We start from the raw sequence: 173663 nt of genomic DNA, 5'->3' as shown, positions 1-173663 counted from the left end.
CGCAAGCGAAACAAGCGCCTAACTCAGCGCTAAGCCTACTAGGTTAATCAACCTAATACGACGCGATACAAAAGCCAGGCTCACCCCTGGCTTTTTGCTTATTCAAATCACGCATTAGGTACACCGAATAGGGCAGGTGACAAGGAGTTCGTATCGATTAGATGGTCTCTTTAAATACCAATGTCACTGCGATGATGACGCAGCGGCACCTCAGTCATGCGGCTGAGCAAAACATAGAGTCTCAGCGAAACCTCGCCTCGGGTTATCGGATTAATTCCGCCAGTGATGACGCTGCAGGGCTGCAAATCTCCAATACTCTTAATGTTCAAACTAGAGGGCTTGATGTCGCCTTGAGAAATGCGCACGATGCGTATTCGGTGGCACAAACCGCAGAGGGGGCTTTGCATGAGAGTAGCGATATATTGCAACGCTTACGCTCTCTGGGGCTTCAAGCTGCAAACGGCAGTAATGACTCAAGTGATCGGCAAAGTATTCAATACGAGGTCGTAGCGCTGCAAGATGAGCTTGATCGTGTCGCGATCACGACGACATTTGCAGATAAAAACCTGTTTGATGGTTCTTACGGCTCGCAAAGCTTCCATATTGGTGCGAATGCCAACTCTATCTCTCTGACACTGCGAAATATGCGCAGTCACATCCCGGAGATGGGAGGGCAGCATTATGTTGGTGATGCGGTCGATAAAGATTGGCGAGTCACTAAAGATAATCAAACCCTTAAATTTGAATACCAAGACAGTAAAGGGCAAACCCAAACAGAATCTATTGGGCTCAAGCTAGGAGATCGCATCGAGCAAGTTGCTACTTATATCAACGCACAGCAATCGATAGTGAGTGCTTCAGTGACTGAAAACAATGAGCTGCAATTCTTTGCCTCGACGCTGAATGCACCTGAAGGTGTAACGTTAGAGGGTAGCTTGGCGGATGAGCTTGATGTTAGTGCTGGTGGTTTAGTCACAATGGACGACATCGATATGTCGACTGTTGGCGGGGCGCAGCTTTCAGTTGGGGTAATTGATGCAGCAATTAAGTATGTTGATTCGCATCGAAGTGAAATAGGTGGCTTCCAAAACCGGGTTAGCGGCACGATGGATAACCTTAACACGGTGAACCGGAGTGTGACCGAATCAAAAGGGCGGATACGAGATACGGATTTTGCTCGTGAGTCGACGGAGATGGTACGGTCACAAGTGCTGCAAGATGCGACTACCGCATTATTAGCCCAAGCGAAGCAGAGACCGAGCTCGGCACTTGGATTGCTCAGTTGAGCGGGTTGCAGCGATGAACATCGCTCAGGGACAATAGTTTCAGGCAATAAAAAACGCTGCCAATGGCAGCGTTTTTTTCGTGTTGGGCTAAGTAAAAATTACTTAGTTACACGTAGAACTGGAGTTTCACCAACAGTAACAGAACCAGAAAGCTTGTTCAGCTCTTTGATTTCGTCCATGTTAGAGATAACAACTGGAGTTAGCGTTGATTTCGCTTTCTCTTCTAGAAGAGCTAGGTCGAATTCAATTACAGTGTCGCCAGCTTTAACAGTTTGACCTTCTTCAGCGATACGCTTGAAGCCTTCGCCTTTAAGTTCAACAGTATCGATACCGAAGTGAACGAAAAGCTCAACACCGTCATCAGACTCGATAGAGAACGCGTGGTTCGTTTCGAAGATCTTACCGATAGTACCGTTTACAGGAGCTACCATTTTGTTACCAGCAGGTTTGATAGCAATACCATCACCAACGATTTTCTCAGCGAAAACAACATCTGGCACATCTTCAATGTTCACGATCTCACCAGAAAGTGGTGCGATGATTTCGATTGCACCTGCGTCAGCGCTGTCGTCAGATACTAGCTTCTTAAGTTTGTCAAACAGACCCATTGTGTCATGCTCCTAACGTTTTATTTAATTCTGTCGAATTATAGTATACCAATCTTTCGAGATAGACGACTTTTTTTAACCGCCTATCTCATTGGAATTAGTTGATTATTGAGTTTTCTCTGCAATGAACTTTTCTACAACTGCTTCGATTTCTGCTGCTGTTGGTAGAGAAAGTGCTTCTTCAGCCATTGCTTTCACTTCTGCGAAGTTAGAGTTACGGATAACTTTCTTCACTTTAGGGATAGAGATGCCGCTCATTGAGAACTCGTCTAGACCCATACCTAGAAGTAGAAGTGTTGCACGCTCATCACCTGCTAGCTCACCACACATACCAGTCCACTTACCTTCAGCGTGAGAAGCGTCGATAACTTGCTTAATCACAGTAAGTACAGCTGGTGATAGTGGGTTGTATAGGTGAGAAATCATCTCGTTACCACGGTCAACCGCTAGTGTGTACTGAGTTAGGTCGTTTGTACCGATAGAGAAGAAAGCTACTTCCTTCGCTAGGTGGTGTGCGATAGCTGCTGCAGCTGGAGTCTCAACCATTACACCGATTTCGATGTTTTCGTCGAATGCATGACCTTCAGCGCGTAGTTCTGCTTTGTACTCTTCGATCGCTTTCTTAAGCTCACGGATTTCTTCAACAGAGATGATCATTGGGAACATGATACGCAGTTTACCGTGTGCAGATGCACGTAGGATACCACGTAGCTGGTCACGTAGGATTTCACGACGATCCAAGCTGATACGTACTGCACGCCAGCCTAGGAACGGGTTCATCTCTTTTGGAAGATCCATGTATGGAAGATCTTTGTCGCCGCCGATATCCATAGTACGGATGATCACAGCGTGACCGTTCATTGCTTCAGCAACTTCTTTGTAAGCTTGGTATTGCTCTTCTTCAGTTGGAAGTGCGTCACGGTCCATGAATAGGAATTCAGTACGGTACAGACCAACACCTTCACCACCGTTACGGATGATACCGTCACAGTCTTTAACAGTACCGATGTTACCGCAAACTTCTACGCGGTGACCGTCAGTTGTTTCTGCGTGTAGGTCTTTTAGCTTAGCTAGCTCTTCTTTTTCAGCAAGGAATGCAGCTTTAACTGCTTTTGCTTCTTCTAGCTCAGCGTCAGATGGGTTGATAACGATCTTGTTGTTCATCGCATCAAGAATCAGCATGTCGCCGTTCTTAACTTGCTTAGTGATGTCGTTAGTACCAACGATAGCTGGAAGCTCAAGAGAGCGAGCCATGATTGAAGTGTGAGAAGTGCGACCGCCGATGTCACAAGCAAAACCAAGAACGTAGTCTAGGTTGATCTGTGCAGTTTCAGATGGCGTTAGGTCGTAAGCTACTAGGATAACTTCTTGATCAATATCGCTTAGAGAAACGATGTTGATACCTAGAGCGTTCTTAACGAAACGAGAACCGATATCACGGATGTCAGTTGCACGTTCTTTCAGGTATTCGTCGTCTAGAGACTCAAGAGCCGTTGCTTGCTCTTCGATCACAGAGTGGATCGCGTGGTCAGCAGACATTTTGTCGTTTTTGATAAGTGCTAGGATTTCTTCTTCTAGCTCTTCGTCTTCAAGAAGCATGATGTGACCTTCAAAGATCGCTTCTTTTTCTTCGCCAAACGTTTCAAGCGCTTTTTGCTTGATAGTTTCTAGTTGAGCAGAAGATTTGTTACGAGCGTCAAAGAAACGTGCAACTTCTGCTTCTACTTGATCATCAGAAATAGTGTTTGTGTTTAGGACAATTTCATCTTCTTGAAGTAGTAGTGCTTTACCGATTGCAATACCAGGAGATGCTAGGATGCCTGAAATCATAGCCTTACCTTAAGTTGGTCAACTTTATAAAACGGGAGAATAATGGGTGCGCTAACGAATAGTTTTAGCTTAGTTTTGAGTCTATTTCCAACGAAGCCATTTTGCTTTCACAAAATGGCTTCTGAAATAGGAGACCGAATTAGTGTAGTTGGTCCATTAGAGCAACTAGGTGGTCAACTGCTTGCTGAGCTTGTGGGCCTTCAGCTGAGATAGTTACTAGAGTACCTTTTACTAGGCCTAGTGTTTGTAGCTTGAATAGGCTCTTAGCGCTAGCGCTTTTACCGTTAGAAGTCACAGTGATGTCCGCGTCGAATGCTTTAGCTTCTTTAACGAACTGTGCAGCTGGACGAGTGTGAAGACCGTTTTCTGCTGTGATTTCTACTTGCTTCTCGTACATGTGATATACCCCAATAAATGTATTTTTTTGTTAGTTTGTGACTAAGTTTTAGCTTAACTGCTTTACACCTTGTGCGCTAGCACGGGAGAGTTCAAAGCGTGTCAGAACTGATACTAGTCAAAAGTTTGGTAATTACGCAACTGTTTGCGTGCGTAATTACACTGAAACCTTTTTGGTTTAGATTCTTTATTTTGAACCTAAAAATAAAACACCCTGATATTACCAAAGGTGGGGCAGGGATCAACAAAAAAGCCCCTGAACGGGGCTTTTTTAAACGAAAAATTGATTTGACCACATATTACTGTTGGTTCTCTTTCTCGGTAAAGATACCAGCAAATAGTGCTGTACTTAGGTAACGTTCACCAGAGCTTGGTAGAACTGTTACGATTGTTTTTCCTTCAAATTCAGGAAGTTCCGCGAGGCGGTTTGCTGCAACGACTGCTGCACCTGATGAGATGCCAGCTAGGATGCCTTCTTCTTCCATTAGGCGACGAGCCATCTCGATCGCTTCTTCAGAAGTCACTTGCTCAACACGGTCTAGAAGTTCTAAATCTAAGTTACCAGGGATGAAACCTGCACCAATACCTTGGATTTTGTGAGGCGCAGGTTGGATTTCTTCACCTGCTAGCGCTTGCGCAATTACTGGTGATTCTGCTGGCTCTACTGCAACAGATGTGATGGCTTTGCCTTTCTCACCTTTGATGTAGCGGCTTGTGCCTGTGATGGTACCGCCTGTACCTACACCTGCTACGAATACATCGATTTCACCGTCTGTTGCTTCCCAGATTTCTGGACCAGTTGTCTTCTCGTGAATCTCTGGGTTGGCAGGGTTGTTGAACTGCTGTAGAAGAAGGTATTTGTCTGGATTGCTTGCAACGATTTCTTCCGCTTTAGCGATCGCGCCTTTCATACCTTTTGCTGCTTCTGTTAGTTCTAGATTTGCACCTAGCGCTTTAAGAAGCTTACGACGCTCAAGGCTCATTGATTCTGGCATTGTCAGAGTGAGCTTGTAACCGCGAGCGGCTGCTACGAATGCAAGTGCAACACCTGTGTTACCACTGGTTGGCTCAACTAGCTCAACGCCCGGCTTAAGAGTACCTGCCTTTTCTGCTTCCCAAATCATGTTCGCACCAATACGGCACTTAACACTGAAGCTTGGGTTACGCGCTTCGATTTTCGCCAAAACTTTACCTTTGCTCACTTTATTCAAGCGAACAAGAGGTGTGTTACCGATAGTAAGAGAGTTGTCTTCGTAGATCTTGCTCATAGTGATGTTCCTTCATTACACGATATTGTGAATATGAGTAGAAGAATATGCGGTCTCAAAAAAAGGGAAAAGGATTAAAAAGTTATATCTTATGAGGTTGGTCGAGAATTGAGCAAAATGAAAGGGGAGGCGTCTAAAACCTCCCCGTATCGAATGAAAGTGTGAGTTATTGTTGATGCTTAAATTCGTTCACCCACATTGCAGTTGCACCGCAGACAGCAACAGGCATAACAATTAGGTTAAGAATTGGAATCGTGGTAAACACCGAAACCAACACTCCAAAGCCATAGGCTTTCCCTTGCTTTTGTTTCAATTTGTAACGCATCTCGTTGAAAGACACTTTATGGTTATCAAACGGATAGTCACAGTACTGGATAGCAAGCATCCAAGCGGTGAAGATGAACCACAAGAAAGGTCCAACCGTTTGCCCGAGTGCAGGGATCAACAGAAGAAGAAACAAGCCAATCGCTTTTGGTAGGACATAAAGCAATTTTCGCCATTCTCGTGCTAGCACGCGAGGGACATCTTTTATCACCGCAGCCATGCCATCATCATTCACTTTTTGACCCGTTAAGGACTCTTCGACTTTTTCAGCGAGTAAACCATTGAATGGTGCGGCGATGAAGTTAGCTAATGTACTAAAGAAATAAGAGAATGTGGCGAGAATAGTTAACACCAATATTGGCCATAATATGTAGGTAAGCCAAGAGAGAAAATCTGGTAACTGACCAATCCAGTTCTGGATCCAAACATCGAGATGGGAGAATAGATAGAAAATCGCGCCACCCACGAGTAATACGTTGGCAAGTAATGGCAAAACCACAAAGCGACGGATCTCCGGAGAGAGTGCTATTTGAATCCCATATAGGAAGTAACCGAATCCGGTTCTAGGCTGATTATTCAACTTCATATCTATTTTGTTTCGTGTAAGTGAAAACTCATTGTACCTGTGGATGGTTTTCTTTCAATGCCCTAACATTTTGGGTCTTGTAAAGTGGAATCGTGGCAAGAATCACAACAAAAAACCGAACTTCTTGCATTAAGTTGTTCTAAACCTACATATAGTTTTGGTAAAGTAAAAGCATCATTCGGATTTATTGCACTTGGGTTACTGCTCAAGGATGTGTGAGTAGTAGAACAAGTAGATTGAGAGTAAATAATGCAGGAATTGCGATTCGTACTCATTGTTGTTGGCGCATTAGCCATCGCCGCATTGCTATTTCATGGTCTGTGGACAAGCAAAAAAGAAGGCAAAGCAAAATTTGGTAACAAGCCGCTTGGTAAGTTGGATGTTGACCAAGAGGATAAAGAGTCTCCAGAACAAGAGCGTGATTTTGCTCCTGCTCCAGAAGACGACTTCGAAATCATCCGTAAAGATCGCAAAGAGCCAGACTTTGGGATGGAGAATTCATTTGATAATAAATTCGCTTCTGATCCTCTGATCGATGATGTTCTTGATGTAAAAGAAGAGAAAGAGCATAAAGAAGAGCAAGAAATCCCAGCTTTTGTTGCGACAAAAACAGAAGAAGACGTGGTAGAGCCTGTTTTACAAGAGTCAGTAGACACTTTTGCTGAAAACGAAACTATCGCGGAAAAAGAAGAAATTATCGAACCGGTATTTGAAGCAACGGTTGTACCAGAATCGGCAGAAGTAGAGATTGCGCCTGTAATGACAGAGGTAGCGGTTGAAGAGCCGAAGCCAGAGCCAGAAATGCAGGTGATTGTGTTAAATGTGCACTGTGCAGGCGAAGAGCCATTTATTGGTACTAAGCTATTCGATAGCCTTCAGCAAAACGGTTTGATTTACGGTGAAATGAATATCTTCCATCGCCATGTGGACTTGTCTGGCAATGGTAAAGTGTTATTCAGTGTTGCAAACATGATGCAGCCGGGTACGTTAGAGCACGGTGACCCAGCAGAGTTTTCAACGAAAGGTATTTCCTTCTTTATGACTCTCCCTTGCTATGGTGAAGCAGACCAAAACTTCAACCTTATGCTGCGTATTGCACAGCAAGTCGCGGACGATATGGGGGGGAACGTACTGGATGATCAACGTAACCTGATGACACCTGATCGATTAGCATCATATCGACGTCAAATAGTTGAGTTTAATGCTGCTAACGCATAACCTTAACACCAAATAATGATAGGGCTCCGTTAGGAGCCCTTTTTCTTAGATTCCCAACCTCATTAATGAATATACACGGGGCTTTAATATGTCTGAATCAGTACATCAGCGACTAGAAGAGCTAAAAGAGTCGTTGCATTACCACGCGGTTCGTTACTACGTGGAAGATAACCCAGAGATTCCAGATGCAGAATACGATCGTATGATGCGTGAATTATTGGATATTGAAGCCGAACACCCAGAACTGGTTACCGTCGACTCTCCAAGTCAACGCGTAGGAGGTCAGCCACTGTCTGAGTTCAGCCAAGTTACTCATGAAGTGCCGATGCTATCGTTGGATAACGCTTTTGATGATGCGGAACTGGATGGTTTTCATAAACGCGCTCAAGATCGCGTTGTCGGTCATACCATCAAACAGTACTGCTGTGAGCCTAAGCTTGACGGTTTGGCTGTAAGTCTATTGTACGAAGATGGTGTCTTGGTCCAGGCTGCGACACGTGGTGATGGTACTACTGGTGAAAACATCACGGAAAATGTGCGTACCATCAGCGCAATTCCATTAAAGCTGCAGGGTAAAGACTGGCCGACACGTCTAGAAGTTCGTGGTGAAGTCTTTATGCCAAAAGCGGGTTTTGACAAACTTAACGAGATCGCTCGTCAAAAAGGCGAGAAAGTTTTTGTTAACCCACGTAACGCGGCGGCGGGCAGTCTGCGTCAACTAGATTCACGTATTACCGCTTCGCGTCCATTGAGCTTTTATGCTTACAGCGTTGGCGTTGTTGAAGGTGCTACGTTAGCAAACAGCCACTACGAGCGATTCTTACAAATCAAATCTTGGGGCTTACCAATGTGCCCTGAAACCAAGCGAGTCGATAACTTGGAAGAGGTAAAAGCCTACTACCAAGACATTCTTAACCGTCGTGAAGCTTTGGCGTATGAAATTGATGGCGTCGTCATTAAAGTTGATGATATTGCAATTCAAGAGCGTTTGGGTTTTGTTGCTCGCGCTCCTCGTTGGGCAATCGCGTATAAATTCCCTGCGCAAGAAGAAATTACCACGCTAAATGATGTGGAGTTCCAAGTTGGTCGTACAGGTGCCATTACGCCAGTAGCTAAGCTTGAGCCAGTATTTGTTGGTGGTGTCACGGTAAGTAATGCAACTCTTCACAACGCAGACGAGATTGAACGTTTACAAGTGATGGTAGGTGATCAAGTAGTGATTCGTCGTGCTGGTGATGTGATTCCGCAAGTTGTCTCTGTTATCAAAGAACGTCGCCCAGAAACGGCGCGCGAGATCCTATTCCCCAATGCTTGTCCGGTATGTGGCTCTCATGTTGAACGTATCGAAGGTGAAGCCGTTACACGTTGTACTGGTGGTTTAGTATGTCAGGCTCAACGTAAAGAAGCGTTAAAACACTTTGTGTCTCGTAAGGCGCTAGATGTAGACGGATTGGGCGAGAAGGTCATTGAACAATTGGTTGATCGTGAGATGGTCGAAACACCAGCTGACCTGTTCAAGCTTTCTGCAGGCGTACTGACGGTCTTGGAACGAATGGGACCGAAATCGGCAACCAACGTTGTTAATGCTCTTGAGAAATCAAAACTAACAACATTGCCACGTTTCTTGTACTCACTTGGTATCCGAGAAGTCGGTGAAGCTACAGCTGCAAACCTTGCACAACATTTCAAGAATCTTGAAATCATTGAGCAAGCAACAGAAGAGCAGTTGGTTGAGGTTCAAGATATTGGTGTGGTCGTAGCAAAACACATTACCACTTTCTTCAGCGAAGAGAAAAACCAAGCGGTTGTACAAGACCTACTGGCGCAGGGCATTCACTGGCCAGAAATCGCCACACCACAGGAAGGGGTCGAATTACCTTTGGAAGGTAAAACCGTGGTGTTAACCGGTACGCTTTCTCAGTTAGGTCGTTCAGAGGCGAAAGAAGCACTACAGAATTTAGGCGCAAAAGTAACTGGTAGTGTTTCGAAGAAAACAGATATTTTGTTTGCTGGAGAAAATGCCGGTTCTAAGCTAGCTAAAGCTCAAGAACTTGGAATTGAGATTCAAACTGAGCAAGACTTACTCAATTTGATGAAATAACTCTCCTCAAAAAAGATAAAAAATACCTAAAAGCCCCAAGTGTCAGTCGCTTGGGGCTTTTTCTTGGCAATTAAAAAGTCACTCAATAACCGTTCAAATACCACTTTTCCTGATTTCAGTGATCAGGATCTCTCCTTACGTTATTCTTCTTTTATAACTAAAACTCTGCGATCGACTTCAAAATAGAATGGGTGAGTTTTTATTATATGTTTGATATTTAAAGTCTTTTCTTTGATTTGTGTCTTTGGTGTTAAAAATAAGATCTGGATCAACAACTTATATGGAACTTTGGCGTTGGTCATATTTTTTTAGAAAAAAAATAAGTTCCATTTGGATGTTTTTAGATGCGAAGTTAGTCTTAGAAGCGTGGATACACGGTGTGTATGCAGGAACTAAAAAGAACCAATTTAGAAATATTGAGGTTCACTCAGGAATTTACTTCTCTCCTTCGGCGGCCAACTTAAGGCGAGATAGAAAAATACAGCTATATCCATTTTTAGGAGTTTTTTCCATGGACAAATTTTTCAAGGTTTCAGCGTTAACAGCTGCGATGTTTGGTGCGGTTGCAGTAGCTCCGGCTACAGCATCTACTGAAAGTGCAGCTGGTGGTGAGTATGTAGAAAAAGTTAACGAATTTATGCAAGACTCAAGTCTTAATGCAATGTTCGTTGTTGATACTCGTTCTCGTACTCGTACAACAGGTAAACCTGGTGGTGAGAATGGCGACCGCTGGAGCCGTCTAAACTACTCATCTTACAACGCGATCATTGACTTCACTTCTGGTTACCATGATGGTTGGTTAGGTGCAGACGTAGCAGCTTACTACTCTGGCGACCTATACAACGATAGCTTGAAAGGCGCAGACGGTTACCTATGTAACGAGATCTCTACTTGTACTAACCTAGACTGGGGTGCAAGTGACGGTGATCAACTTAAAGTTTACAAAGCTGCTCTGAAGTTTAAGACTGGCGAAAACTTTAACGCTCGCTTCGGTATGTTGCAAGCTGGTGGTAATGGCACAATCGGTAACGTTTGGAGCTTCGTACCAGGTACTTACCGTGGTTTCGAACTAAACGCGAAGCTGGGTGATTTCAACCTAAGCTACTTTGGTGCAGACCAATTTACAGCACCATGGTTGCTACACGAAGATGACTACGCGCCAGCACTATGGTCAGACACTTCTTGGAGCTACCTACACTCTCTAGGTTTGAACGGTAACATTACTGACGCTCTATTCTTCCAAGTTGGTCTTGGTCAAGCGACAGGCGTTAAATATGCTAACGGTATCGACTGGGGTGCAGGTCAAGTAACTAGCTACCATGACGAAACTGATAACACGTCATACAAAGCTTACTTGAAGTACACAGTAAGTGACCGTACTACTCTTGCATTTGACTTCTACGGTGTTGATGACGATGTGAAATACGATGGTCTAGGTTTCCACACTGGTCTATCTCTAAACCAATCGTTCGGTAAACTGTCTTGGATGTCTGAACTACGTTACACAGACACAGACAACCGTTCAGATTTCGTTCCTCGTACAATCCATACTTACGGTATGAATAACGGTACTTGGTCACAATGGTGGGATGCTCTATCTGACTGGAACAAAGCTGGCGAGCTAGCTTGGTACAACCGTCTATCTTACAACCAAGGTAACGGCTGGAACTACTACCTAGGCTTCGGCTACGGTTCTGGTGCAGACTCTGCAGCAAGCGGCGCATCTGGTGACTGGGATTACGAGAGCGAGTACGCAGTTAACGCAACAGTTTCTTACTCTCTACAAAGCGGTTCTCTTAAAGGTACAACCGTGCGTCTACACGGTACTATCCTAGAGCGTGATGAGTTTGCTGGTGCAGCAGACGCGGATGAGACAGACCTACGTCTACAAGTTCTTATCCCATACAGCTTCCACTAATATTTAGAAGTTAAGAAAAGGAGCCAATCGGCTCCTTTTTTATTTTACTTCTTTTCCGTCATACATTTTGCAATATAGGGGAGGAAGCATGTGTACGTTGCCGTTGGGCAATTCACACTTTATTTCCGGTGCTAATGTTCTACCACCAGAAGCGCCATTTGCTAGCGAAGTCAATGGCATTAATGCAGCGATAGCGACTAATAATCCAGTTACCAGTTTCATATTATTTACCTTGTAATCTAGAATGTATTTTCTTTTTAATTTCACTTAATTACTTGAGTTCGTTGTTTAGGTGGGAAATATTAAAGCGTAGCGTTCTGCTCCTTAATCTAACCTACGATTTAGTTGTCCCATGAACCACCTTGAAAGCGGCACATCTCACTAGGTAGATGGGCAACATCGCCACTTGGTAAAACACATTCAACGATAGGTCCTAGATTGGTGGTGCCTCCATTCCCGTTGTTATAGGCGAATGAAGAAAACGCAAACGCGCTGCACGCTAAAAACAAAAAACACTTCTTCATAGTACATCCTCTTACTTACCTTAAAAAAATATAAGCATTTAATTGCCATGCTTATGCGTTAAGTATGTATAGAGACCTAGAAAGATCAAAAATTAATTCAACAGTGTTTTATTTTTTAAAATGAATTTAGATTTTAAATTTTGGGATATATTTATCTATGTGCTTGAAATTTTAATTTAGTAGGAGGATCTGTTTTGATAAAGGAGAGAATATTAATAATATTTCTATTACTTAATTTTTGTGGTTAATTTAAATAAGTAGATGAAATAAAAGCATTAGTCACGGGAAGGAAATAAAAGGATGCTGAGCACCCTTTTATTTTGACACAAATCAGCGAGAAACCGGTTTAATCTTCAAAATTATGCCGTCTACGGCGATAATTTCGACCCGAGTTCCCGTCGGCAATTCGTGTTCGCATTCAGCTGACCACGTTGTATCTGCCACTCTAAGACGATTCATTCCAATGTGAAAATCTTCTTCGAGCGTGACAATATTACCTATCAGCTGTTTGTGTTTTTGATTGAGATCTCTGGCTTGATCACTTTTGCGATCCTTGGACCATTGCTTTCTCCACCATAGCCAAGTGGTAACCAAACTGAAAGCCACAAAGGCAAGCCACTGCATCTGCCAACTCATTGGTAAGAAAGATAGGATAGCGCCAACGATCAGGGCGGAAATGCCTAGCCAAAGAAAATAGCCTGCTGTGCCCAATAGCTCTACAGCGAGCAAGGCTAAACCAAGCGCAATCCAATGCCAGAATGACACGCTTTCTAATAGGCTAAATAAATCCATAGGCAATCCTTAGTCCTTACTTTGTTTGAACATTTCAGCAATACCCGCGACTGAGCCCATTAGACCTGTCGCTTCGATAGGCATCATGATGATCTTACCATTTTCCGCTTGACCGATACTCTTCAGTGCATCGGTATAACCTTGGGCAATAAAGTAGTTAACCGCCTGAACATCACCCTTAGCGATTGCTTCAGATACCATGTAAGTCGCTTTTGCTTCTGCTTGAGCTGCACGCTCACGCGCTTCCGCATGTAAGATCGCCGATTGCTTTTCACCTTCCGCTTTCAGAATTTCCGATTGTTTTTGACCTTCTGCTCGTAAGATTTCTGCTTGACGTATCCCTTCAGCTTCTAGGATTTCAGCACGCTTATTACGTTCTGCTTTCATCTGAGCGTTCATTGCTGCTGTTAGATCTGCTGGTGGTTGAACGTCTTTGATCTCGATACGAGTTACTTTTACGCCCCAAGGGTTGGTTGCTTGGTCAACGATAGAGAGCAATTTGGTGTTGATCATGTCACGCTGGCTAAGCATCTCATCCAATTCCATTGAGCCGAGCACGGTACGAATGTTCGTTAGTGTTAGGTTACGGATAGCGTGTTCTAGATCGTTGACTTCATACGCCGCTTTGGCTGCGTCGATGACTTGGACAAAGCCGACTGCATCGATAACAACATTCGCATTGTCTTTTGAGATGACTTCTTGTGCCGGGATGTCCAGTACACGTTCCATCATGTTGACTTTTTGACCTACGCGATCAACGAAAGGAATGATTAGGTTTAGACCTGGCTTTAAGGTGTGGGTATAACGTCCGAAGCGTTCGACGGTCCAGTTGTTCCCTTGTGGTACGGTTTTGATCCCAGAAGCGAGGACAATAATGGCTAGTACAACTGAGATCCCGATGGTGATCAATGAGTCGATTGGCATGTTCTATTCCCTTAAGTGCATAATGTTTGTTTCATTTTTACTCATTTAGGCTTATGACACAATCGTAGAAATGAGAGCCTCGATAAATTATAGACAGAATAAAGGCCGGATTAATCCGGCCTTTTTATATTTTTAATTCAGCAGGTTAGTACTTTAATTAGTAGAGAATAGAGTACAACTGACGACGGAATTTACTTGCTAATGCATTGCCTTGACCCAATGCACTTAAGATATCCATAAAAGTTTTCTTCACTTCACCGTCTTGTGCGCCGAGGTTGGTTTTTAAAATATTCCAAAGTAGCTCCAACGCTTCTTCATCGCGACCAACTTGGTTGTATTGAACTGCAAGCTCACATGCCAATTCGAAGTTATCTGGGTTTGCGGCTAGCTCTTGTTCAAGGCGTTGAAGCTCTGGGCTATCTGCTGCTTGGAGGTGCAGATCTAACTTGGCAATCAATCCCTTATAGTAGTTATCTTGATATTCCAGTGGGATTGCGCTCAATAGCGTTTGTGCCAATTCAAATTGTTTGGTTTCTAGCAAACAATCTGCCATCGCTAGTTTTACATCACCGCGGTTTTGCAGATCTTCTGAAAGGGTTTGCAAAATAGCTAGAGCTTGAGCATGTTCGCCTTGTTGTAGCAACTCGCTTGCTTGCTTTAACTGCATTTCGTCTTGGGTTGGGAGATGTTTTTGCAGCATGGCTGAAATGGCATCAATCGGCTGAGGACCACCCATACCATCTACCGCTTGACCGTTCATAAACAACGCGATAGTTGGTAAGACTTGTACGCCAAACTGTGATGCTAAAGCTGGTTGCTGCTCACAGTTCAATAGAGCAAGGGTGAATGCACCGTTGTATTGCTGAGTTAGCATTTGTAGCTCAGGGATCACTTGCGCACTTTCTGGTTGAGCACTCGCCCAGAAGTGGATCAACACTGGCGTGTTCATTGACCCTTCAAGAGTCTCGCGGAAATTTTGTTCTGTTAACTCAACGATAAATGGGGATTGCATCAGAGTGTCCTTGCTTTTTGTTTCTTGTCGTTGATTGTAGATATGGAGTTGATATTTGGGAAATTCAAGCAATAGAAAGGAAAAACGCTGCCGAAGCAGCGTAATCCTGATAGCAAGCGAAAGTGCTATAAAACTTTGGCTATTCCAGCACGAATTAGGGAGTCTTGTTAGACATTATCTTTGTGTGCTGGGTGAGGTATCAAAATAGGATGAACACAGTCAACACTACACCCACACTAAGCCAGTTGAGCTGATTTAATGTCATTATTGTCTCGCGTAAATACAAAACAGAAAGGGTGGCGATACCAAATCTAAAGTGAGTATCAACATCGTGTTCAGGCTCGATAGATGAAGATACTAACTTAGAAATTGATTCGAACATTGAGGCTTTCTTAACCTACATGCTCATAATGACATCACATTGTTACGGTAAAATTACATTGTGATAAAAAGTTTTTATGCTGCTTGTCGCAGAATCTTATCAAGAATACGCGTTGGTAATAGGCGCTTTAACACGGCAAATACTTTAGTTGGCGTTGTAATGCGGTAGCGGATTTTTGGTTTATCGCTTGTGAGCGCATGAAGCACTGGCTCGATGCAAGATTCTGCAGGAAGCACAAATCTATTGTTCGACTTGTCGTTATCTAGACGCTGCTTCTGACCTTCGTAAGCGGCTTTGTGTGGGCTGTTCTCGACATCAATCCATTGCTCGAAGGCTTTTAATGCATTATGTCTAAATTGGGTTTCAATAGGTCCCGGCTCTATCAGTGCGGTTTTGATGTTGGTGTCCATCAATTCCAAACGTAGTGTGTCGGTCCAGCCTTCGAGTGCGAACTTAGAGGCATTGTAGGCGCCACGATATTTCATGGCTGCAAACCCAAGCACAGAGCTATTTTGGATGATTCTTCCTTCACCCTGTTTGCGCATATGTGGCAGTACTTCTCTGACTAACTGATGCCAGCCAAAAAAGTTGGTTTGAAACTGAGCTTGGAGCGCCTCTGTCGGCAAGTCTTCTAGCGCACCAGGCTGACCATATGCCCCGTTATTGAATACGGCATATAACTTTCCGTCGGCTAGTGTTAATGCTTGCTTGACTCCCGAAGAGATGCTTTCAGAATCGTTAAGATCCAATTGAATACAGGTTAGTCCTTCGCTTGTTAAGCGTTCGACATCTTGTTCGTGCCGGCAGGAGGCAATCACGTGGAAGCCCTCTTTTTTCAAAGCATGGGCACAAACGTAGCCGATGCCAGTGGAGCATCCGGTGATAAGAATGGATTTTTTCATATTAGAGGCTCACGAAAGTATAGTGAGCCTTATGATTCAATAACTTCGATCTTGAAGCAAGTTCTTGAGTGCAGGTTCGACGCGAGAGTAGCTGAATTGAAAACCCAATTCGGTCAGCTTTTTCGGTTTGGCGCGAATGCTATCAAACAGTAAGCAAGAGGATTCTCCCATCGCCATATTCATCACCCATTTAGGGGTGAAGAGAATATGTGGACGTTTTAGCGTTTTCGCCAGTGTGCCACTAAAGATTCGATTGCTAACAGGGTGGGGAGCACATAAGTTGAATTCACCATGAGCGTGTGGCGTTTCAAGCAAGTACATAATGGCACGAACCATATCCAAAATATGGATCCATGGCATGTATTGTTTACCGCTACCCAATGGTCCCCCTAAACCTAGTTTGTAAGGCAAAATCATTTTGGCAAGTGCGCCACCATTTGGACCAAGGACAACGCCAGTACGCAACAAGCATACTCGGGTTTGTTCGGATTCTGCGCGTTTTGCTATCTGCTCCCAACGAGCACAAACGGAGTGAGCGAACGCCTCGCTATTGACGTGTAAGCACTCATCAAAAGGATGGTCTTGCTGGTCGCCGTAATAACCAACGGCAGATCCACTGATGAACACCGATGGTGGTTCTGTACTTGCGTGGATCAGTGCGACAATACGCTCGGTAACCTTCCAACGGCTGTTACAAATGATCTCTTTCTGCTCCTTGCTCCAGCGCTTGTCTGCGATCGGTTCGCCTGCGAGGTTAATCACGGCATCAACATCATTAAGATCTTCAAGTGAATCAAGGGAGTCGAGATATTCAATATTACCGACATCGGCATGATTAAGTCGTTGTTTTGCTTGCTCTGGGTTACGCGTAAGCAAAATGACTTGGTGAGTGGTCAGTAACTTAAGTAGCTCTGAGCCAATAAAGCCTGTGCCGCCGGTCAGTAGTATCTTCATGTCATCCCTTTGATGGTAAAACTATTCAAACATTATAGTCGTTATACGCCTAGCGTGATCATATCAATGACTTGCAGTGTCGATTTTATTATTAGTTCCTAAGGAGTTAGAAGCATTTTGTTGGGAAGCGATGCGAAGTTCACAATTTGAAAGAATGTAACAAAATGTTATCTAGCCTTTAGCAAAGCTCACACTTAGCTTAGGGAAACTGTGTCATGCTGAACTTAAAGGAGAATAACAGGCAGTAGATAGGAGGGAGTATGGAGGCATTTGTTGCTCTATTTAGAGCGTTGCTCAGTAGTGCTCGTGACTTGCTACCTATTGTTATTGTCATCACTTTTTTTCAGTTGGTCGTACTTCAGGAACCGCTGCCTAATCTCGTCTCTATTCTATTTGGTCTTCTTCTGGTTATTCTCGGTTTAACCTTCTTTATCTTTGGGTTAGAGCTTGGTTTGTTTCCCATTGGGGAAAATATGGCACAAGCGTTCGCTAATAAAGGCAGCGTTTTCTGGTTACTGATCTTTGCGTTCTGCTTGGGTTTTGGTACCACCATTGCAGAACCAGCCTTGACCGCTGTTGCAGAGGAAGCATCAGAAGTTGCGGCTGAAGGGGGCATGATTGCCAATACAGAACAATCTATGGAAGAGTACGCAGATGGATTACGCTTAACGGTTGCCTTGTCGGTAGGTGTAGCGATTGTGCTCGGCGTGTTGCGAATTCTCAAGGGCTGGCCGATTCAGTACATGATCATAGGCGGTTATATTGGCGTTGTGATACTAACGGGATTTGCGCCTGAATCAATCATTGGGGTGGCTTATGATTCTGGAGGAGTGACGACATCCACAATTACGGTTCCTTTGGTCACAGCGCTTGGCGTTGGGCTCGCTTCCGCGATCAAAGGGCGAAACCCTATGATTGATGGGTTTGGTTTGATCGCCTTTGCCTCATTGCTACCAATGATGTTTGTGATGGTATACGGGATGGTGGTGGCATGATTTCGTTTGAGCACTTCTTCGATACCTTTGTTTCTACTATCAGTGACGTGATCCCGATTGCGACCATTATTTTTGGCTTCCAGCTTGCAGTATTACGACGTCCCATCTCTAACCTGCCTAAAGTCCTGCTTGGATTTGCCTACGTAATTCTCGGTTTGTCGCTGTTTTTGCTTGGGTTAGAAATGGCGCTGTTTCCGTTGGGGGAAACCATGGCAACGCAGCTCACTGCCCCTGCATTTCTACGCGAGTTTAAAGTATCCATCGGTCAAGCTTTAAGTTGGGTAGACTACTACTGGGTGTATATCTTTGCTTTCTTTATCGGTTTCAGCACGACAATCGCAGAGCCTTCTCTTATTGCAGTAGCGATAAAGGCAAATCAGGTTTCTGGTGGCAGTATTAGTGTGAATGGATTGCGCGTTGCCGTTGCTTTGGGGGTGGCAGTTGGTATTGCTCTAGGCAGCTATCGGATTGTCGTTGGTGATCCTATTCACTACTACATTATCGCCGGTTACATCGTAGTGGTGATTCAAACCTTCTATGCGCCAAAGTTAATTGTACCTTTGGCTTACGATTCAGGCGGTGTTACTACCTCGACGGTGACCGTACCTTTAGTGACCGCGCTTGGGTTGGGGTTAGCTTCAACCGTACCAGGACGAAACCCAATGATAGATGGCTTTGGCTTGATAGCGTTTGCCAGCCTGTTTCCAATGATTTCTGTGATGGGCTATGCCCAGATTACCCAGTGGTTGAATAAAGGAACCGCGGAGGAAAAAGAAAATGCGCTTTAAATTGATTTTGGCCTTTGTTGAAGACAGCAAAACCGACAAGGTGCTCGATGCAGCAAGAGATGCAGGAGCAACGGGGGCTACGGTGATCAACAATGCCCGAGGACAAGGTTTAAACCAGAAACGAACTTTCTTTGGATTAACCTTGGAGGTGCAAAAAGATGTGCTGTTATTTGTTGTAGAGGAGCATTTGTCGAGACACATTTTAGAAACCATCAGTGACGTTGGAGAGTTCGATCAGGAATCCGGTCAAGGGATTGCCGTGCAGATTGATGTCGAGGATGCTGTCGGTGTCGCACACCAAGTCGAGAAGCTAACTAAAGTGGTAGAGGATGAGTTATGAGTAGTCATGAGCTGATTAGAGTCAGAGACGTAATGGCGGCAACATACATCATTGTCGATGGGTTGATTACGGTTCACGAAGGGATCACGCTAGCGAGGAAGAGTGAAGTGAAAGCGCTGGTGGTGAAAAAGCGTGATGACGATGATGAATATGGCATCGTCTTAATGAACGACATAGCGAAAAAAGTGTTGGCAAAAAACCGTTCACCACAACGCACCAACATCTATGAAATCATGACCAAACCTGCGTTAACCGTCGACCCCAATATGAATGTGAAATATTGTGCGCGTTTGTTTGAGCGTTTTGGTATCAGCCGCGCGCCAGTCATTGAAAATGGAGAGGTCATTGGCATGGTGAGTTATAACAATATTGTTATCAATGGTATGGCTCGGGAAGAAGTATAGCGACGGTTTTGAGTGTGGCTCGCGCGCTGCTGGTAAAGATAATTTCTCAGGTCAGCGACATTTTGCCTAGCTAAGAAGATTAGCGTATTAGTGCCATTGCATATCCTCGATCTGAGGCTTATCCTTTGAGAATTAAAGAAATAATTGAGGATGTCATGTCATGCCGCTAGTTGCTTGTCCTGTGTGCGAGAAACAAATTTCAAAACGAGCTCATACTTGTCCTGGCTGCGGAGAGCCAGATCCACTTAACCATCTTGCTAAGTCAAAGTTCTTGTCCCTCATTTTCTGGATGATTGTCTTAGTGGGCGTTGGTTATGTCGCGTGGTTCTACCTGGTTCCGATGCTGGTGGAAATGTTGCGTGGTCATTAGAGGTTTCACTGTGGTTGAGCTTCTATAGGAATGCCGTAGAATACCCTCATACATTTTGAGGAGACGATGTCGTGAAACTATTTTTTGCCTCAGACTTGCACGGTTCTTTGCCAGCCACAGAAGAAACCATCAAGCTTTATTTAGCCTCTGGTGCAGAGCACCTAATCTTATTGGGCGATACGCTTAATCACGGACCAAGAAATCCAATACCAGAAGGCTATAACCCACCACAAGTGGCAGAATTGCTGAATCAATACAGTGAGCGCATTATCTCTGTGCGCGGTAACTGCGACAGTGAAGTGGATCAGATGCTGTTAAATTTCCCAATGATGACGGAGTATGCTTGGCTTCTGTTAGAGTCTGGTAAGCGTATGTTCTTGACTCATGGTCACCTATACAACACCACAAAGCGACCGCCGTTGCGTGAGGGCGACATCATTGCCCATGGTCATACTCATGTTCCTGTGGCGGAGATGCAAGATGGTGTCATCATTTTCAATCCGGGCTCAATGACGTTCCCGAGAAATGGCTTACCACGCAGTTATGGTGTACTCGAAGGTAATACGCTAACAGTTCAAACTCCAGAAGGCGAAGTACTAGCACAAACTACGATTTAATAGCCTTGCGAGTAAAGAAAAGATAAAGGGAGCGAATGGCTCCCTATTTTGTGTCTGAATGTCCTAGATCGCGTTCTGGGTCGATGATGTCTCTAACACGTTGTTTGAGGACTTTCGCCTCAGGAAAGCCACCATCTTTCTTACGCTCCCAAATCTGGGTTCCATTACAAAAGATTTCGAACCGACCGCCCGTATCTGGGTGCAAGCTCATCGTTTTTATTTCTTCACTAAAGGTATGTAATAGCTCTTGTGAGAGCCAGGTTGAACGTAGCATCCAATTGCACTGGCGACAGTAATAAATGTCAATGATGGCTTTATCCATTTCCGAATTCCTTAATTTCAAATTTTTTAAAACGTCAGAGGAGCAATTTGATTCCAACGGCGAAGGTGAGCACTTCAAAGGCAACTTTGATAACGCGATTGCTGTATCGAGTTGCTGCCCATGCGCCTAAGCTGCCACCTAGAAATGAGCTGAATAATAAAACAGGTAACCAAGCCCAATGAATAGGAGCACCAGCTTGCACAACGGCAATACCTCCAATGCCATTCCAAAACAGACCGACACAAATCATGGTGTAAGCTACCGCTTGCTTGTAATCGTAACCAAACCAGCGGACAAGAAAGAGTGTCACAAGCAACCCAGAACCTGCTGTGAGTGAGCCGTTTACAATCCCAATCAGCAGTAAACCCAGTCCACCAATAAGCCAACCGGCACTGTCACGATGCGTTTTAGTTTCCGTTTGACCGAGCTCTTTCTTAAATCGAGAGTAAATACCAAGAGCTAAGATCATCGTGCCAAGCATTTTTTCAGCAATGCCATCTGGGATTTGTACAATGAGATTAGCGCCAATCACCACGCCAATACTGCCGGTGAGTATGAGATAGAGGGCGACTTTTGGTTTAATCGTACCGGCTTTAAGGTGTGTGCTTGCTGCGCCTAAACCGAGTGCGACTGAAGCGACTTTATGCGTACCTAGTGCGACAGAAAAGGGAAGACCAAGAAAGATAAGAAGTGGAAACTGCAGTAATCCCGCACCACCGCCAGAGAGTGAAGCAAGCGTATTTGCGATAAGGGAACCGAAGAAGAGGGTGAGGGTGTCTAGCCAATCCATATGCAAAATAAAGGGGGCATCTTGCCCCCTTCTTATCGAATCAAAATCAGTTTCTAAACAGTACCGTAGAACCGTGATTCAGGCTAGTCAGTAGTAGAGTTTTTTCGTTAACGACGTCAATACGACGACTCTGTTCAGCATCTAGCTTAAAGATTTGAGTGATAAGACGAAGTTGAGACTCCGAAAAATCTTTAGATTGTGATGCGGAGATGTCTTTGAACTCAGAAGGAGAGACCAGCAAATAGTTATCACTGACTTCCCAACGACCTTTTTCAGAGATATTGATCGTAGACTCGACGTTTGAGCCCTGTGCAAATAGCTTGATGTTTGCCACGCGAATATAGTCACCATTAGGTAAGTACTTCACATTCGACTCAACGTTGACTTTGCGTAGCGGACCTACGGTATCATCTGGCAAGTTATCAGTAATAAGTGTCACCATGGTTGATTGCCACTCATTTGACGTAAGGACTTGCTCAACTTTAAGGTCACTACCCCAGTACAACCAACCACTAAAAAGGATGGATACGGCTAAAACCGCAGATGCTATTCTTATCTTCATTTCAGCCTCCCTTAATTGCAGATGTCAGTTGGGTCGTTACGACCAGCAAAAATACGCAGTGTTACATTCTCATATGAGTGATCACTGTCGTGAATGTAGTTCAGAATCAATTGATTGTTTTGACCACCTGTTGCAATGACTTCGACTGGTGAAGACTCAGCAGCATGGTGTTCAACATAGCGTTGAATGCATTGCTCAATGGACGGCAGCCAATTGTTTAATTGAGGGTGGTTGATCGGTGTCATCACTGGCACGTTGTGATATTCACCAATTTGACGAAATTGTGATTCTGCAGGGTTGGTTAGCATTAACACGCCAACAGGAAGTAGCAGGGCAACTAACACGATGATTCTGAATAACCAGTTTGTGTTCTTTTGTGCAGGTGCAGATTTTAATGGTTGAGCTGTCGGTGCTTGTTCGACGGCTGTTTCTGCTTTTGTCTCAGCAGTGGGCTCTGCGAATTGCTCTAGATCAACGACTGGAGCTTCATTTTCTTCCTCTTGAGCATCAACATCGGTGAGTGCTGCTTCAGAAGATAGTGGGCTTAAACGTTCAACTGAACAAATCAGTTGGTAACCGCGCTTTGGCACCGTTTTTACAAATTCAGGCGACTTCGTAGAGTCTTTCAACATTTTACGTAGAGTGGAAATCGCTTGAGTAAGGCTTGAGTCATCCACCTCAAAACCCTGCTCCCGCCATACGAACTCGTGAAGCTCGTTACGCGTTAACACTTCATTGGGTCTCTCTGCCAACATGAGTAGAATACGGCTTTCGTTGCTTCCTAATCGTACAACTTCGTTGCCATTTTGTTGGTCAGCGAGCGAATTACTATTTGGGTCAAAGACAAATCTTTGAGCAAGCAGAAATTTGGTGCCGATGTTAGTCATTTAGTTCTTCTTAGATGGATGATTCTGTAATTATAAGTGATTTGCGTCACATAATAAGGCGTGCGCAAAAAGACATGTGCTACGTTTTAGATGCTTTTAGGGACGTAGGATAATTAAAATTTTCTAAAAAAACACCGTTTTTAGCAATATTGACCTTGAATTTACATTTGTCAGCCACATGTTAAATGACATCTTAGTAATGCTGCTTTTTTAAGGTGGCGGTTAGGACTTTGTCATTAAAAGTCTTTTTAGTTTAGATGTTATGGAGCAAACATGAGCGAAACCGTATCACAAAACAAAGAAACTCGTGGCTTTCAATCAGAAGTAAAACAACTACTTCATCTGATGATTCACTCTCTTTACTCAAACAAAGAGATTTTCCTACGCGAGCTGATTTCAAACGCGTCTGACGCATCAGATAAGCTTCGTTTCCAAGCGCTATCTAACCCAGATTTATATGAGGGTAACGCGGATCTGGGTGTTAAGCTGGCGTTTGACGAAAGTGCTAATACACTAACAATCTCTGATAACGGCATCGGTATGAGCCGTGATGATGTGATTGAACATTTAGGTACCATTGCAAAATCAGGTACAGCAGAGTTTTTCTCTAAATTATCCGATGAGCAGAGCAAAGACTCTCAGCTTATTGGTCAGTTTGGTGTGGGTTTCTATTCTGCATTCATTGTTGCTGATGCTGTGACGGTACGCACTCGTGCCGCAGGTATTTCTGCAGATGAAGCGGTTCAATGGCATTCTGCGGGCGAAGGCGAATACACTATTGAGACGATCACGAAAGAATCTCGTGGTACTGATATCGTGCTTCACATGCGTGAAGAAGGGAAAGAGTTCTTAAATGAATGGCGTCTACGTGACGTGATCAGCAAATACTCCGACCATATCGGCATTCCAGTTTCTATCCAAACTGCTGTTCGCGATGAGGAAGGCAACGAAACAAGTGAGAAGAAGTGGGAGCAAATCAACAAAGCTCAAGCACTTTGGACTCGCAACAAATCAGACGTCTCTGAAGCAGAATACCAAGAGTTCTACAAACACGTTTCTCACGACTTTGCAGATCCTCTAACTTGGAGTCATAACCGCGTTGAAGGCAAGAACGATTACACAAGCTTGCTTTACATTCCAGCGAAGGCACCTTGGGACATGATGAACCGCGATCACAAGTCGGGTCTGAAATTATACGTACAACGTGTATTCATCATGGATGACGCAGAGCAGTTTATGCCGTCTTACTTGCGTTTCGTCCGCGGCTTAATTGATTCGAACGATCTGCCACTGAACGTTTCTCGTGAAATTCTTCAAGACAACAAAGTGACTCAGTCATTGCGTAACGCTTGTACTAAGCGTGTACTGACAATGCTGGAGCGCATGGCGAAGAATGACGAAGAGAAATACCAATCATTCTGGAAAGAGTTTGGTCAGGTGATGAAGGAAGGTCCTGCTGAAGACATGGCAAACAAAGAGAAAGTTGCCGGTCTATTGCGCTTCGCATCTACTGAAGTGGACTCAGCTGAGCAATCTATTGGTTTGGCTGCTTATGTTGAACGCATGAAGGAAGGTCAAGATAAGATTTACTTCTTAACAGCAGACAGCTACGCAGCGGCGAAGAACAGTCCGCACCTAGAGCAATTTAAGGCGAAAGGCATTGAAGTTATTTTGATGTTCGATCGAATTGATGAGTGGTTGATGAACTACCTGACAGAGTTTGACGGCAAGCAGTTCCAATCGATCACCAAAGCGGGTCTGGATCTGAGCAAGTTCGAAGACGAAGCAGAAAAAGAAAAGCAGAAAGAAACAGAAGAAGAGTTTAAGTCTGTTGTTGAGCGCACTCAGTCTTACCTAGGTGACCGCGTAAAAGAAGTTCGTACAACCTTCAAGCTTGCAACAACACCTGCTGTTGTGGTGACGGACGATTTCGAAATGGGGACGCAAATGGCGAAGCTTCTTGAAGCAGCAGGTCAAGCGGTACCAGAAGTGAAATACATCTTCGAAATCAACCCTGAACATGAGCTCGTGAAGCGAATGGCGGATGAAGCAGACGAAGAAGCGTTTGGTCGCTGGGTAGAAGTGTTACTGGGTCAGGCAATGTTAGCCGAGCGTGGCTCGATGGAAGATCCTTCTCAATTCTTAGGTGCCATCAATAAGCTTTTGACTAAGGTTTAATAACTAAATACCACTAAAAAGCTCGCGAAATGCGAGCTTTTTGTTTGTAAACGCATAGATTCACACTTTAAGTGTTGAGTTAGTAATCAATAAGACAGGAAAGCTGGCATCGCTAACATTCTTTAGTCTTAATCTGCTCATTGCACAGTGAACCTGTGTTAGAATCTCAACACTTGAATGTGAGTAATAAGGCGTGTATTTTGGCTCGCCTAAACGTTATACCGAAACTTATCGTTGCCAGTGCTTTGAGGGTGATTCCTAGAAGTCCAGCTATTGTGAGCTTCGGTATAAATCTTAAATATTAAAGAGGATAAATCATGCGCATCATTCTTCTAGGTGCTCCAGGTGCAGGTAAAGGCACACAAGCAAACTTCATCATGGATAAATACGGTATTCCACAAATCTCTACTGGTGATATGCTTCGTGCTGCTATCAAAGCAGGTACAGAGCTTGGTAAACAAGCTAAAGCTGTTATCGACGCTGGTCAGCTAGTTTCTGATGAAATCATCCTTGGTCTAATCAAAGAGCGTATTGCTCAAGACGATTGCGAAAAAGGTTTCCTACTAGATGGTTTCCCTCGCACTATCCCTCAAGCTGATGGCCTAAAAGAAATGGGCGTTGACGTAGATTACGTGATTGAATTTGACGTAGCTGATGATGTGATTGTTGAGCGTATGGCTGGTCGTCGTGCTCACCTTCCTTCTGGTCGTACTTACCACGTTGTTTACAACCCACCAAAAGTGGAAGGTAAAGATGACGTAACTGGTGAAGATCTTGTTGTTCGTGATGACGACAAAGAAGAAACAGTACGCGCACGTCTAGGCGTTTACCACGAGCAAACTGCACCACTGATCAACTACTACGGCAAAGAAGCAGAAGCTGGCAACACTAAGTACCTTAAATTCGACGGCACTAAGCAAGTTGCAGAAGTAAGCGCAGATATTGAGAAAGCGCTAGCATAATTTGCTAACGGCAAAATTTAATATTTTGATATATTTAAAAGCGACCTTTGGGTCGCTTTTTTTATTCTGCCTGTTAGTACGATGAACTTTTCTCTTAGATATGCCGTACAAATCAAGCCGTTTACCATGAATAGGATGTTATGAAAAACAACAATAAGAAGCAGGGCGTGTTATTGGTCAACCTTGGGACGCCTGATGAGCCAACTCCGCCAGCCGTTAAACGCTTTCTAAGTCAGTTCCTTCATGATCACCGTGTTGTTGATATGACACGGTGGCTCTGGTGCCCGATTTTGCATGGCATCATTCTTCCAGTTCGTTCTCCAAAAGTTGCCAAGCTGTATGAGTCGGTGTGGATGGAAGATGGATCACCTCTCATGGTGTATTCAAAACGCCAGGCAAAGAAGCTGAGCACAGCTTTAGACATGCCAGTAGAGCTAGGGATGACATATGGCAATCCTAGCTTGCAAACCGGTTTTGAGGCGCTATTAGCCCAAGGCGTTGAACAAGTGATCGTTTTGCCGCTTTACCCTCAATACTCAGGAACAACGACAGCTGCAGTTTCTGACGGGATGACAAAGGCATTTAAGAATATGCCTGTGATGCCAGAGTTTAGTTTTATTCGCGATTACCACAATCACCCTAAATACATTGAAGCTTTAGCTCAGTCGGTACGCGAGCATTGGGAAGCAAATGGTAAGGGTGATTACTTGCTATGTTCTTACCATGGTATTCCGAAGCGATACGCGGACAATGGTGATATTTATCCTCAACATTGTGCCGAGACAACTCGCTTGCTTGGTGAGGCCCTTGGTTTGAATGAGGATCAAATTGGTATGACCTACCAGTCGCGATTTGGTCGCGAAGAATGGTTACAACCATACACGGACAAGACATTAGAAGTCCTACCTAGCCAAGGTAAAAAAAAGCTGAATATCGTAACGCCAGCTTTTTCTGCTGACTGCTTAGAGACACTGGAAGAGATCTCAGAAGAGTGCCGTGAAATATACTTAGAAGCTGGTGGTGAGAGCTTTAGCTACATTCCGTGTTTAAATGACAACGAGTTACACATCGAGATGATGGTGGATTTGGTTCGCTCAAAGTTGTAAAGCGTCTGTGTCCTACATTCTTTCACTTAGAGCTTTGAATACAAAAAGGGTCGCAATTGCGACCCTTTGTTTTTATTTGCACTTTATATATTAAGCAACTTGAGTTTGCTGCTCTTCAATTTGTTCTGCTGTGCTATGTGTGTTTTCAGCACCGTGCATCCAACGAACAAGCGTGTTAGAGAACAACAGAAGAATGACACCAGAAACCATAGCTGTTACTGCAATACCGCTGAAGATAGCCAGTGCACCTAGCTCACCAACGTGAGAGCCCACATAACCAGCAACGTAGTTTGCAATTGCATTACAGCCAAACCATGCACCCATCATTAGTGAAGCAAGACGCAGCGGAGCCAGTTTAGTAACAAGAGACAGACCAATCGGAGATAGACACAATTCGCCCAGAGTATGGAAGAAGAATGCACCAACAAGCCACAACATGGATGTCTTAACTGTAGTGTCACCGCCTTGCTCAATAACCGCACCAACCATACATAGGAAACCAAGCGCTAGGAAGAACATCGCTAAAGCAAATTTCACTGGTGAGTTTGGCTCACGTTTACCTAGTTTCACCCATAGTACGGCTAGTACAGGTGCTAGCGTGATGATGAAGAATGGGTTTAGTGATTGGAACCACGCAGCAGGCACTTCAAAGCCACCGATCATTCGATCTGTGTATTGCTGAGTGTAGATGTTCATTAGACCGCCAGCTTGTTCAAAGCCTGCCCAGAATACGATAGTGAATAGGCTCATCACTAGGATTACTTTGATGCGATCCGTTTCTTCTTTTGTTAACGGTTCTTTTTGAGAAGATTTTTTAATCGCTAGATCACGTTTTGCAGCTGGAACACGACCAATATCACCAAGCCATGCTTGAGCAAACGTCATCTGCATGACTAGACTGATAAGCATACCGATACCAGCAGCCACGAAACCCGCTTTCCAACCGAATTCAGTTGTTACAGAGCCAGAAACAACACCAGCGATTAATGCACCAAGGTTAATACCCATGTAGAAGATAGTGAAAGCACCATCACGACGGTTGTCACCTTCTTGATATAAGTCACCAACCATTGTAGAGATGTTTGGCTTAAATAGACCGTTACCACAGATAAGTAGAGCAAGACCTAAATAGAATGTGTGTAGAGCACCAAGACCTAGAGCGTCAGCAGGCATTGCTAGTGTAAATTGACCGATTGCCATCAACGCGCCACCAATCAAGATAGAACGGCGTTGACCTAAGTAGTTATCCGCAAGGTAACCACCGATGAGAGGAGTAATGTAGACAAGTCCAGTATAGATGCCGTATAGGTCTAGGGCATCTTTAGTCGACCAGCCAAGGCCACCGTTCATTGTTGTGTCAGTTAAATACAGTACTAGAATGGCGCGCATTGCGTAGTAAGAAAAGCGTTCCCAAAGTTCAGTACCGAACAATAAGAACAAGCCACGTGGGTGACCAAAGTATTGATGTTGGTTTGACATAAGCTCTTCTAATAGTAGTTATTACATTTTTTAAAGAAATCTACGTATACATGTCATTTTGATGACTTACAAACAATAAAATTTTATGTGACGATTTATTTGCCTTATTAAATGATGGCTCCGCGTTGATTTTGTGGGGTTTTAATCGGCGAATCGTTCGTGTTACAAACTTACTTTCCATTTTTGCCTATAGACTTATTTTCTTAATGCTTCGAAAAAGTGTAAGTTATGCATGTTATGTTTAAGAGGCTTACTGATAGGTTTCTTGAATACCCATGACTCGTTCTAGGCTTAATGCTAGGATGAAATAAAAATATAATTGGCTAGTAATAAAATGAAACGTTGGTATTTATTGTATTGTAAACGAGGAGAGCAAGTTAGGGCGAAGCAACACCTTGAAAACCAAGGAGTAGAGTGTTTTTACCCAACTGTGGAGGTCGAAAAGATCTTACGTGGCAAGCGACAAAAGGTCGAAGAACCATTATTCCCTTGCTATGTTTTTTCTCGATTTGATTATGAACAAGGACCGAATTTTACATCGGTACGTTCCACTCGAGGTGTCGTTGACTTCGTACGCTTCGGAGCACAACCAAAAGAGATTCAAGGCGATCTTGTTTATGAACTAAAACAGATTGAAAAGTGTGCTGAGGAGCCGACAAGCCCAGAATGTATGCCGAAACCAGGCGATCATGTTCGTGTTATGAACGGACAGTTTGCTGGTATTGATGCGATTTATCACGAACAAGATGGTGAAAAGCGTTCGATTATGTTGGTTCAAATGCTCTCTAAGCGAGTGCCTGTCAGCATTGACAATAATGATTTGGAATTTATGTAAACCAACTCATTGAAAGATCAAAAAGAGGTGCGTAATGCACCTCTTTTTGATCGTGTTAACTTACCAGTGTTCAAGGGCTGGTGACTCAGCCCTATTTAACACGTGATACGATTAGTATGCATCGTTGTGTACGGTTTGAACGGCACGACCTGATGGGTCAACACAGTTTTGGAATGACTCATCCCATTCAATCGCTTTCGCTGAAGAACACGCGACTGATGGGCCACCAGGAACACATTCCGCAGCTGATGGTAGAGGGAACAACTCTTCAAAGATCTCGCGGTATACATAACCTTCTTTAGTTGTAGGTGTGTTGTAAGGGAAGCGGAATTGAGCCGTCTCCATTTGCTGATCTGTTACTTTTTGCTCTGCGACTTCTTTTAGCGTATCAATCCAGCTGTAACCAACACCATCAGAGAACTGTTCCTTCTGACGCCATGCAATCGACTCCGGTAGGTAGTGTTCGAAGCACTCACGTAAAATGTGCTTCTCCATCTTACCGTTGCCACACATCTTATCGGCAGGGTTCAAACGCATTGCTACGTCAATGAACTCCTTATCTAGGAATGGTACGCGACCTTCAACACCCCATGCCGCTAGCGATTTGTTTGCACGTGCACAGTCAAACATGTTCAGAGCTAGAAGCTTACGTACGGTCTCTTCGTGGAACTCTTGCGCGTTTGGCGCTTTATGGAAGTATAAGTAGCCACCGAAGATTTCATCAGCGCCTTCACCAGAAAGTACCATTTTGATTCCCATTGCTTTGATCTTACGACCCATTAGGAACATAGGTGTTGAAGCGCGGATAGTCGTTACGTCATATGTTTCAATGTGGTAAATCACATCACGAATCGCGTCCAAGCCTTCTTGGATGGTGTACGTCATTTCATGGTGAACCGTACCAATTTGTTCTGCAACTTCGCGAGCGGCTTTCAGATCTGGTGCTCCTTCTAGACCTACAGCGAAAGAGTGCAGCTGTGGCCACCAAGCTTCAGACTTTTCGTCGTCTTCAATACGCATTGCTGCAAATCGTTTTGCTACAGCAGATGTAATCGATGAATCCAGACCACCAGAAAGAAGTACACCATATGGCACGTCAGTCATTAGTTGGCGTTTTACCGCAGCTTCTAAAGCTTCTGTAAGTTCTTCTTTGCTTGTGCTGTTGCCTTGAACTGCTGCGTACTCATTCCAGTCACGAATGTAGTAACGTTGAGGTTCTGCATCTGCACTGCCGTAGTGACAACCCGGAGGGAACTCGCTCACGGTCTTACATACTGGTACCAGTGCTTTCATTTCTGATGCAACGTAGTAGTTACCATGTTCATCATAACCTTGGTAAAGAGGAATGATACCAATGTGGTCACGACCTACTAAGTACTCGTCTTTTTCTTCATCGTAAAGTACGAATGCAAAAATACCGTTTAGTTCTTCAAGAAGGTCTGCACCCATGTCTTGGTATAGCGCTAGGATAACTTCACAGTCTGAGTCAGTTTGGAATTCGTATTTACCTTCGTAGCGAGCACGAATTTCTTTGTGGTTGTAGATTTCACCGTTTACAGCAAGGATGAGTTTTTTATCAGGGCTGTATAGTGGTTGAGCACCACTATTTAGACCAACGATCGCCAAACGTTCATGCGCAAGAATCGCGCGCTCTGATGAGTAAATACCAGACCAGTCTGGACCGCGGTGACGAAGCTTTTTCGACATCTCAAGTGCGATAGGGCGCAATGCTGCTGCATCGCTCTTAATGTCTAAAATGCCAAATACTGAACACATACAACATCCTTTTTAAACTAAATAATTTTTAATCGGTATGGGTTAAATTTGCCATTCTTAGTAAAAAAAGCAACGTTTGATGATGAAAAAAATGATAAAAAGGCTTGATGGTTAGATTTTGTTTAAAAATAACCTTAATCTGGTGAATGAGATCAAGGTTTGGTTTAAAAAGTGCACAAAAAAGCCCTCTTATTAGAAGAGGGCTCAATAAGGAGAGTTACGTTTGATGCTTATTTCATCGGTGTAAATTGAGGTTGAAGTTGTTCGCAAACATGGCGTGCGAAACCACTACCAGCTTCGCTATAGATGTTGAATGCGGCGTCGACCCCTGTCTCTAGTAAGCCTTCAAGTTGATCTGGGTATTCGGCAATTGCTGCGATTTGCCCTTTATAGTTTCGGCTTTGAAGCTGTTCAAGCGCGGTTTGGTTACCTTGGTGGTGTGGCATCGCCAATAGGACCAACTTTACGTTTGCTGTATCTAAAATGCGTTCCCAAAAGTCAGGGTCTGTTGCATCGCCTGAAATAACGTTACGACCTTCAGAGCGGTGTTTATGCGCAGCTTCTTCTCTTACTTCAACACCAAGAGAAACTTTGCCATAGCGAGATCGTAATTCGTCGTAAGCACCGGTGCCAATTCGACCCATACCTAGGATCAATACTTGGGCATGCCCTGGATTGATTAATTGATCTCGTTGGTTCAATTTCTCTGCCGCCGTTTCTTGTAACCATTTGCCCGAGTGTTGGTAGATTTGGTGACCAAGACGATTTAACGGTGCTGAGATGATAAATGAAATCGAAACAGCCACAGCGATAGCCGCTAGCATGTCACTAGGCATCCAGCCCATCTTGTAAGCCAGTCCACCGACAATCAACCCAAATTCACTGTAGTTGAAAAGAGAAAGAGACGTCAGTAATGAAGTCCGAACACGGAACTTAAAGTGGTTGATAGTAAGGAAATACAGCAGACCTTTGATTGGCAGCAACAAAATGAATAGCAGCGCAAGACCCACACCAGTGAAGCTCAATGATGCTGACAAACCAATATTGAGGAAGAAGCACACGAGGAAGAGCTCTTTCATATTAAAGAGCGATTTTGATAACTCTGATGCTTTACGATGCCCGGCTAGTAACATGCCTAAAATCAGCGCGCCTAAATCTGGCTTCATACCGACGAGTTCAAACAAACCAGCCCCGACGACGAGCGCAAAGAAGATACCAAATAGAACCAGCATCTCGCCGTGACCTACTTTATCTAGGAGTTTGTAGAACAATGGGCGGATAAGAGGGAGAGCAAACAAACCTATCGCATACCACTCCGGAATTTTACCTGTTGAAGCGGTAAGGAAGACCACAGCAAAAATATCCTGCATGACCAGAATACCAATTGCTAGGGTGCCGTAAGTCGCATTCATCTCACCTTTTTCTTGCAGGGTTTTTACCGCGAAGACAGTACTAGAAAAAGACAGAGCGAAAGCCAACAACAGAATCTGGCTGTGTTCCATAGTGGCCAGTGATGACAAACCGAGCAGTTTTAGACCAACGAGAACCAGCGCAAAGAAAAGGGTAGAAAGAATATTGTGCGCGGTTGCGCCACCCCAAATCTCTTTGGAAAGTAGCGTTTTTACGTCCAACTTTAGACCAATAGTGAAAAGCAGCAAGGTCACACCAAGATCAGCAAGCGTGACAATGACGTCATTACTTTGGTAGCCAAACGCGTGAAGACCGAAGCCTGCGAGTAGGAAACCAACCAAGGGCGGAAGGTTACATTTTAGAGCGATGAAGCCGGCGAGAAACGCCGTTGTAATTAGAATAATTTCCATACTATTGAGCTATATTCCTGATATACAAAAACGGGCTGTGAAACCACAGCCCGAGATTGTAACTCAATTGGTTGTATAAACTTAGTCTTCTAGTAACTTTTGTAACAAAACTCCGTTCAACATGGCGCGCTTTATCATTGCGAATGCGCCCATTGTTGGTTGCTTATCAATATGAGAAGCAACAATCGGAAGTTCGTTATGGAAAGTCTTCAAAGATTGGTTTTCAACATTGCGCTGGATTGCTGGGAAAACAATTTCTTCAGCCGCCGTAATGTCACCGGCAATGACGATTTTTTGTGGGTTAAACAAGTTAATCGTAATTGCGATAGCTTTACCAAGTTGGTTGCCTACGCGCACTAAGCTTTGCTTAGCAAGTTCATCGCCGTTCATCGCATGAGTACAAACGTCATCGATTGTGATGTGCTCTAGTTGAGTAAGGCTTGATTCATAGCCCTGTGCAATAAGCTTTTTAACGCGTTGTACGATTGCTGGGTTTGCTGCAACCGTTTCTAGACAGCCAAAGTTGCCACATTGGCATTGCTCGCCAAGTGGGTCGATTTGGATGTGACCAATTTCACCGACGTTACGGTTGAAGCCAAGGAATACTTGACCATTGACAATGATGCCGGCACCAGTACCACGGTGAACACTGACAAGAATTGAGTCTTGGCAATCTTGGCTTGCACCAAAGTAATGTTCAGCCAATGCCATACCACGAACATCGTTACCGACAAAACAAGCGGTATTGAACTTTTCACGGATGATTTCACCCAGTGCAAGGTTATCGATGTCTGTATTCGGCATGTATTCCACTACGCCTGTGGTTGGGTTCACCAAACCAGGCAGTGTAATACCGATAGCAATCAGTTGGTCAATTTTATCTTGGCAGCGACTCACGAAGTCCTTTAGCAAGTCAATCAAACCTGCGATAAGGTCTGCTTGATTGGTATAGTGAAGTTCGTGCTGGTCTTCTGCAAGTGCCGTTCCGCCTAGGTCGTACAAACAGAATTGCACATAGTCACGACCTAATCGTACAGCGATAGAGTGAAAAGGTTTTACTTCAGTGGTCAACGAGATGGCTCGACGACCACCGGTAGAAGCTTGTTGCGCGACTTCTTTGATCAAGCCGCGCTCTAATAGTTGGCGGGTTATTTTGGTAACACTCGCTGGGGCGAGCTGACTAACATCCGCGACTTGAATACGGGAGATTGGACCTTGTTGGTCAATCAGCCTGTATACCGCAGCACTGTTAAGCTGTTTTACTAAATCTACATTACCAATCTGTCCGCCATTCATGCTTAATTTTGCTCGTATTGTCCGTTAACAACCGTCGCTTTTACATTGAAGTCACGATCGAAAATGGTCAGGTTAGCTACCATTCCTTTTCGAACTCGGCCAAGACGCTCCTCAACACCGATTGCGGTTGCTGGGTAAAGCGTAGCCATTCGTAGAGCTTCTTCTAAAGCGATGCCTGCGTGCTCAACTGAATTCTGAACTGCTTCAATCATAGTCAGAGCTGAGCCGCCTAGTGTGCCATTTTCATCAACACACTTACCATCTCGGTAATATACTTTCTTACCGACAAAAATAAAGTGATCAATGTTAGCACCTGCTGGAGCTGTGGCATCCGTCACCAAAACAAGCTTTTCGCCTTTGATTTTATGAGCGATTCGGATGTTTGCGTAATCAACGTGGAAACCATCAGCGATGATACCAGCGTAGACTTCAGGGGTGTCATAAATCGCACCAACTACACCTGGTTCACGGCCAACCATCGGTGTCATCGCGTTGAATAGGTGAGTTGCGAATGTGATGCCTGCATCGAAACCTTGGCGAGCTTCTGCATAAGTTGCATTCGTGTGGCCGATAGAAACAACAATGCCAGCTGCTTTCAAGCGTGCAATGTGCTCAGGATCATTTTGTTCTGGTGCAAGCGTTACTTTCGCGATGATGTCTGCGTTAGCACAGATTAGATCGATCATACCGTCATCAGAAGGGCGGATGAAGTCAACGCTATGAATACCTTTTTTCGCTACGTTAAGGTACGGACCTTCAAGATGCAGACCTAGCGATTGGTTTTGGTATTTGTTGTGGTACTCGCGAGCAGCAGTGATAGCAGCACGCATATCTTCGTCTGAAGATGTGATTAGGGTAGGTAGGAAGCTTGTACAACCCGACTTTAGGTTAGCTTCATGCATGATCTGCATTGTTTCTGGTGTGATTTCGTCGTTAAGCATCACACCACCACAGCCATTTAGCTGTAGGTCGATAAAACCAGGGCTTAGATTAGCACCGTCCAGGTCTTTTACTTCAATACCTTCTGGTAGTTGAGTCACTGGTACAACTGATTGAATCTGGTCATTGTCGATGATGACAGCATGATCGGTAAGAACATCACTACCGGTATAGATTTTACAGTTACTTAGCGCGTACATAGTCAGCTAGTCCTTATAGATGAGAATTCATTTTCTGTCCCGTTATCTAACTGGTGACTCTATGAGTCAGGCTGGTACTTAGTTTGTATCACTGAATTAGATAACGAGTCACATACAGCAAGTCGCGTTTTATCGATGTCATTATCAGAGTAACTAACTGAAAAATAATAAATGAATTAGTTTTTATGATTGTTTTCCAGAGCGAAGTTACTGCGAATCATCTGTAGAGATACCAAAATAACACTGATTCTGTCTTGCATAAAGTACGAGAATCTTATCTCTAAAACGCCATTTTTTCGTATAATAAAATAAGTTTTATGATCTCGCTAGCAAAAACCTTCTGAATGACCAATTTCTGGTGATTATGATCACAAACAATGAGGTTTTAATTTGCGGAGCAAAATTAATATCATAAACTGATAGCGACTAAATTGAACGACTGAAATAAGTCATTCAACAAAACATAAAATCCTATAGGGGGAACTTAAGGTGAATATTCTTGGATACGCGCAGAAGTTAGGTAAAGCTCTTATGCTTCCTATCGCAACGCTTCCAGTTGCAGCGCTTTTACTACGTTTGGGTCAGCCTGACCTTTTAGATATTGCGTTTATGGCATCTGCTGGTAATGCAATCTTTAGTCAACTTCCACTACTATTCGGTCTAGGTATCGCGATTGGTCTTTCTAAAGACGGTCAAGGTGCTGCAGGTCTAGCTGGTGCAGTTGCTTACTTCGTTCTTACTGCGACAGCAGCAACGATCGATGCAAGCGTTAACATGTCATTCTTCGGCGGTATCATTGCAGGTATCATCGCTGGTCACTCTTACAACGCTTTCCACGCTACTCGTCTACCTGAGTGGTTGGCATTCTTCTCTGGCAAACGTCTAGTACCAATCATGGCGGGTCTATTCTCGCTAGTTGCTGGTGCAATTGCTGGTGTTGTATGGCCAACAATCCAAGGCGGTCTTGACGCGTTAGCGCACGCAGTTTCTACTTCTGGTGCTATCGGTCAATTCGTATACGGTACGCTTAACCGTGCACTAATCCCTGTAGGTCTACACCACGTACTAAACTCGTACTTCTGGTTCGGTATGGGTACGTGTCAAGAAGTTCTAGTATCTGGCGCAACAGCGGCGGGTCAAGCGCTTCCTGCTCTACAACAGCTTTGTGTTGACCCAGCTCTAGCTAAGACTCTTGTTGCTGGTCAAACTCACACATTCGAATTCGCTAACTCTGTAACTCCAGAAATCACAGCAACAGTTAAAGAAGTAACTGAAACTCTGAAATCTGGTGACCTACACCGCTTCTTCGGCGGCGATAAGAGCGCTGGTGTATTCATGAACGGTTTCTTCCCTGTAATGATGTTCGGCCTTCCTGGTGCAGCACTTGCTATGTACCTAGCAGCTCCGGTTGAGAAGCGCAGCCAAGTTGGTGGCGCACTATTCTCAGTAGCATTCTGTTCATTCCTAACAGGTATCACTGAGCCTCTAGAGTTCATGTTCGTGTTCCTAGCACCTGCTCTATACGCAATCCACGCAGTATTTACAGGTCTATCTTTAGTACTTGCAAACATGCTTGGCACGCTACACGGCTTTGGTTTCTCTGCAGGTCTAATCGACTTCGTACTGAACTACGGTCTAGCAACTAAGCCTCTAGTACTACTTGCTCTAGGTCTGGCTTTCGGTGCTCTATACTTCTTCACATTCAGCTTCGCAATCCGCGCTTTCAACCTGAAATCGCCTGGTCGTGAAGATGACGAAGATGAAACATCTGCAGCTCCTGCTGGTGATGCAGCAAAAGGTGACCTAGCTCGTCAATACCTAAAAGCGCTAGGTGGTCACGACAACCTAACTTCAATCGACGCGTGTATCACTCGTCTACGTCTAACACTTAAGGATCGTTCTGTTGCAGACGAAGCAGTACTTAAGAAATTAGGCGCGAAAGGTGTTGTTAAGCTAGGCGAAAACAACCTTCAAGTTATCCTTGGTCCTCTTGCAGAAATCGTTGCTGGTGAAATGAAAGCAATCGGTGCAGGTGAAGACCTATCAGATGTAAAACTTCCTTAATTACATCTTAATGACTCTCTATAAAGACCTCCTTCGGGAGGTCTTTTTTTGTTTATACGGATTTAATATGCTGCGCTTTCAAGCGAAGAACAGAAATATTCCCGTTTTAACGACGGTTCTTGTTGTCTAATCGCTAAGAATTGTGGATCATTAGGAACAATGCACTCTGTAAACCGAGTAAGGCTACGGAGTACTGTTTTCTCTGACAATACTAATATTTTTGAGGTGCTATAGATGAGTGAAGCTGATGCTCGTCCATCAAACTTTATTCGCCAGATCATTGATAAAGATCTAGCGGATGGTAAACACACTAGCGTGCATACTCGATTCCCGCCGGAGCCAAATGGCTACCTGCATATCGGTCATGCTAAGTCTATCTGTTTGAACTTCGGTATTGCTCAGGACTACCAGGGTCAATGTAACTTACGTTTCGACGATACAAACCCTGAAAAAGAAGACATCGAATACGTTGAGTCTATCAAGAAAGATGTAAACTGGTTGGGCTTCGAGTGGGATGGTGAAGTATGTTACTCATCAAACTACTTCGACAAGCTTTACGAATATGCAATTGAATTGATTAATAAAGGCTTAGCGTACGTTGATGAGCTAAGTCCTGAGCAGATTCGTGAATACCGCGGTACGCTAACGGCTCCGGGTAAACCAAGCCCATACCGTGATCGTCCAATCGAAGAAAACCTAGCGCTATTTGAAAAAATGCGTGCAGGTAAGTTCGAAGAAGGTAAAGCGTGTTTACGTGCGAAGATCGATATGGGTTCTTCATTCATGGTAATGCGTGATCCAGTTATCTACCGTGTACGTTTTGCGACTCACCACCAGACTGGTGATAAGTGGTGCATTTACCCAATGTACGACTTCACTCACTGTATCTCTGATGCGCTAGAGGGCATTACGCACTCTATTTGTACTCTAGAGTTCATGGATAACCGTCGTCTGTACGACTGGGTTTTAGACAACATCACGATTGATTGTCGTCCACACCAGTACGAATTCAGCCGCCTAAACCTTGAATACACAGTGATGTCTAAGCGTAAGCTAAACCAACTAGTGACTGAGAAATTGGTTGATGGTTGGGACGACCCACGTATGCCTACAGTGTCTGGTTTGCGTCGTCGTGGCTTCACATCAGCATCTATTCGTGAATTCTGTAAGCGCATCGGCGTAACGAAGCAAGAGAACATGATTGAGTTCGGTTCACTAGAATCTTGTATTCGTGACGATCTAAACGAAAACGCACCACGTGCGATGGCTGTTCTAGATCCAGTTAAGATCGTTATCGAGAACTTCGAAGCGGGCGCGGTAGAGACGCTGACTGTTGCTAACCATCCAAACAAACCTGAGATGGGTGAGCGTGAAGTGCCATTCACTCGTGAAGTTTGGATCGAGCGTGAAGACTTCCGTGAAGAAGCAAACAAGAAGTACAAGCGCCTGGTTCTAGGTAAAGAAGTACGTCTACGTGGCGCATACGTGATCAAAGCTGAGCGCATCGAAAAAGACGCAGAAGGTAATATCACGACAATCTTCTGTACTTACGATGCTAAAACGCTAGGTAAGAACCCTGCAGATGGTCGTAAAGTGAAAGGCGTAATTCACTGGGTATCAGCAGACAAAGCATTGCCTGCAGAAATCCGCATGTACGATCGTTTGTTCACAGTACCAAACCCAGCGGCTGCGGATGACTTTGCTGCGACAATCAACCCAGAATCACTAGTGGTTCTAAACGGTTTTGTTGAGCCAAGCCTAGTAAACGCAGAAGCGGAAACAGGTTACCAGTTTGAGCGTATGGGTTACTTCTGTGCAGATTCAAAAGACTCTTCAGCAGAGAACCTAGTATTCAACCGTACGGTTGGTCTACGTGATACTTGGGCGAAAATCGAGAACCAATAATCTCAATCCTTCGCTAATAAAAATGCCAGCATCATTGCTGGCATTTTTGTTTGTTATTCCAATCTAGTTGGTTTTGATGTCGTGACGCTGCCTGTTTTTGAGTCATACCATATGACGAAGCTAGAGTTATCAGGATTGCGATCGTAACCTTTTTTAGTAAAGGTATAATAACAAACAGATTGGTGGGATTCTTTGTCTTGGACTCGTCGGGTAATAAAATCAAACCTATCGTTCGCGTTACGATTATTTGATAGAGAGTATTCGTTGCCGAGTAAAGCTTGCCACACGGCAATACAACCAGCATTCCCTTGTCCTATGTTATACGGGTTGCCAATCACGCCATTTCTGTTGCCCTTGTTAGTGCCAAGCGGAAAGCCAAACTCATTTACATCCAGTTCGCCACCACCATATCCATCGATATCTGTTTGAGCTTCCTGTGTTCCACCATTGACTAACCATTGGCTTTGGGTAAATCGCACGCCTGTTTCGAATTGGTCAGCGATGGATTCCATTTTTGCTTGATACGCATCGTCTTGGAGGTTTAAAAAACGGGGAGCTGCAACAACAGCTAGGATGCCGAGAATGACGATCGCAATGATAAGTTCTAGTAGGGTAAAGCCTTGAGGATTCCTTCTCTTCATTGCTCTTCTCCATAAAAAAACGTCAGCCTTAGCTGACGTTTTACTATGTTTATCAATAAAAAGAAATACTTCTTATTTTACTGGTTTGTGTGCGTCTGGATTATCTTTGCAAGAACCGTCGCTGCATTTGCCGTATAGGTATAAGCTGTGGTTAGTCAACGTCACGTTGTACTTAGCGGCGATTTCTTTTTGACGTTGCTCAATAACATCGTCAGAAAATTCAATAACTTCACCACAATCCAGACAAACAAGGTGGTCGTGGTGGTGTTGCGTTGATAATTCAAAAACTGATTTGCCGCCCTCAAAGTGGTGACGAGTTACAATACCAGCATCATCGAATTGGTTGAGTACACGATAAACGGTTGCAAGACCAATCTCTTCACCGAGATCAATCAGCTTTTTGTACAAATCTTCAGCACTGATGTGCTGGCAGTCTGGCTGCTGAAGTACTTCTAGAATTTTTAGCCTCGGAAGGGTTACTTTTAAGCCCGCATCCTTCAGCGCCTGATTATTGTCTGACATATACTTTCCCGTTGGATCATCTGCAGCGATTTAACAGAATTCAATATTCCTACCATTATAGGCGAAGCGTTCGAAACATTAAACCACGAACTTCAAAGGGTTAATAGATTCTTTTTGTAAATTAGAAACAGGTCGATTATATTACAGATCAGACCAGTTACAAATTGATAACATCAGAATCGCAAAGACATGGAAAGTTATGAATAAGCGACTTGCTAAGATATATAAACCGGGAATTGTGAAATTTGCGCTCAATATTTGGCCGCCATTTTGGGGGGCGGGTATTAAAATCTTACATATTTCTGAAGACTTTCGAACGGTTAAAGTACGTTTGAAGTTGAGATGGTGGAATAAAAACGCCAATCGCACTCAATATGGAGGGAGCATTTTTTCCCTGACGGATCCTATCTACTCGCTGATGCTCATGGGTATTCTACGTGAAGAATATTATGTATGGGACAAAGAGGCGAGCATCAACTTTATCAAGCCAGGACAAAGTGATTTGTTTGCTGATTTTGAGGTGACGGAAGGAATGCTGGACGACATCTATCAGATGACGCGCAATGGAGAAAAATGTTTCCCTGAGTTTATTACCCACGTCAAAGATAAGGAAGGCAATGTGGTCTCTGAAGTTCAGCGCAAATTGTATGTACGCAAGAAACCACAATTCCGCGAAGAAGAAATTGCCACTGAGGCATCTTGATTACCACATACAAAAAGACCTCCAGAGTGGAGGTCATTTTTAATGAATGCTTTTAATTAGCCTTCAAGCTCAGCTAGGCACATCTCTTCGTAGATTTGCTTAACCCAGTTTTCAACACGTTCATCAGTAAGTTCTGGTTGACGGTCTTCATCGATACATAGACCTACAAACTGGCTATCATCACCTTCTACAAGTGCTTTAGATGCTTCGAACTCGTAACCTTCAGTTGAAGTGTGACCCAGAATAGTGCCACCTTTTGCTTCAACGATATCACGTACTGTACCCATTGCATCACAGAAGTACTCTGCGTAATCTTCTTGGTCACCACAACCGAAGATAGCAACTAGCTTTGTCGAGAAGTCGATTTGCTCAAGTTCAGGGAAGAAGTCATCCCAGTCACATTGTGCTTCGCCATAGTACCAAGTCGGGATACCTAGAAGCAGAAGATCAAAGTTATCAATGTCTTCTTTGCTGCTTTTTGCGATGTCTTGAACGTGAACTAGTTGTTTACCTAGTTGCTTTTGAATCATCTTTGCAACGGCTTCAGTATTACCTGTGTCGCTACCGAAGAAGATACCTACACTTGCCATAGAGTCTATACCTTTACATTGTTTGTTACTGGCTATGGGATAGAGAGCTTAACCAAGCCCTGTGCCTTCCCAACTGAGCTGAATCAGACCTTTCGCAATGAAGCCAGCGCAGCCAAGGAAAAGAACCAACCACACAATACGACGACCGAAAACAGGTACGTTACCTTGTTTTAGTACATCTTTTATTGCCATCCCGATGAAAAAGAAGATAGCAGCAAAAAGAAGATCGAGCCCGATCGACTCGAGCATGTCCATATAGTCGTATAGCATTGTCGTCCTTCATGCCAAAAATTCTTGGGCGCACTATACCACTGTTAAACCGTAAAGTTAATGCACAACAAGAAGGGTTATTTCAATAATCTGGCGTTGTTTTCCGAATTTGTTAACTGGAAATATATTTCCTGATCACCCGCATAACTTCTGCTGGTTTTTCTGCATGTAACCAGTGTCCTGTGTTAGCAATAATGTGCGCTTTTGCATTGTTAAACTGACGCTTAACCGCAGGCTGGTGCTCTGGCATCAAGTAGTCGGAATCGCCGCCTTTAACAAATAGAGTTGGAATGTCGGTGGGTGCGATGTCGTTCCAACCGATGATGTTGTCGTAGTTGTTCAGTAAGCCCGTGACGTTAAAACGCCAATCCATTTTGTTCCCGTTTTTATATAGGGACTTTGACAAGAATTGTCTGACTCCATCCATCTCGATGTGTTGAGCGAGAATATCCATAGTTTGTTGTCGATTGGCTGGTTGTTCTTCGATTACTGCTCGCAAGCCATTAAATACATTGTCATGACGGTTGGTTTGATAAGCCACAGGAGCCATGTCTAATACAATCAGCTGTTTGACGAATTCAGGTGCGACATCTGCGAGTTTCATCGCTACTTTGCCACCCATTGAGTGACCAATAACTAACGCTGGCTCGATGTTTAAATGGTGAAGTAAATCAGCAACATCTTGTGCCATCACTTCGTAATTGTGTGTATCTGAATGGAAAGAAAGACCATGATTTCGGAGATCAATGCTGATCACTGAGTGATCTTGAACGAGATCGCGAGCCAGTAAACCTAGATTACTGAAACTGCCAAATAATCCATGAATCAAAACAACCGTTTGGCCTTGCCCTTCCTGCTTATAGTTGAGTAATGCTGACATTTTATCTTATTCGTGATGGGTTTAACGTGGAGTATCCGCGAGGATCTCGTTATAATCCCCCAGAGTTTAAACATTGAGAATGTGAAAAGCGAATGAAAACAATTGAGGTTGATGAGGATCTATACCGTTACATTGCAGGTCAAACCAAGCATATCGGTGAAAGTGCCTCGGATATTTTACGACGCCTTTTGAACCTTGATGGTCAGTTGCAGGAAGCAGTCGTTGCACCTGTAGTAGAAAAGCCACAAGGGATTGTAGTAAGTAAAGATGCAGGTAAAGCAGAATCAGTAGATACCGTAAAAGAGATGCGTTCTCTACTTATCTCTGATGAGTTTGCTGGTCTTAAGAAAGCGATTGATCGCTTCATGTTGGTACTATCAACCTTACACAAACTAAATCCAGAGAGTTTCTCCCAAGCGACAAAAGTGAAGGGACGCAAACGTGTTTACTTTGCTGATAACGAAGAGACTCTACTAGCAAATGGTAACACTACCAAACCTAAAGCAATTCCTGGTACGCCATTTTGGGTAATCACTAACAACAACACCAGTCGTAAACGACAAATGGTGGAGCAGGTGATGACGCACATGGAATTCCAGCCTGACTTAATAGAGAAAGTAACAGGTTCAATCTAAGAAACCTGATAGAAGCCTCATAATGTGTAGCGTGTAGCGGATATTATGAGGCTTTTTTGATTTTATTTGTATTTAAAGAAAGGATGTCAAACATGGCTATGCACCCTCGTGCTGGGCAAAAAGCGCAGCAGGAAGATCTTCACAATATCCCAGCACTCGTTGCTAATTACTTCTTACTTCAGCCAGATGCAACTAATGCAGAACATAAAGTTCAATTTGGTACTTCTGGTCATCGCGGTACTGCAGACAAACACACTTTTAACGAAAACCACATCTTAGCGATTGCTCAAGCGGTAGCGGAAGTTCGTGCAGAACAAGGCACAACGGGTCCATTGTTTGTGGGTAAAGACACTCACGCGCTTTCTGAGCCTGCTTTTTCAAGTGTGGTTGAAGTATTGATTGCAAACGGTGTACAAGTGATTGTGCAGCAAGACAACGGCTACACACCAACGCCGGGTATTTCTCATGCGATCCTGACTTACAACATCAAGCACGATGATAAGGCAGATGGCATCGTGATCACACCATCTCACAACCCACCACAAGACGGCGGTATCAAATACAATCCGACTCACGGTGGTCCTGCAGAAGCTGAACTGACTCAAGCGATCGAAGATCGTGCAAATGCGCTAATTGCCGAAGGTCTACAAGGTGTTAAACGCTTACCTCTAGCAGAAGCAAAAGCATCGGATCTGTTTGTAGAGATGGACTTGGTGAAACCGTACATCGATGACCTAGTTAATGTTATCGATATGGAAGCAATCCAAAAAGCAAACTTGAAAATTGGTGTTGATCCATTGGGTGGTAGCGGTATTGATTACTGGCGTCAAATTGGTCAGGTGTACAACCTAGACCTAACGCTAGTAAGTGAAGCGATTGATCCTTCTTTCCAATTCATGTCTCTCGATAAAGATGGCGTTGTACGTATGGATTGTTCTTCTCCTTACGCAATGGCTGGTCTATTGGCATTGAAAGATGAATATGATTTAGCTTTTGGTAATGACCCTGACTACGACCGTCACGGTATCGTTACGCCAAAAGGTTTGATGAACCCGAACCACTTCTTAGCGGTTTGTATTGACTACCTATACCGTCATCGCGATGTGTGGGGCAAAGATGTTGCTGTTGGTAAAACGCTAGTATCAAGTGCTCTTATTGACCGTGTTGTGGCTGATTTAGGTCGTGAACTGTGCGAAGTACCAGTCGGTTTCAAATGGTTTGTTGATGGTCTATACACTGGTAAGTTCGGCTTCGGCGGTGAAGAAAGTGCTGGTGCGTCTTTCCTTCGTAAAGATGGTACGCCTTGGTCAACAGACAAAGATGGCATCTTGTTATGTCTTCTAGCGGCAGAGATCACTGCGGTAACGGGTAAGAACCCGCAAGATTACTATGAGGAGCTAGCTGCGAAGCATGGTGAGTCTAAGTACAACCGTATTCAAGCTGTAGCGAATGGTCCGCAAAAAGACGTACTGAAGAAGCTTTCACCTGAAATGGTAGCGGCTGAAACACTAGCAGGTGATGCCATCACTGCTCGTCTAACGCACGCTCCTGGTAACGGTGCTGCAATTGGTGGTCTTAAAGTCACGACCGCTAATGGTTGGTTCGCAGCTCGTCCATCAGGCACTGAAGACATCTACAAAATTTACTGTGAAAGCTTCAAAGGTGAAGAGCACCTAAAACAAATCGAAGCTGAAGCACAAGAAATCGTTAATCAAGTATTTGCAGCCGCTGGTTTGTAACTTAAGCGATTATTGTTTGAAAGGGTCGACTTTGTGTCGACCCTTTTTTGTTTGTGAAGAGGTAATGCTTCGCTTCAAGATTCGAAGGAGCCTCGCTTGGAGAGGCGAGCAAAAAGAAAGGGAGCCCAACTCGTTCGTTTCTCCCTTGTGAAGATGATGAACTGGATATACTGGACCTCGGCAGCGTCATTCCCGAAAGCGGCGAAAGGTTGTGGTCGAGAATCTTTCTTATAACCGGAAATGTCGAGATTAGCTCGTTGAAAGAACTTGTCCCTAAAAAGACAAAATAAAATGTCTTTCGTTTTTAATTGGGCCACGTATCCGGTACAACAAACCAAAACTGACCGTCCTTTGTCTGCGCGTGAACAAACCTATCAGATGGTTTGTCGATTGGATCCAAGAATTCGTCATTACCAGTTGCCCAGAGCGGTTTAGGAAGTGCGTAAAGTGGCTGTTTAATTTGTTCCCATTGGCTTTGATAACACCAGAAACCAGATATTTGTATAGGGTCTAATTCATAACCTAAACAGGTTGTAGGGATAGGCTCTTTTGAAAAAGGGTTTACGTACAGACGTCCCTGCATTAGTAAATGTTCACTCGGTTCACTGTTTAGCGGTAGTTGCTGACGAAACTCTTCCCTTTGGCTCATTTTTAGTTGGTGGTTGAGCATGCGTTCGAGCTTTTTGTGCAGTTGGTCGTGAGCATTCGGTCCATACCAAACGCCTTGATGAAGTAAGTAGAACTTAATTGCGACTTCCCAATGCTCATGTTGATTACTTTCTACGTCTTTTAAGATCAGATCGACAGCACCAATGGTTCGCCCAGTGGCGTCATTTAATTGAATCTCTTCAGCAACCAGTTCATAACGAGGCGAACAGGTTAGCAACTTGGTGCAAAGGTACTGATACAGAAAACCAAGGCGAGGGTTTCCATCATATTTTTCATTGTCTGGCAGAGCCTGCGTCTGAATATCTTTGACAGTGACAAAAGGGGGCTTAAGTTTGAAAAGTGGAGAGGTGTTAGCAATCCATTGTTGGAAACGTTGTAGTGAATTCATCCATTATCCTTGTTGTCACGGGTAAAGCCTTTCTATTGTATCTAAATTTGTTTGAGTTGGGGATGTCACAACTGGCATCTGGATTGCGGTTCGATATACACTTTGCTCAAGCCACAAGTATTGGAAGTAATAATGAATAATTTACAGTTGGAAAAGATCCTCAACGAGAAATTGTCGCCGCAACTTATCAAAGACTACGCGCCAAATGGAATGCAAGTAGAAGGTAAATCAGAAATCAAACGTATCGTAACTGGTGTCACTGCTTCACAAGCCTTGATCAATAAAGCCATCGAGTTGGAAGCTGATGCTCTGCTTGTGCATCATGGGTACTTTTGGAAAGGTGAACCAGAGCCTATTCGTGGTATGAAAGGTAAGCGCATTCGTAGTTTGATTAAAAACGACATCAACCTTTACGGCTACCACTTACCGTTAGATATTCACCCAGAACTCGGCAATAACGCTGAGCTTGCTCGTTTGTTGAATATCTCGGTTGAAGGTGGGTTAGAAGGTCACCCTCAGTCCGTGGCGATGTTTGGTCGTTTAAAACAAGCGATGACAGGTGCTGAGTTTGCGAACAAAATTAATCAAGTCCTAAACCGTGAACCTTTGCATATCGCACCTGAAAATGCAGACAAAATGATTGAGACCGTCGGTTGGTGTACTGGCGGTGGTCAAGATTTTATTGAGCTTGCCGCTCAGCACGGATTAGATGCGTTTATTTCGGGTGAGATCTCAGAGCGAACAACTTACACCGCTCGTGAGTTAGACATTCATTATTTCTCTGCGGGTCACCATGCTACAGAACGTTACGGTATTAAGGCGTTGGGTGAATGGTTGGCGCAAGAGCACGGGTTAGATGTCACGTTTATCGATATTGATAATCCAGTATAGACGGGACGGACTTCATCCTTCGTGATACGGGGACGCTCTGCTTTCTAAACAGAGAGAAAGAGCAGATCCCCAACTCACTTGTGCCTCGCTCATAAAGAAGACGAAAACTCTGAAGTCTTCACGACGTCATCTTCGATTGTGAGGTAGGAGCAACGTCAGGAATTTCTTGTGTAATAGCTGTAAGAGCGTAGAGGAATAGTCTCTCGATGCGACGCATTTCATAGAACGTTGCGTGTTCTCGTCTCTTCAAATAAAGAAAGGGCTGACGCTTTCACGTCAACCCCAACTCTTATCCGATTATCGATTCTAACGGTTATTCACGCTCGTGCAGTGGAGAGAACTCACGCTGAGTTTCACCTGTGTATAGCTGACGAGGACGACCGATTCGGTTTAGTGGGTCGCTGTGCATTTCGTTCCAGTGAGCGATCCAACCGATAGTACGAGAAATCGCGAAGATTACCGTAAACATCGATACAGGAATGCCGATCGCTTTTAGAATGATACCTGAGTAGAAGTCTACGTTCGGGTAAAGCTTCTTAGACACGAAGTATTCGTCAGAAAGTGCAATACGCTCAAGCTCCATTGCTACGTCTAGTAGTGGATCTTTAATGTTTAGCTCTTTTAGAACTTCGTGACATGTTTCGCGCATAACTGTAGCGCGTGGATCGTAGTTTTTGTAAACGCGGTGACCAAAGCCCATTAGACGGAACGGGTCATCTTTGTCTTTTGCACGTTCAACGTACTCAGGAATGTTCTCTACACTGCCGATCTCTTCAAGCATCTTCAGACATGCTTCGTTTGCACCACCGTGTGCAGGACCCCATAGAGAAGCAATACCTGCGGCAATACATGCGAATGGGTTCGCTCCAGAAGAACCAGATAGACGAACGGTCGATGTTGATGCGTTTTGTTCGTGATCTGCGTGAAGCGTAAAGATTTTATCCATCGCACGAGCAACAACAGGGTTTACTTCGTATTCTTCACATGGGTTTGCGTACATCATGTGTAAGAAGTTTTCTGCGTAGCTTAGGTCGTTACGAGGGTAGATAAATGGCTGACCGATTGAGTACTTGTAACACATCGCCGCCAATGTTGGCATTTTCGATAGCAGACGGTACGCCGCAATTTCACGGTGTTCGTCGTTGTTGATATCTAGTGAATCGTGGTAGAAGGCCGCTAGTGCACCAACCACACCACACATTACTGCCATTGGGTGAGCGTCGCGACGGAAGCCATGGAAGAAGCTTGCGATTTGCTCGTGCACCATTGTATGGCGAGTAACCGTTGTTTTGAATTGCTCGTATTGCTCACGGGTAGGGGCTTCGCCATAAAGCAGGATGTAACATACTTCCAAGTAATCTGCGTTATTGGCTAATTGGTCAATTGGGTAACCGCGGTGCAAAAGAATACCTTTGCCGCCGTCGATGTACGTGATTGACGATTCACAAGATGCAGTGGCAAGAAAACCTGGGTCAAAAGTAAAGTAACCATTGGCTCCCAGTTTACGAACATCAATCACAGGTGTACCTAGCGTACCGTCCATAATTGGCAGTTCGATCGGCGCATGACCTTCAACATGAAGGGTAGCTTTCTTATCCGCCATAACAATCTCCTTTGTTTATTATTTAATCCGTCCAGGATGTTTATGTGCCATTTTTGTACTGTTGTTAAAGCTTAAAGTCAATTTTTCTCCATTTTTGTGTGCACTTGTTATGATTTTTCTCATGAAAATCGTTAAAAATCTGTTCTATGTAGCATAATTTGTTACATCAATTGTATTAGAATGTTGCTAGCCGTATATTGGCACAGAAAATTTTAGTTAAATCCTTATAAATTCGGGGCTAGAAACAAAAGTGAGGTTTGTTTGTGGACTCCGGTTGTTAACAAAGTGTTTACAATTATCTCCGAGCTTATTGCGAGTATTTGTTAGTCAAATGTTAACTTTTGTACGTTTGGAAGCTGAAATTGGTTATAACAATAAATGCTCAATGGAGCTGAGTGAGCAAGCCCGTGAAAGAAAGAAAGTCAAGACCTGTTAATTTAGATTTACAGACCATCCGCTTTCCCATCACAGCAATCGCGTCAATCCTACACCGTGTATCTGGTGTGATTACGTTTGTTGCGGTGGGTATATTACTTTGGTTACTGTCCATTTCTCTGTCGTCCCCGATGGGTTTTATGGAAGCCGCTGACATTGTCGATAGCTTCTTCGTGAAATTCATTCTATGGGGCATTCTAACTGCACTTGCCTACCACATTGCTGGTGGTGTTCGTCACTTATTGATGGACCTAGGTCATTTCGAAGAACTCGATTCAGGCGCGATGAGCGCTAAAGTCGCATTTGGTGCAACTGCAGTGTTATCACTACTGGCGGGGATCTTGGTATGGTAAAACACGTTTCTTCATTTGGTCGTAATGGTGTTCACGATTTCTTATTGATTCGTGCTTCAGCCATCATTATGACGCTATACACGATTTATCTAGTGAGCTTCTGTGCTTTCTCAGATATCTCTTACGCATCTTGGGCCCAATTCTTTGGTGGTACTTTCACCAAAGTTTTCACCATGTTGGCACTTGTTTCTATTCTGATTCACGCGTGGATTGGTTTATGGCAAGTCTTAACCGATTACATTAAGTGCTCGAAACTTCGCGGTGCACTTCAACTTGGTGTTATTGCCGTTCTGTTCGGCTATGTCTTCTCTGGTCTATTTATTCTGTGGGGTGCGTAAGTGTCTATTCCAGTTCGTGAGTTTGATGCCGTAGTAATCGGCGCTGGTGGTGCGGGCATGCGCGCTGCACTACAAATTTCGGAGCAAGGCTTATCATGTGCTTTGCTATCTAAAGTTTTCCCAACTCGTTCTCATACTGTATCCGCGCAGGGTGGTATTACAGTTGCGCTTGGTAACTCGCACAAGGACGATTGGCAATGGCATATGTACGATACGGTAAAAGGTTCTGATTACATCGGTGACCAAAATGCGATTGAGTACATGTGTAAAAATGGTCCTGAGTCAGTTATCGAACTAGAAAAAATGGGTCTTCCATTCTCTCGCTTTGATAACGGAACAATCTACCAACGTCCATTTGGTGGCCAGTCAAAAGAGTTTGGTGGTGAGCAAGCGGCTCGTACAGCAGCAGCGGCAGACCGTACTGGTCACGCACTTCTTCACACGCTGTACCAACAAAACGTAAAACACAAAACAACCATTTTCTCTGAATGGTACGCTCTAGATTTGGTGAAAAACCAAGACGGCGCGATCATGGGTTGTACGGCTATCTGTATGGAAACGGGTGAGATTTGTTACTTCAAATCGAAAGCAACCATCCTAGCAACAGGTGGTGCAGGCCGTATCTACGCGTCGACTACTAACGCGCACATCAATACTGGTGATGGTGTTGGTATGGCACTTCGCGCAGGCGTTCCAATGCAAGACATGGAAATGTGGCAGTTCCACCCAACGGGTATTGCTGGTGCAGGTGTTCTTGTTACAGAAGGTTGTCGTGGTGAAGGTGGTTACCTTCTAAATAAAGATGGCGAGCGCTTCATGGAGCGTTATGCGCCAAACGCGAAAGACCTTGCAGGTCGTGACGTAGTAGCTCGTTCTATGATGATTGAAATCCGTGAAGGTCGTGGTTGTGACGGTCCTTGGGGTCCACACATCAAGCTGAAATTGGATCACCTAGGTAAAGATGTTCTTGAGTCTCGTCTGCCTGGTATCTGTGAGCTTTCGCGTACATTCGCGCACGTTGATCCAGTTAAAGAGCCAATTCCAGTAATCCCAACTTGTCACTACATGATGGGTGGTGTTCCAACGCAAGTTTCAGGTCAAGCAATCAAACAGACTGCTGACGGTAATGATGTCGAAGTCCAAGGTCTATACGCTTGTGGTGAAATTGCTTCTGTATCGGTACACGGTGCAAACCGTCTGGGCGGCAACTCACTGCTTGATTTGGTGGTATTCGGTCGCGCAACAGGTCTACACCTTGGCGAAACACTGGCTGCACAAGCTGAAGCTCGTCCAGCAACAGAGTCTGACATCGAAGCTTCACTAGCGCGTACTATGCGTTGGGAGAACAGCACTGGTGGTGAAGATCCAGTTCAAATCCGTAAAGATCTACAATCTTGCATGCAAAACAGCTTCTCGGTATTCCGTGAAGGCGATGCAATGGCAACAGGTCTGGAAGAGTTGAAAGTAATTCGTGAGCGCCTAAAAGATGCACACCTAGCTGACAAGTCTTCTGAATTCAACACGCAACGTATTGAGTGTTTAGAGCTAGACAACTTGATGGAAACTGCATTCTCTACAGCAGTAGCGGCGAACTACCGTACTGAAAGCCGTGGCGCACATGCTCGCTTCGACTTCCCTGAGCGTGATGATGAAAATTGGCTATGCCACTCAATCTACAACCCGGAAACTGAAGCAATGACTAAGCGTGATGTGAATATGACGCCAACTCATCGTGAAGCTTTCCCTCCGAAAGTACGTACTTACTAAAGGGAGGATATGACTATGAAACTAAACTTCTCTTTATACCGTTACAACCCGGATGTAGACACAAAACCTTACATGAAAGACTACGTTCTTGAAGTGGAAGAAGGCTCAGACATGATGGTTCTGGACGCGCTGATTTTACTAAAAGAGCAAGATCCGAGCATTGCATTCCGTCGTTCATGTCGTGAAGGGGTATGTGGATCTGATGGTCTGAATATGAATGGTAAAAACGGTCTAGCGTGCATTACTCCGCTATCTGCGCTTCAAGGTGACAAGATTGTCATCCGACCGTTACCTGGCCTACCAGTAGTACGTGATCTTATCGTTGACATGACACAGTTCTACGATAACTATGCGAAAGTTAAGCCTTTCTTGATTGATGACGGTGCTCTACCACCATCGCGAGAGAACTTACAATCGCCAGATGAACGTGCGCATTTAGATGGATTGTATGAATGTATTATGTGTGCATGTTGTACAACTTCTTGTCCATCATTCTGGTGGAACCCAGATAAATTTATCGGCCCTGCTGGTCTCTTAGCGGCTTACCGTTGGCTAATTGATAGCCGAGATACAGCAACTGATGAACGTTTGTCCGATCTTGATGATGCATTTAGCGTTTTTCGTTGCCATGGCATCATGAATTGTGTAAGTGTTTGTCCTAAGGGGCTAAATCCTACGAAAGCCATCGGTCACATCAAGTCGATGCTGGTGAATCGTTCGATTTAATTAACAACAAAAATTGCCGACCCAAATGGGTCGGCTCTTAATAGCTCGGCGCAGACCGAAGCAAACGTGAAAACTACTGGTTAAGGGAAAATATGCACAACGGCGTGATGAAGGCATGGCTCGAGTCTTCACACTTGGCTGGCGCCAATGCAACGTATGTAGAGGACCTCTACGAACTGTATCTAAGTGATCCCGATCTGGTAAGTGAGGAGTGGAAACGCGTATTTGATGAGTTACCTAAAAACTCAGAAGAAGTGGCAGAACAGCCGCATTCGCGTGTCCGTGACTACTTCCGACGACTCGCTCAAGAAACAAAGCATTACAGTGTCCAAGTTAGTGATCCAGATGTCGACGCTAAGCAAGTAAAAGTTCTACAGCTTATCAACGCATACCGCTTCCGCGGTCATGAAGCTGCTGAGCTTGATCCTCTAGGTCTATGGCAACGTCCACCTGTGGCGGAGCTAGACCCTGCATTCCACAATCTCACCGAAGATGACTTCGAAGAAACTTTCAACGTAGGTTCTTTTGCTATTGGGCAAGAAACCATGCAGTTGAAAGATATCTACTCAGCTCTGAAGAAAACGTACTGTGGTTCTATTGGTGCTGAATACATGCACATGACAGACACAGAACAGAAGCGTTGGATTCAGCAACGTTTAGAGTCTGTGGTTGGTCAGCCATCTTTCGATAAAACTGAAAAACGTACATTCCTTGAGGAGCTAACTGCTGCTGAAGGTCTTGAGCGTTACTTGGGTGCTAAGTTCCCAGGCGCTAAACGTTTCTCTCTAGAAGGTGGTGATGCACTAATTCCGATGACAAAAGAGCTGATTCGTCATGCTGGTAAGAGCGGCATGCGTGAAGTGGTTATCGGTATGGCTCACCGTGGACGTTTGAACATGCTAGTCAACGTTCTAGGTAAGAAGCCACAAGATTTGTTTGACGAGTTTGCAGGCAAACATGACGAAACATGGGGTACGGGTGACGTTAAGTACCACCAAGGTTTCTCTGCAGACTTTGCAACGCCAGGTGGCGATGTCCACTTAGCGCTAGCATTTAACCCATCTCACCTTGAGATTGTAAACCCAGTAGTTATCGGTTCGGTTCGTGCGCGTCAAGATCGCCTTGGTGATTTTGATGGTAGCCGCGTACTGCCAATCACTATTCACGGTGACTCAGCAATTGCAGGTCAGGGCGTGGTAGCAGAGACGTTTAACATGTCTCTAGCGCGTGGCTTCTGTGTCGGCGGTACGGTACGTATCGTTGTGAACAACCAAGTTGGTTTTACAACATCGAACCCTCGTGATACTCGCTCGACGATGTACTGTACTGATATTGCGAAGATGGTACAGGCTCCGATTTTCCACGTTAATGCTGACGACCCAGAAGCAGTTGCTTTTGTCACTCGTATTGCTCTGGATTACCGCAACGAGTTTAAGCGTGATGTTGTGATTGATTTGGTTTGTTACCGTCGTCATGGTCACAACGAAGCGGATGAGCCGAATGCGACTCAACCGTTGATGTACCAGAAAATCAAAAAGCACCCAACACCACGTAAGCTATACGCTGATGTATTGATCGATAAAAATGAATCAGATATTGAAGTTGCAACTCAGCTTGTGAATGAGTACCGCGACGCACTTGATAAAGGTGAAGTTGTGGTGAAAGAGTGGCGTCCAATGGCTCTTCACTCTGTTGACTGGTCTCCGTATCTAGGTCACGACTGGGATGTTGAATGGGACAACAAATTTGATTCAACCCGCTTGAAAGAGCTTGGTCAACGCCTAATTCAATACCCGGATAGCCATAAGCTACAAAGCCGTGTAAACAAGCTTTACAACGATCGTGCTGCAATGATCAGTGGTGAGAAGCCATTAGATTGGGGTATGGCAGAGACACTTGCGTACGCTACCTTAGTTGACGATGGCAAGCGTATTCGTATCTCTGGTCAGGACTCAGGTCGTGGTACTTTCTTCCATCGTCACTCTGTTTTGCATAACCAAAACGATGCGAGCACTTACATCCCGCTAGCGAATATTCATGACAAACAAGGTCCATTCCAAGTCTTTGACTCTGTATTGTCAGAAGAAGCGGTACTGGCGTTTGAGTACGGTTACGCAACGGCAGAGCCAAGCGGTTTGACCATTTGGGAAGCACAATTTGGTGATTTCGCAAACGGTGCGCAAGTGGTGATCGACCAGTTCATTTCGTCGGGTGAGCAAAAATGGGCTCGTCTATGTGGTCTGACGATGCTGTTGCCACACGGTTATGAAGGTCAAGGTCCTGAGCACTCGTCAGCGCGTTTAGAACGTTACCTACAATTGTGTGCTGAACAAAACATGCAGGTTGTAGTGCCATCTACACCAGCACAGGTTTACCACATGATCCGTCGTCAGGTGGTGCGTCCAATGCGTCGTCCACTGATTGTTATGTCACCTAAGTCGCTACTGCGTCATCCACTTTGTACATCGTCGTTGGAAGATCTTTCTGAAGGTACATTCCAGCCGGCGATTCCAGAAATCGATAATCTGGAACCAAGCAAAGTGAAACGTGTTGTGTTCTGTTCGGGTAAGGTTTATTTCGACCTTCTAGAACAGCGTCGCAATAACGAACAAGATGATGTTGCTATTGTGCGTATTGAGCAGCTATACCCATTCCCGATGGAAGAAGTTCAAGCCGCTATTGAGCAATACACGAATGTTGAAGACTTTGTATGGTGTCAGGAAGAGCCTCAAAACCAGGGTGCTTGGTACTGTAGCCAACACAACTTCCGTGCTGCTATTCCAGCAGGCGCAGATCTTAAATACGCAGGTCGCCCAGCTTCTGCTTCGCCAGCAGTAGGCTACATGTCGGTGCACTTGAAACAACAAAAAGCGTTGGTTGAAGACGCTCTGAACGTGAACTCAAAAACTTCGAATTAAGAACTAGAAGTTAAAGGAAGAAACAGATATGACAATTGAAATTCTGGTTCCAGATTTACCTGAATCAGTTGCTGACGCAACCGTAGCGACATGGCACAAACAACCAGGCGACGTAGTCGAGCGTGATGAAGTTCTGGTTGATATCGAAACTGATAAAGTCGTGCTTGAAGTACCTGCTCCGGAAGCGGGCGTTTTAGAAGCCATTATCGAAGAAGAAGGTGCGACAGTACTTTCTAAGCAGTTGATTGCAAAACTTAAGCCAGGTGCCGTAGCAGGCGAACCAACGACAGATTCAACAGAAGACAAAGAAGCATCTCCTGACAAGCGTCATAAAGCAACGCTGACAGAAGAGAGCAACGATGCGTTAAGCCCTGCGGTTCGTCGTCTTCTTGCTGAACACGGTCTAGAAGCAAGCCAAGTGAAAGGCTCTGGTGTTGGCGGTCGCATTACTCGCGAAGATATCGAAGCGCACCTTGCAAACGCAAAAGCAGCTCCGAAAGCAGAAGCTCCAGCAGCTGTTGAAGCGCCTGCGGCAGCTCGCAGCCAAAAACGTGTTCCAATGACGCGTCTACGTAAGACAGTGGCAAATCGTCTTCTAGAAGCGAAAAACAACACGGCAATGCTAACTACGTTTAACGAAGTGAACATGAAGCCAATCATGGACCTTCGTAAGCAGTACAAAGACCAGTTTGAAGAGCGTCACGGCACTCGTCTTGGCTTTATGTCTTTCTACGTGAAAGCAGTAACTGAAGCACTAAAACGTTACCCAGAAGTGAATGCATCTATTGATGGTGATGACATCGTTTACCACAACTACTTTGATATCAGTATGGCGGTTTCTACGCCACGCGGTCTAGTGACGCCAGTTCTAAAAGACTGTGACACGCTAGGTTTTGCTGACATCGAAAAAGGCATCAAAGAGCTAGCAATCAAAGGTCGTGACGGCAAGCTAACGGTTGATGAGTTGATGGGCGGTAACTTCACTATCACTAACGGCGGTGTATTTGGTTCATTGATGTCTACGCCAATCATTAACCCACCACAATCAGCAATCTTGGGTATGCACAAGATCCAAGAGCGTCCAATGGCGGTTGATGGCAAAGTAGAAATCTTGCCAATGATGTACCTAGCACTATCTTACGATCACCGTTTGATTGATGGTCGTGAGTCAGTGGGTTTCCTAGTAACCATTAAAGAGCTACTAGAAGATCCAGCGCGTCTGTTATTAGACGTTTAATATCGCTAAAACGTCGAGTTGTCCCTGATAGCTCGACGCCTACAGCATCCAAGGCTAGACTGGCTCAGCGTCTGGCCTTCACTTGAACTGCCCCCGATATAATCTATAAGCAGTTGATTTGAGAAGACCCTACAGACGCACCGCATGAAGTGGTGTTATGGAAATAATAAATCCCTTAAGGGATAAACAAACGGAATATCAAAATGAATTTGCATGAATACCAAGCCAAACAGCTGTTTGCAGAATTCGGTTTGCCTGTACCGGAAGGCTACGCATGTGATACGCCACAAGAAGCTTTTGAAGCAGCGGGTCGCATCACTACTGAAAAGAAAGTTGTAAAGTGTCAGGTTCACGCTGGCGGTCGCGGTAAAGCGGGCGGCGTAGAGCTACACGATACAAAAGATGGTGTAAAAGAATTCGCACAAAAATGGCTAGGTAAGAACTTGGTTACTTACCAAACAGACGCAAATGGTCAGCCTGTTACTAAAATCCTTGTAGAAGAAGCATCTAACATTGCTAACGAACTTTACCTTGGTGCGGTTGTAGACCGTGCAAGCCGTAAGATCGTATTCATGGCTTCAACTGAAGGTGGTGTGGAAATCGAAAAAGTTGCGGAAGAAACACCGGAGCTAATCCACAAAGCAGCAATCGATCCACTAGTAGGTCCTCAGGCTTACCAAGGTCGTGAGCTCGCGTTCAAACTTGGTCTTGAAGGTGACCAAATCAAACAATTCGTTAAGATCTTCATGGGTCTTGGCACTATGTTCTCTCAGTACGACCTAGCGCTACTAGAGATCAACCCACTGGTTATTACTGGCGAAGGCAACCTGCTGTGTCTTGACGGTAAGATCAACATTGACTCAAACGCGTTATACCGTCAGCCTAAGCTTCGTGAAATGCACGATCCTTCACAAGAAGATGAGCGTGAAGCGCACGCAGCTCAGTGGGAACTGAACTACGTAGCACTAGACGGCAACGTTGGCTGTATGGTTAATGGTGCAGGTCTGGCGATGGGGACAATGGACATCGTCAACCTACACGGTGGCAAGCCGGCCAACTTCCTAGACGTAGGTGGCGGTGCAACAAAAGAGCGTGTAGCGGAAGCGTTCAAGATCATCCTATCTGATGACAACGTGAAAGCAGTTCTAGTCAACATCTTCGGCGGTATCGTTCGTTGTGACATGATCGCAGAAGGCATCATTGGTGCAGTGAAAGAAGTTGGTGTAACGGTACCTGTTGTTGTTCGTCTTGAAGGTACTAACGCTGACCTAGGTCGCGAAGTTCTTGCTAATTCTGATGTTGATATCATTGCTGCTGAGTCGCTAACAGATGCTGCTCAGAAAGTTGTTGCTGCTGCGGAGGCTAAATAATGTCTGTACTAATTAACAAAGACACTAAAGTAATCTGTCAGGGCTTCACGGGTGGTCAAGGTACTTTCCACTCAGAGCAGGCAATTGCTTACGGTACACAAATGGTTGGTGGTGTATCTCCAGGTAAAGGTGGTCAAACTCACCTTGGTCTTCCTGTATTCAACACTGTACGTGAAGCAGTCGAAGTGACTGGCGCAACAGCAACAGTAATCTACGTACCAGCGCCATTCTGTAAAGATGCAATCCTAGAAGCGATTGACGCGGGTATTGAGCTTATCGTGACCATCACGGAAGGCATCCCAACAACAGATATGATCGATGTTAAAGTGAAGCTAGAAGAAACTGGCGTTCGCATGATCGGTCCAAACTGTCCGGGTGTTATCACACCTGATGAATGTAAGATCGGTATCATGCCTGGTCATATTCACAAGAAAGGTAAAGTAGGTATCGTTTCTCGTTCAGGTACTCTAACGTACGAAGCGGTTAAGCAAACAACGGATGAAGGCTTCGGTCAATCAACGTGTGTTGGTATCGGTGGTGACCCAATTCCTGGTTCAAACTTTATCGATATCCTTAAACTTTTCCAAGAAGACCCAGAAACTGAAGCAATCGTAATGATTGGTGAAATTGGTGGTACTGCGGAAGAAGAAGCTGCTGCTTACATCAAAGAAAACGTAACGAAGCCAGTGGTTTCTTACATTGCTGGTGTAACGGCTCCTCCTGGTAAACGTATGGGTCACGCTGGTGCGATTATCTCTGGTGGCAAAGGTACTGCTGAAGACAAATTCGCAGCACTAGAAGCGGCTGGCGTTAAGACTGTGAAATCTCTAGCAGAGATTGGCAAAGGTCTACGTGAAGTGACAGGTTGGTAATCAACCAAACCATTACAAAAGCATCAAAAAAGCCTGCGATTTCGCAGGCTTTTCTTTTTCTATCAGTGCATTAGGGTTTACGTCTAATCAATTGGCTAAGCATAAACAGGAATGTTGCACTAATGACAACAGAAGGACCTGCTGGCGTATCGAAGTGCCAAGATAGGCTTAACCCCATTAACACTGCAATCGAACCGATAATCGAGGCAAACAATGCCATTTGCTCTGGTGATGAGGAAACTTTGCGCGCAGTGGCTGCAGGGATAATCAGTAGAGAAGTCATGATCAATGCGCCAACAAACTTCATACCTACTGCGATGACCACACCCACCATCAGCATTAATACCAAACGCACTAGATCGGTATTCACGCCCTCCACGGCGGCAAGCTCTTCGCTGACTGTGCTGGAGAGCAGTGGGCGCCAAAAGATGTACAAACACGCACTTACAGCAACAACACCAGCGTAGATGAACATCAGATCTTGTGGCGAGACCGCAAGCAAGTCACCGAATAGGTAGCTCATAAGATCTACGCGAACGTTGTCTAAGAAACTGACGGACACTAAACCAATGGACAGTGCACTGTGCGCCAAGATACCAAGCAAGGTATCTGTCGCCACAAGCTGTTGTTTTTGCAGAGTCACAAGCAGGACCGCTAACGCTAAACAGCAAACTAGTAGCGCAAGATATAGGTTCACATTGAGTAAAAAGCCCAGCGCTAACCCCATTAACGAGGCGTGAGCAAGGGTATCGCCAAAGTAAGCCATTTTTCGCCAAACCACGAATGAGCCAAGTGGACCTGCGATGAGCGCAATACCAATACCAGCCAGAATTGAAGGCAATAAAAACTCAATCATGATGATGATGTCCGTGAGAATGGTTTGAACAAGATGTAGCATCGCCAGTGACTGGTGAACCCGCTAAATCGTGGTGGTGATGCTCATGATCATGATGGTAAAAAGCCAGAGATTCTCGAGTCGCATTACCAAACAGCGCAATGTAAGAAGGGTGCTGGGTGATGGTTGCCGGTGAGCCAGAGCAGCACACATGATGATGCAAGCAAATCACATCGTCAGTTTTAGCCATCACTAAGTGCAAGTCATGAGACACCATGAACACACCGCAGTCAAATCGGTGGCGGATGCTCTCAATTAAGTCATAGAGATCGATCTGACCTTGAACATCGACCCCTTGAGCGGGTTCATCTAATACCAACAATTCTGGACGTTGTAGTAGGGCGCGTGCGAGCAATACTCGTTGGTTCTCTCCGCCAGATAGACGGTGCATGTTACTTGCGATGAGATGCTCAGCTCCAACAAGGCGTAGCGCATCGAGACATTCCTGCTTGCTATACTTGCCAGCAAGGTTCAAAAAGCGAATGACATTGAGTGGCAGTGAATCGTTGAGTTTCAGTTTCTGAGGAACATAACCAATTTTCAGTTTACGTTGCTTCGTTAACTTACCGCTGGTCGGTTTTTGGAGACCTAGAATGACTTTAACTAATGTCGATTTTCCCGCTCCGTTGGGACCAATTAGGGTGGTGATCTTGCCCTTTTCTAATTCCATAGTGATATTGTCGAGAACTCTGCGTTCGTCAAACTCGACGCACAGTTGCTCAAGACGGACTAGTGAAGACATGAATGAAACTCATTTGCAAAATAATAATGTTATAATGTAACATTATCTCACTTTCCACGCCATACCCCAAGTAAAACTATGAAAAGAGCTATTATTCTTGCTGTCTCAGCAATATTAACGTTACCTGCTCACGCGGTAACTGTGTTAACCAGTATCAAACCAATTCAAATGATCACGACCGAGCTTACTGAAGGCGTAACGGCTCCGGACGTATTGCTACAAAACAATGCATCTCCGCATGATTACGCGTTGCGCCCTTCTGATGTCCAGAAAGTAGCAGCAGCGGATCTGGTGATTTGGTATGGGCACGACCTCGAACCATTCCTTGAAAAAGTGGTGACAGATAGAGGGAACACACTAACACTAAGCCAAATTCCAGGTTTGTCGCTGCGAGAGTTTGGTAGCGAGCATTCTCATGATCACGATGGTCATGACCATGGTACACATGATCCTCATTTTTGGTTGGGTGTTGAAACAGTACAACAGGTCGCTAATGCAATTGCACACAAGTTAGCGGAAGTTGATCCAGTACATGCCGATACGTACGCCAACAACCTGAAGAAATTTGAAGTAAAGTTGAACGCGACTGATTCTGAGATTAAACAGCAGCTTGCTCCAGTCAAAGATAAAGGTTACTTCGTATTCCATGATGCTTATGGGTATTTTGAAGAGCGTTATGGTTTGAATCAAATGGGTCACTTCACTGTTTCACCGGACCGTAAACCTGGTGCAAAAACACTGATTCGTATCCGTAAAACGTTGGGAACCGGTGATGTAGCGTGCGTGTTCTCTGAACCTCAGTTTACTCCGGCGGTTATTGAGAGTGTGATGCGCGGCAGTGACGTTCGTTCAGGTGTTCTTGATCCGCTGGGTAGTGAGGTTGAGGTGAAATCTGGAAGTTACTTCGAATTTCTTAAAGGAATGTCCAACAGCTTTAGTCAATGTTTGAGCGAAAAGTAACAATTGTGTTGTGCTTCTCTACACGGAATACGTTTTTAACGTGATCTGGCAGTAAGAATTACAAACCTTAAGCGCAGTGAGTCTTTTCTATCAAAGGATTTGAGATATCATTATCAATAATTAGCGGCTCAAAATAACCATATAGACACTTAGCTATGGAAGGCATGAGTGAACCATGAGTCGCACGTATTGATACATGTAAGGATTTTATCTTGCTGCGCCAATTAGCCCTCTTTTTCTGGGCTTTTATCCTCTCATTTCAAGCGTTTGCTTCAAGTGAAGCGAATGCGATCTTTTACCCTTTGCCAAATCAGGTTAAGGGGACTTTTATTGCGGCAAAAAAATTGTTCCCGGGTGAGCATGGTGGGCTTTGGATTCACGATGTCCACGGACGGGTGCTGTTTTATGATGGGCAAACCACTTTGCCAAAATCAGGCAGTTTTCTACGAGCGAAAGTAGAACAACTGGCATACCACAAAGGCTCATTCTGGACGTTTATCGAAAACGAGGTATATCAGACTTACCCTAACCAAGAACGTCGCTTGGTCTTTAGTCTCAATCCTGGTTCTCAAATTCGTAAGATTGGCTCATCTGGCAATTTTATCTGGGTTAGTGACGGCGCGCATTTCTATACCTACAATATTGAAACCAGTGAACTTAACTCCTTCTCTTTACTGCAACTCTATCAGCATAGTAACAACAGTTACGTCTATATTAATGACGCCATTTTCGTCGAAACGAAGTGGGCGTTAGCGACGACATCAGGTGTATATCTATCAGAGGGGAGCAAGTTCAACCATGTTGTTTCGTCGGGTAAGCACTACATAGAAAAAGTGTATTACTCACATACTCGTCGAGAGATTCTGGTCGGAACGCTAAAAGGCGCGCTGATTTTTAATATCTCCGAACCAGATAAACCTGTCATTCGAATTGGTACATCTCACGTTCTTACATTTGCAGAAACCAACCAAGAGTATTGGGTCGGAACGGAGCAAGGGCTTTATTTGTATTCGTTCTTAAGCGGAGATGTAACTCAAGTCACCCCGGCAAGCTTCCTTGAGCTGGAATTAGCGACCACTAAGATCTACTCGTTATTGAACGACAACATGGGCGGTATGTGGATTGCTACCAACCAAGGCATTCGTTATTACTCATTATTTAGTAAAAAATTCGAGCGAACAACGTTCAGTAGTTACGATCAATTGACACTTTCTGGGCGAATCCGCCAAACGTTGACGGGACCTGATGGTGCGCTTTGGTTTGCTGATGATCATAAGCTTTATCGCTCAGGACCTAAGGCAATTAGTGAGGTTTTAGATTTATCTTCTCAGATTAATGAGTTCGCTTTTCAAGGTGATAAGTTATGGATAGCGACAGCAAATGGCCTTGAGATATTCGATCTTGAGAACTTAACCCCAATGACCTTCCCGTATTTGCAAGTCATTGCAGGACGAGCCGTTGATCATATTGTGGCTGACGGGGCGAGCCGATTGTGGGTATCAAGTGGTTATCAACTGTTTAATATCGACGCTGAAAAGCAAGAAATGCGTAACTTTGGCAGTGACTGGTTAGTGAGTCAGTATCTACCTGCCAAAATTACTCGTTTGTATGACAAAGAAGAGTTGCTGCTGATTGGTACCGATCACGGTGTCTATGAGTATGATGGAGAGCGGATTCGTTTTAACCGTTTCTCTGAAAAGTATGGAGAGTCGCTTGATATCATTACTGCTAATGATGGCTCTCAATGGTTTGCATCTGCTTACGGTGTTTTTCGAACCATCCCGGGTCGTAACGAAAAGCAGGTGATGGAAATGAGTGTTTCAAACTCTCGGCCCGCTTGTTTACTGAGTGATTCTGAAGGGGTTTGGCTCGCTTCATCGGTAGGGTTAAGCTATTACCATCTCTCCGGTCAGTTGATGAAGCACTATTCCTCTTCTTCAGGCTTAATTAATAATGAATTTCTTCCAGGCGTTTGTAATCTGATTCGACGTTCAGAGGATAGTGACCGCCAACTTATCTTTGGATCTCAATACGGTTTAGTGAAAGCTGATTCATCAAAACTGCTAGTGTCTAATACGCCAGAGTCCAAACTTATTGTTAGCCAAGTCATGTTGGAAAATGATGTTGTTCAAGTAGGAAGCTCTGACTTAGAAGATATGAAGTTGCCTTATGGGTCTTCATTGAGTTTCTTGTTTGGTGTGATGCCAAAACCAGATAACCAAAACCTCTACTATCGCTTGAATGAGAGTGAACAATGGCAATCTCTGGAAGGTGGACAGTTAACACTAGAGCACTTAAATTCCGGAGATTATCACCTTCAAGTAAGTAATGACTCACAACTCGCCTCTGGTTTGATTGGACTTGAATCTAAGTTTACGGTACTCAAGCCTTGGTATTTGTCAAAGTTGGCAATATCTGGATTTACGTTAATTACGATCGCAACGTTAGCACTCCTGATGTACTGGCGTTCGCGATTTGTATTGCAAGCGAACCGTGATCTAGCGGCGCAGGTGACATTAAAAACCAATCAGTTACGTCATCAAAGTCGAGTTCTATTGACGAGCAATCAACAGCTTAGAAAGCAAATTCAAGTGAGAAACTTGCTGGTGGACCATGTTGCACAATCAATTAAATCTAGTGTGGATTCGATTGCCCATAAGCTTCCACTGGATTTAGATTCAGTAACTCAAGATCACCTTTCTAAAACCTATTGGCAATTGAACGAGCTTAAGAGCTCACCAGAAGATACCAGCAATGGTAGTCAAAACTATAACTTAAGCCAGATTACCCAGTCCGTCGTTGATGTGTGGCGAGAGGACTTCACTAAAGCTGGCATTAGTGTTGAGTTAGAAGATGACAACAAAGCGAGCCGTATTTCACTCGAAAGCTTTAATCTTGATGTCATTTTTAACAGCATCTTCGCCAATATTATTAAACGCTCTTTTAGAGGGCAGTCGGTTAAGTTGGTATTGGAGGAGGGGAATGACATTGTCTCGTTAAGTTTTATCGATCATGGTACCCAGTTACCGAGTAAGGCTTCGACGATGCGACCATCAAACAGCAGCAATGTTGATTTAAGTATGGATAATTTGCCTCAATTGGTGGCGGTCAGCGGTGGTCATTTATCTATGTTTGCGTCGGATGCTCAAAATAAAATTGAAATCACGTGGCCATGTGCTCAAGAACCGAGTCATGTCGAAGAGGTCTTGCCGGAGTTTGCAGAAGTAGAGAAACCACAGCAAGATACATCGCCGGAACAAGAATGGTTGATGAAAGTGTATCAACTTGTCGCAGAACATTATCACGACCCAGAATTTGGTACAGCGTCTGCAGCGAAGATGCTCTATATGTCAGAAAGAAGCCTACAACGACGATTTAAATCTGCTTCTTCACGAACATTGAAAGACTACTTAACGGAAGTTAGGTTGGAAACCGCATGTGAACAATTGCTCGCTGGTGAGAAGATCAGTGAAGTTGCCTTTAACTGCGGCTTTAATGACCCGTCGTACTTTAGCCAGAAGTTTAAGCTACATTTCGGGCTGCCACCTTCTAAGTTCGCAATGACTCAAGAGAGCCAAACAAGCCTCTAGCTCTTAATTCGACATTACCGAGCCTAGCCTTAGCGTTGGGCTTTTTTACGTCTGTAAGGTAAACGGTATCGTAAAGAGCTCAATATAGATTCTGGACACAAGGGAATGACATTTAGTCTGGCGTGATGTGTGATGCGTGATAAAGGGCTCGAGCTATATAACGCAGAGTACGTGCAGCACAATGGCGATATAGTGTTGTGATAGATAATGAGAATAACAGGGATTTGTTCGAGTAAAACGTTTAGGAATTATTGGGACTTAATTGAGAAGCGAATGAAGAAAGAGAAGAAAAAAATATCGTGGTATAGCCGGGGGGACTATACCACGGGTGTCAATGACACCTTCGCTTGCTGCCGGAGTGACATGTTGCCATGCCACCTCTGGAATTCTTTTGAGAGGCTGTTGTCTCTCGATGGGTTAACTATACGAGACCTTACTTATTTTTCTTATAAAAATAACGACAGCTTTATGTGAGAAAAGCGACAAGTTGCCTTTTTCTATTTAAGGTGCTGAATTTATTGATTTTTTAATTTTTCGAAACTGCAAATGTTACGCTTGTGTTAATTTGCATTTGTCTGAAAATATTCAATTTTGACGAAAATGACGTGAAATTAATTAACGGAGTTGACGTTAGATTTCGCCAAAAGCATTAATGAAATCTTTGATTTCACACAATGAATGAGAGGGTATAGAAGAGTAACATTAGCGCCCTATACTATTAATAATAATATTTATCATTTGCACTACTCTTAAGGGCCACTATGAAGCTATCAGAAATCAAACCTGGCGAAACAGTGACAATTCGGTTGTTAGAAGGACTTACGTCGGACGTCAGAAAAAAGCTAATGGTAATGGGACTACTTCCTAATACTGAGGTTAAAGTTATTCGACGCGCACCAATGGGAGACCCACTGCAAGTTGAAGTTCGTGGTGTTTCTGTTGCATTACGAGAGACTATTGCGCAAAACATCGAAGTGGAGCGAGCATAATGCAATACCAAATTCTTACTGTTGGTAACCCAAACAGCGGTAAAACCACACTTTTTAATGGCCTGACTGGTGCAAAACAACAAGTTGGTAACTGGGCTGGTGTAACGGTTGAAAAGAAAACTGGTCAGTTCAAACATGCTGGTGATGAATTTCTTCTGACGGACCTTCCGGGTATCTACTCTCTCGACAGTGGCAATGATAGCAATAGTATCGACGAATCTATCGCATCGCGTGCGGTTTTGACGCACCCTGCTGATCTGATTATCAACGTAGTAGACGCAACGAGTCTTGAGCGCAGCTTATATATGACGCTACAACTGCGTGAACTTGGTCGTCCTATGATTGTTGTATTAAACAAAATGGACGCACTTAAGCGTGAACGCCAAGTCATCAATGTTGCAGAACTAGAAAAAACCTTGGGTTGTCCAGTCGTTAGCCTATCAGCGACAAATAAAGCACAAGTTGCAGAATTTAAAGAGAAGTTGCACAAGTCAGTGGTTCAAGGTGTTGCACTAAAAGACATCGCTTTGAATTACGGCGAACAAATGGAAGCGGCGATCAACAACGTTTCGGCTCTTTTCAATGATCAAACCGTTTCTAACCGTGCTCTAGCAATTCGTGCACTGGAAAAAGATGCACTGGTTCTTAACAGCATGTCGGATGCTGATCGCAATAGCGTTGAAAACACAATTGCAGAACTTGAGCTTGATGTTGACTTACATGTTGCAGATACAAAATACACACGCCTTCATGAAGAGTGTAAGAAAGTACGTCGCAGTGAGGGCAAGCTAAGTCGCAGTGTGACTGAAAAGCTAGACCAATTTATCTTGAACAAGTGGGTGGGCATTCCATTCTTCTTCATTGTTATGTACCTAATGTTCATGTTCTCTATCAACATTGGTAGTGCGTTCATCGACTTCTTTGATATCGGTGTCGGTGCTCTGTTGGTTGATGGTGGACACCACTTGTTAGACGGTCATTTGCCTGTGTGGTTAGTGACGGTGCTTGCTGATGGTATTGGTGGTGGTATCCAAACGGTTGCAACCTTTATTCCAGTTATCGCGTGTTTGTACTTGTTCTTAGCGGTACTAGAAAGCTCAGGCTACATGGCTCGTGCCGCATTCGTACTAGATAAAGTGATGCAGAAGATTGGTTTACCAGGCAAAGCATTCGTACCGCTTGTTCTTGGTTTTGGCTGTAACGTACCGTCAATCATGGCAACCCGTACTCTAGATCAAGAGCGTGAGCGTAAACTAGCTGCATCTATGGCGCCATTTATGTCATGTGGTGCTCGTCTACCAGTATACGCACTATTCGCTGCGGCATTCTTCCCAGGTTCTGGTCAGAACATTGTATTCGCACTTTACCTACTTGGTATTGTGGCAGCGATCTTCACGGGGCTTTTCCTTAAGCACACGCTTTACCCAGGTAGCAGTGACAGCCTAGTAATGGAAATGCCTGACTATGAGCTTCCAACGTTACAAAACGTGGTGATCAAAACTTGGCAAAAGCTAAAGCGCTTCGTTCTTGGTGCAGGTAAAACCATCGTTATCGTTGTTGCTATTCTGAGTTTCTTCAACTCATTGGGTACTGATGGCAGCTTTGGTAACGAAGACAGCGAAAACTCTGTGCTTTCTAAAGCAGCGCAAGTTGTGACTCCAGTATTCGCGCCAATCGGTGTTCAAGAAGATAACTGGCCGGCGACGGTAGGTATCATTACCGGTATCTTCGCAAAAGAGGCGGTAGTTGGTACGCTTAACAGCCTATACACTAAACCAAGCGATGGTGAAGACGCAGAATTTGATCTAATGGGTAGCCTAGAAGAGGCAGTAATGAGTATCCCTGAAAACCTAGCCGGTTTGAGCTACTCAGATCCACTAGGCATTGAAGTTGGTGACTTAACTGACTCAAATGCAGTTGCAGAAGAACAAGAAGTCGATGCTTCTATCTTCGGTAACATCAAATCGCAGTTTGCTTCTGGCAATGCCGCATTTGCTTACCTAATCTTTATCCTACTGTACACACCTTGTGTGGCGGCGATGGGGGCTTACGTACGTGAGTTTGGTCATAAGTTCGCACGCTTTATCGCGGTTTGGACAATGGGCTTAGCTTACCTATGTGCGACGTTCTACAACCAATTGACGCATTTCGCAGATAGCCCAGTGACAAGTGGTATTTGGATGGCTGTGATCGTTGCTATCTTCTTTGGTACCTACCGCGTGTTCAAACAAGTTGGTAAGAAACAAAACGGTGCATTAGAGGCGCAAGTGGCATGATTTTAAAAGAGCTTTATCAATACATTGCAGACAAAGGAACCGTCTCCCAGTCAGATCTGGCTAAACAGTTTGGGATGAGTGAAGATGGCGCCGACGCGATGTTAAACGTGTGGATTAAGAAGGGCAAAATTAGCCGCCTAGTCGACACTAATAAAGCTCATGACGTGACTCGTGTTCGCTACTCAGTGACTAAACAAGATGGTTTGTCTTTGACAGTCACCATGTAGCGGTTGTCAAAATTAGTCACCTAAAAAGTTATTACGTAAAAACGACAAAGCCGCATCAGCAATGATGCGGCTTTTCTTTTGCTGGTTATTGTTTGTGAATACAGCGAAATTAATGCTCTTCAGAGTGTTTAGTCACGCCTAACCCTAGGAACTTCAAACCAAGACTTAAAACTAAAATCGAAATAGGTAATGTTAAGATCGTCCAATCTAAGCTGTCGAAGTTAATCAGCACGAGCTCTAAGAACTTCACAAACAAGATCACGATGATGACTTCAGCCAAAATGTTTTTTAGGTGGCCGATGTTTGGGGTTCTGATCCAATGCAAAACCGACGGTTCTTGTGTTTTCGCTTTAGCTTTGTTGGAAATAAACAGTGTGTAGATGCCGTGAGCAAAGATGAACAAAACTAGTGCGACAAGAAACGTATCCAGTGATTTGATCAAATATGCGATCGCGATGTCTGCTTTATCTAAATGTGCGAGCGCTTCTGGAGGTGTTTGATTGAGAATGAAGACCGCAAATGCCGAATAGGTTTTTGCTGCGCCCATAACAAAAAGCAAGAATGAAGCAGCCATAGAACAGATGATGGCGATCCAGCTGACGTATCGGAATGTGTTGAAGACTTGTTTCATGATGACCCTCTCTAACTGAGTTGGCAGTCTAAACAAGTTTTATTTTAGTGATAATCCTAGAAAAATGAGAAAGATTGTTACAAATGCGTATTAATCTTTCTCTGTCTGTTTCAGCCGTATTCAAAGGCGAATTATTTTCGCTGGCAGCGGCTATGCTTTTTGGAAAATAGAGCTCAGTGATAGCACGTTTTTAATACGGCCAAGCAATTCGTTTTGCTCTTCTTCTGTACGGAATTCACCTTTGGTGTTGCCCCAAACTGGTCCCGGCCATGCTACGTCATCTTTGAAGCGAGCAATATGGTGAATGTGTAGCTGAGGTACCATGTTACCTAGTGCGCCTAGGTTTAACTTGTCTGGACGGAATGTTGCTTCTAGTGCTTGGCTTACTGCCTGAGACTCTAGCAAAAACTGTTGCTGTTCTTTCATTGGCAAGTGGTGAAGCTCTTTTAGGTTTGCACGTTTTGGTACCAAGATAACCCATGGCACTGCATTGTCTTTATGTAGAAGTGCTACGCACAGTGGGAAGTGACCGATAACGGTGGTGTCTTTTGCCAATTGAGGGTGCAGTTCAAAACTCATTATATTATCCGATTTGAATTGAATGACATCAGTATACGCCAGATAAAACAAAAGGTTGACGCTTTCACGCCAACCTTTCGAAATCATCTCGATTCTCGATTCTCGATTCTCGATTCTCGATTCTCGATTCTCGATTCGCTTACATACGCTCTAGAGTATCAATACCTAGTAGAGACAGACCTTGCTTGATGGTCTTCGCTGTTAGCGCTGCTAGTTTCAGACGGCTTTGTTTCACTGCTTCGTCTTCAGCAACTAGGATAGGACATGCTTCGTAGAAGCTAGAGAACTGACCTGCTAGTTCGAATAGGTAGCTACACATGATGTGTGGTTGACCTTCACGAGCAACAGATTGAACCGCTTCTTCGAACTGCATCAGTTTTGCGATAAGCGCTTTTTCTTTCTCGTCAGTGATCTTAATTTCACCTTGTAGATCATCCATAGAAACGCCAGCTTTAGCGAATACAGATGCTACGCGAGTGTAAGCGTATTGCATGTACGGTGCAGTGTTACCTTCGAACGCTAGCATGTTGTCCCAATCGAACACGTAGTCTGTGGTGCGGTGCTTAGAAAGGTCTGCGTATTTAACTGCTGCCATTGCAACTGTGTTTGCGATCGCTTTCTTCTCGTCTTCTGCTAGTTCTGGGTTCTTAGATTCGATCAGCTGTGCTGCACGAACTTCTGCTTCGTCAAGAAGATCAGCAAGACGAACCGTACCACCTGCACGAGTCTTGAATGGCTTACCATCTTTACCTAGCATCATACCGAACGCGTGATGTTCAAGAGATACTGACTCTGGCACGTAACCCGCTTTACGAACGATAGTCCAAGCTTGCATTAGGTGTTGGTGTTGACGAGAGTCGATGAAGTAAAGTACGCGGTCTGCGCCTAGTTCTTCGTAACGGTATTTCGCACATGCGATGTCCGTTGTTGTGTATAGGAAGCCGCCGTCGCGTTTCTGAACGATAACGCCCATCGCTTCGCCGTCTTTGTTCTTGAACTCTTCAAGGAACACAACTTGCGCGCCGTCATCTTCAACTGCAAGACCTTGTGCTTTAAGGTCCGCTACGATCTTAGGTAGCATGTCGTTGTACATGCTCTCGCCCATTACGTCATCACGAGATAGAGATACGTTTAGACGATCGTAGTTACGCTGGTTTTGGATCATAGTTACGTCAACCAGCTTCTTCCACATTTCTGCGCAGAACTCGTCGCCGCTTTGCAGTTTCACAACGTAGTTACGTGCTTTCACTGCGAATTCTTCGTCTTCGTCGTACAGTTTCTTAGACTCACGGTAGAAGCCTTCAAGGTCAGCCAGCTCCATAGAAACTTCGCCAGACTCTTGTTGTACACGCTCAAGGTTTGCGATAAGCATACCGAACTGAGTACCCCAGTCACCGATGTGGTTCGCACGGATCACTTTGTGACCTAGGAACTCAAGAGTACGTACTACGGCATCACCGATGATGGTTGAACGTAGGTGACCAACGTGCATTTCTTTAGCAACGTTTGGTGCAGAGTAGTCAGCAACGATAGTTTGAGCTTCGTCTGCCGCAACGCCAAGACGTGAGTCAGCCAATGCTGCTTCCGCTTGCTTTGCTAGGAACTCTTCGCTTAGGAAAATGTTGATGAAACCAGGACCTGCGATTTCTGTCTTGCTCGCAATACCGTCTAGGTCTAGAACATCCAGTACTTTCTGTGCAAATTCTCGTGGGTTAGTACCCAGTTTTTTAGCAACGCCCATTACGCCGTTTGCTTGGTAGTCACCAAATTGTGGCTTTGCTGATTGGCGTACTGCCGCAGGACTGCCTGCAGGTGCGCCAGCGGCTTCTAGAGCCTGAGATACTTTGTCATTAATAAGTGCTTGGATATTCACACGCGTTTCCTTCAATTCAAGGACGAAGAACTCGGCGAAGTAAGTGCCGAGTTCTGTTGGAGTTCACAAAAATGGGGCTAATGATAACAACTTTATTGCTTTTCATACAGAGAGGAATTGGGGAAATTTATACTTTTTCGATTGAATGGAAATGTGGCTTGGTTTGCGTTTACTATTGCGCTCAGAGTAATGAGATAAATCGCCCCATGAGAGAGCCACAATGACGACTCAACTAGTTGAAAAACGCCTAGCGCCTGAATTGATGATCCAAGATCTGGATGCATTTATTGCGAAGATTGAAGAGCTTGCATCCCTGTTAAAACTGGATCTGAGCTTTGCTCAAGCTGACCATATTGCGCTGCGTATTAATGATACTGAAATAGCGAAAGCCGCGCATGAAGCATGGAATCAATACGGTAAGGTGATTTCACAAGCGAAAATCAACGGTCGCCCGATTATTGTTATTGAATTCGACAAAGCGTTGGAAAGCCGTGGTTGGAAGATTGAGTGTCTGGAGCTGCCATACCCAGCGGAAGGCAAAGTCTACCCAACTGAAAGCTGGGAACATGTGGAGTTCGTGATTCCATCTCACGCCGATACCGCAGATGAGTTTCTTGCTGATTTGAAACACACTTACCCAGCGTTTGGCGTGCGTTTTGACGAGCTAGAAGAGCTAGGTGTGAAGATCAAACTGTCGAGCCCGAAAGGGGAAGGCGAACGCTTGAACAACCCAACCGTGGCGTTTAAGTATCAAGGCATTTGTATCAAGCTGCACCCGCATTCACTTAAGCGTATTGTGGAGTCTGAGCAGGCTGAATAAGTTGGCTCTGAATAACTATAAAGAAGAAAGGGTTGCCAAATGAGCAACCCTTTCTTTTTTCAAATACGACGAATTTAAAGAATAACCGTCTTATTACCGTAGACAAAAACGTGGTCATTGATCACTTTATTCAAAGCCTTGCTCAATACGTTCTTCTCTACATCGCGACCTGCTTGCGCCATATCTTGTGCGCTGAACGTGTGATCCACTGGAATAACGTCCTGCTTGATGATTGGCCCCTCATCCAAGTCATTCGTTACAAAGTGCGCCGTTGCACCGATGATCTTCACACCGCGGTCGTAAGCCTGCTGATATGGCTTAGCACCGATGAAAGCGGGTAAGAAACTGTGGTGAATGTTGATGATCTTGTGACGGTATTTCTCTACGAAAGTCGGAGTGAGAACACGCATGTACTTCGCAAGTACAAGGTAATCGGCATCGTATTGATCAATCACTTCAAGCATCTTCTGCTCGTGCTCTTCACGGCTAAGATCTTCGTGAGTAACGTGATGGTAAGGGATATCAAAACGTTCAGTGAGTGTTTGAAGTTTGTCGTAGTTACCAACAACAGCAGCAATTTCAACATCTAAGCTGCCATCGTAAGTCTTCATCAGAATATCACCCAGACAGTGCGCTTCTTTGGTTACTAGGATGACGATGCGTTTACGGCGAGAGCTAATGAGTTTGCGTTTTGCACCTTGTGGCAGCGCTTGGTCTAAATCGGCGAGTAGCGTTTGATCGTTGAAGTAACCCTCCAACTCGGTTCTCATGAAAAAGTGCCCACTGGTGTTGTCAACAAACTCGTTATTATGAACGATATTCAGCTGATGCTTATAACAGATATTGGTGATTTTTGAGATCAAACCCGGTGCGTCAGAACAATGGGTTAACAGTGTTTTCTTTTCCATAAATCAGATACTTCCATGCATTATTTTTCTAGCGTACGAATAAAAGGGTCACGTCAGAAGCGTGAATCGTACTGCAATCTGACTTCATAAATAATCTATTCTCGGCGCGGTTTCAACAAATTATCCGCGCGATGCTAAAACCTAGTGCTTTTGTTGGCTGATGTTTACGCTCAACTCCTGATATACTCACGACAATTTTTCCAACCAGATGTCAGGCATGATCGCAAAAACATTCTCCTCTGAGGGCGCGTTAGGCAAAGCCATTCCGGGCTTTCAAGCTCGCCAGCCACAAATCGATATGGCAGAAGCTGTCAGCAGTGCGATCAAAGACCAAACTCAGCTGGTGGTAGAAGCCGGAACGGGAACGGGTAAAACCTTCGCTTACCTTGTGCCTGCGCTATTAAGCGGTAAAAAAGTCATCATCAGTACGGGGTCGAAGAACCTGCAAGAGCAGTTGTATCACCGTGACTTGCCGTTGATGGTCAGTGCTTTAGGCTTTTATGGACAAGTGGCGTTACTAAAAGGTCGTTCCAACTACCTATGTTTGGATCGTCTTAGCCGCCAAATGGTCGAGAGTCATACTAATGAAGCCGATCCAACATTGTTGACCCAATTGGTAAAGGTTCGCACTTGGTCGTCTGAAACCAAAACGGGCGATTTAGGGGATTGTGAGGACCTGCCAGAAGACAGCATGATCATCCCAACCATAACCTCCACCAACGATAACTGTTTGGGTAAAGAGTGCCCGAGCTACACCGATTGTTTCGTCTTAAAAGCACGCAAACGCGCAATGGATTCAGACATTGTTGTCGTTAACCACCACTTGTTCCTTGCAGACCTTGCGATCAAAGAAACCGGTTTCGGTGAATTGATCCCAGAAGCTGACGTATTCATTTTCGACGAAGCCCACCAGCTTCCTGACATTGCCAGCGAATACTTCGGACAATCGATCTCTAGCCGTCAGATCCAAGAGCTCGCCAAAGACATTGAGATTGCTTACCGCACAGAAGCAAAAGATATGCGCCAGCTACAAAAAGTCGGCGATAAGCTGATGCAAAGTGCGATGGATATGCGCATCGTACTGGGCGAGCCGGGCTTTCGTGGTAACTGGCGTGAGGCGTTGCAATCAGAATCGATCAAGCGTGAGTTGGTGCGTTTAACCGATAGTTTAGATTTGGCGATTGATGTGTTGAAACTGGCGCTAGGTCGAAGCCAATTGCTGGATACTGCCTTTGAGCGTGCCAACCTGATCAAAGGACGAATTGACCGCGTCTGTGATGTCGATATTACCGGTTACTCATACTGGTACGACACGTCTCCCCGTCATTTCGCTCTGCACATTACACCGCTATCGGTGGCGGAGAAATTCCATGAGCAAATCGAAATCAAACAAGGCGCGTGGATTTTCACGTCTGCAACCTTAGCGGTTTCGGGGGACTTTAAACACTTTACCGACCGGCTTGGATTGAAGCCTAAACAGCAGTTTTCGTTACCATCTCCGTTCGATTACGAGAAGCAAGCACGTTTGTGTGTACCTCGTTATCTACCAGAACCAAACAGCCCAGGTTTAGCCGACAAACTGGTGCGAATGCTTGCGCCTGTAATTGAAGAAAACGACGGGCGTTGTTTCTTTCTTTGTACTTCGCACAGCATGATGCGTGAGCTTGGTGAACGCTTCCGTGAAGTACTGGATCTGCCTGTGCTAATGCAAGGTGAGATGAGCAAACAAAAGACCCTTGCGGAGTTTATGGAACTGGGTAATGCACTGCTGGTGGCGACGGGTGCATTCTGGGAAGGGATCGATGTTAGAGGTGATGCGCTGAGCTGTGTTATCATCGACAAATTACCGTTTACTGCCCCTGATGACCCGCTACTCAAAGCCCGAATCGAAGATTGTCGATTACGTGGCGGTGAGCCGTTTGCAGAAGTGCAAATCCCAGATGCGGTTATCACGTTAAAGCAGGGCGTAGGACGTTTGATTCGAGACCAAAAAGACCATGGTGCCTTAATCATTTGCGACAACCGTTTGGTAACGCGTGATTATGGTGGCACCTTCCTCGGCAGTTTACCGCCAATCCCAAGAACACGGGATTTGGAACGAATCAAAACATTCCTAAAAACAGAACAACCTGCCGCAGACTAATGCGCTGTGGCATCAATAAATTAAAGAAGAATTGTAGAGAGTTACATGAGCGCAAAAATTCTTGCTATCGATACGGCAACTGAGAACTGTTCAGTTGCGCTACTGGTTAATGACCGAGTGATTTCACGCAGTGAAGTGGCTCCTCGTGATCACACTAAGAAAGTGCTGCCTATGGTAGACGAAGTACTGAAAGAAGCCGGTCTAACTCTACAAGATTTAGACGCATTGGCGTTTGGTCGTGGTCCGGGCAGCTTTACTGGTGTTCGTATCGGTATTGGTATCGCGCAAGGTTTGGCGTTTGGTGCTGACTTACCAATGATTGGCGTTTCAACGTTGGCTGCGATGGCACAAGCAAGCTACCGCCTGCACGGTGCAACGGATGTTGCGGTTGCGATTGATGCGCGTATGAGTGAAGTTTACTGGGCACGTTACACTCGCCAAGAAAACGGTGAATGGGCAGGTGTGGATGCAGAATGCGTTATTCCACCAGCACGACTTGCGGAAGAAGCGCAAGCAGACGACAAAACGTGGACTAAAGCAGGTACTGGTTGGGATGCTTACCAAGAAGATCTTGGCAAACTGCCACTCAACTTAACGAGCGGTGATGTGCTTTACCCTGATTCACAAGACATTGTGATTCTTGCTGAGCAGGAGCTTAAGAAAGGCAACACAGTTCCAGTAGAAGAATCGAGCCCGGTTTATCTGCGTGATAATGTGACGTGGAAGAAACTTCCGGGTCGCGAATAATCGGTCTTTCAATGATTTGACAAAGTGCAGGGCGTTCGCCCTGTATTTTTATGGAGCGTTATGGCGTCTATCAATGGTTTACCTCCTGCGTTAATACCGGGTGCAAATCGCACCAATAAAGTCGGTAAAAAAGGGCAGGTAAAGAAAGCTCAAGATAAGCAGCCCGTTGGTCAACCTTCTAAGGTGGCGAACTCTGTCGCGCATTCCATTAAGCAAGTGGATGAGTCTCAGATTCATCGCGCTCAAGTGCAATATGATTTGCCCGAGGGTCATGCTCGCAAAGCAATGGAACAGTATATGGACGTCATGAATCGAGCGAAGAAAGAGGAACTTGCTCAGTTACTTGGTGTCGATATCTATGTGTAAAACAACGAATTTATAGTGGGGGTTTATGAAACTTTCTGGACGTATTTTTCTGGTTATTATCGCGGCATTCGGGCTTTCTGCCTGTAGTTCTCTTCCTGAAGAGCTGAATGCAAGCACCGAGCAGGTTTTGACGGATTACAAAGCCTTTGCTGAAGACCAAGGACAGGCTGCTAATGATGTCCGTCTTGGTGGTGTTATCGCGAAAGTGGATAACTTGAAAGACCAAACGCGCCTAGAGATCGTAAACCTACCAATCAGCAAATCAGGCAAGCCGGACATCGACCAAGAACCAACGGGGCGCTTCGCGGTTTATTTTGATGGTTACCTAGAGCCGGTTGCTTTCAGTAAAGGTCGAATCATTACTGTAGTGGGTAAAGGTGCGGGTGAAGAAGAAGGCAAAATTGGCGAGCATCAATACATCTTCCCAGTCATCAAAGGCGATGGTTACCGCTTATGGAAGATTGAAGAGCGCGTACGTATGTACGACACGCCAACCTATTACTACCCTTGTTACTCCATTAACTGCCGCATGTGGCGAAATGATTTCCCGCAAGACGGTAAGGTGATCAAGAAGGTTAAATAATCTGTGATGAATGAGCGCCGTTTCGAACTCCCAAATGGGAGCATGGCAGCCTTAGAAATCGGAAACGAAAAAACGACTGCTTGTTCAGTCGTTTTTCTTCATGGGTGGATGGATAACGCAGGCAGCTTCAAAACCTTGATGAACGCCATCCATCAGCACAACCCTGATCTTCATCTACTAGCAATTGACCTATTTGGTCATGGCTTATCCAGTCATAAATCCTCAGACAATTACTACCCCTTCCACGACTACATTGCTGATTTACACCAATTATTGGATGAATTATCGCCAAACAGACTGGTGTTAGTAGGGCATTCACTAGGCGCTTTAATCGCAAGTTGCTATAGTGCTGCCTTTCCTGAACAGGTCGAAACGTTAGTGCAAATTGAAGGGGCGGGTCCACTCGCAGAACAGCCTTCCAATAGCGTAAAACGACTGCGTGATGGCGTCCTTAACCGACAACGTCAACGCAACAAACCGGAGCGAGCTATCGCTTCTTTCGATCTGGCGTTAAAGCTACGCATGCAAGCGAATCACCTGACCGCCGAGCAGTTGATGCCAATCGTAGAGCGCGGAACTGAATGTCGCGAGAACCAATGGTTTTGGCGACACGATGCCAAATTAAAGTGCGATTCTCTTTATCGCATGGCTCAGGATCACGCGAACTCGATCACCAGCCAAATACGCTGTCCGCACCTAATCATATTGGGTGACAAAGGATTTCAGCATTTACAGTCTAACCAAGTCGATTGGGGCGAAAATCCACCGAATGTGGTTTCTGTCGCGGGTGGGCATCATTGCCATTTAGAGCAAACACTCGAGGTCGCAGAGCGAATTCTTGGTGTAGTTAACAAAATTTAAACAAGTGTTTGAGAGTTACGTGCTCAAGCACGTTTGCTGTGCTGTAATAGTGCTCAAAATAAAAAGGACGCTATTTTTTAGCCAGTTATAAACGAGGAGTAACATCGTGGATAAACCATGGCTTTCACGTTATCCAAGTGACGTACCTGAAACCATTAATCCAGAGCAATATGAGTCTTTGGTAGAAATGTTCGAGCAGTCTGTTCAAAAATACGCAGACCAACCGGCATTCATGAACATGGGCTCGGTCATGACCTTCCGCAAATTGGAAGAGCGTAGCCGCGCATTCGCCGCATACCTACAAAACGAACTTAAGCTGAAGAAGGGCGACCGCGTTGCTCTTATGATGCCAAACCTGCTTCAATACCCTGTCGCGCTATTTGGTATTTTGCGTGCAGGCTGTATCGCTGTGAACGTGAACCCACTTTACACTCCTCGTGAGCTTGAGCACCAGCTAAACGATGCTGGCGCAACGGCGATCGTTATCGTTTCTAATTTCGCGAACACACTAGAGCAAATCGTAGAAAACACGCCAGTGAAACACGTGGTTTTGACCAGCCTTGGTCAAATGCTGCCACGTGCGAAAGGTACACTTGTCGACTTCGTGGTTAAGTACGTGAAGGGCATGGTGCCTAAGTACGATCTACCGGGTGCAATCTCAATGCGTAAAGCGTTGCACAAAGGTCGTCGTCTTCAGTACGTGAAACCATTTATGTCTGGCGATGATATTGCATTCCTACAGTACACTGGTGGTACAACGGGCGTAGCGAAAGGTGCAATCCTGACGCACCGCAACATGATCGCTAACGTAATGCAGGCGAAAGGCGCTTATGGTCCTGTATTGTCTCCGGGTCGCGAGCTTGTTGTTACGGCACTGCCTCTTTACCACGTATTTGCACTGACGGTGAACTGTCTACTGTTCGTCGAAATGGGTGGCAACAACCTGCTTATCACTAACCCGCGTGATATTCCGGGCTTTGTGAAAGAGCTGCAAAAATACCAGTTCACTGCTATTACTGGCGTTAACACCCTGTTTAACGCGCTAGTGAACAACGAAGATTTCCATGAGCTAGATTTCAGCAACCTTCGCCTAGCAGTAGGTGGTGGTATGGCAGTACAACGTGCCGTCGCTGAAAAATGGCAAAAGACCACGGGCTGTTACCTACTAGAAGGTTACGGTCTAACAGAATGTTCTCCATTGGTGGCGGCTTACCCGCATGACCTAGTGGAATACAACGGTTCTATCGGTCTGCCTGTGCCATCAACTGAAGTACGTATTGTTGATGAAGAAGGTAACCCACTAGCAAACACAGAGACAGGTGAGCTTCAAGTGCGCGGTCCTCAAGTGATGCAAGGTTACTGGCAGCGCCCTGAAGCGACTAAAGAAGTGATCAACGAAGACGGTTGGCTATCGACGGGTGACATCGTTAAATTTGACGATGAAGGCTTCCTACACATCGTTGACCGTAAGAAAGACATGATTCTTGTGTCTGGCTTCAACGTTTACCCGAACGAAATCGAAGACGTGGTTGCTCTGCACGGTAAAGTGCTAGAAGTCGCGGCAATCGGTCAGCCTCACGAAGTGTCTGGTGAGTTGGTGAAGATCTACGTTGTAAAACGCGATCCGAGCCTAACCAAAGACGAAGTGATTGCACACTGTCGCCAACACCTAACTGGCTACAAAGTGCCGAAGTTGGTTGAGTTCCGTGAAGATCTACCTAAGACCAACGTAGGTAAGATCCTTCGTCGCGTACTGCGTGAAGAGAACGACGCAGAGCTAGCGAAGAAGAGCGCATAAGCGGATTTCTTTGTGCAACAATCATTTATTGCCAAATAGTGTTAGAATGCCAGCGTTTTGCTGGCATTTTTTTATAGCGAGAAGCATGTGAACTATCAGATCATTACGAAAAACAAAGACCTAGAAGAAGTCTGCGCTCTAGCAAGAGAAGCCGACGTAGTTATGCTGGATACCGAATTCGTGCGAATCAGGACTTACTATCCGCAACTAGGTTTGATTCAGCTTTTCGATGGCAAACAACTTTCCCTTATCGACCCGACCGAACTGACTGACATGACGTCGTTCGTCGAGTTGCTAAAAGACACCTCAGTGCTAAAAGTACTGCACGCGTGTGGTGAAGATTTAGAAGTCTTCCAAAATGCCTTTGGCTGCACACCATTCCCAATGGTGGATACTCAGTTGATGGCGGCATTTTTGGGTCACGGTCTGTCGACGGGCTTTGCTACGCTGGTGGAAGAATACCTAGGCGTGGAGCTAGACAAGAGCGAATCTCGCACTGATTGGATGGCGCGCCCACTTACTCAAAAGCAGCTTGATTACGCCGCGGCCGACGTACACTACCTAATGCCTCTTTACGAGAAGCTATTAGATAAAGTCAACGAAGCTGGCTGGTGGGAAGCGGTTCAGCAAGAGAGCGACCTGCTTGTATCAAAGCGTATTCGTAACTTAAATGAAGAAACCGTCTACCTCGACATCAAAGGTGCATGGCAGCTAAGACCGGCTGAACTTGCGATTCTTAAGCCTTTGGCGACTTGGCGCTACCGCGAAGCGATTAAGCGTGACCTAGCGTTGAACTTCATCTTCAAAGAAGGCGACTTGCTGACGGTGGCTCGCCTTGGGTTGACAAACTTTAAGAAGATGGAAGCGGAAGGCATCGACATTCGTGCGATTAACCGCCATGGCGCACGAATTGCTGCTATCGTGAAAAGTGCAAAGCAAACACCTGCCGATGATTACCCAGCTAAAATCGAGCGTTTGATGGATTACCCAGGCTACAAGCAAATCTTCAAGAACATGAAAGATGTGGTGAAGGTAGCATCGCAAACATCAGGCTTGGCGACCGAGTTCTTGGCGTCTAAAAAGCAGATCAACCAAATCATCAGTTGGGTATGGAAGAAAGACCGCGATCCAGCGCGTCTACCGGATGTAATGCAAGGCTGGCGTCTTGAATTACTCGGCGAGAAGATGAATAAGGTGCTGAAGTAAGTACCAAATAAAAAAGGTTGGCACTATCGCCAACCTTTTTTGTAACACGCATATGTAACTGGCTTTGAAGCCAAAACCTATTTTCAACAACCCGAGTACGCTAGTCATAGATTCTGAATCACGCTCGTGCCTCGCTGTTCAGAATGACGAAGGGGTCTTGAGTCATTCCAGCGAAGCTGGGTGAAAGCCAAAAGCTTAAGTGAGACTAGGAATCTACTGACGGCCCGCTTTAAAGCCAAAACCTTCTTTCACCAAGCCGAGTACTCTGGTAATAGATTCTGAATCGCGCTCGTACCTCGCTGTCCAGAATGACGAAGAGGAAGACTCTCAAGCAAAGTCGAAAAGTAATTACTTCTCGTCTTCTGGCAGCTTCACGTTTAGCTCAAGAACCGAAATATCATCGTCCTTGTGCTCAAACGTCAAATCCACCATGTTTGGATCAATCGCAACGTATTTGCTGATCACCTTCAAGATGTCCTCTTTCAATTGAGGCAAGTAAGAAGGCGCAGGATCGTTCTGGCTACGACGCTCAGCAACGATGATCTGCAAACGCTCTTTGGCTAGATTCGCAGAAGTTTTCTTTTGCGGGCGGAAAAATTCTAATAGTGACATTTCTAGCCTCCGAATAGTCGTTTAAAGATTCCTTTCTTCTCCTCGGTAAGGAAACGAAATTCAACCTGGTTGCCCAGTAGGCGGTCTACCGTATCAGAGTAAGCCATGCCTGCGTCTGTGTTCTCGTCAAAGATCACTGGCACACCTTTGTTTGATGCGTTTAGAACTGCTTGGCTTTCTGGAATCACGCCCAGTAGAGAAATGTGTAGGATCTCTTCTACGTCTTCAACGCTTAGCATTTCACCTTGTGTTACGCGAGATGGGTTGTAACGCGTCAGCAATAGGTGCTGCTTAACAGGCTCAAGACCTTGCTCAGCACGTAGAGACTTAGAATCCAAAATACCTAGGATGCGGTCAGAATCACGTACCGAAGACACTTCTGGGTTGGTCGTTACAATCGCTTCATCTGCGTAGTACAGCGCCATCAAAGCACCTTGCTCGATACCTGCTGGAGAGTCACAGATGATGAAGTCGAAGCCCATTTCATCCAACTCAGTGAACACACGTTGCACGCCATCTTTGGTTAGCGCGTCTTTATCACGTGTTTGAGAAGCTGGAAGAATGAATAGGTTATCTGTGCGCTTGTCTTTAATCATCGCTTGGTTAAGCGTTGCTTCACCGTTGATGACGTTAACAAAGTCATACACCACGCGGCGTTCACAGCCCATGATAAGATCGAGGTTACGCAAGCCGATATCAAAATCGATCACCGCAGTCTTTTTGCCCTTAAGAGCCAGACCAGAGGCGATGGCTGCGCTTGAAGTGGTTTTACCAACGCCACCTTTACCAGACGTTACTACAATAATGCGTGCCATTTTATTTCCTTTTTAGACTAAATCGTGAGTGTTTCTAGATGTAATGATTCTTCGGCTTTACTGATCATTACTTTCTTTTGCCAATACTCACTCTCAATTTGATCGCTCAACCAGTAATCTCCTGCAATGGAAACCAGTTCAGCTTGTAAATCGTGACAAATAATTCGTGCTTCTTGTTGACCACTCGCCCCAGCAATGGCGCGTCCGCGTAGAGTGCCATGAATGTGGATAGAGCCATCAGCAATCACTTCTGCACCAGCGCTTACGTGTGCTAGTACAACCAAGTCACCGTCTTTGGCGTAAATCTGCTGACCAGAACGCACAGGCGTACGAACGATTTTGGTCGGCGCCATTTTCGCTGGTGCTTGAGTTGGAGATTTGCTCGCAGACATGATGGCGAAGCCCGCTTCTGAGGCAAGGTTTTGAACGCGCTTATCTTTACAGCCAGTCACACCAACCGGAATAAACCCTGCATCGGCGATGCCTTGTTTAAGTGTGGTGAAATCAATGTCGCCTTCTACTTTTGCTATATTGATAACCAGAGGTGCGGATGCGAAGAAAGAGGGTGCTTGAGAAACCTTTTCTTGCAAAAATTCGACAGTCTTAGCGATCTCGTTGTCAGAAAGGTGTAAAACTGACAATGTAAAACTGCTACCTTTAAGGTCAGGTGAATGGGTCATCGTGGACTTCTTGCCTTTATTGAAAGAGCGTTGCCTTAAACTAGGTCTGTCATGTTATATTTCATCCTTTAGCGCAGCAAGTTCTCAAGCGGGCAAATAAGTGAATTAATCTCAAATTTGCTATCAAGTTTGCGAGAATTTTACGTTTTCAACAAAATCCGCACTCAAAGCGGGTAAATCAGCACAAAAGGCTCGTCATGCTTTGTTCTATTTATAAAAGCTCCAGAAAAGAAGGCACTTATCTCTATATTCCGAAAAAGGATGATTTCTCACAGGTTCCTGACACGTTAATGCAGATGTTCGGTAAGCCTATGCCGGTGATGACAATCAAACTTGATGGTCGTACTTTGGCACAAGTTGATGTCGAGAAAGTGAAAACGTCACTAATCAATGATGGTTTCTTCCTACAGGTTCCGCCTCCGCCGGAAAACCTACTAGAAAAATACAAAGAACAAAAAGCCCAGCAGAAAGGCGAATAACGTCACCGCTTTTCATCTGGGAATTCTGCCTCGCTCAAGGAGGGCGATATGAAAAAGATACTGGCAGTAATGCTCAGCGTTGGTATGTGCACTTCAGCCTTTGCAAGCAGCGATGGCTTTGATGAATACCTAAATAAATTGCGTGCAGAAGCGCGTGATAAAGGCATTTCCGAACAGGTGATCAGTGCCGCTTTTGCTGATGTGGAATACAAACCACGAGCAGTCAAAGCCGACCGTAACCAACCTGAGAAGAAACTGACGTTAGATGAATACATTCCGCGCGCGGTACCTGAGTGGAAGGTAAAACAAGCGAAGCAACTGTATAAAGAACACTACGCTGAGCTAAAACGCATTGGTGATGAGTTTGGCGTGCAGCCGCGCTTTATCGTTGCACTTTGGGGCGTGGAAAGTAACTTCGGTAAGTTCACTGGTAACTTCCGCGTGATCGACGCGTTGTCGACCATGGCGTTTGAGGGCCGCCGTGAAGAGTTCTTCCGTAAAGAAACCATGGCGGCACTACAAATCCTAGATGAAGGTCATATCGAGCTAGAGAACTTCAAAGGTTCTTGGGCTGGTGCGATGGGTCAATGTCAGTTTATGCCAAGCTCATTCCTACGCTTTGCCGCGGATGGTAACGGCGACGGCAAGAAGGATATCTGGCAATCAGAAGCTGACGTGTTTGCTTCTACTGCGAACTACCTAAGCAAATCTGGCTGGGATGATAAGTTCACTTGGGGTCGTCAGGTTAAAGTGCCACACGGCATTGACCACAACCTGCAAGGTCGCGAAGCGGAAAAAGGTAAGTATCTGCAAGAGTGGAGCAAGCTTGGCATCACCAAATACGATGGCAGCCCACTTCCTAAGCTGGACGAAGACATCAAAGCATGGTTGATCATGCCAGACGATGAGAACGGTCGTACTTACCTGGTGTACAACAACTACAATGTGTTGATGAAGTGGAACCGCTCTTACTACTTCGCACTGGCGGTAAGTCATTTAGCTGACCGCATCACATTCTAGATTGAATGTATAAACGAATAAAAAGGGGCTCTTCGGAGCCCTTTGTTTTCTCTATTTGAAACGAGGTTTGCGTGTTATCTGAACGTGCTGCACAAATGGTGATCTTCTCGGCGTTGATCAAACATAAAAACTTTACCGCTGCGGCAAAGAGCTTAGGCGTGTCTGTTTCTCACGTCAGTAAACAGCTCAGCCAGTTGGAAGCGTCACTGGGTATCAAGCTCGTGCAACGCACCACGCGCAGCTTCACGCCAACCGAAGCGGGGCAAACCTTCTATCACCATTGTGAACAAGTGGTGCAAGCCGTTAGCAGTGCCACGTTAGAGATGGAAAGCCAACGCGATGAAGTCGCCGGTTTGGTTCGTCTCGGTTTGTCGCAGTCTTTTGGCACGTTGCACATCATCCCTGCCATTCAAGAACTTCGTGAGAAATACCCGCAACTGCAAGTCGAAGTGCATTTGTTCGATTACAAAGTCGATATGCTCGAAGAAGGCTTGGATCTGTGGATTACCAATAATGAACATTTGCCAGAAGGTTACATTGCTCAGCGCTTAGCAGATTGCCAATTTGTGGTTGCTGCTTCGCCAGATTACTTACTCAAGTTCGATACGCCAACCGAACCGAATGACTTGTCGCAGCACAACTGCCTTATTTACCGCAGTTGGGAGCGTGACTACACCAGTTGGGCGTTCACCAATCGCGAGCAAGAGCTCAACGTGAAAGTCTCTGGCAACTACTCGGTCGATTTAGCAGAAGCGGTGCGTGATGCCGCAATCGCAGGGTGGGGGATTGCTTACTTAGCCACTTATTTGCTGGGGGATGAATTCCGCTCAGGCAAACTAATACAGCTTCTACCTGATTGGAGAGCCAGCCAATCCATGCCGTTTTATGCGGTGTACCCAAGCCGTCAACATATGCCGAAAAAGATCTCAGCAGTGATCGAATTCATCAAACAAAAGATCGGATCGCCTTGCCATTGGGATCAGCGATTAGCACCGTATATTTCGATTCCGAAGTAGGGAATACACAAAGTGATTTGAATCACAAAATTTTTCCAAATCCAGAAACATCTTTTCCATTTGGAAATAATAACTTTAGGCAAACGTTTATCTTTATTTAATTCAAAGAGTTATTTTTCTGGTTAAAGAGTGAGCAGGCGAGATTCTCAGCCTGTTAACATCCCCAACTTGCAGCTTTTTTTACGCTCTATACAATCCGACGCCTTTCCTGTTCCCCCTTTTGTCGGATTCATTTTATGAACTCAATTCTTGGTATCGTAGCCATCCTATTCGTAGCATGGCTGCTTTCGACTAACCGTAAGAACATTCGTCTACGAACGGTGTCTTTGGCTTTTGCTCTGCAAGTAATCTTCGCGCTATTGGTACTTTACGTACCAGCGGGTAAAGAAGCGCTTAACGCAGTAACTGGCGCGGTTTCTAACCTAATCAACTACGGTCAAGAGGGCATCGCGTTCCTATTCGGCGGTCTTGCGACCAACGGCTTTACCTTCGCGATTAACGTACTTGGTATCATCATCTTCTTCTCGGCACTGATTTCTGGTTTGTACCACATCGGTCTAATGCCAAAAGTGATCAACCTAATCGGTGGTGGTCTTCAGCGTTTGCTAGGTACAGGTCGTGCAGAATCGTTATCTGCAACAGCGAACATCTTCGTTGGTATGATTGAAGCGCCGCTTGTAGTAAAGCCATACCTGAAGCACATGAGTGATTCTCAGTTTTTCGCAGTAATGACTGGTGGTTTGGCATCGGTTGCTGGTGGCACGCTAGTAGGTTACGCATCACTGGGTGTGGATCTTAACTTCCTAATCGCGGCAGCATTCATGTCAGCGCCTGCAGGTCTTCTGATGGCAAAAATCATGATGCCAGAGACAGACACCACAACACCAGATATCGACCTAGACCAAGTAGAAATGCCACGTGCAACCAACGTGGTTGAAGCAATGGCAGACGGCGCAATGTCTGGTTTACGCATCGCAGTGGCGGTAGGTGCAACCCTATTGGCGTTCGTGAGCGTTATCGCGATGCTAAACGGCATTCTAGGCTGGTTCGGCGGTCTATTCGGTATGGAACTGAGCTTCGAGCTAGTACTTGGCTACCTATTCGCACCAATCGCATGGTTGCTAGGTATTCCTTGGAATGAAGCTATTGTGGCTGGCTCACTGATCGGTAACAAGATTGTGGTAAACGAGTTCGTAGCCTTCATCCAACTGATGGAAGTGAAGTCTCAGCTAAGCGCACACTCACAAGCTATCGTAACCTTCGCACTGTGTGGTTTCGCAAACATCTCAACCATGGCAATGCTGATTGGTGGTCTAGGCTCACTCGTACCAGAGAAGCGTTCATTCATCTCGAAATACGGCTTCCGTGCAATCGCAGCAGGCGTAATGGCGAACCTGATGAGCGCATCAATCGCTGGCGTGATTTTGAGTCTTTAATTGAAAGGCGATGGAAGGTTCCCTTAAGTGGGGAGCTTCTTCCAATTGAAGTAATAGAAAGAGAAGAAATGAGTATCCCTAAAGGCATTTAGGGATACTTTTTTTCGTTAAGCGGCTTTAAGATCTTTTGCTTGAGCTAGGTGCTCTTGAATACTTAAAGCCAATGCTTTTGCAAAAGGGACAGCAACAGCATTACCAATCATCTTGTAGCCCGCTGCAACATTGTTGTAAACGAACTCAAAGTCATTCGGGAAGCCCTGAATTCGTGCGCACTCACGCACACTCAGACGGCGATATTTGTCTTCGTGACCTTCCACAAACTTAAACTTGTCTGTCTCTACTTTTTCCATTTTTGGCGCGCCTGGGTGAATCGGTGCGTGGCGACCGCCAGCCTGAATGGTAAAAGAAGGCTCATCCCAAGTTCTCACTCGGTTTCGAGACATAAACATCGTAGAGAAACCGCCAATCATGTACTCGTGGTTTAGCACTTTTACATCTGGGTTTGGCTTCTGCTTGTCTAATGCAGGCACTGCCGTTCCATCAAGGTCTGCAATCACGTGCTTCAAGGTGCGACGTTCTGTTTTTTCCATTGGTTCTGGGAAGGTGTACTTGATGTTTAAGTCACTTCTGAAGCCAATAAAGATAACGCGCTTTCTGTCTTGCGCAGCGCCGTAATCAACCGCGTTCATCATCTGGTAATACAAATCATAACCAGCATCTTTAAACATCTGCTTGATGTTGTTGAGCGCGTTTGCATGGCGTGTGTGCTGCATACCACTTACGTTTTCAGCCAAGAAGAACTTAGGCTTTTTTGCTTCTAGGATACGGATAAAATCGAAGAACAGCTGACCACGCTTGTCTTCGATACCACGTTGCGCACCCGCTTCACTCCAGCTTTGGCATGGTGGACCACCAATAATACCGTCACATTCAGGCACTTCATCCGCATCAATGTTTGTGATACTACGTCTGTCCAACGTAGTGTGAGGATGGTTCTTCTCGTATGTCGCCCAAATATCTTTATCGTATTCGTTAGCCCAAGTTACATTGAACCCAGCTTGTTCGAACCCTAGGTCTAAGCCACCAGCCCCAGCAAAAAAAGAAACGATTCGTTGTGTCATGCTCTGATATATGTCGTCTAAATAATGGGCGTATTGTACCAACTTACTGTACATAAGGCCAGTGATTTTTTCTCGCGTTATTTCAATAAGTTGAATGTATGGCTGCACTTATACCCAAGTAACCTCGAGATGCTAGGTTCAGCGAGAATGACTTGGTTTGTAGACGCGGCGGCGATTTAAAGATCTAGTCATTCTAAATCAAGAATCGGCAACAAAGTATACAAGCCAAGGCAGCTCGCCCTTTGGGAGCGTGTCATTGACCCGATTGCTGCGTCAAACAACTTGGAAAGAGCTGGCTATTAAACTGCGTTGTTTTCCTTACTCTCGAATCAATGACAACGCTCTGAATCCTGCATCTTGAAGTCACTTGGGTATAGTAGAAGCCAGACTCAGAAAGCGCGATGGGTGAGAGGGCATTGAGTTAATACTTCAAAATAAGTGACAAGCTCATCGGCAAGTTTTGGATTGTTGCGACTCAAATAGTAGGCATTCACCTCGGAATGTGTCCCTTCGTAGGTGGTATCAGGCATGTTGACGAGATTCATTGATGCAACATAACGGTAAATAAATTGAGTCTCTGTCAGGTTACCCGTGGAGATAATGATTGTGTCATCGACGATGATAAATTTAGCGTGCAAAGAGGTGTTGAAGTAATACGCCGTGTTTGGTCTTTGTTTGAGGAAGTTGACCATCTGGAGAAAGTTAGTGGTATTAGAAGGCATCCGCGTTTCCACTAACTGCTGGCTGATGCAAACGTAGTGTTTACCTGATTTTTTAATTTTGTGTTCATCCGTATAGGTTTGGGAAATGACGCGCAGCTCGACATCGGGATGGTTAGGTATTAAGTTCTGATCATTAATGTGCTGTGCACACAGAATGACCCTTTTTCTCGCATTGCGAATCAGGGTATAAATTTTATCCTGCACAATGGTATTGGATTCATTTAAAAAGTGAGCGGTAAAGTAGATGCCTTGATCCCATGAGGGGGAAGACAATCTCTCTTGTGTCTTCTCTTGATAGCTATACCCTCGTTTTTTCTCGTAATGTTTGATGTTTTCGCTATTGATTTTTAAGTGGTCAAAAAACTCCTGACACCTTTGATGATCGTGTTCTGAGTTTTCCGTATGAACCAATAACTCATGCTTAATTAAGTCCCTGACAGCCATATTTGAAGACGTGACCATGGAGTGACTAGACCCCGATTTGAACTTAATAAATAGGTGTTTGATATGGAGAGAGTAGGGCATTCTTCCTCGAGAGAAGGGCTTAACATACTTCGATCGGACATACATATGATCACAGATGTACAAGTTGATTTTTGGATTCTCAGACTTGGCAAATCTGCCATATAAATATTGGGCGATGTCTTTTTTGGAGAACGGTTTTTTCTGTTTACTTTGTAGTGCTTTGTTTTTGCTTAGCTTAGGTGCGAAAGTGGGAGATTGCGCCGGAGTTTTATCGTAGCCCTCTAAAGGAATAGAGAAGATATTCAATGTAATTCCAGCCTTCAACGCTGATCCAATCATACTTTCCAGCATCAATTTGTTATTGCATAAATACAACGCGAGATTGATCTCTTCGATCTGCTCTTTTTGTTGGTCGATAAAATCGCAAATGAAATCAGTAAATTTGGGGCTTCCACCTTCCGCGTAAAACTCATAATCCGGTAGGTTTTGTTTTGGTGATGGACCATCAAACAGTATTCTTTCTCGCATGGTATTTAGCTGTACAGAAACAAATGAAAACCACTATACCGCGACTAAATTGTGTATTGGCTGTGTTTGAATGAACTTAGAAGTGGTTCAAAAAATACTCACTCTCTATTGAGTCATATTGTTATTAACGGCTGGGGTTAGAGTTACAGCCAATAAAAAAGGCTCCGCTGGAGCCTTTGTTCATCGGGGGGCGTACTTACTTTTTGGTGTGGAACTGTTCGCATGCCAGCATTGTGTTCTCAATTAGGCTTGCCACTGTCATCGGACCAACACCACCTGGTACTGGGGTAATGAAGCTCGCGTTTTCACGTGCTTTATCGTATTCCACGTCACCCACTAGTTTGCCTGACTCAAGACGGTTGATACCCACATCAACCACAACCGCGCCTTTCTTAATCCACTCACCAGGAATGAAGTTCGGCTTACCAACCGCAACTACAACAAGGTCTGCTTGGCGAACGTGACCTTCTAGGTCTTTGGTAAAGCGGTGACAAGTCGTTGTTGTGCAGCCAGCAAGAAGCAGCTCAAGAGTCATTGGGCGACCAACAATGTTTGATGCACCAACCACAACTGCGTGTTTGCCACGTAGTTCGATGTTGTAACGGTCAAGAAGCGTAATAATGCCTTTTGGTGTACAAGAACGAAGCTTAGGAATGCGCTGTGCTAGACGACCCACGTTGTAAGGGTGGAAGCCATCCACATCTTTCTCTGGGTGAATGCGCTCAAGAACGTGCGTTGCGTCGATGCCAGCAGGAAGAGGCAACTGAACAAGAATACCGTCGATTTCTGCGTCGTTGTTCAACTCATCAATTAGAGCCAGCAATTCTTCTTCCGACGTTGTCGCAGGAAGGTCAAAAGACTTAGAGACAAAGCCAACTTCCTCACACGCACGGCGCTTACTGCCAACGTATACTTGAGAAGCTGGATCTTCACCAACTAGAACAACTGCAAGACCAGGAGCGCGAAGACCAGCTTCAATACGAGCTTTCACACGTGCTGCAACTTCGGATCGAACAGTTTGGGAAATAAGAGTTCCATCTATATTTTGAGCAGTCATGACTTTCCTTTTAAATTGAGAAGGCAAATTATTTGCGGCGCATTGTCGCAGAAAATCTATTTAACATCCACACGCAAACGTTTGCTTTGTGGTGTTTTTGAACATTTAGCCTTTTGGTGCCCTTTTTTTAGGCATTCAGATCAGAATGTTATGAAAACTCGTTGATTTAAGCGCTTGAACTCGTATAATCCTGTCCCTGTAGCGCGCCCTTAGCTCAGCTGGATAGAGCACGTCCCTTCTAAGGATGTGGTCATAGGTTCGAATCCTATAGGGCGTGCCATTTATTCAAAAGCCCCGATAACTCTCTGAGTTGTCGGGGTTTTGTCGTTTTGGATTGTCCAAAATGACTCATTTCATAGAATTTGGTTCTCTTCTATTCCATTTAGTAAATCATGAAAAAAATAATTCTAACCGCAGTTGTGCTTTCTATTTTAAGTGGATGTGTCACGCGTAAAGTTCGTGTGCTTCCACAAGCTGTCAATATTTCTCCGATTACTGACGTAGCAATTAAAAATCTTAATTGTCAGATGGTGGACTCTTACACGATTGAAGATATCCATCCTAACAACGTTGACCGTATGTTGAAGAATCAAACATACGCATCGGGAGGTAACCGTTATCACATTGCTACCGTGCTCGATACCAGTCGTGGTCGTCCTTCCAGTGTGGTTGCTGAGTTGTATCATTGTCCATCGGCACCGAGCGTAAGTGTGGCTAAAGCAACCAAGACCATGCTATTGCCTGGTGCCAATGAGGTGCAGCCAATCTCATTTGCAGAGGTGGAAAACAATGAGTGTAAAGTCATCGGTAACCAAGTTGTGTCTGAGCAACAAAAAGGTTCCTTATTTGAGGAACTTGCAAACCAAGTTTATATGGCGGGTGGTAACCGATATCACGTGGTGAAGGTGATAGAAACCGATGGACAAACCCCAACGTCAGTTTCAGCAGATATTTATCGCTGTAAGCACCGCTCTGTAGCTTACGAATAGAACAAAAAAGCGCTAGCTAAGAAGCTAGCGCTTTTTTGTTTAAAAGGGGCTTAGATCTTTTTAAAGATGAGTGAGGTGTTGATACCGCCAAACGCAAAGTTATTGCTCATTAGGTATTCAACATTGAGCTCGCGACCTTGTCCTGAGATGTAATCTAGGTCGCCACATTGTGGGTCTAGGTTCTCTAGGTTAAGGGTCGGGTTAAACCAACCTCCGTGCATCATCTCTAGGCTTAGCCACGCCTCGATAGCGCCACAAGCTCCTAGGGTATGACCGAAGTAGCTCTTCAATGAGCTGATTGGCACTTTACCGAGTGCATTTGCCGTGGCGTTGCTTTCTGCAATGTCGCCGCGGTCAGTCGCCGTACCGTGCGCCGATACATAATCGATTTGATCTGCCGAAATGCCTGCGTTCTGTAGCGCCATCTCCATACAGATTTGCATGGTTTCCATTTGAGGTTGTGTTACGTGCGCAGCATCGCAGTTGCTTGCAAAACCAATGATCTCGGCATAGATTTTCGCGCCGCGAGCCACTGCGTGTTCGTACTCTTCTAAAACCAATGTACCTGCGCCTTCGCCAATTACTAAGCCATCGCGCTCAGTATCGTAGGGTCTTGGGGTACTTTTCGGTGCGTCGTTTTTCAAACTGGTCGCGAAAAGGGTATCAAACACAGCCGATTCTGTTGGGCAAAGCTCTTCAGCGCCACCTGCAACCATCACGGTTTGGTAACCGTGCTTAATGGCTTCGTAGGCGTAACCAATCGCTTGGCTGCCAGAAGTACATGCGCTACTGGTTGGGATTACGCGACCTTTTAAGCCAAAGAACAGACCAACGTTAACTGCAGTCGTGTGTGGCATCATTTGTACGTAAGTTGTCGCGGTAATCGCTTTGGTGGTTTTATCATTTAGCATTACACCAAATGCGCCAATGGCATCGGTACTGCCTGTAGATGAGCCGTAAGCGATACCGGTTTGACCGTTAGTGAGAACATCATTGCCAATCAGACCAGCTTGGCTTAGCGCGTTTTCTGTTGCGACAGTCGCAAGCTTAGAGACACGACCCATACCGCGGACTTGTTTGCGTTTGTAATGCTTCGGTAGTTCGAAGTCAGTTACAGGTGCAGCAAGCTTGGTGTTCAAACCATCATATTGCTCATAAGAAGGCATGTATTGAGTGGCGTTCTGGCAGTCGCGCAGTTTAGGCTCTACTGCTGACCAATCGTTACCAAAGGCGGTAACACCGGACATACCTGTCACAACGACTCGACGACTCATACTAAGCCTCCATTTACTGAGATAACTTGGCGGGTAACATAACCTGCGATATCAGACATCAAGTAGCTTACCAGACCAGCCACTTCCTCTGGTTCACCCATGCGACGAAGAGGGATTTGCGGCATCGCGTGCTCTTTTACGTGCTCATCCACCATGCCAGTATCAATAAGACCTGGTGCCACACAGTTCACGGTGATCTTACGTTTTGCGAGTTCAAGCGCGAGAGATTTCGTTGCGCCAATCACGCCAGCTTTTGCCGCGCTGTAGTTGGTTTGACCGCGGTTGCCCATCAGACCAGACACCGACGCGAGAGTCACAATACGACCGCCTTTGCGTTTTTGTACCATTGGCATTACGCAAGGGTGCAGTACGTTGTAGAAACTATCTAGGTTGGTATGAATCACGCCATCCCATTCTTCTTCCGTCATAGCTGGGAAAGCAGTATCGCGAGTGATGCCAGCATTGTTGACGACACCGTAGTAAGCACCATGCTCTGCGATGTCGGCTTCTAGTTTAGTACGGCATTCTTCGCGGTTGCTGATATCAAACTGGATCAGACGACCCGAGCCACCATGTTGTTCAATGGTCTCTAAAGTGTTTTGTGCGCCTTGTTGATCGCCCATGTAATGCACGACGACGTGGAAACCGTCTTTGGCAAGTTGAACGGCGATGGCTTTACCAATGCCTTTACTGGCACCAGTTACGAGGACTTGTCGGGTCATTGTTGACTCCTGATTTTCATTTCTTTTAATTTTTCTTCTGATGGAACGTATACGTTCAACTGACAGGTAGCGATGGTTTTTTCTTGCCACTCCATGCGAGCAGAAAACACCGCCATGCCATTGTCTTCCATCATTTTCTCGGCATACACGTCGAGCTGTTGACCTTGAGTAAAGGCATCGCACTCAGAAGTGTAACGTCGACTGCCTAATAAGAACCCAATAGGTGGCTCCTGTCCTTGAATAAGGGCATGGTAGCCAGACCAAGCGGCAACAGACTGTGCCATAAACTCTATACCGACATACGCCGGAACCGTTTGAGTATCACGGTTGAAGAAAGGGTTATGCTCGCCAATATCAACCTGACAATGGATGGTGTCTTGTTGAATATCGATAGCACGATCAACCAAGATCATTGGTCTATCGTGCGGAAGCAGTTGTTCAATTGGGGGAAGTTTAGTCATGAGCGTAACCAAAAATAAGACTAACGTTATTACCGCCGAAAGCAAAAGAGTTGCTTAAAATCGCTTTTCCACCAAGTTTTGATGGTGCTTCAACGAGGGAGATTTCGATATCTTCCGCTTTGTTTGCGCAATGCTGGACGGGGAGATCGAGATCGTAATTCAAAATATGCCATGCGATTGCCGCTTCAGTTGCGCTGGCGGCACCTAGAGTATGACCAGTTAACGGTTTGGTTGAGCTCACTGATACAGCATCGCCAAAGCAGCGGAAAATGGCTTTGCTTTCCATCGAATCGTTCAATGGGGTCGCGGTTCCATGCGCATTGATGTAACCAATATCTTCAGCCGTTAAGCCAGCGTTTGAAAGGGCTTTGTTCATGGCCTCTTCTGCACCTAGTCCCTCTGGGTGTGGTGCAGAGATATGGTGTGCGTCAGAGCTGTCTCCTGCGCCTAACAACGCCACTTTGGCGGGCGTGTGGCTCAATAGCATGATGGACGCGGCTTCTCCGATATTAATACCCGAACGATCTGCATCGAATGGTAAGCAGTGTTTGTCTGACAGGGCTTCTAGACCACTAAAGCCATTTAAGGTCAGGCGACATATGGTGTCGACACCACCAACAATCACGGCATCGACTAGCCCCGATTTTAAAAGACGTTGAGCGGTGATAAATACGCGTCCACTGGAAGAGCAAGCTGTCGATACAGCGTAATGAGGACCTGTCAGTCCAAAATACGCGGCGACAAAGTCACTGCAATGACCAAGCTCTTGCTTACGGTAATGGTAATCGTCTGGGAACGCACCATCTGAGAGCTTTTCTGCAAAGGCAATTTCACCATCTGCAATGCCGGAGGTGCTGGTCCCGATCACTACGGCAATGCGGTCTGAGCCATATTGGCTAATGGCTTCGCGGACTTTGGGTTCGATCTGCCAAATGGCAGAGAGTGCGAGTCGGTTGTTTCTAGAATCAAACGAATGCAACGCCTGCGGAAGCGTTGGTAATGGTTCTAAGACGCGTCCAATAACGGTTTCTCGATCGTTATTCAGAATGGTTTTATCCACGACCATGTTCGATGGCTTAGAACCTGATAGACATTGATGAATGCTTGCATCATCGTTACCCATCGCGGAATGAAAGCCGCAGGCCTGAATATACAAAGGTTGAGGAGAGCGAGTAGACATAGTGTTGTATTAGGATCGTTCTTAATTTAATTGATACTGCAGTGTTTGAATAGAAATCGAAAACGGATGTTGAAGGTGATTAAAGCTAATCTTACCTTTCAGTTTGTCTTGATTCTCATAGCGGATGTCTATGATCTTTTCACCGTCGCTATTAAACACGGCTCTAGAATATTCATCATCAATCATTCGCCACCTTACCTTATTTAGCGGCGCTTCCCAAGCAGAACTCGGCCACAGCGTGATCATTAGGTTGAATAGTACTTGCTCCGGTTCTGGCAACGTGCCATCGAGACCGGTTAAAACTTCTGTATTTATCTGCTCACCATTGTAGTTGAGGGATAAAATTCGGGTACCCCAAGAGGAAAAGCCGGCTAGTGTGACATCGTTGCTGTTCACTTGTAATTGCACTGGCAGTTGTTCTTGTCTCTCTTTTCCTTCTGCGGTCCAAGTCGCAGTAATCAACTGGCTTGCTGTGAGGTGATAACCGAGATCGTTCGGGGCAGGGAGCGCGACAGAGACTCCTTGTTCTATTTCGACGCTAGGCGTTGATTGTTTGGGTACTAAGCTGCAAGCACTGAGTAAAGTTACCAAAATCATTGTGATGAAAATACGCACGGCCGTGGAAGTGCTCATTGTGATTTTTCCTTAGTCATAATAGCAATCGGCGAGAGTAGCCAAGCGATGAAAATGCCGCTTAAAACGGTCACACCAAAGCTATGAATCGCATGGGTTTGACTTAGAGAGAGTAACCCAAAAGACAATACCGTTGTGATGGCAGAGAGCGTAATCGCGAGAAGAGTGCTCAAACTGCGTGCTTTCTCAGCAAAAAATAGGGTGTAGTCGATACCGATTCCCAAGATCAGGATCAAGCCTAACAAGTTAAATAAGTTGAGTGTCGAGCCAGCAGCAACCGCGGCAGCGAGACCTCCAATACAAGCAATTGCTGAAGGGAGTAAAATACGCCAACCGTGGTGAAAGCCGTAGCGTTTGACTAGAACGGCAAAAATAATCGCGGCAGCAGCAAATAACAGCTCCATGATTTTAATGCGGTACTCGCCAAATAATGTCGAGATCTCTTCGGCTTTGTTTAAGTAACTGATATCTGGTTGAGACTGCGCAAATGCTATTACAATTTCTGGGTCGTTCAACTTGTTTAACGTGATGACCGCTGCCGATTGGCCTTCGATTTCTCCCAAGTAGAGGAAGCGAATTGGTTCGGATACCGGATTGTTTAGATAGTCTGGCAAACTGACTGGCACAAGGGTGTTTGTCAGTTTTGGCTTGTGTGCCAGTTGTAAGCCTGATGCTAAAGCAGAAGCTTGCGTTTGGTACAGATTCGCTATCAGAGCAAAATCACTTTGTTGGCGTTCGGTTGAGCCCAGATACTTACTCAAACTTTGATAGCCTTCAATGATGTTGGTTTGTTGCCATTGCTGTAGCGTAGGGTCAAGTTGCTCTAGTCGTTGAAGTAGAGATTGATCCGTGTCGGCGGTGACCACAAGCATTTGTTGAGAAGCCTGCATTCCACTGACTTTTGTAATCAAAGCTTCTTGCTGCTTTAGCGTTTCTGGCATGGCTTGCAATTGGCGAATGTCATCGTCGTACTTCAACTGAGTGAGAAAATAGCCGCTGATGATAAGACAGATAAGCGGCAGCCCAACTTTCACACTAGGACGTTGCCACACAGATAACCATGCAGATAACAACCGATGACCCGGTACTTTCACCGCATTGCGAGAAGGTTTCACTGCGAGAACCGGGTACCAAGCCACTACAGTTGAGTAAGCGGCAATCAGTCCGATAGAGGAGAAGAGGGCAAGTTGCTGCAAGCCAGGGAAAGGCGCAATCAACATGCCTAAATAGCCAATCAAACTGGTGATAAGACCTAAAGTGATGGCAGCAAAAATATGTTTGAGACCTTTTCGACTGTCCCACTGGCTGCCTTCAGATAAACGTTCAGTCAGATAATGGAAAGCGTAGTCTATTGAAACGCCAATCAAGCTTGCACCGAAGACCAAACTGAATAGATGGACTTTGCCAAATACCCAAGTGGTGACGCTAAGAGCAATCAGCAAGCCAACCGAAATGGATAACAGCGCTAAAGAGAGCGGTATTAAACTGCGGAACACAACCAAGAACAACACGATGATGCCCAATAAAGAGAACACGCCAATAGTGCTGATTTCTGATTTCGCACTCTGAGTGCCAAAGTCTGCGTAAAACAGTACGCCGGTATGCGCGGCTTTAGCACCAAACTGTGTGGCGATGGATTGCTCTAGTTGTTCGATTTTTGGAACGACACTTTGAGTCGAGAGAGCGTATGGAGAACCACTGAGTGTCGCAGTGATTAAGAGGTATTGTTGACCATCTTTTTCGACAGACAAGTAGCCATTATCGAGTCTAAACGCTGATGTTTGCTGCGTGACTTGACTTAAGTAATCACGAAACAGCAAGAACGGATCGTTTTGTAGCTCTTGACCTGTTACGCCCGAAAACGGGTTGTAAAGGGATTGAACCACATATTGCACTTGAGCTTGTGGGTCTTGGCTTAGTCGCTCTCGTTGTGCTTGAGTCAGTTGCTGGAAACGATGATTGAAGTAGTAGCTTGCCCAAGCTTGTTGAGCGTCAGGTGATATTTTCCCGACGACGTTGGTAAACTGTTGGGTTTCTCTTAACCCTTTTTCAAATGCGCCAGCGGCTTTTAACAATTGTGTTTTGTCGGCAGCGGTCAGTACAAAGATGATTTGATCACTCATACTGGTGGAGACTGCTTCAAACGCTTGCTCTGCGATTGGATTTTGCTGATTTTCAGGCAGCAGTTTTAGGATGTTGGTTTCAATCGGCGAGTGTTCGCTCCCCACCCATTGTTTTAATAGCAGAGCGCTTGCGATCACAACTAAGCTTAACCAAAGCCAAGCCAATGCGTATGAACCTAGACGGAATTTAGAAATCAAATTGAGCCTTTTCTGCATCCGTTAATTCCTTTGGCAAAGACGCTTGTTGAGTAAACTCAATCTCTGTTTTGTCTCCGCGCAGTTCTTCTAGCATTAATTGGTCAATATGAGTGTTACCAGAGAGCGTGATGGCTTTAAACACCGCGTTAAGTGGCGCTTGTTTTGGAGTGAGAACCAATTGCCATTGACCACTATCTTGAGCAGAAAAGTCCAGCGTAAACTGTTCTTTCAATGCTGCGGTATCACCATGGAAAACCGATAGAAATACATGGCTAAAATAGAATGCCATTGGGTTTTCTTGTGCGGTGATGGTTTTTGGCGCTTGGTTAGCAAAGCTCTGGCGTAACTTGTCTTGAGTTAAAACCAAGTTTACGGCAAATGGGATCTGCTGTTGCCAAAGTAAACCGTGCGATTTGCTGAGAGTAAAAATGCCTGTTGAAGTAAGCGGTTGATTAAACATCTCTAGGTGACGGCTTTGCTTAAAATCGCCGCGGATTACTTCGTTTTGTGACAGCTGCGCCTGCAATGAGTCGAGATCCACCACTTTTGCCCTGCTCGGAGTCGAGAATGATACGAGCAGAGCCATAGACACAAATAAAGAGAACAAGGATTTGCGCATTAAGATAGGCTCCCACACTTATGCCACTGCTCTACTTTATCTAGAAAAGCGGCAGGAGAAACAAAGCACATTTCTTGTTTTTCGATAGAAACTGCCACTTGCGTGGTATGAGCTTTACACATGCGCTGATCGGTTTTGGCATCATAAATCATGTAGTCTACGCGCAAGCGGTTTTCCCACTCAGTGAGCGTCGCGGTAATGCGAATCTCGTGGTTGAATGGGATTGCCTTTACATACTTCACGCGGGTGTCGATGATTGGCCACATGTAGCCCGACGCTTGCATATCACGGTAGCTGTACTCAATCTTCTCCATTAGCACTCGGCGTGCTTCTTCGAAGTAACGAAAGAAGTTGCCGTGATAGATGACGCCCATCGGATCAGCATCCTGAAATGAGGTGACCATTGTCACCTCGGTTTCTAGCGGGTAAAGGACTTGTTCTTGCATTACGCCTCCGCGTACAACAACCAGTGACGTTGTTGGATTTTAGCGATGAAGTTACGTAGATCGTGCTCTAGTGGACGGTCTTCGACAACAAACTCGAACTCTTCCAATACCGCATCGCGAATCATCTTCAAGTTACTGCTCATGTGGTGTTCGTCTAGCTCATTATGGCGGCGACGAATCTCTACCGCTTGAACACTCGCCAGCAAAGATGCCGCTGCGACTTGTTCTGTCAGCTCAAGAACGCGCATACAGTCGCGAGCTGCAATCGTACCCATGCTCACTTTGTCTTGGTTGTGACACTCTGTTGAGCGTGAGAACACGCTTGCAGGCATGGTGTGTTTTAGCGCTTCTGCTGTCCAAGCTGAAATACCAATCTGCACCGCTTTAAAGCCATGGTTGATTGGCTTACGTTCGCCTTCCGCGCCCGTCAGATTGAATGGCAGACCATTGTTGAACTTGTAGTCCATTAACTGAGCCATCTGACGATCCAGTAGATCCGCTAGGTTCGCGATGTTTGTTTTCAGTGTGTCCATCGCCATTGCAATATGACCGCCGTAGAAGTGTCCACCATGCAGTACGCGTTCGTTGTCGCCATCGATGATTGGGTTGTCGTTTGCGCTGTTAAGCTCGTTCTCGATCAATTGACGCAACCAAGGAAGAGAATCTTGAACCATGCCGATCACGTGTGGAGCACAACGCAGAGAGTAACGATCCTGCAGGCGGTCACTGTTGCGTGGTGGGCGTTCCGCTTTAAGGTCGTTACGTAGCCATGCCGCAACTTGTTGTTGACCCGGATGAGGTTTCACTGCGAAGAGGGCTTCATCAAAGTGGAAATCATTGCCCTGCATACCTACCGATACCATCGCCGTGATCTTAGTGCACAACTGAGCAAGGTATTCTGCGCGTTTGTAAGCAATACACGCCAGAGCAGTCATCACGGATGTGCCATTCATCAGCGCCAAACCTTCTTTTGGTTTGAGCGTAATTGGAGTAATGCCAAGTTCAGTAAATACATCAAGAGTTGGGCGTACTTCACCTTTGTAAAGCACATCGCGCTCACCAATAAGCGCCGCAGCAAGGTAAGACAGTGGTGTTAAGTCGCCACTAGCGCCAACCGAGCCTTCCTGCGGGATGCGTGGTGCAATGTCGTGGTTGATCAGGTTGACGATTTGGTTCAACAGATCATGCGAAACACCAGAAACCCCCTGTGATAGAGAACATAGGCGAGTTGCCAGCACTGCTCTTGCTTGCTCATGAGACAAGATCTCGCCTAAACCACAACCATGAAAGCGAGTGAGGTGAAGGGGTAATTCATCGACCAATGCTGGTGGGATTGCAACAGTGCAAGAGTCGCCATACCCAGTGGTTACGCCGTAAATTACGCCTTCTTCTTTAAGTAATTTTTCTAGGAATGCCACACCGCGATCAATCTTCGATGTGAATTCCGGTGACGCATTCATGTTTGCTTTTGCACCGTGTGCAATCGCGACGACATCTTCAATCGAAAGGCGTTCTGCACCAAAGGTGATGCTTTGATTATTGTTCATTGTCATGTTGCTGATTACTTAAAGTCCAGAAATTAAAAAAGTTGTACCACTGCAATGGAGCTTGCAGTGTGTGATGTTCTAATCGTTGCGCATATTGCTGAACCACGTTGTCCAGCGCTTCTTGGCGACTCTTACGTGGTAAGACGATTTGATCACTAAAATGTTCAAAATATACGTTAAAGTGCGGCGTTTCGGCGTTATCGTCTCGTAGACCAAACAGCAGATAAACTGGAGCTTTCAACACTGAAGCCAACATAAATGGTCCCTGTGGGAAGGGCGCTGGCTTGCCTAAAAAGTCCGCCCAAACGACGCGGCTTTCAACGCTGGTGGAAGTGCGATCGCCAACAATCACCACCCATTCACCTTGCTCTATTTTTTGTTGAAGCAAAATGGCGGTATCGGGTCCCATCGAACTCACTTGGATAAGGTTAAGCTCGGAGCTTGGGTTGACAGCCTTCATCACGGCATTAAATTGCTCGGCGTGCTCGGTGAACACCAATGCATTGATTTTCACGTGTGAATGTCGGCGACCAAGCGCTCTACACAATTCGATGTTACCAAGGTGGGAACCAAGAATGACCACGCCTTGTTGTTTTTCAGCCATCTCTTCGAAGTGGTGCTGACCATGAATGGTAAGATTGTCCACACTGAAATCACCTTGCCAAGCTGCCAACTTATCAAGCATGGTTCGCCCAAATGACAGCAGGTGCTGATAGCTGTCCAAAGGTTGAGGTAGGGTGATGTTCTGTTGTTTCGCGTGTTGTTGCAATTGATCTAAGTAGATCTCAGAAGCTTGTCGAGCAGACTTACCTGTTAGGTGGTAGTAACGCATTACGAGCTTCAAAATGAGGTCAAAAACTTTGCGTCCAAATACTCGATAAACGGCTAATAGGGTTTTGATCCCCAACACGGTGCCTTGTTCTTTTCGCTTTGACCAATGAGCGTCGCGAGATGTTGCTTGCTTGGATTCGTTTGCACGCTTTTGCTTACGAGCCAGCAATGAAGGGATGCGAGGCAACATGCCAAAGAACAAACGTGTGTGCATCCAACTGATTTTTACGTTGTCCCAAAGTGCATCAAAATGAGAAATGCCACCTTCAGGGTAAATCACGCGTGTTGGTACGAAATCAATATCAGTGCCTTCCCAATACATACGAACTAAGATCTCAATGTCGAAGTCCATGCGCTTACCAATGTCGTACTTGTGGAGCACGTCCACAGTTTGGGTAAGAGGGTAAGCTCGAAAGCCACACATGCTGTCTTTGATAGAAAGCGATAGCGTCTCAATCCACACCCAAACATGGGTCGCGTATCGTCCGTAGAGACGTGATTTAGGTACGCTTTCGTCGTAAACCGGTTGTCCAGAAATTAGTCTGTTTGGGTTAGCCTGCGAAGCCTGCAATAACGTTGGCACAGCCTCAAGGTCGTGTTGCCCATCGGCATCTATCTGAATTGCATGAGAGAACCCTTGTAGCAGCGCTTGCTTAATACCAGCCATTACTGCGCCACCTTTACCTTGGTTTTCTGAAAGGCGAATCAAGGTGATTTTCTCTTCATTTGCTAAAGCATCTAGAGCACGTTTTGTCTCTTCATTACTGCCGTCATCAACGACTAAAACTGGCAGGGAAAAAACAGACAACGACTCAACTACAGCCGCAATCGTGCTGCCATGGTTGTAGCATGGAATAAGAAAACAAGGGTGGTATTGGTTCTCGTTGCTTGCGCTTGTCACGTTAATTCCCTAGCTTCATTTTGCCTGAAGAATGAACTACGGTTTGCTCGCCCGAGATCGACGTGTACTTAAATGCCAGTTTTTCACGCTCTGCATCCCAAGAAAGCGTAAGACTAACGCACATATCCGGTAGGATAGGTTCTTGGAATTTGATGACTTCCATGCCTTTGAACAGTGTTGGTGTGTTCAAGTATTCGACCGCATAAAACAGCGCCCAATCGATTTGTGTTACGCCTGGCAACAATGGGAAATGGGTAAAGTGACCTTGGAAATCCAAGATGTCGGCATCGACACGCATTTTAATCGTCGCGATGTGATTGTCGATATCAACCTGTTTGAGCGTTGGTTTTCTTTTGTCCATGATGAGTTCTTTTATTCTTGGAACAGTTTTTCTATTTCAGCGATCTGGCGCTTGCCTTGGCTATTGAGCGGAATCTCGTCTAAAACGCGGAATTTTCTTGGAATAGCAATCGGCTCTAACCAGCTACGCAAGGCTTTTCTTAGCGCTAACCAGAACTTACCTTTCCCGAGTTCTTGCAGTGTTTGATCGCCTTCGTTGGTCAAGACTATCACTGCAAATAGAGACAGCCGACCGGCATCTTCCATCGGGATGACGGCACTTTCTTTTACCCACGGCAATTGCTCTAAACGCTTCTCGACTTCGACCAACGAAACGCGCTTTTCTTCAACTTTGACGATTCTGTCGGTGCGACCGCGTAGTTCGAAGGAAATACTATCATGGAAATAGCATTCATCTGCAGTTTGATACCACGCGTTTTCATCAATGTGGGGGGAGCGAAGCTTTAAACAGTTTTCATGATTTAGAGCGGCTTCAACACCAGGGAAAAGAGTCCAAGGTTGGGTAGCAGATAGTTGCTGTCGATAAGCGATACCACCCGTTTCGGTACTTCCGAAGACCTCTAATGGGTAATCACCAAACAATTGCTGGCTGTGATTGGCAGCATCATTAGCTAAAGGACCTCCAGAAGAAAAAACGCAGCGTAACGCCGATGGTTGATGCTCTTCTGTCAGGCGTTTAAGTAATGCAGGGCTACTGATCAATGTTGTCTCTGTAGAGGCAAAATGTACAATCTGCTCTGGAAATTCTAAGTTATGAGCGGCAAAAGGGCGCCCAGAGCACAATGGCCAGAGAACGCGGAATAGCAATCCGTAGATATGTTGGTGAGATACTGTGCTCTCGATATGAGAACCTTCCAGTTTGTCTCCCCATAAGCCGTCAAGAATGGCGACTTCCACATCCAGTTGTTTGAGTGTTTTTCTGATCGCTTTTGGTTTACCGCTTGAACCTGAGGTAAACAGCGTGACGTTGATATTCGCAAGTGGCAAGGCTTGCCATTCACAAATGAGAGAATCGAAACTTGTATTCACGTGCAAAGCTGAGAGCCCTGTCGGAATCATCACTTCAGTGTCGTGCAATACAAGATCGAAGTGCTCGTCGAGCTCTTTTAAAGCTTCAGGTTGGTAATTGCCGGGAAGGACGATGGATTTTCCAGCATGGCAACAAGCAAAGAAACTGAGCGCAAAAAGGTAGCTGTTGCCAAAACAGAGCGCGATTCGTTGGGCATTAAGCGCTTCTAACGTTGCTCGCAAACTGGCGACGTTATGCTGAAAAGACTCCCACGTCATGGTTTGGTTTCTGTCATACGCAATCGTGGATTGTGCCTCTCTATTGGCTGTCATTAAGGTCGCAATAGAGGAGAAGTTTAACGAACTTGTGTTCATACGATTTAATGTTCCTTTCGTACAAATTGACGCACTATCCATTCACCAGCGAACAAGCTACCAGCGAGTAAATAACTGATTAAGCCGTTGTACAGCGTCCAGATTTCGATAGGTTGAAAACAGGTATACAGTGCTACCGATGCATTCAAGATAAAGAATCCACACCACACGATCGTAACTTTTCGTGTGTAGATCACGCCACTTTGAGGAAGTTCAGGCTCTTGAAGGCGAGCCAGTCTCTCGATGATGGTTTGCGGTTGCTTCAAGCTCAGTGAGAACACGCCAAGCATGCAAAGGTTGACGACAACAGGGTAGAACTTTAGCCACCCGTGCTGCTTAAAAACAACACCTAAGGTGACTAAGACAATACCCACAACGCCCGTGGTGATCGCAAGGAACTTAAACTCTTTGAGTGGTGTTTTGTTTGCAGCGAGTAACCGCAAAAGCAACGCTGCAACCAATAAGCCACCAACCAGATTTAAACCAAATCGGTCGATACCGAAGTAAACCGCGAAGGGGTAGGCAAATAATACAATTGCAGACAAAACCGTCAGCAATTGGCGCATTAACTTTCCTTGAGAAGTTCAGTTACTGCATTAACCACGTCATCGACAGTACGAACTGTGCTGAATTCTGCTGGTTTGATCTTTTTGCCAGTGACATTTTGTAGGTGTACAACAAGGTCTACGGCATCAATGCTGTCTAGGTCTAGATCGGTGTAAAGATGGGCTTCTGGCTGAATGTCTTCAGCTTCAATTTCGAATAGCTCCACAAGCGCATCTTTAACTTGTTCAAATACTTGATCTTTATTTACGTCTGTCATGAATATACCTAAAAACTATTCATTATCTTGAGAAGAGGTTTGAGAAGAAATGTACTTCGCAAGGTTAGCTACAGAAGCGAAGTGCTCACGAGTGTTCGAATCGTCTGCATCAATGACAATGTTGTATTGCTTTTTAATTGCTAATCCAAGTTCAAGAGCATCGATAGAATCCAAGCCAAGACCATCACCAAAAAGTGGTGCTTCTGTTTCAATATCGTCGACGGTTAAATCTTCTAGGTTTAGAGCGTCAATAATAAGTTGCTTGATATCGTTGTGTAATTGTTCCACTGGGACCTGCTTATAATTACGAATTTTCTGGAAATATAGTTTCAGCCAAATGCTGTTGTAAGCGACGAGCCGCTATCGTTGGGGACGTAGTTTGCTTTATAAAAGGCTCAATCTCAACTTTATCCTTAACTTCAACCTTGAAAAATGGTTTTGTCTTTGGAACTTGATACCATTTTTTCTCTTTTGTCAGGAAGCTTGGCGTGACCGTAATATGTACGACACGCAAATCTCGCTCGGTTCTAACCGCTATTTGCGCAGCGCCTCTTTGTAATTTCGATTTTACACCTGGAGTGGTTCTTGTGCCTTCAGGAAAAATAAGCAAAACGTTACCATCGTCAAATCTTTCTTCACACATTGCTAATAAATCATCAGGTGCTTCGTTGGGTATATAACCTGCAGCCTTAACAATGTGCTTCATAAATGGGTTTGCCCAAATTGCGGACTTAACTAAACAGTCGCAGCGCTTTAATTGGGATGCGATCAAAACGTAATCAATTAAACTTGGGTGGTTCGCAACTATGAGACAGTTTTTATCTTGTTGAAGAATGTCGGCACCAATGATTTGGTAATCAATTGCGCCGCAAAGCTTCATCAAATTACAAAAAGTGTTGAAAGAATATTGAATCGCCCCTTGAACTTTATATTCTCTCTGTTTTATATCCGATGTAGTCAGGTGAATAAGTGGAATGACGATAAAGCTGAGTGCCAAGCCACCTAAACCAAAAACCGAGAAACAAAATCCTGTCGCGAATACTCGCCAATATTGATTCAACATTCTCATTGACGACGCCATTCCCATGATTGTTGAGGCGAATGAATCGTCCAATTGTTTGCTGATGATAAAAAGTGCTGAATAAAGCTAAGCCCTTGCGGAAAGGCATCTTCGTCTGTTTTCTCGGTTGTTGCTTGTACGCTAAAAGTATCGCCATGAGAAAGCACCAGACCTAAACCATATCCATGGTAATCGTGCGTTTCAAACTCAGAATATGACTCTGGGAGTGGCTCATCAAAATCGACAATCAGAACTTTCTTGTCAGGGTTGTCATACAGGAATAGCCACGCTTCGATTAACGCGCTTTGGAAGGTATTTTCAGCAGCTGCGATAGAGGTGAGAGGGATCGGCTGTTTAGTTGCGATGGTCGCAAGCCCCGCTGCGGTATTATGCACAGACTGAGAGAATGCCATTGGCGAAGCTTCTTCACCCTTGAGGATGTCTTCTACCAACGCCACACTGCGATGAAGTTCACCATGACGGCTAGAGAAAACAAGGTAGTCAACATCGTGCTGCTTGAGCAACTCAATCGCCGTTTGAACCGCTAGCTTACTCAGTTGGCTCATACGTCTGCGCATCATAGGTGGGATATCAGATACGTTCAGTTTGCCTTCTTCTGGCCACTGACCGGTAGAGGTCCATTGTTTCCACTCATCGACTTGACTAAGCCCTTGAGAGTTAGCTGACCAAGCGTCGATATTAAACGAAATTTTGATCTTGGAGTTTGGCATATTTGATTAAATTGCTTTATTTTACCGCTCGATACAATTTAAGCTTCAGCAGAAACCATAATAAAGGAAATTATCATGTCACGTTTAAAGCTGTTTATATCAGTGCTATTAACTTTGCTTCTTGTCGGTTGTGGTCGAGTGCAACCTGTATTGAATGTGGAGGATACTCCAGTTGCTTATGATCTTCAAAATAAACAAGTAAAAGCGGCGATTGTTCAATCAGCAACTAATCGCGGTTGGACGATTGAAGAAACAAGCCCAGGTGTATTAATTGCAAAAATCAACGTTCGTAGTCACTTTGCGGAAGTAAAAATTCCATATAGCAACAAATATTATTCAATTATTTATCTCAACTCAGTAAATCTAAAAGCAAGTGATGGCAAAATCCATCGTAATTACAACCGTTGGGTGAACAACTTAAATGTTGATATTCAACGCGCGCTTGCACTTTTAGGCGCAGAGTCCCAGTAATAATTATATTAATTGAAGTTAGGTTTTTTCGTGTTAAATCAAAATATTGATCCTTTCAACGCTTTTGAAGCTAAAACAGAAGCTCAAAAATTATCTTTTGCCCCTATTGTTTTCCACACTGCGAGAACATTAAGAGAACTTGGTATCTTAGCTGCGCTCGACAGTGCAGGCTCAAAGGGTATGAACGCTGTAGAAATTGCAGAAAAAACGGGTGTGTCTGAATACGGCGTGAAAGTATTGTTGGATATGGCCATTAGTGCGCACATTGTTTTGTGGGAAAAACCTAACTATTCCTTGGCTAACCTAGGCTTTTACTTACTTTATGATGGCATGACGCAAGCAAACATGGATTTCACTGCCGACGTTTGTTACGCCGCTATGATGCACCTAACGGATGCGATCAAAGAAGGCAAGCCGTCAGGTCTTAAAGAACTTGGTGATTGGGAAACCATTTACCAGGGGTTATCAACATTGCCAGAACAAGCGAAACAAAGCTGGTTCAAGTTTGACCACTTTTACTCTGATCGCTCTTTCCCACTATTACTTAAAGAAGTATTTGCTAATAAACCAAGTCACATTGTGGACATTGGTGGCAATACTGGTAAGTGGGCAATGCAGTGCTGTAACCACGATCAATATGTGAACATTACAATTGTTGATCTTCCTCAGCAGCTAGAAGTTGCGATGGCAAATGCCAAGGAAAATCAACTGAGTGAGCGCATCACTCCATTCCCAGCCAACATGCTGGATAAAGCTCAAGTGTTACCTGAGCACGCTGATATCTGGTGGATGAGTCAATTCCTTGATTGCTTCTCACCAATCGAAATTCTCAATATTCTTAAGAAAGTGAAAGCGCAGCTTCGAGAAGGCGATACGGTGTATATCTTAGAACTGTTCTGGGATGCACAAAAATACGCGGGTGCTTCTTATAGCTTGAACGCGACCTCGCTTTACTTTACCTGTTTAGCAAACGGCAACAGTCGTTTCTACCGCAGCGATGATTTTCTGGAAATTGTTGAAGCGGCAGGCTTAGTCGTGACAGAAAGAACCGACAACATTGGTCTCGGTCATACGTTATTAAAACTACAAGCAAACTAGAAAGCAGAATGAGAAAAGAACAAAAGCAAGTCGTCGTCGTTGGTGCAGGACCGTCAGGTTCTACCGTTTCCGCATTGCTCAATATGCGCGGAATTAATGTCGTTGTGATTGAGAAAGCGTTGTTCCCACGTTTTTCGATCGGTGAAAGCCTTCTTCCTGCCTGCATGGAAGTGGTAGAGCAAGCCGGTATGTTGGAAGCGGTGAACCAATATGGATTCCAGTACAAAGATGGTGCTGCGTTTCGTCGCAATGGCGTTTATACCCAATTTGATTTCACCAACAAATTCACTGCAGGACCGGGTACCACTTACCAAGTTCAACGCGGTAACTTCGATAAAGTACTGGCAGACAGTGCAGTGGAGCAAGGTGTTGAAATTCGTTACCAGCACGAACTGACAAGCATCGACTTTGAAGGTGCCAAGTCGATTCTTAATGTGCTTGACGCTGACAAACAAGCTTACCAAATTGAAGCCGATTACGTGCTAGATGCTAGTGGTTTTGGTCGCGTTCTTCCTCGTTTGCTCGCGCTAGAAGAGCCTTCATGCCTGCCACCAAGAAAAGCAATTTTTACGCACATTGAAGACAACATTACTGCAGAAGGGATTGAATACGATCGCAACAAGATCCTGATCTCTGTGCATCCTGAAAATCATGATGTGTGGTATTGGTTGATCCCGTTCTCAAATGGTACTTGCTCATTTGGTGTGGTTGGCGAACCGACGTTCTTTGAAAACTATCCCGAGGATAAGATTACCGCTCTTAAGCAGTTAGCAAGTGAAGAACCAGGGCTTGCGCAGCTCCTTAACCAAGCTCAGTACCCAAATCCTGCTGGTGAACTGGGTGGCTATTCAGCGAACGTAAAACACTTAGCGACACCACACTACGCGTTGCTTGGTAATGCTGGTGAGTTTCTTGATCCTGTCTTCTCTTCAGGCGTGACTATTGCCATGAAGTCAGCACAATTTGCAGCAGACTGCATTGAACGCCAGCTAAATGGTGAAACGGTCGATTGGCAATCTGATTATGCTGATCGCCTAATGGTGGGCGTCAATACTTTCCGTACTTACGTGGAAGGTTGGTACAACGGCATGTTGCAAGATGTTATCTTCTACCAAAACCCCAATCCACGTATCAAACAGATGATCAGCGCGATTCTTGCGGGTTACGCATGGGATGAAGCCAACCCATACGTAAAACAGAGTGAACAACGCTTAGCGACCCTAGCTGAGCTAGTGAGAGATGAGGAGATGTAATCCTCCCACTCTTTTTAATACCGAAGCCCCGCAAAAAATCGCGGGGCTTTTTCGTCGGTTGAACCTAAATTTTTAAACACTCATGATGGCGTCTGTCTTCGTTTAACCTTATGATTTAATGAGTTTAATAACAGCAGCCCAACCATGTCTTCGACTTTTCATTTTTATAATCAGAATGCTGGCTCATTAGCAGAGCAATATGATTCAACAACTTTTGAGCAAGTGCATACAAGTTGGCAGGCTTTTTGGCCTCTTGTTGGTGATCGTGTGTTGGATGTTGGCGCAGGCTCCGGAAGAGATGCTAAATGGATGGCCAAAAAAGGCTGCGAGGTTATTGCGCTGGAACCTGCAACGTCGCTGTTAAAACTAGGAAAAGCTGAAACTGATGATTCTGTCGTTTGGTTGGAAGATTCTTTGCCAGCACTTGAGAAAACCACCAACTTGGGGCTTCGCTTTGATCTTGTGTTAGTGAGCGCGGTTTGGATGCATCTTGCTACTTCTCATCGTGAACGTGCTTTCCGTAAGCTCTCTAATCTGCTTGCGCCCAATGGTCGATTGGTCATAAGCCTTCGCCATGGAGAGTTCACTGATGGGCGCAAAGCTTATCCTGTTTCTGTTCAAGAGTTAGAGCAGTTGGCAAAGAACAATGCGCTTATCGTTAGACAAGTTTCTGACAGTAAGGATCAGCTCAAGAGGGATGATGTTTATTGGCAAACCGTTGTGATTTTAAAGTGAAAGAAGAACAAGCCGTGTCACTTCAATATTATGTAGATAAATTCCGTAGCCTGAATATGAATAGCTCTAATGGGAAAAAGAGCCCTCATAAAGTGTGCATGTTGCTCACGGTTATGGAGCTCATTCAGGCGGGACATATCTCTTCCAACAAAATAGAGTTTAGTCAGGTCCTCAAAGAGCGTTTCACTTATCACTTAGCAAACTTTGCTACTGGGAATGATAGGGATACACCGGAAAATCCTTACTTTTTTCTGAGAAGTGAGGGATTTTGGCACTTGTCTTACAATGATGGTTTTCAAGCGGAATCTACCAAACGATACTCGTCAAAAGCGATTGCTTATGCTTATCTTGATGATGAGCTTTATGATTATATGAGTAGCTATATCGTTTCAAATGAATTGAAAGATGCTCTTGTTTCAAACCTTTCAGATTTAGCGTCTTTGTTTTATCGCTGGTTGATTGACCTAGGTAAGTCAGAGAAAACAGCGAAAAACTATTTGGGCGCAGTTCGTGGTTCAATATCGAACTGGCTTATGGATGCTGGACAGATTCAAGAACCAATTACAGATGTGAAATCATACGGTGAATTTAAGAACTATAAGCTCAAAGCCCAAAGTTTACCTGAGTTTAAAATTCGAGATATCAAGGGGAAAGGGATGTACAGTGCTGCGCTTTCTCACTACGAAAACTTTTTTGTCGACTTATCTCAGATAGATGTTAATGCAGATATTCGACAAGTAATGAACGATAAGCAGCTCAGCTCGACGGAAAAGACTATTTTAGTTAATACAAGAATGGGGCAGGGGCACTTCAGGTCAAAATTAATTGATATGTGGGGTGGTTGTGCCGTTACGGGTTTTAAGAACACGCAGTTGCTATTGGCATCTCATATTAAGCCTTGGCGTGAATCGGATAACGAAGAGCGATTAGATAGATTTAACGGGCTGTTGTTAATTCCAAATATCGATAAGGCATTCGATCTTGGATTCATATCATTCAATGATAGTGGGAAGGTTTTGATTTCAAGTTATCTAGAGAAACCCGAGGTTCTTGGATTACAAGAAGACATGTCCTTTCAGGTGCATCATAGACATAAGCGTTACTTAGGTCACCATAGAGGGGTAATATTTAAGGGTTTATAAATTGAACACGAATGAAGATGAAATCAGCATTTATGTCCTTTCTTCGTTCGCTCTCAGAAAGCCAAAAAGATCTATCTCACACTTTTGATTGTTATTACTGATAACGATGTTAAATAAGTGAGAAATGGATTACAGTTTGGAGCATGTTTTCCAAATGTGGTTTTATCGTGAAAACGGTTTCTAAGTTATTGTATAAGTTGACAAAAATTAAGCAGCTTAAACACAGGAAAGATAAGGTTTTTCCCCTTTCTGATACGTACACTCAAAAGAATCAGAAAATTCTAAAAATCCTCTCTCCTTCTTCATTTTTCTACAAGAAAGGTCATGTTTCTGTGCCCTTTTCGACGCCTTCTGTAGATGCTCTTGCTTGGGGGAGTCGCGTATCTCCTGAGTTTAAAAGTAAAGTGAATGATATTTCCCGAGATCTCAACATCGATCCAAATCATCTGATGGCTTGCATGGCTTTTGAAACAGCAGAGACATTCAGCCCCAGCATTAAAAACGGCTCGGGGAGTGGGGCTACGGGTTTGATTCAATTTATGCCATCAACCGCGGAAGCACTTGGTACGAGCACAAAGAAGCTTGCTCAAATGAGTGCGTTAGAGCAACTCGATTATGTGAAAGCGTATTTTATGCCTTACCGAAACCGCCTGTCTTCTCTTGAGGATGTGTATATGGCGATCCTGTATCCTGCGGCTATTGGTAAACCCGCTGCTCATGTATTATTCAAACAAGGATCAATTGCTTATCGCCAGAATGCAGGGATCGACCGCAATAACGCTGGGAAAATCACACTAGGCGATGTGTCATATAAAGTGAGACGTAAGCTAGAAAAGGGACTGCATCCTAAGTTCTTAGGCTAGCTCATTCTCTTAAATCTGGAGCAACTAGAAAGTTGCTCCGCCGTCCACTCTTAAATCGTGCATGGTAATGTGACCCGCTTTCTCACTCAGTAAAAATTCAATCGCATTGGTTATGTCTTTGGTTTCTGCAATCTTGTTCAAAGGAATACCAATCCGGTGTGACGCTAAGTTACCCTGAATCGTTTCTCGTTCTCCATAGGACTCATTCCACATTTGTTCTTGCATCGGTGTTCTGGTTGAGCCTGGGCTAACAATGTTACAGCGAATGCCGTATGCCGCGAGTTCTAACCCCAAACATTGCACCCACATATGAAGTCCCGCTTTAGACGAACAATACGCCGACATGTTGACTCTTGGGGTGTCTGCTGCGTTCGAACCTACCGCAACAATCGCGCCTTTTTTGTTATTTTGAACCAGCAATTTCGCCAGTTGTTGTGTCAGTAGCATGGTTCCCTTTAGGTTCACGTCTAACGTTTTAATGAGCGCTTCAGGAGGGAGTTCCAGAACAGAACCAAGATGTAGCGCACCGGCGCATGTAATCACGTAGTCAGGAATGAGCTTGTCTTGAGCAAGATAATGACACGCATACTGAACGGCTGTGGTGTTGGCTAAGTCAAAGGGAAGTAGCAACGTTCGAGCTTGCTGTTTTTTTGGCAAAGATTGTTTGAATTCCTCTAGCAGAGCTTGCGTGATATCGCAGGCAATCACAGTAGCCCCTTGTTCCAATAAGCTTTTGGCACAGGCAAGTCCAATACCTTGCCCTGCACCAGTCACTAGGCACAGTTTACTTTTGAATTCTGTGTTGTTTTCATTCATAACCCTCTCCCTTCGTGCTGCAAATATCACATCCAAACTAGATAGATGATAATGATTTTTGTTATCGTTGTCATAATGTTAACAAGGAGGTAATGAAATTGACGAACAAACTAGGTTGGAAAATCAAACCTTGGTTGCTCACGTTAGGGCTTATCGGGTTGGCTGGATGTGAGTATTTACCACACTACGCAGAGGTAGATCTGTCCGAGCAAAAAATCGAACAAGTGGTCGAGCAAGCTAAATCAGCAGACGCTGCGATTCTTAATGCGTTTAAGCAACACAACTTTGTGGGTATTGGCGATTATCATTGGAATGATGCTTTCTTGCGCTATGCAACAGAGCTGGTTTCGACTCCTGCATTTTCAGATCAAGTCACGCATATTGTGGTGGAGTTTGGCAATGCAAAGTACCAACCTGTACTGGATAACTACTTAGCTGGTGGGGACGTGAATGATGAACAGCTTCGCTCAATTTTGCGAGGTTCGATCTACTTTATGGCTTGGATGCCAGATGCTTATGCCGATTTCTTCAAAGCGATAAAGGTGCGAAATCAAACGCTACCTAAAGGGAAAAAAATCCATGTGCATTTAGCCGAAGCACCGTTTGATTGGAGCACTGTGAGTGATGAAAAGGTATGGCAGCAAGCAGCTAAAAACAAGACGGAGCATTTTTATCAAGTTGCTGCCGAGCGTATACAAAATAATCAGAAAGCACTGTTGATTTTTGGGGCTTTCCATTTGGTGAATGCGCCGCGGGATTACGTTGCAAAAACACAAGCCAGTGCTTGGCCATTGGCAACACGATTAGAGCAAGCGTTTCCCAATAGTACCTACTTGATTTGGCCAATGACGGAACCAGAAGTGGTGAAGACGTTTCATGACGTAAAAGCTCCGGCGCTTCTTGAGGTCGCAAAAAGTCCGATTGCTGATCTGAGGTTTATCGATTTATTACCAAAAGCCCGTTATAAGCTTGCTGCGATGGACGACATGGACGCCCAAGTCGGTGGTTTGTTTGATGCTTTTCTTTATCTGGGTGATAACCAACGAACAACGGTATTCCCTCGTGATGTGATGGAAGATAGGGAGTGGGTAAATGAGATGCAAAGACGCGTCGATATTATCGGTGGGAAGACGCAAGACCGCTTCAATGATATTCGCTCATTAAGTGATAAGAAATACGGCTTTGTTGATAACAACTGATGCGCTGTTAATTGAAATAAAGATTGAGAAAGGGCTGACGGCTGAGGGCGTCAGCCCTTTCTTTTTGGCTATGGATCCAAATCAAAAATTGTTAACGATGCATACGAACCAAGGTAACTCGCTCTGAATCCTCCACCTTGAAGTTGCTTAGATTTGAAGTTACTTAGATATAAATATGGTGAATTGTTTGCTTGAGGTTCTATTTGTTTAAGAATATTAATTTATAAAACTATAAGTTATGCGAATGATAATTATTATCAAAAATGATTGAATAATTGTAACTAGGTGTGTAGTCTCACTCTTCAAATGAGAAGGAATCTCATTTAGGACGCTATGTTTAATACAGTTTGAGAGATGATTATGCTTCGTAACTCCATGGGAAGCAGTACTATGCTCACAGAGTTTCTCAACGCCCATACGGATGACGCTTCGTTCTTCTTTAGCTCACCGACGGTGACGTTGCTTACACAAGGCATTGCTGCAGAATTTTCCCAACAAGTTAAATTCTCAGAGTTAGATACTCACATTAGCAAATTACTAGAATCGGCGAAGGAAGAGGGGAATGACAACCCTATTGCCGTTGGTGTAATACCGTTTTCTGAACATAATCCTGTGCACTTTATCGTCCCTGAGCGTTTGATCACGACGTCGCCGATCAGACCGGATAAAGTATTAGATGTCGATGGTTGCAACGACTGTCATCCTTCTTCTATTCAACCTGTCCCGACGCCTACTGAATACATGCATAGTGTTGAGCTTGCCACTCATCGTTGCAGCCAAGAAAACATCGCTCTTGATAAAGTGGTGTTGTCACGCACGATGCAAGTGGATACACAAGATGAAATCGATCGAGCTCGCTTCCTCAAAACCTTACTCAAGCAAAATCCTGGTGGTTATACCGTTTCTACTCGTATCGGCGGTGGTCATTCTGACGCTTATTTGATGGGATCCAGCCCTGAATTACTGGTATCCCGCAAAGGTCCTCATGTGTGCTCAAACCCTCTGGCAGGTTCTCGTCGACGTTGTGAAAATGCATCAATGAATCAGCAGCAAGGAGAGCTCATGATGGAGAGTAGCAAAGATCTTCATGAGCATGCGGTAGTGGTCGATGCGGTAGAAAAAGCGCTTCAACCTTGGTGTCATAACCTTTATGTGCCTATGGTGCCGTCGGTTATTGAAACCAAAGCCATGTTGCACCTTTCGACTCGTATTGAAGGGACGGTGTCCGATGCCAATACCAGCGTTCTGAAATTGGCGAGTGCGCTTCACCCAACGCCTGCCGTGTGTGGCTATCCTACGGCTCAAGCTTACGATTTCATCAGTCAAGTGGAGCCCTTTGATAGGGGCTATTTCACGGGTCTTGTTGGTTGGGTAGACGCTCGTGGTAATGGCGAATGGGTTGTTGTTATCCGCTGCGCTGAAGTTGAGAAGAAGCGTATTCGAGTTTATGCCGGAGCTGGGATCGTCTCCGGATCTGAGCCGCAAAGTGAGCTTGAAGAAACAGGAAATAAAATGCGCACTGTATTGAACGCGCTGGGTATTGAAATCCGTGAGAATATGGAGGTGGTTCAATGACTTGCTTAAGCATGAATGCCTCTGGCTTTACACCTTGGTCAGAAGGTTTAGCAAAGCAATACCGCCAAGCGGGTTTTTGGACAGAGCAAACCATTCCAGAGATGCTTGAGGCAAGCGTATCTATTTCTCCTAACCATGTTGCTCTAGTTGACGGGGAGCGACAGTGGACGTATCAATCGTTACTTGAGCATGTTGATAAGTTAGCTGCTGGTTTCCAATCGACTCTGAATCTTAAATCTGGCGACAAGGTCGTTTTGCATTTGCCTAACATAGGCGAGTTTTACATTAGCTTTTTTGCACTGCTTAAAATTGGCGTTCAACCCGTGCTTGCGTTACCCGCTCATCGTTATTCGGAGATTCGATACTTTTGTCATTTTACACAGGCAAAAGCGTTAATCACTGCTCCTCAACTCGGCGTCGATACGGCTGATATTGCGCTGCAAGTAGCATCTGAATTACCAGGCTTAAAGAACATCGTTTGGGCGGGTGACATGAGCGCCATGCCGATTGGTAGCGTAGCCCTTAGAGCGCTCTTGCTAGACAATGTTGAACCTCAAGTTCATCGCGGTGAAGATTTTGCCTTTTTCCAATTATCGGGTGGTACGACTGGCACACCTAAGCTTATTCCTCGCACACATTACGACTATCTATACAGTGTACGAGCGAGCAATGAGGTTTGCCAATTCTCGCCAAATACGCGTTACCTTTGTGTTTTACCGGCCGCCCACAATTTCCCATTGAGTTCTCCCGGTGCGTTGGGCTGTTTTATGGCGGGTGGCACCGTTGTACTTGCTCCAGACGCAAGCCCTCAAACTGCCTTTTCTTTGATTGAAAAGTACCGAATTACCGTAGCCGCTTTAGTGCCACCGTTGGCACTATTGTGGCTCGATGAAGCCGCAAGAACTCGACATGACCTTACTTCATTAGAAGTGCTGCAAGTTGGGGGGGCTCGTTTTAGTGAGGAAGCGGCAAAGCGTATCAAACCTGAACTTGGTTGTACCTTACAGCAAGTATTTGGCATGGCTGAAGGGCTAGTTAACTACACCCGTCTAGATGATCCTGAGTCCGTGATTGTCAAGACGCAAGGTCGCCCAATGTCACCTGCTGATGAGCTGTTGATACTCGATGAAATGGGTAACCCTGTCCCACAAGGAACGGAAGGTATTTTGTTCGTGCGTGGACCTTATACCATTCAAGGTTACTACCGGGCTCCTGAGCACAATCAGCGTTCATTCACCGAGCAAGGCTACTACCGTACTGGCGATGTGGTACTGCTGACTGAAGAGGGCAATTTGAAAGTTGTTGGTCGCGACAAAGATCAGATTAACCGAGGGGGTGAAAAAATCGCAGCAGAAGAGGTCGAGAACCATTTGCTGGCGCACGATTGTGTCCATGATGCTGCTGTTATTGCCATCCCAGATGATTACCTTGGAGAGCGCAGTTGTGCTGCCTTAGTTTGCCCGCAGCAAGCCCCGAAACCGATCGAGATAAAGCGTTTCTTACGAGGGCGTGGGCTGGCTGATTTTAAGATCCCAGATATGGTCGTTTTTGTTGATGTATTACCCAAAACGCCAGTAGGTAAAGTGAATAAAAATAAATTACTCGAACTCGTTTAACCAAGGTCGAAACACCAAGGTTGATTTGGTGTGCTTGGCATTTTGATTACTTTGGAGATAAGCCCAATGGCCATTCCATCTATCTCTGGTTACTCACTAACGAAAGTGAAGCCAGAAAATCGCGTTAACTGGTCAGTAGAACCACATCGTGCCGTGTTGTTAATCCACGATATGCAGCAGTACTTTCTCAATTTCTACGATGCAGACAGCGAGCTGATTCAAACGTTGACTCGCAACATTCAAGAGATCAAACAAGCATGTATTGATGCCGGCATTCCAGTGGTTTATACCGCGCAGCCCGGTGACCAACGCCAAGAAGATCGCGCTTTATTGACCGATTTTTGGGGCCCCGGTTTAAAAGCGGATGACAACATTACTCGAATCTCTCCAGCACTTGCGCCAACGGAGCAGGACACCGTGTACACCAAATGGCGTTACAGTGCGTTTCAACGTACGCCACTTAAATCCATGATGGATGAAACGGGGCGTGATCAGCTAATTATCGTGGGTATTTATGCTCACATCGGTTGTTTACAAACAGCGGCAGAAGCGTTCATGACAGACATTAAAGCTTTCATGGTTTCCGATGCCGTTGCTGACTTCTCAGCGAGCGATCATGACATGGCGCTCAACTATGTGGCGGGTCGATGCGGTTATGTCTTGGACAAGCAGCAATTGCTCGAACAAGTGGCAAGTGCGAACGAACTCGCAGCTGGTGATTTTGTGATTCCTCAGTCGCAACCGCAACTTACTCAACAGTTAGCGGCGCTGTTAGAGGTACCAGCCGATGAGATGACTCCAGAGGATAGTTTGCTTGATTTTGGTTTGGATTCGGTACGCATGATGTCGCTGGTCGGAGATTGGCAACAGGCGGGCCTTGATGTGAGTTTTATGGAATTAGCAGCGAAACCGAGTTTGCAGGATTGGTGGAGACTGATCGAGAAGAAGCTGACCTAACAGCCAAAGCGGAAAAATGACAAAGGAATGAACATGTACGATTTACCTTATACGGCAGAGCAGTTGTTGCCGCTTACGGATGCCCAAGCTGGGATTTGGTTTGCTCAGTTACGTGACCCTGAAAACCCAATTTATAAGACTGGCGAATACCTGGTTATTGAAGGCGAGGTGGATGAGCCTTGTTTTGTTGAAGCAGTCAAAACGGCAATTGATGAAGTCGACTCGTTGCACGCTAAGTTTGTTACCACCACCGAAGGACCGCGAATGGTGATAGATAGACAAACCTGGCAAGTCGAACGTATCGACTTTTCGCAACACGTTAAACCGCTTGATGCCGCTGTGACTTGGATGAAAGATCAGTTAAAGCAACCTGTCGATTTGGAACAAGGTCCTTTATTCATCATGGCATTGCTTAAGCTCTCCGATGATCAATACGTTTGGTTCCTTTCACTGCATCACATTGCGATAGACGGTTACAGCATGTCGCTGGTCGCGGGGCGGGTGGCGCATGTTTATGGTCAGTTGGTTAAAGGAGAGCACTTTGAGAAGCTTGAATTTGCAGACCAACAGGCTCTTTTGAAAGAAGATGACGACTATAAAGCTTCTGAGAAATACCAAAAAGATCGCGCATTTTATTTACAGCGTTATGCCGACCATTCTGACACTGTAAACCTTGCGGGTAAGCCGACAGTGACTTCAGACCATTTCCTTCGTCTAAAAGGTGCAATGGCAGCCTCTGACTTTCAGAGAATGGAGTCGTTAGCTAAACAGTGCAGAACACACTGGTATAGCGTACTTATCGCATCTATCGCGGCTTATGTACACCGTATGACACGCTCCAATGAAGTGGTGATTGGTGTGCCTCTGATGGGGCGTTTGGGCTCGGTAGCCATTCAAACTCCGGCGATGCGCGTCAATATTCTTCCCGTACGAGTCAGTTTTGAATCAGGACTGGATATCAAAACGTTGGTGAAGCAAGTTAACCAAGAATTTGCATCGGTTCGCCGTCATCAAAGCTATCGCTATGAAGAGCTTCATCGCGAGCTAAATTTGGTAAAAGATCATCGTAATCTATTTGGTCCATTGGTGAATATTATGCCGTTTGAGTACGAGCATAAATTCGGTGACCTCACTTCAAAAGCACACAACTTATCAGCCGGACCGGTCGATGACATTTCTTTCTATTGCTATGAATTAGCTGGGCAATTACACATCGATATGGATGCGAATCCAGAGCTGTATTCAGAGAAAGAGATTCATGAGCATCAACAACGCTTGTTCCATTTTATGAGTGACTTTTTTACAAGCGCAGAAGCTCAAGATTCTTCTCATTGCCAAGTGAGTGATGTCAGTATTTTACTGGCTGGTGAGCGAGAGAAGGTTGTCGAGACATGGAACGATACCGCTCGCGAAGTGCCGGAAACGACGCTGTCCGCCATCATGGCTCGCCAACGTATTTTGACACCACATGCTCCGGCTTTGATCTTTGAAGGTCAGAAGTTGAGTTACGAGCAACTGGCTCGCAAAGTGTATTCACTCACCAACTGGTTAACAGCGCAAGGCGTTGAGCTTGGTGACCGCATTGCTGTGTGTGTCCCAAGAAGCGAAGAGCTGATTGTAGTACAGCAAGCCATTTTAGCGGCTGGCGCGGTTTATGTGCCTGTGGATCCTGACTACCCCGAGGGGCGTATCCACTACATGCTCGAATCTTCTTCACCGAAATTTGTTTTCTCAACCAAGACGCTTCAAGACAAACTGCCGCAAGAGGTGGATGTAAAGCTAGTGGATGATGAGACGCTGCCTACGATATATAAAGTGGTAGAACCGTTGCCTCCTCAAGTTAAGCCAGAACCTCATTCACCAGCTTATATGATTTATACCTCGGGCTCGACCGGGAAACCAAAAGGCGTCGTCGTTACGCATGATGCGATTGTCAATCGACTCTTGTGGATGCACGACCAATATCCAATTGATGCGAAAGACCGGGTATTACAAAAAACGCCAGCAGGGTTCGATGTTTCAGTATGGGAGTTCTTCTGGCCAATGATGGTCGGATCGTGCCTTGTTATTGCGAAACCAGACGGACACAAAGACCCAATATACCTACAAGATTTGATTCATAAAGAGCAGATCACCACCTTGCATTTTGTGCCTTCAATGCTGCAAATTTTCGTACAACAAGCAGATGCCAGATTGTGCCAAAGTCTACGCCAAGTCTTTTGTAGCGGGGAGGCGTTGCCAATGGAGCTAGTCAATCACTATTACCAAGAGTTTGATGCACCATTGCATAATTTGTACGGTCCGACAGAAGCTGCGGTGGACGTAACTTACTGGCCGAGTGAGGCGAATACGCAAGGGAATTCGATTCCTATAGGTCGTCCTGTATGGAACACGCAAATCTATATTCTTGATGACGAACTTAATCCTGTACCTCCTGGTGTGGTGGGTAACTTATACATTGCAGGTCGACAGTTGGCGATGGGCTACTATGGTCAGCCAGAACTGACTCAAGAGCGCTTTATTGACAATCCCTTTGGTCCACAAGGTAGCCGAATGTACTTGTCTGGTGATTTGGCGCGCTGGCGCGAAGATGGTGCGATTGAATACTGTGGGCGAAGCGATTTTCAGGTCAAGATTCGTGGTTTCCGAATCGAGTTAGAAGAGATTGAAAATGCCTTAGCAAACCACCCAAGTGTTGCGCAAGTTGCCGTGTTAGCTCAGGAATATACTGAGAATGATAAACGCCTTGTTGCTTATGTGTCGGCAGAGGAGCTTGAGCAGGGAATTGATACTAACGCACTACAAAAGTACCTTGCTGAGCCATTACCGGAATACATGGTGCCAAGCTATTTTGTTGAGCTTGAAAGCTTCCCTTTAACACCGAATGGTAAATTGGATCGTGATGCGTTACCCAAGCCAGATTTGTCTGCTCAAGTGAGCACAAAAGGACCAAGTAACCTTGTTGAAGAGCGTTTATGCAAACTATTTTGCCGCTTACTTGATTTACCGGCGGTTGGTGTGGATGACAACTTCTTTGAATTAGGCGGACACTCGTTGCTTGCTGCTCAGTTGATTGCTCATGTGAAAGAGATCATGGGAATTGAGCTATCGCTTGCGGCGGTGTTTGAGTCTCCGACGGTTTCCGGTATTGCCGCCAAGTTAAATGGCAGTGAAAGCGATGAAGCGCTCAATATCTTACTGCCTCTGCGAAAACGAGAGGGCAAGCCAGCTATTTTCTGTGTCCATCCTGCTGGTGGCTTGAGTTGGTGCTATGCGGCTTTGACTCCGATTATTCCATCCAATGTGCCTCTTTACGGCGTACAAGCGAAAAACCTCGGTGACCCTTCTTCTCCGCTGCCTAAATCAATGACCGAAATGGCTGAGGATTACGTGGCGGCGATTCGAGAAGAACAACCCTTTGGTCCATATCACCTACTAGGTTGGTCTATTGGCGGCATGATTGCGCATTTAATGGCGGGCATCTTACAGCAGCAAGATCAAGAAGTTGGCTTAGTCACCTTGTTGGACTCTTACCCAACGGAGCAATGGCAAAGTATGCACCCGCCTGGCGAAGAGAAAGCGCTTGGCGCCTTAATTCGTATGGCTGGGGTAGAGTTTGATGAATCGTTGCATTCTAGCCTAACGCGACCTGAAGTGATCGACATTTTACAAGATGCAGGATCATCAATGGCGCACCTGAGTGCTGAAACCATTACGGCAATGGTGGAAGTGGTCATTAACAACAACCATCGCGTACGCGATAGCGTCAATTATCAGTATCAAGGGGATGTGTTGTTTTTCAATGCGGAGAAGCCACCAGAAGAGGCATTTCTTGATCGCAATGGATGGTTCAAATACATGGATGGCGAGCTCAAAGTGATCGATGTCGCGTGTATTCATCGTGAAATGATGCGCCCAGATATGCTGCGTTTGATTGGTTCACATATGGTTGAAGAACTGAGAGAGAGATTTGATGTTTGATACCTCAACCAAAGCAAAAACTAAGGATTTGTTGGAGGGGGTGGTTTCCCCTCTGGCTTTTCTCAAAAGCAAACTTAACGCTGGCAGTGTAGTTGCCATCGGTGAAGCTCATTGGTTTAGCGAACTGTTCGAGAAGATAACGGAAGCCTTACTTGCACCTGAATTGGATGGCTCGTTTTCGCATTTGTTCATTGAATTTGGGAATGCCAAACATCAAGCATTACTCAATAACTACTTATCGGGAGAGACGGTTACTCAAGCTGAATTAGCGGCGGTGTGGTTGGACTCAGTCGCATTTCCCGCTTGGTTGCATCCTTGTTACGGTGCTTTCTTTGAGCGAGTTCGTGCTGTAAATAGCACGCGTAAGGTGCCGATCAAGATAGCGTTGACCGAACCATCGTTCAGCTGGGAAGAGATCCAACATTCGAAAGAGTTAGCAAAGCTCAGTGCACAACGTGATCAAGCTTTGGCAGAAGGAGTAGAAAAACAAACGTCGAAATGTGGGCTTGGTGTGGTGGTGTTAGTTGGCGCGAGACACATTCTAAAGTGCTCGCCAACGCTGGGCTTTATGGCAAAACACAGCACCTTCGGTGAGCTAGCGAAACACAAGTTTGGTGAGCAGTATGTATCAGTTTGGCCACACATCTTATCTAGCGAACTGAATGCCCCTGAACATGGCATTTACCCGACGGATCAGCCTTTACTAAAACAGCGCTCGTTTCTTGAACTGATCCCTAAAAAGCCTCCCGTGAATCCATATGCTTTTACCTGCTTAGATGAATTGGTTGATGCTTATTGGTACTTGGGTCCGCAGACAAGGCAACTCGATACAGTAGGTATTTCAATCCCACAAATGTGGAAGTGGCGTTTAGAGCAGCGCTTACCGCTGGTTAATGAACGACAGCAAATGGTGATCAAAAAGGTCATCGAATAGAAATGAATGACGACTTCATGAGGAGAAATAGCACAGCGAGAAAATAAACTGCTTATTGAAGCAGTAGTAGCCATGAAATGGAAGGTCGGGCAATTTGGCGGTTAAAGAGGTTTGGTTATTTCCAATCAGCTCGAAGCGAAATTGTCCTGAGTTTTTACTCTCAGGCAGCAGCGTGATTTGTGCTTCTAGAAAATCGAAATACACCTGAACAAAGGGGAAGCAGCATTTAAACAAGCTCTCTTTGATGCTGAATATCAGAGCATCAGGTAGGTGGCTAGACGATTTGATTAAGTTCTGTTCGTCACCTGTGTAGATGCTTGTAAAAAGGTGTGAGGCGAGGGGGACATTGCGTTCTACGTCGATCCCTAAGCTTGCGATGTCACTTTTTAATGCACAACCCGCGAGGCAAATACCATCAGTGTGACTGATGCTGCCACTGATTGGCTGAGGGAATAAAGGCTCTCTGGATTTTCCCGTCAAAATGAGCGGGGAGTTCCCGTTATCTTGGCTCAAGGTGAGCATTTGTATGGCGGCACGAGCCGCGTTGCGTCCTGCTCTGAATTCTCGCTGGCGTTTAGCTATCGACTTATGAATTTGTTGCTCTTCCTCGGGAAAGCCCAATTTGGAATACATCTCCGGTGTGGCTTTTACGATGTGAACCCTTGGACTGACACTTTCTAATTGAAGACAGAAAGGGTCGAGAATGTTACCCAGCTCGGTGCTTTTCAATGTGTTGCAGTTCAAAAATATAGCCCAGCTCAAATCTAAATGTAAATACGAGTAGTAATGATTGTCATTTATACATTCGTTTATTAGAGTTTGCGAGCTCAATTTATTTATAAAATAGATATAAGGATATGCAGTGAATAGTTTAGTTAAAAAGCCCACATTTATGCCGACAGTGCTTGCCGGTGCACTTTTGACGGCACTCAGTGGTCATGCAGTTGCTAACGATAAAGATGATGTTGTGGAAATGGAGCGCATGGTTGTGACAGCGTCTTTAACACAACATTCAGAGTTGACTGCACCGGCATCAGTGTCGGTAATTACCGCTGACGATCTCGCTAAGATGCCGGTAAAAGACATTTCAGAAGCGGTGCGTAGTGCTACCGGGGTGAGTGTGTTGAGTAGTACAGCTTACGGTCGTAACACCATTCGTATTCGTGGTCTGGATTCTAAGCACACCTTGGTTTTGATTAACGGTCGTCGTATTAACTCTCAAGATGCTTTGATTCGTGGTAACGATTTTGACTTATCAAGCATCCCACTGACTGCGGTTCAGAGAATTGAAGTGGTTCGCGGTCCGGTTTCTTCCCTGTATGGGTCTGAAGCGATGGGTGGTGTGGTCAACGTTATCTTGAAGTCGCCAACCAAAGAGACATCAGGTTCTGTTGGTTTGGAATACGAAAGCATTCTTGAAGGCGACGGTGGTGATGGTGTTAAAGGTCATGCTTACGCTAGTGGTGAACTCGCACAAAACCTTGAAGGCAGCATCATTGTTGAAAGCTCTTCAAGAGATCCGTGGCGTACCGATACTAACCCGACCTTTGATGCATTAGAAAAGAAAGACACCACCAATGTATTTGGTGAGATGGCTTGGCAGCTTACTGATGAACAGCGTTTGATCGCCGATGTGATTTACACCAACGATGAGCGTGAAGCGGATTGGGTCCATCCTCGTTCGGGTGCGCAAACAAATTCTCAAGACTCAACGCGTTGGAACTACGGACTGACGCATGAAGGTGCATGGGAGTCTGTGGATACACAAGTACGTTTGTATGGCGAAAATATGAAGCTTGATGATGCAAGTACGGCGTACACCAATGGCGCTGCTGATGTTGAGCTACAAAACAACACGCTTGATTTTAAAGTTTCTGGTTTGTGGCGTGACTCACATGAGTGGGTGTTTGGTGGCGAATACCGTACTTCTGAATTGGAAAACAGCCGAGATGTACCATCAGGCGACATCGATAACTATCAAGGCGCGGTTTTTGTTCAGGGTGAGTTCGATCTCGATAAATTGGCGCTGACACTTGGTGGTCGTCAAGACTTCCATGAAGTGTATGGTAGTCACTTCAGTCCAAGAGCATATGCAGTTTATAGCTTCACCGATGAATTTGTGTTCAAAGGTGGTGCGGGTGGTGGTTTCCGTGCGCCGGGTATGATGGAAAGCAGCGATCAAGTACGTGTAATCAGTTGTGGTAACCGTTGTTGGTTAACGGGTAACGACGATCTAAAACCTGAAGAATCAGAAAGCTACGAAGCCGGTTTTGCTTATGAGTCCACGTCTATGGGTGTTGGTTTGATGTACTACTACACGGACTTTAAGAACAAGATTGAACGCGACCTAACCAAGCCAGTTGGTGCGGTTGGTAAAATGCCTATCTTCACTTACCAAAACATCGGTAAAGCAGAGATCAAAGGTATCGAGCTTGAAGGTTGGTATGATATTACTGACAGCATCAACCTAAAGGGTAACTACACCTACACGGACGCGAAAGACAAGAGCACGGGTGATACGCTCATGAAGACGCCAGAGCATCTTGCAAATCTTGATTTGAACTGGGAAGTGTTTGATGCATTCACTACGTTTGCGCGAGTAAACTACGTTGGTGAACAGGTGATCACAAACCAAAGCCGTGAGAACAAAACAGTAGATGGCTACACGCTTGTCGGTCTTGGTGTTGCTTATGACTTCCAACAGCTCAATCTTAAAGCTGGCTTGAACAACATCTTTGATGTCGAGCTTGATGATGAAGACGACTACTACGGTTATTCAGAGAAAGGTCGCAGTGCATACGTAAGTGCAACTTACCTATTCTAAAGCGAATACTGGTTTGATCTAACAAGCAGCCTCCTAGCCGGAAGCTGCTTTTTTATTCCGCTTTAATCGCTTTTCATTTCGCTGAGCGACTCGGTGACTTTGACTTGGACAATGCGATTATTCTTCACGTGTAGTATCTCAAATTGCCATTGTTGATATTCGACGGTTTCTCCTTGAGTCGGCACGCGCCCAATTAACCACGTCAAAAAACCATTCAATGTTTGGAATCCTTCTATTTCTTCGCCTTCAATATGGTTCAACGTTAGTTTGTACTTCAACTCGTTAAGTGGGATCAGCGCATCCATGATCCAACTGCCATCTTTCTGTTTCTTTGCCCAGAGTTGCTGTGGTGCCATGCCCAATTCACCAGCGATGGATTTAAGCAGATCGTAGTGAGTTACTAGTCCTTGCACATCGCCATATTCGTCGACGATAAACACCATCTCGGTACTGGTTTGTTGCATGTAATTGAGCAGTGGTAGACCTTTCATTGATTCGGGTACGAAGCGCGACCGTTTCAACAGCTTGGCTAAGCGAGAAATGGATAGCTCATCGTATTCATCTAATAACGCCTTAGAGGAAACGGTGCCGATAATGTTATCTAACCCTCCTTTGCAGACGGGCCAAACAGAATGCTGAGTTTGACGTAGATTCCTCAAAATCGCATCGAGAGGTAAATCTAAATCGAGATAATGGATATCGCATCTTGGTGTCATGAGTGAAAGTGCTAGTCGGTCATTAAGGTGGAGCAAGTTACGGATCATCAATTGTTCTTGAGGCTCAATAGCACCACATTCGGAACCTTCGCTAACGACAGCAAAGATGTCCTCTTCTGTGACGATTTCGCCTGCGTTGTTTTGGCGTAGAAGCTTAAGTAGTGTGTCGGTCGAAACGGTCAGTAGCATGACAAATGGCGTGGTCAGTTTTGCTAGCCAGTGGATTGGGTAGGCAACGATGACAGCGATGCGTTCGGCATTGTTTTGTGCAAAACGCTTTGGCACGAGCTCACCAATCACGATGGCGAAGTAAGTGATCATGACCACCACAATTGCCGTTGAAAGGATATTTGCTATCTCACGCTCTAAACCTTGTGCGACGAGCCAATGCCCGAATGGAACTGAGAGGGTTGCTTCACCAAAAATACCGCTGAGGATGCCAATGACGGTGATGCCGATTTGTATAGTAGAGAGAAATTGAGTGGGGTTATTCTTAAGCTCTAAAGCAAGACGAGTGGAAGAGCTGTGTTCGGCTGACTTTTTCAGTCGACCGCTTTTGGCAGTCACTAATGCAATCTCAGACATGGCGAACACACCATTGAGCGCGATTAATCCAACCAGTAATAAAATGTCCATGAAGTTTTCCAGTGATGCACACCCTAGCAGCATAACGAGGTTCAAATACAAGAAACGTGAAGTGGCGAATAAATCATCACGCTGTAACAATTGAATGACTGATTAAAAGGATAGAATTTCTTTGTCGCCACGAGTAGATTTCAGTAAGCCTCTGCTGGAGACAGATAGATTCTGTTACTTAGTTCGGATTCTGATACACTACGCGCCCATTTCTTCGTTGAGACGTTTGTATGCCATTTTCTAAGCTTGGTTTAAGTGCTTCTATCACAGATGCTGTGAAGGCGCTGGGTTACGAAAAACCGACTTCTATCCAACAAAAAGCCATTCCTATTGTTCTGCGTGGTAGCAACCTAATTGCCGCAGCACAAACGGGGACAGGTAAAACTGCCAGCTTTGTATTACCAATCTTAGAAAAACTGAGCCACGGCGAAACGCAACGTAAAAAGCGTGCACGTGCGATCATCCTAACGCCAACGCGCGAATTGGCTCTTCAGGTTCATCAGAGCATTGAAGCATATGGCAAAAATCTACCATTGCGTTCTATGGCGATGTTCGGTGGTGTGGATTACGCACCGCAAAAACAAGCGTTGATTGAAGGCGTAGACATTGTCGTAAGCACTCCAGGTCGTTTGATTGATCTATACGGTCAGCGTGCTATTCACTTTGATGAAGTGGAAATGCTGGTCCTAGATGAAGCTGACAAAATGTTGGATATGGGCTTTATTGATTCGATTGATAAGATCATCGATTGCATGCCAGAAGATATTCAAAGCTTGCTGTTCTCCGCGACCTTATCTAACCCAGTTCGTGATTTGGCAAAGAATGCAATTGTTGATCCTGAAGAAATCACCATTGCAAAGCACAGCGCGTCTAAGTCAAACATTAAGCAATGGATCACCACCGTTGATAAAGACATGAAATCTTCACTACTGAGCCATATGTTGAATGAGAACGACTGGTCGCAAGTGTTGGTGTTCATCGAGACAAAACATGGCGCAGCGAAACTGGTTACTCAATTAGAGAAGCGTGGCATTGTGGCTGAAGCTTTCCACAGTGGTCGTAACCAACGTGTTCGCCAAGAACTGATTGAGAAGTTCAAAGCCGGTGAAATCCAATACTTAGTGGCAACGGGTGTGGCGGCACGTGGTATCGATATTGATAACTTGCCTGTCGTGATTAACTACGATCTACCTTACCCAGCCGATGAATATGTACACCGCATTGGTCGTACTGGTCGTGCTGGTGCAGAGGGCGAGGCGATTTCACTGGTATCGAAAGACGATTTCAAAAACCTGTGCATGATCGAAAGCCGCCTTGGTCATTTGCTAGAGCGTGTAGAAATTGAAGGTTTTGCACCGAGAAAACCTGTGCCAATTTCGATTCTGAACTACGTTCCGAAGAACAAGCGTAAGCCGCAAGATCAACGTCCACGTCGCGAAAATGGTGATAAACGTAACGCTAAATAACGTTTGATAGCTCTTTTCTACATGATAAGCCGCACCTCGATGCGGCTTATTTTTTACTTTTTTCTTTTCTCTCTGGCTTTTTGTTCAACGTGGTCTCAGTTTTCTTTCTTTATTTGATAGCGAAAACCATGCACAGATGAAGTGTGAAGCATGTAGTTATTCTTTTGATTTAATTGCTAATAATTAGGAAAACTCGTTCAATGTGTCTTACGCTTTGGTTAGATCTTGCGCGAAGGTTTGAGTTAGGGTTTTGTCAATTTTTTGTCGTCATGTTTGCAGATGGTGAGGAATAGGCGCAGACTTTCGCGCCTGCTATTCAACGCATAAATGAGGCACGAATGAAAACTGGTGATAAGCAATTTGCTGTAATTGGTCTAGGTCGTTTCGGCTTGGCCGTTTGTAAAGAACTGCAGGATTCAGGTTCACAAGTTTTGGCGGTAGACATTAACGAAGACCGAGTGAAAGAAGCGGCGGGATTTGTTAGCCAAGCCATCGTAGCGAACTGTACTCATGAAGAGACAGTCGCAGAACTCAAGCTTGATGATTATGACATGGTCATGATTGCTATCGGTGCAGACGTCAATGCCAGCATCCTCGCAACACTTATCGCAAAAGAAGCGGGTGTGAAATCGGTTTGGGTAAAAGCGAATGATCGCTTCCAAGCACGTGTTCTACAAAAAATCGGTGCAGACCACGTCATCATGCCAGAGCGTGATATGGGTATTCGTGTGGCGCGTAAGATGCTGGACAAACGTGTGTTGGAGTTTCATCCACTAGGCAGTGGATTAGCTATGACAGAGTTTGTGATTGGCTCTCGTTGGATGGGCAAAACACTTGGTGATTTAGCCTTATGTAAGGTGGAAGGTGTACAAGTACTTGGCTTTAAACGCGGTCCAGAAATCACCAAAGCACCGGATCTCAATTCAACGCTGGAGATCGGCGATCTCATCATTGTTGTGGGACCCCAAGACAAACTTGCGAGCAAGTTGAAATCACTATGAAGCAATTTCATCAGAGAGGCGTGTTTTACGCCCCAGATGGCAAACGAGATAAAGCGAAAGGTGGCGAACCGCGCATTATATTGCTGAGCTTTCTCGGTGTGTTATTGCCTTCTGCTGTTTTGCTGACCCTGCCGATTTTTTCTGTAACCGGGCTTTCTATCACTGACGCTTTGTTCACCGCGACTTCGGCTATCAGTGTAACGGGGCTTGGTGTCGTAGATACCGGGCAGCACTTTACCTTGGCGGGTAAAGTGCTATTGATGTTCTTAATGCAAATTGGTGGGCTAGGGCAGATGACGCTGTCTGCGGTGCTGCTGTATATGTTTGGTGTTCGTTTGAGTTTGCGTCAACAAGCACTTGCGAAAGATGCATTAGGGCAAGATCGCCAAGTCAACTTACGTAAATTGGTCAAGAAAATCGTTGTCTTTGCTCTGATTGCTGAGACCATTGGATTTATCTTCCTCTCTTTCCGCTGGGTGCCAGAAATGGGCTGGCAAACAGGCATGTTTTATGCGCTGTTTCATTCTATTTCAGCATTCAATAACGCAGGATTTGCGTTGTTCTCCGATAGTATGATGAGCTTTGTTAACGACCCGGTGGTGATTTTCACCCTAGCGGGTTTGTTTATCTTCGGTGGCTTGGGCTTCACCGTGATCGGTGATTTATGGCTGCATTGGCGTAAAGGCTTTCACTTTTTGCATCTGCACACCAAAATCATGTTGATCGCGACACCTGCATTGCTTGGTGTCGGTACTATTTTGTTTTGGCTACTGGAAAGACATAACCCAAATACCATGGCGTCTTTGCCTGTTGCGGGGCAATGGTTAGCGGCTTTCTTCCAATCGGCAAGTGCACGTACCGCTGGGTTTAACAGCGTAGATTTGGCTCAGTTTACCCAACCTGCTTTGTTAGTGATGATCGTACTGATGTTGATTGGTGCGGGCTCAACCTCTACAGGTGGTGGTATTAAAGTGTCGACTTTTGCAGTGGCATTTATGGCAACATGGGCGTTCTTGCGCCAGAAAAAGCATGTTGTGATCTTTAAACGCACGGTGAATTGGCAAACCGTAACCAAGTCATTAGCGATTATCGTGGTAAGTGGCGCTATCCTCACCACTGCGATGTTTTTGTTGATGATTACTGAGAAAGCCGCGTTTGATAAGGTAATGTTTGAAACCATTTCTGCCTTTGCGACGGTAGGTTTGACGGCTGGATTGACAGCAGAACTGTCGGAACCAGGTAAGTACATCATGATCGTTGTGATGATCATCGGTCGTATTGGTCCATTGACACTAGCCTACATGCTGGCGCGACCAGAACCGACATTAATTAAATACCCAGAAGATAACGTTTTAACAGGTTAATTGCATTTTAATCTTTTAATATTAATAACTTACGCGAGAGTTTTGATTATTCGGTTCTCGCGTTTTTTATAAAATTAGTGAGCGAATGCAAATAATTTCGATCTACTCCTGTCACAGCATTTCATTCCTTCTCGATTTCTGTACTATTTCATAGCTCCACCATATATAACTTGTTGTAATCATTTGCATATGAGATGCATGGCTTACACATCGAACTCATGGAGCTGAAGTTTGAAGTTAAAGACTCTCGCACTCACCATGTTGACCGCGCTGATTTCTGGTCACGGCATGGCAACCACACCCCCATCTCCTATTTGGCAACCCGTGACTCTCAGTGATGGGACGGTCAGTGAAATTCTGGTTCGCGGTACCGCTAGTTTCTACTGGCATGAAGATAAGCAAGGAAATGCATTAATCAAAGACGGTGATACTTGGTTTTTTGCTGAGATCAAGCGAGAAGCGGATCGGCCGCTACTTGTCTCGACTGGAGTAGAAAAAACACAATCTGCAATCGCTCCACAAGTATCGAAAAACCGCCCTGATGTACTATTAAAACCTTCTCTTTCTTCTTTGAGAACACTAGAACCCCAAGCTCGTGCAAACTTGATGCGCCAAGCTCAGCAAGGATACCGAGCAATGAGTTCATCGAGTGTGGTTCAACAGCCTTTGCTGGTGGTTGAGGTGTCGTTTAATAACCAGACTATGGTTAACGATTTTCAACAGTTGGTGTTTGGCGAAAATCGTCAAAGCGTGGTGGATTATTATGACAAGAACTCACATGGAAAGTATCGCGTCGTACCAGCGAAGGAAAGCTATGGCACTGCGGATGATGGCGTTATTAGTGTCACGGTGAACCAAAACCATCCTAACTGTAGCACCAAAACCAGCGGTGATGCTTGTAATACCAAGCTTAAGGCGGTTTTTTCTGAGGCGTACCAAAAGCTAGACCAATACATCAACTTAGCTCAATACGACACCGACAGCAGCGGTCGTGTCGAACCAACAGAGCTCTCGGTTATGTTTGTTTTTGCTGGTGGGGACTTGGCGGCAAACCAGCTAGATCGTCCTTCTATATGGCCGCACAAATACTCACATGATACGGTGTCAATCGACGGAACTACCATCAGAGACTACTGTGTGTTTGCTGACTTTCAGCAGACGCATCAATCCACATTGGGGGTGATCGTCCATGAACTCGGTCACCTGATGCTTGGGTTACCGGATTTGTACTCTTACAACAGCGATGCATCTATTGGCCAGTGGGGCGTGATGGGTGGTGGTTCTTGGGCGAAGAAAGAAGGCGACCGTTATGCTGGAGATACACCGGTCAACATGAGTGCTTGGAGTAAGCATGCTGCGGGCTTTGTACTGCCGGACATTGCGCAATCCAGCGATGAATCTGCTTCGGTTGAAAATGGGCAAGTGAAGCTCGTTTATCTTGATCCTTATCTTAAAGAGTTCGGTCCTCGTATCTACCTTGAGAATAGACGGTTTGAAGGGTACGACCGAGCATTGGTATCAGAAGGGGTGTTGGCAACGTCGGTGAATATCTTAAATCGATTCAACGATGTCGGTGATATGCAGGTGCAGATCATGCAAGCTGACGGACGCAAACAATTGGAAGCCGGTTTTCCTAGCGACGATCGAGATCTTTATCCAAATGGTGGCACGAGCATTTCTGACGATTCCAACCCTAGTTTGACCGGCATAGCAGGCTTTAACACGGGTGTTCGTATCTCAAATATCTCAAGTGAATCAAACTCGGCAACGTTTTCACTAACCATGCCAAGTGAACCAAACAAGTCGGCGTGGCAAAACTCGTTCCATCGAGGATATGTTTACCCAAGCTCTGATGACGCTTTGGCTGTCTCTTTGGATCTTAAAGTGGCTTCAGAATTGGATGGCTTGCAACTTTATGTGACACCTAATGACAATGCTGGGGTGATGAACTACAAGGTATGGCGTTTCCCACATCCTGGATTTGAATCGTTCAGTTTGCAGTTCGATCAAAATGAGGCGCAGCTTCTGCAGGCAGGCTCACTTCGTAGCAGCACTCGTATTCTGTTTGAACAACCAAGTCGCATAACGGCAGGTAAGCATTTGCTTGTGGTTGAAATTGAGAACGGGCGTTTTGAATCTAACTATAACTTTAGAAGCACCTTAGCGACGGAACAAGAAACAGTGCCAACGATTTGGGCAGGAGATCGTGAACGTATTTACTCTTCAGGTTTAATGCGTCAAAACTTCTCGTACATTCCTTTTGGCGCGCTGTTTGATATTGATTCAAGCAATATCGTAGAGGCTAAAACGGACACGGTGACGACGGACAAAAACGTGCCTGTAACGCTTGCGCTTACGTCGAATGACTTTATTGCCCCTGGCTATCAATTCAATGTGGAATACACGCAACAACCTACGCATGGCACATTGAGCGGCACCCAATACACACCTAAAGAAAACTTCGTGGGTAATGACAGTTTCCAATATCGTCTTGTTTCTTCAAATGGTGCGCTGAAATCGCTGCCAGTGACGGTGCAAGTGCGTGTGAATGGTCAAAATGAGGCGCCAACAGCCAATGCCGAAGTTGATTCCAGTAGCATGACAGCGAACGGGCAAGGCAGCTTGTCAGCTTCTTCAAGCTCTGACCCTGATGGTGATGCGCTTAACTATAGATGGCAGCAAACGACGGGTACTAAAGCCATTATTTCAGATGCGAATAGTGTGAACGCGAAGTTTACTGTGGCGCAAGGAACGAAGGCGGGTGAGACGCTTACCTTCCAAGTGACGGTCACGGACCCTAGCGGTTTGTCTGCAACCGCGACGGTTAGTGTTGATGTTGAGAACACGCCGCCGGTTACTAATCAAGATAGCGCCAGTGTTGAGTCTGGAAAGAGCATTATGATCAACGTGCTCGCCAATGATTCAGATTTCAATGAAGATCGCTTAGTGTTGCAGAGCGTGAGTAATCCATCCGGCGTGGGAACGGCAAGTGTGGTGGATGGAAAGATCCAATACCAAGCACCTCAAGATCAAGTGACGAATGTTCAACTGGAATACACCGTGTCGGATGGGAATGGTGGCTTGGCGACTGGCTCAGTGAATGTGTCAGTGGTGGCTTCGGTAAGCAGCTTAAGTTTTGACAATTCGGATAGTGGCGGTGGTGCTTTGTCTTACTGGGCACTATTGTTATTGGGGCTGTTTGGCTGGCGTCGTCGCGAGCAATAAGCGTCTCTTGTTCATTCATTAAAGCCACTCAGCCGAGTGGCTTTTTTATTTCTTTAGTTGTCTCGTCCCGTAGTACAGTGACGCGTTGTGAAGTCATCTCATGTTGGTCTGTCGTTATCGGTATTTCGTAAATACCCATGAATAATTCGTGGCTGAAGAGAAATCTGTTCAGCGCTTATACTCACGTTTAGGAAGTCGTTTTATTAAGGAACCACTATGTCCATCTGGGAAGGTGTTAATTTCACCCATCGCTTCAGTGACCTGCCATCTGCGTTTTTCACTTATGTCACGCCACAGCCTTTAGATAACACACGTTGGGTTGTTTGGAACGGAGAATTAGCGAAGCAATTTGGCTTACCAGAAAGCGCGAATGAAGAGTTGTTGAATGTGTTTGCAGGGCAAAACGAATTTGCATCATTTGCTCCTTTGGCAATGAAGTACGCAGGGCATCAATTTGGCGTGTACAACCCGGATTTAGGTGACGGTCGCGGGTTGTTACTGGCTGAGATGCAACACCAAAATGGTACTTGGTTTGATATTCACCTCAAAGGAGCAGGGCTCACGCCGTACTCACGGATGGGGGATGGTCGGGCAGTATTGCGCTCTACGATCCGCGAATATCTGTGCAGTGAAGCCATGGCCGGGTTAGGCATTCCTACGACCAGAGCGCTTGGCATGATGGACAGCGATACGCCTGTTTACCGTGAGAAGATGGAATATGGCGCGCTACTTATTCGAATTGCTGAAACGCACATTCGCTTCGGTCACTTTGAGCATTTTTTCTACACCAACCAACTTAGTGAGCAAAAGTACCTCGCTGATAAAGTCATCGAGTGGTATTTCCCAGATTGTTTAGAAGTGGAGAAACCATATGCTGCCATGTTCGAGACCATCGTGGAGAAAACCTCAGTGATGATTGCGTACTGGCAAGCCTATGGTTTTGCCCACGGTGTGATGAATACCGACAACATGTCGATACTTGGGCAAACTTTTGATTATGGACCGTTTGGCTTCCTCGACGACTACGATCCTAATTACATCTGCAACCATTCGGACTACCAAGGGCGGTATGCCTTTGAACAGCAACCACGTATCGCTCTTTGGAACCTTTCGGCTTTAGCACATTCTTTGTCAGCGCTTGTGCAACGGGAAGAGCTGGAGACCGCACTAGAAAAGTTTGAAATGCGCCTTAGCCAGAAGTTCAGTGAATTGATGCGCGCCAAACTCGGTCTTTTGACCAAAATAGAAGAAGACGGACGCTTGTTCGAAGCCATGTTTGAACTGTTAAACCAAAACAAAACAGACTACACGCGATTCTTCCGTGAGTTGTCTAACTTAGACGTTAACTCGTCCCAAGCTGTGATTGATTTGTTTATTGATCGAGAAGCTGCAAGTGCATGGGTAGACTTATATCTTGCCCGCTGTGAGTTGGAAGTGGACGAGCGCGGTGAGTGCGTATCAGCAGAAACTCGCTGTGAAAAGATGCGTCGAGCGAATCCAAAATACATCTTGCGTAACTACCTAGCTCAACTTGCCATTGATAAGGCAGAGGAAGGAGACTTCAGTGAAGTAAGCCGTCTGGCTGAATTGCTCAAGCGTCCTTATGACGAGCAGCCAGAGTTGGATGACTACGCCAAACTGCCTCCAGAGTGGGGGAAAAAGATGGAAATTAGCTGCTCTTCTTAAATGTGTCATTCTCCACCCATCACGCAGATTAGCATGGGTGGATTTAACCCCTTTTTGCTCTGGCTAACTTTTGACTTTAACTTAACTTGCTGATTTTAAATTGATAATTTAGTTGGTCTACAACTTGCTCCTTGTTGAACATCTGTACCCATCACCCTCTGCCCGTTTGGTATTCATGGAAAGGATGGGATGTGATTCAACAAGGAGAATAATAATGTTCAAGCCTCTAACCCTTTTGTCTGTATCTGCTCTAGCCATCACCAGCTTTAATGCTGCTGCAAACTGTGACCCTGGTGAAACCGTGATCAAGTTCAGTCACGTAACGAACACAGATAAACACCCTAAAGGCATTGCTGCCTCGCTACTGGAAAAGCGTGTAAATGAAGAGATGAACGGCAAAGTTTGCATGCAGGTCTTCCCTAACTCGACGCTTTACGACGACAACAAGGTGCTTGAAGCTCTGCTTAATGGTGATGTTCAACTCGCTGCCCCTTCTCTTTCTAAGTTTGAGAAATTCACCAAGAAATACCGCATCTTCGACCTTCCTTTCCTTTTTGAGGATGTGGCGGCTGTCGACCGTTTCCAAAACTCGGAATCCGGTGAAAAGCTAAAAAATGCAATGAAGCGTCGTGGCTTGCAAGGTCTGGCATTTTGGCATAACGGTATGAAGCAAATGTCTGCCAACAAGCCATTGATGTTGCCTAGCGATGCGGAAGGTTTGAAGTTCCGTGTACAAGCTTCCGACGTATTGGTGGCTCAGTTCGAACAGCTTGGTGCAAACCCTCAAAAAATGTCATTTAAAGAAGTGTATGGCGGTCTTCAAACCAAAGTTATCGATGGTCAGGAAAACACATGGTCGAACATTTACGGTAAGAAGTTCTTCGAAGTACAAGATGGCATTACTGAAACCAACCACGGCATCCTAGATTACTTAGTTGTGACATCGAACGATTTCTGGAAAAAGTTACCAGACGATCAGCGCGAACAGCTTAATACCATTATTCAAGAAGTGACGGCTCAGCGTAATGCCGAGTCAACCAAGGTGAACCTTGCGAATAAGAACAACATCATTGAAGCCGGTGGTGTGGTTCGTACTTTAACGCCTGAGCAGCGTCAAGAGTGGGTGACGGCACTGCAACCTGTGTGGAAGAAATTCGAGAAAGACATTGGTTCAGATCTTATCGATGCCGCTCTTGCTTCCAACCAATAATCAAACAGCCCAAGTTCTTTGGGCTCATAAGTAAAAAGCACTAAGCACTACGATTGGTCCTCGCGTACTCCAATATGGAGGAGGGGGACCCTTTTATCCCAATAATGACGTGATGTAATTATGGAACAGACTTTTTTTTCCAAGGCAGGACGAGTCACCGATGCGATTGAAGAAACGCTGATCGCGTTCTTTCTTGGTGCAATGACGTTGCTGACTTTTGCCAATGTTATTTTCCGCTATGTCTTTAACGACAACATCCTTTGGGCACTTGAGTTGACGGTATTCATGTTCGCATGGATGGTTCTGGTCGGTGCCTCTTACGGTGTGAAGAAGCACTTTCATATCGGTGTTGATGTCATCATTAACATGGTCCCTGAAGGCAAACGTAAGATCCTCGCACTGCTTGCTGCTGTGTGTTGTTTGGCATTTTCCATTCTACTGTTAATCGGCTCTTGGAATTACTGGTATCCGTTTGTCACTGAGCGTGCATGGTATGAAACCGACGATATTCCTATGCCTGAGATGTTTCAGTTTCTAGCGGACTGGCTCAACGAAGGGGAACGCTATGAGAAGCTTCCTCGTTTTATTCCTTACTTTGCTTTACCTCTTGGTATGGCACTTCTGACTTTTCGTTTTGTACAAATCACATGGCAGATCGCGACGGGTAAGTTAGACCGTTTGATTGCAGGTCATGAAGCAGAAGAAGAGTTGGAAGCACTTAAAGAAGAATTGAGCGAAGCCGCTGATGCGATTCCAAACGGCTCTTCGTCATCAGATCGCAAGGAGCAATAAATCATGGATATTCTGTTGTTATTCTTGATGGTCATTGGCTTCATGTTGATTGGTGTGCCAATTGCTGTCTCACTGGGTCTGTCCAGTATTCTTTTCTTATTGATGCACTCAGATGCTTCTCTTGCATCGGTAGCACAAACCTTATTTAACGCGTTTGCTGGCCACTACACCTTGTTAGCGATACCTTTCTTTATTTTGGCCTCTAGCTTTATGTCTACGGGTGGCGTTGCCAAGCGCATTATCCGCTTCGCGATTGCCATTGTAGGTTGGTTCCGCGGTGGGTTAGCGATGGCATCAGTTGTGGCTTGCATGATGTTTGCTGCACTTTCTGGCTCGTCCCCTGCGACGGTGGTTGCGATCGGTAGTATCGTTATCGCTGGTATGATCAAAAACGGTTACTCCAAAGAGTTTGCTGCAGGCGTGATCTGTAATGCGGGTACGCTGGGTATTTTGATTCCTCCTTCGATTGTGATGGTGGTGTACGCCGCTGCAACTGATGTGTCGGTTGGACGTATGTTCCTTGGTGGTGTGATTCCAGGCTTACTTGCGGGAGTGATGTTGATGATCGCCATTTACATTGCCGCACGAATCAAGAACTTGCCCAAACAGCCTTTCGTGGGTTGGAAAGAAACCTTTGATGCCGCCAAAGATGCGAGCTGGGGTCTGTTGTTGGTGGTGATCATTTTGGGTGGTATCTATGGCGGTATTTTTACCCCAACAGAAGCGGCGGCAGTGGCGGCGGTGTATTCCTTCTTCATTGCCAACTTCGTATACAAAGACATGGGGCCCTTTGCTGATAAGCAAAATAGTAAACCAGCCTTAGTTAAAGTGTTCCAGACTTTCGTTCATAAAGACACCAAACACACCTTGTATGAAGCGGGCAAGCTGACCATCATGTTATTGTTTATCATTGCCAACGCTTTGATTCTTAAGCATGTGCTGACAGAAGAACGCATACCGCAAATGATCACTGAATCTATGCTGTCGGCGGGGCTAGGTCCTATTACTTTCTTGATTGTCGTGAACGTGCTGCTGTTGATTGGTGGTCAGTTTATGGAACCTTCTGGCTTGTTGATCATTGTGGCACCGCTAGTGTTCCCAATAGCGATCGCTCTGGGCATCGATCCGATTCACCTTGGCATCATGATGGTCGTTAACATGGAAATTGGCATGATTACGCCACCTGTTGGACTTAACTTGTTTGTGACTGCTGGAGTCGCCAAAATGTCGATGATGAATGTGGTTAAAGCGGCGCTACCGTGGGTGGCGGTGATGTTCTTATTCCTCATTATCGTGACGTACGTTCCTTGGGTGTCAACTTGGTTGCCAACGACGCTGATGGGACCGGAAATCATTACTAAGTAGCGGTGAGCAAGTGAACGGTAAGAGCCGAAACAGTTAAAACAAAAGAGGTGTGACGATTCACACCTCTTCGTTTATTGACTTATAGGAAGGTCTACGAGGGTCGGGATTGACTCTGCGCTCGTAACCAAGCCACTTCTTTCTATTTTTGCGCCGATCTTCACCGGATCGCCTTTCTTCCTGATAATGCCCGTCGACCATCACGGTATCTGTGATAACGGGTATCCTGATTTTCTCTGTCATATCCATATGAACCATTAAACTCTCGTTAGTAAAAAGTATGATTCAAGTTGGATATAACAACAAACCGCAAACGGCGTTTTATTTATATAGATCTTTATCTATCTGATAGCGTTGCATTTTGTCGTACAGGGTTTTTCGAGGCACATTCAATTGTTCCATCGTTTGCTTGATACTCCCGCTGTTCTCCAGTAGAGCACTCTCTATGGCTGCTTTTTCAAACTCTGCCACTTGTTCAGAAAGGCTCGATGGGGAAGTAGGTGTGCACGAAGCGTCGCCTAGCTGTATCAGCTTCCCAAGTAAAACAAATCGTTCTGCCGCGTTACGTAACTCACGTACATTACCCGGCCAATCATGTGCCATTAACTGAGCCAAATCTTGTGAGGAGAGGCTAGGGGAGGTTTTCCCATAGCGTGATGCGGCAACCAGTAAAAAGTGGTGGAATAGTGCGGGAATATCTTCCTTACGCTCGCGCATCGGCGGTAAATCCAGTGTTACCACATTGAGGCGATAATAGAGGTCTTGGCGAAATGTGCCTTGTTCAGAGGCTTGCTTTAAGTCCACCTTTGTTGCTGCAATCACTCGAATATCCAATGGCAATAACTCATTGGAACCAACCCGCTCAATCACTCTTTCTTGCAAAACGCGCAGTAAACGGATTTGTGCTTGAACTGGCATAGATTCGATTTCATCCAAAAATAACGTGCCACCCTGTGCGAATTCAAACTTACCGATACGACGACTTTCTGCTCCGGTAAACGCCCCTTTTTCGTGACCATAAAGCTCACTTTCGATGAGGTTCTCAGGTACTGCCCCACAGTTTACCGCGACAAAGTTTTGGTTCCGACGAGAGCTTTGTTCGTGCAGAGAGCGAGCTATCAGTTCTTTACCTGTCCCCGTTTCTCCAAACAGCAATATATCCGCATCGGTGTCAGCAATGTGAGTGATGGTTTCACGTAGCAGTTGGATACTTTCGGTTTCTCCAATAATACGCGGTCCCAAGGTTTGACTGGCTTTCAGGGATTGACGCAGTTTCTCATTTTCATTAGTCAGTTTGCGTTTCTCAATTGCACGTTTGACGGTTTCTACCAGATGCTCAGGTGCAAATGGTTTTTCAATAAAGTCATAGGCTCCTTGATGAAGAGCTTGAACTGCCATTGAAATGTCGCCGTGTCCTGTGATCATGATGACGGGTAAATTTGGGTCGCGCTGGGTTAATGTGGTCAGTAAATCCATACCAGAAATGCCCGGCAAACAGATGTCGGTGACGACCACTCCCGAGCCTTCTCCTTGTTGCATCGCGATTAAAGCCGACTCTGCATCCGGAAAAAACTTGGCTTCTATGTCTGCCAGTTCAAAGGTTTGTTCGATCGCCAGTCTGAGATCGGCTTCGTCATCAATAAAAAACACCTGACACATAGTTCAATCCTTTTGTTATGTGGTGTGTGATGAAATAAGAGGTAAGCAAATGGAGAATCGAGCTCCGCCTTGCTCTCGATTCTGGGCGCTTAATTTGCCATTCATACCAGCTAAAATTTGTTGCGATATCGAGAGCCCTAAACCTAAGCCATTTTGCTTGGTGGTTAAAAAGGGTTCGCATAGCTGTGAAAAGGTGAACTCTCCGAGCCCCGTGCCATTATCATCGACATAAATCCATACGAGTTCGGCTTGTATATCTTTTTCGATAGACAAATGGACTTGCTTGTTTTCTTGCCCTTTGGTCGCTTCTATTGCGTTGGTCAATAAGTTCACCAGCACTTGTTCGAGTTGAATTGTGTTGATCTGCACTTCTACGTCTTGTTCTATGAGTTTGGTACTTAATGTCACTCGGGCTGATTTGAATGCCGGCTTCATCAGTTCTTTTGCGGAGGCGATAACGGGCAGAAGGTGAGTTTGCGCCAGCTCGTTACCACTGGTCTTCTTAGCAAAAGAGCGCAGCTGCTGACTGATGTTCGCCATTCTGTCGGTCAGGGCGGATATACGCGTTAAGTTATCTTCCGTCCGTTCATATTTCTCTTTGTGCAAGAAAAGCTTACCGTTTTCAGCAAAACTGCGAATGGCGGCGAGGGGATTATTGAGTTCATGACTGATGCTTGCCGACATTTGTCCCAGCACAGCAAGTTTTGCGGCTTGCACCAGCTCGTCTTGGGTAACGCGTAAGGTTTGCTCTGTCTCGATACGTTGTGCTATCTCTGCTTGCAATTCAGCGGTGCGAGCCATTACCTGATATTCCAATTTCTGATTTGCTTCTTGCTGAATGCGTTCGATTTGTCGATGCCGCTGCTGGCGATGATAAATGAGCTGCCCAACGAGAAAGAGCACAGTAAAAACAAGCGTGAGAACAAGCAAATAGCCCATAGTGAACCAGATGACAGATTGCTTAGGAGAAAGCACTCGGATAGTGAGTTTGAGGTTTTCTAAAGGTAAGGATGAAACCACTAGTGTCCCTTTGTTATAGGGGTAGCCTTGCTTCGCTTCGGTATGCGCTAAGCTCATGTCACCGACGAATCCAAGTGAGTCGATTGTGGTGTTCAAATATTGCCTGCTTGCCCACACCTCTGCTGCAGTTGGCTCTTCGAGAGGCTGCAGGCTTTTGAACAACCAGTCATTGCGACTGCTCATAAATACAATACCGTTCGGGTCACTTGCTACGAAAACGCTGTTGGGTTGTTGCCAGTTGTCCTCTATCTTACTCAGATCCATTTTAACCACGACGACGCCGAGCACCCCCCCAGCATAGACAATAGGGTAAGAGTAGTAATAACCACGCTTACCCGATGTTGAACCCAGCGCGTAATATTGGCTGCGTTGCCCTGTAATCGCTTGTTTAAAATAGGGACGAAAGGCGAAGTTGCGTCCGACGAAAGAACGTTCTTTACGCCAGTTGCTTGCAGCGATCGTTGTTCCCCATTTATCTATTAAATAGGTGTCAGCCGCTTCAATGACGCCATTGACCGATTCTAAGTATCGATTGGTGATTTCAAGTTGTGCGCTATTTTCTGGGTTAAGCAGCGCTTCGACCAAAGGTTCATCCTTAGAAAGCAGGTGTGGGATGTGAGCATATTTATCTAACTTATTTTGAATATGGCTAGAAAAGCGCTCCAACTGTGATTGATGCTTGTCGAGTAATGACTGGTAGCTATGGCTCCAAACCCAGTGACCACCGATGAACGCGCAGAGGAAATAGAAGGCGAAAAAAATCAGTATAATACGGTTTCTCTGCGACATCCCTCGCTCCTTGACACCTTCCTTTTGTCACGTAAGAAAATGTTAATAGTTTGTAGAGATGAATAGGGATTTAGTTTCCAACTCTGTGGAGTAAAACAAGAGCAAGATCTCTTTTTAGGCTTTTCAATAAAAAAAGCTGTCGATTCTCTTGAAAAAGTCGCTATTGTCCCCATTCTAGATATGCTGACAGCGATGAAGCGGTGTTCAAATCGCATTTTTCGCTAATTCTGGGGTCAGTATTCGAGAATTTAGCGCAGACAATGTCCACATAGTGGCTATTGGCTCGACAGGGTAGCGACAGATCGCTAGAATGTCGCGTCTAAAAATTCTGTCCTGAGGCTAATAGGAGATACCTTTGGTGATAACACCGAAGATATCACTGATTAGTCCGATGTTGATTTTCAGCATCGATACTCGATTTTAAATTAGGTGTTCGGACAGGACACTACACAAGGATGAAGCGTGAACTCCGGAGAGTCTCGCTCATACGCTCGGACAAACCGAGCCACTTTAGAGGTTTATAAATAATGCAAGTTACTGTTGAAACGCTAGAAGGCCTAGAGCGCCGTCTAAACATTACTGTTCCAGCTGCAAACATCGAAGACGCTGTAACAGCTGAACTACGCAACATCGCTAAAAACCGTCGTTTCGATGGTTTCCGTAAGGGTAAAGTGCCTCTAAAAATGGTTGCTAAGATGTACGGCAAAGCAGTACGTCAAGACGTTCTTGGTGAAGTTATGCAACGCCACTTCATCGAAGCGATCGTAAAAGAGAAAATCAACCCAGCTGGCGCTCCAACTTTCGCTCCAGTTGAAAACAACGAAGGCGCAGACCTAGTTTTCACTGCAACTTTCGAAGTTTACCCAGAAGTTGAGCTTAAAGGTCTAGACAGCATCACTGTTGAAAAACCAACAACAGAAGTTAAAGATGCAGACGTAGAAGAGATGATCGAAACTCTACGTAAGCAACAAGCTACTTGGGCAGAAGTTGAAGAAGCTGCAGAAGCTGGTAAGCGTGTAAGCATCGATTTCGTTGGCTCTATCGACGGTGAAGAGTTCGAAGGCGGTAAAGCTGAGAACTTCCCACTAGAAATGGGCGCAGGTCGCATGATCCCAGGTTTCGAAGACGGTATCGAAGGTAAAACTAAAGGTATGGAATTCGAAATCGACGTAAACTTCCCAGAAGATTACCACGCTGAAAACCTAAAAGGTAAAGCAGCTAAGTTCGCAATCAAAGTGAACAAAGTTGAAGCTCGTGAACTACCAGAACTAAACGACGAGTTCGTTTCTAAGTTCGGTGTTGCTGAAGGTGGCGTTGAAGCACTTAAAGCTGAAGTTCGCAAGAACATGGAGCGCGAACTTAAGCAAGCTGTTAAGAACCGCATCAAAGAGCAAGCTATCGACGGTCTAGTTGAGCAAAACGAAATCGACGTACCAGCTGCACTTATCGACCAAGAAATCCAAGTTCTACGTCAACAAGCTGCACAACGCTTCGGTGGTAACCCAGAAGCAGCTGCACAGCTTCCACGTGAACTATTCGAAGAGCAAGCTAAACGTCGCGTAGTTGTAGGTCTTCTACTAGGCGAAGTAATCAAGTCTGAAGAACTAAAAGCTGACGACGAGAAAGTGAAAGCGCTAATCGAAGAAATGGCAACTGCTTACGAAGATCCATCAGAAGTTATTGCTTACTACGAGCAAAACGAGCAAATGATGAACAACATGCGTAACGTTGCTCTAGAAGAGCAAGCTATCGACGCGATCATCGCTAAAGCACAGGTTACTGAGAAAGAAGTAAGCTTCAACGAGCTACTTAACCAACAACCTGCTGCTTAATAAGCAATATCTTGCGTAGAAGGTTGACTTAACGTCGACTATTCTGCTAACAATGGTCCGTATGATACACATCATCCGGGCCATTTATTTTAGGGACATAAGAATATGAGCTACCAAGAAAAAAACGCAATGTCGCCAATTATTGACGCGCTAGTGCCAATGGTGGTTGAACAAACTTCCCGCGGCGAACGCTCTTACGACATTTACTCACGCTTGCTTAAAGAGCGCGTGATCTTTTTAACTGGTCAAGTGGAAGACCACATGGCAAACCTTGTCGTGGCTCAGCTACTTTTCCTAGAATCTGAAAATCCAGATAAAGATATTTTCCTATACATCAACTCGCCAGGCGGCAGCGTGACTGCAGGTATGTCTATCTACGACACAATGCAGTTCATCAAACCAAATGTAAGCACAGTATGTATGGGTCAAGCTTGCTCTATGGGTGCGTTCCTGCTTGCAGGTGGTGCGCCAGGCAAGCGTTACGTTCTGCCTAATTCACGTGTGATGATCCACCAACCACTAGGTGGCTTCCAAGGTCAAGCTTCTGATATTCAAATTCATGCTCAGGAAATCCTGACTATCAAGCAGAAGCTAAACAACCTATTAGCAGAACATACTGGCCAGCCTCTTGAAGTGATTGAGCGCGATACTGATCGTGACAACTTCATGTCGGCAGATCAGGCAGTAGAATACGGTATTGTGGATGCAGTGTTGAGCCATCGCGGCGAGTAATTTAGCCAGCGCATTTTGGCTAAATTTGATATACACTCATTCATAAAGAGTAAAGGCTAAGAGGTTAGCGAATGACAGATAAAAGCAAAGAAAGCGGCAGCGGCAAATTGCTGTACTGCTCTTTCTGTGGCAAAAGTCAGCACGAAGTTCGCAAGCTAATCGCAGGTCCGTCAGTTTACATTTGCGACGAGTGTGTCGACTTATGTAACGATATCATTCGCGAAGAAATCAAGGATGTTCTCCCTAAGAAAGAATCTGAAGCGTTACCAACGCCAAAACAGATCCGTGAACACCTTGATGACTATGTGATCGGACAAGATTACGCGAAAAAAGTGCTCGCAGTTGCGGTATATAACCACTACAAGCGTTTACGCAATGGTGATACAACGAGCGAAGGTGTGGAACTTGGTAAAAGTAACATCCTTCTAATTGGTCCTACTGGTAGTGGTAAAACACTGCTTGCTGAGACACTAGCTCGATTCCTGGATGTGCCATTTACAATGGCTGACGCTACCACACTAACCGAAGCTGGTTATGTTGGTGAAGACGTTGAAAACATCATCCAGAAGCTTCTGCAAAAATGTGATTACGATGTAGCGAAGGCTGAACGCGGCATTGTATACATTGACGAAATTGACAAGATTTCTCGTAAAGCTGAAAACCCATCAATTACGCGTGACGTATCTGGTGAAGGTGTTCAGCAGGCGCTACTAAAACTTATCGAAGGCACGGTTGCATCGGTTCCACCACAAGGTGGTCGTAAGCATCCACAGCAAGAATTCCTACAAGTGGACACGTCTAAGATCCTGTTCATCTGTGGCGGTGCATTTGCTGGTCTAGATAAAGTGATTGAACAACGTGTAGCAACAGGCACAGGTATTGGTTTTGGCGCAGAAGTGCGCTCGAAGAACGAAACCAAAACCGTTGGTGAACTATTTACTCAGGTAGAACCTGAGGATCTAGTGAAGTACGGTTTGATCCCTGAGTTCATTGGTCGTCTGCCTGTAACAACAACACTGACAGAGCTTGATGAAGAAGCGCTAATTCAGATCCTATGTGAACCGAAGAACGCGTTGACCAAGCAATATGCAGCATTGTTCGAACTAGAAGACGCAGAACTTGAGTTCCGTGAAGACGCGTTGCGTGCTATCGCTAAAAAAGCGATGGAGCGTAAGACGGGTGCTCGTGGTCTACGTTCAATCTTAGAAAGCGTTCTGTTAGAAACCATGTATGAACTGCCATCAGCGACTGACGTAAGTAAAGTCGTGATTGATGAATCAGTAATTAACGGTGAATCAGAACCATTGCTCATCTACAGCAATGCCGATAATCAGGCAGCTGGAGCAGAATAAATTCAGCCATAAATAAAAAGGAGGTAAGTAATTACCTCCTTTTTTTATTTCTTTTATTGAATCCAAATAATTAGCCCCCATATACTGCCTTAAGTAATACGTTAAACGTGAAAGCGGAAGAGAGAATTATATGAACTTGGAACGTTCCGAGCGTATCGAGATCCCGGTATTACCTCTACGTGACGTAGTGGTATACCCACACATGGTTATTCCATTGTTTGTTGGTCGTGAGAAATCGATTAGCTGTCTAGAAACAGCGATGGAAACAAACAAACAAGTTCTGCTTGTGGCACAAAAGCAAGCTGACACTGACGAGCCGACGGTTGAAGACCTATTCGAAGTAGGTACAGTTGCAACCATTCTTCAACTTCTTAAGCTACCTGATGGCACAGTAAAAGTGCTCGTTGAAGGTCAGCAGCGCGCTAAAATCAACCATTTCAAAGAGAGCGAATTCTTCCTTGCTGAAGCGGAATTTGTGGTAACACCTGAATTGGATGAGCGTGAGCAAGAAGTGATTGTTCGCAGTGCGATTAACCAATTTGAAGGCTTCATCAAACTAAACAAAAAAATCCCACCAGAAGTACTGACTTCTCTAAGCGGTATTGATGAAGCTGCGCGTCTAGCAGATACCATTGCTGCGCACATGCCTCTTAAGCTGGTGGACAAACAACAAGTACTTGAAATTATTGATGTAACTGAACGTCTAGAATTCCTAATGGGTCAGATGGAATCAGAAATCGATCTTCTTCAAGTAGAAAAGCGCATCCGCGGTCGCGTTAAGAAGCAGATGGAAAAGTCTCAGCGTGAGTACTACCTGAATGAGCAAATGAAAGCGATTCAGAAAGAACTTGGTGAGATGGAAGATGCGCCTGACGAGTTTGAAACGCTGAAGCAAAAGATTGAAGAATCGAAAATGCCTCAGGATGCACGTGAAAAGACAGAACAAGAGCTGCAAAAGCTTAAGATGATGTCTCCAATGTCTGCAGAAGCGACAGTTGTTCGCAGCTACATCGATTGGATGGTAAGCGTGCCTTGGAACAAGCGTTCTAAAGTGAAGAAGAACTTGGCGAAAGCAGAAGAGATTCTAAACGAAGACCATTACGGTCTAGAGCGTGTGAAAGAGCGTATTCTTGAGTACTTAGCGGTGCAGAACCGTATCAACAAGCTGAAAGGTCCAATCCTTTGTCTTGTAGGTCCTCCTGGTGTTGGTAAAACATCTCTAGGTCGCTCAATTGCAGCGGCAACGGGTCGTAAATACACGCGTATGGCATTGGGTGGTGTACGTGATGAAGCGGAAATCCGTGGTCACCGTCGTACTTACATCGGCTCTCTGCCGGGTAAGCTAATTCAGAAAATGTCGAAAGTTGGTGTGAAAAACCCGCTGTTCCTTCTGGATGAAATCGACAAAATGTCTTCAGATATGCGTGGTGATCCATCATCAGCACTATTAGAAGTTCTAGACCCAGAGCAAAACAATGCGTTTAACGATCACTACCTAGAGGTAGATTACGATCTTTCTGACGTTATGTTCGTTGCTACATCGAACTCGATGGACATTCCTGGACCGCTATTGGATCGTATGGAAGTGATTCGTCTTTCTGGCTACACAGAAGACGAGAAACTAAACATTGCAAAACGCCACCTTGTTGATAAGCAAGTTAAGCGTAATGGTCTGAAACCAAACGAGATTACCATCGAAGATTCTGCAATCATCGGTATCATTCGTTACTACACGCGTGAAGCGGGTGTACGTAGCCTAGAGCGTGAAATTTCTAAGATCTGTCGTAAAGCAGTGAAGAACATCCTGCTTGATTCAAGCTTGAAGTCAGTGACAGTTACGATGGATAACCTGAAAGAATACCTAGGTGTTCAACGTCATGACTTTGGTAAGGCAGATGACAGCAACCGTATTGGTCAAGTAACTGGTCTCGCTTGGACTCAAGTGGGCGGCGATCTACTGACGATCGAAACGGAAGCGATGCCAGGTAAAGGTAAGTTGACGCAGACAGGTTCTCTTGGCGACGTAATGAAAGAGTCTATCCAAGCGGCGATGACGGTTGTACGTTCACGTGCTGAGAAGTTGGGTATTAACTCAGACTTCTACGAGAAACGTGATATTCACGTACACGTACCAGAGGGTGCGACACCAAAAGACGGTCCAAGTGCGGGTATCGCAATGTGTACTGCGCTAGTTTCTAGCTTGACAGGTAACCCTGTGAAAGCAGAAGTGGGTATGACGGGTGAAATCACTTTACGTGGTGAAGTTCTACCTATCGGCGGTCTAAAAGAGAAGTTACTTGCGGCACACCGTGGCGGCATCAAAACGGTACTGATTCCGAAAGACAATGAGCGTGATTTGGAAGAGATTCCAGAAAATGTTATCGCGGATCTGAAGGTTATCCCGGTACAGTGGATCGACGAAGTTCTTAAAGTTGCACTTGAGCGAGACCCGACGGGCGTTGAGTTTCAGCCTCAAAAATAGTGATGTGTAGCAAAAATAAGTAAAACTTTACGCTGATAGGCTTAAAAAGGCTTGTCAGCGTTTTTTTTGGACGCTAAGTTAAGTTCGATAGCTTCCAGCCCTTGAAGGATAAGGGTTGAAGCATATTTTTTTAATTATGGAACGAAAGTCATCACAAAAATAATCACAGATGACACAAAGGGGAAATCACAGTGAATAAAACTCAACTAGTAGAACAAATCGCAGAAAACGCAGACATCTCTAAAGCATCAGCTGGTCGCGCTCTAGACGCATTCATCGAAGCAGTTAGTGGTACGCTTCAGTCTGGTGACCAAGTTGCTCTTGTTGGCTTCGGTACATTCAGCGTACGTACTCGTGCAGCACGCACAGGTCGTAACCCAAAAACTGGTGAAGAAATCCAAATCGCAGAAGCTAAAGTACCTTCTTTCAAAGCTGGTAAAGCTCTAAAAGACGCTTGTAACTAATTTTTTGTGTCGAAGACACAAGAGCTGGTTCAGCTAACGGCCATTGCATAACTTTTGTCCAAACAGTCAGATTTGAACAAAAATTTACAAACTAAGAGCCGAACTTTCTTAAATTATGCGCATCCTACTGATGCGCATTTCTTTTTCTGATATTATCGCGACATTACATTTTCTATTAGAAGCAGTCGGCTTCAATTGTGGAGAGCAGTTAAATTATGATGGATCGACTACGCGAAGGCGTGAACAGCATCGCGGTCAAAATTATCCTTGGACTTATCATCCTTTCTTTCGTTTTTGCTGGTGTAGGTAGCTACATTGTTGGCGGTAACAACAACGCGGCAGCGAAAGTAGGGAACACCGAGATTGCTCGTGGTGAGTTTGAGATGGCATACCAAAATGAGCGTAACCGCATGCAAGCTCAATTGGGTGATTACTTCTCTCAAATGCTGGCTGACCCTGCATACGTTGAATCGTTCCGCAAATCTGTTCTAGACCGCATGATCAACGATGTGCTACTTGACCAACAAGCTGAAGCTCTAGGTCTACGCATTAGCGATGCACAAGTTCGCAGCATGATTCTAGACATGCCTCAGTTCCAATCTAACGGTAAATTTGACCAAGAGATCTACCAAGCGTCTCTACGTCGCGCAGGCTTCTCTCCAGACTCATTCGCAGAGTACATGCGCCGTGAATTGGTTCGTGAGCAACTGCTGAACGCACTGCAAACAAGTGAATTCACGCTACCTGGCGAAGTTCAGGCAGAAGGCAAGCTGTTCACTCAAACTCGTGACGTTCGCACAATCACTATCGATTTGGCTGAGTTTGCTAAGAAAGTAGATCTTACTGATGAAGAAATTCAAGAGTACTACAAAGCAAACCCAGATAACTTCACTCGTCCTGAGCAAGTTAAAGTTGCTTACATCGAGCTTTCTGCTGAAGAGCTTAAGAAGCAAATCCAAGTTTCTGACGCAGAAGTTAAGAAATACTACGACGAGCACCTAGATAAGTACTCAACAGAAGAGCAACGTCGCGTAGCACACATCCTAGTTGAAGGTGATGATGAAGCGAAAGCGCAAGCAATTCTTGACGAGCTAAACGCAGGTGCTGATTTTGCTACACTAGCAAAAGAAAAATCGGAAGACTTTGGTAGCGCTGAAAATGGCGGTGACCTAGGCTGGATCGAACGTGATGTAATGGACCCATCTTTTGAAGAAGCGGCATTTGCACTTAAGAACCCAGGTGATATGACTGGTCTAGTGAAGTCAGATTTCGGTTACCACATCATTAAGCTTGAAGAGCTAAAAGGTGCAGTGGCGAAACCATTCTCTGAAGTTGCAGCTGAAATTAAACAAGAAATGGTAGACCAGAAAGCGGTAGATCAGTTCTATGAACTACAAAACGAACTTGAAAAAGTAGCGTTTGAGTACCCAGATTCGCTAGATGACGCTTCTAAAGCGGTTGGTCAAAAAGTGAAGACGACAGACTTCATTTCTCAAGTTGATGCGCCAGAAGTTCTTAAGAACCAAGCTGTGATGCAGGCAATTATGAGCCCAGAAGTGAAAGAAGATGGTCTGAACTCTGAAGCAATCGAAGTGGCGCCTGAGCACATCATTGTTGTTCGTGTCGAAGATGCTCGTGACGAAACAGTTCTTCCACTAGCTGAAGTGAAAGATCAAGTGGTTGCAGAACTGTCTCGCGTTAAAGGCGAGCAAGGTGCGATCGAACTCGGCACGAAAGTTGTTGCTGCTCTGAAAGAAGGCAACACGGCTATTCTTGCTGAAAATGGTTTGGCGTTTGGTGAGCAAGAGTCTGTTGATCGTCGCTCTCCACTAGCAGCAACAGTATTTGCAATGGCGAAACCTGTTGATGGCAAACCAGTGTTTGGTCAATCTAAAGATCTAGAAGGCAACATTGTTGTTGTTGAGCTTGATGCTGTTCATGCTGAGCTAGACAGCGCATTGGAAGAGCAAGTTGCGATGCAAATGCAACGTGCTTCTGCTCAACAAGATCTTACTTCGGTAATCTCTGTACTACGCGCAAACACTGACATTGAGTACTTTGTTGTGAGCAACTAAGCATTACTGATGTAATTTGCATGTTAACTAAAACGGGTCGCATTCGCGGCCCGTTTTATTTTTGTTTGAATAAACTTCAACATAAACAGCGCTTTGCATAGAGTAGTTTTCGTTTTAATACAAAAACTCAAGGGAGGGTGCTCAAATGAAATGGATGTTAACACTGTGCTTATTACTCTTAGCACCGATGAGCTGGGCAGAAGAGAGTAAGTCGGCTAACACAAAAGCAGCTAAGTACGAAGGTATCGAGATTACGGTAAACGTAAATACAGCTTCAGCGCAAGAGATTGCCACCATGCTAAAGGGTATTGGTGAAAAGAAAGCGAAAGATATCGTCGAATATCGTAATGAACACGGTCCTTTTAAAACCGTTGCGGATCTGACCAAAGTGAAGGGCATTGGCGATGCCACGGTGAAAAAGAATGAAGAGCGTATTTTGTTGTAATCAACGTTCTTGCCATTAAAAAGCGAAGTTTCTGTTTCCTATTACTGCTTTCCCGAACCAATCTTCTTTAATGGTTCGGGATTTTTTTGTTTGGTTAGCTTAAATGCGAAAATGGAGTGTGAAGAGCTCTTTTTAGCGTTTTGCCAAGGGAGCTAACCAAAGAGACGACGGTGTAGCAATTTTTCTAACCCTGCCATACCTAGACCACCAATTGCGCCAAATAAATGCGCATCAACAGCAACACGAGCCCCAATCATTGCAGCTGTACTACTCGAAGGACCGTAGAACTGTTCCCAGGCGATTTTCGCAATTAGACCACCAACGAGCAGCATGCTGCTTCTTCTGCCATCAAAAACTTCACTCAGAGCCCAGAAACCGAACAATCCGTGCAGTACCCCTGATAAACCAACGTAAACCGACATATTAGTGAACAAGTTCATTGCACCAACAAAGGCGCACAAGACAATGAACACAATGAGAAAGTTGCGCACGGTAGGGCGGAAAATAAAACCAATAATCCATAGACCAGCTAAGTTCATACCAAGATGAGCAAAGTTGGTATGCGTCAAATTTCCTGTTACGATTCGCCACCATTCGCCATGGCGTATATTGTATGCATGCCATTCAGTTAGACTTGCCATTGGCTCGAATTGAAGTATTAAACAGATGACGCTGATGATGCTCAGCAATGTATAAAGGTTCACTCTATGTCTCGTTATTGTTCTCAGTGTGGAAAATCGCGCAAAGCTTGTATCTGCCAATGGATTGTATCGCTAGCAAACGAGGTTGAACTTATCATCCTTCAGCATACGAGTGAAGAGCATCGTCCTCTCGGTACGGCACGGATTCTCAATTTAAGCTTAAATCATTGTACTTGCTTGATTGGTGAAGATTTTTCTGACGATTCAGTTTTAAATGCCTTGCTTGAGGATGCAACGTACCAGCACTTTATTCTGTATCCTTCAGAGCAGTCGTTGTGTCTTTCTCAGTTGGCAGATGAACGATCTGATTCTACTAAGAAAACTCGTTTGATTTTACTTGATGGGACATGGAAGAAAGCTTACAAGATGTGGCAGCTTTCGACCAATTTACAGTCTATCCCCACGGTGAAGTTGCCGGAAAATCTACAAGGTCACTACACCATTCGTAAAGCACCCTCTGAAAACAGCTTATCGACGGTAGAAGCTGGGTATCATGCGTTAAGCTTGTTAGAGCCAAACCAAGATTTCACACCTTTATTGGCGGCGTTTGAGAAGATGATTGAGTTCCAAATCGCCCAGATGCCTCCGGGCGTATTTGAAAAGAACTATCTGAAAGCTCGTTAAGCTGAAAGGGGATTAAGGTTCATAGTGGCCTTTAAAGCCGTCCTTTTTGGTTAGAGCACGATTGAAGAAAACAACTGACGGTGTAGCTTTTGTGCATGCCCGTCAGTCATCGCTGAGATGTAATCTGCTATCACACGCATTTTTGCGCTCTCGGTGGTGGCAGTTTGCCACAAGGTTTGGGTGTGTGTTGGAAGTAAGCGTTCAGGATCGGCACTTAATGCCTCAAACAAATCCATGATGATCTGTTGACCCTTATACTCAACAATCTGCACCTGATGTACTTGAATCACATACTTACTAACAAAGTGTTTGAGGACTTCAAGCGCTTTTGCCATCTGTGGTTCTAAGCAGGCGTTCCAAGCCAGTAGCGCATTGTTAAATGGTTCATCGACGACTTTAATTGAGATACTGGTAAGCAGCGCATTGACCATACCGCCGATCGCATCTTTGCGTTCATGATGTTTGCCACTAAACAACATCTGCCCGATTGACCCAATGTGCTCTTCAAACCACGGGTCACCACAATCCGCCAGTTGGCTTGCTGCTCCTTCTTGCCATTGTTGGCGAGTGACCATTCCCAGCACAATTGCATCTTCCAAATCATGTACGCCATAAGCAATGTCATCGGCGAGTTCCATGATGGAACAATCGAGTGACTTGAAGCGAGTTTTACAGTGCTCAAAGTCTGATTCTGGGCGACAGCGCATTTGGCTTAACAAGGCTTTGTCGTTGTCGGTTAATGGTGCAATGACCCAATCGAACAAATCCTTATCGCAGTCGTAGATCCCCTTTGCTGGGCACCAGTCTTTGGCTTTTAGCTTGCGTTGGTGTTCGACTGGGTCAGGTAAGCAGACTGCACGAGTTTGGCTAAGTAGCGCAGGGTATTTGATCAAACCAAGTAGCGCGCGTCGCGATAAGTTCATACCAAAGTGCTCAGTATATGGCTCTAGTTTGGTGACGATACGAAATGTTTGAGCATTCCCCTCAAAACCTCCATGCTCACGCATCATGTAGTTGAGGGCTACTTCACCACCATGTCCATAGGGAGGATGACCAATGTCGTGTGCTAAACAGAGAGAATCGATCAAGCTGTCAGACGGCAGAAGATCTCGAAACTCTGGTTGCTTTTTCTTGAGCTGCGCTACGATACCCGTTCCCAATTGCGCGGCTTCGAGAGAGTGGGTTAAGCGAGTTCGGTGGAAGTCTTCTAAGCTGTTGCCGTGGACCTGAGTCTTCGCCTGTAAGCGGCGGAAAGCCGCAGAGTGCAAGATGCGCGCACGGTCACGCTGATATGGGCTGCGATGATCGTCACGGCGGATTTTATGTTCATCGTCATGGCGTTCTTGCCATGAAGTATCTAATTCAAACGACACGTTTCTCTCCATCAACTAACTGATTTCATCCAGCGATAATTCAAAACTTGGGGCAAAGGTATGAAGGAAGTATTCCATTTCTGGTGTTTTACGTTCTTGCAAAGTGATGTCGAGACGCTTCTTGGCGAGAGCAAACTCGTGATTACCTGCACTAAGTTCTTCGAGACATTTTAAATATGCACAGATGGAATCAGCTTGTTTCACGATCAATGCATCTTTTTCATGCGCAGAGTGCGACAACAGGTAGGGAGCAAAATCGTCTTGAAACTCCTCAGGCAACATGGACAGTAACTTTTGTTCCGCAGCTGCTTCGATCTTCTTATATTCTTTAGAGATTTCTGGGTTGTAGTATTTTACAGGAGTTGGCAAGTCACCAGTTAACACCTCACTGGAGTCGTGGTACATGGCAAGAATTGCTATCCGTTCAGGATTGAGGTTGCCGCCAAACTTCTTGTTTTTGATTAAGGCGAGGGCATGAGCGACAAACGCGACTTGCAAGCTGTGTTCAGAAACGTTTTCCGGTGATACCGAGCGCATCAAGGGCCAGCGTTGGATGAGCTTCATTCGTGCCAAGTGGGCGAAAAAATGGCTTTCTTTCATTGCTGTCTCCAATTTTGATTCTGATACAAAAAAAGGAGCTCACTAGGAGCTCCTCTAAGCATATGAGAGTTCAGTAGTAATTACTACTGGCTATACGTTGTTAAGAACCGTTCAAAGCGACCAATCGCGGTTTCGAGATCTTCTACGTGGGGTAAAGTCACGATACGGAAGTGATCGGGTTTTGGCCAGTTGAAGCCAGAGCCTTGTACCAACAATACCTTCTCTTGTTTTAAGAAATCCAAGACCATTTGTTGGTCATTTTTGATGTTGTACATCTTGGTGTCGATTTTCGGGAACAAGTACATCGCGCCTTTTGGCTTCACACACGAAACCCCAGGGATCTGATTGATCAGTTCGTAAGCGCGGTTTCGTTGTTCAAGAAGACGACCACCTGGCAGGATTAACTCATTAATACTTTGATAGCCGCCTAACGCGGTTTGGATTGCATGTTGCATTGGTACGTTGGCACACAAACGCATTGAAGACAGCAGTTCGAGACCGTTGATATAGCCTTGTGCCAAATGTTTAGGACCCGTTAGGAACATCCAACCACCGCGGAAACCACAAACACGGTATGCTTTTGACAGACCGTTGAAGGTCATTACCAATACATCGTCAGTAAGTGTTGCGACAGAAGTGTGTGTTGCACCGTCGTAAAGTACTTTGTCGTAGATTTCGTCGGCGAAGATCATCAACTTATGTTGACGCGCAATCTCAATCACTTCTAAAAGGAAATCACGGCTGTAAACCGCACCCGTTGGGTTGTTCGGGTTGATGAGAACAATACCGCGTGTTTTTGGCGTGATTTTCTTTTTGATGTCTTCTAGATCTGGATACCAGTCCGCACCTTCATCACATAAGTAATGAACAGGCTTACCACCTGATAGTGCAACAGATGCCGTCCACAATGGGTAATCCGGTGCTGGGATCAGCATTTCATCGCCATTATTCAATAGCGCTTGCATTGCCATTACGATGAGTTCGGAAACACCGTTGCCTACGTATACATCTTCCACATCCAGAGAACGGATGCCTTTACGTTGGTAGTGCTGCACGACGGCTTTACGTGCTGAGTAAATACCCTTGGAATCACAATAGCCTTGAGAAGTTGGTAGATTACGGATTACATCTACTAGAATCTCATCAGGGGCGTCAAAACCAAATGGGGCGGGGTTACCAATGTTTAGCTTTAGGATTTTATGCCCTTCTTCCTCCATGCGTTTAGCATGTTTGAGTACAGGACCCCTAATGTCGTAGCAGACATTGTCGAGTTTTGACGACATCCCGATATTTTGCATTGTTTAATTCCTAAAAAATCGTTAATTTCTTTATTAAAATACAATAATTTGTTTTTTATTAGAATATAAATCTGTAAATTATCCGTTTAGTGGCTAAGTTTTGTCCTGTCGCCATCACAGGATTTTGCAAAAGATCGCATACGACCTTGATTTGCTTTGGGTCTAAACTTAGAGTAGCCGTCAGTTACCACTAATCCTCACATATTTCGAGGTTGATTTGTCACAGTTCCATCAAGCCGTAAATAGAATTATCGAGCGAGTTCAGCAAACGGAAGGCAATCAAACACGTTTAGTCGAGCCACTCAACGAGAAACCAAATTTCGCGTTTATTGACTGGCTTGAAGCACAACCACTTTTTCCCAAGTTTTACTGGCAGTCCCGTGATACTCGTGAAGAAGTTGTTGCCCTAGGTCAGCTCCATTCTTTTGTTGAGCCGGGACCTGCATATACGATCCTTGGAGAAGGTCAACGTGTATGGGGTGGTCGTTCATTCGATGGTCAGCACGAGAAAAATCGTCGCTGCATGCCATCTTTCTTTTTTCTTCCTCAAATCGAGTTGATTCGCTTCGATCAACAATGGTCGCTCGCAGTCAATATCTCAGAAGATAAAACCCGTACATTAGCAGGCTTAAAAAAGCTGGTTTGTGATGTGCCTAGCCTTGCGCCTATTTCTTCTCATATTCGATCTATTGACCACGCGCCAACTGAGCCTGAGTGGAACACGCTAGTAGAAAAAGTGCTGACAGGTATTGAAAACGATGATTTCAAGAAAGTGGTTTTGGCTCGCAAAACAGTGGTTCAACTAGATTCGACACTTTCTGCTGCGCAGTTACTTAAAGCAAGCTACTTAAATAATCACCACAGCTTTCATTTTCTATTGAGTCTAGACAGTAAACACAGTTTTATGGGGTCAACGCCTGAGCGTCTTTATTCACGTGTTGGTCATGAGCTTCATACTGAAGCTTTAGCCGGCACTATTGGTCGTGGCGATAATGCAAAGCAAGATATGGAGCTAGCAAACTGGCTATCTCAAGATTCTAAAAATCTGAATGAAAACCAATATGTAGTGGATGACATTATCGATCGTTTGTCGCCGCATTCAGAAAGCGTTGAGGTCGAAAACGAGCCTCGCTTAGTACGTTTAAGAAAAGTTCAGCACTTGAAGCGTAATATTCACGCTGAACTGAAAGCTGGAATCAATGGGGTTCAGCTTCTTTCCGCTTTACAACCAACCGCTGCAGTAGCGGGTTTACCACGCAAGGAATCGATGCAGTTTATTCTGGATAACGAACCGTTTGCTCGTGGTTGGTATGCAGGTTCGATGGGTTATATTAGCCATGAACGTGCAGAATTTTGCGTTGCGATCAGAAGTGCTTTGATCTTAGGGGATCAAGTTCAACTGTTTGCTGGCGCGGGTATTGTTCCAGGCTCCATTGCAGAACATGAATGGGCCGAGTTAGATAAAAAAATGTCGACGTTACTTTCTCTTATTTCAGATCACCCACCGCTTGGGGTTGCATCATGAGTGCCGATCAAGCTGTTTTGAATCGCATCTGGTCTGAAACCATCCTGACAGAATTGAACCGCTTCGGTGTGAATCACGTTTGTATTGCGCCTGGTTCTCGCTCTACACCTTTAACAGTAGAAGCGGCAGATAACCCCAATTTTACTATTCATACTCATTTTGATGAGCGTGGATTAGGCTTCATGGCGCTCGGACTTGCTAAAGCAAGCAAAGAGCCGGTCGCATTGATTGTGACTTCTGGCACTGCCGTAGCGAACTTATTGCCTGCGATTGCTGAAGCAAAGTTGACTGGTGAAAAGCTGGTGGTACTGACCGCTGACCGCCCTGTTGAATTAGTAGGTTGCGGTGCAAACCAAGCCATCAACCAATTGGGTATTTTCGCTGAGCATGTATCGGACAGTTTAAACCTTCCGAGTCCGACATTATCAACGCCTCTTAATTGGTTGCTGACTTCTGTTGATGAAGTGATGTTTACGCAACGCCTAAGAGGCAGTGCGGTACACATTAACTGTGCCTTTCCCGAGCCTTTGTACTCGAACACTGAAAAGAGTACGTACCAAAGCTACTTGGACACGGTTGCAGGTTGGAGAGACAGCAAAGTCACGTATTGTCAGCGATTTAACCCTAAAACCAGCAGTGCGATCCCAAGTTGCGGCGATAACAGAGGCGTGGTAGTCATCGGAAGCTTGCCATTAGTTCAAGCGCAAGCGGCTCGTGTATTTGCGGAACAGATGGGGTGGCCGATACTTGCCGACCCACAAAGTGGAGTGAGTTCTGATTGGGCGCACTTTGATTTATGGCTACAAAACCCAAGGTTGGCAAGCCAGCTTGATGACTGCGATTTGATTGTTCAGTTCGGCAGCCGAATCATTTCTAAGCGTTTTAATCATTGGTTAGAGAGACATGTTTCTCGCAATCAGCATGGTGGGGATATTCAATATTGGTATGTCTCTCCACGATTGGATCGTGACAATCAAAGCCACTTGCCTCAATGGCATTGGGCAGAGCAGCCAAGCGCGTGGGTAGAGCGTACTACAGAGTTTGAATCGGAGTATTCCGGCTGGGCAGATGACCTTGCTGCTGACATCAAACAGGTGACTCAGCATGCGAAAGGTTTGTTTGTCTCCGATCCTAAGAGTGAATTGAGTGAAATTGCTTTGGCAATAGATGTTGCGGAGCGGTCTCAAGGGGTGGACTTGTTTGTTGGTAATAGCTTGTTTGTTCGCCTAATCGATATGTTTGGCAAACTGGACAATACCGAAGTCTTCACTAACCGTGGCGCTTCGGGTATTGATGGATTGTTTGCTACGGCAAGTGGTGTGCAACGAGCTCGTCAAAATCCAATGTTGATGTTCCTTGGCGATACTTCTGCTCTATATGGATTGAACTCACTAGCGCTGTTTACACACAGTGAATTACCTTCGGTTTTAGTGATCACGAATAACGATGGTGGTGCGATTTTTGATTTACTGCCAGTGCCACAAGAGCATAGGGAGTCTTTCTACCAAATGCCCCATGGCTATGAGTTTGAGCATGCCGCTAAGCAGTTTGGATTAGAATACAGTAAACCAAGCACGCTGGCAGAGTACCAAACGTTAGTAGCACAACATTTGGCGACAGGTCGTGGAGCATTGGTGGTCGAAGTGCAAACGCCGTCAAATCAAGCGGTAGAGCATCTTAAATCCTTCAATAAGAATCTACATGCTCTATTCTGAACACTTTCCTGCAACGGAAAAACACCAAGGTAGCGCATTACCTACGTTGGTGTTTTTGCATGGTTTGCTTGGCAGTGGTGAGGATTGGCAAACGTGTATGGCAGCTTTGCCACAGTATGACCGAGTAACGATTGACTTACCCGGGCATGGGCATAGCCAATCTATTTTTTGCCGTGACCTGAATGATTGCTGCAAACTGCTCCATTCCACACTATCTTTACTATTTCCCTCACAACAACCGTTTATTCTGATTGGTTATTCAATGGGTGGGCGCATTGCTATGCATGGTCTTGCGCACCAGTGTTTTCTGGATCTCAATATTTGCGGTGCGATTATCGAAGGGGGAAACTTCGGGCTGCAAAGCGAGTCAGAAAAACAAGCACGGTTTAGCAACGATGCGCATTGGGCGAGACGCTTCAAAACAGAGCCTCTTGCCTGTGTTTTGAACGATTGGTACCAACAGTTGGTCTTTTCTTCACTAAACCATGAGCAAAGACAAACATTGATTGAGAAACGAAGTGCTAATCTTGGTTCAGCAGTTGCGGACATGTTGCTTGCGACGTCTTTAGCAAGGCAATCTTACTTGCTGTCTGCGCTGCAACAACAAACCATTCCGCTGTATTACATTTGCGGTTCAAAAGACAAGAAATTTAGTCAACTGGCTGAGAGTAGCGGGTTGGCGTATCTGCAAGTTGAGGGCGCTGGACACAATGTCCATCAAGAGCAACCACAACAATTTGCGATGCACATTAATCAAATATTTCATTCTCACTTTGGGTGAGAGCAACGAGAACAATGGGAATCACCATGGCTAAAACAGTAGGCATTTCTGAAGAAGAACTTTACGCTCCGGTTCAATGGAAAGATTGCGGCGAGAAATACGAGGACATTCATTACCACAAGTCTGAAGACGGTATCGCGAAAATTACTATTGCACGTCCACAAGTGCGTAATGCGTTCCGCCCTCAAACGGTGAAAGAGATGATTGATGCGTTGGCAGATGCACGCTACGACTCTGGTGTTGGCGTGATCATTCTAACGGGTCTAGGCGAAGACGCTTTCTGTTCTGGCGGTGACCAGAAGATCCGCGGTGATTACGGCGGCTATAAAGACGACCAAGGCACTCACCATCTAAACGTATTGGATTTCCAACGCGACATCCGTACTTGTCCAAAACCAGTGATCGCATCGGTTGCAGGTTGGGCTGTCGGTGGTGGTCATGTTCTTCACATGATGTGTGATCTAACGATTGCAGCTGATAATGCACAATTTGGTCAAACGGGTCCTAAAGTCGGTTCATTTGATGGTGGCTGGGGTGCATCTTATATGGCTCGCATTGTTGGCCAGAAGAAAGCTCGCGAAATCTGGTTCCTATGTCGCTTCTACAATGCACAAGAAGCAGTAGATATGGGACTAGTGAACACAGTTGTGCCACTAGAAGACCTAGAAAAAGAAACCGTTCGCTGGTGTCGTGAAGTTCTACAACATAGCCCTATGGCGCTACGTTGTTTGAAAGCGGCACTCAATGCAGACTGTGATGGTCAAGCGGGTCTGCAAGAGCTTGCTGGTAACGCGACAATGATGTTCTACATGACGGATGAAGGCCAAGAAGGTCGTAACGCATTCAACGAGAAACGTCGCCCAGACTTCGACAAATTCCCTCGTAACCCATAATCCGTATAAGAAGAGGAGCCATGCGCTCCTCTATTTCGTTTTCGTCCTGAGCGCCTCGCCCTCTGGGAGGCTAGCGGGTTTTCTCGCTAAAGAGCTCAGAATATACGGCATTACATAGGATTCGAATTATGCGTAAAGCGAAGATTTATCGTTACTGCTTGCCAATGGACAGTGGCGTGATACTGCGTGATAACAAGTTGACGGAACGTACAGGTTATATCGTTGAACTGTCCGAAGGCGATAAAATAGGTCGTGGTGAAGTCGCTCCACTGGTTGGTTTTAGCTTGGAAGGTGTGGAAGAAGCCGGTATTCAATTGCAAGCTCAGGTTGAACGCTGGGTTGCGAACTTACCTTTGGATTACAACCACATGTATCCATCGGTTGCGTTTGGTTTGTCGATGGCTCAACTGGAGCTTGAAGGTGGTTTACCTGCGCAAGGTAAGCACCAAGTCGCGCCTTTGTGTAACGGTGACCCAGACGATCTGATCCCAAAACTGAACGAAATGGAAGGCGAAAAAGTCGCGAAAGTAAAAGTCGGTCTGTATGAACCGATTCGTGACGGTATGCTGGTGAACTTGTTCCTTGAGTCGATTCCACAACTAACGCTTCGTCTTGATGCAAACCGTGCTTGGACGCCAGAAAAAGCGCAGCAGTTTGCAAAATACATTGCACCATCACTACGCCAGCGCATCACTTTCTTGGAGGAGCCATGTCGCTCTCCTGGCGACAGCCTGTCTTTTGCAATCAATACGGGGATCGCTATCGCGTGGGATGAGACGTTGCAAGATGCGGTTCGTCGTGAAGATTTCAGCTTGGAAGATCTTACTGGTGTGAAAACCATCATCATCAAGCCAACGTTAATCGGCTCGGTTGATTTCTGTATTAAGCTGATTGAAAAGGCGAAGACGCTGGGCATTAAAGCCGTGATCAGCTCAAGCATTGAATCGAGCTTAGGTCTCAACCAACTTGCGCGCTTAGCACAATGGCAACTACCAAATGAGATCCCAGGTTTGGATACCATTGGTTTGTTTAAAGCGCAATTAGAGCAGGGCTGGCCGAAGTGCGATCTTCCAGTTATTCCGCTGTCAGAGCAGGAGTTAGTGTGGCATTCAGCGTAGATGATATTGCGATTGCACCATGGAAATACTGGGCTCATGTGAGCCCTTTTTCTATTGCACTTGAAACAAACAAAGCGTCGCTCAATTGGCAGCAATTAGCGGTACGGATTAGCCATTATGTTCATTCCCTGCAACAGCAAGGTGTGATGAATGGAGATGTGGTGACGTTAGTCGGTAAGAATCAAGTTGAAACCCTGTGGTTTTATCTTGCCGCTCAGCAGTTAGGAGCGACTGTTGCTTTAACCATGCTGCAGCCTTTTGAGGCTCTGTCTGGCAAACTAACGACATTATACAAACCGAACCAGCAACGCTTTGTTTGGTTTGCTGATGGTGCTGTTGGTTTGTACTCTGAAAATCAGTTATCACAACTTAGTGCTACCTTGTTGTCGATTCCAGACACTGACACCGATGATGTATCAGTGCTCTCTACTGACGGATACTCGCATGATGGATTCGCATCTATCGTATTTACCTCTGGTTCAACCGGTACGCCCAAAGCGGTTGTTCATACGCATAGACAGCACCTTTCTTCAGCTCAAGGTCTGTTGGCTGAGTTTCGGTTCGACCAACAAGATACGTGGTTACTCTCTTTGCCGCTTTATCATGTTTCTGGTCTTGCCATTGTGTATCGCTGGCTGTTCGCTGGTGCAACCATTAAGGTCGGAAGTGGAAGCCTTGCAGACGATATTGTTGGTGTCTCTCATGCTTCTTTAGTCTCGACCCAGCTTAAGCGTTTGCTGGACGAACAAGTTGAATTGTCTCTCACGCATGTATTACTGGGTGGTAGCCACGTCGCACATGAGCTCGCACTACGAGCGACACAACAAGGCATTGAGACTTGGCTAGGCTACGGCATGACGGAAGCCGCTTCAACGGTGACAGCAAAGCAAATAGACAGCATCAGCAATGCAGGTCACCTATTGCAAAATCGAGATATTAAGCTGGAGGAGCAACGCATTTATATTGGCGGGCTCACTCTCGCAACTGGCTACTTTAATCAAGGAAGTATTACTTCTCTGCTTAATGATGATGGTTGGTTCGACAGTAAAGACTTAGGTGAGTGGCAAGGCGATGAACTTAAGATCATTGGACGAGCAGACAACCAATTCATCTCTGGCGGTGAGAATGTTCACTGCGAAGAAACTGAAGCAGTACTGAACCAAATCGAGGGTATTTCGCAAAGCATTGTTGTGCCAGTAGAAGATGCGGAATTTGGACACCGACCAGTGGCTGTGATTCAAACTGAATCGTTATTGAGCAAAGTACAGTACGAGCAATACCTAAAAACTAAGCTAGAGAAATTCAAATGGCCAGTAGCGTATTACGCAATGCCTCAAACTCTGTTAGGTGGTGGTATTAAAGTGTCGCGCAAAGCAGTGAAAGACTGGCTAAAAAATGAAGTGCAAAACGGTGACTAAGCGTTATTGCACTTCAGGGGGATGTGGTGATGGTGAGTCACCACAATTCTTTAGTTAGCGAGCGCGACTTTCATCTGCTCAGCCACTTTATCTACTTTGCCCAATCCGATAATCACTTGTAAGCCGCCTTTACCAATCATAACTACGCCAGCAGCACCTAGTTGTTTTAGCTTAGCTTCATCGGCTAGAGAAGAGTCTTTTACAGTCAAGCGAAGGCGAGTAATACAATTGTCCAACTCGAGAATGTTATCTGCACCACCAATCGCTGCGATGTAGTCTTTCGCCAATTCACCAATGTTCTCAGTGACTTCTTTTTCCATATCCTCGCCGCGACCGGGTGTACGTAAGTTGAACTTAATAATCGCAAAGCGGAATACGCTGTAGTAAATCGCGAAGAAAACTAAACCTTGTGGGATCAGCATGTACCATTTGGTCGCCAGCGGGTTTTGGCTTGATAGTACGAAGTCAACGAAGCCTGCAGAGAAGCCAAAACCTGCCATCCATTGCATGCTTGCCGCAATGTACATTGAGATCCCCGTTAATACTGCGTGAATCAGGTACAACACTGGCGCTAAGAACATGAAGCTGAACTCTAGAGGTTCTGTGATACCAGTGAAGAAAGACGCCATCGCAGCAGCCAGCATGATAGAAAACACTTTGGTTTTGTTTTGCTTATCAGCGCAGTGATAAATCGCAAGAGCGGCACCTGGTAGGCCAAACATCATAATTGGGAAAAAGCCAGCTTGGTACATACCAGTTTTGCCGATCACAGCCGTACCATTGGCAATAGACTGTGCGCCGCCTAAGAAGTTTGGAATGTCGTTGATGCCAACCACATCAAACCAGAAGACTGGGTAGAGCGCGTGGTGCATGCCGATTGTCAGCATCAAACGGTTAAAGAAGCCAAAGAGACCTGCGCCTAACGCCCCCATGGATTCGAGCTTAGTCCCGAAAATAATTAATGCATCATAAATCACAGGCCATACGTAAAGCAGGACAAAAGCCAAAGCCATGCCAGCGATAGAGGTTAAGATTGGAACCAGACGCTTGCCACTGAAGAATGCCAACGCCTTTGGTAGCTCAACACCAGAGTAACGGTTATAGATTTCTGCTGAGATCACGCCAACTAGAATACCGATAAACTGGTTGTTGATTTTGTTGAACGCATCAGGCACTTCGTCAGCACTAATATCCATCAATTGAGTAACGGCACCCGGTGCTAGTAATGTGGTTAGCACCATAAAACAGATAAAACCAGATAAAGCGGCAGAGCCATTCTTATCCTTACTTAATCCGAAAGCGACACCAACGGCGAACAGTACCGCCATGTTATCAATGATGGCTCCACCGGATTTAATTAGGAATGCCGCTAAAACACTTTCAGAGCCCCAACCGACCGGATCAATCCAGTAGCCAATCCCCATTAATATTGCCGCAGCAGGTAGGGTCGCCACGGGTACCATTAATGCCTTACCGACTTTTTGCATATAGCCGAGTATATTCATATTTGCCCCTATAATTTTAATGCCACCTAAAACATGATCTATGTTTGAAAGTGGTGTTTTTATTTAGTTTCTAGAGACTATTTGAAACTTAATTATCGACGCAAACAAACGAAATCACTACTATCATGAATTAATATTTTTAATGCATGGTGCGTTATGGCTAACCAACAGTTACTGCTTAGAAACCTTCATACTTTCAGTATCGCAGCGAAGCACCTCAGCTTTACGCAGGCAGCGAAAGAGTTGCACCTCACTCAAGGCGCTGTGAGTCATCGCATCAAAGTGCTAGAGCAGGAGCTTGGTTTTTCTCTGTTTGTGCGAGGTACGCGGAAGTTAGATTTGACCGCAGAAGGGTACCGATTCCAAAAGACATTATCATCGTCACTGAGCACCATCTTTAATGAAATTGAAGAAATAAAATCAACGGATTTAGTTGGTGAACTGAATATCGCTGCATCTCCGGGATTCTTAAATGGATGGTTGATGCCACGTATTGCGGATTTTAAACGTCTTTATCCGGGATTTAACCTCAACCTGTTTGCACAGGAAAACCAATTAGATTTAGTGACTAATCACATTGATGCTGCGATTTTTTATGATACGGAGCATTTGGTTGATGTGTATCGCCAAAGACTGTTTGGTGAAAAGTACATCCCGGTCTGTACACCTGAGTACATGAAAGAACAGAATATTTTAGAGGATGGGATGGCATCACTTCATCGTATCAACTTTATCCATGCATTGGGTTCGGATGTATGGCAACGATGGATTGCCCATGTGGGACTTGATGTTGATATCTTTGAGCATTTTTATTGTGTTAGCCATCGAGATATGGCGGTGCTCGCGGCGAGAAATAGTGTTGGTGTGGCGATGGGGCGGTATCGATTCGTCAAAGATTTACTGGATAAAGGAGAATTGGTTAGCCCTTATCCGACAATGGATACGAACTTGGGGTACGATTTAATTTGTCCATCTGGCTATGAACATCGACCTAAAGTGAAAACCTTTATTTCATGGATAGAAAGTCATATACCCAAGTAACCTCAAAATGCTTGGTTCAGCGAGAATGACTTGGTTTGAAGGCGAGGCAACAATTTGAAGATCTAGTGGTTCTAAATCAAAAGTTGTTAACGAAGCATACGAACCAAGGCAACTCACCTTTTGGGAGTGTGTCACTGAAACAATTTCATCGTCAAACAACTTGGAAAGAGCTTGCTATTACGCTTCGTTGTTTTCCTTGAACTTGAATCAGTGACAGCGCTCTGAATCCAGCACCTTGAAGTCACTTGGGTATAGTTGATTTCGCAATGAATTAGTCGAAAAGGTAATTTCGTATCCTTATAACTCTGAATCATAATCATGCTCAAAGATAAAGGAATAAGGCATAAGGTTCAGGATGATCAAATTAGCGTTAGCAGCGGCGGTATTATTGCAAATCGGTGTAGCTGTCAGCAGTGAGGGGTTAATGCGTTCATTGGCTGAGTTAACTGCCTTTCTGGTTGCAATAGCTTTAGTGTTGGTACACAAAAGTCAAAGCACGCGAAAAGTTGAGCCAACCCAGCCTCAGAAAATCGATCAAGGTTTAGCTGAGAAGTAACCAGCCTAGAGACGTAGTAGAAATCAGTACCCACAACGTGACGCCAAACAGTAATGGCTTTGCGCCTGCTGATTTGAGTTTTGAGACTGAAATACTGCAACCAATCAAGAACAAACAAACCACAAGAGCTTGCTTAGCAATGGCAAAGATGCCTTGATATACCACTTCAAATTGTGGGAAGAAATCGCTGAATGCAATTGCAGCACAGTACCAGAAAATGAAGTAAGGAATCACTAACTTACTTTTGCCTTCCTCTCCATTACCTCGAGAAAAGATCACAGCACTGATCAGTGCGACAGGGATAATCCACAATGCTCGGGCGAGCTTCAATGTTGTTGCTGTCGTAAGTGCTTCTTCGCCGTAAGCAGACGCGGCACCCACAACTGAAGAAGTGTCGTGAATCGCAATCGCCGCCCATGTTCCGAACGTATGCTGATCCAAGCCTATTGCGTGACCAATCACTGGGAAGATAAATAGCGCTAATGAGTTCAGAACGAAAACCGTTGCAAGTGCAAGACCGATTTGTTCGTCCTTCGCTTTAATCGCTGGAGCGACAGCGGCAATTGCACTGCCACCGCAAATTGCAGTGCCAGAAGCGATTAAGTAAGCGGTCGTTCGTTCTAACTTAATCATCTTCGCGATCGTCATACCGATCACAAGCGTGCCAAGAATGGTGGCGATGATAAGACCAATACCGTCAGAAGTGACTGCTAGAGCCTGCTCAAAGTGAATACCGAATCCTAAGCCAATGATTGAATAGGAAAGCAACTTCTTGGTAAAAGAGGCAATAGTAAGTTCTGTCGGTACTAGGCTAAAACTCGCCAATAGAAAACCGACCACAAGCGCAATAGGAGAGGACACGAAAGGGGTTAAACAAAACAGCAGTGCCAATCCAAAGGGGATATTCTTTGTATTCAAGGGTGTCGTTCGTTGTTATGAGTTAAAGCGTGGAGTATACAGTAACGCTTTTGGTCAGAAAGTCTTAATGAATTGAACATACGTTCAGTTAAACTAAACGCATGTTCAAGAATATGAAAGTGCTGCTCTGAGTTTAACGCCAGTCGCCTCGAAGTGCTCTTACTTTTTCAAACATAACTTGCGCGCTGGCTTGTTTTGGATCGACGGGTGTTCCTGCTTCGATTTCTAATTTAGACCAGAAACGGGTTGGTAACCCCTTACATGCGCGACCTTTTGCACGGCTGAAATAGCTGCCCCATAAACCTTTCAGTGCCATTGGTATGACTGGGACAGGGCTGCGGCGAAGGATGATATCGATACCACGCATAAACTCGTTCATCTCACCATCTGACGTTAAACGTCCCTCTGGGAAGATACACACAATATGACCCTCACTCAGTGCTTTCTCAACATCATTAAATGCGCGGCGAATCGATGTTCGATTGCTAGCCGAGATGGGGATCACGCCTGCTCGGCGAAGGAATCGTCGCAAAGGAGGAAGGTTCGCATAGTCTTCTTCCATCACAAATCGAATGAGACGAGGACAAACGGCACTTAATAGCAGTGAGTCCATATAGCTGACATGATTGCAGACGATCAATGCCCCGCCGTGTTCTGGTAGGTGGTGTAAGTTCTTGTGCTTCACTCGGTAAATGGTATGAGTGACCACCCACATTGCAAAGCGCACCACAAAGATAGGAATCTGCAAAAAAATGTACGTTGCAACGAGGAAGTTAAGCACCGCCAGAAGAGCAAACAATTGAGGAATGCTCATTTCAAGTACGCTTAGACAAACAATGCCTAATACAGCGCTGCCTACCATGAATAGAGAGTTAAAGATGTTTAAGCCTGCAATGACCTGCGCTCGTTCCGTTTCTTTAGCTCGGTGTTGCATCAAGGCATAAAGGGGGACGATAAAGAGACCGCCGGATACACCTATCATTAATAAGTAGAAGAACAAGAGCCAGAATGCATCGTAGCTAACAAACTCAGCGAAAGTATGGAAGCGAGGCAGATCGGTCGGAATCGATGTTGCCATCAAAAAACCGAAGATTGTGATACCGAGAGCACCAATCGGCACGATGCCGACTTCAATACGATGATTTGAGAGCCAATTACACGCCATGGAGCCAACCGCAATGCCAACAGAGAATAGCGCTAGAAGGAAAGAAACCGCGCTTTCGGTACCGTTCAAATACACCTTGGTGAAGTTTGGAAATTGAGTCAGATAAGCCGCACCTAGGAACCAAAACCAGCTGATTGCCATGATGCATTGGAAGACAATACGATCAGACTTAGCAATCGCGAGTGTGTGCTTGGTCTGTTTATATGGTTGCCATTTGAATTGAATGTCCGGCGCGCTGGCTGATGCAAACGGAATAAAGCGACTAGATAGGTAGCCCAAAACAGCAAAGATGACAACGCAGAAAGCAGCAAGATATTTGGCACTCTCTGCTGAGGCAATAATACCGGCACCGAGAGTACCGACCAGAATTGCGATAAACGTACCAGCTTCGACTAATGCGTTGCCAGGGACGAGTTCTCTCTCATTAAGTTGTTGAGGAAGTAGGGCATATTTGACTGGTCCAAAGAACGCCGATTGGGTACCCATCAAAAACAGCAATAAGAGCAGGACGCCATAGCTTTCGGTGATAAAACCAATTGCGCCTAATAGCATGATGCCGATCTCGAACAACTTTACCTTTCGAATAAACCATGACTTCTCGTACTTATCCGCGAGCACCCCAGCTGATGCAGAGAATAAGAAGAATGGAAGAATAAACAAGCCTGCCGCTAAGTTAATGAAAAGGTTGCTAGAAATTGGTAACGCGCTTGACCCAGCAAAAGCCACAAACAGCAGCAGTACGTTCTTAAATATGTTGTCGTTGAAAGCACCAAAAAACTGGGTAATAAAGTAGGGGAGGAACTTTCGCTGCCTAAGCAAAGACGACTGGCTGTCTGATGACATGAACAATCCTTTATTACCAGCTGATCAGGTAGTTTGAAATCAGGTTATCGATAAGCTCTTTACCATCAATAGGTTCGCTTGAGAAAAATTTGTCATCGACGCTCAGAAGTGTAATGCCGTGAACACCTGACCATAATACTCGACTCGCTTGTAATACTTCAGATTCAGTACGATGGGGAGCGATTTGTGCCAATAAGGATTCCAACATTCCTGTCATACCATCGATGCGCTTCGCGTGCCACTCTGGAAGCTCAGCACCATTCATGTTGTGCTCAAATACCAGTTGCCAGCGGTAAGGGTGTTTTTGCGCAAAGTCATGGTAGCAGTATGCCAGTTCAAAAAGTGCTTGATGAGCATCCTTACTGTTTTTGGTCGCGGTTACTGCTTCTTGTTGCAACTCATCCAATGTCTGTGCAACGGCATGTAAAAGCAGTAGGTTATAGTTGCCAAAGATATTAACGAGAGTACTTGGCACGTAACCTATCATATTAGCGATCTTGCGAAGGCTCAGGTCGTGGTAAGAGTTTTCGTCTAAAAAGTCTTTGACTGTGGTAAGAGTCAAATTGACTAACTCTTCTCTAGTGTGATCGTTTCTGCGCGCCATAATTTAAAACTACTTATTGAACAACGTTCAATATGATAGTCAGCTACTGATTGACCGTCAATAACGCAAACAAGTCAGAAACCTGTGGGTTGGCAATATTCTGATACATGTCTTCTATTACGGATTGTTTCATTGTTGAATCCGACGGAGTATGATGGACACATCTCATATTTAGCGTGCTACTGATATTAGATGCTCGTTCATTTCACTATCATGCAGCGCGATTAAGTACATATCGTCAATTTTAAGGATAACGATGAAACGTTTATTTTCGATTGTCGCCCTACTGATGTTTACTGTTGCTGTAACGCCTATCGCGGAAGCGAAAAAGTTCGGTGGTGGTAAGTCTTTCGGTAAGAGTTATAAAACAGCCCCTGCTCCTAAACAGCAGCAACAAAACACAAACACCATTGGTAAAGAACAAGGTGCTAAATCATCAAGCAAAAAAGGTTTGATGGGCGGCTTACTTGGTGGTCTTCTTGCTGGTGGTTTGTTAGCAGCATTCTTTGGTGGTGCATTCGAAGGTATCCAATTTATGGATATCCTAATCATCGGTTTGATTGCATTTGTTATCTTTAAATTGATGCGCGGCATGCTTGGCGCTAAACAGGGCAGTATGAATCAGCATCGTCAACAGCCAGCATTTGGCGGTAATGCTTCTAAGTTCGAGCAACCAAACATGCAGAATTTTGAGCAACAGCCAAATACAAACGCTGGTGGTTTTGGCGGTTTCGGTGCTCAAACTGACATCCCACATAACTACCCACCGGGTTTTGACCAAGCTGCATTTATCAATGGCTCTCGTGAGCACTACCGCATCTTGCAAGGCGCATGGAACCATAACCAACTTCACACGATTGAAGAGTATGTTTCACCAAGCCTATTTGAAGATTTGAAAGCAGAACGTGCGAAGCTAGATGGCGAGCAACACACCGATGTGATGTATGTAGATGCTGAAATCGTTCGCGCTGACTACGATGCAAGTAAAGCACAGCTTAGTCTGCAGTTCAGTGGTCGCTACCGTGATGCAGCAGAAGGCATTGAAGAAGATATCGAAGATATCTGGCACCTAGAGCGCGACCTAACGGTACCAAACGCACCTTGGTTGATTGTCGGTATTCAAGGTTAATCACCAGCAGCGTTCAATTTAGTCTTAGTAAAATCCCGCTTTCGAGCGGGTTTTTTTATGTCTGGAAATCAGAGAATCGAAACCTATCGATATAATTTCGAGTGGTTAAAGTCGAGCAAATAGGATTCTTACAAGGGAAACGATGAGTCACACATAGGGATTGGTGAAGATAGAGCTAATGAGATGATCTATGGCTTGATTCCATTGACCTAAAATAAACCAGCTGACACTTGGATTCCTCTCAAGCAGAGCTAGTTAAAAGTATCTAGGTGTCGTACTACTTAACGAAAGATCACCAAAAATCGCGCTGTGAGTGAGACTAGATTTAGCCAGATAGTGGGGTAGTCATTGAAAATTGATAGGTATAGAACGAAAAAAGCCAGCTCAATGAGCTGGCTTCTTCAATATGGTGGAGGGGGACGGATTCGAACCATCGAAGGCAGTGCCGGCA

At 45.1% G+C, this 173663-nt stretch carries 155 protein-coding genes, 1 tRNA gene and 2 pseudogenes; 86 read left to right on the top strand and 72 right to left on the bottom strand.

The window, feature by feature from the left end; all coding sequences use genetic code 11:
* The first annotated feature begins 161 nt into the window (after nucleotides 1–161).
* Nucleotides 162–1286, top strand: coding sequence for a flagellin (locus AACR11_RS29105; protein ID WP_029788500.1), 1125 nt, complete (start codon nucleotides 162–164; stop codon nucleotides 1284–1286).
* Nucleotides 1287–1384: 98 nt separating this feature from the next.
* Here the strand turns inward: AACR11_RS29105 and crr are convergent, their stop codons facing one another.
* The 5 genes from crr to cysZ all read right to left on the bottom strand — a co-directional run bounded on the left by crr (nucleotide 1385) and on the right by cysZ (nucleotide 6298).
* Entirely contained in the window at nucleotides 1385–1894 is a 510-nt protein-coding gene (gene crr, locus AACR11_RS29100; protein ID WP_005425608.1) for a PTS glucose transporter subunit IIA, read from the bottom strand.
* 105 nt (nucleotides 1895–1999) lie between these two features.
* Nucleotides 2000–3724 (bottom strand): phosphoenolpyruvate-protein phosphotransferase PtsI, encoded by a 1725-nt coding sequence (ptsI, locus tag AACR11_RS29095; protein WP_029788502.1) that lies wholly within the window; start codon nucleotides 3722–3724, stop codon nucleotides 2000–2002.
* A gap of 139 nt (nucleotides 3725–3863) precedes the next feature.
* A complete protein-coding gene (locus AACR11_RS29090) occupies nucleotides 3864–4121 on the bottom strand; it encodes an HPr family phosphocarrier protein (protein WP_005436894.1) in 258 nt (85 codons plus the stop codon).
* A 298-nt stretch (nucleotides 4122–4419) separates the two neighbouring features.
* Complete coding sequence (gene cysK, locus AACR11_RS29085) at nucleotides 4420–5388, bottom strand: cysteine synthase A (protein WP_005436896.1); 969 nt, start codon at nucleotides 5386–5388, stop codon at nucleotides 4420–4422.
* Between the two features lie 166 nt (nucleotides 5389–5554).
* The gene (gene cysZ, locus AACR11_RS29080; RefSeq protein ID WP_005451544.1) at nucleotides 5555–6298 is read right to left on the bottom strand and encodes a sulfate transporter CysZ; all 744 of its coding nucleotides are present in this window, start codon (nucleotides 6296–6298) and stop codon (nucleotides 5555–5557) included.
* 249 nt (nucleotides 6299–6547) lie between these two features.
* Between cysZ and zipA the strand changes: the two genes are divergently transcribed.
* The 3 genes from zipA to AACR11_RS29065 all read left to right on the top strand — a co-directional run bounded on the left by zipA (nucleotide 6548) and on the right by AACR11_RS29065 (nucleotide 11535).
* Nucleotides 6548–7516 carry a cell division protein ZipA gene (gene zipA, locus AACR11_RS29075; RefSeq protein ID WP_029788503.1) on the top strand — a complete coding sequence of 323 codons (969 nt, stop codon included), beginning with the start codon at nucleotides 6548–6550 and terminating at the stop codon, nucleotides 7514–7516.
* 88 nt (nucleotides 7517–7604) lie between these two features.
* Entirely contained in the window at nucleotides 7605–9617 is a 2013-nt protein-coding gene (gene ligA, locus AACR11_RS29070; RefSeq protein WP_017188413.1) for an NAD-dependent DNA ligase LigA, read from the top strand.
* A gap of 511 nt (nucleotides 9618–10128) precedes the next feature.
* Complete coding sequence (locus AACR11_RS29065; protein ID WP_029788506.1) at nucleotides 10129–11535, top strand: porin; 1407 nt, start codon at nucleotides 10129–10131, stop codon at nucleotides 11533–11535.
* Between the two features lie 39 nt (nucleotides 11536–11574).
* Here the strand turns inward: AACR11_RS29065 and AACR11_RS29060 are convergent, their stop codons facing one another.
* The 8 genes from AACR11_RS29060 to AACR11_RS29025 all read right to left on the bottom strand — a co-directional run bounded on the left by AACR11_RS29060 (nucleotide 11575) and on the right by AACR11_RS29025 (nucleotide 17025).
* A complete protein-coding gene (locus tag AACR11_RS29060; RefSeq protein ID WP_009698603.1) occupies nucleotides 11575–11757 on the bottom strand; it encodes a hypothetical protein in 183 nt (60 codons plus the stop codon).
* 119 nt (nucleotides 11758–11876) lie between these two features.
* Nucleotides 11877–12059, bottom strand: a complete 183-nt coding sequence (locus tag AACR11_RS29055) for a hypothetical protein (protein WP_100216240.1) — start codon at nucleotides 12057–12059, stop codon at nucleotides 11877–11879.
* Between the two features lie 330 nt (nucleotides 12060–12389).
* Nucleotides 12390–12851 carry an NfeD family protein gene (locus AACR11_RS29050; protein ID WP_005451549.1) on the bottom strand — a complete coding sequence of 154 codons (462 nt, stop codon included), beginning with the start codon at nucleotides 12849–12851 and terminating at the stop codon, nucleotides 12390–12392.
* A 9-nt stretch (nucleotides 12852–12860) separates the two neighbouring features.
* The gene (locus AACR11_RS29045; RefSeq protein ID WP_029788508.1) at nucleotides 12861–13775 is read right to left on the bottom strand and encodes an SPFH domain-containing protein; all 915 of its coding nucleotides are present in this window, start codon (nucleotides 13773–13775) and stop codon (nucleotides 12861–12863) included.
* Nucleotides 13776–13932: 157 nt separating this feature from the next.
* Entirely contained in the window at nucleotides 13933–14787 is an 855-nt protein-coding gene (locus tag AACR11_RS29040; RefSeq protein ID WP_029788509.1) for a thioredoxin family protein, read from the bottom strand.
* A gap of 199 nt (nucleotides 14788–14986) precedes the next feature.
* Nucleotides 14987–15169 carry a hypothetical protein gene (locus AACR11_RS29035; protein WP_009698600.1) on the bottom strand — a complete coding sequence of 61 codons (183 nt, stop codon included), beginning with the start codon at nucleotides 15167–15169 and terminating at the stop codon, nucleotides 14987–14989.
* A gap of 74 nt (nucleotides 15170–15243) precedes the next feature.
* On the bottom strand, nucleotides 15244–16071 hold the full coding sequence (locus tag AACR11_RS29030) for an SDR family oxidoreductase (protein ID WP_029788510.1): 828 nt from the start codon (nucleotides 16069–16071) through the stop codon (nucleotides 15244–15246).
* Nucleotides 16072–16107: 36 nt separating this feature from the next.
* Nucleotides 16108–17025 carry a TIGR01777 family oxidoreductase gene (locus AACR11_RS29025; RefSeq protein ID WP_005451554.1) on the bottom strand — a complete coding sequence of 306 codons (918 nt, stop codon included), beginning with the start codon at nucleotides 17023–17025 and terminating at the stop codon, nucleotides 16108–16110.
* 260 nt (nucleotides 17026–17285) lie between these two features.
* On the opposite strand from AACR11_RS29025, the gene AACR11_RS29020 reads away from it, so the two are divergent.
* The 6 genes from AACR11_RS29020 (at nucleotide 17286) to yfcE (ending at nucleotide 20539) form a co-directional block, all read left to right on the top strand.
* On the top strand, nucleotides 17286–18020 hold the full coding sequence (locus tag AACR11_RS29020) for a DUF1538 domain-containing protein (RefSeq protein WP_005451555.1): 735 nt from the start codon (nucleotides 17286–17288) through the stop codon (nucleotides 18018–18020).
* On the top strand, nucleotides 18017–18808 hold the full coding sequence (locus AACR11_RS29015) for a DUF1538 domain-containing protein (protein ID WP_005451556.1): 792 nt from the start codon (nucleotides 18017–18019) through the stop codon (nucleotides 18806–18808). The genes AACR11_RS29020 and AACR11_RS29015 overlap by 4 nt, the downstream gene beginning before the upstream one ends.
* Nucleotides 18798–19148 carry a P-II family nitrogen regulator gene (locus AACR11_RS29010; RefSeq protein ID WP_005451557.1) on the top strand — a complete coding sequence of 117 codons (351 nt, stop codon included), beginning with the start codon at nucleotides 18798–18800 and terminating at the stop codon, nucleotides 19146–19148. The genes AACR11_RS29015 and AACR11_RS29010 overlap by 11 nt, the downstream gene beginning before the upstream one ends.
* Nucleotides 19145–19552, top strand: a complete 408-nt coding sequence (locus AACR11_RS29005; RefSeq protein WP_009698597.1) for a CBS domain-containing protein — start codon at nucleotides 19145–19147, stop codon at nucleotides 19550–19552. Before AACR11_RS29010 ends, AACR11_RS29005 begins: the two co-directional genes overlap by 4 nt.
* Before the next feature lie 160 nt (nucleotides 19553–19712).
* A complete protein-coding gene (locus AACR11_RS29000; protein ID WP_009698596.1) occupies nucleotides 19713–19922 on the top strand; it encodes a hypothetical protein in 210 nt (69 codons plus the stop codon).
* Between the two features lie 71 nt (nucleotides 19923–19993).
* The gene (yfcE, locus tag AACR11_RS28995) at nucleotides 19994–20539 is read left to right on the top strand and encodes a phosphodiesterase (protein ID WP_005446373.1); all 546 of its coding nucleotides are present in this window, start codon (nucleotides 19994–19996) and stop codon (nucleotides 20537–20539) included.
* Nucleotides 20540–20582: 43 nt separating this feature from the next.
* Here yfcE and AACR11_RS28990 read toward each other — a convergent pair whose 3' ends face one another.
* The 4 genes from AACR11_RS28990 to AACR11_RS28975 are packed head-to-tail and all read right to left on the bottom strand — an operon-like array spanning nucleotide 20583 to nucleotide 23100.
* Nucleotides 20583–20861: a SelT/SelW/SelH family protein gene (locus AACR11_RS28990; protein ID WP_005446375.1), complete on the bottom strand. Its 279-nt coding sequence runs from the start codon at nucleotides 20859–20861 to the stop codon at nucleotides 20583–20585.
* A gap of 34 nt (nucleotides 20862–20895) precedes the next feature.
* Nucleotides 20896–21651 carry a sulfite exporter TauE/SafE family protein gene (locus tag AACR11_RS28985; protein WP_029788511.1) on the bottom strand — a complete coding sequence of 252 codons (756 nt, stop codon included), beginning with the start codon at nucleotides 21649–21651 and terminating at the stop codon, nucleotides 20896–20898.
* Nucleotides 21652–21697: 46 nt separating this feature from the next.
* The gene (gene toxS, locus AACR11_RS28980; protein ID WP_005446378.1) at nucleotides 21698–22213 is read right to left on the bottom strand and encodes a transmembrane regulator ToxS; all 516 of its coding nucleotides are present in this window, start codon (nucleotides 22211–22213) and stop codon (nucleotides 21698–21700) included.
* A gap of 11 nt (nucleotides 22214–22224) precedes the next feature.
* Nucleotides 22225–23100: a transcriptional regulator gene (locus tag AACR11_RS28975; RefSeq protein WP_005446380.1), complete on the bottom strand. Its 876-nt coding sequence runs from the start codon at nucleotides 23098–23100 to the stop codon at nucleotides 22225–22227.
* 273 nt (nucleotides 23101–23373) lie between these two features.
* On the opposite strand from AACR11_RS28975, the gene htpG reads away from it, so the two are divergent.
* The 3 genes from htpG (at nucleotide 23374) to hemH (ending at nucleotide 27346) form a co-directional block, all read left to right on the top strand.
* Nucleotides 23374–25278: a molecular chaperone HtpG gene (gene htpG, locus AACR11_RS28970; protein ID WP_017188405.1), complete on the top strand. Its 1905-nt coding sequence runs from the start codon at nucleotides 23374–23376 to the stop codon at nucleotides 25276–25278.
* Between the two features lie 317 nt (nucleotides 25279–25595).
* A complete protein-coding gene (gene adk / locus AACR11_RS28965; RefSeq protein WP_005425498.1) occupies nucleotides 25596–26240 on the top strand; it encodes an adenylate kinase in 645 nt (214 codons plus the stop codon).
* 140 nt (nucleotides 26241–26380) lie between these two features.
* Nucleotides 26381–27346: a ferrochelatase gene (gene hemH / locus AACR11_RS28960; protein ID WP_029788512.1), complete on the top strand. Its 966-nt coding sequence runs from the start codon at nucleotides 26381–26383 to the stop codon at nucleotides 27344–27346.
* 90 nt (nucleotides 27347–27436) lie between these two features.
* Here hemH and AACR11_RS28955 read toward each other — a convergent pair whose 3' ends face one another.
* Nucleotides 27437–28825, bottom strand: a complete 1389-nt coding sequence (locus AACR11_RS28955; protein WP_005446383.1) for a peptide MFS transporter — start codon at nucleotides 28823–28825, stop codon at nucleotides 27437–27439.
* A 334-nt stretch (nucleotides 28826–29159) separates the two neighbouring features.
* Here AACR11_RS28955 and rfaH point away from each other — a divergent pair, with 334 nt between their 5' ends.
* Complete coding sequence (rfaH, locus tag AACR11_RS28950; RefSeq protein ID WP_005446384.1) at nucleotides 29160–29660, top strand: transcription/translation regulatory transformer protein RfaH; 501 nt, start codon at nucleotides 29160–29162, stop codon at nucleotides 29658–29660.
* A 111-nt stretch (nucleotides 29661–29771) separates the two neighbouring features.
* On the opposite strand, the gene asnB is transcribed toward rfaH, so the two are convergent.
* The 4 genes from asnB to nagA all read right to left on the bottom strand — a co-directional run bounded on the left by asnB (nucleotide 29772) and on the right by nagA (nucleotide 35691).
* A complete protein-coding gene (asnB, locus tag AACR11_RS28945) occupies nucleotides 29772–31436 on the bottom strand; it encodes an asparagine synthase B (RefSeq protein WP_009698590.1) in 1665 nt (554 codons plus the stop codon).
* Between the two features lie 230 nt (nucleotides 31437–31666).
* Nucleotides 31667–33256, bottom strand: coding sequence for a cation:proton antiporter family protein (locus AACR11_RS28940; protein ID WP_005446391.1), 1590 nt, complete (start codon nucleotides 33254–33256; stop codon nucleotides 31667–31669).
* An 81-nt stretch (nucleotides 33257–33337) separates the two neighbouring features.
* Nucleotides 33338–34552 carry a DNA-binding transcriptional regulator NagC gene (nagC, locus tag AACR11_RS28935; protein WP_005446392.1) on the bottom strand — a complete coding sequence of 405 codons (1215 nt, stop codon included), beginning with the start codon at nucleotides 34550–34552 and terminating at the stop codon, nucleotides 33338–33340.
* A 2-nt stretch (nucleotides 34553–34554) separates the two neighbouring features.
* Nucleotides 34555–35691, bottom strand: a complete 1137-nt coding sequence (nagA, locus tag AACR11_RS28930) for an N-acetylglucosamine-6-phosphate deacetylase (RefSeq protein ID WP_005446394.1) — start codon at nucleotides 35689–35691, stop codon at nucleotides 34555–34557.
* A gap of 489 nt (nucleotides 35692–36180) precedes the next feature.
* Between nagA and nagE (AACR11_RS28925) the strand changes: the two genes are divergently transcribed.
* The gene (gene nagE, locus AACR11_RS28925; protein ID WP_005446396.1) at nucleotides 36181–37755 is read left to right on the top strand and encodes an N-acetylglucosamine-specific PTS transporter subunit IIBC; all 1575 of its coding nucleotides are present in this window, start codon (nucleotides 36181–36183) and stop codon (nucleotides 37753–37755) included.
* A gap of 234 nt (nucleotides 37756–37989) precedes the next feature.
* Nucleotides 37990–39660, top strand: coding sequence for a glutamine--tRNA ligase (glnS, locus tag AACR11_RS28920; RefSeq protein WP_079324487.1), 1671 nt, complete (start codon nucleotides 37990–37992; stop codon nucleotides 39658–39660).
* Between the two features lie 53 nt (nucleotides 39661–39713).
* Here the strand turns inward: glnS and AACR11_RS28915 are convergent, their stop codons facing one another.
* Together AACR11_RS28915 and fcrX are read right to left on the bottom strand one after the other, a co-directional pair.
* Nucleotides 39714–40301, bottom strand: a complete 588-nt coding sequence (locus tag AACR11_RS28915; RefSeq protein WP_005446400.1) for a pilus assembly FimT family protein — start codon at nucleotides 40299–40301, stop codon at nucleotides 39714–39716.
* A gap of 72 nt (nucleotides 40302–40373) precedes the next feature.
* Entirely contained in the window at nucleotides 40374–40823 is a 450-nt protein-coding gene (fcrX, locus tag AACR11_RS28910; protein ID WP_005446402.1) for a ferric iron uptake transcriptional regulator FcrX, read from the bottom strand.
* 199 nt (nucleotides 40824–41022) lie between these two features.
* Here fcrX and AACR11_RS28905 point away from each other — a divergent pair, with 199 nt between their 5' ends.
* Entirely contained in the window at nucleotides 41023–41526 is a 504-nt protein-coding gene (locus AACR11_RS28905; RefSeq protein ID WP_029788514.1) for a DUF4442 domain-containing protein, read from the top strand.
* Between the two features lie 56 nt (nucleotides 41527–41582).
* Here the strand turns inward: AACR11_RS28905 and fldA are convergent, their stop codons facing one another.
* The 3 genes from fldA to AACR11_RS28890 form a co-directional block, all read right to left on the bottom strand.
* A complete protein-coding gene (gene fldA, locus AACR11_RS28900; protein WP_005446405.1) occupies nucleotides 41583–42116 on the bottom strand; it encodes a flavodoxin FldA in 534 nt (177 codons plus the stop codon).
* A gap of 48 nt (nucleotides 42117–42164) precedes the next feature.
* Nucleotides 42165–42386: a DUF2788 domain-containing protein gene (locus AACR11_RS28895; protein WP_005446406.1), complete on the bottom strand. Its 222-nt coding sequence runs from the start codon at nucleotides 42384–42386 to the stop codon at nucleotides 42165–42167.
* A 112-nt stretch (nucleotides 42387–42498) separates the two neighbouring features.
* On the bottom strand, nucleotides 42499–43266 hold the full coding sequence (locus tag AACR11_RS28890) for an alpha/beta fold hydrolase (RefSeq protein ID WP_009698588.1): 768 nt from the start codon (nucleotides 43264–43266) through the stop codon (nucleotides 42499–42501).
* A 92-nt stretch (nucleotides 43267–43358) separates the two neighbouring features.
* Here AACR11_RS28890 and seqA point away from each other — a divergent pair, with 92 nt between their 5' ends.
* Both seqA and pgm read left to right on the top strand, forming a co-directional pair.
* Nucleotides 43359–43901, top strand: coding sequence for a replication initiation negative regulator SeqA (gene seqA / locus AACR11_RS28885; RefSeq protein WP_005446408.1), 543 nt, complete (start codon nucleotides 43359–43361; stop codon nucleotides 43899–43901).
* 92 nt (nucleotides 43902–43993) lie between these two features.
* On the top strand, nucleotides 43994–45640 hold the full coding sequence (pgm, locus tag AACR11_RS28880) for a phosphoglucomutase (alpha-D-glucose-1,6-bisphosphate-dependent) (protein WP_017818951.1): 1647 nt from the start codon (nucleotides 43994–43996) through the stop codon (nucleotides 45638–45640).
* Nucleotides 45641–45944: 304 nt separating this feature from the next.
* Here the strand turns inward: pgm and AACR11_RS28875 are convergent, their stop codons facing one another.
* Nucleotides 45945–46697 carry a DUF1853 family protein gene (locus AACR11_RS28875; RefSeq protein ID WP_029788516.1) on the bottom strand — a complete coding sequence of 251 codons (753 nt, stop codon included), beginning with the start codon at nucleotides 46695–46697 and terminating at the stop codon, nucleotides 45945–45947.
* A gap of 132 nt (nucleotides 46698–46829) precedes the next feature.
* Here AACR11_RS28875 and AACR11_RS28870 point away from each other — a divergent pair, with 132 nt between their 5' ends.
* On the top strand, nucleotides 46830–47588 hold the full coding sequence (locus AACR11_RS28870; RefSeq protein ID WP_005446417.1) for a Nif3-like dinuclear metal center hexameric protein: 759 nt from the start codon (nucleotides 46830–46832) through the stop codon (nucleotides 47586–47588).
* A 313-nt stretch (nucleotides 47589–47901) separates the two neighbouring features.
* On the opposite strand, the gene AACR11_RS28865 is transcribed toward AACR11_RS28870, so the two are convergent.
* Nucleotides 47902–49191, bottom strand: coding sequence for a citrate synthase (locus AACR11_RS28865; protein WP_005446419.1), 1290 nt, complete (start codon nucleotides 49189–49191; stop codon nucleotides 47902–47904).
* Nucleotides 49192–49586: 395 nt separating this feature from the next.
* Here AACR11_RS28865 and sdhC point away from each other — a divergent pair, with 395 nt between their 5' ends.
* The 8 genes from sdhC (at nucleotide 49587) to sucD (ending at nucleotide 59207) form a co-directional block, all read left to right on the top strand.
* Nucleotides 49587–49979, top strand: coding sequence for a succinate dehydrogenase cytochrome b556 subunit (gene sdhC, locus AACR11_RS28860; RefSeq protein ID WP_005446421.1), 393 nt, complete (start codon nucleotides 49587–49589; stop codon nucleotides 49977–49979).
* A complete protein-coding gene (gene sdhD, locus AACR11_RS28855) occupies nucleotides 49973–50317 on the top strand; it encodes a succinate dehydrogenase, hydrophobic membrane anchor protein (protein WP_029788517.1) in 345 nt (114 codons plus the stop codon). The genes sdhC and sdhD overlap by 7 nt, the downstream gene beginning before the upstream one ends.
* On the top strand, nucleotides 50318–52084 hold the full coding sequence (gene sdhA, locus AACR11_RS28850) for a succinate dehydrogenase flavoprotein subunit (RefSeq protein ID WP_009698584.1): 1767 nt from the start codon (nucleotides 50318–50320) through the stop codon (nucleotides 52082–52084).
* A gap of 15 nt (nucleotides 52085–52099) precedes the next feature.
* On the top strand, nucleotides 52100–52810 hold the full coding sequence (locus tag AACR11_RS28845) for a succinate dehydrogenase iron-sulfur subunit (protein WP_005446424.1): 711 nt from the start codon (nucleotides 52100–52102) through the stop codon (nucleotides 52808–52810).
* A gap of 92 nt (nucleotides 52811–52902) precedes the next feature.
* On the top strand, nucleotides 52903–55728 hold the full coding sequence (gene sucA, locus AACR11_RS28840; RefSeq protein WP_009698583.1) for a 2-oxoglutarate dehydrogenase E1 component: 2826 nt from the start codon (nucleotides 52903–52905) through the stop codon (nucleotides 55726–55728).
* Between the two features lie 28 nt (nucleotides 55729–55756).
* On the top strand, nucleotides 55757–56965 hold the full coding sequence (gene odhB / locus AACR11_RS28835; RefSeq protein WP_005426699.1) for a 2-oxoglutarate dehydrogenase complex dihydrolipoyllysine-residue succinyltransferase: 1209 nt from the start codon (nucleotides 55757–55759) through the stop codon (nucleotides 56963–56965).
* Between the two features lie 203 nt (nucleotides 56966–57168).
* On the top strand, nucleotides 57169–58335 hold the full coding sequence (gene sucC / locus AACR11_RS28830; RefSeq protein WP_005446426.1) for an ADP-forming succinate--CoA ligase subunit beta: 1167 nt from the start codon (nucleotides 57169–57171) through the stop codon (nucleotides 58333–58335).
* Nucleotides 58335–59207, top strand: coding sequence for a succinate--CoA ligase subunit alpha (gene sucD, locus AACR11_RS28825; RefSeq protein ID WP_005436989.1), 873 nt, complete (start codon nucleotides 58335–58337; stop codon nucleotides 59205–59207). The genes sucC and sucD overlap by 1 nt, the downstream gene beginning before the upstream one ends.
* Before the next feature lie 70 nt (nucleotides 59208–59277).
* On the opposite strand, the gene znuB is transcribed toward sucD, so the two are convergent.
* Together znuB and znuC are read right to left on the bottom strand one after the other, a co-directional pair.
* Nucleotides 59278–60063 carry a zinc ABC transporter permease subunit ZnuB gene (znuB, locus tag AACR11_RS28820; protein WP_029788518.1) on the bottom strand — a complete coding sequence of 262 codons (786 nt, stop codon included), beginning with the start codon at nucleotides 60061–60063 and terminating at the stop codon, nucleotides 59278–59280.
* Nucleotides 60056–60844 carry a zinc ABC transporter ATP-binding protein ZnuC gene (gene znuC, locus AACR11_RS28815; RefSeq protein ID WP_009698581.1) on the bottom strand — a complete coding sequence of 263 codons (789 nt, stop codon included), beginning with the start codon at nucleotides 60842–60844 and terminating at the stop codon, nucleotides 60056–60058. Before znuC ends, znuB begins: the two co-directional genes overlap by 8 nt.
* A gap of 78 nt (nucleotides 60845–60922) precedes the next feature.
* Between znuC and znuA the strand changes: the two genes are divergently transcribed.
* The 5 genes from znuA to AACR11_RS28790 all read left to right on the top strand — a co-directional run bounded on the left by znuA (nucleotide 60923) and on the right by AACR11_RS28790 (nucleotide 68886).
* Complete coding sequence (gene znuA, locus AACR11_RS28810; RefSeq protein WP_017188397.1) at nucleotides 60923–61804, top strand: zinc ABC transporter substrate-binding protein ZnuA; 882 nt, start codon at nucleotides 60923–60925, stop codon at nucleotides 61802–61804.
* Between the two features lie 212 nt (nucleotides 61805–62016).
* Nucleotides 62017–65394 (top strand): AraC family transcriptional regulator, encoded by a 3378-nt coding sequence (locus AACR11_RS28805; RefSeq protein ID WP_029788519.1) that lies wholly within the window; start codon nucleotides 62017–62019, stop codon nucleotides 65392–65394.
* Nucleotides 65395–66155: 761 nt separating this feature from the next.
* Complete coding sequence (locus tag AACR11_RS28800) at nucleotides 66156–66383, top strand: FeoA family protein (protein WP_005426705.1); 228 nt, start codon at nucleotides 66156–66158, stop codon at nucleotides 66381–66383.
* Nucleotides 66383–68659: a Fe(2+) transporter permease subunit FeoB gene (gene feoB, locus AACR11_RS28795; protein ID WP_029788520.1), complete on the top strand. Its 2277-nt coding sequence runs from the start codon at nucleotides 66383–66385 to the stop codon at nucleotides 68657–68659. Before AACR11_RS28800 ends, feoB begins: the two co-directional genes overlap by 1 nt.
* Nucleotides 68656–68886 (top strand): FeoC-like transcriptional regulator, encoded by a 231-nt coding sequence (locus AACR11_RS28790; RefSeq protein WP_005382192.1) that lies wholly within the window; start codon nucleotides 68656–68658, stop codon nucleotides 68884–68886. Before feoB ends, AACR11_RS28790 begins: the two co-directional genes overlap by 4 nt.
* Before the next feature lie 109 nt (nucleotides 68887–68995).
* Here the strand turns inward: AACR11_RS28790 and AACR11_RS28785 are convergent, their stop codons facing one another.
* From AACR11_RS28785 to argS, 3 genes are all read right to left on the bottom strand, one after another.
* Nucleotides 68996–69517, bottom strand: coding sequence for a YqhA family protein (locus tag AACR11_RS28785; protein ID WP_017818955.1), 522 nt, complete (start codon nucleotides 69515–69517; stop codon nucleotides 68996–68998).
* A gap of 150 nt (nucleotides 69518–69667) precedes the next feature.
* Nucleotides 69668–70096 carry an HIT family protein gene (locus tag AACR11_RS28780; protein WP_005446436.1) on the bottom strand — a complete coding sequence of 143 codons (429 nt, stop codon included), beginning with the start codon at nucleotides 70094–70096 and terminating at the stop codon, nucleotides 69668–69670.
* Between the two features lie 139 nt (nucleotides 70097–70235).
* Nucleotides 70236–71969, bottom strand: a complete 1734-nt coding sequence (gene argS / locus AACR11_RS28775) for an arginine--tRNA ligase (protein ID WP_005446437.1) — start codon at nucleotides 71967–71969, stop codon at nucleotides 70236–70238.
* 220 nt (nucleotides 71970–72189) lie between these two features.
* Between argS and AACR11_RS28770 the strand changes: the two genes are divergently transcribed.
* Nucleotides 72190–72789: a VOC family protein gene (locus AACR11_RS28770; protein WP_029788521.1), complete on the top strand. Its 600-nt coding sequence runs from the start codon at nucleotides 72190–72192 to the stop codon at nucleotides 72787–72789.
* Nucleotides 72790–72863: 74 nt separating this feature from the next.
* Here the strand turns inward: AACR11_RS28770 and purU are convergent, their stop codons facing one another.
* Complete coding sequence (gene purU, locus AACR11_RS28765; protein WP_005428723.1) at nucleotides 72864–73697, bottom strand: formyltetrahydrofolate deformylase; 834 nt, start codon at nucleotides 73695–73697, stop codon at nucleotides 72864–72866.
* 217 nt (nucleotides 73698–73914) lie between these two features.
* Between purU and AACR11_RS28760 the strand changes: the two genes are divergently transcribed.
* The 7 genes from AACR11_RS28760 to rnd all read left to right on the top strand — a co-directional run bounded on the left by AACR11_RS28760 (nucleotide 73915) and on the right by rnd (nucleotide 81401).
* Nucleotides 73915–75840: an ATP-dependent DNA helicase gene (locus AACR11_RS28760; protein WP_029788522.1), complete on the top strand. Its 1926-nt coding sequence runs from the start codon at nucleotides 73915–73917 to the stop codon at nucleotides 75838–75840.
* A gap of 45 nt (nucleotides 75841–75885) precedes the next feature.
* Nucleotides 75886–76587, top strand: a complete 702-nt coding sequence (gene tsaB, locus AACR11_RS28755) for a tRNA (adenosine(37)-N6)-threonylcarbamoyltransferase complex dimerization subunit type 1 TsaB (protein WP_005446440.1) — start codon at nucleotides 75886–75888, stop codon at nucleotides 76585–76587.
* Between the two features lie 60 nt (nucleotides 76588–76647).
* Nucleotides 76648–76953, top strand: coding sequence for a hypothetical protein (locus tag AACR11_RS28750; RefSeq protein WP_029788523.1), 306 nt, complete (start codon nucleotides 76648–76650; stop codon nucleotides 76951–76953).
* Between the two features lie 25 nt (nucleotides 76954–76978).
* A complete protein-coding gene (locus AACR11_RS28745; protein ID WP_005437007.1) occupies nucleotides 76979–77536 on the top strand; it encodes a Slp family lipoprotein in 558 nt (185 codons plus the stop codon).
* A 6-nt stretch (nucleotides 77537–77542) separates the two neighbouring features.
* Nucleotides 77543–78397, top strand: coding sequence for an alpha/beta fold hydrolase (locus AACR11_RS28740; protein WP_029788524.1), 855 nt, complete (start codon nucleotides 77543–77545; stop codon nucleotides 78395–78397).
* Nucleotides 78398–78503: 106 nt separating this feature from the next.
* Nucleotides 78504–80195 (top strand): long-chain-fatty-acid--CoA ligase FadD, encoded by a 1692-nt coding sequence (gene fadD, locus AACR11_RS28735; RefSeq protein ID WP_005437015.1) that lies wholly within the window; start codon nucleotides 78504–78506, stop codon nucleotides 80193–80195.
* Between the two features lie 87 nt (nucleotides 80196–80282).
* A complete protein-coding gene (gene rnd / locus AACR11_RS28730; protein ID WP_029788525.1) occupies nucleotides 80283–81401 on the top strand; it encodes a ribonuclease D in 1119 nt (372 codons plus the stop codon).
* A 348-nt stretch (nucleotides 81402–81749) separates the two neighbouring features.
* Here rnd and minE read toward each other — a convergent pair whose 3' ends face one another.
* The 3 genes from minE to minC are packed head-to-tail and all read right to left on the bottom strand — an operon-like array spanning nucleotide 81750 to nucleotide 83508.
* A complete protein-coding gene (gene minE / locus AACR11_RS28725) occupies nucleotides 81750–82013 on the bottom strand; it encodes a cell division topological specificity factor MinE (protein WP_005437690.1) in 264 nt (87 codons plus the stop codon).
* A 2-nt stretch (nucleotides 82014–82015) separates the two neighbouring features.
* On the bottom strand, nucleotides 82016–82828 hold the full coding sequence (gene minD, locus AACR11_RS28720) for a septum site-determining protein MinD (protein ID WP_005446449.1): 813 nt from the start codon (nucleotides 82826–82828) through the stop codon (nucleotides 82016–82018).
* A gap of 17 nt (nucleotides 82829–82845) precedes the next feature.
* Nucleotides 82846–83508, bottom strand: coding sequence for a septum site-determining protein MinC (gene minC / locus AACR11_RS28715; RefSeq protein WP_005446451.1), 663 nt, complete (start codon nucleotides 83506–83508; stop codon nucleotides 82846–82848).
* 197 nt (nucleotides 83509–83705) lie between these two features.
* Here minC and AACR11_RS28710 point away from each other — a divergent pair, with 197 nt between their 5' ends.
* From AACR11_RS28710 to AACR11_RS28695, 4 genes are all read left to right on the top strand, one after another.
* Entirely contained in the window at nucleotides 83706–83987 is a 282-nt protein-coding gene (locus AACR11_RS28710; protein WP_005430875.1) for a YcgL domain-containing protein, read from the top strand.
* A gap of 48 nt (nucleotides 83988–84035) precedes the next feature.
* Nucleotides 84036–85007 (top strand): lytic murein transglycosylase, encoded by a 972-nt coding sequence (locus AACR11_RS28705; protein WP_009698569.1) that lies wholly within the window; start codon nucleotides 84036–84038, stop codon nucleotides 85005–85007.
* Nucleotides 85008–85078: 71 nt separating this feature from the next.
* On the top strand, nucleotides 85079–86023 hold the full coding sequence (locus tag AACR11_RS28700) for a LysR family transcriptional regulator (RefSeq protein WP_005446456.1): 945 nt from the start codon (nucleotides 85079–85081) through the stop codon (nucleotides 86021–86023).
* A 236-nt stretch (nucleotides 86024–86259) separates the two neighbouring features.
* On the top strand, nucleotides 86260–87459 hold the full coding sequence (locus tag AACR11_RS28695; protein WP_005446458.1) for a NupC/NupG family nucleoside CNT transporter: 1200 nt from the start codon (nucleotides 86260–86262) through the stop codon (nucleotides 87457–87459).
* 107 nt (nucleotides 87460–87566) lie between these two features.
* On the opposite strand, the gene AACR11_RS28690 is transcribed toward AACR11_RS28695, so the two are convergent.
* The 3 genes from AACR11_RS28690 to folD all read right to left on the bottom strand — a co-directional run bounded on the left by AACR11_RS28690 (nucleotide 87567) and on the right by folD (nucleotide 91352).
* Complete coding sequence (locus AACR11_RS28690) at nucleotides 87567–88580, bottom strand: DNA cytosine methyltransferase (RefSeq protein ID WP_005446460.1); 1014 nt, start codon at nucleotides 88578–88580, stop codon at nucleotides 87567–87569.
* A 389-nt stretch (nucleotides 88581–88969) separates the two neighbouring features.
* The gene (locus AACR11_RS28685) at nucleotides 88970–90295 is read right to left on the bottom strand and encodes a hypothetical protein (protein ID WP_029788088.1); all 1326 of its coding nucleotides are present in this window, start codon (nucleotides 90293–90295) and stop codon (nucleotides 88970–88972) included.
* A 196-nt stretch (nucleotides 90296–90491) separates the two neighbouring features.
* The gene (folD, locus tag AACR11_RS28680) at nucleotides 90492–91352 is read right to left on the bottom strand and encodes a bifunctional methylenetetrahydrofolate dehydrogenase/methenyltetrahydrofolate cyclohydrolase FolD (protein ID WP_005446463.1); all 861 of its coding nucleotides are present in this window, start codon (nucleotides 91350–91352) and stop codon (nucleotides 90492–90494) included.
* A gap of 203 nt (nucleotides 91353–91555) precedes the next feature.
* Here folD and AACR11_RS28675 point away from each other — a divergent pair.
* Nucleotides 91556–91632 (top strand) — tRNA-Arg (locus tag AACR11_RS28675).
* Between the two features lie 112 nt (nucleotides 91633–91744).
* A complete protein-coding gene (locus AACR11_RS28670; protein WP_009701281.1) occupies nucleotides 91745–92341 on the top strand; it encodes a hypothetical protein in 597 nt (198 codons plus the stop codon).
* A gap of 50 nt (nucleotides 92342–92391) precedes the next feature.
* Here AACR11_RS28670 and AACR11_RS28665 read toward each other — a convergent pair whose 3' ends face one another.
* Genes AACR11_RS28665 through AACR11_RS28585 form a run of 17 tightly spaced genes read right to left on the bottom strand, consistent with a single transcriptional unit; the run spans nucleotide 92392 to nucleotide 107633 of the window.
* On the bottom strand, nucleotides 92392–93615 hold the full coding sequence (locus AACR11_RS28665; protein ID WP_005446466.1) for a beta-ketoacyl-ACP synthase: 1224 nt from the start codon (nucleotides 93613–93615) through the stop codon (nucleotides 92392–92394).
* Complete coding sequence (gene fabG, locus AACR11_RS28660) at nucleotides 93612–94337, bottom strand: 3-oxoacyl-ACP reductase FabG (RefSeq protein WP_029788652.1); 726 nt, start codon at nucleotides 94335–94337, stop codon at nucleotides 93612–93614. Before fabG ends, AACR11_RS28665 begins: the two co-directional genes overlap by 4 nt.
* Nucleotides 94334–94798 (bottom strand): hotdog family protein, encoded by a 465-nt coding sequence (locus tag AACR11_RS28655; protein WP_017188383.1) that lies wholly within the window; start codon nucleotides 94796–94798, stop codon nucleotides 94334–94336. The genes fabG and AACR11_RS28655 overlap by 4 nt, the downstream gene beginning before the upstream one ends.
* The gene (locus AACR11_RS28650) at nucleotides 94791–95978 is read right to left on the bottom strand and encodes a beta-ketoacyl-[acyl-carrier-protein] synthase family protein (protein ID WP_029788651.1); all 1188 of its coding nucleotides are present in this window, start codon (nucleotides 95976–95978) and stop codon (nucleotides 94791–94793) included. Before AACR11_RS28650 ends, AACR11_RS28655 begins: the two co-directional genes overlap by 8 nt.
* Nucleotides 95979–95999: 21 nt before the next feature.
* Nucleotides 96000–96611, bottom strand: a complete 612-nt coding sequence (locus AACR11_RS28645) for a DUF3261 domain-containing protein (RefSeq protein WP_029788649.1) — start codon at nucleotides 96609–96611, stop codon at nucleotides 96000–96002.
* Complete coding sequence (locus AACR11_RS28640) at nucleotides 96608–98950, bottom strand: MMPL family transporter (RefSeq protein ID WP_029788648.1); 2343 nt, start codon at nucleotides 98948–98950, stop codon at nucleotides 96608–96610. The genes AACR11_RS28645 and AACR11_RS28640 overlap by 4 nt, the downstream gene beginning before the upstream one ends.
* Entirely contained in the window at nucleotides 98922–99551 is a 630-nt protein-coding gene (locus AACR11_RS28635; RefSeq protein WP_029788647.1) for a LolA family protein, read from the bottom strand. Before AACR11_RS28635 ends, AACR11_RS28640 begins: the two co-directional genes overlap by 29 nt.
* Nucleotides 99551–99997, bottom strand: coding sequence for an acyl-CoA thioesterase (locus tag AACR11_RS28630; RefSeq protein ID WP_009700651.1), 447 nt, complete (start codon nucleotides 99995–99997; stop codon nucleotides 99551–99553). Before AACR11_RS28630 ends, AACR11_RS28635 begins: the two co-directional genes overlap by 1 nt.
* Nucleotides 99997–101550: an HAL/PAL/TAL family ammonia-lyase gene (locus tag AACR11_RS28625; RefSeq protein ID WP_017188379.1), complete on the bottom strand. Its 1554-nt coding sequence runs from the start codon at nucleotides 101548–101550 to the stop codon at nucleotides 99997–99999. Before AACR11_RS28625 ends, AACR11_RS28630 begins: the two co-directional genes overlap by 1 nt.
* Nucleotides 101534–103276 carry a glycosyltransferase family 2 protein gene (locus AACR11_RS28620; protein ID WP_029788646.1) on the bottom strand — a complete coding sequence of 581 codons (1743 nt, stop codon included), beginning with the start codon at nucleotides 103274–103276 and terminating at the stop codon, nucleotides 101534–101536. Before AACR11_RS28620 ends, AACR11_RS28625 begins: the two co-directional genes overlap by 17 nt.
* A gap of 1 nt (nucleotide 103277) precedes the next feature.
* On the bottom strand, nucleotides 103278–103637 hold the full coding sequence (locus AACR11_RS28615) for an ApeI family dehydratase (RefSeq protein ID WP_009700649.1): 360 nt from the start codon (nucleotides 103635–103637) through the stop codon (nucleotides 103278–103280).
* An 11-nt stretch (nucleotides 103638–103648) separates the two neighbouring features.
* Nucleotides 103649–105019 carry an AMP-binding protein gene (locus tag AACR11_RS28610; protein WP_029788645.1) on the bottom strand — a complete coding sequence of 457 codons (1371 nt, stop codon included), beginning with the start codon at nucleotides 105017–105019 and terminating at the stop codon, nucleotides 103649–103651.
* A 5-nt stretch (nucleotides 105020–105024) separates the two neighbouring features.
* A complete protein-coding gene (locus AACR11_RS28605; RefSeq protein WP_009700647.1) occupies nucleotides 105025–105585 on the bottom strand; it encodes an intracellular septation A family protein in 561 nt (186 codons plus the stop codon).
* A complete protein-coding gene (locus AACR11_RS28600; RefSeq protein ID WP_005446488.1) occupies nucleotides 105585–105842 on the bottom strand; it encodes an acyl carrier protein in 258 nt (85 codons plus the stop codon). The genes AACR11_RS28605 and AACR11_RS28600 overlap by 1 nt, the downstream gene beginning before the upstream one ends.
* Before the next feature lie 15 nt (nucleotides 105843–105857).
* Entirely contained in the window at nucleotides 105858–106130 is a 273-nt protein-coding gene (locus tag AACR11_RS28595) for a phosphopantetheine-binding protein (protein ID WP_009696047.1), read from the bottom strand.
* Between the two features lie 16 nt (nucleotides 106131–106146).
* On the bottom strand, nucleotides 106147–106911 hold the full coding sequence (locus AACR11_RS28590) for a lysophospholipid acyltransferase family protein (protein WP_005446490.1): 765 nt from the start codon (nucleotides 106909–106911) through the stop codon (nucleotides 106147–106149).
* A complete protein-coding gene (locus tag AACR11_RS28585; protein WP_005446494.1) occupies nucleotides 106908–107633 on the bottom strand; it encodes a beta-ketoacyl synthase chain length factor in 726 nt (241 codons plus the stop codon). Before AACR11_RS28585 ends, AACR11_RS28590 begins: the two co-directional genes overlap by 4 nt.
* 75 nt (nucleotides 107634–107708) lie before the next feature.
* Here AACR11_RS28585 and AACR11_RS28580 point away from each other — a divergent pair, with 75 nt between their 5' ends.
* From AACR11_RS28580 to AACR11_RS28555, 6 genes and pseudogenes are all read left to right on the top strand, one after another.
* Nucleotides 107709–108104, top strand: coding sequence for a hypothetical protein (locus AACR11_RS28580; protein WP_005446495.1), 396 nt, complete (start codon nucleotides 107709–107711; stop codon nucleotides 108102–108104).
* A 30-nt stretch (nucleotides 108105–108134) separates the two neighbouring features.
* A complete protein-coding gene (locus AACR11_RS28575) occupies nucleotides 108135–109202 on the top strand; it encodes a methyltransferase (protein WP_029788643.1) in 1068 nt (355 codons plus the stop codon).
* Between the two features lie 8 nt (nucleotides 109203–109210).
* On the top strand, nucleotides 109211–110455 hold the full coding sequence (locus AACR11_RS28570) for an NAD(P)/FAD-dependent oxidoreductase (RefSeq protein WP_029788642.1): 1245 nt from the start codon (nucleotides 109211–109213) through the stop codon (nucleotides 110453–110455).
* Between the two features lie 144 nt (nucleotides 110456–110599).
* A pseudogene (locus AACR11_RS28565) lies at nucleotides 110600–111181 on the top strand (class I SAM-dependent methyltransferase); the annotation flags it as partial.
* A gap of 23 nt (nucleotides 111182–111204) precedes the next feature.
* Nucleotides 111205–112332, top strand: a complete 1128-nt coding sequence (locus tag AACR11_RS28560; protein ID WP_029788641.1) for an HNH endonuclease — start codon at nucleotides 111205–111207, stop codon at nucleotides 112330–112332.
* Between the two features lie 143 nt (nucleotides 112333–112475).
* Nucleotides 112476–113195, top strand: coding sequence for a transglycosylase SLT domain-containing protein (locus tag AACR11_RS28555; RefSeq protein WP_029788640.1), 720 nt, complete (start codon nucleotides 112476–112478; stop codon nucleotides 113193–113195).
* A 24-nt stretch (nucleotides 113196–113219) separates the two neighbouring features.
* Here the strand turns inward: AACR11_RS28555 and AACR11_RS28550 are convergent, their stop codons facing one another.
* Nucleotides 113220–114011, bottom strand: a complete 792-nt coding sequence (locus tag AACR11_RS28550; protein WP_029788639.1) for a 2,3-dihydro-2,3-dihydroxybenzoate dehydrogenase — start codon at nucleotides 114009–114011, stop codon at nucleotides 113220–113222.
* A 92-nt stretch (nucleotides 114012–114103) separates the two neighbouring features.
* Between AACR11_RS28550 and AACR11_RS28545 the strand changes: the two genes are divergently transcribed.
* The 6 genes from AACR11_RS28545 (at nucleotide 114104) to AACR11_RS28520 (ending at nucleotide 124273) form a co-directional block, all read left to right on the top strand.
* A complete protein-coding gene (locus AACR11_RS28545; protein WP_029788638.1) occupies nucleotides 114104–115210 on the top strand; it encodes a hypothetical protein in 1107 nt (368 codons plus the stop codon).
* A gap of 354 nt (nucleotides 115211–115564) precedes the next feature.
* Entirely contained in the window at nucleotides 115565–116785 is a 1221-nt protein-coding gene (locus AACR11_RS28540; protein WP_079324485.1) for an isochorismate synthase, read from the top strand.
* On the top strand, nucleotides 116782–118401 hold the full coding sequence (locus AACR11_RS28535) for a (2,3-dihydroxybenzoyl)adenylate synthase (protein WP_029788636.1): 1620 nt from the start codon (nucleotides 116782–116784) through the stop codon (nucleotides 118399–118401). The genes AACR11_RS28540 and AACR11_RS28535 overlap by 4 nt, the downstream gene beginning before the upstream one ends.
* Before the next feature lie 66 nt (nucleotides 118402–118467).
* Nucleotides 118468–119358: an isochorismatase family protein gene (locus AACR11_RS28530; RefSeq protein WP_029788635.1), complete on the top strand. Its 891-nt coding sequence runs from the start codon at nucleotides 118468–118470 to the stop codon at nucleotides 119356–119358.
* Nucleotides 119359–119391: 33 nt separating this feature from the next.
* A complete protein-coding gene (locus AACR11_RS28525; RefSeq protein WP_029788634.1) occupies nucleotides 119392–123339 on the top strand; it encodes an enterobactin synthase subunit F in 3948 nt (1315 codons plus the stop codon).
* Nucleotides 123332–124273, top strand: coding sequence for a hypothetical protein (locus AACR11_RS28520; RefSeq protein WP_029788633.1), 942 nt, complete (start codon nucleotides 123332–123334; stop codon nucleotides 124271–124273). The genes AACR11_RS28525 and AACR11_RS28520 overlap by 8 nt, the downstream gene beginning before the upstream one ends.
* Nucleotides 124274–124288: 15 nt before the next feature.
* Here the strand turns inward: AACR11_RS28520 and AACR11_RS28515 are convergent, their stop codons facing one another.
* Nucleotides 124289–125161, bottom strand: coding sequence for a 4'-phosphopantetheinyl transferase family protein (locus AACR11_RS28515; RefSeq protein ID WP_033001275.1), 873 nt, complete (start codon nucleotides 125159–125161; stop codon nucleotides 124289–124291).
* Here AACR11_RS28515 and AACR11_RS28510 point away from each other — a divergent pair.
* The gene (locus tag AACR11_RS28510; RefSeq protein WP_029788631.1) at nucleotides 125136–127097 is read left to right on the top strand and encodes a TonB-dependent receptor domain-containing protein; all 1962 of its coding nucleotides are present in this window, start codon (nucleotides 125136–125138) and stop codon (nucleotides 127095–127097) included. The two genes, AACR11_RS28515 and AACR11_RS28510, sit on opposite strands and share 26 nt — an antisense overlap.
* 62 nt (nucleotides 127098–127159) lie before the next feature.
* Here AACR11_RS28510 and AACR11_RS28505 read toward each other — a convergent pair whose 3' ends face one another.
* A complete protein-coding gene (locus AACR11_RS28505) occupies nucleotides 127160–128482 on the bottom strand; it encodes a hemolysin family protein (RefSeq protein WP_029788630.1) in 1323 nt (440 codons plus the stop codon).
* A gap of 197 nt (nucleotides 128483–128679) precedes the next feature.
* Here AACR11_RS28505 and AACR11_RS28500 point away from each other — a divergent pair, with 197 nt between their 5' ends.
* The 8 genes from AACR11_RS28500 (at nucleotide 128680) to AACR11_RS28465 (ending at nucleotide 140558) form a co-directional block, all read left to right on the top strand.
* Nucleotides 128680–129915 carry a DEAD/DEAH box helicase gene (locus tag AACR11_RS28500; RefSeq protein WP_009702403.1) on the top strand — a complete coding sequence of 412 codons (1236 nt, stop codon included), beginning with the start codon at nucleotides 128680–128682 and terminating at the stop codon, nucleotides 129913–129915.
* Nucleotides 129916–130253: 338 nt separating this feature from the next.
* Nucleotides 130254–130916 (top strand): potassium channel family protein, encoded by a 663-nt coding sequence (locus AACR11_RS28495; protein WP_005446558.1) that lies wholly within the window; start codon nucleotides 130254–130256, stop codon nucleotides 130914–130916.
* Nucleotides 130913–132280, top strand: a complete 1368-nt coding sequence (locus tag AACR11_RS28490) for a TrkH family potassium uptake protein (RefSeq protein ID WP_029788629.1) — start codon at nucleotides 130913–130915, stop codon at nucleotides 132278–132280. Before AACR11_RS28495 ends, AACR11_RS28490 begins: the two co-directional genes overlap by 4 nt.
* Before the next feature lie 231 nt (nucleotides 132281–132511).
* On the top strand, nucleotides 132512–135505 hold the full coding sequence (locus AACR11_RS28485; protein ID WP_079324483.1) for a M6 family metalloprotease domain-containing protein: 2994 nt from the start codon (nucleotides 132512–132514) through the stop codon (nucleotides 135503–135505).
* A 216-nt stretch (nucleotides 135506–135721) separates the two neighbouring features.
* Entirely contained in the window at nucleotides 135722–137191 is a 1470-nt protein-coding gene (locus tag AACR11_RS28480; RefSeq protein WP_029788627.1) for a protein adenylyltransferase SelO, read from the top strand.
* 214 nt (nucleotides 137192–137405) lie between these two features.
* A complete protein-coding gene (locus AACR11_RS28475) occupies nucleotides 137406–138401 on the top strand; it encodes a TRAP transporter substrate-binding protein (RefSeq protein WP_009699389.1) in 996 nt (331 codons plus the stop codon).
* 120 nt (nucleotides 138402–138521) lie between these two features.
* The gene (locus AACR11_RS28470; RefSeq protein ID WP_005446565.1) at nucleotides 138522–139193 is read left to right on the top strand and encodes a TRAP transporter small permease; all 672 of its coding nucleotides are present in this window, start codon (nucleotides 138522–138524) and stop codon (nucleotides 139191–139193) included.
* Between the two features lie 3 nt (nucleotides 139194–139196).
* Nucleotides 139197–140558, top strand: coding sequence for a TRAP transporter large permease (locus tag AACR11_RS28465; protein ID WP_038898576.1), 1362 nt, complete (start codon nucleotides 139197–139199; stop codon nucleotides 140556–140558).
* Nucleotides 140559–140615: 57 nt separating this feature from the next.
* Here AACR11_RS28465 and AACR11_RS28460 read toward each other — a convergent pair whose 3' ends face one another.
* From AACR11_RS28460 to AACR11_RS28450, 3 genes are all read right to left on the bottom strand, one after another.
* Entirely contained in the window at nucleotides 140616–140798 is a 183-nt protein-coding gene (locus tag AACR11_RS28460) for a hypothetical protein (protein ID WP_026000132.1), read from the bottom strand.
* Between the two features lie 78 nt (nucleotides 140799–140876).
* Nucleotides 140877–142214, bottom strand: a complete 1338-nt coding sequence (locus tag AACR11_RS28455) for a sigma-54-dependent transcriptional regulator (RefSeq protein WP_005446569.1) — start codon at nucleotides 142212–142214, stop codon at nucleotides 140877–140879.
* 15 nt (nucleotides 142215–142229) lie between these two features.
* Nucleotides 142230–144023, bottom strand: coding sequence for a sensor histidine kinase (locus AACR11_RS28450; RefSeq protein ID WP_029788625.1), 1794 nt, complete (start codon nucleotides 144021–144023; stop codon nucleotides 142230–142232).
* A 39-nt stretch (nucleotides 144024–144062) separates the two neighbouring features.
* Between AACR11_RS28450 and AACR11_RS29920 the strand changes: the two are divergent.
* From AACR11_RS29920 to AACR11_RS28415, 8 genes and pseudogenes are all read left to right on the top strand, one after another.
* Nucleotides 144063–144248, top strand: a pseudogene (locus AACR11_RS29920) (hypothetical protein).
* Nucleotides 144249–144550: 302 nt separating this feature from the next.
* Complete coding sequence (tig, locus tag AACR11_RS28445; RefSeq protein ID WP_009698344.1) at nucleotides 144551–145855, top strand: trigger factor; 1305 nt, start codon at nucleotides 144551–144553, stop codon at nucleotides 145853–145855.
* 105 nt (nucleotides 145856–145960) lie between these two features.
* Nucleotides 145961–146587 (top strand): ATP-dependent Clp endopeptidase proteolytic subunit ClpP, encoded by a 627-nt coding sequence (gene clpP, locus AACR11_RS28440; protein WP_005430931.1) that lies wholly within the window; start codon nucleotides 145961–145963, stop codon nucleotides 146585–146587.
* Nucleotides 146588–146658: 71 nt separating this feature from the next.
* The gene (clpX, locus tag AACR11_RS28435) at nucleotides 146659–147939 is read left to right on the top strand and encodes an ATP-dependent protease ATP-binding subunit ClpX (protein ID WP_005430932.1); all 1281 of its coding nucleotides are present in this window, start codon (nucleotides 146659–146661) and stop codon (nucleotides 147937–147939) included.
* 130 nt (nucleotides 147940–148069) lie between these two features.
* Nucleotides 148070–150421: an endopeptidase La gene (gene lon, locus AACR11_RS28430; RefSeq protein WP_029788624.1), complete on the top strand. Its 2352-nt coding sequence runs from the start codon at nucleotides 148070–148072 to the stop codon at nucleotides 150419–150421.
* 191 nt (nucleotides 150422–150612) lie between these two features.
* Nucleotides 150613–150885 carry an HU family DNA-binding protein gene (locus AACR11_RS28425; RefSeq protein ID WP_005430934.1) on the top strand — a complete coding sequence of 91 codons (273 nt, stop codon included), beginning with the start codon at nucleotides 150613–150615 and terminating at the stop codon, nucleotides 150883–150885.
* Between the two features lie 215 nt (nucleotides 150886–151100).
* Nucleotides 151101–152960: a peptidylprolyl isomerase gene (gene ppiD / locus AACR11_RS28420; RefSeq protein WP_009698342.1), complete on the top strand. Its 1860-nt coding sequence runs from the start codon at nucleotides 151101–151103 to the stop codon at nucleotides 152958–152960.
* Nucleotides 152961–153105: 145 nt separating this feature from the next.
* Nucleotides 153106–153405 carry a ComEA family DNA-binding protein gene (locus AACR11_RS28415; protein WP_005446580.1) on the top strand — a complete coding sequence of 100 codons (300 nt, stop codon included), beginning with the start codon at nucleotides 153106–153108 and terminating at the stop codon, nucleotides 153403–153405.
* A gap of 152 nt (nucleotides 153406–153557) precedes the next feature.
* Here the strand turns inward: AACR11_RS28415 and rrtA are convergent, their stop codons facing one another.
* Nucleotides 153558–154109, bottom strand: coding sequence for a rhombosortase (rrtA, locus tag AACR11_RS28410; protein ID WP_029788621.1), 552 nt, complete (start codon nucleotides 154107–154109; stop codon nucleotides 153558–153560).
* A gap of 3 nt (nucleotides 154110–154112) precedes the next feature.
* On the opposite strand from rrtA, the gene AACR11_RS28405 reads away from it, so the two are divergent.
* Complete coding sequence (locus AACR11_RS28405) at nucleotides 154113–154730, top strand: tRNA-uridine aminocarboxypropyltransferase (RefSeq protein WP_005446584.1); 618 nt, start codon at nucleotides 154113–154115, stop codon at nucleotides 154728–154730.
* A 50-nt stretch (nucleotides 154731–154780) separates the two neighbouring features.
* On the opposite strand, the gene AACR11_RS28400 is transcribed toward AACR11_RS28405, so the two are convergent.
* From AACR11_RS28400 to AACR11_RS28390, 3 genes are all read right to left on the bottom strand, one after another.
* A complete protein-coding gene (locus tag AACR11_RS28400) occupies nucleotides 154781–156115 on the bottom strand; it encodes an anti-phage deoxyguanosine triphosphatase (RefSeq protein ID WP_045490409.1) in 1335 nt (444 codons plus the stop codon).
* Between the two features lie 3 nt (nucleotides 156116–156118).
* A complete protein-coding gene (gene yfbR / locus AACR11_RS28395; protein WP_029788619.1) occupies nucleotides 156119–156703 on the bottom strand; it encodes a 5'-deoxynucleotidase in 585 nt (194 codons plus the stop codon).
* An 83-nt stretch (nucleotides 156704–156786) separates the two neighbouring features.
* Nucleotides 156787–158001, bottom strand: coding sequence for a pyridoxal phosphate-dependent aminotransferase (locus AACR11_RS28390; RefSeq protein WP_029788618.1), 1215 nt, complete (start codon nucleotides 157999–158001; stop codon nucleotides 156787–156789).
* Nucleotides 158002–158218: 217 nt separating this feature from the next.
* On the opposite strand from AACR11_RS28390, the gene AACR11_RS28385 reads away from it, so the two are divergent.
* The 6 genes from AACR11_RS28385 (at nucleotide 158219) to menE (ending at nucleotide 165451) form a co-directional block, all read left to right on the top strand.
* Nucleotides 158219–159526 (top strand): isochorismate synthase, encoded by a 1308-nt coding sequence (locus AACR11_RS28385; RefSeq protein WP_017188355.1) that lies wholly within the window; start codon nucleotides 158219–158221, stop codon nucleotides 159524–159526.
* Nucleotides 159523–161241, top strand: coding sequence for a 2-succinyl-5-enolpyruvyl-6-hydroxy-3-cyclohexene-1-carboxylic-acid synthase (gene menD / locus AACR11_RS28380; protein WP_029788617.1), 1719 nt, complete (start codon nucleotides 159523–159525; stop codon nucleotides 161239–161241). The genes AACR11_RS28385 and menD overlap by 4 nt, the downstream gene beginning before the upstream one ends.
* A complete protein-coding gene (gene menH / locus AACR11_RS28375; protein WP_009698338.1) occupies nucleotides 161228–162022 on the top strand; it encodes a 2-succinyl-6-hydroxy-2,4-cyclohexadiene-1-carboxylate synthase in 795 nt (264 codons plus the stop codon). The genes menD and menH overlap by 14 nt, the downstream gene beginning before the upstream one ends.
* Nucleotides 162023–162048: 26 nt before the next feature.
* Nucleotides 162049–162915, top strand: a complete 867-nt coding sequence (gene menB / locus AACR11_RS28370; protein WP_005446595.1) for a 1,4-dihydroxy-2-naphthoyl-CoA synthase — start codon at nucleotides 162049–162051, stop codon at nucleotides 162913–162915.
* Nucleotides 162916–163043: 128 nt separating this feature from the next.
* Complete coding sequence (gene menC, locus AACR11_RS28365; RefSeq protein ID WP_029788616.1) at nucleotides 163044–164033, top strand: o-succinylbenzoate synthase; 990 nt, start codon at nucleotides 163044–163046, stop codon at nucleotides 164031–164033.
* Complete coding sequence (gene menE / locus AACR11_RS28360; RefSeq protein WP_029788615.1) at nucleotides 164018–165451, top strand: o-succinylbenzoate--CoA ligase; 1434 nt, start codon at nucleotides 164018–164020, stop codon at nucleotides 165449–165451. Before menC ends, menE begins: the two co-directional genes overlap by 16 nt.
* A 50-nt stretch (nucleotides 165452–165501) precedes the next feature.
* On the opposite strand, the gene nagE (AACR11_RS28355) is transcribed toward menE, so the two are convergent.
* Entirely contained in the window at nucleotides 165502–166956 is a 1455-nt protein-coding gene (gene nagE / locus AACR11_RS28355) for an N-acetylglucosamine-specific PTS transporter subunit IIBC (protein ID WP_029788614.1), read from the bottom strand.
* A 156-nt stretch (nucleotides 166957–167112) separates the two neighbouring features.
* Here nagE (AACR11_RS28355) and AACR11_RS28350 point away from each other — a divergent pair, with 156 nt between their 5' ends.
* Both AACR11_RS28350 and AACR11_RS28345 read left to right on the top strand, forming a co-directional pair.
* Nucleotides 167113–167997, top strand: coding sequence for a LysR substrate-binding domain-containing protein (locus AACR11_RS28350; protein ID WP_005446602.1), 885 nt, complete (start codon nucleotides 167113–167115; stop codon nucleotides 167995–167997).
* Between the two features lie 355 nt (nucleotides 167998–168352).
* A complete protein-coding gene (locus AACR11_RS28345; protein ID WP_005446604.1) occupies nucleotides 168353–168553 on the top strand; it encodes a hypothetical protein in 201 nt (66 codons plus the stop codon).
* On the opposite strand, the gene AACR11_RS28340 is transcribed toward AACR11_RS28345, so the two are convergent.
* From AACR11_RS28340 to AACR11_RS28330, 3 genes are all read right to left on the bottom strand, one after another.
* Nucleotides 168539–169444, bottom strand: a complete 906-nt coding sequence (locus AACR11_RS28340; RefSeq protein WP_029788613.1) for a YeiH family protein — start codon at nucleotides 169442–169444, stop codon at nucleotides 168539–168541. The genes AACR11_RS28345 and AACR11_RS28340 overlap by 15 nt on opposite strands.
* A gap of 160 nt (nucleotides 169445–169604) precedes the next feature.
* Entirely contained in the window at nucleotides 169605–171479 is a 1875-nt protein-coding gene (locus AACR11_RS28335; protein WP_029788612.1) for an MFS transporter, read from the bottom strand.
* A 13-nt stretch (nucleotides 171480–171492) separates the two neighbouring features.
* Entirely contained in the window at nucleotides 171493–172083 is a 591-nt protein-coding gene (locus AACR11_RS28330; protein ID WP_005446609.1) for a TetR/AcrR family transcriptional regulator, read from the bottom strand.
* Nucleotides 172084–172339: 256 nt separating this feature from the next.
* Here AACR11_RS28330 and AACR11_RS28325 point away from each other — a divergent pair, with 256 nt between their 5' ends.
* A complete protein-coding gene (locus AACR11_RS28325; protein WP_005446611.1) occupies nucleotides 172340–173212 on the top strand; it encodes a Tim44 domain-containing protein in 873 nt (290 codons plus the stop codon).
* The last annotated feature ends 451 nt before the right edge of the window (nucleotides 173213–173663 follow it).

This window comes from Vibrio sp. L85, from assembly GCF_963871815.1.
Taxonomy (GTDB): Bacteria; Pseudomonadota; Gammaproteobacteria; order Enterobacterales; family Vibrionaceae; genus Vibrio; species Vibrio harveyi.
This window is presented reverse-complemented; position numbering and strand designations above follow the sequence as displayed.

What these genes read in the sequence shown, in the direction of transcription:
- zipA (WP_029788503.1), top strand. Translation starts at nt 6,548, where the DNA reads ATGCAGGAATTGCGATTCGTACTCATTGTTGTTGGCGCATTAGCCATC.
- AACR11_RS28665 (WP_005446466.1), bottom strand. Translation starts at nt 93,615, where the DNA reads ATGAGTCGTCGAGTCGTTGTGACAGGTATGTCCGGTGTTACCGCCTTT.
- sucA (WP_009698583.1), top strand. Translation starts at nt 52,903, where the DNA reads ATGCACAACGGCGTGATGAAGGCATGGCTCGAGTCTTCACACTTGGCT.
- AACR11_RS29000 (WP_009698596.1), top strand. Translation starts at nt 19,713, where the DNA reads ATGCCGCTAGTTGCTTGTCCTGTGTGCGAGAAACAAATTTCAAAACGA.
- AACR11_RS29060 (WP_009698603.1), bottom strand. Translation starts at nt 11,757, where the DNA reads ATGAAACTGGTAACTGGATTATTAGTCGCTATCGCTGCATTAATGCCA.
- AACR11_RS29090 (WP_005436894.1), bottom strand. Translation starts at nt 4,121, where the DNA reads ATGTACGAGAAGCAAGTAGAAATCACAGCAGAAAACGGTCTTCACACT.
- minD (WP_005446449.1), bottom strand. Translation starts at nt 82,828, where the DNA reads ATGGCACGCATTATTGTAGTAACGTCTGGTAAAGGTGGCGTTGGTAAA.
- znuA (WP_017188397.1), top strand. Translation starts at nt 60,923, where the DNA reads ATGAAAAGAGCTATTATTCTTGCTGTCTCAGCAATATTAACGTTACCT.
- AACR11_RS28505 (WP_029788630.1), bottom strand. Translation starts at nt 128,482, where the DNA reads ATGCTGCTAGGGTGTGCATCACTGGAAAACTTCATGGACATTTTATTA.
- AACR11_RS28870 (WP_005446417.1), top strand. Translation starts at nt 46,830, where the DNA reads ATGAATAATTTACAGTTGGAAAAGATCCTCAACGAGAAATTGTCGCCG.
- AACR11_RS28525 (WP_029788634.1), top strand. Translation starts at nt 119,392, where the DNA reads ATGTACGATTTACCTTATACGGCAGAGCAGTTGTTGCCGCTTACGGAT.
- AACR11_RS29040 (WP_029788509.1), bottom strand. Translation starts at nt 14,787, where the DNA reads ATGCAATCCCCATTTATCGTTGAGTTAACAGAACAAAATTTCCGCGAG.
- AACR11_RS28530 (WP_029788635.1), top strand. Translation starts at nt 118,468, where the DNA reads ATGGCCATTCCATCTATCTCTGGTTACTCACTAACGAAAGTGAAGCCA.
- AACR11_RS28490 (WP_029788629.1), top strand. Translation starts at nt 130,913, where the DNA reads ATGAAGCAATTTCATCAGAGAGGCGTGTTTTACGCCCCAGATGGCAAA.
- adk (WP_005425498.1), top strand. Translation starts at nt 25,596, where the DNA reads ATGCGCATCATTCTTCTAGGTGCTCCAGGTGCAGGTAAAGGCACACAA.
- AACR11_RS28985 (WP_029788511.1), bottom strand. Translation starts at nt 21,651, where the DNA reads ATGGATTGGCTAGACACCCTCACCCTCTTCTTCGGTTCCCTTATCGCA.
- nagC (WP_005446392.1), bottom strand. Translation starts at nt 34,552, where the DNA reads ATGAATGGCGGACAGATTGGTAATGTAGATTTAGTAAAACAGCTTAAC.
- minE (WP_005437690.1), bottom strand. Translation starts at nt 82,013, where the DNA reads ATGTCACTATTAGAATTTTTCCGCCCGCAAAAGAAAACTTCTGCGAAT.
- AACR11_RS28670 (WP_009701281.1), top strand. Translation starts at nt 91,745, where the DNA reads ATGAAAAAAATAATTCTAACCGCAGTTGTGCTTTCTATTTTAAGTGGA.
- AACR11_RS28705 (WP_009698569.1), top strand. Translation starts at nt 84,036, where the DNA reads ATGAAAAAGATACTGGCAGTAATGCTCAGCGTTGGTATGTGCACTTCA.
- clpX (WP_005430932.1), top strand. Translation starts at nt 146,659, where the DNA reads ATGACAGATAAAAGCAAAGAAAGCGGCAGCGGCAAATTGCTGTACTGC.
- nagE (WP_029788614.1), bottom strand. Translation starts at nt 166,956, where the DNA reads ATGAATATACTCGGCTATATGCAAAAAGTCGGTAAGGCATTAATGGTA.
- AACR11_RS28685 (WP_029788088.1), bottom strand. Translation starts at nt 90,295, where the DNA reads ATGCGAGAAAGAATACTGTTTGATGGTCCATCACCAAAACAAAACCTA.
- AACR11_RS28955 (WP_005446383.1), bottom strand. Translation starts at nt 28,825, where the DNA reads ATGTCAAACCAACATCAATACTTTGGTCACCCACGTGGCTTGTTCTTA.
- AACR11_RS28335 (WP_029788612.1), bottom strand. Translation starts at nt 171,479, where the DNA reads ATGTCATCAGACAGCCAGTCGTCTTTGCTTAGGCAGCGAAAGTTCCTC.
- purU (WP_005428723.1), bottom strand. Translation starts at nt 73,697, where the DNA reads ATGGAAAAGAAAACACTGTTAACCCATTGTTCTGACGCACCGGGTTTG.
- folD (WP_005446463.1), bottom strand. Translation starts at nt 91,352, where the DNA reads ATGACTGCTCAAAATATAGATGGAACTCTTATTTCCCAAACTGTTCGA.
- nagA (WP_005446394.1), bottom strand. Translation starts at nt 35,691, where the DNA reads ATGTACGCGCTAAGTAACTGTAAAATCTATACCGGTAGTGATGTTCTT.
- hemH (WP_029788512.1), top strand. Translation starts at nt 26,381, where the DNA reads ATGAAAAACAACAATAAGAAGCAGGGCGTGTTATTGGTCAACCTTGGG.
- feoB (WP_029788520.1), top strand. Translation starts at nt 66,383, where the DNA reads ATGCAATACCAAATTCTTACTGTTGGTAACCCAAACAGCGGTAAAACC.
- rfaH (WP_005446384.1), top strand. Translation starts at nt 29,160, where the DNA reads ATGAAACGTTGGTATTTATTGTATTGTAAACGAGGAGAGCAAGTTAGG.
- clpP (WP_005430931.1), top strand. Translation starts at nt 145,961, where the DNA reads ATGAGCTACCAAGAAAAAAACGCAATGTCGCCAATTATTGACGCGCTA.
- AACR11_RS29005 (WP_009698597.1), top strand. Translation starts at nt 19,145, where the DNA reads ATGAGTAGTCATGAGCTGATTAGAGTCAGAGACGTAATGGCGGCAACA.
- fabG (WP_029788652.1), bottom strand. Translation starts at nt 94,337, where the DNA reads ATGACCCGACAAGTCCTCGTAACTGGTGCCAGTAAAGGCATTGGTAAA.
- AACR11_RS28690 (WP_005446460.1), bottom strand. Translation starts at nt 88,580, where the DNA reads ATGACACAACGAATCGTTTCTTTTTTTGCTGGGGCTGGTGGCTTAGAC.
- AACR11_RS28450 (WP_029788625.1), bottom strand. Translation starts at nt 144,023, where the DNA reads ATGTCGCAGAGAAACCGTATTATACTGATTTTTTTCGCCTTCTATTTC.
- AACR11_RS28760 (WP_029788522.1), top strand. Translation starts at nt 73,915, where the DNA reads ATGATCGCAAAAACATTCTCCTCTGAGGGCGCGTTAGGCAAAGCCATT.
- AACR11_RS28570 (WP_029788642.1), top strand. Translation starts at nt 109,211, where the DNA reads ATGAGAAAAGAACAAAAGCAAGTCGTCGTCGTTGGTGCAGGACCGTCA.
- AACR11_RS29020 (WP_005451555.1), top strand. Translation starts at nt 17,286, where the DNA reads ATGGAGGCATTTGTTGCTCTATTTAGAGCGTTGCTCAGTAGTGCTCGT.
- AACR11_RS29025 (WP_005451554.1), bottom strand. Translation starts at nt 17,025, where the DNA reads ATGAAGATACTACTGACCGGCGGCACAGGCTTTATTGGCTCAGAGCTA.
- AACR11_RS28480 (WP_029788627.1), top strand. Translation starts at nt 135,722, where the DNA reads ATGTCCATCTGGGAAGGTGTTAATTTCACCCATCGCTTCAGTGACCTG.
- AACR11_RS28390 (WP_029788618.1), bottom strand. Translation starts at nt 158,001, where the DNA reads ATGCAAAATATCGGGATGTCGTCAAAACTCGACAATGTCTGCTACGAC.
- minC (WP_005446451.1), bottom strand. Translation starts at nt 83,508, where the DNA reads ATGACCCATTCACCTGACCTTAAAGGTAGCAGTTTTACATTGTCAGTT.
- AACR11_RS29065 (WP_029788506.1), top strand. Translation starts at nt 10,129, where the DNA reads ATGGACAAATTTTTCAAGGTTTCAGCGTTAACAGCTGCGATGTTTGGT.
- AACR11_RS28475 (WP_009699389.1), top strand. Translation starts at nt 137,406, where the DNA reads ATGTTCAAGCCTCTAACCCTTTTGTCTGTATCTGCTCTAGCCATCACC.
- AACR11_RS28605 (WP_009700647.1), bottom strand. Translation starts at nt 105,585, where the DNA reads ATGCGCCAATTGCTGACGGTTTTGTCTGCAATTGTATTATTTGCCTAC.
- AACR11_RS28325 (WP_005446611.1), top strand. Translation starts at nt 172,340, where the DNA reads ATGAAACGTTTATTTTCGATTGTCGCCCTACTGATGTTTACTGTTGCT.
- AACR11_RS28740 (WP_029788524.1), top strand. Translation starts at nt 77,543, where the DNA reads ATGAATGAGCGCCGTTTCGAACTCCCAAATGGGAGCATGGCAGCCTTA.
- AACR11_RS28940 (WP_005446391.1), bottom strand. Translation starts at nt 33,256, where the DNA reads ATGGAAATTATTCTAATTACAACGGCGTTTCTCGCCGGCTTCATCGCT.
- AACR11_RS28990 (WP_005446375.1), bottom strand. Translation starts at nt 20,861, where the DNA reads ATGGATAAAGCCATCATTGACATTTATTACTGTCGCCAGTGCAATTGG.
- AACR11_RS28695 (WP_005446458.1), top strand. Translation starts at nt 86,260, where the DNA reads ATGAACTCAATTCTTGGTATCGTAGCCATCCTATTCGTAGCATGGCTG.
- AACR11_RS28600 (WP_005446488.1), bottom strand. Translation starts at nt 105,842, where the DNA reads ATGACAGACGTAAATAAAGATCAAGTATTTGAACAAGTTAAAGATGCG.
- menH (WP_009698338.1), top strand. Translation starts at nt 161,228, where the DNA reads ATGCTCTATTCTGAACACTTTCCTGCAACGGAAAAACACCAAGGTAGC.
- AACR11_RS28400 (WP_045490409.1), bottom strand. Translation starts at nt 156,115, where the DNA reads ATGGAGAGAAACGTGTCGTTTGAATTAGATACTTCATGGCAAGAACGC.
- sdhD (WP_029788517.1), top strand. Translation starts at nt 49,973, where the DNA reads ATGGTAAAACACGTTTCTTCATTTGGTCGTAATGGTGTTCACGATTTC.
- fldA (WP_005446405.1), bottom strand. Translation starts at nt 42,116, where the DNA reads ATGGCAAGTGTAGGTATCTTCTTCGGTAGCGACACAGGTAATACTGAA.
- AACR11_RS28330 (WP_005446609.1), bottom strand. Translation starts at nt 172,083, where the DNA reads ATGGCGCGCAGAAACGATCACACTAGAGAAGAGTTAGTCAATTTGACT.
- AACR11_RS28460 (WP_026000132.1), bottom strand. Translation starts at nt 140,798, where the DNA reads ATGACAGAGAAAATCAGGATACCCGTTATCACAGATACCGTGATGGTC.
- AACR11_RS28615 (WP_009700649.1), bottom strand. Translation starts at nt 103,637, where the DNA reads ATGGACAAAAGAAAACCAACGCTCAAACAGGTTGATATCGACAATCAC.
- AACR11_RS28650 (WP_029788651.1), bottom strand. Translation starts at nt 95,978, where the DNA reads ATGTCTACTCGCTCTCCTCAACCTTTGTATATTCAGGCCTGCGGCTTT.
- AACR11_RS28470 (WP_005446565.1), top strand. Translation starts at nt 138,522, where the DNA reads ATGGAACAGACTTTTTTTTCCAAGGCAGGACGAGTCACCGATGCGATT.
- tig (WP_009698344.1), top strand. Translation starts at nt 144,551, where the DNA reads ATGCAAGTTACTGTTGAAACGCTAGAAGGCCTAGAGCGCCGTCTAAAC.
- AACR11_RS28865 (WP_005446419.1), bottom strand. Translation starts at nt 49,191, where the DNA reads ATGGCGGATAAGAAAGCTACCCTTCATGTTGAAGGTCATGCGCCGATC.
- AACR11_RS29030 (WP_029788510.1), bottom strand. Translation starts at nt 16,071, where the DNA reads ATGAAAAAATCCATTCTTATCACCGGATGCTCCACTGGCATCGGCTAC.
- AACR11_RS28890 (WP_009698588.1), bottom strand. Translation starts at nt 43,266, where the DNA reads ATGTCAGCATTACTCAACTATAAGCAGGAAGGGCAAGGCCAAACGGTT.
- ppiD (WP_009698342.1), top strand. Translation starts at nt 151,101, where the DNA reads ATGATGGATCGACTACGCGAAGGCGTGAACAGCATCGCGGTCAAAATT.
- AACR11_RS28590 (WP_005446490.1), bottom strand. Translation starts at nt 106,911, where the DNA reads ATGAGAATGTTGAATCAATATTGGCGAGTATTCGCGACAGGATTTTGT.
- znuC (WP_009698581.1), bottom strand. Translation starts at nt 60,844, where the DNA reads ATGTCTTCACTAGTCCGTCTTGAGCAACTGTGCGTCGAGTTTGACGAA.
- AACR11_RS28905 (WP_029788514.1), top strand. Translation starts at nt 41,023, where the DNA reads ATGAATAAGCGACTTGCTAAGATATATAAACCGGGAATTGTGAAATTT.
- AACR11_RS28465 (WP_038898576.1), top strand. Translation starts at nt 139,197, where the DNA reads ATGGATATTCTGTTGTTATTCTTGATGGTCATTGGCTTCATGTTGATT.
- menD (WP_029788617.1), top strand. Translation starts at nt 159,523, where the DNA reads ATGAGTGCCGATCAAGCTGTTTTGAATCGCATCTGGTCTGAAACCATC.
- AACR11_RS28545 (WP_029788638.1), top strand. Translation starts at nt 114,104, where the DNA reads ATGAAATTGACGAACAAACTAGGTTGGAAAATCAAACCTTGGTTGCTC.
- AACR11_RS28555 (WP_029788640.1), top strand. Translation starts at nt 112,476, where the DNA reads ATGTTTTCCAAATGTGGTTTTATCGTGAAAACGGTTTCTAAGTTATTG.
- AACR11_RS28500 (WP_009702403.1), top strand. Translation starts at nt 128,680, where the DNA reads ATGCCATTTTCTAAGCTTGGTTTAAGTGCTTCTATCACAGATGCTGTG.
- AACR11_RS29015 (WP_005451556.1), top strand. Translation starts at nt 18,017, where the DNA reads ATGATTTCGTTTGAGCACTTCTTCGATACCTTTGTTTCTACTATCAGT.
- AACR11_RS29010 (WP_005451557.1), top strand. Translation starts at nt 18,798, where the DNA reads ATGCGCTTTAAATTGATTTTGGCCTTTGTTGAAGACAGCAAAACCGAC.
- AACR11_RS29045 (WP_029788508.1), bottom strand. Translation starts at nt 13,775, where the DNA reads ATGCCAATCGACTCATTGATCACCATCGGGATCTCAGTTGTACTAGCC.
- AACR11_RS28415 (WP_005446580.1), top strand. Translation starts at nt 153,106, where the DNA reads ATGAAATGGATGTTAACACTGTGCTTATTACTCTTAGCACCGATGAGC.
- htpG (WP_017188405.1), top strand. Translation starts at nt 23,374, where the DNA reads ATGAGCGAAACCGTATCACAAAACAAAGAAACTCGTGGCTTTCAATCA.
- AACR11_RS28790 (WP_005382192.1), top strand. Translation starts at nt 68,656, where the DNA reads ATGATTTTAAAAGAGCTTTATCAATACATTGCAGACAAAGGAACCGTC.
- seqA (WP_005446408.1), top strand. Translation starts at nt 43,359, where the DNA reads ATGAAAACAATTGAGGTTGATGAGGATCTATACCGTTACATTGCAGGT.
- AACR11_RS28550 (WP_029788639.1), bottom strand. Translation starts at nt 114,011, where the DNA reads ATGAATGAAAACAACACAGAATTCAAAAGTAAACTGTGCCTAGTGACT.
- AACR11_RS28405 (WP_005446584.1), top strand. Translation starts at nt 154,113, where the DNA reads ATGTCTCGTTATTGTTCTCAGTGTGGAAAATCGCGCAAAGCTTGTATC.
- AACR11_RS28345 (WP_005446604.1), top strand. Translation starts at nt 168,353, where the DNA reads ATGATCAAATTAGCGTTAGCAGCGGCGGTATTATTGCAAATCGGTGTA.
- AACR11_RS28455 (WP_005446569.1), bottom strand. Translation starts at nt 142,214, where the DNA reads ATGTGTCAGGTGTTTTTTATTGATGACGAAGCCGATCTCAGACTGGCG.
- AACR11_RS28915 (WP_005446400.1), bottom strand. Translation starts at nt 40,301, where the DNA reads ATGAAGAGAAGGAATCCTCAAGGCTTTACCCTACTAGAACTTATCATT.
- AACR11_RS28635 (WP_029788647.1), bottom strand. Translation starts at nt 99,551, where the DNA reads ATGCGCAAATCCTTGTTCTCTTTATTTGTGTCTATGGCTCTGCTCGTA.
- AACR11_RS28540 (WP_079324485.1), top strand. Translation starts at nt 115,565, where the DNA reads ATGATTATGCTTCGTAACTCCATGGGAAGCAGTACTATGCTCACAGAG.
- cysK (WP_005436896.1), bottom strand. Translation starts at nt 5,388, where the DNA reads ATGAGCAAGATCTACGAAGACAACTCTCTTACTATCGGTAACACACCT.
- AACR11_RS28895 (WP_005446406.1), bottom strand. Translation starts at nt 42,386, where the DNA reads ATGCTATACGACTATATGGACATGCTCGAGTCGATCGGGCTCGATCTT.
- AACR11_RS28585 (WP_005446494.1), bottom strand. Translation starts at nt 107,633, where the DNA reads ATGCCAAACTCCAAGATCAAAATTTCGTTTAATATCGACGCTTGGTCA.
- AACR11_RS28495 (WP_005446558.1), top strand. Translation starts at nt 130,254, where the DNA reads ATGAAAACTGGTGATAAGCAATTTGCTGTAATTGGTCTAGGTCGTTTC.
- yfbR (WP_029788619.1), bottom strand. Translation starts at nt 156,703, where the DNA reads ATGAAAGAAAGCCATTTTTTCGCCCACTTGGCACGAATGAAGCTCATC.
- AACR11_RS28780 (WP_005446436.1), bottom strand. Translation starts at nt 70,096, where the DNA reads ATGAGTTTTGAACTGCACCCTCAATTGGCAAAAGACACCACCGTTATC.
- AACR11_RS28625 (WP_017188379.1), bottom strand. Translation starts at nt 101,550, where the DNA reads ATGACAATGAACAATAATCAAAGCATCACCTTTGGTGCAGAACGCCTT.
- menC (WP_029788616.1), top strand. Translation starts at nt 163,044, where the DNA reads ATGCGTAAAGCGAAGATTTATCGTTACTGCTTGCCAATGGACAGTGGC.
- AACR11_RS28800 (WP_005426705.1), top strand. Translation starts at nt 66,156, where the DNA reads ATGAAGCTATCAGAAATCAAACCTGGCGAAACAGTGACAATTCGGTTG.
- AACR11_RS29035 (WP_009698600.1), bottom strand. Translation starts at nt 15,169, where the DNA reads ATGTTCGAATCAATTTCTAAGTTAGTATCTTCATCTATCGAGCCTGAA.
- glnS (WP_079324487.1), top strand. Translation starts at nt 37,990, where the DNA reads ATGAGTGAAGCTGATGCTCGTCCATCAAACTTTATTCGCCAGATCATT.
- znuB (WP_029788518.1), bottom strand. Translation starts at nt 60,063, where the DNA reads ATGATTGAGTTTTTATTGCCTTCAATTCTGGCTGGTATTGGTATTGCG.
- AACR11_RS28710 (WP_005430875.1), top strand. Translation starts at nt 83,706, where the DNA reads ATGCTTTGTTCTATTTATAAAAGCTCCAGAAAAGAAGGCACTTATCTC.
- AACR11_RS28580 (WP_005446495.1), top strand. Translation starts at nt 107,709, where the DNA reads ATGTCACGTTTAAAGCTGTTTATATCAGTGCTATTAACTTTGCTTCTT.
- toxS (WP_005446378.1), bottom strand. Translation starts at nt 22,213, where the DNA reads ATGAAGATAAGAATAGCATCTGCGGTTTTAGCCGTATCCATCCTTTTT.
- AACR11_RS28350 (WP_005446602.1), top strand. Translation starts at nt 167,113, where the DNA reads ATGGCTAACCAACAGTTACTGCTTAGAAACCTTCATACTTTCAGTATC.
- AACR11_RS28785 (WP_017818955.1), bottom strand. Translation starts at nt 69,517, where the DNA reads ATGAAACAAGTCTTCAACACATTCCGATACGTCAGCTGGATCGCCATC.
- AACR11_RS28630 (WP_009700651.1), bottom strand. Translation starts at nt 99,997, where the DNA reads ATGCAAGAACAAGTCCTTTACCCGCTAGAAACCGAGGTGACAATGGTC.
- AACR11_RS28875 (WP_029788516.1), bottom strand. Translation starts at nt 46,697, where the DNA reads ATGAATTCACTACAACGTTTCCAACAATGGATTGCTAACACCTCTCCA.
- AACR11_RS28975 (WP_005446380.1), bottom strand. Translation starts at nt 23,100, where the DNA reads ATGACTAACATCGGCACCAAATTTCTGCTTGCTCAAAGATTTGTCTTT.
- pgm (WP_017818951.1), top strand. Translation starts at nt 43,994, where the DNA reads ATGGCTATGCACCCTCGTGCTGGGCAAAAAGCGCAGCAGGAAGATCTT.
- ptsI (WP_029788502.1), bottom strand. Translation starts at nt 3,724, where the DNA reads ATGATTTCAGGCATCCTAGCATCTCCTGGTATTGCAATCGGTAAAGCA.
- AACR11_RS28745 (WP_005437007.1), top strand. Translation starts at nt 76,979, where the DNA reads ATGAAACTTTCTGGACGTATTTTTCTGGTTATTATCGCGGCATTCGGG.
- crr (WP_005425608.1), bottom strand. Translation starts at nt 1,894, where the DNA reads ATGGGTCTGTTTGACAAACTTAAGAAGCTAGTATCTGACGACAGCGCT.
- AACR11_RS28655 (WP_017188383.1), bottom strand. Translation starts at nt 94,798, where the DNA reads ATGACTAAACTTCCCCCAATTGAACAACTGCTTCCGCACGATAGACCA.
- odhB (WP_005426699.1), top strand. Translation starts at nt 55,757, where the DNA reads ATGACAATTGAAATTCTGGTTCCAGATTTACCTGAATCAGTTGCTGAC.
- AACR11_RS28610 (WP_029788645.1), bottom strand. Translation starts at nt 105,019, where the DNA reads ATGAACACAAGTTCGTTAAACTTCTCCTCTATTGCGACCTTAATGACA.
- asnB (WP_009698590.1), bottom strand. Translation starts at nt 31,436, where the DNA reads ATGTGTTCAGTATTTGGCATTTTAGACATTAAGAGCGATGCAGCAGCA.
- ligA (WP_017188413.1), top strand. Translation starts at nt 7,605, where the DNA reads ATGTCTGAATCAGTACATCAGCGACTAGAAGAGCTAAAAGAGTCGTTG.
- AACR11_RS29105 (WP_029788500.1), top strand. Translation starts at nt 162, where the DNA reads ATGGTCTCTTTAAATACCAATGTCACTGCGATGATGACGCAGCGGCAC.
- AACR11_RS28535 (WP_029788636.1), top strand. Translation starts at nt 116,782, where the DNA reads ATGACTTGCTTAAGCATGAATGCCTCTGGCTTTACACCTTGGTCAGAA.
- AACR11_RS28520 (WP_029788633.1), top strand. Translation starts at nt 123,332, where the DNA reads ATGTTTGATACCTCAACCAAAGCAAAAACTAAGGATTTGTTGGAGGGG.
- AACR11_RS28645 (WP_029788649.1), bottom strand. Translation starts at nt 96,611, where the DNA reads ATGAGCACTTCCACGGCCGTGCGTATTTTCATCACAATGATTTTGGTA.
- cysZ (WP_005451544.1), bottom strand. Translation starts at nt 6,298, where the DNA reads ATGAAGTTGAATAATCAGCCTAGAACCGGATTCGGTTACTTCCTATAT.
- AACR11_RS28770 (WP_029788521.1), top strand. Translation starts at nt 72,190, where the DNA reads ATGACGACTCAACTAGTTGAAAAACGCCTAGCGCCTGAATTGATGATC.
- AACR11_RS29055 (WP_100216240.1), bottom strand. Translation starts at nt 12,059, where the DNA reads ATGAAGAAGTGTTTTTTGTTTTTAGCGTGCAGCGCGTTTGCGTTTTCT.
- AACR11_RS28640 (WP_029788648.1), bottom strand. Translation starts at nt 98,950, where the DNA reads ATGCAGAAAAGGCTCAATTTGATTTCTAAATTCCGTCTAGGTTCATAC.
- fcrX (WP_005446402.1), bottom strand. Translation starts at nt 40,823, where the DNA reads ATGTCAGACAATAATCAGGCGCTGAAGGATGCGGGCTTAAAAGTAACC.
- sucD (WP_005436989.1), top strand. Translation starts at nt 58,335, where the DNA reads ATGTCTGTACTAATTAACAAAGACACTAAAGTAATCTGTCAGGGCTTC.
- menB (WP_005446595.1), top strand. Translation starts at nt 162,049, where the DNA reads ATGGCTAAAACAGTAGGCATTTCTGAAGAAGAACTTTACGCTCCGGTT.
- AACR11_RS28750 (WP_029788523.1), top strand. Translation starts at nt 76,648, where the DNA reads ATGGCGTCTATCAATGGTTTACCTCCTGCGTTAATACCGGGTGCAAAT.
- tsaB (WP_005446440.1), top strand. Translation starts at nt 75,886, where the DNA reads ATGAGCGCAAAAATTCTTGCTATCGATACGGCAACTGAGAACTGTTCA.
- sucC (WP_005446426.1), top strand. Translation starts at nt 57,169, where the DNA reads ATGAATTTGCATGAATACCAAGCCAAACAGCTGTTTGCAGAATTCGGT.
- AACR11_RS28845 (WP_005446424.1), top strand. Translation starts at nt 52,100, where the DNA reads ATGAAACTAAACTTCTCTTTATACCGTTACAACCCGGATGTAGACACA.
- lon (WP_029788624.1), top strand. Translation starts at nt 148,070, where the DNA reads ATGAACTTGGAACGTTCCGAGCGTATCGAGATCCCGGTATTACCTCTA.
- AACR11_RS29050 (WP_005451549.1), bottom strand. Translation starts at nt 12,851, where the DNA reads ATGGATTTATTTAGCCTATTAGAAAGCGTGTCATTCTGGCATTGGATT.